Origin of the sequence: Chryseobacterium sp. SIMBA_038 (assembly GCF_046535115.1) — a bacterium.
GTDB lineage: Bacteria > Bacteroidota > Bacteroidia > Flavobacteriales > Weeksellaceae > Chryseobacterium.
Genome location: NZ_JAWRXH010000001.1, coordinates 692,057 through 922,742, shown reverse-complemented (window position 1 = coordinate 922,742; position 230,686 = coordinate 692,057). Strand labels below are relative to the sequence as shown.

At 33.8% G+C, this 230,686-nt stretch carries 194 protein-coding genes, 4 tRNA genes and 1 riboswitch (2 of these 199 cut by a window edge); of the genes, 109 read left to right on the top strand and 89 right to left on the bottom strand.

All coding sequences use genetic code 11. The features are described from left to right. The 13 genes from SB689_RS04160 to SB689_RS04100 form a co-directional block, all read left to right on the top strand. Positions 1-2,612, top strand: partial view of a glycoside hydrolase family 2 TIM barrel-domain containing protein gene (locus SB689_RS04160; protein ID WP_410690881.1) — the 3' portion only. The gene continues 244 nt to the left of window position 1, outside the view; 2,612 of the gene's 2,856 nt are visible here — the last part of the coding sequence; the start codon falls outside the window, past its left edge; the stop codon is at positions 2,610-2,612. A 3-nt stretch (positions 2,613-2,615) separates the two neighbouring features. After that, on the top strand, positions 2,616-3,935 hold the full coding sequence (locus SB689_RS04155; protein WP_410690880.1) for a rhamnogalacturonan acetylesterase: 1,320 nt from the start codon (positions 2,616-2,618) through the stop codon (positions 3,933-3,935). Positions 3,936-4,128: 193 nt separating this feature from the next. Then, positions 4,129-6,906, top strand: a complete 2,778-nt coding sequence (locus SB689_RS04150) for a glycosyl hydrolase (protein WP_410690879.1) — start codon at positions 4,129-4,131, stop codon at positions 6,904-6,906. 12 nt (positions 6,907-6,918) lie between these two features. After that, entirely contained in the window at positions 6,919-7,725 is an 807-nt protein-coding gene (locus tag SB689_RS04145; protein WP_410690878.1) for a lacto-N-biose phosphorylase central domain-containing protein, read from the top strand. Between the two features lie 258 nt (positions 7,726-7,983). Next, a complete protein-coding gene (locus tag SB689_RS04140; RefSeq protein ID WP_410690877.1) occupies positions 7,984-9,858 on the top strand; it encodes a rhamnogalacturonan lyase in 1,875 nt (624 codons plus the stop codon). A gap of 111 nt (positions 9,859-9,969) precedes the next feature. Beyond that, on the top strand, positions 9,970-11,130 hold the full coding sequence (locus SB689_RS04135) for a glycoside hydrolase family 88 protein (protein ID WP_410690875.1): 1,161 nt from the start codon (positions 9,970-9,972) through the stop codon (positions 11,128-11,130). A gap of 357 nt (positions 11,131-11,487) precedes the next feature. After that, a complete protein-coding gene (gene rhaT / locus SB689_RS04130; protein ID WP_410690874.1) occupies positions 11,488-12,576 on the top strand; it encodes an L-rhamnose/proton symporter RhaT in 1,089 nt (362 codons plus the stop codon). A 369-nt stretch (positions 12,577-12,945) separates the two neighbouring features. After that, positions 12,946-15,984, top strand: coding sequence for a SusC/RagA family TonB-linked outer membrane protein (locus tag SB689_RS04125; protein WP_410690873.1), 3,039 nt, complete (start codon positions 12,946-12,948; stop codon positions 15,982-15,984). Between the two features lie 18 nt (positions 15,985-16,002). Next, positions 16,003-18,063, top strand: coding sequence for a RagB/SusD family nutrient uptake outer membrane protein (locus SB689_RS04120; protein WP_410690872.1), 2,061 nt, complete (start codon positions 16,003-16,005; stop codon positions 18,061-18,063). 279 nt (positions 18,064-18,342) lie between these two features. Further along, positions 18,343-20,445 (top strand): bifunctional aldolase/short-chain dehydrogenase, encoded by a 2,103-nt coding sequence (locus SB689_RS04115; protein ID WP_410690871.1) that lies wholly within the window; start codon positions 18,343-18,345, stop codon positions 20,443-20,445. A gap of 218 nt (positions 20,446-20,663) precedes the next feature. Next, positions 20,664-21,944, top strand: a complete 1,281-nt coding sequence (locus tag SB689_RS04110; protein WP_410690870.1) for a sugar isomerase — start codon at positions 20,664-20,666, stop codon at positions 21,942-21,944. Between the two features lie 389 nt (positions 21,945-22,333). Beyond that, positions 22,334-23,719, top strand: coding sequence for an FGGY-family carbohydrate kinase (locus SB689_RS04105; protein ID WP_410690869.1), 1,386 nt, complete (start codon positions 22,334-22,336; stop codon positions 23,717-23,719). Between the two features lie 86 nt (positions 23,720-23,805). Then, a complete protein-coding gene (locus SB689_RS04100) occupies positions 23,806-24,957 on the top strand; it encodes an alpha-hydroxy-acid oxidizing protein (protein WP_410690867.1) in 1,152 nt (383 codons plus the stop codon). A 383-nt stretch (positions 24,958-25,340) separates the two neighbouring features. On the opposite strand, the gene SB689_RS04095 is transcribed toward SB689_RS04100, so the two are convergent. From SB689_RS04095 to SB689_RS04045, 11 genes are all read right to left on the bottom strand, one after another. Next, positions 25,341-25,784 carry a nuclear transport factor 2 family protein gene (locus SB689_RS04095; RefSeq protein ID WP_410690866.1) on the bottom strand — a complete coding sequence of 148 codons (444 nt, stop codon included), beginning with the start codon at positions 25,782-25,784 and terminating at the stop codon, positions 25,341-25,343. A gap of 87 nt (positions 25,785-25,871) precedes the next feature. Then, positions 25,872-26,918, bottom strand: coding sequence for a GntR family transcriptional regulator (locus SB689_RS04090; protein ID WP_410690864.1), 1,047 nt, complete (start codon positions 26,916-26,918; stop codon positions 25,872-25,874). 242 nt (positions 26,919-27,160) lie between these two features. Further along, on the bottom strand, positions 27,161-29,296 hold the full coding sequence (locus SB689_RS04085; protein WP_410690863.1) for a hypothetical protein: 2,136 nt from the start codon (positions 29,294-29,296) through the stop codon (positions 27,161-27,163). A gap of 182 nt (positions 29,297-29,478) precedes the next feature. After that, the gene (locus SB689_RS04080; protein ID WP_410690862.1) at positions 29,479-33,042 is read right to left on the bottom strand and encodes a DUF4450 domain-containing protein; all 3,564 of its coding nucleotides are present in this window, start codon (positions 33,040-33,042) and stop codon (positions 29,479-29,481) included. 1 nt (position 33,043) lies between these two features. Then, complete coding sequence (locus SB689_RS04075) at positions 33,044-34,444, bottom strand: glycoside hydrolase family 28 protein (RefSeq protein WP_410690861.1); 1,401 nt, start codon at positions 34,442-34,444, stop codon at positions 33,044-33,046. A 397-nt stretch (positions 34,445-34,841) separates the two neighbouring features. After that, the gene (gene mug / locus SB689_RS04070; RefSeq protein ID WP_410690860.1) at positions 34,842-35,345 is read right to left on the bottom strand and encodes a G/U mismatch-specific DNA glycosylase; all 504 of its coding nucleotides are present in this window, start codon (positions 35,343-35,345) and stop codon (positions 34,842-34,844) included. 22 nt (positions 35,346-35,367) lie between these two features. Next, positions 35,368-36,987, bottom strand: a complete 1,620-nt coding sequence (locus tag SB689_RS04065; RefSeq protein ID WP_410690859.1) for an MFS transporter — start codon at positions 36,985-36,987, stop codon at positions 35,368-35,370. A 2-nt stretch (positions 36,988-36,989) separates the two neighbouring features. Beyond that, positions 36,990-38,033, bottom strand: a complete 1,044-nt coding sequence (locus SB689_RS04060; RefSeq protein WP_410690857.1) for an HlyD family secretion protein — start codon at positions 38,031-38,033, stop codon at positions 36,990-36,992. A gap of 17 nt (positions 38,034-38,050) precedes the next feature. Continuing rightward, positions 38,051-39,442 (bottom strand): TolC family protein, encoded by a 1,392-nt coding sequence (locus SB689_RS04055; protein ID WP_410690855.1) that lies wholly within the window; start codon positions 39,440-39,442, stop codon positions 38,051-38,053. 119 nt (positions 39,443-39,561) lie between these two features. After that, positions 39,562-40,425 carry a helix-turn-helix domain-containing protein gene (locus SB689_RS04050; protein WP_410690854.1) on the bottom strand — a complete coding sequence of 288 codons (864 nt, stop codon included), beginning with the start codon at positions 40,423-40,425 and terminating at the stop codon, positions 39,562-39,564. A 181-nt stretch (positions 40,426-40,606) separates the two neighbouring features. Then, a complete protein-coding gene (locus SB689_RS04045; RefSeq protein ID WP_410690853.1) occupies positions 40,607-41,518 on the bottom strand; it encodes an aldo/keto reductase in 912 nt (303 codons plus the stop codon). 489 nt (positions 41,519-42,007) lie between these two features. Between SB689_RS04045 and gndA the strand changes: the two genes are divergently transcribed. The 3 genes from gndA to pgl are packed head-to-tail and all read left to right on the top strand — an operon-like array spanning position 42,008 to position 45,653. Then, the gene (gndA, locus tag SB689_RS04040) at positions 42,008-43,426 is read left to right on the top strand and encodes an NADP-dependent phosphogluconate dehydrogenase (protein WP_410690852.1); all 1,419 of its coding nucleotides are present in this window, start codon (positions 42,008-42,010) and stop codon (positions 43,424-43,426) included. An 11-nt stretch (positions 43,427-43,437) separates the two neighbouring features. Further along, a complete protein-coding gene (gene zwf / locus SB689_RS04035) occupies positions 43,438-44,916 on the top strand; it encodes a glucose-6-phosphate dehydrogenase (protein ID WP_410690850.1) in 1,479 nt (492 codons plus the stop codon). 26 nt (positions 44,917-44,942) lie between these two features. Continuing rightward, positions 44,943-45,653 (top strand): 6-phosphogluconolactonase, encoded by a 711-nt coding sequence (gene pgl, locus SB689_RS04030; protein ID WP_410690849.1) that lies wholly within the window; start codon positions 44,943-44,945, stop codon positions 45,651-45,653. A 307-nt stretch (positions 45,654-45,960) separates the two neighbouring features. Here the strand turns inward: pgl and SB689_RS04025 are convergent, their stop codons facing one another. The 3 genes from SB689_RS04025 to SB689_RS04015 form a co-directional block, all read right to left on the bottom strand. Then, positions 45,961-46,368, bottom strand: coding sequence for a VOC family protein (locus tag SB689_RS04025; RefSeq protein WP_410690848.1), 408 nt, complete (start codon positions 46,366-46,368; stop codon positions 45,961-45,963). A gap of 66 nt (positions 46,369-46,434) precedes the next feature. Continuing rightward, positions 46,435-47,283: a hypothetical protein gene (locus SB689_RS04020; protein WP_410690847.1), complete on the bottom strand. Its 849-nt coding sequence runs from the start codon at positions 47,281-47,283 to the stop codon at positions 46,435-46,437. Between the two features lie 22 nt (positions 47,284-47,305). Continuing rightward, positions 47,306-47,755, bottom strand: coding sequence for a MarR family winged helix-turn-helix transcriptional regulator (locus SB689_RS04015; protein ID WP_410690846.1), 450 nt, complete (start codon positions 47,753-47,755; stop codon positions 47,306-47,308). 784 nt (positions 47,756-48,539) lie between these two features. Here SB689_RS04015 and SB689_RS04010 point away from each other — a divergent pair. The 4 genes from SB689_RS04010 (at position 48,540) to SB689_RS03995 (ending at position 54,224) form a co-directional block, all read left to right on the top strand. Further along, entirely contained in the window at positions 48,540-49,994 is a 1,455-nt protein-coding gene (locus SB689_RS04010; RefSeq protein WP_410690845.1) for a hypothetical protein, read from the top strand. 68 nt (positions 49,995-50,062) lie between these two features. Beyond that, entirely contained in the window at positions 50,063-50,602 is a 540-nt protein-coding gene (locus SB689_RS04005; protein ID WP_410690844.1) for a hypothetical protein, read from the top strand. Between the two features lie 160 nt (positions 50,603-50,762). Continuing rightward, the gene (locus SB689_RS04000; RefSeq protein WP_410690843.1) at positions 50,763-52,607 is read left to right on the top strand and encodes a chloride channel protein; all 1,845 of its coding nucleotides are present in this window, start codon (positions 50,763-50,765) and stop codon (positions 52,605-52,607) included. 762 nt (positions 52,608-53,369) lie between these two features. Further along, on the top strand, positions 53,370-54,224 hold the full coding sequence (locus tag SB689_RS03995; RefSeq protein ID WP_410690842.1) for a class I SAM-dependent methyltransferase: 855 nt from the start codon (positions 53,370-53,372) through the stop codon (positions 54,222-54,224). Between the two features lie 15 nt (positions 54,225-54,239). On the opposite strand, the gene SB689_RS03990 is transcribed toward SB689_RS03995, so the two are convergent. From SB689_RS03990 to SB689_RS03980, 3 genes are all read right to left on the bottom strand, one after another. Continuing rightward, positions 54,240-55,445, bottom strand: a complete 1,206-nt coding sequence (locus SB689_RS03990) for an MFS transporter (protein WP_410691287.1) — start codon at positions 55,443-55,445, stop codon at positions 54,240-54,242. 93 nt (positions 55,446-55,538) lie between these two features. After that, positions 55,539-56,453 carry a helix-turn-helix domain-containing protein gene (locus SB689_RS03985; RefSeq protein WP_410690841.1) on the bottom strand — a complete coding sequence of 305 codons (915 nt, stop codon included), beginning with the start codon at positions 56,451-56,453 and terminating at the stop codon, positions 55,539-55,541. 310 nt (positions 56,454-56,763) lie between these two features. Then, a complete protein-coding gene (locus tag SB689_RS03980) occupies positions 56,764-60,105 on the bottom strand; it encodes an SNF2-related protein (protein ID WP_410690840.1) in 3,342 nt (1,113 codons plus the stop codon). 268 nt (positions 60,106-60,373) lie between these two features. Here SB689_RS03980 and SB689_RS03975 point away from each other — a divergent pair, with 268 nt between their 5' ends. Together SB689_RS03975 and SB689_RS03970 are read left to right on the top strand one after the other, a co-directional pair. Continuing rightward, entirely contained in the window at positions 60,374-60,550 is a 177-nt protein-coding gene (locus SB689_RS03975; RefSeq protein ID WP_054509314.1) for a histone H1, read from the top strand. Between the two features lie 410 nt (positions 60,551-60,960). Next, complete coding sequence (locus SB689_RS03970) at positions 60,961-62,532, top strand: M20/M25/M40 family metallo-hydrolase (protein ID WP_410690839.1); 1,572 nt, start codon at positions 60,961-60,963, stop codon at positions 62,530-62,532. Positions 62,533-62,705: 173 nt separating this feature from the next. Here the strand turns inward: SB689_RS03970 and SB689_RS03965 are convergent, their stop codons facing one another. The 4 genes from SB689_RS03965 to SB689_RS03950 all read right to left on the bottom strand — a co-directional run bounded on the left by SB689_RS03965 (position 62,706) and on the right by SB689_RS03950 (position 67,773). Further along, a complete protein-coding gene (locus tag SB689_RS03965) occupies positions 62,706-63,110 on the bottom strand; it encodes an RDD family protein (RefSeq protein WP_410690838.1) in 405 nt (134 codons plus the stop codon). 10 nt (positions 63,111-63,120) lie between these two features. Then, entirely contained in the window at positions 63,121-65,244 is a 2,124-nt protein-coding gene (locus SB689_RS03960) for a Tex family protein (protein ID WP_410690837.1), read from the bottom strand. A 130-nt stretch (positions 65,245-65,374) separates the two neighbouring features. Further along, entirely contained in the window at positions 65,375-65,962 is a 588-nt protein-coding gene (locus SB689_RS03955; RefSeq protein WP_410691286.1) for a TonB-dependent receptor plug domain-containing protein, read from the bottom strand. 152 nt (positions 65,963-66,114) lie between these two features. Further along, positions 66,115-67,773, bottom strand: a complete 1,659-nt coding sequence (locus tag SB689_RS03950) for a hypothetical protein (RefSeq protein WP_410690836.1) — start codon at positions 67,771-67,773, stop codon at positions 66,115-66,117. Between the two features lie 322 nt (positions 67,774-68,095). Here SB689_RS03950 and SB689_RS03945 point away from each other — a divergent pair, with 322 nt between their 5' ends. After that, positions 68,096-68,773, top strand: a complete 678-nt coding sequence (locus SB689_RS03945; RefSeq protein ID WP_410690834.1) for a YceI family protein — start codon at positions 68,096-68,098, stop codon at positions 68,771-68,773. Between the two features lie 132 nt (positions 68,774-68,905). On the opposite strand, the gene SB689_RS03940 is transcribed toward SB689_RS03945, so the two are convergent. After that, complete coding sequence (locus tag SB689_RS03940) at positions 68,906-69,262, bottom strand: hypothetical protein (protein WP_410690832.1); 357 nt, start codon at positions 69,260-69,262, stop codon at positions 68,906-68,908. 71 nt (positions 69,263-69,333) lie between these two features. On the opposite strand from SB689_RS03940, the gene SB689_RS03935 reads away from it, so the two are divergent. Beyond that, entirely contained in the window at positions 69,334-69,612 is a 279-nt protein-coding gene (locus SB689_RS03935; protein WP_410690830.1) for a DUF1294 domain-containing protein, read from the top strand. Between the two features lie 18 nt (positions 69,613-69,630). On the opposite strand, the gene SB689_RS03930 is transcribed toward SB689_RS03935, so the two are convergent. Both SB689_RS03930 and SB689_RS03925 read right to left on the bottom strand, forming a co-directional pair. Then, the gene (locus SB689_RS03930; RefSeq protein ID WP_410690829.1) at positions 69,631-71,166 is read right to left on the bottom strand and encodes a glycosyl hydrolase family 28-related protein; all 1,536 of its coding nucleotides are present in this window, start codon (positions 71,164-71,166) and stop codon (positions 69,631-69,633) included. A 161-nt stretch (positions 71,167-71,327) separates the two neighbouring features. Beyond that, positions 71,328-72,818, bottom strand: a complete 1,491-nt coding sequence (locus SB689_RS03925; RefSeq protein WP_410690828.1) for a glycosyl hydrolase family 28-related protein — start codon at positions 72,816-72,818, stop codon at positions 71,328-71,330. Positions 72,819-73,045: 227 nt separating this feature from the next. Between SB689_RS03925 and typA the strand changes: the two genes are divergently transcribed. Next, positions 73,046-74,854 (top strand): translational GTPase TypA, encoded by a 1,809-nt coding sequence (gene typA / locus SB689_RS03920; RefSeq protein WP_072412679.1) that lies wholly within the window; start codon positions 73,046-73,048, stop codon positions 74,852-74,854. A gap of 220 nt (positions 74,855-75,074) precedes the next feature. Further along, positions 75,075-76,685 carry a glycoside hydrolase family 10 protein gene (locus SB689_RS03915; protein ID WP_410690827.1) on the top strand — a complete coding sequence of 537 codons (1,611 nt, stop codon included), beginning with the start codon at positions 75,075-75,077 and terminating at the stop codon, positions 76,683-76,685. 82 nt (positions 76,686-76,767) lie between these two features. Here SB689_RS03915 and SB689_RS03910 read toward each other — a convergent pair whose 3' ends face one another. Further along, entirely contained in the window at positions 76,768-76,941 is a 174-nt protein-coding gene (locus tag SB689_RS03910; protein ID WP_410690826.1) for a bacteriocin-like protein, read from the bottom strand. 208 nt (positions 76,942-77,149) lie between these two features. Between SB689_RS03910 and SB689_RS03905 the strand changes: the two genes are divergently transcribed. Both SB689_RS03905 and ychF read left to right on the top strand, forming a co-directional pair. Further along, positions 77,150-77,701, top strand: a complete 552-nt coding sequence (locus SB689_RS03905; protein WP_410690825.1) for a ferritin — start codon at positions 77,150-77,152, stop codon at positions 77,699-77,701. A gap of 143 nt (positions 77,702-77,844) precedes the next feature. Next, on the top strand, positions 77,845-78,936 hold the full coding sequence (ychF, locus tag SB689_RS03900; RefSeq protein WP_410690824.1) for a redox-regulated ATPase YchF: 1,092 nt from the start codon (positions 77,845-77,847) through the stop codon (positions 78,934-78,936). 123 nt (positions 78,937-79,059) lie between these two features. Here the strand turns inward: ychF and SB689_RS03895 are convergent, their stop codons facing one another. Next, positions 79,060-79,218, bottom strand: a complete 159-nt coding sequence (locus tag SB689_RS03895) for a bacteriocin (protein WP_157886058.1) — start codon at positions 79,216-79,218, stop codon at positions 79,060-79,062. Positions 79,219-79,498: 280 nt separating this feature from the next. Between SB689_RS03895 and SB689_RS03890 the strand changes: the two genes are divergently transcribed. Together SB689_RS03890 and SB689_RS03885 are read left to right on the top strand one after the other, a co-directional pair. Beyond that, positions 79,499-80,437 carry a helix-turn-helix domain-containing protein gene (locus tag SB689_RS03890; protein ID WP_410690823.1) on the top strand — a complete coding sequence of 313 codons (939 nt, stop codon included), beginning with the start codon at positions 79,499-79,501 and terminating at the stop codon, positions 80,435-80,437. Between the two features lie 87 nt (positions 80,438-80,524). Further along, on the top strand, positions 80,525-81,289 hold the full coding sequence (locus SB689_RS03885) for an SDR family NAD(P)-dependent oxidoreductase (RefSeq protein WP_410690822.1): 765 nt from the start codon (positions 80,525-80,527) through the stop codon (positions 81,287-81,289). A gap of 101 nt (positions 81,290-81,390) precedes the next feature. On the opposite strand, the gene SB689_RS03880 is transcribed toward SB689_RS03885, so the two are convergent. The 7 genes from SB689_RS03880 to SB689_RS03850 form a co-directional block, all read right to left on the bottom strand. Next, on the bottom strand, positions 81,391-82,539 hold the full coding sequence (locus tag SB689_RS03880; RefSeq protein WP_410690820.1) for a methionine aminotransferase: 1,149 nt from the start codon (positions 82,537-82,539) through the stop codon (positions 81,391-81,393). A 118-nt stretch (positions 82,540-82,657) separates the two neighbouring features. After that, positions 82,658-83,896 (bottom strand): T9SS type A sorting domain-containing protein, encoded by a 1,239-nt coding sequence (locus SB689_RS03875; protein ID WP_410690819.1) that lies wholly within the window; start codon positions 83,894-83,896, stop codon positions 82,658-82,660. 114 nt (positions 83,897-84,010) lie between these two features. Continuing rightward, positions 84,011-84,625: a hypothetical protein gene (locus tag SB689_RS03870; protein ID WP_410690818.1), complete on the bottom strand. Its 615-nt coding sequence runs from the start codon at positions 84,623-84,625 to the stop codon at positions 84,011-84,013. A 52-nt stretch (positions 84,626-84,677) separates the two neighbouring features. Next, the gene (locus SB689_RS03865; protein ID WP_410690817.1) at positions 84,678-85,358 is read right to left on the bottom strand and encodes a hypothetical protein; all 681 of its coding nucleotides are present in this window, start codon (positions 85,356-85,358) and stop codon (positions 84,678-84,680) included. A 204-nt stretch (positions 85,359-85,562) separates the two neighbouring features. Continuing rightward, positions 85,563-85,730 carry a bacteriocin-like protein gene (locus SB689_RS03860; RefSeq protein ID WP_410690816.1) on the bottom strand — a complete coding sequence of 56 codons (168 nt, stop codon included), beginning with the start codon at positions 85,728-85,730 and terminating at the stop codon, positions 85,563-85,565. 103 nt (positions 85,731-85,833) lie between these two features. Beyond that, the gene (locus tag SB689_RS03855; RefSeq protein WP_410690814.1) at positions 85,834-86,565 is read right to left on the bottom strand and encodes a LytR/AlgR family response regulator transcription factor; all 732 of its coding nucleotides are present in this window, start codon (positions 86,563-86,565) and stop codon (positions 85,834-85,836) included. Further along, a complete protein-coding gene (locus tag SB689_RS03850) occupies positions 86,534-89,473 on the bottom strand; it encodes a histidine kinase (RefSeq protein ID WP_410690813.1) in 2,940 nt (979 codons plus the stop codon). Before SB689_RS03850 ends, SB689_RS03855 begins: the two co-directional genes overlap by 32 nt. A gap of 141 nt (positions 89,474-89,614) precedes the next feature. On the opposite strand from SB689_RS03850, the gene SB689_RS03845 reads away from it, so the two are divergent. The 8 genes from SB689_RS03845 to SB689_RS03810 all read left to right on the top strand — a co-directional run bounded on the left by SB689_RS03845 (position 89,615) and on the right by SB689_RS03810 (position 98,934). Next, positions 89,615-91,501 (top strand): DNA topoisomerase IV subunit B, encoded by a 1,887-nt coding sequence (locus SB689_RS03845; protein WP_410690811.1) that lies wholly within the window; start codon positions 89,615-89,617, stop codon positions 91,499-91,501. A 78-nt stretch (positions 91,502-91,579) separates the two neighbouring features. Next, positions 91,580-92,089 (top strand): hypothetical protein, encoded by a 510-nt coding sequence (locus SB689_RS03840; protein WP_410690809.1) that lies wholly within the window; start codon positions 91,580-91,582, stop codon positions 92,087-92,089. Further along, a complete protein-coding gene (locus SB689_RS03835; protein ID WP_410690808.1) occupies positions 92,067-94,652 on the top strand; it encodes a DNA gyrase/topoisomerase IV subunit A in 2,586 nt (861 codons plus the stop codon). The genes SB689_RS03840 and SB689_RS03835 overlap by 23 nt, the downstream gene beginning before the upstream one ends. A 13-nt stretch (positions 94,653-94,665) precedes the next feature. After that, positions 94,666-95,226: a hypothetical protein gene (locus tag SB689_RS03830; protein ID WP_410690807.1), complete on the top strand. Its 561-nt coding sequence runs from the start codon at positions 94,666-94,668 to the stop codon at positions 95,224-95,226. A gap of 6 nt (positions 95,227-95,232) precedes the next feature. Then, positions 95,233-95,886, top strand: a complete 654-nt coding sequence (locus SB689_RS03825; RefSeq protein ID WP_410690806.1) for a rhomboid family intramembrane serine protease — start codon at positions 95,233-95,235, stop codon at positions 95,884-95,886. Positions 95,887-95,916: 30 nt separating this feature from the next. Continuing rightward, on the top strand, positions 95,917-97,014 hold the full coding sequence (locus SB689_RS03820) for a helix-turn-helix domain-containing protein (RefSeq protein ID WP_410690805.1): 1,098 nt from the start codon (positions 95,917-95,919) through the stop codon (positions 97,012-97,014). A gap of 142 nt (positions 97,015-97,156) precedes the next feature. Further along, positions 97,157-97,942, top strand: coding sequence for an SDR family NAD(P)-dependent oxidoreductase (locus tag SB689_RS03815; RefSeq protein WP_410690803.1), 786 nt, complete (start codon positions 97,157-97,159; stop codon positions 97,940-97,942). After that, the gene (locus SB689_RS03810; RefSeq protein WP_410690802.1) at positions 97,939-98,934 is read left to right on the top strand and encodes an NAD-dependent epimerase/dehydratase family protein; all 996 of its coding nucleotides are present in this window, start codon (positions 97,939-97,941) and stop codon (positions 98,932-98,934) included. The genes SB689_RS03815 and SB689_RS03810 overlap by 4 nt, the downstream gene beginning before the upstream one ends. A gap of 16 nt (positions 98,935-98,950) precedes the next feature. On the opposite strand, the gene SB689_RS03805 is transcribed toward SB689_RS03810, so the two are convergent. Next, positions 98,951-101,452, bottom strand: coding sequence for a T9SS type A sorting domain-containing protein (locus SB689_RS03805; RefSeq protein WP_410690801.1), 2,502 nt, complete (start codon positions 101,450-101,452; stop codon positions 98,951-98,953). Positions 101,453-101,831: 379 nt separating this feature from the next. On the opposite strand from SB689_RS03805, the gene rhaM reads away from it, so the two are divergent. Continuing rightward, complete coding sequence (gene rhaM, locus SB689_RS03800) at positions 101,832-102,149, top strand: L-rhamnose mutarotase (protein ID WP_410690800.1); 318 nt, start codon at positions 101,832-101,834, stop codon at positions 102,147-102,149. A 46-nt stretch (positions 102,150-102,195) separates the two neighbouring features. Here rhaM and prmC read toward each other — a convergent pair whose 3' ends face one another. From prmC to SB689_RS03775, 5 genes are read right to left on the bottom strand one after another with little or no spacing between them, the layout of a single operon-like run. Continuing rightward, a complete protein-coding gene (prmC, locus tag SB689_RS03795) occupies positions 102,196-103,047 on the bottom strand; it encodes a peptide chain release factor N(5)-glutamine methyltransferase (protein WP_410690799.1) in 852 nt (283 codons plus the stop codon). A gap of 4 nt (positions 103,048-103,051) precedes the next feature. Further along, positions 103,052-104,836, bottom strand: coding sequence for a hypothetical protein (locus SB689_RS03790; protein WP_410690797.1), 1,785 nt, complete (start codon positions 104,834-104,836; stop codon positions 103,052-103,054). Between the two features lie 60 nt (positions 104,837-104,896). Beyond that, positions 104,897-105,655 carry a peroxide stress protein YaaA gene (gene yaaA, locus SB689_RS03785; RefSeq protein WP_410690795.1) on the bottom strand — a complete coding sequence of 253 codons (759 nt, stop codon included), beginning with the start codon at positions 105,653-105,655 and terminating at the stop codon, positions 104,897-104,899. A 4-nt stretch (positions 105,656-105,659) separates the two neighbouring features. Further along, on the bottom strand, positions 105,660-106,361 hold the full coding sequence (locus SB689_RS03780) for a CPBP family intramembrane glutamic endopeptidase (RefSeq protein WP_410690793.1): 702 nt from the start codon (positions 106,359-106,361) through the stop codon (positions 105,660-105,662). A gap of 21 nt (positions 106,362-106,382) precedes the next feature. Next, positions 106,383-106,994, bottom strand: coding sequence for an L-threonylcarbamoyladenylate synthase (locus SB689_RS03775; protein WP_066757817.1), 612 nt, complete (start codon positions 106,992-106,994; stop codon positions 106,383-106,385). A 101-nt stretch (positions 106,995-107,095) separates the two neighbouring features. On the opposite strand from SB689_RS03775, the gene SB689_RS03770 reads away from it, so the two are divergent. The 5 genes from SB689_RS03770 to SB689_RS03750 all read left to right on the top strand — a co-directional run bounded on the left by SB689_RS03770 (position 107,096) and on the right by SB689_RS03750 (position 108,216). Then, a tRNA-Met gene (locus SB689_RS03770) sits at positions 107,096-107,168 on the top strand. Between the two features lie 39 nt (positions 107,169-107,207). Continuing rightward, a tRNA-Met gene (locus tag SB689_RS03765) sits at positions 107,208-107,280 on the top strand. A gap of 41 nt (positions 107,281-107,321) precedes the next feature. After that, positions 107,322-107,394 (top strand) — tRNA-Met (locus tag SB689_RS03760). 39 nt (positions 107,395-107,433) lie between these two features. Then, positions 107,434-107,506: transfer RNA gene (locus tag SB689_RS03755), tRNA-Met, on the top strand. Positions 107,507-107,643: 137 nt separating this feature from the next. Beyond that, on the top strand, positions 107,644-108,216 hold the full coding sequence (locus SB689_RS03750) for a hypothetical protein (protein ID WP_410690792.1): 573 nt from the start codon (positions 107,644-107,646) through the stop codon (positions 108,214-108,216). Positions 108,217-108,268: 52 nt separating this feature from the next. Here SB689_RS03750 and SB689_RS03745 read toward each other — a convergent pair whose 3' ends face one another. Then, positions 108,269-108,850, bottom strand: coding sequence for a hypothetical protein (locus SB689_RS03745; RefSeq protein WP_066757821.1), 582 nt, complete (start codon positions 108,848-108,850; stop codon positions 108,269-108,271). Positions 108,851-109,188: 338 nt separating this feature from the next. Here SB689_RS03745 and SB689_RS03740 point away from each other — a divergent pair, with 338 nt between their 5' ends. The 4 genes from SB689_RS03740 to SB689_RS03725 all read left to right on the top strand — a co-directional run bounded on the left by SB689_RS03740 (position 109,189) and on the right by SB689_RS03725 (position 113,390). Continuing rightward, complete coding sequence (locus SB689_RS03740; protein WP_072406936.1) at positions 109,189-109,554, top strand: BlaI/MecI/CopY family transcriptional regulator; 366 nt, start codon at positions 109,189-109,191, stop codon at positions 109,552-109,554. 2 nt (positions 109,555-109,556) lie between these two features. Then, the gene (locus tag SB689_RS03735; protein ID WP_410690791.1) at positions 109,557-111,434 is read left to right on the top strand and encodes a M56 family metallopeptidase; all 1,878 of its coding nucleotides are present in this window, start codon (positions 109,557-109,559) and stop codon (positions 111,432-111,434) included. 60 nt (positions 111,435-111,494) lie between these two features. After that, positions 111,495-112,379 carry a GLPGLI family protein gene (locus SB689_RS03730; protein WP_410690790.1) on the top strand — a complete coding sequence of 295 codons (885 nt, stop codon included), beginning with the start codon at positions 111,495-111,497 and terminating at the stop codon, positions 112,377-112,379. Positions 112,380-112,523: 144 nt separating this feature from the next. After that, positions 112,524-113,390 (top strand): GLPGLI family protein, encoded by an 867-nt coding sequence (locus SB689_RS03725; RefSeq protein ID WP_410690788.1) that lies wholly within the window; start codon positions 112,524-112,526, stop codon positions 113,388-113,390. A gap of 57 nt (positions 113,391-113,447) precedes the next feature. Here SB689_RS03725 and fsa read toward each other — a convergent pair whose 3' ends face one another. Beyond that, positions 113,448-114,101, bottom strand: coding sequence for a fructose-6-phosphate aldolase (gene fsa, locus SB689_RS03720; RefSeq protein ID WP_410690787.1), 654 nt, complete (start codon positions 114,099-114,101; stop codon positions 113,448-113,450). A 177-nt stretch (positions 114,102-114,278) separates the two neighbouring features. Between fsa and SB689_RS03715 the strand changes: the two genes are divergently transcribed. Next, positions 114,279-114,764, top strand: a complete 486-nt coding sequence (locus SB689_RS03715; protein ID WP_410690786.1) for a YdeI/OmpD-associated family protein — start codon at positions 114,279-114,281, stop codon at positions 114,762-114,764. Positions 114,765-114,809: 45 nt separating this feature from the next. Here SB689_RS03715 and SB689_RS03710 read toward each other — a convergent pair whose 3' ends face one another. Then, the gene (locus SB689_RS03710; RefSeq protein WP_410690785.1) at positions 114,810-115,370 is read right to left on the bottom strand and encodes a tetratricopeptide repeat protein; all 561 of its coding nucleotides are present in this window, start codon (positions 115,368-115,370) and stop codon (positions 114,810-114,812) included. Between the two features lie 196 nt (positions 115,371-115,566). Between SB689_RS03710 and pepE the strand changes: the two genes are divergently transcribed. The 3 genes from pepE to SB689_RS03695 all read left to right on the top strand — a co-directional run bounded on the left by pepE (position 115,567) and on the right by SB689_RS03695 (position 119,111). Continuing rightward, a complete protein-coding gene (gene pepE / locus SB689_RS03705) occupies positions 115,567-116,259 on the top strand; it encodes a dipeptidase PepE (RefSeq protein ID WP_410690783.1) in 693 nt (230 codons plus the stop codon). Positions 116,260-116,418: 159 nt separating this feature from the next. After that, entirely contained in the window at positions 116,419-117,792 is a 1,374-nt protein-coding gene (dacB, locus tag SB689_RS03700; protein ID WP_410690781.1) for a D-alanyl-D-alanine carboxypeptidase/D-alanyl-D-alanine-endopeptidase, read from the top strand. Positions 117,793-117,953: 161 nt separating this feature from the next. Next, positions 117,954-119,111 carry a sensor histidine kinase gene (locus SB689_RS03695; protein ID WP_410691285.1) on the top strand — a complete coding sequence of 386 codons (1,158 nt, stop codon included), beginning with the start codon at positions 117,954-117,956 and terminating at the stop codon, positions 119,109-119,111. 161 nt (positions 119,112-119,272) lie between these two features. On the opposite strand, the gene SB689_RS03690 is transcribed toward SB689_RS03695, so the two are convergent. The 5 genes from SB689_RS03690 to SB689_RS03670 form a co-directional block, all read right to left on the bottom strand. Continuing rightward, positions 119,273-121,129 carry a peptidase M61 gene (locus tag SB689_RS03690; protein ID WP_410690780.1) on the bottom strand — a complete coding sequence of 619 codons (1,857 nt, stop codon included), beginning with the start codon at positions 121,127-121,129 and terminating at the stop codon, positions 119,273-119,275. 283 nt (positions 121,130-121,412) lie between these two features. Next, positions 121,413-123,044 carry a M1 family metallopeptidase gene (locus SB689_RS03685; protein ID WP_410690779.1) on the bottom strand — a complete coding sequence of 544 codons (1,632 nt, stop codon included), beginning with the start codon at positions 123,042-123,044 and terminating at the stop codon, positions 121,413-121,415. A 385-nt stretch (positions 123,045-123,429) separates the two neighbouring features. Beyond that, the gene (locus tag SB689_RS03680) at positions 123,430-123,921 is read right to left on the bottom strand and encodes a MepB family protein (RefSeq protein WP_410690778.1); all 492 of its coding nucleotides are present in this window, start codon (positions 123,919-123,921) and stop codon (positions 123,430-123,432) included. Positions 123,922-123,945: 24 nt separating this feature from the next. Next, the gene (tatC, locus tag SB689_RS03675) at positions 123,946-124,773 is read right to left on the bottom strand and encodes a twin-arginine translocase subunit TatC (protein WP_170857252.1); all 828 of its coding nucleotides are present in this window, start codon (positions 124,771-124,773) and stop codon (positions 123,946-123,948) included. 118 nt (positions 124,774-124,891) lie between these two features. Next, the gene (locus SB689_RS03670; RefSeq protein WP_410690777.1) at positions 124,892-125,851 is read right to left on the bottom strand and encodes an SIS domain-containing protein; all 960 of its coding nucleotides are present in this window, start codon (positions 125,849-125,851) and stop codon (positions 124,892-124,894) included. Between the two features lie 161 nt (positions 125,852-126,012). On the opposite strand from SB689_RS03670, the gene recQ reads away from it, so the two are divergent. The 7 genes from recQ to SB689_RS03635 all read left to right on the top strand — a co-directional run bounded on the left by recQ (position 126,013) and on the right by SB689_RS03635 (position 133,983). Continuing rightward, positions 126,013-128,217 (top strand): DNA helicase RecQ, encoded by a 2,205-nt coding sequence (recQ, locus tag SB689_RS03665; protein WP_410690776.1) that lies wholly within the window; start codon positions 126,013-126,015, stop codon positions 128,215-128,217. Between the two features lie 60 nt (positions 128,218-128,277). Then, on the top strand, positions 128,278-129,342 hold the full coding sequence (locus SB689_RS03660; protein ID WP_410690775.1) for a glycosyltransferase: 1,065 nt from the start codon (positions 128,278-128,280) through the stop codon (positions 129,340-129,342). Between the two features lie 82 nt (positions 129,343-129,424). Then, on the top strand, positions 129,425-129,775 hold the full coding sequence (locus SB689_RS03655) for a hypothetical protein (protein ID WP_410690774.1): 351 nt from the start codon (positions 129,425-129,427) through the stop codon (positions 129,773-129,775). Between the two features lie 31 nt (positions 129,776-129,806). Beyond that, positions 129,807-130,289, top strand: coding sequence for a hypothetical protein (locus tag SB689_RS03650; RefSeq protein WP_410690773.1), 483 nt, complete (start codon positions 129,807-129,809; stop codon positions 130,287-130,289). A gap of 102 nt (positions 130,290-130,391) precedes the next feature. Next, a complete protein-coding gene (gene lpdA, locus SB689_RS03645) occupies positions 130,392-131,795 on the top strand; it encodes a dihydrolipoyl dehydrogenase (RefSeq protein WP_410690772.1) in 1,404 nt (467 codons plus the stop codon). A gap of 103 nt (positions 131,796-131,898) precedes the next feature. Further along, the gene (locus SB689_RS03640; RefSeq protein ID WP_410690771.1) at positions 131,899-132,756 is read left to right on the top strand and encodes a DUF4476 domain-containing protein; all 858 of its coding nucleotides are present in this window, start codon (positions 131,899-131,901) and stop codon (positions 132,754-132,756) included. A 402-nt stretch (positions 132,757-133,158) separates the two neighbouring features. After that, positions 133,159-133,983, top strand: coding sequence for a S1 RNA-binding domain-containing protein (locus SB689_RS03635; protein ID WP_410690769.1), 825 nt, complete (start codon positions 133,159-133,161; stop codon positions 133,981-133,983). Positions 133,984-134,022: 39 nt separating this feature from the next. On the opposite strand, the gene SB689_RS03630 is transcribed toward SB689_RS03635, so the two are convergent. Next, positions 134,023-138,042, bottom strand: coding sequence for a T9SS type B sorting domain-containing protein (locus SB689_RS03630; protein ID WP_410690767.1), 4,020 nt, complete (start codon positions 138,040-138,042; stop codon positions 134,023-134,025). Between the two features lie 182 nt (positions 138,043-138,224). Between SB689_RS03630 and SB689_RS03625 the strand changes: the two genes are divergently transcribed. The 4 genes from SB689_RS03625 to SB689_RS03610 all read left to right on the top strand — a co-directional run bounded on the left by SB689_RS03625 (position 138,225) and on the right by SB689_RS03610 (position 144,524). Next, a complete protein-coding gene (locus SB689_RS03625) occupies positions 138,225-138,818 on the top strand; it encodes a TetR/AcrR family transcriptional regulator (RefSeq protein WP_410690766.1) in 594 nt (197 codons plus the stop codon). Between the two features lie 87 nt (positions 138,819-138,905). After that, positions 138,906-140,258 carry a TolC family protein gene (locus SB689_RS03620; RefSeq protein WP_410690765.1) on the top strand — a complete coding sequence of 451 codons (1,353 nt, stop codon included), beginning with the start codon at positions 138,906-138,908 and terminating at the stop codon, positions 140,256-140,258. A gap of 9 nt (positions 140,259-140,267) precedes the next feature. After that, positions 140,268-141,329 carry an efflux RND transporter periplasmic adaptor subunit gene (locus SB689_RS03615; RefSeq protein WP_410690764.1) on the top strand — a complete coding sequence of 354 codons (1,062 nt, stop codon included), beginning with the start codon at positions 140,268-140,270 and terminating at the stop codon, positions 141,327-141,329. A 6-nt stretch (positions 141,330-141,335) separates the two neighbouring features. Next, positions 141,336-144,524, top strand: coding sequence for an efflux RND transporter permease subunit (locus SB689_RS03610; protein ID WP_410690763.1), 3,189 nt, complete (start codon positions 141,336-141,338; stop codon positions 144,522-144,524). 435 nt (positions 144,525-144,959) lie between these two features. On the opposite strand, the gene SB689_RS03605 is transcribed toward SB689_RS03610, so the two are convergent. The 4 genes from SB689_RS03605 to metE form a co-directional block, all read right to left on the bottom strand. Beyond that, positions 144,960-145,406: a KTSC domain-containing protein gene (locus tag SB689_RS03605; RefSeq protein WP_410690762.1), complete on the bottom strand. Its 447-nt coding sequence runs from the start codon at positions 145,404-145,406 to the stop codon at positions 144,960-144,962. A gap of 176 nt (positions 145,407-145,582) precedes the next feature. After that, positions 145,583-146,209, bottom strand: coding sequence for a hypothetical protein (locus SB689_RS03600; protein ID WP_410690761.1), 627 nt, complete (start codon positions 146,207-146,209; stop codon positions 145,583-145,585). A 2-nt stretch (positions 146,210-146,211) separates the two neighbouring features. Further along, positions 146,212-147,270 (bottom strand): DUF262 domain-containing protein, encoded by a 1,059-nt coding sequence (locus tag SB689_RS03595; RefSeq protein ID WP_410690760.1) that lies wholly within the window; start codon positions 147,268-147,270, stop codon positions 146,212-146,214. Between the two features lie 123 nt (positions 147,271-147,393). After that, positions 147,394-149,709, bottom strand: a complete 2,316-nt coding sequence (gene metE / locus SB689_RS03590; protein ID WP_410690759.1) for a 5-methyltetrahydropteroyltriglutamate--homocysteine S-methyltransferase — start codon at positions 149,707-149,709, stop codon at positions 147,394-147,396. Between the two features lie 416 nt (positions 149,710-150,125). Further along, positions 150,126-150,310, bottom strand: a riboswitch (cobalamin riboswitch). 154 nt (positions 150,311-150,464) lie between these two features. Between metE and SB689_RS03585 the strand changes: the two genes are divergently transcribed. Next, complete coding sequence (locus SB689_RS03585) at positions 150,465-150,926, top strand: Lrp/AsnC family transcriptional regulator (protein ID WP_410690758.1); 462 nt, start codon at positions 150,465-150,467, stop codon at positions 150,924-150,926. Positions 150,927-151,155: 229 nt separating this feature from the next. On the opposite strand, the gene SB689_RS03580 is transcribed toward SB689_RS03585, so the two are convergent. Both SB689_RS03580 and SB689_RS03575 read right to left on the bottom strand, forming a co-directional pair. Continuing rightward, on the bottom strand, positions 151,156-151,686 hold the full coding sequence (locus SB689_RS03580) for a Crp/Fnr family transcriptional regulator (protein WP_410690757.1): 531 nt from the start codon (positions 151,684-151,686) through the stop codon (positions 151,156-151,158). An 81-nt stretch (positions 151,687-151,767) separates the two neighbouring features. Next, complete coding sequence (locus tag SB689_RS03575) at positions 151,768-152,151, bottom strand: VOC family protein (protein WP_410690756.1); 384 nt, start codon at positions 152,149-152,151, stop codon at positions 151,768-151,770. A 131-nt stretch (positions 152,152-152,282) separates the two neighbouring features. Here SB689_RS03575 and SB689_RS03570 point away from each other — a divergent pair, with 131 nt between their 5' ends. Continuing rightward, entirely contained in the window at positions 152,283-152,405 is a 123-nt protein-coding gene (locus SB689_RS03570) for a hypothetical protein (RefSeq protein WP_410691296.1), read from the top strand. Here SB689_RS03570 and SB689_RS03565 read toward each other — a convergent pair. From SB689_RS03565 to SB689_RS03530, 8 genes are read right to left on the bottom strand one after another with little or no spacing between them, the layout of a single operon-like run. Continuing rightward, complete coding sequence (locus SB689_RS03565; protein ID WP_410691284.1) at positions 152,352-152,969, bottom strand: DUF2306 domain-containing protein; 618 nt, start codon at positions 152,967-152,969, stop codon at positions 152,352-152,354. The genes SB689_RS03570 and SB689_RS03565 overlap by 54 nt on opposite strands. 40 nt (positions 152,970-153,009) lie before the next feature. Then, complete coding sequence (locus SB689_RS03560) at positions 153,010-153,774, bottom strand: hypothetical protein (protein ID WP_410690755.1); 765 nt, start codon at positions 153,772-153,774, stop codon at positions 153,010-153,012. Between the two features lie 13 nt (positions 153,775-153,787). After that, a complete protein-coding gene (gene nudK, locus SB689_RS03555; RefSeq protein ID WP_410690753.1) occupies positions 153,788-154,369 on the bottom strand; it encodes a GDP-mannose pyrophosphatase NudK in 582 nt (193 codons plus the stop codon). Positions 154,370-154,423: 54 nt separating this feature from the next. After that, a complete protein-coding gene (locus SB689_RS03550) occupies positions 154,424-154,996 on the bottom strand; it encodes a hypothetical protein (RefSeq protein WP_410690752.1) in 573 nt (190 codons plus the stop codon). 24 nt (positions 154,997-155,020) lie between these two features. Continuing rightward, complete coding sequence (locus tag SB689_RS03545) at positions 155,021-155,929, bottom strand: TIGR01777 family oxidoreductase (protein ID WP_410690751.1); 909 nt, start codon at positions 155,927-155,929, stop codon at positions 155,021-155,023. Between the two features lie 27 nt (positions 155,930-155,956). Then, positions 155,957-156,301, bottom strand: coding sequence for a hypothetical protein (locus SB689_RS03540; protein WP_410690750.1), 345 nt, complete (start codon positions 156,299-156,301; stop codon positions 155,957-155,959). Positions 156,302-156,307: 6 nt separating this feature from the next. Next, positions 156,308-156,904: an HPP family protein gene (locus SB689_RS03535; protein WP_410690749.1), complete on the bottom strand. Its 597-nt coding sequence runs from the start codon at positions 156,902-156,904 to the stop codon at positions 156,308-156,310. Continuing rightward, on the bottom strand, positions 156,905-157,810 hold the full coding sequence (locus SB689_RS03530) for an arginase family protein (protein ID WP_410690748.1): 906 nt from the start codon (positions 157,808-157,810) through the stop codon (positions 156,905-156,907). A 309-nt stretch (positions 157,811-158,119) separates the two neighbouring features. On the opposite strand from SB689_RS03530, the gene SB689_RS03525 reads away from it, so the two are divergent. The 10 genes from SB689_RS03525 to SB689_RS03480 all read left to right on the top strand — a co-directional run bounded on the left by SB689_RS03525 (position 158,120) and on the right by SB689_RS03480 (position 166,296). Further along, complete coding sequence (locus SB689_RS03525; RefSeq protein WP_410690747.1) at positions 158,120-158,824, top strand: hypothetical protein; 705 nt, start codon at positions 158,120-158,122, stop codon at positions 158,822-158,824. A 37-nt stretch (positions 158,825-158,861) separates the two neighbouring features. Continuing rightward, positions 158,862-159,584, top strand: a complete 723-nt coding sequence (locus tag SB689_RS03520) for a hypothetical protein (RefSeq protein ID WP_410690745.1) — start codon at positions 158,862-158,864, stop codon at positions 159,582-159,584. A 320-nt stretch (positions 159,585-159,904) separates the two neighbouring features. After that, positions 159,905-160,237, top strand: coding sequence for a single-stranded DNA-binding protein (locus SB689_RS03515; protein ID WP_410690744.1), 333 nt, complete (start codon positions 159,905-159,907; stop codon positions 160,235-160,237). A 14-nt stretch (positions 160,238-160,251) separates the two neighbouring features. Beyond that, complete coding sequence (locus SB689_RS03510; RefSeq protein WP_410690743.1) at positions 160,252-160,713, top strand: HRDC domain-containing protein; 462 nt, start codon at positions 160,252-160,254, stop codon at positions 160,711-160,713. Positions 160,714-160,866: 153 nt separating this feature from the next. Next, positions 160,867-162,237, top strand: a complete 1,371-nt coding sequence (gene hisS, locus SB689_RS03505; RefSeq protein ID WP_410690742.1) for a histidine--tRNA ligase — start codon at positions 160,867-160,869, stop codon at positions 162,235-162,237. A 4-nt stretch (positions 162,238-162,241) separates the two neighbouring features. Then, positions 162,242-162,898, top strand: a complete 657-nt coding sequence (locus tag SB689_RS03500) for a GNAT family N-acetyltransferase (RefSeq protein ID WP_410690740.1) — start codon at positions 162,242-162,244, stop codon at positions 162,896-162,898. Positions 162,899-162,965: 67 nt separating this feature from the next. Beyond that, positions 162,966-163,505 carry a PH domain-containing protein gene (locus tag SB689_RS03495; RefSeq protein WP_410690739.1) on the top strand — a complete coding sequence of 180 codons (540 nt, stop codon included), beginning with the start codon at positions 162,966-162,968 and terminating at the stop codon, positions 163,503-163,505. 105 nt (positions 163,506-163,610) lie between these two features. Then, positions 163,611-164,585, top strand: a complete 975-nt coding sequence (locus SB689_RS03490; protein ID WP_410690738.1) for a PH domain-containing protein — start codon at positions 163,611-163,613, stop codon at positions 164,583-164,585. Positions 164,586-164,776: 191 nt separating this feature from the next. Then, positions 164,777-165,316, top strand: a complete 540-nt coding sequence (locus tag SB689_RS03485) for a hypothetical protein (RefSeq protein WP_410690737.1) — start codon at positions 164,777-164,779, stop codon at positions 165,314-165,316. 182 nt (positions 165,317-165,498) lie between these two features. Then, a complete protein-coding gene (locus SB689_RS03480; protein WP_410690736.1) occupies positions 165,499-166,296 on the top strand; it encodes a class I SAM-dependent methyltransferase in 798 nt (265 codons plus the stop codon). 51 nt (positions 166,297-166,347) lie between these two features. Here the strand turns inward: SB689_RS03480 and SB689_RS03475 are convergent, their stop codons facing one another. From SB689_RS03475 to SB689_RS03465, 3 genes are all read right to left on the bottom strand, one after another. Next, entirely contained in the window at positions 166,348-166,584 is a 237-nt protein-coding gene (locus SB689_RS03475) for a YtxH domain-containing protein (protein WP_410690735.1), read from the bottom strand. A gap of 105 nt (positions 166,585-166,689) precedes the next feature. After that, complete coding sequence (locus SB689_RS03470; RefSeq protein ID WP_410690734.1) at positions 166,690-167,532, bottom strand: isoaspartyl peptidase/L-asparaginase; 843 nt, start codon at positions 167,530-167,532, stop codon at positions 166,690-166,692. Positions 167,533-167,617: 85 nt separating this feature from the next. Next, positions 167,618-168,505 carry a cyanophycinase gene (locus tag SB689_RS03465; RefSeq protein ID WP_066759822.1) on the bottom strand — a complete coding sequence of 296 codons (888 nt, stop codon included), beginning with the start codon at positions 168,503-168,505 and terminating at the stop codon, positions 167,618-167,620. Between the two features lie 201 nt (positions 168,506-168,706). Here SB689_RS03465 and cphA point away from each other — a divergent pair, with 201 nt between their 5' ends. Then, positions 168,707-171,334 carry a cyanophycin synthetase gene (gene cphA / locus SB689_RS03460; protein WP_410690733.1) on the top strand — a complete coding sequence of 876 codons (2,628 nt, stop codon included), beginning with the start codon at positions 168,707-168,709 and terminating at the stop codon, positions 171,332-171,334. Between the two features lie 93 nt (positions 171,335-171,427). On the opposite strand, the gene SB689_RS03455 is transcribed toward cphA, so the two are convergent. The 10 genes from SB689_RS03455 to SB689_RS03410 all read right to left on the bottom strand — a co-directional run bounded on the left by SB689_RS03455 (position 171,428) and on the right by SB689_RS03410 (position 181,129). Beyond that, positions 171,428-171,880 carry a hypothetical protein gene (locus tag SB689_RS03455; RefSeq protein WP_410690731.1) on the bottom strand — a complete coding sequence of 151 codons (453 nt, stop codon included), beginning with the start codon at positions 171,878-171,880 and terminating at the stop codon, positions 171,428-171,430. 23 nt (positions 171,881-171,903) lie between these two features. Further along, on the bottom strand, positions 171,904-173,088 hold the full coding sequence (locus tag SB689_RS03450; protein ID WP_410690730.1) for a hypothetical protein: 1,185 nt from the start codon (positions 173,086-173,088) through the stop codon (positions 171,904-171,906). Between the two features lie 79 nt (positions 173,089-173,167). Next, positions 173,168-174,001 carry a type 1 glutamine amidotransferase gene (locus SB689_RS03445; RefSeq protein WP_410690729.1) on the bottom strand — a complete coding sequence of 278 codons (834 nt, stop codon included), beginning with the start codon at positions 173,999-174,001 and terminating at the stop codon, positions 173,168-173,170. Between the two features lie 35 nt (positions 174,002-174,036). After that, positions 174,037-175,155 carry a carboxylate-amine ligase gene (locus SB689_RS03440; protein ID WP_123984659.1) on the bottom strand — a complete coding sequence of 373 codons (1,119 nt, stop codon included), beginning with the start codon at positions 175,153-175,155 and terminating at the stop codon, positions 174,037-174,039. A gap of 29 nt (positions 175,156-175,184) precedes the next feature. Continuing rightward, positions 175,185-176,138, bottom strand: coding sequence for a RimK family alpha-L-glutamate ligase (locus SB689_RS03435; RefSeq protein ID WP_410690728.1), 954 nt, complete (start codon positions 176,136-176,138; stop codon positions 175,185-175,187). A gap of 48 nt (positions 176,139-176,186) precedes the next feature. Next, entirely contained in the window at positions 176,187-176,900 is a 714-nt protein-coding gene (locus SB689_RS03430) for an alpha/beta hydrolase-fold protein (protein ID WP_410690727.1), read from the bottom strand. 48 nt (positions 176,901-176,948) lie between these two features. Further along, positions 176,949-177,227, bottom strand: a complete 279-nt coding sequence (locus tag SB689_RS03425; protein ID WP_410690726.1) for a hypothetical protein — start codon at positions 177,225-177,227, stop codon at positions 176,949-176,951. Between the two features lie 7 nt (positions 177,228-177,234). Beyond that, complete coding sequence (locus SB689_RS03420; protein ID WP_410690725.1) at positions 177,235-178,446, bottom strand: acetyl-CoA carboxylase biotin carboxylase subunit family protein; 1,212 nt, start codon at positions 178,444-178,446, stop codon at positions 177,235-177,237. A gap of 140 nt (positions 178,447-178,586) precedes the next feature. Further along, positions 178,587-180,002 (bottom strand): leucyl aminopeptidase family protein, encoded by a 1,416-nt coding sequence (locus SB689_RS03415; protein ID WP_410690724.1) that lies wholly within the window; start codon positions 180,000-180,002, stop codon positions 178,587-178,589. Positions 180,003-180,007: 5 nt separating this feature from the next. Continuing rightward, positions 180,008-181,129: an alpha/beta hydrolase gene (locus SB689_RS03410; RefSeq protein ID WP_410691283.1), complete on the bottom strand. Its 1,122-nt coding sequence runs from the start codon at positions 181,127-181,129 to the stop codon at positions 180,008-180,010. 212 nt (positions 181,130-181,341) lie between these two features. Between SB689_RS03410 and glgB the strand changes: the two genes are divergently transcribed. The 8 genes from glgB (at position 181,342) to apaG (ending at position 192,486) form a co-directional block, all read left to right on the top strand. After that, positions 181,342-183,291, top strand: a complete 1,950-nt coding sequence (gene glgB / locus SB689_RS03405) for a 1,4-alpha-glucan branching protein GlgB (protein WP_410690723.1) — start codon at positions 181,342-181,344, stop codon at positions 183,289-183,291. A 3-nt stretch (positions 183,292-183,294) separates the two neighbouring features. Then, positions 183,295-184,701 carry a glycogen synthase gene (locus tag SB689_RS03400; protein ID WP_410690722.1) on the top strand — a complete coding sequence of 469 codons (1,407 nt, stop codon included), beginning with the start codon at positions 183,295-183,297 and terminating at the stop codon, positions 184,699-184,701. A 3-nt stretch (positions 184,702-184,704) separates the two neighbouring features. Then, positions 184,705-185,235 carry a hypothetical protein gene (locus SB689_RS03395; RefSeq protein WP_410690721.1) on the top strand — a complete coding sequence of 177 codons (531 nt, stop codon included), beginning with the start codon at positions 184,705-184,707 and terminating at the stop codon, positions 185,233-185,235. A 17-nt stretch (positions 185,236-185,252) separates the two neighbouring features. Beyond that, complete coding sequence (locus SB689_RS03390) at positions 185,253-186,521, top strand: glucose-1-phosphate adenylyltransferase (protein ID WP_410690720.1); 1,269 nt, start codon at positions 185,253-185,255, stop codon at positions 186,519-186,521. A gap of 227 nt (positions 186,522-186,748) precedes the next feature. Beyond that, entirely contained in the window at positions 186,749-187,789 is a 1,041-nt protein-coding gene (locus SB689_RS03385) for an SRPBCC domain-containing protein (RefSeq protein WP_410690719.1), read from the top strand. Positions 187,790-187,912: 123 nt separating this feature from the next. Beyond that, the gene (locus SB689_RS03380) at positions 187,913-190,729 is read left to right on the top strand and encodes a 2-oxoglutarate dehydrogenase E1 component (protein WP_410690718.1); all 2,817 of its coding nucleotides are present in this window, start codon (positions 187,913-187,915) and stop codon (positions 190,727-190,729) included. A gap of 40 nt (positions 190,730-190,769) precedes the next feature. Next, a complete protein-coding gene (odhB, locus tag SB689_RS03375) occupies positions 190,770-192,017 on the top strand; it encodes a 2-oxoglutarate dehydrogenase complex dihydrolipoyllysine-residue succinyltransferase (RefSeq protein ID WP_410690717.1) in 1,248 nt (415 codons plus the stop codon). A 94-nt stretch (positions 192,018-192,111) separates the two neighbouring features. After that, positions 192,112-192,486 (top strand): Co2+/Mg2+ efflux protein ApaG, encoded by a 375-nt coding sequence (gene apaG / locus SB689_RS03370; protein WP_410690716.1) that lies wholly within the window; start codon positions 192,112-192,114, stop codon positions 192,484-192,486. Positions 192,487-192,710: 224 nt separating this feature from the next. On the opposite strand, the gene SB689_RS03365 is transcribed toward apaG, so the two are convergent. From SB689_RS03365 to SB689_RS03355, 3 genes are all read right to left on the bottom strand, one after another. Then, entirely contained in the window at positions 192,711-193,265 is a 555-nt protein-coding gene (locus SB689_RS03365; RefSeq protein ID WP_410690715.1) for a 3'-5' exonuclease, read from the bottom strand. 229 nt (positions 193,266-193,494) lie between these two features. Next, positions 193,495-194,463, bottom strand: coding sequence for a glycosyltransferase family 2 protein (locus SB689_RS03360; RefSeq protein WP_410690714.1), 969 nt, complete (start codon positions 194,461-194,463; stop codon positions 193,495-193,497). Between the two features lie 6 nt (positions 194,464-194,469). Continuing rightward, positions 194,470-195,354: a lysophospholipid acyltransferase family protein gene (locus SB689_RS03355; protein ID WP_410690713.1), complete on the bottom strand. Its 885-nt coding sequence runs from the start codon at positions 195,352-195,354 to the stop codon at positions 194,470-194,472. 133 nt (positions 195,355-195,487) lie between these two features. Here SB689_RS03355 and SB689_RS03350 point away from each other — a divergent pair, with 133 nt between their 5' ends. After that, complete coding sequence (locus tag SB689_RS03350; RefSeq protein WP_410691282.1) at positions 195,488-195,979, top strand: thioredoxin family protein; 492 nt, start codon at positions 195,488-195,490, stop codon at positions 195,977-195,979. Positions 195,980-196,016: 37 nt separating this feature from the next. On the opposite strand, the gene SB689_RS03345 is transcribed toward SB689_RS03350, so the two are convergent. The 4 genes from SB689_RS03345 to SB689_RS03330 all read right to left on the bottom strand — a co-directional run bounded on the left by SB689_RS03345 (position 196,017) and on the right by SB689_RS03330 (position 201,528). After that, positions 196,017-197,378, bottom strand: coding sequence for an aldehyde dehydrogenase (locus tag SB689_RS03345; RefSeq protein WP_410690712.1), 1,362 nt, complete (start codon positions 197,376-197,378; stop codon positions 196,017-196,019). A 42-nt stretch (positions 197,379-197,420) separates the two neighbouring features. Next, positions 197,421-198,983, bottom strand: coding sequence for a hypothetical protein (locus SB689_RS03340; protein ID WP_410690711.1), 1,563 nt, complete (start codon positions 198,981-198,983; stop codon positions 197,421-197,423). Positions 198,984-199,219: 236 nt separating this feature from the next. Further along, positions 199,220-200,266 (bottom strand): HlyD family secretion protein, encoded by a 1,047-nt coding sequence (locus tag SB689_RS03335; RefSeq protein ID WP_410690710.1) that lies wholly within the window; start codon positions 200,264-200,266, stop codon positions 199,220-199,222. 5 nt (positions 200,267-200,271) lie between these two features. Beyond that, a complete protein-coding gene (locus tag SB689_RS03330; RefSeq protein ID WP_410691281.1) occupies positions 200,272-201,528 on the bottom strand; it encodes a TolC family protein in 1,257 nt (418 codons plus the stop codon). Positions 201,529-201,647: 119 nt separating this feature from the next. Here SB689_RS03330 and SB689_RS03325 point away from each other — a divergent pair, with 119 nt between their 5' ends. Continuing rightward, the gene (locus SB689_RS03325; RefSeq protein ID WP_410690709.1) at positions 201,648-202,547 is read left to right on the top strand and encodes a helix-turn-helix domain-containing protein; all 900 of its coding nucleotides are present in this window, start codon (positions 201,648-201,650) and stop codon (positions 202,545-202,547) included. A gap of 325 nt (positions 202,548-202,872) precedes the next feature. Here SB689_RS03325 and rplI read toward each other — a convergent pair whose 3' ends face one another. The 6 genes from rplI to SB689_RS03295 all read right to left on the bottom strand — a co-directional run bounded on the left by rplI (position 202,873) and on the right by SB689_RS03295 (position 208,527). Next, the gene (gene rplI / locus SB689_RS03320) at positions 202,873-203,394 is read right to left on the bottom strand and encodes a 50S ribosomal protein L9 (RefSeq protein WP_066758063.1); all 522 of its coding nucleotides are present in this window, start codon (positions 203,392-203,394) and stop codon (positions 202,873-202,875) included. Positions 203,395-203,569: 175 nt separating this feature from the next. Beyond that, positions 203,570-203,872: a 30S ribosomal protein S18 gene (rpsR, locus tag SB689_RS03315; RefSeq protein WP_027382072.1), complete on the bottom strand. Its 303-nt coding sequence runs from the start codon at positions 203,870-203,872 to the stop codon at positions 203,570-203,572. A 29-nt stretch (positions 203,873-203,901) separates the two neighbouring features. Next, a complete protein-coding gene (rpsF, locus tag SB689_RS03310; RefSeq protein ID WP_066758064.1) occupies positions 203,902-204,243 on the bottom strand; it encodes a 30S ribosomal protein S6 in 342 nt (113 codons plus the stop codon). A 281-nt stretch (positions 204,244-204,524) separates the two neighbouring features. After that, entirely contained in the window at positions 204,525-205,877 is a 1,353-nt protein-coding gene (locus SB689_RS03305; RefSeq protein WP_410690708.1) for a chloride channel protein, read from the bottom strand. A 439-nt stretch (positions 205,878-206,316) separates the two neighbouring features. Beyond that, entirely contained in the window at positions 206,317-207,636 is a 1,320-nt protein-coding gene (locus tag SB689_RS03300) for a dihydrolipoamide acetyltransferase family protein (protein ID WP_410690707.1), read from the bottom strand. A 63-nt stretch (positions 207,637-207,699) separates the two neighbouring features. Further along, positions 207,700-208,527, bottom strand: a complete 828-nt coding sequence (locus SB689_RS03295; RefSeq protein ID WP_410690706.1) for an S-adenosyl-l-methionine hydroxide adenosyltransferase family protein — start codon at positions 208,525-208,527, stop codon at positions 207,700-207,702. A 418-nt stretch (positions 208,528-208,945) separates the two neighbouring features. Here SB689_RS03295 and SB689_RS03290 point away from each other — a divergent pair, with 418 nt between their 5' ends. The 5 genes from SB689_RS03290 (at position 208,946) to SB689_RS03270 (ending at position 213,049) form a co-directional block, all read left to right on the top strand. Further along, complete coding sequence (locus tag SB689_RS03290; RefSeq protein WP_410690704.1) at positions 208,946-209,902, top strand: PhoH family protein; 957 nt, start codon at positions 208,946-208,948, stop codon at positions 209,900-209,902. A 193-nt stretch (positions 209,903-210,095) separates the two neighbouring features. After that, entirely contained in the window at positions 210,096-210,764 is a 669-nt protein-coding gene (locus tag SB689_RS03285; protein WP_410690703.1) for a porin family protein, read from the top strand. Positions 210,765-210,910: 146 nt separating this feature from the next. Further along, positions 210,911-211,420, top strand: coding sequence for a hypothetical protein (locus SB689_RS03280; RefSeq protein ID WP_066758078.1), 510 nt, complete (start codon positions 210,911-210,913; stop codon positions 211,418-211,420). 209 nt (positions 211,421-211,629) lie between these two features. Next, complete coding sequence (locus tag SB689_RS03275; protein WP_410690702.1) at positions 211,630-212,292, top strand: outer membrane beta-barrel protein; 663 nt, start codon at positions 211,630-211,632, stop codon at positions 212,290-212,292. A 97-nt stretch (positions 212,293-212,389) separates the two neighbouring features. Then, positions 212,390-213,049 carry an outer membrane protein gene (locus tag SB689_RS03270; protein ID WP_410690701.1) on the top strand — a complete coding sequence of 220 codons (660 nt, stop codon included), beginning with the start codon at positions 212,390-212,392 and terminating at the stop codon, positions 213,047-213,049. An 81-nt stretch (positions 213,050-213,130) separates the two neighbouring features. On the opposite strand, the gene ffh is transcribed toward SB689_RS03270, so the two are convergent. Then, the gene (gene ffh / locus SB689_RS03265; RefSeq protein ID WP_066758088.1) at positions 213,131-214,489 is read right to left on the bottom strand and encodes a signal recognition particle protein; all 1,359 of its coding nucleotides are present in this window, start codon (positions 214,487-214,489) and stop codon (positions 213,131-213,133) included. A gap of 194 nt (positions 214,490-214,683) precedes the next feature. On the opposite strand from ffh, the gene SB689_RS03260 reads away from it, so the two are divergent. The 18 genes from SB689_RS03260 to SB689_RS03175 all read left to right on the top strand — a co-directional run. Continuing rightward, on the top strand, positions 214,684-215,055 hold the full coding sequence (locus SB689_RS03260; RefSeq protein WP_410690700.1) for a hypothetical protein: 372 nt from the start codon (positions 214,684-214,686) through the stop codon (positions 215,053-215,055). Positions 215,056-215,114: 59 nt separating this feature from the next. After that, the gene (gene atpB / locus SB689_RS03255) at positions 215,115-216,218 is read left to right on the top strand and encodes a F0F1 ATP synthase subunit A (protein WP_410690699.1); all 1,104 of its coding nucleotides are present in this window, start codon (positions 215,115-215,117) and stop codon (positions 216,216-216,218) included. 39 nt (positions 216,219-216,257) lie between these two features. After that, positions 216,258-216,449, top strand: a complete 192-nt coding sequence (gene atpE / locus SB689_RS03250; protein ID WP_027384648.1) for an ATP synthase F0 subunit C — start codon at positions 216,258-216,260, stop codon at positions 216,447-216,449. A gap of 90 nt (positions 216,450-216,539) precedes the next feature. Then, a complete protein-coding gene (locus SB689_RS03245) occupies positions 216,540-217,037 on the top strand; it encodes a F0F1 ATP synthase subunit B (RefSeq protein ID WP_410690698.1) in 498 nt (165 codons plus the stop codon). A 2-nt stretch (positions 217,038-217,039) separates the two neighbouring features. Beyond that, entirely contained in the window at positions 217,040-217,579 is a 540-nt protein-coding gene (atpH, locus tag SB689_RS03240; RefSeq protein WP_410690697.1) for an ATP synthase F1 subunit delta, read from the top strand. A gap of 18 nt (positions 217,580-217,597) precedes the next feature. Next, positions 217,598-219,175: a F0F1 ATP synthase subunit alpha gene (gene atpA / locus SB689_RS03235; RefSeq protein ID WP_410690696.1), complete on the top strand. Its 1,578-nt coding sequence runs from the start codon at positions 217,598-217,600 to the stop codon at positions 219,173-219,175. A gap of 85 nt (positions 219,176-219,260) precedes the next feature. Beyond that, the gene (gene atpG / locus SB689_RS03230) at positions 219,261-220,130 is read left to right on the top strand and encodes an ATP synthase F1 subunit gamma (protein WP_410690695.1); all 870 of its coding nucleotides are present in this window, start codon (positions 219,261-219,263) and stop codon (positions 220,128-220,130) included. Between the two features lie 101 nt (positions 220,131-220,231). Then, positions 220,232-221,590 (top strand): hemolysin family protein, encoded by a 1,359-nt coding sequence (locus tag SB689_RS03225; RefSeq protein ID WP_410690694.1) that lies wholly within the window; start codon positions 220,232-220,234, stop codon positions 221,588-221,590. A 12-nt stretch (positions 221,591-221,602) separates the two neighbouring features. Further along, positions 221,603-221,908, top strand: a complete 306-nt coding sequence (locus SB689_RS03220; protein WP_072406158.1) for an ATP-dependent Clp protease adaptor ClpS — start codon at positions 221,603-221,605, stop codon at positions 221,906-221,908. A 149-nt stretch (positions 221,909-222,057) separates the two neighbouring features. Further along, complete coding sequence (locus SB689_RS03215; protein ID WP_410690693.1) at positions 222,058-223,902, top strand: T9SS type A sorting domain-containing protein; 1,845 nt, start codon at positions 222,058-222,060, stop codon at positions 223,900-223,902. Between the two features lie 132 nt (positions 223,903-224,034). Next, on the top strand, positions 224,035-224,649 hold the full coding sequence (gene udk / locus SB689_RS03210) for a uridine kinase (RefSeq protein WP_066758117.1): 615 nt from the start codon (positions 224,035-224,037) through the stop codon (positions 224,647-224,649). 2 nt (positions 224,650-224,651) lie between these two features. Then, positions 224,652-225,008, top strand: coding sequence for an FtsB family cell division protein (locus SB689_RS03205; RefSeq protein ID WP_410690692.1), 357 nt, complete (start codon positions 224,652-224,654; stop codon positions 225,006-225,008). A 110-nt stretch (positions 225,009-225,118) separates the two neighbouring features. Beyond that, the gene (locus SB689_RS03200) at positions 225,119-226,282 is read left to right on the top strand and encodes a methylmalonyl-CoA mutase family protein (RefSeq protein WP_410690691.1); all 1,164 of its coding nucleotides are present in this window, start codon (positions 225,119-225,121) and stop codon (positions 226,280-226,282) included. Further along, complete coding sequence (locus SB689_RS03195) at positions 226,282-226,722, top strand: DinB family protein (protein ID WP_410690690.1); 441 nt, start codon at positions 226,282-226,284, stop codon at positions 226,720-226,722. Before SB689_RS03200 ends, SB689_RS03195 begins: the two co-directional genes overlap by 1 nt. A 117-nt stretch (positions 226,723-226,839) precedes the next feature. Then, complete coding sequence (locus SB689_RS03190) at positions 226,840-227,988, top strand: class I SAM-dependent methyltransferase (RefSeq protein WP_410690689.1); 1,149 nt, start codon at positions 226,840-226,842, stop codon at positions 227,986-227,988. A gap of 55 nt (positions 227,989-228,043) precedes the next feature. Continuing rightward, complete coding sequence (locus SB689_RS03185) at positions 228,044-228,325, top strand: hypothetical protein (RefSeq protein ID WP_066758129.1); 282 nt, start codon at positions 228,044-228,046, stop codon at positions 228,323-228,325. 252 nt (positions 228,326-228,577) lie between these two features. Further along, positions 228,578-229,957, top strand: coding sequence for a dipeptidase (locus SB689_RS03180; protein WP_410690688.1), 1,380 nt, complete (start codon positions 228,578-228,580; stop codon positions 229,955-229,957). A gap of 163 nt (positions 229,958-230,120) precedes the next feature. Then, a protein-coding gene (locus SB689_RS03175) for an SDR family oxidoreductase (RefSeq protein ID WP_410690687.1) crosses the window boundary here: on the top strand, positions 230,121-230,686 show its 5' portion. Its footprint extends 142 nt past the window's final position; 566 of the gene's 708 nt are visible here — the first part of the coding sequence; the start codon lies at positions 230,121-230,123; its stop codon lies off the right edge, out of view.

The following is a 230,686-nucleotide window of genomic DNA, read 5'->3' as shown; positions in this document are numbered from 1 at the left end:
TTAAATTTAATGATGAAGTAGGTTTATACAAACACAAATTTTTGGTTCCAAACTCATGGAAAGGGAAATCGCTCAACATCGTTTTTGAAGGCTCAATGACCGACACCGAAGTGAAAATTAATGGAAAACTTGCCGGAGCAATTCATCAAGGTGCTTTTTATGAGTTTAAATATGATGTTTCAGACAAAGTAAATTTTGGAAAAGAAAATATTCTCGAAGTCAAAGTTTCTAAAATGTCCGCCGACAAATCTGTCAACAATGCCGAACGTCTTGCAGATTATTGGATTTTAGGAGGGATTTTCAGACCTGTTTATCTCGAGGCAACTCCAAAAGAAAACATTTCTTCAACATCAATTGATGCAAAAGCAGACGGAACTTTTCGTTCCAATATTCATTTAAAAGGAATTAATTCGGTCAATAATATAAAAGTAGAATTATTTGATGCTAAGAATATTTTGATTGGAGAATCTCAAATTAAAATTGAAAAAGGAGATACTTTAAAACAAATCCAGTTTTCCGTTAAAAATCCAAAACTTTGGACGGCAGAAACTCCGAATTTATACAAAGCAAAATTCAGTTTACATAAAAATAAAAAAGAGATCTTTCAAACCGAAGAAAAATTCGGTTTTCGAACCATTGAAATCCGAAAAGGCGACGGAATTTACATCAACGGAATCAAAATCAAGATGAAAGGCATCAACCGTCACGTTTGGTGGCCGGAAACAGGACGAGCTGTTAACAAAAATATCGATTTAATGGACGTTCAGCTTATCAAAGAAATGAATATGAATGCCGTTCGCTGTTCACATTATCCACCCAATAAATCATTTTTAAAAGCTTGCGATTCGTTAGGATTGTATGTTTTGGATGAATTGGCGGGCTGGCAAAAAAAATACAGCACAGAAGTCGGGAAAAAACTCGTGAGAGAAATGGTTACAAGAGATGCCAATCATCCCTCGATCATTTTTTGGAGCAACGGAAACGAAGGCGGACATAATTTTGATTTGGATACAGAGTTTGCAAAATATGATGTGTCAAATCGCCCGGTCATTCACGCACATCACAAACCGGGAAATGCTTTCAACGGGATTGATTGCAACCATTACGAAGATTATTACAGTACAAAAACGATTCTCGAAGGAGAAAATATTTATATGCCGACCGAATTTTTGCACGCTCAGGATGATGGCGGCGGTGGAACTTCTCTGGCCGATTATTGGGAGCTTCACTGGAACTCAAAAAAAGGCGCCGGAGGTTTTATTTGGGCGTTTGCAGATGAAGGCTTAGTGAGAACCGATTTCAATAATCAGATTGATGTAAATGCGATCAATGCTCCGGATGGAGTTGTGGGTCCGCATCGTGAAAAAGAAGGAAGTTTTTATGCGATCCGCGAAATTTACAGTCCGGTAAAAATTGATATTAAAACGATTTCAAACGATTTTAACGGAAATATTCCTGTGGAAAATCGATATCATTTCACGAATTTAAATGAATGTCAGTTTGAATGGAAATTGATCAAATTTAAAACACCATATTCCTCAGAATCAGGATTTGATGTTCTGCAAAAAGGAAAAGCAAAATCACCAGATATTAAACCGACAGAAAAAGGAAATATCAATTTAAATCTTCCTCAAAACTGGAAAGAAAGTGAAGCTTTATCATTAACAGCGACCGATCCTTTCGGAAAAGAAATTTATACCTGGACTTGGAAAATTTCGTCTAATGATGAAATTTCAAAACAGTTTCAGAAAACTTTAACCAAAGAATTTCCGGTTTCTGTTGTAGAAAATGATTCTTTATTTATTTTAAAATCAGAAGAAAAAGAATTTTCAATAGGTAAAAAAGATGGGTTATTAAAATCAGTCATTATCGATAAAAAAGGCAAGAAAATGACTTTCAGAAACGGACCAGTTTTCGTGAATGGGAAAGTAGAATTCTCATCCATAAAATCTTTTGCGGAAGGGAAAAATCAAATCATTGAAATATCCTATAAAAACGGAAATAAAATAATCTGGAAGCTGAATCCTGACGGAATTTTAGAGTTAAATTACGAATATGCACTTTCAGGCGATTATCCGTTTGCAGGCGTAAGTTTTGATTACCCTGAAAATTATGTCATCAGCGCAAAATGGTTGGGCAAAGGCCCTTATCACGTCTGGAAAAACCGTACTCAAGGGCAAACTTATAATGTTTGGCAGAATTTGAGAAACTCAACCCGAACAGGTTCTTCACCTTGGATTTATCCCGAATTTAAAGGATATTATGATGATGTTTCGTGGTTGCAGCTTGATACTGCAGAAGGGAAAATTACGATCGGAACAAAAGAAGAAAAGATGTTTGTAAGGCTCTTTGATTTTTATGGAATTTACGGTGCCGAAGGTTATCCGAAATTACCAAGCGGAAATATTTCATTTTTGGATGCGATACCGCCTTTGGGAACTGTTTTAGCTTTTAACATTAACGATAAAACTGAATCTTTAGGAAAGGAAAGCGAATTGAATCATCTCAACGGAACTTTTAAAAGAACGCTTTATTTTTATTTCGGTTTGCCGGATTTAGGGGATGAAAATAAACAGTTTACAATGCCGAAAGAAAACATTTTAACGGATTAAATTATGAAAAAGATAGGATTTTTAATGTTTTTTTTAAGCTCGTTTTTGTTCGCGCAACAGACAATTTTCAAGTTTGATTTTGGCGGAAACAGAACGGAAAACGGATTTATTCCAATCACTTCAACTTCAAAATTTGATAAAAAAATTGGCTATGGATTTATGGATATTTCCAGCTTAAAATCCGTTGACAATGGAGGAAATGCATTGACGGGAGACTATATCACCAGCGACAAGCCTTTCTATTTTTCAGTGGCAATTCCTGAAGGAAATTATGATATAAAATTAGCGTTAGGCGACAGCAAAGGCAATTCTGAAACGACGGTTCGTGTAGAAAATCGCCGTCTGATGCTGGATGATGTGAAAACAAAAGAAAAGGAAATCATTGAAAAATCAATTACCGTTCATGTTAAAGACAGCATCATTCGTAATCAAAACGGAACTCAGATCGGGATTGTAAAATTAAAACCAAGAGAAACAAAATATCTGCATTGGGATAATCTGTTGACCATTGAATTTAATAATAAAGCTCCAAAAGTTTGCGCATTAATCATTCAACCCAACAAAACAGCAAAAACGATTTATATTACGGGAGATTCTACGGTTGTAGATGCGCAGTACGAGCCTTGGGCTTCTTGGGGACAGATGTTGCCGTATTTTTTTGTTCCGAAAGAAGTCGTAATTGCCAATTATGCCGAAAGCGGGGAAACGTTGAAAGCCTTTGAAGACCGCCACCGAATTGATAAAATTTGGAATAAGATAAAGCCCGGAGATTACCTATTCATCCAGTTTGGACATAACGACCAAAAGTATGGGAACAGCACGAAATCCGGCTATAGAAAAAGATTAACAGAATGGATTAATAAAGCAAAACAATTGGGAGCGATTCCGGTTTTGGTGACTTCAATGAATCGTCATGTTTTTGATGAAAACAATAAAATTGTCAATACTTTGGATGATTTTCCTGATGCAATGCGTGAAATTGCAAAAGAAGAAAATGTATTTTTAATTGATTTAAATGCCATGAGTAAAACGTTGTTCGAAGCGATGGGACCGGAAAATTCTAAAAAAGCATTTGTGTATTATCCCGCAAATTCTTATCCGAATCAACCAAATGCTTTGGCAGATGACACTCATTTTAATACATATGGAGCTTATGAATTGGCAAAATGTGTGGTGAAAAGTATTGTAGATCAAAAGTTGCCTTTGAGTAAATTTGTTTCCAAAAATTATAAAGGTTTTGATCCAAATAAACCTGATGCAGCCGAAAAATTTCATTGGCCTGAAAGTATTTTTATGGAATCTTTAAAACCTGATGGAAATTGAAAAATTTAGAATTTTGTGGTTTAAACACTTTAGAACACGTAAGTTTTTAAAGTTTAAATGATTGAAATAAAAGTTCACGTTAAGAGAAAATCAAAGATTTTCAAAAACTTAAGTGTTCTTCTGAAAAGTTTAGTAATTAACTTCAATTAGACTTAAGTGTAAGATCTTTTGTGCCTAAATTAAATACGTAAAAATGAAAATTAAGAATATAATCAGTCTAAGTTTAATCTGTTTTGCCTTCGGAAACCTTTCCGCACAAAATCCGTGGCCCAAAACTACCGAAACCGCAAAACCGTGGACACGCTGGTGGTGGATGGGAAATGCTGTGGATGAAAAAGGATTGGATAAACAGCTGACAACACTTAATAAAGCAGGTTTTGGAGGCGTTGAAATCGTTCCGATTTACGGAGCGAAAGGATTTGAAAGTCAATATATTAATTATCTCTCTCTGGAATGGATGAAAATGCTTCAGTTCACCACAAACAAAGCAAAAAGCCTGAATATGGGCGTTGATATGGCAGTCGGAACAGGCTGGCCAATTGGTGGGCCGCAGGTAAGTGAAGAGGATGCTGCCACAAAAATGATTGTTCAGACTTATACAATTTCATCAGGTGAAAAATTTGCAGAGAAAATTGTTTTAAATGATGAAAAGCTTAAAAATTTAAAAACGATAAAACTCGATATTGTTACCGCTTACAACGAAAAAAATGAAGCCGTTGTCTTAAACGATAAAATCACAAATGACGGCTCTCTCAATTGGAAACCCGATTCCGGAAAATGGATGATCTATGCGGTTTTTACAGGTAAAACTTTACAAAAAGTAAAACGTGCAGCTCCGGGTGGTGAAGGATATACATTAGATCATTTTTCGCCTGTTGCAACGGTAAATTATCTTAAAACTTTCGATAAAGCTTTTGGAAATTCAAACTATGGCGTGCGTTCTTTTTTTAATGACAGTTACGAAGTTTACAATGCCGACTGGACGCCTGATTTTAAAAATGAATTTAAAAAAAGGAGAGGATACGATTTGAGTCCGTACATCAAATATTTGATTAATAATGATGAAAACGAAATAACGACAAGAGTTAAATCTGATTACAGACAAACGTTGAGCGAATTGATTTTAAACAATTTTGCAGATAATTTCACGAACTGGGCACATTCCAAAAACTCAAAAAATACCAATCAAGCGCACGGTTCACCCGGAAATTTGCTTGATTTGTATGCCGCAGTCGATATTCCTGAATCTGAAACTTTCGGAAGCTCTATTTTTGAAATTCCGGGGTTGAGAAGGGACACCGCAGATATTCAGAAATCGGATATGCCTGATTTCAATATGTTGAAATTTGCTTCGTCAGCAGCCAATGTGACAGGCAAAAAACTAACTTCAAACGAGACTTTTACTTGGTTGACTGAGCATTTCAAAACCTCTTGGTCGCAGGCAAAACCAGAAGTGGAGCAGGTTTTTTTATCGGGAATCAATCACGTTTTTTATCATGGGACAACTTACACGCCGGCTGATGTTTCTTTTCCGGGATGGCTGTTTTATGCTTCGGTTAATTTTGTTCCGGAAAACAGTTTGTGGCCACATTTAACAGGATTAAATTCTTACATTGAGCGCACTCAAAGTGTTTTACAAAGTGGAAAATCCGATAATGAATTGCTGATGTACTGGCCGATTTACGACCAATGGGCAAGTCCAAAAGGAAAAGATATTGCCTTTAAAGTTCATAACGTTGAAAAGTGGTTGCAGCCAACTCCGATGTATGAGAATTTGAATAAACTAAACAAAATGGGTTATTCACTTGATATGATTTCAGACAAAATGATTAACGAATCAAAATCTGAAAATCTGAAAATTCAGACTGCAAAAGAAGGATCTTCTTATCAAGTTTTAATCATTCCGGAATTGACATATTTACCGGAAACTACGTTGAATGATATTCTGAAATTAGCCCAAAATGGTGCTTCGGTTATTTTTCAAAACGAACCAAAAGATATTCCCGGAAACTTTGAAGTGGAGAAAAGAAGAAATCAATTAAAATCTTTGTGGAATCAAATTCTGTTTCAAAATCAAGGCGAAAATGTAAAAATTGCAAGTTTTGGAAAAGGAAAGATTGTTTTAAGTTCAGATGTTGAAAAAGGATTAGAATATTTAAAAATTCAAAGAGAAAAATTAACGGACACGGGATTGAAATTTGTGAGAAGACAGTTTGACGGCGGAAAATATTATTACATTGTCAATCATACTTCAAAGGAAATTAATCAATTTGTTCCTATTAATTATACAGAAAAGCAAACGACGATAATGAATCCTGAAAATGGAGATTTTGGAGTTGCGCAGACCCAAAATAATTCTGTTCGAATTCAGTTGAAATCCGGAGAATCTTTAATTCTGAAAAATTCTGAAACTGTTGATTCATCCATCTCAAAATGGAAATATGCAGAGAAGACGGACGCTCCGATAGTTTTAGATCAGACTTGGCAATTGAGTTTCAAAGAAGGCGGTCCCGAACTTCCAAAATCAAGAAATTTAAATAAATTAGAACCTTGGACGAATTTTTTTGACGATCCTGCAACGCAAAGTTTTTCAGGTACAGGAATTTACACCACTACTTTAAGCTTAAAAAACAAAAATGCAGACGATTATCTTTTAAAATTTGATAAATTGTATGAAAGCGCAAAAGTGATTGTAAACGGTCAGGATGCGGGAATTGTCTGGAGTATTCCTTTTGAAATTAACATTGGAAAATACCTGAAAAAAGGTAAAAATACAATCCAAATAGAAGTTTGTAATTTAATGGCAAATAGAATTCGATATATGGACCAGAATAAAATCACGTGGCGAAATTATAATGAAATTAATTTTGTAAACATTAATTATAAACCGTTTGACGCTTCCAATTGGAAAGTTCAGCCTTCTGGTTTGGATGGTAAAATTCAAATAATTCCACTAACTTACTCGAAATAAATTTTAAACATAATGAAGCAGACTATTTTAAAAAAAATTGCATTAGGAACCTGTTTTTTGGTGGCTGGTTTTTACTATTCTCAAAACAAACCAAAAGTCGTGTTGGATAATTTTTTCAATAACGAAAAACAGCAAGACAAGGAAACAGGAGAATTAAAATCCATGCATTATACATGGGAAGATAAAACAAACGGTGGATTTTCTTTGTTAGGCGAAATCTTTACAAAGCAAGGTGCTGAAATCAGTACTCTGAAAACGGCTCCCTCAAAAAAAGACCTGAAAACAGCCAATGTCTACATCATTGTAGATGCGGATACTGACAAAGAAGCTTATGGAGGAAAGGCAAATTTAATTGATCCGGCAAGCATCAAAAATCTGGTAAAATGGGTTAAAGATGGTGGCGTTTTAGTTTTGCTAAGCAATGATCACGGCAATTCTGAATTTGAACATTTTAACAAACTGGCCGGAGAATTCGGAATTCATTTCAACGATGACAGCTACAACAGAGTTCAGAAAAAAGAGTTTGATCAAGGAAAAGTAATGGTTCCTGCAGGAAACGAAGTTTTCTCTGAGCAAAAATTATATATGAAAGAAGTGAGTTCTATAGACGTAAAATCGCCTGCCAAAGCTATTTTGACGGCAGAAAATAAAAACATTGGAGCTGTCGCTAAATTTGGAAAAGGGACGGTTTTCGCATTGGGCGATCCATGGTGTTATAATGAGTACATCGATGGCAAAAAGTTACCGGCAGATTTTACCAATTATCAAGGAACAGAAGAATGGGTAAAGTGGTTATTGGAACAAGTTTCCAAAAAATAATCAAATCTGTGCAATCGATTGAATTTGTCTGATAAGTATTTTGGGCAGCTTAATCCGCCTTCCACTCCCAATCTTTTTGTTACACTGCGTTTCACAAAAAGGATTTCCGTTCAAGTCGGGCTGCGAGAGATTCAACGGGAAAATCCTTGTCAAGGTTCAAAACCTTGACAAGGATAAATCAACATAAATGGCTTTTTTATCCTGAGCTTGTCGAAGGAAGCCAAAACATAAAAATTTTACTAAAAATAATGTAGAATTATGAAAATCAAGTATATCTTTATTACATCCGCTATTTTTCTTTCGCAAACAATTTTTGCACAAAGACAAATGGAATATCTGAAAAGAGGAATCGTAGCAATCCCTGCAGAATCAGGCGTTTTTGTAAGCTGGCGTCTGTTGGGAACAGAAGCTCAAAATACTCATTTTGATCTCTATCGAACTGAAAATAGTTCAACCAAAAAATTGAATGAAAAGCCGCTGCTCAATGAGACTAACTTTTTAGACAAAACAGCAGACAAAGCAAAGAATTATACTTATTTCGTGAAATCCAACACTCAGGATAAAACGGTAGATGATGATTCTGCGAAGTATGTAGCTTCTCAAAAGCCGTATTTTTCTATTCCTTTGAAAACTCCGGCCGGATATACACCAAATGATATTTCTGTTGCAGATCTGGACGGTGATGGGGAATATGAAATCATCCTTCATCAAACCGGACAATCCCGCGATAACAGCCAGAAAGGGATTACGGATGAACCTATTATTCAGGCTTACAAAATGAATGGAACGTTCTTATGGGAAATCAATTTAGGGAAAAACATACGAGAAGGCGCTCATTATACACAATTTCTGGTGTACGATCTAGATCAGGATGGTAAAGCAGAAATCGTAATGAAAACCGCAGATGGTTCAAAAGACAGTAAAGGAAAAGTCATTGGAGATGCCACAAAAAATTACGTCAATGAAAACGGATTTATCCTTTCGGGACCAGAATATCTGACAGTTTTTAATGGCGAAACAGGAGAAGAAATTAATACCGTCAATTATCAGGTTCCAAGATTTGCAGGGAGTTTGAATCCAACTGATGAACAAATGACCGAAACCTGGGGCGATGCAAAAGGAAATCGTATAGACCGATTTTTGGGAGCAGTAGCTTATTTAGACGGTAAACATCCGAGTGTTGTAATGTCGAGAGGGTATTACACAAGAACTGCGATTGCAGCTTGGGATTATAAAGATAAAAAACTCAGTCTGAGATGGTTATTTGATACCGAAAGTTCAGAAGAAAATAAAAAATTTCGTGGACAGGGAAACCACAACCTAAGCATTGCTGATGTTGATAACGACGGAAAAGATGAGATTGTCTATGGCGCAATGACCGTCGATGACAATGGAAAAGTCTTAAACAGCACAGGCTATGGTCACGGCGATGCTTTGCACGTTGGTGACTTAGATCCTTCAAATCCGGGATTGGAAATTTTTGATATTCAGGAAAGATTCGACAATGCAGGCGCACATTTCAGAGATGGAAAAACGGGAAAGGTTTTATGGAAATTACCTTCTTTAATTTACAGTAAGCAAGGCAAATTCCAAGGTCCGGGAAGAGGTCTTTCATTAAATATAGATCCTCGTTACCAAGGTTCTGAATGTTGGGCTGCCGGAGCGGGAGTTAAAGGTCTTTACGATGCCAAAGGAAATAAAATCAGTGAAAAAAATCCGTCAGTTAATATGGGAATTTACTGGGATGGAGATTTTTTAAGTGAAATTTTAGACGGAACTTCCGTGTCAAAATGGGACTGGAAAAATGAGAAATCAAACTTGATATTTGATGCTAAAGATTTTCAGTGTGAATCAAATAACGGAACTAAGAAAAATCCTTCTTTAGTTGCAGATTTATTTGGAGACTGGAGGGAAGAAGTAATTTACAGAACCTCAGATAATCAGGAACTTCGAATTTTCAGTTCGACAATTCCTACGAAGCACCGTTTGTACACTTTGATGCACAATCCGCAATATCGTTTGAGTATCGTTTGGCAAAATGTAGGCTACAATCAGCCCCCGCACACGGATTATTATTTGGATGAATCTGTTAAAGAAATTCCGAAACCAAATATAATTACTGTAAAGCATTAAATTATCAATAGGAATGGGCTTTAGCCCGTTTTTAAAATTTAAAATAACCATTTGGCTTTAGCCAAAGTCTAAAATAAGATTTAAATTAAACTAAATAAAAAGATAATAATTATGAAAAAGATACTCATGAGAACTGCTGTTTTTGCAGTAATTTTTGGAGCTTTATCCTCATGTTCAATTCAAAAATCAGCAACAAATAATATTGATCTTCCCAATAAAAAAGAAGTTCTGGAAACTGCAGAAAGAGCCAACCAATATTTCATGGACAAATGGCCAGATACCGGAAAAGAAATTGTAGGAAAAAAAGTTTGGCCAAGCAATCTGTGGACGCGTGCAGTTTATTATGAAGGTTTAATTGCATTATATAAAGTAGATCCGAAAAAAGAATATTACGACTACGCAATGTCATGGTCTGAAAAGCATAATTGGGACATGATGCGCGACACTTATACGCGTAACGCTGATAATCAAGCTTGTGGGCAAACATATTTGGATCTTTATGAAATCGATGGTAAGAAAAATCCGGAGAGAATTAAATTGGTAAAAGCTTCCATAGACAGCATGATGGCTACCAATAAAGTAGACGACTGGTGGTGGATCGATGCGCTTCAAATGGGAATGCCTATTTTCACAAAACTAGGTAGAATGACAGGTGAGAAAAAGTATTTCGATAAAAATTACGAAATGTATGCCTTCACAAAATACAAGCACGGAGGAAATGGTCTGTACAATCCAAAAGACAAACTTTGGTGGAGAGATAAAAGCTTTGTACCGCCTTATAAAGAACCAAACGGGGAGGACTGCTATTGGAGCCGTGGAAATGGTTGGGTAGTTGCTGCTTTGGCTCGTACATTGGAAGATACTCCAAAATCTGATCCTCATTATCAGGAATATTTACAGGATTACAAAGATTTGTTATCAGCATTGCTTCCAATTCAGAGAGAAGATGGCTTTTGGAACGCGAGTTTGCATGATCCCACCAATTTCGGAGGAAAAGAAATGACAGGAACTGCTCTTTTCGTATATGGAATGGCATATGGAATCAACAACGGTTTGATTGATAAAAAAACGTATTTGCCTGTTGCTATCAAAGCTTGGAATGCGATTGCAAAAGATTCTGTTCAGCCTAATGGATTTTTAGGTTGGGTTCAGGGTACAGGAAAGGAACCAAAAGACGGTCAGCCACTTTCTGTAAGCAAAGAACCGGATTTTGAAGATTATGGATTGGGCTGTTTATTGCTTGCAGCCAGTGAAGTTTATAAATTGAAATAACTTTTTATTTCCCACAGATTTGCACAGATGAATGCTTATAATTTGACAATTTAAATTAATTATAACATAAACATCTGTGCAAATCTGTGTAATCTGTGGGGGAGAAAAAATTACTTTAAATATCAATTGGATCGGGCTTTACCGACTAATAAATAACGTCTATTCAAAGGCTTTAGCCAAAAATTAAAAAAAATATATACAGCCTTAAACTTCAATATTTAATTAATATTAATAGAATTAAGAAAAAACATTAATTTTATTATCGAGAAAAGAACAATACTATGAATTGCATGACACTACAAGATGCGCAATCGATTTCATATATTTAATTTTCAAATTCTAACCATAAGATAAATTATGAATGCATTATTAGGAATTTTTTTCCATTTCTTAGGAGGCTTTTCTTCGGGAAGTTTTTATTTGCCGTACAAAAAAGTAAAAGGATGGAACTGGGAAACATATTGGTTGATAGGAGGAATCGTCTCATGGATCATTGTTCCGCCATTGGCGGCATTTCTTACCATTCCTAACTTTTGGGAAATCATACAGAATGAGAGTTCTTCCATATTAGGATTAACGTTTTTATTCGGTGCCTTATGGGGAATTGGTGGTTTTACTTATGGTTTAGGTGTTCGATATTTGGGCGTTGCGCTTGGAAGCAGCATTATTTTGGGGCTTTGTATGGTGTTCGGTTCGTTGGTTCCATCGATATTTTATGAATTTTCACCGGAAACAGGAAAAGATAGTATCGGTTTGTTGGTTTCCAATAGGTGGGGACAGATGGTTTTACTGGGACTTTTTGTCTGTGTTATCGGGATTGTCATCAGCGGAAAAGCCGGGATGATGAAAGAAAAAGAACTGAAAACAGATTCATTAGATCCTCATGGTACTCACGTAAAAACTGAATATAAATTTGGTTTAGGATTAATAGTTTCCATCATATCAGGAGTTTTAAGTGCTTGTTTTAATTTTGGTCTGGAAGCAGGAAAACCAATGGCAGACATAGCCAATGAATTGTGGAAAAATGCAAATCCGGGACAGGGAGAATTCCTTTTTCAAAACAATGTAACGTATGTCGTTGTCCTTTGGGGCGGAATGGCTGTCAATCTGATCGGCTGTTTATATTTAGCCATTAAAAATAAATCTTATACAGATTACGTGAAAAAAGATGTACCGGTTTTACGAAACTTAATTTTTTGCGCACTTGCCGGAACAATGTGGTTTTTACAGTTTTTCTTCTATGGAATGGGAGAAAGTAAAATGGGAAATGGTGCCAGTTCGTGGATTTTACACATGGCATTTATCATTTTGATTGCCAATTTATGGGGTATTATCATTAAAGAATGGAAAGGAGTTTCTAAAAAAACAACTTCTACTATCGCTGTAGGAATGACGGTGATGTTTATTTCTATTTTGATCGTAGGATACGGAAATTCCTTACGTTAGAATCATTTTTCGGGAACCTTTACAATCCTTTTAAATTATCATCATACAGGTAATATATAGTTTAGTTTTTTATAAGGCACTGATATTTTTCAGTTGCCTTTTTTTTATGCTAATAGATTACTGTAATTTTTTTTGAAACAGAATTGATTATTAAATAATTATGTTGTTGTTTTAAAGCTAGTTGCAGATTTAAAAATTTATTTAAAGTTATTTCACCAAATTGTTATTATTTTTAATTTTTACATTAAATATTTATACCTAATTAAGATAAATTATGAATTTTAAGATGCAGGATATGGCAGGATGCCGAAATTTTTGTAACAATGTACATTGGCTAAATAATAATTTAATGTTACTAAAACTTAATATATGTCTTTAAAAATTACAAACAAGAATTTAAAGCCATTAATTGCACCTTTATTTCTGCTTGCGTCTGGTTTTGTCTTTGGGCAAACAACAATTAAGGATACTGCAAAAGTAGGAACGAAAGAGATCGAAGAGGTTGTGGTTATCGGCTACGGAAAAGTGAAAAAATCTGATTTAACGGGAGCTGTAGCTTCAGTTTCTGCAAAAGATTTGGCTGCCACACCAGCAATGAATGCTTTACAGGCATTACAGGGAAGAGCTGCAGGTCTGAATATCGTTACAGCAGGTGGTGCTCCGGGAGCAGGTGCAAACGTTACCCTTCGTGGTGGTGCATCGATCACCCAAGGTACAGAGCCACTTTACATTGTGGACGGTTTCCAATTGGATAATGCATTGAATGTTATTAATCCAAATGATATAGAAAGTATTGACGTACTAAAAGGAGCTTCTGCAATTGCGATTTACGGGGCACGTGGTTCCAATGGTATTATTGTTATTAAAACAAAAACCGGAAAAAAAGGTAGAACAACTATTAATTATAACTCTTTTATGTCATTTGACATGCTTTCGAAGAAGCTGGATATGGTCTCAAATTCGGAAGATTATGTAAAATATCAATATGAACTGGCACAACTTTCAGGAAAAGCAACTCAATGGAGTAATGTTTTCGATAACAGTTTAGGAACTGATACTCCTGGATTTTATACCGGAGTTTATGGTAGAATCAATAATAGATATGCATCGGCTCCTGCATTAGATTGGCAGGAAAGAATGCTTGGTGGAACGGGGACAACCCAAAACCAGAATGTCAACATTTCTGTAGGAAATGAGAAAACGCAGGCATACATCAGTTATAATTACAATAAACAAGAGGGTTTATTACAAAATTATAGTGAAACCAGAAATTCATTGCGTGCCAATATCAATTCAGAATTATATAAAGGAATCAGAGTAGACTTCAGCTCTATGTTTAATTCCAATTCTACCAACGGAGGTGGAGCATATTCGGGAATGAAAAAAATCCTTCTTCAGCCAATCACTGGAGGAACTAAATTTACACAGGATCAGTTATTTAACACCCAAACATATGGTGATTATTCGGGATTAGATTCAAGTTTTGATACAGAAAATCCATATATAGAAACCCAGGCATCTCAATCCAATAGACGTTTCAGATCATTTGTGGCTAATGCAGGTGTTGAATTTGATTTTTTGAAAAATTTCACATTCAGAACAGCAGGTTCTTATAACTGGAATAACAGTAAATCTACAACATTTTCAGATGAGAACTCACGTTCATTTTTAACAGATCCTGTAAATACAGGAATTAACGGAAGTATTGGAAATGCAGAATCATTCCGTTATCAGATTACCAATACTTTAACGTTTAATAAAACATTTGCAGAGAAACATAGAGTTAGTGTTTTAGCAGGGCAGGAAGCTGTTTATCAGGAAGCTGAAAGTAATAGCATGACATTAATCAAATTTCCGTTTTTTAATTATGGATTATATGATATTGACAATGCAACAGTGTCCAATAAAAATGTAGATAATTCAAGATATGCAATAAGTTCTTTTTTTGGACGTGTAAATTACAGTTATGATGATCGTTATTTATTAACTGCTACCTTTCGTAGAGACGGATCTTCGAAATTCGGTTCAGATAAAAAGTGGGGTAATTTCCCGTCAGTAGCTGCTGCTTGGCGTATTTCTCAGGAAAATTTCTGGCAAGACAGCAAGATTAATAAAATTGTCAATGATTTTAAATTAAGATTTGAATATGGTATCACAGGTAACAATGATATTGGGAATAGTTTATACACAACAAACTTAGTTCTTACAACTTATCCTTCTGATAATAATGCTACTAATCCAGCATTTACAACAAGTTCTACCGTGGGTAATAAAAATTTGCAGTGGGAAGAGATGAAAGCAACGAATATTGGGGTAGATTTAGCCTTCTTCAATAATAGGATAAAACTAACTTCAGAATTTTACAATAATGATATAAATAAAATGTTGCTGCCTGTTGGGTTGCCAGTGTCTACAGGTTATACAACAAAATATGAAAATATTGCAGTAATGAGAAACCGCGGTATGGAATTTACGCTTAATTCTATTAACGTAAAAACAGGAGCCTTCAGATGGTCAACAGATGCGAATATCGGTTTCAACAAGTCCAAAGTTCTTGCTTTGGATGGAAGAGACAACAGGCCATTTAACGCAGGTGGAAGCAGATCCGGAATGGTAACTTATTATGCTAAAATAGGTGAACAGCTGGGAGATATGTACGGATATGTTTATCAGGGAGTTTATACGACTGATGATTTTACTCAGGCTACAAATGGAACACTTACTTTAAAACCTGGTGTTGTAAAACCTGCTACCGGAACTCCTAAACCGGGAGATATGAAATTTGCAGCAGATAATGAGGCTGGAGATCAGTTCACAAGAAAATTAGTGAAAATCGGAAATGGTACTCCTGATTTTATTGGAGGTATCAGCAATAATTTTTCTTATAAAGGATTCGATCTTGCTATATTCATGAAATTCAGCGTAGGCGGTGATATTTATAATGCCACTAAACAAAGTTTGAGCCCATATGCTTTATACCAAAATGTTCCTACAGAATTCGGAAACAATTATTATCATTTGATTGATCCTAATACAGGGCAGGCAACGACAAATTTGGTAAGATTAAAAGAACTTAATCCTAATGAAGACTCAAGTCTTTGGAGTTTGAGCAATACAAATACAGCTAATATTGCTTATCCGTCATCATATTATGTGGAAGACGGATCGTATCTGCGAATTGCTCAGTTAACAGTTGGTTATAGCTTAAATAAAGAATTTTTACAACGTATCGCAGTAACTAATGCACGTATTTATGTTACAGTAAACAATTTAGCAACAATTACCGGTTACTCTGGTTATGATCCTGAAGTTGCGGCAGCATCTGGAGTTGCAATAACACCGGGGTATGATACTTCATCTTATCCACGTTCAAGAAGCTATGTTCTTGGGATCAATTTAACTTTTTAATATTTAAATATTTAGATCATGAAAAATATATCTAAAACATATAGATCAATAAAAAAAATACTCATACTTCCATCTTTTATAATTGCCGGAATATTCATCAATTCGTGTAGTGCAGACTTTTTGGATCAGCCAGCTTATAATATAACTGATACCAATACGGTATTTCAAAGTTTAGATACTGCAGATTTGTTTGTTCAGGGATGTTACAGAGGTCTGGTTCCTACAGAAATGTATTATCAGCTTGGAGCAGGAGATACAGTAACTCACTCTTCTGAAGATGGTTCCACTAATAATTCCAAATACAATATTTGTAATTACCAGTATGATGCTTATACGCCTAATACAGTTACAGGAATCTATGCAGCAATGTATTCAAGTATAGAGAAAACCAATATTGCGATCACCAGATTAGCTTTGATGGAGCCCAGCGCGAAACGTAATGCTCTGATAGCAGAAGTAAAAGCGATTCGTGCATTTTGTTATCACAATTTGATCAGAGTATATGGAGACGTTCCCGCCGTTTGGATTCCTTTGGAAGATGCAGATCCTAACGATCCTAATACTTTATATCCAAAACGTACTTCCCGAGATATAATTTACGATCGTGTTATCGCAGATATGCAGGAATCGGTAAATGATTTACCTACTACCGGAACAACTGAGCGTTTAACAAAAGCAGCAGGTAATGGTTTGTTAGCAAGAATCGCTTTATATGCTGCAGGGTATTCTCTAAGATGGGACCTTAATAGCCCAGCTCCTGGTACAATGTCTCGTAGAAGTGATAATTCAAGAGTTCAACAATTATATCAAATTGCAGATAACGCGGCTGCGGCTGTAGTCAATGGCGGTACTGCCAGTTTAGTACAGGCTCAGGGTGGTAAAAGTGGTTTCGAAGCTTTATGGTTCAATTTTGATCAAAGAAAATTTGCAGTAACGAATCCGGAAATGCTTTGGCACATCGCTGAATACGGCGCAAATACCAATTCAGCTTTTGGAGTCTATGCAATGGAAGGTTCTCGTGGCGGAACTTATGGTTCTCGTAAAGCACTGCAATTTATACTTCCAAGCTATTATCTTTCTTTTAATCAAGGCGATACACGTAGAGATGTTTCTTGTACTTCTTACAGTATTTATTTCTTAAATGCTGGGGCAGCTACAGATACTTGGGTAAACGCAGGAACTACATTCTCTTGTATTATGTCCGGTAAATTTAGAATGGGATGGTGTGTGGCACCACAGGCGGCGGATGCACGTAATTTGAACATTCCGATTCTAAGATATGCTGATGTTTTATTAATGTATGCAGAAACTCAGAATTATTTAAATGGAGGACCTACCGCTCAGGCTACAGCAGCATTACAACAGGTAAGAAACCGTGCAGGAATAGGTTCATTACCAATACCAAGCGGTCAGCAGGCATTCGAAAGTGCCATTGTTCAGGAGCGTAAATGGGAATTTGCAGGGGAATTTAATCTTCGTACTGATTTAATTAGAATGAATCGTTTGGCAAGTGAAATTGATGCTACAAAACAGGCAATGAAAAACTTATCAAACAAAACCGGTCAATACGCAAATACGCCTGCTCTGCGTCTTTATAAATTTGAAAAAAATGCACAGATTTATGGAGATCCGTTTTTAGCACTTAAATATATTGAAATAACGAACCCTGCAGAAATTGCAATCGTTCAAAACGTTCCTACGGCTGCTGCAAATTTTGCAGCTTATCAGACGGCTTTGGCGAGTATAGTTACAGCACATGGACAAACTGTAGTAGCTGGCGACAAATGGTATCCTACTAAGATGTTTGAAGCCTATACAAGTACTTTTAATGGTAATGCAAGAAAAGCGGTAGGATTTACTGGAGGCTTCAATGCACTTCAGATCGGAGCCATTATTTATACAAAACCAACAGGTTCTGTTGAAAACGGTGGAACATATCCAAACTGGATCGAAGGTGGTGGAGATGGTCTTTTCTACGGATTTGTACCAAACAAAACAGAATTACTTCCGTTTGCAGCGCAGTCGGCAGGTCACCCTTTAGTTGATAATCCAAATCTTACGCAACTTCCGGGGTATTAATTAATAACCAATTGAAACTTATTTTAAACATTGAGAAAATTTTGGTTGAACAAAAAATCAACTCAAATTTTCTTAATAGTTAAATTTTTAAACAAAAACTTTATCACAAAATATTAATTATAAATAAACTCAATTAGATTGCTGTATAAATGAATTGATTTAATGAAAATTCAAACGTTAAATTATCTTTAAATAAAGAGTTTAGCAGTATAGTACGGGATACTGAAAAAAATATAACAATCTAATTTTGGGTTACAATTTAGAAATATAAGACAAACAATGGAAAAAGTAAAAACATTCAAATACGTAGACTATTTATGGGATGAAAATAAGGCGGCAGCTTTAGGAGATGATCAGGTTGCTTTATTTTTATACCGCTCAAATATATTAGGGGCAGATTTAAGAATTACCAATTATGGAGGAGGGAATACCAGTTGTAAAACACTTGAAAAAGATCCGTTAACCAACGAAGAAGTTGAGGTAATGTGGGTAAAAGGTTCAGGTGGCGACATCGGAACTTTGACCAGAAAAGGAATCGCCGGATTATATACAGAAAGATTAAGAAACTTAAAAAATGTTTACCAGGGGTTAGAAGATGAAGACAGAATGGTGGGCCTGTTCAATCACTGTATTTTTGATTTGGACAGCAAAGCGCCTTCTATTGATACGCCTCTTCACGGTTTACTTCCATTCAAACATATCGATCACCTTCATCCTGATGCTCTTATTGCTGTAGCTGCTGCAAAAGACAGCGAGGCGATTACCAAAGAAATCTGGGGAGACACAATGGGCTGGGTTCCATGGCAACGTCCTGGGTTTGATCTGGGATTACAATTAGAAAAATGCTTAAACGATAATCCGGGAATCCGTGGTATTGTTTTAGGAAGCCACGGATTATTCACTTGGGGAGATACTTCTTACGAATCTTACATCAATAGTTTAGAAGTAATCGAAATGGCTTCTGAATATATTGCTAAAAAAATTGAAGAAAACGGACAGGTTTTTGGAGGTCAAAAAGTAGAATCTCTTCCTGCTGATGAGCGTAAAAACAAAGCAGCTCAATTAATGCCTTTATTGAGAGGTTTAGCATCATCTGAAAACAGAATGGTTGGTCATTTTACTGATAGCGATGTAGTTTTAGAATACATCAATAGTAATGATCTTGAGCGTTTGGCACCTCTTGGAACATCTTGTCCGGATCACTTTTTAAGAACAAAGATTCAGCCTTTAGTGTTGACTTTAGATAAAAATGAAGATTTAAGCGATTCTAAAGCTATTTTAGATAAATTAAATCCTCTTTTCGAACAATACAGACAAGAATACAAAGAATATTACGAAACCTGCAAACATCCAAACAGTCCTGCAATGCGTGATCCGAATCCTGTGATCATCATTTATCCGGGTGTTGGAATGTTCAGTTTCTCAAAAGATAAGCAAACGACTCGCGTTGCAAGCGAATTTTATGTAAACGCAATCAACGTAATGCGTGGAGCAGAAGCCATTTCTGAATACACTTCATTACCAAGACAAGAAGCATTCGACATCGAATATTGGTTGTTGGAAGAAGCAAAACTTCAAAGAATGCCTAAAGAAAAACCTCTTTCAAGAAAAATCGCTGTGGTTACAGGAGCAGGAGGCGGAATCGGACAGGCAATTGCTGACAAAATGGTTCAGGAAGGCGCAGTTGTAGTTTTTACAGATTTAAATCAGGAAGCAGTAGAATCTGTTACTGCAAAATACAGTAAAGATCAGGCGGTTGCTGTAACTTGTGATGTGACGAGCGAAGAAGCGATTGCTAACGCTTTTAAGGAAGCGGTTCTGGCGTTTGGTGGAGTAGATATTATTGTTCATTCCGCAGGTTTGGCTATTTCTAAATCTCTAGAAGATACAACAACGAAAGATTGGGATCTCTTAGAAAATGTCTTGGTAAAAGGACAGTTTTTAATGGCGAAAAATGGAGTGGAAATCATTAAAAAGCAAGGTCTTGGAGGTGATATCGTAAATATTGCAAGTAAAAACGGTTTAGTTGCTGGTCCAAATAATGTGGCATACGGAACTGCAAAAGCAGCACAACAACACATGACAAGATTATTAGCAGCGGAATTAGCATCTGATAAAATCCGTGTTAATGTTGTAAATCCTGACGGAGTTATCGTTGGAAGTAAAATCTGGGAGGGTTCTTGGGCGGAAGGTCGTGCAAAAGCCAACGGAATTTCTGTAGAAGAATTACCAGCATTTTATGCAAAAAGAAATTTATTAAACGAAATTATCCTTCCGGAAGACATCGCCAACGGAGTTTTCGCGTGTATCGCAATTTTAGATAAAAGTACAGGAAACATCATTAATGTAGATGGTGGAATGGCAAACGCCTTCCCGAGATAATTATTTATTAATATATTTTATTTGGGCAGCTTAATCCGCCCTCCGTTCCCGCTTTTTTGCTCGTCGTACCTCCTCACAAAAAGAGCTCCACTCAGGTCGGGCTGCGAGAGATTCGAAAGTAATCAGGGGTCGAAATAAATATTTAATGCTAATTTTAATCAATCAATTCAACCTTGTCAAGGTTCAAAACCTTGACAAGGTTAATAAAAAATCAAATCATGATTATAGGAAAAGATATCATTGAACAATATAACAAAGGAGAAATTGAAAACTTTAATACAGATTTCGATTTTCTACAAAATAAATTAAAAAAATCAGGCTCAAATGTTACTGAAATCGTCAACAAAATTGCCGATTTTCAAGTGGCGATTCCGAGTTGGGCTTTAGGAGCAGGCGGAACCCGTTTTGGAAGATTTTCTTACGGTGGCGAACCCTCTTCTTTAGAACAAAAATTAGATGATGTAGGATTGATTCATGCTTTAACGCATTCTGCAGGAGCAATTTCTTTGCATATTCCTTGGGATATTCCAAGTGATGTAGCAGCGATTAAAGAAAAAGCAGCGTCTCACGGACTTATTTTTGATGCGATGAATTCTAACACGTTTCAAGATCAGCCGGGAGCAAAAGCATCTTACAAATTCGGTTCTTTGAACGCTGTGAATGAAGATTCAAGAGCTTATGCGGTGGAACATAACAAAGAAGTAATCAGAATCGGAAAAGAATTAGGTTCAAAAAGCTTAACCGTTTGGTTGGCGGACGGAGCAAGTTTTCCGGGACAGTTAAATTTCCAGACAGCTTTATCAAACACTGAAAAAAGCTTAAAAGAAATCTACGCAGGAATGCCGGAAGACTGGAAATTATTCATTGAATATAAGCCTTACGAACCGAATTTCTATTCAACAACAATTCAGGATTGGGGAACTTCATTCATGTTGGCAAATGCTTGTGGAGAAAGAGCTTACACATTAGTAGATTTAGGTCATCACTTGCCGAATACAAATATTGAGCAGATCGTTGCAACCTTAATGTATAAAGGAAAATTAGGTGGTTTCCACTTCAACGACAGCAAATATGGAGATGATGATTTGACAGTTGGTTCAATCAAACCTTATGCTTTATTCTTGATTTTCAATGAATTGGTATACGGAATGGAAAACAATGCTAACAACCCGTATCCAGCTTGGATGATTGACGCAAGTCATAACATCAAAGATCCGTTGGAAGATTTATTACAATCTTTGGAAGCTATTTTAATTGCATATGCTCAAGCACTTTTGGTTGACCAAAAAGCATTAAAAGAAGCACAATTAAATAATGATGTTGTCGGAGCGCAGGACATTTTGCAGAATGCGTACAGAACAGATGTTCGTCCATTATTAAGAGCTGCAAGATTACAGACAGGTGCGGCGCTTGACCCGATTTCGGCTTACAGAAATTTAAAAGTAAGAGAAAATTTAATTACCGAAAGAGGTCTAAATGTTAAGGCAACTGGATTGTAATCCTATTTAAAATTGATAGTTTTAACTTTTGAGTGCAATCGAAAGTTTTTATTATATGTATCCTTATTTTTTTATCATTAAGGTTGAAAGTGTTTAGATGAGTAGGGTTTTAGGCATTGCTGCTTAAGAAATTAGTGGATTTTTTTCTTAATGCATCTTACTATCTGAACACTCCTTAATGGTTCAATAAAGTAATATTTAAATGAATATTCAATAAATATAATTATCATTTGCTGAGTGAAACGCCCTTGCGAACGTAAAATCGAATAGTAGTCAAAAATCTTTGCGAACTTTGCGTTTAAGATTAAAATTTCAATTAAAACAGATTAGTGTTATTAGTGAAAATATTAGCGCTATTTGTGTTTAAAATATAAAAATTCATCACAAGAATGTCCAAAAAAAAGGTAACAATAGTATTTGATATTGGAAAAACCAATAAAAAGTTCTTTTTATTTGATAAAAATTATAAAGAGGTTGTTCGTGAATATACGGAATTATCCCTCACAACAGATGAAGATGGTTATCCCACGGAAGATCTTGTTGCATTACAAAACTGGATTAAAGATAATTTCAATGCCATTCTTGAAGATGAAAAATATGAAGTAAAAGCGATCAATTTTTCCACTTATGGAGCGAGTTTTGTGCATTTGGATCATAAAGGAAATATCCTGACGCCTTTGTACAATTATACCAAACCGATGGATCAGGAAATTCTTGATTTATTTTATGAAAAACATGGAGATAAACTGAAAATTGCCCGCGAAACAGCATCACCGCAATCGGGAATGTTGAATTCAGGACTGCAATTATTCTGGTTAAAATACAAACACCCCGAAACGTTCAAAAAGATCCGTTACAGCCTTCATTTACCTCAATATTTATCGTATCTGTTTACAGGAATTTGTGTTTCGGAATTTACGTCAATCGGATGTCACACCAATTTATGGGATTATGACAAAGCGGATTACCATGATTGGGTTTACGAAGAAGAAATTGATGCATTGCTTGGGCCAATTGTACCGACTTCAGCAAGCATCAACACATCTTATAAAAACAAAAAAATTAAAATCGGAGTCGGAATTCACGACAGTTCTTCAGCATTATTGCCTTATATTTTAAGTAAAAAAGAACCATTTTTATTGCTTTCAACCGGAACTTGGAGTATTTCTTTAAATCCTTTTAATGATGAAAGCTTAACGGATGAAGATATAGAAAACAATTGCCTTAATTATATGCGAATCGATGGAAAACGCGTAAAAGCGTCCCGCTTTTTCATGGGAAATGAATACAAGATTCAGGTTGAAAAATTGTGTGATTATTACGGAAAAGAATATGGTTTCCACAGAGAAGTACAGTTTGATCAGGATTTGTATCTGCGTTTAATGAAAAATAAGAATATTTATTTTCGATTTGAAGGAATTATTTTGAAACGAAAAATGATTACTGCAACAGATTTAAATTCTTTTACTACATTTGAAGAAGCATATCATCAATTGATGATTGAATTGATGGATTTACAGATTCATACCATTACAAACGCAATCGGAAATTCGGATATTGAAAACATCTACATTGACGGTGGATTTACAGACAACGACGTTTTTATGAAACTAATGTCTCACCATTTCCAGCATTACAATGTGATGTCTACACATTCTCCGTTGGGTTCGGCATTGGGAGCTTCTATGGTTATTTCCAACAAAAAAATAGACGAAACTTTTTTACAGCAGCATTATCAGATGAAAGTGCTTCAACCGTTAATTCTTAATTTATAAAATATTTTAGTTGTTGGGTAATAGTTGTCAGTTGATGGCAAACTCTCAAAAACCAACAACTATCAACCAATAACTAACAACTAATTATGGCATTTCCATTTGATACCCGTTATGCTTCGCTTGAACTTCTGATCGAAAGAGCAAAAAAAAGAATGCCCCGTTTTGCTTTCGAATATCTAGATGGCGGATGTAATGAAAATATCAACAGAGACAGAAATACAAGCGAACTGAGAGAAGTTCTGCTTCGTCCGCAATACCTGAACAATAATTATGCGGAAGCCAATATGGAAACTGAATTATTTGGAGTAAAATATTCCGCACCATTCGGAATTTCTCCTGTTGGTTTACAGGGATTAATGTGGCCTAATGCTCCCGAAATTTTAGCAAAAGCAGCTTTCAAACACAATATTCCTTTTATTTTAAGTACAGTTACAACCAGCAGTATCGAAAGAATTGCTGAATTGACGGAAGGAAAAGCATGGTACCAGCTATACCATCCGAGAGAAGAATGGTTGCGTGATGATATTCTCGACCGTTGTGAAGCTTCTGGTTATGATGTTTTGTGCGTTTTATCTGATGTTCCGACTTTTGGATATAGAGCAAAAGAAATCCGAAATGGTTTGGCAATGCCACCTCAGATTAACTTCCGAAACGTTTCTCAAGCTTTAGCAAGACCGGAATGGTGTTTGGAAATTCTGAAACATGGAGTTCCTAGTTTTAAAACCATGGAAAAATACATGGATAAAAATATGGGAGTGAAGCAATTAGGACAATTCATGAATTCCACTTTTTCAGGGAGATTAAATTCTGATAGAATAAAAGCAATTCGCGACAAATGGAAAGGGAAATTAGTCATTAAAGGTGTTGCTTCCGATGAAGATGCTGCAGAAGCTGTACGTTTAGGATTTGACGGAATGATCATTTCCAATCACGGCGGAAGACAGCTTGATGCCGGAGAGTCTACAATTACCATAGTCAAAGAAATCAGCGAAAAATACAAAAATCAGATCAAAATAATGATGGATAGCGGCGTGAGAACCGGTCCGGATGTTGCCCGTGCTTTAAGCTGTGGCGCCGAATTTACGTTTATGGGACGTACTTTTATGTATGCAGTGGGTGCTTTAGGCGAAAAAGGCGGTGATCATATTATTGAAATGCTTAAAATGCAGTTCAGACAGGTTTTGGAGCAGGTTTGTTGTGAGAAACCGGAAGATTTACAAAACTTTAGAGTAAAATAATCCAGAATATTTTTCAGATTTAAATATCTAAATTAAAAAATTCGCAAGGTTGTCTTTGCGAATTTTTTGTATTCAATAGGAACGGGCTTTAGCTCGTTTTCAATAAAAGAAATTCTACATTGGCTTTAGCCAAAACTTAAACTTTAAAATATTTTTAAACGCAAAGATTTAATAAAAAATGTATTATTTAAAGGATCAAAGTAAGGCTACAAAGTCGCTGATGAAGCCAGCTTAATAAGAATCAATGTATTGATTCCACTCTTTGCTCACTTAAAATATTTAAAATCATAAATAAAACTTTGCGTCAAAAAAGCTTCAACAATTTCAAAATAAAAAATTCGCAAAGACAACCTTGCGAATTTTGTTTATTATAATTTGAAAATTTATTTCTTCTTTTCAGATTTCACAGCTTGTCTGGCCAACAATTTCCAATCATTTTTCACTTTTGCCCAAACTAATAATACATCCAATGTTACATCACTCGGCCCTTTGCCAAGGTCATTGGTTTTTGCATAAAAATGATGACGAACAATCGCTGTGTTCCCGACGATATTGATATTTTGATTGGTAATATCAATGGTTTCAAAAACTGATTTTTTACTGGATAATTTGTCAACAAACTCTGCTGAGTCATCGATATGACCTCCAGAATGTCCGTAGGTTAGTTCGGGTAAAATCAAAGATTCTAACGATGATTTATCACCGCTTATCATGGCTAATCTTAGCTTTTCTGCAATCTCAGTCACAGCATCTTTATCATTCTTTTTCTGTCCTGAAACAGCAAGTACCATGAAAAAACTCATGGCAAAAATTAATTTTTTAATCATAATTAAATTAGATATTTTTTTGAAAGTATATTTTAAAAATTAATGTAATCGATTGCGCATTTTTGTAAAAAATATAAACTTTAAGTTTTAAAGAGAATCCCTCTGAATAAACTTAAAAACATTATTAACCTGTTCTTTTTTATTTTTCAGAATCATATACGCTGCAGATTCTCCCATTGCTTTAAAATCTGTAGTAATTACCGTAATTCCAAGCAATTCCTTCAAAGGAGTTTCGTTATAGGAAATAATTCCAATGTCTTCGCCTAATTTCAGATTTTTCTGTCTGATTTGTTTAACCAAATTCACCAAATCACGTTCCCGGATGGTGATAAAAATATCTTTTTCCTGTAATTCCATGTCGGGATAAATTTCGTCGAGAATTTCATAATCAAGTTTAAAATCTTTGCAAAAATTCTCAAAACCACGTACAATACGGAAAGGATAGGGGTGAATAGATTTATCTGGATAGACCAAAATGATTTTTTCGTATTTTTTAATTTTGTCTAAACCTTCCTTCAGAGCATTGTAAATATCATGTTCAAAATCCTGAAAAATAGTACCGTATTCCCCTGAAATGTTGGGTTTTGTATTATCTAACAACAGTAATTTATTTTTCGGAATTTTTTCAATCATATCAAGAACTTCCTGTGTCGAACTGGTATGTTTTGACTGTTCATCACGAAAATGAGGCATAATTACATAGTAATCAAATCCACCCAAATTTTTCTTTAATGAATTAATGAAAAGTGTTTCGTCACAATGGTAAATATACATCTCTACATTGCCTTTGGTACCGATTGCATTGACGAAATAATTATAAATCATCATCTTATAAGTACTCGGTTTGTTGATCAAAAAGAAGATATTAATGATATCATTTTTGTTGATACGAGAAATATAATATCCTTTACCTTTTACCGATTCAATGATTTGTCTTTTTCGAAGCTCTTTGTAAGCTTTTTCCACTGTATCTCTTGAGAGGAAGCAGGACTCACTAAGCTCATTGATAGAAGGAATCTTTTCTCCTATCTGAATTTCTCCACCATCAATTCCATTCAGAATAGAATCTACAATTTGTTTGTATTTGGGAACTCTGGAGTGTTCATTTATCTGTACTTCAAATGTTTCTGCCATGGCTTTTCAGATAGGAGAGATTAAAACGGTTTTAAAGAATCTAATTTATAAAAAATTAATCAATGATTACAGATAAGTTGTAAAATTTATGTTGATATACTTGTATTTTTTTTGATTATTCAAAATAAACCTAAATCCATGGATTTTTTACGATAAGAAAACTTCATTCTGAGTAAAGATTGAACATAAAAAAAGCCTGCCCCTTTCAGGACAGACTCCAACTAAGTATGAATGTAAAATTTTTAAGGCATTTTTTTGAAACCTTCGGCTTTAATTTTCCAAGTTCCATCTTTAGGAAAGCCCGGGAATTCGCCTTTTGAGCTATCCCAACCTTCAAGCATCATAGCAACGGTTGTTAAAACACCGCCATTTCCGGGAAGATATATTCGTAAACGACCATCTTGATAATTGTGACCGTTTTTCAGATAAGTATTGGTTTGAATATTCATGAAAAGCGCATCCAAAGCCTTGTTTGGAAGTCCCAATCTTGCAGCATTCATTGCCGTCATCGGAAAATCCCAACCCCAGGTGTGTTCCCAGTTCCATCTTTCCCAAACGATATCGAGTGTGTTTTTCATGATTTTTTTATCCAATTTCGGAGATTCCGGAACCATTCCCAACGCTCCAAGAACTGCCGGGTGATCGGTCATCCATTTTGGATAAGTGAAAGAATCTTTTGCAGATTCGGTCGACAAATAAACACCATCCTGAACCGGAAGCGGAGCCAATTTTGAAATGACATCATCCCATTTTTTATCTCTCGGTTGTCCTAATCTTTCCTTCCATTCTTGAGCAACTTTCAATGCCCAATCCCAATATGCCACTTCATAAGTCGGATTGTAAGTATCTTTAGCAGGAAAAACTTCCTGAGCAGGAATTACACCTTTACCCAAATTATAACGTTTTTTTTCTTTGTCGTAAGTGGCAAAATCTGCCATAAAATCTGCTGTTGCAAAAATCAGATCTTTATATTTTTCTAAGACTTTTTTGTCCTTTTTATCGCGATACAAAAGTTCGGTCATATAAATAAGATGTGGTTGTTCCCATATCAAAAAGGCCGCTACAGAAGATGGACTTTCGTTTCCGTCGTTATCAGACATTTTGATCCATCGAACACCTTTGTAGCCTTGTCTTTGGGCTAAAGCTTTTGCTTTTTCAAATGATCTGAAATAATAATCTAATTGTTTTTCCAAAATCTCAGGTCTTCCCCACAAAGCATAGTGAACGCCGTGCCACCAATGCATTTCTGTGTGTGGTTTTCCGTACCAGCTGTTGAAAGTTAAACCTGTTTCCTGTGGTGGATTGCTTCCTCCGCATTGTACTTTGGTTAAATATTCCGATAAAACAACTCTGCGTTCCAATTCGTTTGCTCTTGGGTCTGTACTTCCTTCAAAATCTACAGCAGCACCGCTTTCCCAAAAAGATTTCCATCCTGAAGTGCTTTCTTTTTCTGCATCAGCAAATAATGTTTTACTGCTTTTTGGATTTTTAGACGAAAATTCAACACTTAATTCTATTGTTTTGTTTTTAGAAGAAGGTTCGTAAACAAAATAATGTTTCCCCGCTTCGCTTAATTTTCCGTCTGTAAAATATAGTTGAGTGAAATAATCAGCAGTTTGCAATTTATGTTCAATCAATCCCTGAGTTGGATTTGATGAAATAATTTTTGTAGAATGATCTTTTTCATTGCCATAAAAAACTGCGTCATCCAAGAATTGTCCGGAAGGAGATGGGTAGTGCGCGAATACTTTTAGTCTTTTTTGAGTAATTAAATCTGATTCAATTTTAACTCCAATTTTATCTGAATTTTGGAAAGACGCTGTCCATACTTTTACTGGGCTTCCTTCCAATGAGAATTCACTCGTAATAATTCCTGTCCACAAATCAATTTTCTGATTGATGTTCTGTAAATCTGAAATTTTGGCTTTCTGACCATCTTTTTTATAGAGTTCAATTCCCACATTTCCCAACTGCAAACGATGTTGATTCACACGGTAATATTCAACAGCTTTTTTATTACGTTCCGGTTCTTTGAGCTGGACACTATACAATGCTTTTCGTCCATCATTATTGAAGTCGTAAGCTTTTAACGTCTCATCAAATTTGTAATTTTCGGTATTTGGAAAACTATTCCAACCCCATTCGGATTGAGTTCCCAAAGAAACTCCATTTTTATAAACCTCAGGAAATGACTGCATTCCGGTAACATCAACGGTGTACGCAAATTTTCCATTTCCGACGGTCAAAGAAGACAATGTATCAACTTTTGTATTGACGATATTATGACGCTGAACGACTTTTTGACGGTCAATTTTCTGGGCATTGAGAGAAGAAAATCCAATGCAAAAAAGACTTAGATATATGACTAATTTCTTCATTTTTTTAATTTATTTTATGTTTTAACCGCAAAAGAATCAAAAGATTTTAGCATTGAATAGATATTTAAAAGACGACAAAATAATGGAAATAACATTTTATATTTTGTAAACTCTTGCAACACTTTATTTTCAAACATTTCTTTTGAAGCTTTTGTGGTAAAAAGCTTTTAATTATTTTTATTTTATTTAAGTACAGTGGCACTCATCATTCCGATAACAACATCGTTGCTCACTGCCGTTAATTTTATAGTTTTTAATTCTTTGTTCGGGTCAATAGGTAAATCCAAAATCGTTGCTGCACCGCCTTCTATAGCACGATCGGTAAATCCTATAATGCCTAAATACTTCGTTAAACTTCCGCCTTTATATAATTCTCCAGTTTTTAATTTTACTCTGTACGGAATTTTATCATCCGGAATTTCAAAAGCATAATTATCATCAAGCAAATCCTGCTCGATCGGCCACCAATTGGTTGGATTTTTTAATTCTAATTCTGTAGTCGAACCATCAGCATATTGAACGGTAATTTTTCCATTAATAATCTGTGATTGCATCGGATTTGTAGAACCTGCCATCAGAAAATAGATTTTTTTTCCTTTTCCTGAAATGGGAATTTCAACCGATTTAGGGAAATTATCCCACTGACTCGTAAAGACAATGTTTTTCTCCGAATTATCAATTAAAAAAGGAACTCCAAGAAAATCAACTTTACCGTTTTTTCTTTTATTCATCAATCCGTTGTCGTCGATTTGAGCGTTGATTAATGGATAACACCAATTTCCAATTCCCTGCCACGGAAGTTGTAATGTCGGAACATTTAGCCTTGGCGAAAGATATTTTTGGTTGAAAATTTGAGTTACGCTTTCATTATATTTTGAAGCTAATGAAATGGTATTGAATTCTCCTTTGTTTTCAATTTCCCAATCTGTGATTTCTATATTTTGTTTAATTCCGTTATATTCAAGTTCAATAAAATTTGTTCCTTTACTTAAAATATTTTGAGGAATTTCAATTGATGTTAATTGATTTTTATGAGCTGAAAAAGTTTTATTTAAACCATTAATACTCAGTTTTCCATTAATCTGATTTAATGATTTTGATTGAATTTGCAACTTTTTATTTACCCATTTTGTCTCCAAAGGATAACGGATATCAACATTTACAGGCTGCCACCATTTGGTTCCATTTTGCTCTAACTGAACGAAAAAAGTTCCTTTTCTTTCTTCTTTAATTAATTCAAATTGATTGTCTTTTCTATTTTTAATCAATTCCTGTGGATCAAAAACTGCTTTAATCTTCTTTTTTGAATCTAAATGAAGTTGAAGGTTTTCAGAAATGTAGCTTACATAATCTGTCTTTTCATTTTTTAATACTTCTCCTGAATAATTAATTTCAATCTTAAATTCTTTTCCAATCGGAGTTTCAAACTGTAAAAAAGGTTGTGAAATAGAATTTGGGTTTATCACGAATTTCACATTTTTACCATTCACTTTCACCGATTGTATTTGAGTATAATTCACAGGAATCTGCATTTCCAAAACAACCGATTTTGAATAATTTGATTTGAAAAAATATTCAGCTTTTTTTGAGTTTCGGTTAAATTTAAATTCCCAATCAGGAAGTTTTAGCTCAGCAAAATTCCAACCTTTAGGAAAGCCTGGTTTAATACTGATTTTATTTTCTAATAATTTAGGATAAACCCCGAAAAGTCCTTCCGTTAAAGTTCTTGCAGCAACACCAATCGGGTCGGCAAAATCTCTGTACAATTCACCACGAAACGCATCGTAATGAGACAGTTGTTCAAAGTTTCCCGAACTGATTCCGTAATACATACTTTCTGCCAAATTGCCTTTCCAAAGTCGGTAAGCATCTTCAGTTCTACCAGCTTGCCAATACGCCAAGGCGGTTTGTAGGTTTTCTGCCAAAGCTACATTGTTGATCGACCAATCATATGGCTGCCAATTTGTAGTCGATAAAGTATAATAGTTTTTATCGACTTCTCCCTTTACTTTTATCGGAATTTTTGGAATATAATTATTGATATATTGAGTGTTTTGATAATCCTCAAACTCATTTAAAATATAAGCATCCGAAACATGATAAATTGACCAAATTCCGGGTTTGTCATGAAGAATTTGATTACCCAAAGAGTCTTTATATTCAGCAAAATATCCTTTATTTTTAATCCAAAGCTGATTTTTCATTGCGTTCAAAATCGATTCAGCTTCTTTTTCGTATGGTTGAGGATTTTCGCCAATAATTTTCGCCAATTTTGCCATTTCACGATTGGCTCTGTAATTATAGGCAGAAGTGTGAGTAACTTTTCCACCCGAATATTGTAAAGCATCACTTGCCCAAATTGCGGCATAAGCATCGTAAAGTTCACCACGTTTGAAATTTCGTTTTTCCCAATCCATGTGACGAACCATCGTTGGCCACATTTTCTTTAAAAACTCAACGTCTCCGGTGTAATTGAAATGAGAAAACATCTGATCAAAGAAAACCAAATTCATATCATAATGATGTGGTTTTGAATTATCATTTGGATTCCTCGAAATATATCCGCTTGAAAATACAGAATTTCCCATTTTTTCAGCATGTCGAGCTAAATGGAGTAAAGTATCCATCTCAACAGGTGCGAAATCTGGTTTCAAAACCTGAGAATTTGAATAACTTTCAAAATGTTCTTTTGCGCGATCGTGCCAACTTAGAGCGTCTGCTACATATGTACCACGCCATGCATTTAATCGCATTCTCCATGCTACAGCGCCGTGAAGATAGGTTGGACTTTCCCAAATTCCGTCTGCTGCAATTGCTAAAGTTGCCCCGAAATTATTTAAATCTGAATCGGGAGTTTTTAACTGAACTCGGTTTGTTAAATTTAAACGAGATTGTTCAGATTCGTTAAAAATATTCTTTAACTCTTCGTCTGAAAAATGTTTATCAGATTTTCCTTTTGCAATTTGAATGTAAACAGGATTTTTTTCTGCCGAATATGAAGCGTAAATTATCGGAGATTGTTCATTTTTATTTTGAGTAAAATCAGATAGTTTTTCTAATGTTTTTGCATCAGTGAATTGAAGAGAATTGACATTTGAAAAGCTTCCGTTAACGATTTGAGTTTCTTTTTTCTTGTTTAAATAATTTAATTGAAACTGATTTTTACTGATTTTATATTCATTAATTAGACAATATTCAGGCAACAGATAAAATCCCGATTCCGGATCTGCGCCAATATCGCCGTTTCTACTGAATGTTGTTCCGCTCGCTCCGCCATAAACAGCGTAGATTTTTGTTGAAGAATCTACATTTTCTGTTTCCATTTTTAAAACTAAACCTTCTTCTTTGGATTGTGCTAAAACGGTTAGTTTTAAAGTTCCAAATCCAAGAATAGGATCTTTAATATTGTAAAGCATTGATCCCGGACGATAACGGGTTTCAATCCTTTCCGCATTAATCAATTTTTTAATGGAATTCCCTTTTTGAATAACGAACTGAAGATTTCCGCCCATTCCCGGAAGATACAGCGCGAATTCCGGTAAATCTCCGGCTTCGACTCTTGAAGCTCGGTTGTCTCCATACAAAGCACGGTTGAAACGGTATTTTCCATTAACCAATAAAAAATCACCTTTATCTTCCTTATAATGCAGTTCTCTTTCATTGTTCTGCCAATGTTTCGATTGGGAAAATGAAAGTGAATAGACGGATAAAATGATACAACCTGCTAAAATGGATTTTCTTCGCATTTTATTTAAAATTGGTTAAAGGTTTTCCGTTAACGGTTACATTTTTCAGTGTCACATTTTTCAAGAAATCAACTTTATAGGGAATCTCAACGCCATTAATTTTAGCATTTATCATCGTGAAATCTGTTATCGGTGAAGATTCGTAAGCATCAGAAAGAACGGCATATTTTCCGCCTTTTTCCACCTGTAAATTTTCTACCCAAATGTTTCTGATGGTCGGGATAAAGTTGCCGGGTTTTTCATAATGCATGTTGAAACGGACAGCCGCTTCTTTGTACGCACCAACTTTTGTATTGTAGAAAAATACGTTTTCAATGATTCCACCGCGGCTTGAACTAGTTTTAATTCTTAAAGCTCGGTCAAGATTTTTACTGTCCATCACATTTCCTATGGCGTAAATGTTTTTAGCACCGCCTGCAATTTCGCTTCCGATCACAACACCACCGTGCCCGTCTTTCATTTCACAGTTTTCGATGATGTGATTTTCTGCGGGTTTTCCGATACCTCTTCCGTCTTCGTCTCTTCCTGATTTTATGGCAATACAATCGTCTCCTGTATCGAAGTAAGAATCTTTGATCCAGACATTTTTACAGGCTTCAGGATCAAAACCGTCATTATTAGGACCATGACTGATTATTTTTACTCTTTCAATTAAAACATTTTCACAAAGAACAGGATTCAAATTCCACATTGGAGAGTTTTTAACTAAAACATCTGCCATGTAGAAATTTTTACTTTTATAAGGCTGAACAAAATTAGGTCTCAGATAATGTCCATCTCCAAAAATTCTTTCTCTCGGATCTTTTTTTGCGGCCATATATTCGTGAAGTTTTGCACGAGCTGGATTTTGTCTTCCGGGACGGGATTCATTGTAACCATATTGTTTGGCTCCACACCAAAACCACCAATGGTCGTTGTCCGAATTTCCGTCTAATGTTCCTTTTCCGGTTATGGCGATATTTTCTTCTTCGTAAGCGTAAATTAGGGATGAATAATTCATACATTCCATTCCTTCCCATCTTGTGAATACGATAGGATAATCGTTACTGTCATGGCTAAATAAGATAGTTGATCCTTCACTTACATACAGATTTACATTACTTTTTAAATAAATAGCACCCGTCAGAAAAACTCCTTTTGGAACTACAACTCTTCCTCCGCCTTCTGAATTACATTTTTCGATTGCTTTCTTAAATGCTACTGTATTTTTTGTCTTTCCGTCACCAATGGCACCAAAATCAGTAATGAGATAGTCTTGTTTTCTGAAATTTGGCTTTACAATTTGTTTTTTTAACGCATCAATTTCTTTTAAAGGCTGCTGTGCTGAAGTCCAAGGTTTATATTGAGCCGAAAAAGAGATCGATATCAATAGTAAAAGACAGAATAAAGCATATTTTTTCATAATGATGGAGTTGTATAGTTTAAGGAAGACTATTTTAAATAATTTTCATTATTGCAATCTAAAATAATTGTGATAAAAAATTATCCTGCACTGTCGGTATTATAAATTTTTTTAATTAAAAAATAAAATTTAAACTGTAATCGATTGCGCAATTTCAAAGATAAAATAAATACTGATAACTGAAATTAATATCAAATTTTAAAAATCAATATACTTTGTTAAATAATAAGGAATTGAAATAATTAATCTGTGTTTGTGGTAACAACAATATTTATTGTCAGACAAAATTGTAAAAGCTGTTTGCTCATTCATTTTTATTGAAGCATTAAAATAACCTTATCAATATGATATTGATCTGCCCATTTTTCAAGTAACTCTAAAATAGAAAACCTTGTTATCATTTCTTATTAATTACATTATAAAGTTCAGAATAACGAATAACTAGATCTTCAAGCGAAAATCCTCGATTCAAACCGCTTGTATTAGGCAAAACCCAGACTTTCGAACCTAGAAAAGCTTCAGATTGCAATCCCCACTCAATCTGCTTTTTTCCTGAAAAGGTTTTGTAAGCAACTTTCCCTAAAAATGCAATGTATTTTGGCTGAAATTTATTCATTTTAATCTTAAAAAACTCAAGAGATTCATCAAAATCTTCTTTTGAAAGTTCGTCTGCTCTTGAAGTTGCTCTGGCCACGGCGGTCGTCAAGCCACAGTCAAAATTTAAAATCTCAGTATCATTTTCTGGCTCGATTTGATAATCTGTGAAACCCGATAAATGAAGAACTTTCCAAAAACGGTTACTTCTTCCTGAAAAATGATGCCCGTCTTCGGCAGATTTTAAACCTGGATTAATTCCAACGAAAATAACTTCAAGATTTTTACTGATAATATCTGTTAACATAGGTAAAAATGAATTTATAATATTAATGAATGTTTTTGAAAGTATTTAAACGAATTTTAAATATTCTTTGAGCCTTAAAAGCCATCAATTTTTTATGGATAGGAGGGATGATTAGAATTAAAACCGCTACAAATATCAATACAATTCCGAATATCATGAATATTGCCCGATTTGTCAATAACTGACTTTGTTGTGCCACATTTTGTGCAATTGTTGAATTTGCCAACGCAACAGCCTGATCCTGTAAAAAGCCTTTCGAAATGTATAGATTTTTATAGAAATTCAGGCGGTCAATCGTATTTTGATTTTCGGTTGTAATGTATCCTAAAAACCCTTCCTTAAAATATTGATTAAAATATAATTGAAGATTATAAAATCCCGCAAATGAATTTAAAGTTGCTGTGAAACGTGTGTATGCAGCGATAATCAAACCTGTTGTTCCTGTATGTACCGGAGCGGATGAAAGCACATAAATCATGATGGGTACAAACAAAAGTCCGGAAGCCGCCCCCTGCAAAAACACAGGCAAAAATAAATCTGTAAAAGATAAATCAGGTGTTAAGAAAAAAGACATCCACAAATTAAATCCGCCCAATAATGCAAATCCCGGAGCAAAAAAAGCAGTCACAGAAATCTTTTTTACAACAATTAAGCGAATGGAAAAAACTAGGAAAATCACTATTCCTGATAGATTAGATGCAGTGAGTAAAATAACATCCAAAGTACTCCATTTTAGAATTCCTCCTGCGTAATTGTAGATTAGGTTCATGCTGTCTTTTCCGCCATAATAGATTGCCAGAAGACAAAGTCCGATGAGAAAATTACGTGACTTAAAAACGTCTAAATTCACGACAGGTCTTTTTGCTATGAGCTGTCTGTAAATAAATAACAGGAGTCCGATGAGTCCGAAAAAAGCGCTCCAACAAATTCTGGAATCTTCAAACCAATAATATTTTGAACCGTAAAGAATTGTATAAGCTACAGAAAGTGAGGTGAATGCAAAAATGATCATTCCCGCCCAATCGATTTGATACAAAGGATATTTTTTAATTCCTGATTTTCGTTTTAATAGTAATAAAACCAAGCCGAGCATAAAAAACTGAAATAAAATCAGACAATAATAGGTAAATTTCCAATCGAATGATTCTACAACAATGCCTGACACCAATGCAATCAAAACAGTATTGCTAAGCATTGTTCCATAAAAAACAGCCGAGCCAATTGGTCTTACACGTTCGGGAGCTAATGATGAAAAGACCAATGTTAATGTACAGACAATCACATTTCCTGCAAAAATTCCCTGAACAAATCTGATCACAAAAAATAAAAAAATATCCTGACAATAAAGACAAACAATGTTGAGAATAATGGTAATCACAATATTAAACAATAAATAACTTCTTGTTTCAAAATACCTCAAAAATCGAAACTGTATTGGCAAAATGGTGATAATTCCTGCATAGGTTGCCATTACAGCAAACCAAATATCTTCCGGTTGAGTACCCAAATACGAAACCAGATAATTTTGAGTAAATACAAACATTCCCAATTGAACCAATCCTGATAACAGCAAGAAAAACAAGGTGATACGGGTTGCCCATTTCCAGCCTGCCGTCCAGTCTTTAAAATAAATGGATTTCATAATTAAGATCTTTTTTTAACGGAAACTGTGACATTCATACCCGCAACAATTCTTTCGGTATTTTTATCTGAAAATTCAATTTTCACGGGCACTCGCTGAATGATTTTTACAAAATTTCCCGTAGAATTATCAGCCGGTAAAAGCGAAAATCGAGATCCTGTAGAACCTGCAATGGCGGCAATTTTTCCTTTAAAAACTCTACCGTTTATCGCATCCAGTTTTATTTCGGCAGGTTGTCCGATGTACATTTCTGAAACTTGGGTTTCTTTAAAATTTGCCGTAATCCATTTTTCTTTTTCATTAATAATACTCACCAAAGGCTGTCCTGACTGTATTTGTTGTCCTTCCAAAATGTTTTTACGTCCCAATCTTCCGGAATACGGTGCTTTAATAATGGTATAAGACAGATTAAGTCGGGCTAATTTCAATGCCGCTTCTTTTCTTTTAATGTCAGCCTGAAGAATCGCAAAATGAGTTCTGAGTTCTGCGATTTTGGCTTCATTGGTTTTGAGACCATTTTGTGCGGCGCTGTAATCACTTTCTGAAACGTCGTAACGGGCTTTTACCTGTTCAAGCTCTGCTCCTGTTGCAGCTTCTTCATTCACTAAATTTTCATACCGTCTGATATCCTGTTGCTGTTGAACGTATTTTGCATGAGCCCCTTTTATCTGATCTCTATTGATTTGCGTACCAGATTGAGCAGAATGAATAGTCGCAGAAAGTACGGCCAACTGACTGTGAGCATCATCAAAAGAAGCTTCAGCAGACTGCAATTGAGCGAGATATTCGCTGTTATCCAATATAACTAATGTGTCGCCTTTTTTTACGAATTGATGTTCATTAAAAAGAACTTTCTCAATATATCCGCCTGCTCTTGCTGAAACCGGATTGATGTAAGATTCTACCTGTGCATCATTTGTTTCTTCATAGTTTTTGTTGAATTTTAAATAATTGAAGAAATAAACCGTACTTGCAATTATCAGAATTATAGCTGCAATTTTGATAATAATATTGCCGAGATGCCTTTTATGATCATTTTTTTTCATGTCTTTAATTTTTTCTTTTATAAATTTCCACTTGTATATAAAATGTGGTAGTAGATGGTCAGCGCATCGGTTTGGGCTTTTGCCAGATTTAATCTTGATTCCTGATAAAGATTGTCTGCGTCTAGCAAATCCGTCAGTAAAGCCAATTGATTTAGGTATTTTGTATTCACGATTCTGTAGTTCACTTTTGCCTGTTCTACGGATTTTTCATTGACTGAAATTCTGTTAAGCGCTTCCTCATATTTAATGTAATACGCTTTAATCTGTGAATTGATGACGTGAATCTGCTCTTTCTGTAATAATTCCAATTCTTTTACGCGCATTTTGGCCGCAGTTAGCTTGTTTTTATTCTGATAAATAGATGAAATATTATATTGCATTTTTAAACCTACAAAACCAATAGAATAAGCCTGATCTACCGGAGGAAAAAACAAATAATTAGGATAATTCAATCCATAAGCACTGAAAAAACTCACACTTGGCATATTATTACTTTGAACAATTTTGACTTTTGTACGTTGTAATTTTATATTTTCTGTTGATTTTTGTATGTTGAAAGAAGAGTTCTCTGTTTTTTCGATAAGAGGTAAAAGCGAATTGATTTCCGGTTTTTGAATTCCCGCAGAATCGATGGGAGATAAGTGTACAGAATCGGGTAGATCCATTAATACAATCAATTTTTGATTCGTAATGCCAATATCATTTTGATTTTGCTGTAAAGAAAGCTCAACATTAGACAAGATAACTTGCGCACGAAGAACATCACTTTTGGTTACTTTTTGATTTTTGTACAGCGAATTAATATTGTCCAGCCTTACCTGAGCTCTTTTAAGTTGATCTAAAATAAATTTCTGCAATTCATTAAGTCTCAATAATTCAAGATATTCACTTGCAGTTTGAAAAGCGACATTTCCTGAAGTGTCCAATGTATTTAATTTGGCTAATTTTAAACGTGAATTTTGTTCGTTTTGTAAAGCTTTTTGTTTTCCACCACTATAAATATTGAAGGAGACATCAACTCCCAGATTTGCAGAGTTGGGACTAGGCTTTCTTGCTCCTGAAGTCGAATGATTCAATCCGTCTGTAAATAAGGTAAGATTGGAAAAGCGTTGATAAGAACTTCCCGCGTTGATGGTTGGTAAAGCACTTTTATAAACATCTTTACGGTCTTCATACACCGCGTTTTCTTCAATATCCGCTGCCTGAACCGATTGGTTTTGATGTTTTGCCAATTGTATAGCTTCAGAAAGGGTAAGTTGGTACTTTTCCTCTGTGTTGTTTTGGGCAATCATTGTTATTGGAAACAGCAAAAAAGTACAGATCCAAAAAGCGAAAACTAATGAATATAATTTTTTGTTATCAATTTGTCTCTTCTCAAGCGACAAATTGGAGGGTACTGATTTTGTCATGATTCAAATTTTTATTTAAATTTTCATTAGACAAAATTCCTACAAAATAGGCAGTTAAAGTCGATTGTTTACCCTTGATATTCGTCGAAACGGCTTATTTTTGAAAAAACAGAATTATTTTAGTCAAGTCTTTTTCTGTACTCTACAGGAGAAACATCGGTATTCGCACGGAAAAACTTTCCAAACACGGATTGATCAGAAAAATTGAGGAGATCACTCACTTGAGAGACTGTCAATGTTTTGTTTTGAAGTAAAACTTTTGCTTCCAGAATCACTGCATCGTCAATCCATTTTCCTGCAGATCTTCCGGTGTATTTTTTAATAGCAGCAGAGAATGATTTTGGAGTCATATAAAGCTGTTTGGCGTAAAAATCAAGCTTATGTTCACTCATATAATTTTTACTGAGCAGTTGCCTGAATTTTGTAAAAAGAGGATGCTGGCCATTGAGTGACGAAATTTCTGAACCTACTTGTCTATAATAGGTATCAATTTCATAAACTAAGGCAAAAATGTAGTTTCGGACAAGTTCACTTCTATGATAATCATTTCCCAGCTGTGTCAATTGAATCAGTTCAAAAATTTTATTGATTTTATTGAAGCAGGATTCCTTTAATGGCAAGACGTGAAGTCCATTATTTCCGAAAAAATCATATTTAAAAAGAAAGAAAAGATCAGGATGACGTTCCAACAAGAAAGTATCTTTAAAGAAAATAACATCCATATTTAAAAGATCGCTGGTTTTCGTAAAATATCTGATGACTGAAGGTCCCAAAGTAATAATTGATGGTCCTTCGACCGTCCATGAAGACAAGCCTGCATTCAATTTTACTGTTCCCTCTTTGATGTACGCAATAGCATAACTTTCTGCACGATAGGGTTCTTCATGATATGGCTGATTTGAAGATCCAACAAAAAGATAATCTTTTTTGCTCTCGGGAACGGAGAAAAGTTTGCTGTGTGTTGAAAGGGAAAAGGTTTTCATCTGATTTGATATTAATTAAAGGAATTTATACTTTTAATTCATCTATTTTCTTAACAAAGATAGAAAAGTTTTATCTCTGATTTTGGGATTAACATGAGGATTTAATGCATCAATTCTGCCTCCAATAATTGGAAACAGAATTGAAAATTACAATAATAAAAATGATAAAATTTTAGTTTTCTTAATCGAAAAAATTTTGTGGAATAAAACCTGGTGATCCTGTTTTTACTACCTGATTGTAACGTTGTCTGGTCGTAATATTATTAATTTTCGCCATTGCTTCTTCTGAAAGACTTGGTATATTAAAATTTTCTTTTGCCCGTTCTTCAGTTTTAGGTGTTGTAAGCAAAGCTGTCCCACGTTGTACTGCCCACGCCAAAAGAACTTGAGCCGGAGTTTTTTGAATACTTTCAGCAATTTCTACAATCACAGGATTTTCAAGCAAACCGGGTCTTATCCCATGTCCTAATGGTGCGAATGCCAAGAATATAATTCCTTTTTCTTTACAAAATTCTAGAAGTTCTGTTTCGGGAAGATAAGGATGAGATTCTACTTGTACCACTGCAGGTTTAATTCTTGCTGATTCATAAATCTCTTTTAATTGTTCTACATTCACATCAGAAAGTCCGATGGCTCTGGTTTTCCCTTGATCTACCAAGCTTTCCATTGCTTTCCAGGTATCGTATAAACTTACGTCCTGATCATAAATTATATTCCCGTTTTCGTCTCGCGGATCTTGCTCTTCTCCTGCCTGAAATGCAAACGGAGTGTGAATTAAATATAAGTCCAGATAATCGAGCTGAAGTCTTTCAAGACTTGCATTAAAAGCTGCTTCTACACGGTCAGGTCGATGGTTCGTGTTCCATAATTTTGTGGTGATAAAGATGTCTTCTCGAGCGATGCCATTTACAGCCATTCCTAATTTCAAGGCTTCACCTACTTCACTTTCGTTTCTATAACGTTCTGCAGCGTCGAAATGTCTAAATCCTGCTTCCAGTGCATACATAACAGCATTTATTGTTGTGGCTGCGTCGGGGATTAAAGTACCAACTCCTAGAATTGGCATATTTAAGGTATTATTTTTTTTATTCATAATAAATTGCTTTTAATTGTGATGTAATAAATGTTCTGTTTTTTTTAGATTAAAAAACCTTTGCAAATTTCCAATTAAACGGCCATTATAAATTAGATGAAATGGCTCGTCTGTTCGTCGAAATAGCTTATCAATTGTTTGAAAAATTCCCAAATCATGACTTTATCAAAATATTTTCGTTTAAAAGGCTGATTAAATTCTTGGTTGATTGTTCTTAAATGAAATGAATTAAAACTTAGCTTATCATATTATTTCAATCAAAAATTAATAATCAATATTTTTATTAAAGATTATTCTTTAAGTATATTTTACTTATTTCAAAGTGTTGATTTTTAATATTTTATATTTAAATAAAACATGTTTTTAATCAATACAAAAACTTTCAAATTACTATCCTAAAATATTTTTCCATCCATTTATTTTTTTACTAATTAGCATTTTCGTAATTTTATACTCCGTAAAATAGAATTCATATAAATATCAATAAAAATGGATAAATATAATTACGGGATGATCGGTCTCGGAGTGATGGGGAGGAATCTTCTTTATAATATTGCCGACAATGGCTTTTCGATTGCAGGATTTGATCTTGATACCGAAAAAGTAAAAGAATTACAGGATGGTGCTACTTCGGAAATGAAGGTAAAAGGCACTGCTACTTTAGAAGATTTTGTATCTGCTTTAGAAACACCTAGGAAAATCATTCTGATGGTTCCTGCCGGAAAACCTGTAGATGCAGTTCTGGATAGTATTACGCCACTTTTAAGCAAGGGAGACATTGTTATTGATGCTGGTAATTCTTATTTCAAAGATACCAATAGACGTGTTGCTGACTTAGCTTCAAAAAACCTACATTTTATGGGAATGGGAGTTTCCGGAGGTGAAAAAGGTGCCAGAACAGGCCCGAGTATCATGCCTGGTGGAGATTTGGAAGCTTTCAATTTACTTCAGCCAATGTTGGAAGCAATTTCTGCAAAAGTTGACGGAGAAGCGTGTACAGCTTACATGGGAAAAGGTTCTGCTGGAAACTATGTGAAAATGGTACACAACGGAATCGAATATGCCATCATGCAGTTGATCAGCGAAGCTTACGATTTACTGAAAAGAGGAGCTAAATTAAATAACGATCAGCTTTACCAGGTTTTCAAAGAATGGAATAATGGTGAAATGAACTCATTCTTAATCGAAATCACAAGAGATATTTTCCAACAAAAAGATGAATTGACAGACGGTTATCTTGTTGACCAGATCTTAGATAAAGCCGGCGCAAAAGGAACCGGAAAATGGACTTCCGAACAAGCTATGGAAATCGGGGTTTCTATTCCAACTATTGATATTGCAGTAACTTCAAGAATTTTATCGGCGTATAAAGAAGAGAGAGTTCAGGCTTCTCAATTATATACTAAAAATGAAATTGCAACTCCGGAAAATACAGAATTATTTATCAAAGAAGTAGGAGATGCGTTGTATTTAGCTACATTGATCAGCTATGCACAAGGTCTTGCTTTATTGGTAAAAGCTTCTGAGGAATATCAATTTGAAATTCCATTAAAAGATGTTGTAAAAATCTGGAGAGGTGGTTGTATCATTCGTTCAGTTTTACTTGAAAAGTTTTATTTAGCATATACTAAAGATTCTAATTTATCTAATATTTTATTAAATCAGGATATTTCTGTTATCGTTAAAGATAAAATCAATTCATTAAGAAAAATGGCTGCTTTTGCTGCTTCAAACGGAGTTTCAAGCTTAGGAATGCAGACTGCTTTAGGATATTTTGACGCTTATACAACGGAATCGCTTCCTGTTAATTTAATTCAGGCTCAGCGTGATTATTTTGGAGCTCATACGTATCAGCGTACAGACAGAGAAGGTGTTTTTCACACTTTATGGCAAACAGCAACTCATTAAAATTCGGAAAAATGACTGAAAATAAAGCCTTGCATCCAACTACAATTATCATTTTTGGTGCTACAGGAGATTTGGCAAAAAGAAAACTTTTTCCGGCGTTTTATAATTTATATATCGATGGGAGAATGCCCAAAGGTTTTAATATTGTAGCCCTTGGAAGAGCAGATAATACCAACGAATATTTTAAAAATTACATTAAAGAAAACCTTGAGAATTTCTCAAGAAAAAAGATAACTTCAGAAGATTGGGCAGGTTTTCAGGCTCATATTACTTATTTTCAGCATCAATTGGATGAGGAAGATTCTTACAAAAATCTGCATCAGAAATTAAAAGATTTTGATACCGTTTACGGAACAAGAGGGAACAGGTTGTTTTATTTATCAATCGGTCCTAATTTTGTTTCTACGATTTCCAATCATATTAAAAATACGTCTTTAGCTTCGGATGCTAAAAAAGACCGAATCATTATCGAAAAACCTTTTGGTCATGATAAACAATCGGCAATAGAACTAAACAGCTTGTTGGCTGAGACTTTTGAAGAAGAGCAGATTTACCGTATCGATCATTATTTAGGAAAGGAAACGGTACAGAATATTCTAGCATTTAGATTTGGAAATTCTATTTTTGAACCTTTATGGGATCGTAAACACATAGAATCGGTGCAAATTACAGTTGCCGAGGAAGTTGGCGTTGAAACGAGAGGAAGTTTCTACGAGCAGACGGGAGCATTGAGAGATATGATTCAAAATCACCTGTTACAGATCCTGTGTATGGTTGCAATGGAACCGCCAGCTTCATTAGAATCGGGCGAGATCAGAGATCGTAAAGTAGATGTTCTTAAATCGATTCGTAGAATTTCAGAAGATCAGGTTGATCATTACGCAGTAAGAGGTCAATACGGAAAAGGTGTTGTGAACGGAGTTAAGGCTAAAGCTTACCGTCAGGAAGAAGGAATTGCCGAAGATTCTAATACAGAAACTTTCGCAGCCGTAAAATTTTATCTGGATAACGAAAGATGGCAAGACGTTCCGTTCTACGTTCGTACCGGAAAGAAAATGAAGGAGAAGCATTCTTATATTACGATTCAGTTTAAACCGCTTCCGCATTCAACTTTTTCAGAAAGTTCACAACATTTATCGGCTAACAGATTGATTATTAATATTCAACCGTTGATGGATATCAGACTGCAGTTTATGGCAAAAAAACCTGGACTTTCATTGGTTTTGAAGCCTGTTGAAATGATCTTTGATAATTTTGCCTGTCAGGAGGATACTCCGGAAGCTTACGAAACACTATTATTGGATGCGCTTTTAGGTGATCTTACTTTGTTTATGCGTTCAGATCAGGTAGAAGAAGCCTGGGATGTTGTAAAAACGATTCAGGAAGCTTGGCAAGATGGTAAAGCATCTTTTCCGAACTATGAAGCAGGAAGCTGGGGTCCGGAAGAAAGTGTTGCTTTGGTTGAAAGACAAGGTCACAACTGGGTTTAAGATTATATTAATTTAAAAAGAAGAAAATGAATATTACAGTATTTGATGATTTAGATAATTTGTACAAAAAGGCAGCAGATATGTTTGTTGATCTTTCAAAAAAATCTATTCAGAAAAATAACCGTTTTGTGGTTGCGTTAAGCGGAGGATCTTCTCCAAAAGCGATTTTTAATCTGTTGGCGACCCAAGAATATGCAGAAAAAATTGAATGGAATAAAGTATACTTTTTCTGGGTTGATGAAAGATGGGTTTCTTTAAATGACGAAAAAAGTAACGCAAAAATGACTTTTGAAGCACTTTTTGATAAAGTTCCTGTCAATAAAGACCAAATTTTCCCAATGTATAAAGATGGAGTAGAACCTGAAGATTATGCTAAGGAATACGAGCAGGAAATTAAAAATATTCTTGGAAACGAAGGTATTTTTGATTTTATCCTTTTAGGAATGGGGGATGACGGTCACACCGCTTCTTTATTTCCGGGTGAAGCAGTTTTAGATGAAAAAGAAAAATGGGTTTCTGCTTATTATTTAAAACCTCAGGAAATGTTCAGGATCACTTTGACCGAACCTTTGATCAATAAAGCTGAAAATATATTGGTTGTAGCTTTCGGTGAATCCAAAAAACATGCATTGAATGAAGTATTGAACGGAGAATATAATCCTAAATTATATCCGTTACAGCTTATCAATAAAAAAGAAGGTTATCAGTTTTTTACGGATGAGAAGGCGAGAGGTTAAAACCTGCTTATCATTTGAATTTAAATGAAATCAATTTCAATAAAAAACAGCGTCATTAATTTTTAATGGCGCTGTTTTTAATTTAAAAGCTTTTTATTTTAACCACAAAAGGAACAAAAGCTATTTGAATATTTCATTTTTGTTTAATAAGTAGAAAACAAAAGTTCTCAAAAGAATAAAAATCAAAGATTTTTAAAAACTTATGTGTTCTTAATTTGTAGTTTATTAATGAACTTAATATACTAAAGTGTTAATCTTTTGTTTTTTTTGTGGTTAAAATAAAAAGCTTAAAAAAGCTTCATTAAAATCAATTTGAATTAAATTTTTCAACCGCTTCTTTTGAAATCGGTGTAAAAAAATTAACTAAATTTCCATCAGGATCTCTGAATAACAAAGATTTATTTCCCCAAGGCATCGTGGTCGGTTCCTGTACAATATGAGAAGATAAGAAATCTCTTAATCGCTCGAATTCCTTGTCTACATCGTCTACTAAAAATTCTATTATGACAGAACGGTTTTGAGCGGGTTGTGCTATATTTTCTCCGCCAAAAAATTGCAAAGTTTTTGTACTTCCAATAGCGATTGTGGCTGTTGAGGTTTTTAATTCAGCAAAATCGGGAGTGTATTGGATGGCTGTAATTCCTGTTATTTGCTCATAAAATTTTACTAAACTTTCAATATTAGCGGTAATGATACGGATTGATACTAAATTCATTTTTGAAGATTTTAAATTATTCCACAAAAATAAATCAGGTTTGTGACAAGAGTCTGTCAGTAGGTTTTATTTTAATATCAAAACAGGTTGATTTACATTTTGATAAATCCCTTCCGAAATACTTGTACTTGTTAAAAAATACAGAAAACTATGCTTTCCAGGCAGCGCAATAATAAGATCTGTTTTATTTGAGGATGCAAAAGTCAGAATTCCGTTAACAATATTTTTATCGTAAGAATAATAGATTGTGCTTGGGATTTCGGTTAAATGTTGATGAATATATTCCTGAATTTCAGCCTTTTTTTCTTCTATAATTGTTTGATTTTCTTTTGTATGAATATTTAAAAACATCAATTGAACATCCTGCTTGCGAATGATATATTTATGGTTAAACAGTCTTTCCAGTTTTGTAATTCCATTGATGTCGCACGGAATAAGAATATTTTTAATTTCGCTGTAGCTGTAACCGTTGGGAACAATTAAAGTTTTTACAGGGCTTGTTCTTGCAATATTTATAATATTTTCCGAAACTACACTGTCGCTGGAAACCGCCTGATCGTCACTTCCCAAAACAATCAGTTCTATCGACGGTTGTTGTTTTACAATATCATTAATACTTCTTGTTAAAGTCCAGTTGCTTACTGCTTTTGAAACTTTAAGATCAGGAAATTTTTCAAGAATGATATTGGATAAATTTTTCAATAATAATTCCGTTTTTTCCAGAAGGCTGTTGATACTTTCTTCATTTACAAATGAATGGCCTTCCGCAATATGCAGATAATCGAATTCGGATTCGTCAGAAGTTTTCAACAGTATAATATGCTCGTATTCATATTGTTTTGCCCATTGTGTAGCAACTTTTACGGCATTTTCTGTGGTTGAGGTAAAATCAATCGGTACCAGTATTGTTCTCATATTAGATTAATTTAAAACTTAGTTATTCGAGATTTGTTGTCATTTTTTTAACTAAAAGAAGAGCATTTTTTATTTCATTTTCACTGAAATCACCTGCGGCTTTTTCGTAAAGCTCTAATGCCCATGGATACACCGTTTCTACGATTTGTTTTCCTTTATCCGTAAGATAAATTTGCTTGTTTCTTCTGTCGTTTTTATTTTCGATACGTTGAACGAATTCACGTTTTACAAGACTGTTAATCAGATAAGTTATGCTTGATTTATCCTTACTTACCTTAATGCCGATTTCCTGCTGATTGATACCGTCGTTACGGGAGAGAAGTCCCATTATTTCTATAAGTTCGAAAGACAGATCAGGATCATATTCATTAATTTTTGCCTGAATTTTCTGTCGCAGACGGTTTTTCATTTCGCCCATTGCAAGACCTAGTTCTAAGGCTAATTCTGATATTGTATTATGTTTTGCAGGCATATTTTATCAATAATAAAATTAATTGATTAAAGAAAACATACACTTTGTCATTCCGGAGGAATCTACATTATGCTTTATATTTACGATATGGAGATTCCTCCGGAATGACAAACTTTCTGAAATAAATTCAACAAAATTTATTCGTTTTCATTCTCTTACTCTAACAAATATACCTAAAATTAGTTTCAATTAAAACTAATTTTTCATAAAATATTTTCTGATATTTATCATTTAACATTCTTTTATTCAATTAATTCATATTTTTTTATTGATGAAGTTTCTCTAATTGTTTTACGGGTATTTTATAAAATTAATATTCTTTGCATAGTGTTTAACAATAATTCTTCTGCTTTTGAATTAAATTATTGATAATCACAAATATTAAGATGTTTTAAAAGTGGCTGTAGTAAACGGATTATGAAATATTTATTAAAGAAAATTAATCTAATTTCATTAATTATTTTATTACTTTTGCAATCATAAAATTTATAATTAAAGAAAAATTTATTATAATTTTAAATATTATATGAAAAATTTAAACTTCTTAAATGATTCAAGAGTTTTTAATCTTAAGCTCTTTTTGCTTTTCCTCTCATGTAATCTTTTCCTCTTTTCATTAGAAATATAGACCTTAAAAAATAGTCACCGGAAACTCCCCCTGAAAGTGATATTTTTTAATGAATTCTTATGTTCAGTTCATTCCTATGGGAAAAAGCTTGTTTTATTTTAAATTTTTTTCTTCATCATAAATTTTTTTCACCCTTATAAAACATTTTAATAAACCATGAAAACCTTTTTACGAAGTTCTATGTTTTCAGCTAATGCACTACGTTTTGTATTACCTGGAATTTTATCTTTAGCCTTTTCGCAAAATTACCAAGCACAGACGAGGGTTATTGTAAACCCCAGTCTTGAATTTGGTGTGGCCAATTTATCTGTTGTACAAAATGATGCTAACTTTGGTTTTGGTGCCTCTTTTGATGCCGGATCAACGGTTACTTCCCCATGGTATACTTCACACCCAACTCAGGATGGAGCCTGTACGGCCGGGTTCTCAGGAGCTTGTCATCCTATTGAAGTTTGGGGTTCTGGTTTCGGTGGAGTGCCTGCTGCTAATGGATCAAATTTTGTCGAATTGAATGCCTATGTAAGTTCAATGATCTATCAAAATATGTATTTGGCCAATGGAGATAACATTAGTTTCAGTTTTAAGCACAGAGCCAGAGTAAATACGGCAGAACAGGCAGCAATGGTTATTGAAGATCAAAACCAGGTAAATATTGCTACAGTAAGACAGACAGTTGTGCCTTCTGCAACTAATGCTTGGTCGAATAATACCGGAATTTATAATTTTACAGGTGCTTCAGGTGTCTACAGAGTAGGATTTCGAGCGCTTGTAAATGGAGGTGGCCCTGGTTCAGGAAATTTACTGGATGATATTAAGATTACATTAAATCCACTAATTGATTTAAAATTTTCTAATGCTTTATCATCTTGTGAAGGTTCTAGTAACGGTAATTTATTTATGAGAATTAATGGTGCTGTAACCTCTGCAACTACGGTGGCTTTTCAGATGATCGATCCTGTAAATGGTACAGCGGTAGCGTCAGATAATGATATTACGGTTACGGGTGTTGCTAATTCAAATGGTACGCCTGTGGTGACTCATACGGCAGGAAGCAGTATTTATTTGGTGACCATACCCAACGGAAACTATGACGGTGGATCTACTCCCGGGTACTCAAGTCCAACGAATGACGAAGACGGAATCACGATTAATATTGCATCTGTAAATGACGCTGTTTACGAACCCGATGAAACCTTTAAGTTTGAAATCAAACAACAGGGGATGAATGGATCAACAACTAACTTTTTGTCAACTGCTTCCCCAATATTTGGTGATACTTATTATCCCAGAACAAATGATTATTTTATACGTAGATGCGTTTGTTATAATGACGCGAATACCGCAACAGCAGGAGCAGACAGCAAAGTAGGTTTTTCACTTTTGCAAAAAGCTTCTCCTAACAATGGCAGCTGGCCGTCAAGCAGAAAATCGGCTCACATGGTTTTAGAATCTAATAATAAAGGATTTGTAATTTCCAGGCTAACGACAGCTCAGGTAACTGCTTTGGTTTCTCCACAAGAAGGAATGATGGTGTATGATACTACTGTAAAATGTTTAAAACTATATGATGGAACGGCATGGAGCTGTTTTAATACTCCAACTTGTCCATAATTAATTTGAATTAAGAAAAATCAGATTAATTATTATTAAAAAATTTCCACATAAAAATTCAATTAAAAATGAAAGCGATATTATCAACAATATTTATAGGAATAACTCTATTTTCGAACGCTCAAATCATTATAGGAGACGCTGTTGGAACATCAACAATAAAAACTTCTGTGTTATTAGATTTTGCTCCGAACCAAAATAAAGGACTTATTTTACCTTATGTAAGAACATTGCCATCTTCTCCAACAGAAGGAACATTGGTTCTTGATGCAACCGATGGCACGAAAGCCCGTGTAAAATATTACAACGGATCGTGGGTAGATTTAAGCGGTCAGGACGCTGCAATCACAAGCACTATGGCAACTCAGGTTACTGTAGCGCAATTGGCTGAAACGTCTAGTGAAAAAATAATCATTGGAGCGCCATCTAGTACTGCAAATGGAGTAGTGGTCTTAGAATCTACAACCAAAGCAATGATTTTACCCATTGTACAGGATGTGCAAAATATCCCAAGCCCTTCTCCTGGAATGATGGTTTATGTCAACAAAGCCGGAGCGAAACGTTTGGCTGTTTTTAATGGCAGTAAATGGTCTTTTTGGAAACCTTAATTTTTTTAAAAAATAGTAAACCTGCTTTTATAAGGCAGGTTTTTTTATTTTGTAAGGAAACTGTTAATAAAATCAATTAAACGGTCATCGAAAAAACAAAATTTAATTCCCTAAATTTACATCCCGCTTACTTAATGGTGGAATTAAAATATTCAAAGAAGTGAAAATTGATAATAAAAGAAAATACCTAAGTTTTCTAAAATTCAAAAGAGATTTTCAAAAATATGGACTTGAAAAAGTAAGAAGTTATGAACTGATTCTTCATTGGTTAAATAACAGGTTAAGTCGTAGTCAGTTCCTTGTTCTTTCGGGTATTATTGTAGGGTGTAGTGCCGGGCTGGCGGGGGTTATACTGAAAACACTTGTTCATCATATTCATAATTTTATTACGACTAAAGTTCATTTTGAATATCAGATATTATTCTACGTTGTTTTTCCTTTTTTAGGAATTGTTCTTACAACAAGCATTGTTCTTACGCTGTTTAAAGGTCAGGACAGAAAAGGAATTGGCGCTATTTTATACGAAATTGCTCAGAATTCAAGTATAGTTTCTTCTGTTAAAATGTATTCTCAAATCGTTCAAAGCGCGATTACAGTTGGACTTGGAGGTTCTGCCGGTCTGGAAAGTCCAATTGCGGTTACTGGGGCTGCAATCGGATCAAATTTTGCTCAAACCTACCGTTTAAGTTATAAAGAACGTACGTTATTGTTGGCTGCGGGAGCAACAGCAGGTATTGCATCGGCTTTCAATGCGCCGATTGCAGGAATCATGTTTGCATTTGAAATTTTACTGACGGGAGTTGTCTTCACAGATTTTATTCCTTTGGTTGTTGCAGCAGTTTGCGGAAGTCTTTTATCGAGAATTTTACTTCAGGAAGATATTCTTTTCAGATTTTATACCAGAGAGCCTTTTAATTATAAAAACGTTCCCTATTACCTTATTTTAGGGATTGCGACGGGATTGTACGCGCGATATTTTGTGATTGTATCTCAAAAAGTTGAACATTTTATAAAGGGTCTAAACATGTCTCGTTTGCGAAAAGCAATGTTTGGCGGGGCTGTTTTATCGTTGCTTTGTGTGCTTTTTCCACCTTTATTTGGGGAAGGTTACGATACGGTAAAGGCTTTTACGAATGGAAATACCCATTCAATTATTGAAAACAGTTTTTTCAGATATTTTGAAATTAAGGAGTGGACAGTCATTATATTTTTAGTGTTGGTATGTCTGTTAAAGGCTTTTGCGACGTCTTTTACTATTTTCAGTGGTGGTAATGGCGGTAATTTTGCGCCTTCACTTTTTGCAGGTGGAACTGTTGGATATTTATTTGCTTTGATTTGCCAACATCTTGGATTTTCGGATGTTCCGGTAACCAATCTCGTTCTTGTAGGAATGGCGGGCGCGATGAGTGGCGTATTATATGCACCACTTACGGCAATATTTCTAATCGCTGAATCGAGTTTTGGATATGATCTTTTTATACCTTTAATGATCGTTTCTATCATGTCGTACCTCATCGCCAAATGGTTTTCTCCGATTTCTCCTGAATTAAAATCATTGGCAGATCAAGGGAAAATTTTCACGAATAAACATGATAAGAATTTATTATTTTCATTAAAAACAGAAGATTTTATCGACAGGTTTTCAGAAACAGTGAATGAAAATGCTTCAATAGCAGATTTATTTGAGCTCGTAAAAGACGGAACCAAAAATATTTTCGGAGTGGTTGATGATGCTAAAACATTGCGCGGAATTCTTACAATAGATGATGTACGACCGTTTTTATTTTCAGATACAGATACTTCGGCAAGTATTATTAAAATTATGAAAGCTCCACCGGCAATTATTCATCAGGAAGATAAACCTTTAGAAATCCTTCAGATATTCGATGACACCGGCGTTTGGAATCTTCCCGTTGTGGATCAAAACAATAAATTTGTGGGATTCATTTCAAAATCATCTATATTGATGAGTTATAGACAGCTACTGAAAGACTATTCTGATTAATAAAATTAATTTTTAACGGAAAAATTATAGAACATTTTTTGAAAAGAAATTGTGGAGTTATCTTTTGTTTAAAAAAAACAGGGGCTTGGGATCGCCCCTGTACACAAAAAACATAAACATAAAGTGTGAGTATTTCCGTAACTCTATGATCATATGAAAACTACAAATCGATATTTGTAGGCACTTTTAAAATAAAAGCAGGGGAGAGAATAAAGAACTAGAACAACCCTTGCTTTGTAATAAATAAATTAATTACTATTTACATTTCAAATATATCCTCTTTAGTTTGAAAAAGGATTACTGCATATCTACTTCAATTTTTAATGTTTTGACAACTATAGAGTTAACGAAGTGTGCTAGTAATAATGTAGTATCTTTTTCGGGATAAATGCTTTTGAGCTCATGATTAATGTGATGATCATTATTAAAACAGAGAAGTCAGTAATGATATAAAAAGGTAAAAATTATCTTTTAAAACTTTACTGATTTCTAATCAGAGAAAATCCTGAGCTTGTTGATTTTAGATGATGGTGAATGGAATTAATAATTAAATCAAAATTAATTTAATAAAAACATTATAATAATTTAAAATTAATGCATAATTAATAATGAAATATTTCTTAAATTAGTCACTAAGAAATGATAAATTATGGGATAAGTTGATTGAATGAAGTTTAAAATATCATTTTATGGTAGTTATTATAAAGCCGTTCACAATTAAATACTAATAACATAATGGAAACTACACTACTTCTTGAAAGAATGAATGAAATAATTTCTCATGAAGGTCCTGCAATTGAAGAATTTGATGAACTTACAGTAATGATCAATGAGCTGGCTTGTCAGATTAATGAAAACAAATTGGCACCCGATGAAATACAAAACCTTATAAATAAATGTGAATCTCTGAAAGATCAAAAATCAATAATGGGTCATATTTTAACAAAACCTCATGGGTATGCCGGTGATTTTCACATTATCGACAGGATATACACTAAAGAAGTTTCTTCTAAATTTCCAAAATGGGATAAGTATTCCATTTCAATCCCCTCGGCAAAGGCCGTTAGAAATAGGAAAAGCTATTTTAAGAGAAAGGTATCGCAGAGTTTAAAACAAGGAGGAAATCTTTTGAATTTAGCAAGCGGGCCAGCACGCGATCTTTATGAATTATATAATGAAAACCCACAGCTAGAGATAGCAACTACTTGCGTTGAAATGGACGAAAAAGCCATTATGTATGCAAAAATATTAAACAAACCTCATTTAGATAAAATCGCATTTATCAAAAAAAATATTTTTCGTTTTAATACAGAGAATAAATTTGACATTATTTGGTCTGCCGGGCTTTTTGATTACTTTGATGATAAAGCATTCGTTATGTTAATAAAAAGACTCAAAGAATGGGTAAAAGATGATGGTGAAATAATTATAGGTAATTTCAACGAAAACTATAATCCAAACAGAGCATACATGGAGTTTTTTGGTGATTGGTATTTAAATCATCGCTCCGAAGAACAATTGTATGATCTTGCAAAACAAGCTGGGTATGATGAAGCCAAAATCAGCATCGGACGAGAGCCGGAAAATGTAAATCTATTCCTCCATTTAAGAAAATAATGAAAAAAGCAGAGATCAATTCTCTGCTTTTTCTTTTTTCAAAGTTTTACTCATGATAAGAATAATTCCAAAAAGTAAAGCTGCAATAATCAGGTATCGCCAACCCAGATCTTTTTGTTCGCTAACGTTTCCACTTACAGAAATAATAAAGCTGGTAAGGGAAGTAATGATATAGACCAATCCGCCCATTAATCCGCCCGCTGTTCCTGCATTTTTAGGGAAATACAACATGCTTGTCGTGAAAAATGAGGTAAATAAAATTCCTGAACAGATATGAATAAAAAATGCAAAAGGAATCGTAATGTAAAGACTCTGTGCAAAGTAACTTACTGCAATTAAACTGGCAATTAAAACCAATTGTATAATAACAGGCTGTAAAATACGGGAATTAAAACCTAACGAAATTCTCTTTTTTCCAATAAATCCGCCGATCATCCATGAGAATCCTAAAATTAGAGTACAATATCCAATCACAACCGGGGTGAAATGAAAAGTATTTTCAATAATAAAAGGACCTGTAATATTAAACAACATCACAATCGAATAACTTAATCCTAAAATGAAGATTCCCAACATAAAAATGCGGTTCTTCAACATCATCTGATACAATTTGATATTTTCTGAAAAACTAACTTTCTTCTTTTCTGGAAGACTTTCACCACTAAAGAATAATTCAAAAAGAAATATTGCTCCTGCGTAGAAGGCCAGGAAATAAAAATTCGCATGCCAGTTAAACAATTTCTCAAGATAGCCACCAAGAAAAGGCGCTAAAATAGGTCCACAAGACCAAACGATCGTGAAATAACTTAAATAATGTTTCACTTTTTCCGCATCATAAATATCTACGAAAATAGCACGGGTCGCTACTACCAGAACAGAAACGGCAGCACCCTGAAGGATTCGGAGAAGGCAAATCAATAAAATACTATTCGTCATCGTGATCAAAATACTACTGATGATCAAAAAGAATAGTGCCACTAACTTAGGTCTGTAACGTCCGATATTATCCAGAATATTTCCTACAAATAACTGACAAATCCCATAACTCAGTAAATACGATGTTAATGTAATTTGGATATCTTTTTCCGAAACCTGCATTCCTTTGGCCATCGATGGAAATGAGGGTAAATAAATATCCGTCACAAACCCCGAAAGCGGAATCGATATAAAGGCCATTATCGTAACTAATCTGATGCGTTTTTCAGATGCTTCTTTCAACAACATGTTTATTCATTTTTTAACGATACAAAAATAGAGAAAGTATCATTAATATGAATTTTAAAAGACAAAGTAAAAATTACAAAATTCAAAGAATTATACGGTGCTCTTAAATTTAAGCGGAGAAGTGTTCGCATGCTTTTTAAAGAAGTTGTTGAAATGAGATGGTTCATCAAATCCTAACGTGTAGCCAATTTCTGAAATATCCCAGTTGGTGTATTTCAACAGATTTTTAGATTCCTCAAACATTCTTTCCTTGATGATTTGAGTGGTGGTAAGATTAGCGACCGATTTTACAGAAGAATTTAAATGATTCACATGCACATTAAGATGTTCTGCAAAGTCCGAAGCAGTTTTTAAAGTTAACGGATAAGCCGGAGAATCCAACGGAAACTGTTTGTTGAGGAGTTCGTCAAACAGTCGATATAATCTAATATTAGCCGGAAGTTCATTAGGATCAATATCTTCTACACGGTTTTCTAAAGCGAGATGTAGAACGGATGCCAAATGGTTTTTAATACTGTTGCATTGAAATGGGTAAGAAGAGTTATTTAGTCTATACATCTGCTCAAAATAGACGGTTACAAGCTGAGTTTGCTCTTCTGTCAGAAAAACAATCGGCATACTCCATTCTTTAAATAATGATGTTTTCTTGAATAATTTAAACTCTGAATTTCCATTAAAGAACTCCTGATTAAACAAACAAAAATAGCCTTCCTGAAGGTCTCCGTCACATTCCCACGAATAAGGAATATTGGGAGACGGGAAAAATAGAGCAGGACGATCAATATACAATTGTTGCTGCCCGTATTGAAAAGTTCCTTTACCAATAATAAAACTGATCTTGTAATAATCACGACGATTGTACGGACTTTTAAAACTACAATACTTTCGCATAGAAATATTGAAATGCGATTTTCCTGTTTCAAAATCATCAGTATCAAACATTTTATTTTTGTTTTCTCTGATCCGTTTGTAGTAATCTGCTATAGTTTCTAATTGATCGCTCATGATGCAAAATTATAAAAATCAAATATACTAAATGTAATTTTATTTTTAAATTATTTTCAATGAAATCAATTTTTAATTTAATGATATATAAAAGCTAGCTGAATTTTTTAACCACAAAAGGCACAAAAGTTTTTATTTAATCACTTTAGAGCACTTAAGTTTTAAAAGCTAAATAGGTAGAAAATAATAGAGCTCACATAAAAAGAAAATCAAAGATTTTCCAAAAACTTAAGTGTACTTGTTAATCGTATTGCTTTTAACTTAAAATAACTTAAGTGTTTAAGCTCTTGTCTCTTTTGTGGTTGAATTTTCACTCCAAGATTTCCAGAAGATCACTTTTACTAAAACCCTGTAATTTTGATTCACTGGTTTTTATTAATCCCTGAGCAAGTTTACTTTTTTTCTTTTGAAGATTTAAGATTTTTTCTTCAACGGTATTAGAGCAGATCAGTCGAACGGCAATCACATTTTTGGTTTGCCCGATTCTGTAACTTCTGTCGATAGCCTGATTTTCCGAAGCGGGATTCCACCAAGGATCTACGAGATAAACGTAATCTGCTTTGGTAAGGTTAAGACCTACACCGCCAGCTTTTAAGCTAATTAAAAATACACGAATATTTTCATCGGTCTGAAAATTATTGACTTTAGTTCCACGATCTTTAGTTTGACCTGTCAGATATTCGAAAGGAATATTTTTCTTTTCTAATTCAGCTTTAATAAGATCCAGCATACCAACAAACTGAGAAAACACAAGAATTTTATGTTCCTTCGATTTATTTTCAATCTGCTCGGTCAAGATCTCTATTTTAACGGAATTATCTCCTGAATGACCTTCTTTCAACAAAGCAGGTGAATTACAAATTTGTCGAAGTTTCGTTAATCCTGTCAAAACATGCATGCTGTTTTTGAGGGTTTCATCATCGGTAGATGCAGAAATAAATTCACGAAGCTCACGTTCATAAGTGTCGTAAATTTTGCGTTGTTCTGCATTCATTTCGCAATAAATGACCATCTCTGTTTTTTCAGGAAGCTCTTTGGCGACTTGCTTTTTGGTTCTTCGGAGGATAAAAGGATTTATTTTCTGCTGAAGCTCTGTTCCTCGTTTGGTATATTCAAATTTATCGATCGGGATCGCGTACGTATCTTTAAAATATTGCTTACTTCCCAATAATCCCGGACAGGCAAAGGAAAGTTGTCCGTACAGATCAAAAGTATTGTTTTCAATAGGTGTTCCGGTTAATACAATCTTATTTCTTGATTGTAAAAGACGGGAAGCTTTGTATTTTTCTGAATTTGGGTTTTTAATCGCTTGAGATTCATCAAGAAAAATATAATTAAAATGAAAGGTTTTCAGAAAACGAATGTCTGAAAGAAGCATTCCATAACTTATCAAAACCACTTCATATTGATGCATCAATTCGGTTGTTTTCTTCCGGTCGGCTCCATAATGAAGCAATACTTTGATGGAGGGTGCAAATTTTTCAATCTCTTCCTGCCAATTGAACAGCAAAGAAGTGGGAACAACAATCAGATTGGTCGTCGGTCCATATTTTTCCCTTTGATGCAAGATAAAAGCGATGATCTGTATGGTTTTACCCAATCCCATATCGTCAGCAAGGCAACCTCCAAAATTAAAGGTATCAAGAAAACCTAGCCAATTTAATCCGTCTCGTTGATAATCTCTCAATTCTGCTTTTAATTCAGCAGGAACGGCAATTTCAGGAATGTTTTTGGTTGTTGAAAAGCGTTTTGAATAGGTCGTAATTTCTGCATGTACCTCATCACTAAGAATTTCTTTTTCAAAGAGATTTGATATTTCTGTAAAATTAATTTTCGGAATTTTCAATAATTCTTCATCAATATCTCCCACCTGAAAATATCGGGTGATTTTATTGATCCATTCATCAGGTAAAATACCTTGAGTACCATCATCAAGCTGAATAAACTTTGATTTGTTACGAATTGCTCTGTGAACCTGTTTTAATGAAGCCTCTTTTTTACCAAATTTTACAGCTAATTTAGCATTAAACCAATCGACACCGCTGGTGATCTGGATGTCTACTTTAGCTTTATTTGGGTTTAATTTATTGTTCTTTAATTCATTGAATCCAAGAATGGTTATCTTTTCATTTTTCCATGCTTCAAAGGCTTCCAGAAACCAATTTTCATCCAGAAATTTATCTTTATGGAGGTAGAAATACTCGGTTCCGTCCATTTGCTCTTCAAATTCAGGATGTTGTTTCATAATGATTGAAGTCAAACGATCTTCTGCATTATGATTTCGTTCGATGGTGAACTGATTTCCATTTTGATCAGTATCAAATAATTGTTTTCTTGAATAAACGACAACCTCAACCGAACCATATTTCATAACAGGTGTAATGGATACAAAATTGCCTTTCTGTTGCAAATAGATAATTCGTTCAGTCTTAAAATCTTTCTCCGCCAATTCCACCGGAGTTGCCTGACGAATATAGCTGTAATTGATATGGATATACTGTTCTAGTGAAGATAAAACAGTCTGTAAAAATTCCTCATATTTTGATGCATGAATGATTAATATTTCGTTGTTTGATTTGAAAAACTTAATCACACGAAGCATATCAGGATTATCAACCATACTAAGTGTATTTTGAAAATAAACAAAATAATCATTTCGGATAACCACATTTTTAAAGGGAAGTGAAATATCATTGAATAACAGTTCACCCGTAATTTCGTAAAAAGGATCTTTCTTGAAAACGGTAAGCTGTATTTCTGATTTTAATATGTTTAAATGAACCGGAATTAAGGATTTAGAAGAAATAGTTTCAGCTACATTGTGATCGTGATAATAAACATCCAAGTCCAAAGGATTCTGAACGATCAGTTTTAAAGCCTGTAATTCTGCAGGGCTTTTCTCTTCGCTGTACTTATTTTGAAAGGTAAGAATTGCTGTGTGAAATTTGATCTCTGCGGGCTGTTCTGCTTTCCAGATCAGTTGTATGGGATCAATGGTTGTAATTGGATTTTTGACTTTTCCTGATTGAGTAATATCAGCTTCCATCAATGAAAAATTTAATTGATTGTAAAAGCGATGTTTCCCAATAACCAATATTTGTCTTTTGTCAGTATTCTGAACTGCTAATTCATCTAATATTGAAACACGCTGGGGAAGAAGATCTAATTTAAAAACCTGTTCGTCTATTTGAATGAGCTCTTTTATTTTGGGTTGAATATCCAATTTTCCATCGGTATATTCAATGTTAAAATAAGCATCCAGATTTGTTTCATTTTCCAATCCAAAACCTTTGGCGACTACCATTAATGATCTTTGTCTTAAGTTGTGATCAAAAAAGATTCGGAAGTTTTTCTGCTCCAGAATAGAATGAATAATTTCGGCTTGATGCTCGCAGAGTTTATTAGTTTCATTATCACATGAACAGGCAGTAATCAACGAAGTTCCAACCTGACTGACGGAAACGTTGGGGAAATCAATCACAGAAGTTGATCTTGTAAATACTCCGGCATTAGATTCCAAAGCAATAGGGTAGATGTCTCGGAAATCTTTATTTTCTATAAAATTTGCCGTTTGGGTATGCTTCAAAAGTTCATATATAGAAAGTGTACTGATGTTCGTATTCGGTAAAATATATTCCTTTGGCAACTCCATGGGCACTTACAGACAAATAATTTAGTTATTTAGCGAATTTACATAAAACCGATAAAAGGTCTTCCCGAAAATCTGATTTTTATTTTAAATAAATCTGAGCCTTACCCTACATTAGCTTTTGATAGAGGGAAAATGGGTGCGAATTGGCTTAAATTTTTTTGTTTTCATTCCAAATTTTAATAATTCTCGATTTTTATTAAGTTTTTTTGACCTTAACTATTGCGAAATCCACCATAAAACCTATATTTGCACCCTAAATTTTAAAATAATGAAAGAACTAATTGAAAAAATCAACGCGGAATTTGAAGCATTCACTGCTGAAGCAAACCAACAAGCAGAAAAAGGAAACAAGGCTGCTGGAACTAGAGCTCGTAAATCAGCTTTAGAACTAAGCAAATTGTTCAAAGATTTCAGAAAAGTTTCTGTTGAGGAATCAAAAAAATAATCGATCCCAAAATCGATATAAACCGGCTTCATTGAAGTCGGTTTTTTTTTGTTTATAAATATGTTCAAACTTTTTATTTTAACCACAAAATATACAAAAGCTAGTGTTTTATTTGAAAACAAAAGTTCTTAAAAGAATAAAAATTACAGATTTTTAACAACTTATGTGCTCTTAATTTGTAGTTTATTATTAAACTTAAAATAACTCATGTGTTAATCTTTTGCATCTTTTGTGGTTAGAATAAAACTTTATGTAGTCAAAACCTTAATCTTCTTAACAACTTAATGAATCTTAATGGTTAAAAACTAAAGTTTAAATATCAATCATAAGATAAAAATCATTCTGTTTTTCTTCTTTATCCTCCTCAGTTTTCCCCGAATTCCTTTATCTTTATCCCAATCAATGAAATTATGAAGATAAATCGCTTTTTTGTGACGCCTGCGGTAGTATTGGCGGTGCAATTTTCATGGGCTCAGGCGCAAACCGGCTCGCAGGAAAAACTGAATCCTATTGTTGAAAATTTCGTGAATGAAGTAAATAACCATTCTCAGCTTGAAGATATGGCATATGAACTTCTTGATGGGATAGGACCTCGTTTGGTTGGAACTCCTGAAATGCTTTCTGCCAATGAATGGACGGCCGAAAAACTTCGTTCTTGGGGAGTTGATGCCAATCTACAGCAATTCGGAACATGGAAAGGCTGGCAAAGAGGAATTACGCATGTAGACATGACGTATCCTCGCATAAAATCATTATCTGCAACACAATTAGCATGGAGTCCATCAACTAAAAAAGCAATTGAAGCTGAAGTTGTTGTTCTTCCTAAAGTTTCTTCTAAAGCTGAATTCGATAAATGGTTGCCTTCTGCAAAAGGAAAGATCGTTTTGATGGCGCAGTATCAAAAAATCGGACGTTCTGATGAACAAATTAAAGAGTTTGCAACGCCAGAATTATATGAAAAATTAAAAGCCGAAAAAGAACAGGCTTCAAAAGATTTCCGTGATTACGTAAAGAATATCGGGTATGATAACAATACGCTTCCAGAAGCTTTGGAAAAAGCAGGTGCTGTCGGAATTGCCATTTCCAACTGGACAGGAATTATGGGTGCCAACAGAATTTTTGGAGCAAAGACAAGCAAAATTCCAATGATCGATATTGATGTTGAAGATTATGGAATGCTTTTCAGAATGGCTGAAAAAGGCAGTAAACCAAAAATTAAAATTGAAGCTCAGTCAAAAGTTCTTCCTGATGCTAAAACTTTTAACACCGTCGGAATTATCAAAGGAAAAGAAAAACCAAATGAATATGTCATTCTTTCTGCCCATCTTGATTCTTGGGATGGCGCTCAGGGTGCAACAGATAACGGAACGGGCGTTTTAACGATGCTTGAAACGATGAGAATCCTTAAAAAATATTATCCAAATAATAAAAGAACAATCGTTGTCGGACTTTGGGGAAGTGAGGAACAAGGTTTGAATGGTTCCAGAGGTTTTGTGGCTGATAATCCTGAAATTATAAAAGGAATACAGGCTGTATTTAACCAAGATAACGGAACAGGTCGCGTTGTGAATATCAGCGGACAAGGATTTGTAAATTCCTACGATTACATCGGGAAATGGCTAAATGGAGTTCCGAAAAAAGTAAAAGATCAAATCAAAACAGATTTCCCAGGAATGCCTGGTGGAGGAGGATCTGATCACGCTTCTTTTGTCGCCGCAGGAGTTCCCGGATTTTCTTTAAGTTCCCTGAATTGGGGATATTTCGGATATACTTGGCACACGACTAAAGATACGTATGACAAGATTGTTTTTGATGAGGTGAAGAATAACGTAATTTTGACGGCATCATTGGCTTACATGGCATCCGAGGATCCGGAATTTACCAACAGAGAGAAAAGAGAAATGCCTTTGGATGATAAAGGGCAGGTTACAAAATGGCCGGAAGCGAAGCAACCGAAGAGAGATTCTAAGGATTTTAAATAAAAAGGAAGTAGCTTAATTTTAAGCTACTTTTTTTTCTTCTAACAGTTTTTTGATTTTCAACAACTGGGTTTCTTTGACAATATATGTTTTGCAAAGTTTTTATTGTTCATGTGCATACTTAAATCCGTTCTAAAATGTGTTTGAGTTCCAAATGCGACATCTTTGGTGGTATATTATGAAAAGGAGGGATAGAAGTTGGATAAGCACAAAAAATTCCTCTTTAATGATGTAGAAAAATTGGGGAAATTTCCAAAATCGTCAATAACGATCATTCTAAAAATCTTTTTTCCAAAAGTTGTTCCCCAAACTGTTTCGGTAATACTTCCAAGAATAATAACTGGTGGGATTGAAAACAAGAAAGATAGAATTGGAGCCAGTTTAAAAATGAAAAGAAAAATAAGAAAGAAAGGTATCAAATCAATTATTTTAGCCCATTCTCTTCGTTTTTCACTATCTGAAAAATCAGCTTTGAAAGGTAAATCATATTCAAATTCATTATAAATACGGTTACCTTCCAAATCAAAATTTCGTGTCGCTCGGCGGACTGTTTTTCTTTCTTTTAATTCTGAAATTTTCATGAATTTTTAATTAAAGAATCATACTCAACTGAATCCTTTTTCTCGCCTCATCCACTTCAGTCACTCGCACCTGAACATGTTGGTGTAGTTTTACGATCTCATTTACGTCAGAAACAAAACCTTCTTTTAACTGAGAAATATGAACCAATCCGCTTTCTTTGATTCCAAGGTCTACAAAACATCCGAAAGCTGTAATATTATTGACAATTCCCGGAAGAATCATTCCTACTTTTAGATCTGTCATCTTTTTTACGCTAGGATCGAATTCAAAAACTTTTGCTGCTTTTCGAGGATCTAAACCTGGTTTTACAAGCTCTTTTAAAATATCTTTTATTCCTAAAATTCCGATGTCGTCGGTTGTGTACTTTTCAGGTTGAATTAATTCTATTTTCTCTTTATTGGCGATCAATTCATCGGTTTTAATACCAAGATCTTTTGCCATTTTTTCAACAATTTTATAAGCTTCAGGATGCACTGCAGAATTGTCCAACGGATTTTTCCCATGAGTAATTCTAATAAACGCCGCTGCCTGTTGATAGGCTTTTTCACCCAAACGAGGAACTTTTTTCAATTGTTTTCTGTCTTCAAAAGCTCCGTTTTCAGCTCGGTAATTCACGATATTTTCAGCCATTTTCTCTCCAATTCCGGAAACATAACTTAATAACGACTTACTTGCTGTATTTAAATTGATTCCGACAGAGTTTACACACCTCATAACGGTAGAATCCAATTCGTTTTTTAACTGAGTTTGATCTACATCATGCTGATATTGCCCAACACCGATTGATTTAGCATCAATTTTAACCAGTTCAGCCAACGGATCTGCTAATCTTCTTCCGATAGAAACCGCGCCACGAACAGTTACATCATAACTTGGAAATTCATCTCTTGCAATTTTACTCGCAGAATAAACTGATGCCCCAGCCTCCGAAACTACAAAAACTTGCAAAGGTTTATCAAATCCTATTTTTTTGATGAAAAATTCAGTTTCACGGCTTGCGGTTCCGTTTCCGATAGAAATGGCTTCAATATTATAAGCATTTACCATCGAACGGATCTTTTTCATCGCCATTCCCGACTCGTTTTGCGGGGCGTGAGGGTAGATGGTTTCGTTGTGGAGTAAATCTCCTTTTTCGTCGATACACACGATTTTACAGCCACTTTTATATCCAGGATCGATTGCTAGAATTCTTTTTTCTCCCAAAGGTGGTGCTAATAATAACTGACTTAGATTTTCAGCGAAAATTTCAATGGCTTTTTTATCTGCTTTTTCTTTGGCTTCCTGCAAAGTTTCGTTTGAAATTGCGGGTTCTAGTAGTCTTTTATAGCTGTCTTTTATGGCTAATGCAATTTGATCTGAACTTTCATTATTTGATTTAATGATCGCATTTTCAATAAAATCAATGGCTTCTTCTTTGTCAACTCCGACATTTGTTTTCACAAAACCTTCTGATTCTGCTCTTAGCATCGCAAGAAGTCTGTGAGATGGGGTTTTATATAAAGGTTCGTCCCACTCGAAATATTGGGAGAACTTTTGTGCGCCTTCTTCATCCTTTTTGGCTTTAACAACTTTAGATGTAATCAAAGCTTTACGCTGAAATAATCTACGGAGATTTTTACGAACGTACATATTTTCGTTGATCCATTCTGCGATGATGTCTCTTGCTCCCTGAAGTGCTTCTTCTTCTGATGCAACGTTTTCATTTAAATATTTTGAAGCTAAAAATGCTAAATCATTACTTTTCTGACTCATAATAATTCTAGCCAAAGGTTCCAAACCTTTTTCTTTGGCAGCATCAGCTTTTGTTTTTTTACGTTTTTTGAAAGGTAAATAGAGATCTTCAAGCTCCTGAATATCGAAACTTTCTTCTATTCTTTGTTTAAATTCTGGTGTTAAGGCGTTTTGTTCTTCAACAGATTTTAAAATCGTTTCTTTTCGCTTTATAATCTCTTCAAACTGTTTGCTGATCTTTGAAATTTGCTCTATCTGTACTTCATCCAGATTTCCTGTTCTGTCTTTTCTGTAACGCGATATAAAAGGGATCGTACAATCTTCCGCTAATAACTGAAGCGTTGCACTGATACTTTTTTCGGAAATGTTTACTATCTTCTGGATGAATTCAATATTTGTCATTCTGTAAAATTAAAGTGCTAAAATACTGACTTTTTTTAATGAAGTTTTCTAATTTATCAAAAGGTACCTTAAAATAATAGTCTAACTCCATTGAAGTTAGACTATTATGTTTTTTTATTAAAGATGATTTTTAGGGAAGAATTTCATTATAGTAAATAGGAGTGTCATTATTTCTGTCAAATCCTATTATAATTACTTTATAATTTTTCGCATCATCATTATTGTAAAACTGTACATTGGTTGGTTCTTTTTCTTGAACTTCCAGATATGGGTTCCAATAAAGTACACTGCGTGTATCCTGTGAAATATCTTTAAAACTTTGGTTTTCATAATTAGGATTATTGAAAGGGGCTTCCTGATCGTAACCATTTAAAGTTATTTGCCTTAACTGCGAAGGTTTTGATGAGTCAGTGATTGATCCACTAGAACCTCCTCGTCGAGTGTAGATGGCTATTGCCCCGTTTCCTCCTCCTCCAAAACCACCTGCAAAAAATCCTTTTATCACTTTTACCATCGCAATATCAGACACGGAAAGACTTGAGATTTGATTAGCTTCTATGGGCATCTCGTCAAGATATATTCCTACTTGACTACCTCTTAAATAAGGAGTAGATGTTCCATTTTGTGATTGGATCTGCAAACCGGCAACTCTTCCTTGTAACCATTGTAAAATATTTGTTGAACCTTGAGCCTGAGGATCGTTTACAAAGTCAAAAATTTGTTCATTAGCACTTCTGAATAAGCCACTGCTTAATTCACTATTCAGTTTTTTTGTTTTATCTTTTCTCTGTCCTTTTATAACGACCTCTTCAATATCTGTTATTTTTTCATTAATGACTTTTTGGGTCTTTAAAGTTGTAATTGATCGGGTTATTTCTGTTGATAATTTATCTTCTGTAGTTCTTCTGTAAGCTTGAATGCACTTGTTGGTAACTCTTTTTTATATGGAATGAAACTGAAGTTAGGTTGAAAATAAACAGATGATTCATTTTTAGATTCTTTTGAATTTAACTGATATGAAAACTTCATTGAATTCTCAAAAGCTAGATTATTTAAAGTGAAAAAACCATTATTATCAGTTTTTACCTGAAGGAGTTTGGTGCCTGATCCTGAAGCAAACATCAAATTTAGATCTGTATTAGGAGCGGGTTTCCCTTGAATATTTACTTTTCCTTTATAGGAAAGATAATTTTCCGGTTGGTATCTTATCGATGGATAATTTCCTGATATGATGTATTTCCAAGCAAAACGTTTCCATTTTTCAGAGATTAAAAGGGCATCCAAAGCATCTACATTTCGGTTTTTGGTAAAATATTGAGAAGGATGTGATATGTTTGATGTAATGTCACCCGTAAGCCATAATGTACTGAGAAAACTTTGCTCTTCTTCTGAACTGTTAGTATTAGAATCAATTACTAAGACGGTATAATTTGAACAATTAATATCTTTAGTAATGTCAAAAGAGCTTTTTTCACGAGAACCATTTTTTATAGATAATGATTGAAGGGCAGGCTTTTTTATTTGTAATAATTGAGGCTGTACAAAAGTAAGTCTATTAGCAACAATGTTTTCTTTGTCATCAAAAACTGTAAGTTGTAAAATTCCGTTTATCAATTGGTTATTAGGAATAGAATATTGAAGTCCGTCTGATATTTTATTAATTTTAGCCTTATAAACAAGCTGATTATTTATGGTTCCCAATACTTTATAATATTGCGCTTCTGGTGAAATATTTTTTGTTTTTAAAGTGTATTTAACATTATCTGCACTGCTTATCACTTGTAGGTTGAGCCCTGAAGATGAAACTTCAGGCAGATTAATAGTTTGTTTTTGTCCTTTTTTATCTTGAACAGTTAGCTGGTATTTTTTTCCACTTTCCGGAGTGATATTAAATAGTCCAACGTTTTGATCAAGCCCTTTGAAAGTAACGATTTTCGTATCAGGTTTATCTATTTCTGATATATAACCTTCCCATTCTGACGGAGGTACATCTTTTGATTGTAAACGTACTGCAAATTTTGTATTGATACCATTTACAAAAGTTCCACTTTCAGGATAAACAAAAGCTGACCATGCAGAATTTGTATCAGGTGTGATTTTTTCGGGAGAAGATGGATTGTAAACAATGATAGGTTTTATTAATTGAAAATCCTCACTGAAATTAGCCATCCAAGTTGTATAAGCTCTTATATAATAAACATTTTCTTTTAATGTTTCAGGTAGTAAAATGCTGCCACTCCCTTCTCCATTTAAGAGAGGAAAAATTTTTTTGCTTATTTGATTTTTATTACTGTCATATAATTCAACAAATAAAGAAGTTGAAATATTAGAAGGGCTATAGCCTTCAAACACAAAAGATTTAAACCAAATATTTTCTCCTGCTACATAGTTCTCTTTGTTAAAGAGAAGATGGATTTTCTCCTGAGGATATTTTTGTTCAAATGTTTTTAGAGCTTGTTCTGCTTTTTCTTGAGCCTGATATGAATTGAAAGCTCCTAAAATAAACAATAAAATTAGTTTTTTTGACATGGTTGGAATGTGTGTTTTTAAAATTGAAGGGTCAAAAATACATTTTTAATCATTGTATGGCAATTAATTTTGTTATCTAGTCTTTTGTTTTATTTGTAATAAATGTTTTTGATGTAATATTTTTCAATTATAATAGATTTCAGTTAAAATCATTAAATTTTGCTTGTTGAGGATTAACTTTTTTTCATTTCTTGATGTATGTTAAGGTGATAAAAAAGTGTTTTTTCTATTTTTGACCTATTAAAATTAAGGAAGTGAAATATTAATTTGATAATTTCGTTCACCTTATAATTCAGAATAATAAATTTTTACAATAATTAATATGAAAAAACTTAGTGTCATTGCATTAGTAGCTGTAGGTTTGCTTGCAGCATCATGTAATAAAGAAAAATCTGCAGAAACTGCTGGTACAGCTACAGAAAAAACTGTTGCAGAAGGAAAAGGTGAAGTTTTAGCGGTTGATGCTGCAACTTCTTTAGTAAACTGGAAAGCATTCCATAAAGGTGGTTTTGCGCCACGTTGGGGAACAATTAATGTGAAATCCGGTGACTTAAATGTTGAAGGTGGGCAACTTTCCGCAGGTAATTTCGTTATCGACATGGCTTCTATTAAAGTAGATCCTGCATCAGTAACGGAAAAAGATAAAAAACCGGCAGACTTGGAAACTCACTTAAAAAGTGCTGATTTCTTTGACGTAACAAAAAATCCTACTTCTGAGTTCAAAATCACAAGTGTAACTGATTTAAAAGATGCACCTAAAGATGCAGTTGCCGGAGCTAATAAAACAGTAAGTGGAAACCTTACTTTATCTGGAAAAACAGTTAACGTAACTTTCCCTGCAAAGGTTGATGTTACAGAAAACTCGGCTGCTGTTCAGGCTAAATTTACTGTAAACAGATCAGATTGGGGAATTAAATTCGGAACTTCTGAGGCAGATCCTGCAGAATGGATGATCAGCAAAGACATCGAAATTGCTGTAGATGTAAAGGCTAAAAAATAATTGTTAGACCATAAAAATGGGAGAAGCTGCTTTTTTATTAAGGCAGCTTTTTTTATTTTGAAATTTTAAAATATTGAATATAGTAACTTCAAAGAGAAGTTATTGAGACGTTTTTATCTGAAATGTTTTAGATTAATTTAAAAACTGAGAATTCTTTATTCTCACACAATATTCACTCCCCAAATACAAAGGATTACCATGTTTCTCAGACCAAAAACCTTCCAATACATCCTTACTTAAACAACGGTATACTGCAACACCTTTATAGACTTTTTGATCATCATCTTTATAATTAAAATTGAGAACTAAAATCTCATCTTTATAAAATCCTGTACCGTTTTGTACATGATCACCAATTATCCATTGCGCGATAATACGGTTGTTTTCATCGATCGATAAAGTTAATATACCATGGTAAGAAGGTTGGTCAGATTCTTCCTGATTGGAACCTTCAATAGAATAATTTCCTACCAAATCCATTACAGTCATTGATTTTGCTTTTATTGGACAAATTTAAGAAACTTTGTTTTTATTATTCTTTTTATGTTAGATTTGTTGGAATGTTTTATTTATTATTAATAGCCAATCTTGTCACTTTCCTAGTCTTTGCTTTAGATAAAAGGAAAGCCGTTAAACATCAAAGGAGAATCTCAGAAAATACACTTTTATTCATTACATTTTTGGGCGGAACAATCGGATCGGTGCTTGGAATGTTGATTTTCAGACATAAAATTTCGAAAAAGTCTTTTTTGTTGAAGTTTGGATTGGTTGTTTTAATTCAGATTGTAATAATTTACTTTCTTGTAAAATATCTATATAATCAAAGCCTCATCAATTGATGAGGCTTTGATTTTTAATTAAGCATCAGTTCCATCTGCATTTACCCATTTTGTTCCTTGCCAATAGATTGGTTTTTCTATAGTTAAATCAAAATATGTAAATCCATAATCTAAACTATTTGAAGGTCTTTCTGAGGTTGTTCCGTACCTTTTTAGATCCGCAACCATACCGTCTGCATTTCTCCATGATGCACCATCGAAAAACTGAGGTTCACTTTGTGAGGTGTTATAAAAATTATAACCTGCAATTGGATTAAAAGGTCTTTTGTTCAAATCTCCGATATCACCAAATGTTTTATAGATTTTAATATCCTGATCGTAATATTTAAAATCATTTACAAAACCATCTACGTACACCGTTCCCTCATAATTATCTTCAACCAACATTCCGGATTCTATGAAAAGATTTTTTAAGTGTACAATATTATTTGAAGTTAAACCAGCATTATATTTAATTAAAAAATCGTTAGCATTACAGTGGCCTGCGGTTAATCCATCAGCCCAAATATTTTCCAAGGAGAATGATGCGCTTTCAGATGCTACCAAAGCATAATTTTTATTTTGCTCAAAATGAATATCCCTAAAAGATAAATTTCGGGTAATCCCTTTTATTTCAACTCCGGTTTCATTGTATTCAAAAATAGAGTTTTGAATCCATGAAGTTATAACGGCATGAGCTCCTGTCAATAATCCATTAATTAACATTCCTGTTTTACATCCTGTGACCCAGATATTATTGAAAGTAACTGTTGTACTTGGTCCTGAACCCGGAGAATCTTCATAGAGAATTCCGATTCCTGTAGAGTTTTGAACTTTGAAATTCGAAATTTTTATATTTACAGGCAATTTTATAGTTAATCCTGTACTTACTTCATTCCCATATGAATCTGATCCTACACCAAAAAGCCTAGTAATAGTAACATCATCAATAATAGAATCCGGCGCCCCATATAAGATAATTCCGCCTTGGGAAAATGTTATATTTCTAATAATAATAGATTCTGACATTAATAAATTTGTCACATGATTCTTCACATCATATTCCTCCCCTGTAATGTTAGTAATACATGCATTTGGACTCGCTTGATGTAAAATAACTCCTTTTTTACTTTCTCCTAATAGGGTTGTATTATGGGGGAGTACTAAAGTTTCAGTTAATTTATATTTTCCATTTGGAATGTATAATGTAAATCCTCCAAATTGAGCATTGCTATCCAATCTTGGACGGAATAATTTAGTTCCGGTTTCAATAGCCTTTATAAAGGCTTCTGTATCATTATCACCTACGTCATCTTTGTTTAGATTTCCTTTAGCACCAAACCATTTTACGTTGATAATATTTTCTCTAAAAATAACATCACGAACATAATATTCCGTGCCTTTCTTTCTATAAATAGCAGAGTCTTTTTTGCTGTCATCCATTGAAGTTCCATCAATCCAGGTTGTAGTTTTTATATAATTGACATTTTCCAAAGTATTACTGTCAATTAACTGAACAAAGTCATCACTAGGAAAAGTACTTCCTGTACTAAAGAAATCGTTTGTGTAAATCATAATTTGTTTTTAAGAGTTAAATAATTAATTATATATTTTCTTGCAAGAAATCTATGTGACAAAAGTAAATGTAGACAGCGCCAGAACTTGACGTATTAATTTATTTTTACAACTTTTTTATACAATGAAAGCCCCATCAATTGATGAGGCTTTCATTTTAATTAAGCATCAGTTCCATCTGCTTTTACCCATTTTATTCCTTGCCAGTAGATTGGTTTTCCTAGCGTGGAATCAAAAAAGTGTTGTCCGCTATAAAGATTATTTACAGGACGTTCTGAAGATGATCCGAATGTTTTATCGGTGATATATCTTCTTTCTGCATCTATAAATTGCTCATTAGATCCGTCACAGAAAAACTTTGGAGCATTGTCTCTCCAATTATTGTTAACAAATTCTGTGAATTCATCTTGATTTTGAGAAATAAATAAATCCAATTGTTCTTTAGTTGTTAATTCAAAGACATTTCCTGTGGAAGTATTTCTGAAATGAGTGAAGAATTTATAAGGAGAAATATTTTCATCCGAACTTAGATAATAATTATTAATAAATTTATTATCCGATGCATTATTTCCATAAAACCATACTAAGTAAGGTTGAATAAGGGCTCCATCCATAAATATTCCAGCCGCAGGAGCAAAGAAACAATTATTAAATATATTAGAATGAGAAGAATAGAGAACAATACTTACCAAATGTGCCTCGAAATAACAATTTGAAAAATTAATATTTTGACAATTTTTCAGAGTTACCGCTATTCCTGCTGAAGATTCCGGTGATTTATTGAAATCAATATTTTTAGAATAATGGGCAAAATTAGCCTCTAATAAACAATTAGTGAAATAGCAGGCATAAGAATCAGACATTGAAATACCTGTTGAATTTAATCTTATTTCTGTATTAACCACAAAAACAGATGTAGAAGCAATAGAAGATTTAGTTGTTAATAAACCAATTCTGTTATTAAGTATAATAGTATTGGTTATATAAATATAACTAACCTCATTGCAATGTATCCCTGCTGTTTCAAATCCTTTAATGGCAACATTTTGAATATTTATTTTTGTTGTTTTATCAATTAAAATTCCTTTTCCATAATCACTAGGAATATCCGGTCTGAAATCATAAGGACTTATCTTGTAAAAATTTCCGGCAATTGTTAGATCACTTATAATTGTGTAATCATGTTTTTCGATATTAGAATTTATTGCAGTTCCATCATCAGTAGGGAAAAGAACTGCAATGTCGTTCTCATCAGTAAATAAAATAGTTCCGTGTTGAGAACCTCCTCTTAAGGTACAAGAAGTAGGGAAAAGCAACATACTAGAAATTTTGTACCTACCATCCGGAATAAAACAACAAAGATTAAAGGTAGAATTATCAATTTTTCTTACGTCTCTCATATTGAGAAGGAAATTAAATGCAGTTTGAATACTTTGGGTATCATCATTGATTCCGTCACCTTTTGCACCAAACCATTTTACATTAATATGATCTTCAATATATCTTTTATAATAAAGATTGTTGTGTTTAATGTAGATGACACCATCGCATTCATTATCTGTCATTGTTGTAGTACCATCGTACCAAATACTTGTTTCAATAAAATCTACAGTTTCGCCTGTATACTGATCTGTGAGTTGGATTGTGCTCATTTTTTAATTTTTTTTAAGAGTTAAATAATTAATTATATATTTTCTTGCAAGAAATCTATGAGACAAAAGTAAATGTAGACAGCGCCAAAACTTGACGTAACATATTGCTGATAGGCTTTTTTTATGCAGATTTTTTCAATACTCTCATTATTAAATTGTTAAATAATACATAATCTTACTAATTATTTAATTAAAAAACACTATTTTTGCACCCGTAAAAATCATTCATGCAAAACATTAGAAATATTGCGATTATCGCACACGTTGACCACGGTAAGACGACTTTGGTGGACAAGATTATTCATGCTACAAACATTTTCCGAGAAAATCAGGAGAGTGGAGAATTAATAATGGATAATAACGATCTTGAAAGAGAAAGAGGGATTACCATTTTATCTAAAAATATTTCTGTTACTTATAAAGACGTTAAAATTAACGTAATCGATACTCCCGGTCACGCCGATTTTGGTGGGGAAGTAGAGAGAGTTTTAAAAATGGCTGATGGAGTTATTTTGTTGGTGGATGCCTTTGAAGGTCCAATGCCTCAAACAAGATTCGTACTTCAGAAAGCGTTGGAATTAGGATTAAGACCATTGGTTGTTATCAATAAAGTTGATAAACCAAACTGTCGTCCTGAGGAAGTTCATGATAAAGTTTTTGATCTATTCTTTGCTCTTGATGCTACTGAAGCACAGTTGGATTTCCCAACATTCTACGGTTCATCTAAGCAAGGTTGGTTCAACACTTCATTAGAGCAAACAGAAGATATTTTCCCATTATTAGATGGTATCTTACAATATGTTCCGGAACCGAAAGTTGAAGAAGGAAACTTACAGATGCAGATCGTTTCTCTAGACTTTTCTTCTTTCTTAGGAAGAATTGCTATCGGAAAAGTAATCAGAGGAGAGATCAAAGAATCTCAGTGGATTGGTTTAGCTCAGGCAGACGGTAAAGTATTGAAAGGAAAAGTAAAAGAACTTTACGTTTTTGAAGGATTAGGTAAGAAGAAAGTTACAGAAGTTAAAGCTGGAGATATCTGTGCTGTTGTCGGTTTTGAAGCTTTCCAAATCGGTGATTCTTTCGTAGATCTTGAAAATCCTGAACCATTGCCAAGAACTTCTATTGATGAGCCAACGTTGAACATGACGTTCTCTATCAACAATTCACCTTTCTTCGGGAAAGATGGTAAGTATGTGACTTCTAATCACCTGAAAGAAAGATTATATAAAGAATTAGAGAAAAACTTAGCATTAAGAGTTGAACAAACTGGTGATGCAAACACTTTCCTAGTATTCGGTAGAGGTATTCTTCACTTGTCAGTTTTGATTGAAACAATGAGAAGAGAAGGGTATGAAATGACAATTGGTCAGCCACAGGTTATCTTGAGAGAAATCGACGGAGAAAAATGTGAGCCTTATGAATCATTAGTTGTTGATGTTCCAGAAGAATTTGCTTCAAGAGTTATCGATTTGGCAACTCAGAGAAAAGGAGATCTTCACATTATGGAAACTAAAGGTGAAATGCAACACATGGAATTCGAAATTCCTTCAAGAGGTTTGATCGGATTGCGTTCTCAGATGTTAACTGCTACTGCTGGTGAAGCTATTATGGCTCACCGTTTCACAGAATACAAACCTTTCAAAGGGGCAATTCCTGGAAGAAGTAACGGTGTTTTGGTAAGTAAAAGTCAAGGTCCGGCAACTGAATATTCTATTGCGAAACTACAAGATAGAGGTAAGTTCTATGTTGATCCGGGCGAGGAGATCTATGCAGGTATGATCATTGGTGAGCAAAACAAACCAGGAGATTTGGTTATCAATATTGTAGAAGCAAAACAATTAAATAATATCCGTGCTGCAGGTAAAGATAAAGATGGTGGAGTTGCTCCAAAAATCTTATTCTCTCTTGAAGAATGTATGGAATATATCCAATCTGATGAAGCAATTGAGGTAACTCCAAACTTCATCCGTATGAGAAAGAAAGTACTTTCTGAAGAAGAAAGAAGAAGAATCGAAAGATCAGGAAAAGCTTCATAAGTTTTTTCTATATAAATCAAAGCCCCGAATTTTTCGGGGCTTTTTTGTTTTCCGGTTAGTATATTCAATAGGAGCGGACTAAAGTCCGCTCTTAATATTTATATCATTAAATTGGCTTTAGCCAAAACTTATTTTTGTGATTATAAAAATTAGTTAAAGTCATCTGATTATTTATTACATCATATAATTAAAAAAATAATTTAATGTAGTTTTGCAAACTATGAAAATAAATAATTTAAAACTCATCATATTTTTGGGCGTCCTAGCCTCGTGTAGCAGTGCAAAAACGGCTAATAATAGTGTTGTAAGACCAGCTCCAACAAAAAGTTCGACAAAACCTAATAACAATACTTCAAAGCCAAATGTACCTGTTGTAACGACAAAACCAGTTACCGCTCTACCAACAGAAGAAATTTTTAAAGTTAATCTTCCTGAAATCAACAGAGAATTTCGCGGGGCATGGATCGCGAGTGTTGCGAATATCAATTGGCCTTCAAGAAATAATCTAACCGTTGATCAGCAAAAACAGGAAGCGATCAGCATGTTGGATATGTTGAAAGATAACAACTTCAATGCGGTTATTTTCCAGGTTAGACCTTCTGCGGATGCTTTGTATACGAGTAATATCGAACCTTGGTCATATTTCTTAACAGGCGAAACGGGAACGGCGCCTTATCCTAATTACGATCCTTTACAATTTTGGATCGATGAAGCACACAAAAGAGGGTTGGAGCTTCATGTTTGGTTAAATCCTTACAGAGCGCATCATACAAACGGAGGTTCGCCAAACAGTTTATCGATGGCAAATAAATTGTCAGACATTGTTGTAAGATTAAAAAACGGAATGTATTGGTTTGATCCTGCCAATCCGAAAACGCAAGGCCATGTTTCCAATGTCGTTAAAGATATTGTAAAAAGGTATGATATCGACGCCGTACATTTTGACGATTATTTCTATCCTTACGCAACTTATAATAAGGGCGCAGATTTCCCTGATAATGCTACATGGAATGCTTATCTAAGCAGTGGAGGAACATTATCAAGAGAAGATTGGAGAAGAGATAATGTGAATAAATTCGTAGAACGTATCTATAAAGAAATTCATGCTGAAAAAAATTATGTAAGATTCGGGATCAGTCCGTTTGGTATTTGGAAGCCCGGATATCCTGAAGGAATCGTTGGTTCTTCTCAATATGACGAATTGTATGCTGATGCTAAATTATGGTTAAATAAAGGCTGGGTAGACTATTTCTCGCCACAATTATATTGGCCAATCGAATCAAAAGGTCAGCCTTTCGGGGCGTTATTAAATTGGTGGAAATCTGAAAATACAATGAACCGCCACTTATGGCCGGGATTAAATACAGTCGAAATAAAATCTTCAGACCGTCCGACAGAAATTAAAGATCAGATCGAATTATCAAGACAGATTTTAGGAAAAGATGCGGGAGAAGTTCATTGGAGTATTGCAGGATTGACCAAAAATTCAAGCATGTTACCAACTTTAAAAAACGGACCATATAAAGAGAAAGCATTAGTTCCAAAAAGTCCTTGGATAAAAGCTTTACCATTACAAACTCCGACATTATTCACAAATGATAACGGAAGTTCAATACAGGCAAGTTGGAGCAGTAAAAATATAAAAGACGTTTTCCAATGGGTACTTTTCACGCAGTATAACGGAGTTTGGGAAACTCAAATTTTAACGATAGAAAATCTTACAAAAGATATTCCTAAAAATAAAGACGGCAAAACATTAAATGCCATTGCCATCAAAGCCATCGACAGATTAGGAAACGAAAGCGATTACATGGCAAAAAAAGTGAAATGATTTTCTTTAGTAAAATAATAAAAACCAGTTCAAAAGAGCTGGTTTCGTTTTTTTAATGGATTTAAAGTAATAAAATCCTTGTTTAATTACTCAGATTAAAACAATCCAAATCCGGACACAAAAGCATTTGAACCTGTGTTAAATTAATAAGTCCTGTGTCAGCCAATGAACAAAGAAGTTTACATACCGGATCAAGTAATCCACCTCCCGAAACACTTTTCAGCTCGTCTCTGTCTAATTTTTTTAAATTTTTCATGATAATAATTTGTATGGTTAATAAGATTCTAAAATAGGAATAATTGTAATAAATCGATCTTTTATATTTTAGAATAACTATAAATTATCAATTTAAATCAATGAATTTCAATTTATTATAAACTTGTTTGAAGTGTTTTAATTAAAATTAATAATCTTCTCGGAATCATTTTTGCATCATTACTATTAATCACACAAAATTATACATTATGAATACTAAAAGACTTTCCGACAATATGGAAAAAGCATTAAGCGATCAAATGAATAAAGAAATTCATGCTTCACACATTTTTCTATCTTACGGAATTTGGGCTGATGATAAAGGCTATCAGGGAATTGCCAACTTTCTTTACAGACATTCGCAGGAAGAAAGGAACCATTCCATCAAGTTTATGGAATACGTACTGAACAGAGGAGGAAAACCGAAAGTAGACGCTATTCCCGCTCCACCAAAGGATCCAGAGTCTTTAACAGATTGTTTTGATGGTGTTTTCAGACACGAAGTTGATAACACAACCTCAATTTACAGGCTTGTAGATCTGTCTTTAGAAGAAAAAGACTGGGCGACGTGGAATTTCATGCAGTGGTTTGTTCAGGAACAGATCGAGGAGGAAACATTAGCATCTAATTTAATTGATAAATTAAAAATTGCCGGCGGTGACAGAGCTACCGATGAATCTCTATTTACTTTAGATAAAACCTTACAGAATGCACCAAACGACGTTCCTTTAGCCCAAAATGCTACAGGTGATAACCCATAAAAGCCAAATTGGTGATATAAAAATTATTGAAAATCTGTCAGAATATTGGCAGATTTTTTTATTATGAAACTCATACTAAATTCACTATCTTTGCACACCTTTAACGAGCAATAGTGAAAACTATTTCTAAAAGCTAAGAATATATGAAATGTGGAATCGTAGGCTTACCGAATGTTGGTAAATCAACTCTTTTTAACTGTTTAAGCAATGCAAAAGCTCAATCAGCAAACTATCCTTTCTGTACAATCGAACCGAATTTGGGAACTGTTTCAGTACCGGATCACAGATTGTTTGAATTGGAAAAATTAGTAAATCCCGAGAGAGTTTTACCAGCTGTTGTGGAGATCGTAGATATTGCCGGTCTTGTAAAAGGAGCGAGCAAAGGAGAAGGATTAGGAAACCAATTCTTAGCAAATATCCGCGAATGTGAGGCAATTATTCACGTTTTAAGATGTTTTGATAATGGAAATATCATTCATGTTGAAGGTTCGGTTGATCCAATGAGAGATAAAGAAATTATCGATATTGAACTTCAATTGAAAGATCTTGAAACTGTTGGAAAAGCAGTTGAAAAAGCTAAAAAATTCATCAAATCTGGAAAGAAAGATGATATTTTAACATACGAAACACTTCAAAATCTTGAAAAATTTATTGAAGACGGTAAAAATGCAAGAGAATTCCCTATGGATGATTTTGCAAAATCAATTATTGATGATGTTCAGCTTTTAACAAACAAGCCTGTATTGTACGTTTGTAACGTAGATGAAAATTCTATCAAAAACGGAAACGACTGGATCGCTAAGATCGAGGAAATGGCTAAAAATGAAAATGCTGAGGTTGTTGTTTTAGCAGCACAAATTGAAGCTGATATCAATGAATTAGAGACTTTTGAAGAAAGAGAGATTTTCCTTGAAGAACTTGGACTTACTGAGCCGGGTGTTAACCGTTTGATCAGAAAAGCATACGACTTATTGAAACTTCAAACGTATTTCACGGCTGGTGTTAAAGAAGTAAGAGCTTGGACAATCGGACAAGGATGGACTGCTCCTCAAGCTGCAGGTGTAATTCACACAGACTTCGAAAAAGGATTTATCCGTGCTGAGGTTATTAAGTTTAATGACTATGTACAATACGGTTCTGAAATTAAGATCAAAGAAGCTGGAAAATTAGCTGTAGAAGGGAAAGAATATATCGTTCAGGACGGTGATATTATGCACTTCAGATTCAACGTATAATAAGAGAATATTAAAGTTAGTTATAAATGAAAAACGCTTCCAATGTATTTTGGGAGCGTTTTTTGCAAACAAAAATACCGCTCAAAACAGAGCGGTATTCCTTTTGAAAATATATTATTTTAACTACGGTAATTCTGGTCTGCATTGCAATTGTGCGCAGCTTAATGATACTTTTTTGCATCCTCCGGTCCATGGATCGATGCAGTCTAGTAATCCTCCTTTGATGGTTCTTAATTCTTTTTTGTTTAATTTTTTTCCTTTAGGAACGTTTTGATTTTTCATAGTAATTGATTTTTAGTGAGTTAGTGAAAACGAAGTTATGAAAAATTATTATTAGTAAATCACATTTGTTGGACTTTTTTAAATAATATTTGATTTCTTAGAAGAAAAATTCGAACTCTGTTGAGTAGAACGTCTTTGTAAACGTTAGAACTTTTAGTAGTCAAAAAATCTTTGCAGACTTTGCATAAAAAAAATAAAGAATACTTAAAAATTATAATTCAATTGTCTTAATCTCAATTACGTAAAACTTCCTATATTTGAATTTTACAAACCAAAGGTCATGGAAAAAATTGCACACGCTTCTTTGGAAGATTTTTATAAAGAAATGACAGCCAAGCTCGGAAAAGACCTCGAAAGTATCTTTCCTAAAGGCCTTCACAAGGATATTGGTCACTTCAATGTTTTTGATATTGCTCAAACAATTGAAAAAATAAAGATCACTTCTGAAATGCCTTACAACAGAAGGAAATATTACAAAATCAGTCTTATCAGAGGAAAAAACAGGGCAGAATATGCAGATAAAGTTATTCAGATCAAAGGGAATGCTTTGTTGTTTGCAACGCCTAAAGTTCCTTATCATTGGGTTCCCGAAGATCCTGATCAGTCTGGGAGTTTTTGTGTTTTTACGGAAGATTTTTTCATTAAAAACAATTCAAGAAGTTCTCTTGAAGATTTACCGATTTTTCAGCCTGGAAATATTCCTTTGTTTGAAATTGATGACGAATTAGCCAATGAAATCGAACAACTTTTCTTTAAAATCAAAAAAGAAATCGCTTCAGATTATATTTTTAAATATGATTTAATCCGAAATTATGTGGTAGAACTCATCCATTACGGACAAAAATTACAACCTGCTACAAAATTGTCGACTTCAAATGATGCTTCATTAAGAGTAGTAACTTTATTTATAGAATTACTTGAAAGACAGTTTCCTATTGAATCCAATGAACAAAGATTACAGCTCAAAACAGCAAAAGATTACGCTGATCGATTGTCAGTTCATGTCAATTATTTAAACAAGAAATTAAAAGAAAATACAGGAAAAACAACAACTGAATTTATTGCAGACCGAATGATTCAGGAAGCAAAAATCCTTTTAAAACAAACAAAATGGAATGTCTCAGAAATTTCTTATGCACTAGGATTTGAGGAGATTGCCCATTTTTCTAACTTCTTCAAAAGAAAAACTAGGGTTACGCCTTTAGAATTTCGTTCGTGATTTGAATTTTGCAAATATCAGATTGATTTGAGCAAACACATCAGTGGTAAATTGTCGCAACTTTGTCTCATTAAAATAAACAACAAAATGAACACACAAACAAAAATCGCATTAGTTACCGGTGGAAGCCGCGGATTGGGAAAAAATTCAGCGTTAAAGATTGCTCAAAAAGGTCTTGACGTCATCATCACTTACAGAAGCAACAAGGAAGAAGCGGATAAAGTTGTTGAAGAAATTCAGGCTTTGGGAAGAAAGGCAATTGCTTATCAATTAGATACAAAAGATATTAAGAGCTTCGACGCTTTCGTCAAAACAGTTGGAGATCATTTGGAAGAAAACACAGGAAGCAGAAACATAGATTTCCTTGTAAATAATGCCGGAACAGCTTTATATGCACCGATTTCTGAGGTTACAGAAGAGCAGTTGGATGACGTTGTAGATATTCACTTCAAGGGAGTATTTTTCCTAACTCAAAAATTCTTGCCTTTTATTAATGATGGAGGAGGAATAGTGAATGTTTCTTCAGGATTAGCAAGATTTGCGTTGCCTGGATCTTCTGTTTACGGTTCAATAAAAGCAGGAGTTGAAATGCTGACAAAATATATGGCGAAAGAATTAGGTTCAAGAAAAATCAGAGCCAATGTTGTTGCTCCGGGCGCTATTGAAACTGATTTTGGCGGCGGAAGAACGAGAGATGACAAACATATGAACGATATGGTTGCCAGCATTACAGCTTTAGGAAGAGCAGGTTTGCCGGATGATATCGGTGGAGTAGTTGCTTTCTTGTGTACTGATGATGCAGGTTGGGTGAACGGACAAAGAATCGAAGCTTCCGGCGGAATGTTTTTATAAAATTAAAAATATTACACAATATTTAACGACTTAGGAGATGGAAGCGTTAAAAAATAAATATTGAAAAAATAAAAGCAGTAGAAATTTCTACTGCTTTTATTTTATAGTTTAGACAAATTTTCAATCGCCCTTTCCAAAGTTTCCTGTTTTTTTGCAAAACACAGACGAATCACATTTTCATTCACTTTATTTTTATAGAAAGAAGAAAACGGCACACTTGCAATTTTATGATTGATTGTTAATTCACTCGCAAATTCAAAATCATTTTTATCTGAAATTTTATCATATTTCAACGCTTGGAAATAAGTTCCTTCACAATCAAGCAATTCAAAAGAAGTATTGGCTAAACCTTGTCTTAAAAAGTCTCTTTTTTCCTGAAAGAATTGATTCAAATGATTGTAATGATCATCATTTTTCATGTATTCAGCCAAAGCTAACTGGATCGGAGTATTCACGCAAAAGACATTAAATTGATGTACTTTTCTGAATTCATCCGTTAAAGCTTTTGGCGCGGCACAATAGCCAATTTTCCAGCCTGTAACGTGAAAAAGTTTTCCGAAAGAGGCGACTAAAAGACTTCTTTCCTTTAATTCAGGATATTTGCAGATGCTTAAATGTTGTTTTCCGTCAAAGACAATATTTTCGTACACTTCATCACTCAAAATCAATATCGGAGTGTCTTTTACAATAGAGATCAATTCCTGAATATCATTTTCCTTTAAAATTTTTCCTGAAGGATTGTTCGGATTGTTAAGGATGATCATTTTTGTTTTGTATGAAACCAAATTTTTCACAACGCTCCAATCAATTTCATAATCTGGAGCTTTCATCTCAAATCGTTTTACAATTCCTCCGAAAAGCTCTACAGTAGGCTCATAACAGTCATAAGCAGGTTCAAAAATAATCACTTCATCATCTTTTTTAACGAAAGTCGCAATGGCTGTAAAAATAGCCTGTGTTCCGCCTGCAGTAACGGTTATTTCTGAATCGGGATGATAAACAGCTTGGTGACTGTTTTCAATTTTTCTTGCAATTTCTTCCTTTAAACCAATCATTCCACCCAAAGGTGCATATTGATTAAAACCTTTTTTAATGAAATGATCTACATGATTTAACAATTCAGAATCGGGCATAAAATCCGGAAATCCCTGTGATAAATTGATGGCCTCATTTTCATTGGCCAATTGCGTCATCTGGCTGAAAATCGTAGTTCCTACATCGGAAAGTTTAGAAAAAGGAAGTTGTATCATTAAAACAAATTTTTTACTTACACCGAATTTAATTTATTTTTTGCAATTCACTGTGGTAATTTCATAAAAAAGACTATCCGTATTGGGATAGCCTTCATTATTTTAATTCTATGTTAGTTTATTTAGAAATAATCAGTTTTTGTGAACTGGTTTTTCCGTTTGATTTTATTTCAACAATATAATTTCCCTGAATCAGTTTTTCAATATTTAACTTAATACTTTGGCGACCGCTGTTAAGGTTTTCAGATTTTTCAAGAACTGTTTTTCCTGAAACATCGATCAATCTTACAGAAACAGTTTCTTTTTTAGAAAGAGTAGTCTGTATTTCGACAAAACTTTTGGCAGGATTTGGAACCATAAAAACATCTTTTTGTTCCGCTTGGCTGATTTCGGCTTTTGAAATGGCTTCCAGATCGGCAACTGGTGATTTTAAATCAAGACCGGATTCATTTTTTGTAGCTACTCGATCTTTCGTGTAACAGAAAGTGAAACATCTGATGCATACTACTTTTTTCTCTCTCGATTCAGTTACGCAAACCGTATAAGTTCCAGGATTCGTATAATTGTGGGATAAAGTAGATAGGATATAATTTTGTGCAGCACTTCCGTCACCCCAATTTACACTATATGAACTTCCAGGATTTCCGGGAGTTGAAACAAGAATCGGATTAAGTAGAGTTAAATTCGCAGTAGATGCGCTGGATGTTGTGTTGAATGATGTTTCAAGTTTGAAATCTGCCGTACAACCGTCACAAGATTTTACACAAATATTATCATAATACACTCTTTCGCTTGGGCTTGATGTGTAATCCGGAGATACCATTACGGCTGTGGAGTTATTCATCACATTATTGAAATCTGCACATGTCATTCCGGCCGACATCGTCCATGTTCCTTCAGAACTGCTAGGAAGAACACCTCCCGTACAATTGGCTATAGGTGCACGAACACGCACCCAACCGCTGTTCGGAGTTACGGTAACATTCGCTACAAATGAGATGATCTGGCTTCCCGACATAATATAAATTGTAGGATGAATTGGCGCACCATAACCTCCGTCTTTTTCAAGATAAAAATCGAAATAAAGACACTGTCCTAAATATTTTTGCCCTAAATTTTTAAAATCTGAGGGGTTAATATACCAAGAACCGCCAGATTTATCGTCTAATATGATATACTGTGTTCCGTCCAGTGCATTTGGGTTTCCGCTGGAAACACCAACCTGACCGTTTGGATAGGGAGCCGGAGTCCAAAGTCCCTGAGGGATATTAGGATCATTGAAATCTGAACATGGAGCCTGCGCATTCAAAAGGCATCCTAAAAGAAAGAAAAACGAGAAAAAATACATTCTTATCATAATGTGACATTGATTTTATAGATCAAAAACCAACAAAAACTTTAGAAATTAATACTCGATGATTTGGTTTGATTTTTCTGATAATTAGTTTTCTGAAATAGCTTTTTTATAGAATTATTTTATCCATTCCAGAATCTTTGTGGCTTTTTGGGTGTTTTCAAAACCGTCAACAGGAAAGTAGTTGAGCGTGTCTTTTTTTAGGATCTGTTTTGCCATACCGATAAGATTTTTTTGATGTTCGGGCATTATTGTAATATTATTTTTTTCAAGTTCGCGAACAATATATTCGGAACAATAATATTTTTTATTTCCTTCATCGAAATCAAAATCAAAGCTGATGTTTTCTTTTTCTGAGTTGATAAGAGATTGTTTTACATCATTAAATTTAATCTTATCAATGTCTTTAATCTTCCAGATAGAAAGATAATTCAGATCATCAGGTTTTATAAAATCACTGATTGTTTCGACATACAGATTATTCTTTTCATCATTTTTTTTAACATAAACATGATAAACGGTTAATGTATTATTTTCCACAAAACCGATTCCCAAATGAGAAGCATATTTATTGCTGATGTTGAAATCCTTTGCTACATTTCCCAATTTTCCTGTAGTTCCTCGCTGTATTAAATAAATAGAATTGCTATCAAATTCCAGATCTTTAATTTTATTATCCAGTGAAGGACTTTTATGAAAGGAGAAAATTACTATTATGAGCAAAATGCCCATAATAGTAAATATTGTTTTGAATTTTTTTAAGTTGAAAGCCATAATGAAAGAATTATTTACTTTCTAAATATCCACCTACGAACCAACCTACAGTTCCGCCAACGAAAGCTCCGATTGGCCCGGCAACCATGAATCCTACACCCATTCCGATTGCTCCGCCAATGAAAGGGCCGCCGTCTTTACTGAAAACATTGGTATTTAAAAGTCCTTGTTCATAGTTGAATCTAAGATCATTTAAACTTTCGATAAACTGTCTTTCGTTAGAGGCAAGATTTTGAAATCCCTGATTATGCTGTAGATCTGGAATATAATTGTTTGAAATTGCTATTGCCAGATCTTTTGCCATATCAGAATAACCAAGCTGTTCAAGAACCTGATCAAATGGTAACTGCGCCATATTAGCCGTTTGAGAAATAATGCTATTTACCTTGTCTAAAGATAATCTCTGAGCATTAGGAATTTGTGCAATCTGATAAAATTGATTAAGATCGCTTTGTGTAAGTACATAACTGGCTCCCTGTGAACCGACTTTAGATTTAATAAAACTTACAGAATGATTAAAAATATCAACATTAACAGTAGCTCCATTGAAAGAATTGGTTGAAACGAGGTTTTTACTCTGATTATTTTCAGTTTCCATATTGATATTGCTGTCATTATCGTCACTGCAAGAATAGAATAAGGATTGAGAGGTTACTAAACCGATAACGGTTAAAAATGTTTTTGTTTTCATGGTTATTAATTTTTTATGTTGGTTTCATAAAAGTATTCTGATATTTAATATCCCGTTATTGTGAATTAGCAAGTGTTAAACTTTAACTAATAAGTGTAGATTCATTTCTCTTAAATGTGATTTAGTTTTAATAAAATGTTTTATATACATAAAAATGCCCTGCAGTAGTCTACAGGGTATTTTAGCAATTAAAATGGGTTAATTTTAATTTGGATTATTCGGTTTAGGCTTTAAAATATCCCACATGGAACATACGCTCACGCAGGTTTGTACTAAGACAAAATCGCCCGCATAATCATTTCCACAGTAGCACGAATAACCGCCACTTACTGATTTTAACTCTTCTCTGGATAACTTCTTAATGTTTTTCATGATTATTCTGAATTAATTTATTTTTAAAATTCAAAAGTATCAGGATCAATAGTATTTCCCTATCGAAAATGTGTAAGTGTATCCGTTTTTCTAATAACTGTACCTAGTCTAAATGTTCAATTTTATATAGAAAATCGGTTTTTTTACGAACAGAAACATCCAGAATAGAATTATCCGTCATCACAACCTGCCCGCCTTTTCCTTTGATATATTCTTTGAGATGAAACAGATTTATAAGATGCTTATGATGAATTCTGAAAAAATTATGCTCAGAAAGATGTTCCTCAAATTCATGGAGTGTTTTAGATACAATAATTTTGGTTTTGTCTGAAAGATAAAATGTTGTATAGCTGGAATCTGCCTCGCAGCGTATGATGTCGGTAATATTGGTTAGTTTAAAACCTTGCAGCGTAGGAAGACTTATCTTATTTTGATTGGAATGCTGAACCGTCGAATTTTTATTTTTCTTGATATTTTCTAAGGCTTTATTTACCGCAATAATAAAGTCTATTTTCTTTATAGCTTTTAATAGATAGTCGGTAGCTCCGTTCTTTATGGCCTGAATGGCAAAATGTTCAAATGCCGTAATAAATATAATTTGGGAATCAATTTCACGGAATTTTGAGAGCAGATCGAAAGCTGTTCCGTCTTTAAGCTGTACGTCCAGAAACAGAATCTCAGGCGTATTTTTTGTAAGATAAATATAAGCTTCTTCTACACTTGAAGCCTGAAATACAACCTGAATTTCCGGAAATTCATTTTCTAATAAAAGAGAAATATAATCTCTTCCGTCTTTTTCGTCATCAATGATGCAGACTTGTGTTTTGGTTTTCATATGGTTTTATGTATAGTTTAATTTGGGTTCCAGATTTTTGCTGAGTGTCAGACAAATTATTGATTTCCAATTCGATATTAGTTTCAAAAAGCTGTTTGAAGGTTTCAATTCTTTTCTGGGATAATTTTACCCCAAATGAGTTGGTTTTTGCGATAGATTCAGACTTATTTGTTATTCCTGCGCCATTATCTTCGATCGTTATGCAAAGTGAAGAATCAATATGATCAAATGAAATTTCGATGATTCCTTTTCTTTTATTAAGGTTGGCAATCCCATGTTTAATGGCGTTTTCGGCGAAAGGCTGTATCAATAAAGAAGGGATGGTCCAGTTTTCATTTACCTTTTCTGAAACCGAGATTTTGTACTCAAACTGGTCTTTTAAACGCAGTTTTTCCATATTTAAATATAAAGAAAGATACTCAACCTCTTCTTTAATCGGCATAAAGGTTTTTTCTGAATAATGAAGCGTTTTTCTAATCATTTGCGAAAAAATATCAAGATAATTTTCCGTTTCCGGATAATCTTTTTTATAAAGCAGAAACTGAATAGAATTAAGGCAATTATAAATAAAATGAGGATTAATTTGTGCTTTTATCGCCTGTAATTCAAGCTCGGCGATCTTTTTCTCGTAATACAGGGTTTCGAGTTTTTTATTTCTTTTTTTCTGAAAATAAAATGTGATTAAAGTAAAAAGAAGAGCTGCGGAAGCAATAATCAATAAAAATTTAAACCACCATGTCTGCCAGAATTGAGGTTTGATCTCAAAAGAAAGATCCGATGAAACCTGAGATTGTTTACCATTATAACCCAATCCGAAAACTTTAAAAACATACTTTCCGGGCGGGATTGCATTGAATGTAATGGTTGATGAATTGCTGGTCTGCCAGTTTTCATTAAGCCCATCAATCTTATATTTATATTTTATTTTTCCTTGTGAGGAGTAATCCGGAAAACTAAGATTAAAAATAATATCATTGTTCGGAGATTGACCGATGAATTGGTGATTAAGATCGAGAAATTCTTTATTTCCAATGGTTACGGAATTAATAATTACTTTTTTATTAATAAATTTTTGCTGAGTAAAAAGTGATTTAATAGGTAAAACGCCCAATCCTTTTGAGGTTCCTGCATAAATGGTGTCATTTTTTATAACACATCCTGCAATAACATTGGAAGGAAGTCCGTCTGTTTGTGTAAAGTTGTTGATTTTTAATTTATTAGATTGAATTTCAACTCTGCATAGCCCTGAATTTGTACTTGCCCAAAAGGTATTTCCATTTTCAACCTCTATTTTTTTGATCTGGCTTGTTGTAAGTCCGTCTTTTTCTGTGATTTTTCTTATAATTCCTTTATTATTAAACAGAATGATCCCATTGAGATTGGTTGATCCCAAATATACGTTTGGTCTGAGCTTTTTGATATCCGTAAAATAATATCCTTCAAGAAAAAGACGCTTCTTTTTTGTTTTGATATTGAGTTTGTACAGATCTTTGAAGCTTCCCACAAAAATACTGTCTTTATCGTAAGGCAAAGCGTTGTAAACTCGTTCTTTCAGAATTTCCGTAAAGGTTTTGTTGATATAATTATAGGTTGTCAGCGCATCACTCGTACAAAGAAGAACCGAATTTTCAGTAAATGGAATGATATTTTTAATATTGCACTCACATAAAATATCTTTTTTTCCGGTAGCTGTATTGTATTGAATCAGACTTAAACTCAGTCCAAAAATAATGGTATTCCCTTTAGCAAAAATGGCTTTATGTTCAATTTTTCTGTCTTTCTCAAGAGTGATATTTTCTATTTTTTTTGAATTAAAAATTCCGCTTTTTGCTTCATTATAACCTAAGATGATATTTTTATCATTTTTAGTGATAGCAGTAATATAACCTGAATTGTTTTTAATAGGTAAATGAATATAATTTTTAAAAAACCTGTCAGCGATGAAAAAAATACCGTTGTTTCTGGTAGAAAACCATGCGTTATTATCTTTATCCATCATGATGTCATTGATAATATAATTGTCTAAAATCCTTGTGGGCGCAGAAATTTTTATCTTTTCTAATTCTAATAAAGATTCTTTGAAGTACAATGAACCTCCTTTTTCAAGACAAAGCCAAATTTTAAAGTTCTTGTCCACAATCATTTGATGGATATTTTCATTAATCGTGTAAGACTGCAGCTTTTTAAAATGAAAATTATTTTCTCTTTTATAAATTTCAATTGTTCTTTTAAACCTGAAAATAAAATAATCTCCTTTTCTGGAAATTGCAGTTCCTTTTTTTGATGAAATATTACACGGAGTTATTTTTTTACTTACAATATCGTACGCAGTTATTTTTGACTGTTGATCTGATAAATAAAGTAGATTTTTAGATTGATCAAAACCGAAAGCATAATAAACTATATTTGGATTATTACCTATGAATAAAGGGATTATAGTTACTTTTCCGTTCTTGTAAATGTAAATACTCTTTGGATTGTAAGTGGTGTAGATGATGAGAGAATCTTTATTGATATGAATGTCCGGATTATGTCCGAATTGTATTTTTCTGAGCTCTTTATTAGTGTCGGAATTAATGATTTTCCCGTTTTTGAGATAAGCAAAATCGTTTAAAAAAGGATTAATAAAGATTTCTCCGTTTGATAAAGGATAACATGCCAGAACATCAATGTTTTTGAGTCCGTTCTTTTTACTGTATTGCTTAAATTCTTTTCCGTCAAATCTAAACAGTCCGTTATCGCTTCCTACCCAGATAAATCCGTTGCTGTCCTGGCTTAGCCTGTAAGTATAGGAACTGTTTAGACCATTTTCTTCACTGTAATTTATCAGCCCCGGAATTTGCGCGGAAAAAGAGATGCAAAAGAAAATTATTAATGAAATTGAATAAAATATAGTTAATTTTTTCACATAAGTCTGAATAATACTGTAAATATATAATTTGGTTGATAATAGTGCAATAAATTGTGAATAAATATTAAAAAAACGGATAGAAAAAATTCGGATAATTTTGTTCAATTTCGTACTTTTGTATGTTTGCTGAAATAATATATGTCACAAGAAATAAATCCAATCTATTCCGAAGATAATATCAGAACCCTCGATTGGCAGGAGCACATTCGTTTACGTCCCGGAATGTATATCGGAAAGTTAGGAGACGGCTCGTCTGCTGATGACGGTATTTATATTTTGCTTAAAGAAATTCTGGACAACTCGATCGATGAGTTCAGAATGAAGTCGGGTAAGAGAATTGAAATAAAAGTGGACGACGGTAAAGTTATGATTCGTGACTTTGGCCGTGGAATTCCATTAGGAAAAGTGGTCGACGCTGTTTCCAAAATGAACACTGGAGGTAAATATGATAGTAAAGCCTTCAAAAAATCTGTAGGTCTGAATGGGGTAGGTACAAAAGCTGTAAATGCACTTTCAGAATATTTCCGTGTGAGGTCTTTCCGTGAAGGAAAAATGAAAATGGCAGAATTTTCCCGTGGAATGATCACGGAAGATTTTGAAGAAAAAGATACCTCAGACAGAAACGGAACCGAAATTTCTTTTGTTCCGGATGGCGAAATTTTCCTTCATTTTAAATACAGAAAAGAGTATATCGAAAGGATGTTACGTAATTATGCGTATTTGAATCCTGGATTAAAAATTCTTTTCAACGGAGAAACTTTTTATTCTGAAAATGGTCTTAAAGATTTGTTGGAAGAAGAAATGGAAAACGAAATTCTTTATCCTATCGTTCATTTGAAGGATAATGATATTGAATTGGCGATCACGCATTCTGACAAATCTCAGACGGAAACCTATTTCTCATTCGTTAACGGACAAAATACAACGCAGGGTGGAACGCACTTAAATGCCTTCCGTGAAGCGTATGTAAAAACGATCCGTGAATTTTTTAATAAGAATTTTGATGCTTCTGATATCAGAAAATCAATCATTGCAGCGATTTCAATTAATGTTGAAGAGCCTGTTTTTGAATCTCAGACGAAAACGAAATTAGGTTCAAACGATATTGGGCCAAACGGGCCGACAGTAAGAACTTTTATCATCGATTTCCTAAAAAGTAAATTAGATAATTTCTTACATAAAAATCCTGAAATTTCAGAAGCGATCCAGAGAAAAATACTAATCTCAGAAAGAGAAAGAAAAGAACTTTCCGGAATTCAGAAATTGGCGAGAGAAAGAGCTAAAAAGGTTTCTCTTCACAACAAAAAACTCCGTGATTGCAGACAGCATTACAATGATCAAAAGGCTGAAAGAAAAGGAGATACGCAGATTTTTATTACCGAGGGAGATTCTGCATCAGGATCAATCACAAAATCCAGACAAGTAGAAACTCAGGCGGTATTTTCATTAAAAGGAAAACCTTTGAACTGCTATGGTCTTACGAAGAAAGTAGTGTACGAAAATGAAGAATTCAATTTGCTTCAAGCTGCTTTAAATATTGAAGAAAGTCTTGAAGATTTAAGATATAACCACGTAATTATTGCAACAGATGCCGATGTCGATGGGATGCACATTCGTTTGCTAATGATCACATTCTTTTTACAGTTTTTCCCTGATCTGATTAAGAATGGTCACCTTTATATCCTTCAAACTCCATTGTTTAGGGTAAGAAATAAAAAGGAGACAAGATATTGCTATTCTGAAGTTGAAAGAGTGAAAGCATTAAACGAGTTGGGAAAGAACCCAGAAATTACACGATTCAAAGGATTGGGAGAGATCTCGCCTGATGAGTTTAAACATTTCATAGGTAAAGACATTCGTTTAGAACCTGTTGTGATCGGTAAAGATCAGACAATAGAACAGTTATTGGAATTTTACATGGGTAAAAATACGCCGGACAGACAATTATTCATCCTGGATAACCTTGTTGTAGAAGATCCGGATATTGATAAAAAAGAAATATTGAGTGAAGCTATAGAAGAATAAATAATACAAATACAATGATGAAAAAAGACCACTTAAAACACCAAAAAACAAAAACCACCAAAACACACAATAATTAATATGAGACTGAGTAACCGTAACAAAGCTTCGGTATATAACTTTGTGAATACGCTATTGATAATGGCAGTTTTAATCGGGATTGCACTTTTTCTTCTTGAAGAATATAGATTTAATATTTTAGGATTAGAAAGCTATTTTTTACTGGTTATTCCTGTTGCCTTACTAATAGCTTTTTACTTAAGAGGAAGACAAATTTTTGAATATGACAGCGATGGGGAAGCCCTTAATTTTAAAAACCGAAACATTGTTCCGTTTCTGGATAAGCCATTAAGCGATGAATTCCCAAAATACAAACTGATACGCTATGAAATAATAGACGTTTTTTACATTAAAAGACTTTACGTTACAATTTCAAGCAAAAACAGCGGATCTACAATGCTGAAATATGAAATTTCGTACCTCACAAAAAAAGAAATAGTAGATTTAAAGTTCTCTTTAAACAAAGTCGTAAAAGCTAATAACGAGAAAAAAGAGTTAAAAATAAAAGATGACAGAAGAACACTCTCATGAAGGTGAAAGCTTAAAAAAAGTTTCCGGTCTTTACAAAGATTGGTTTCTTGATTATGCATCGTATGTAATTTTAGACAGGGCAATTCCGTCTGTTTATGACGGTTTGAAGCCTGTTCAGCGAAGAATCATGCACTCCATGCGTGAGCTGGAAGACGGTCGTTACAATAAAGTTGCCAATATCGTTGGAAATACCATGAAATATCATCCTCATGGTGATGCCTCTATTACCGATGCAATGGTAGCGATAGGCCAAAAGGAGCTTTTGATAGATACTCAGGGAAACTGGGGAAATATCTATACAGGAGATTCTGCAGCAGCGGCGAGATATATTGAAGCGAGATTAACGCCTTTCGCATTAGAAGTTGTCTTCAATCCTAAAACAACGGAGTGGGCAAAATCTTATGACGGTAGAAATAACGAACCGATCGACCTTCCTGTAAAATTCCCATTGCTTCTTGCACAGGGAGTTGAGGGAATTGGTGTTGGACTTTCAACCAAAATTCTTCCTCATAATTTTAATGAATTAATTAATGCTTCTGTTGCCTATTTAAAAGGTAAAAAGTTTGAAATATTCCCGGATTTCTTAACCGCTGGTTTTTTAGATGTTTCTGAATACAACGACGGTCACAGAGGCGGAAAAGTAAGAGCCAGAGCCAGAATTACGCAGACAGACAAGCATACTTTGGTCATTACTGAACTTCCTTTTTCTAAAAATACGAGCGATTTAATTGATTCGATTTTAAAAGCGAATGAAAAAGGGAAAATCAAAATCAAAAAAATTGAGGACAATACTTCTGATAAAGTAGAAATCCTTATTCACCTTCCTAATGACTCTTCGCCTGATAAAACAATTGATGCTTTATATGCATTTACAGATTGTCAGGTAACGATTTCTCCGAATGCGTGTGTAATTGTTGGTGATAAACCAATGTTCCTGAATGTTTCTGAGATTTTAAGAATGAATACTGATCACACAGTTTCATTGCTTAAAAAAGAATTGGAAATTGAACTTCACGAGTTACAGGAAAACTGGCATTTCTCTTCATTGGAAAGGATTTTCATTGAAAACAGAATCTATCACGATATTGAAGAAGTTGAAACCTGGGATGATGTTTTATTAACAATCGACAAAGGTTTAAAACCTCACACGAAACATCTTTTAAGAGCCGTAACACAGGAAGATATTCTTCGATTGACTGAGATCAGAATTAAGAGAATTTCAAGGTTCGATTTAGATAAATTTAAAGAAAATATTGCTGCTCTTGAAGGTAAAATTGAGCTGGTAAAACATAATTTGGCTCACCTTATTACTTATGCGATTGATTATTATTTAAATATTCAAAAGAAATTTGGTAAGGATAGAGAAAGAAAGACTGAGCTTAGAATTTTCGATACTATTGACGCGAGTAAAGTTGCCGTAGCCAACGAAAAATTCTATGCCAATTTTGAAGAAGGTTTCATCGGAACTTCTCTGAAAAAAGATCAGTATTTATTCGACTGTTCAGATATCGATGATATTATTACTTTCAGAAAAGACGGAAGCATGAAAGTCGTAAAAGTGGAAGCCAAAACTTTTATCGGAAAAGACATTTTGCATGTCGCAATTTTCAAGAAAAACGATAAGAGAACGGTTTACAATATGATCTATCGTGAAGGAAGAGACGGACCGTATTACATGAAACGTTTTTCCGTAACGGGTGTGACCAGAAATACAGATTATCCGTTGGCTTCAGATAAAAAATTCTCTGAAATGCTTTATTTCTCAGCTAATCCGAATGGTGAAGCAGAAACAGTATCCGTACTTTTAAAGCCAAATCCAAGAATCAGAAAAAATAAAATGGATATCGATTTCTCCGAATTAGCCATCAAAGGACGTGATTCTAAAGGAAATTTGGTAACCAAATATTCTATTAAAAAAGTTGATCTTAAAGAAGAAGGTGTTTCTACATTGGCACCAAGAAGAATTTGGTTTGATGATACCGTGAGAAGGCTGAACGCAGACGGAAGAGGAACTTTATTGGGAAGCTTTAAAGGAGACGATAAAATATTAATTGTCACCGGAAATGGAGAGGCTAAATTGATTTCTTTTGATCTAGGAAACCGCTTCGATGACGAATATCTGATCTTAGAAAAATGGAGACCTAATCAGCCCATCACATGTATTTACTATGATGGTGAAAAGGAAATTTATTTTATCAAAAGATTCCTTTTGGAGAATAATACAAATCCGCAAGCCTTTATGCCGTCGGAACATCCTAAGTCATTTATCGAAAATATAATTGTAGCAAATGGCTGTACTGCAGAGATCGCTTTTGCAAAGGATAAAGGGAAAGAACGCGATCCTGAAACGGTAAATATTGATGAATTTATTGCCGTGAAAGGAATTAAAGCTATTGGAAATCAGTTTACTAAATTTAAAGTTAAAACAATCAACGTAACCATTCCTGAACCTGAAGAGGAAGAGCCGGAAGTATATGAAGAATCTGAAAATACGGAAGGAACTGATGATGATGGAGGCGTGATCGGTGATTTGTTTGATGCAGGAGAGCCTGAAAATCAATAGATTTTACAACTAAATGAAAAGAATATTATTTCCGATTGCAATTTTCGTGATCAGTTTTTCTTGCAAAGAGAAAAAAGAAAAGGTAACTGAACCAGAAGTTGTTGAAACCAAAGTTATTGATTCTGTTCAAAGTGTAACTTCAGAAGAAATAACTGATGAAGAACCTCGAAAAGAAGATACCGACTATGAAATGGTCAGTGAAAAGGATTTCAAGCAATGGAAAGGCGAGTATCATTTAGATTATCTTGATTATGCAGGAGAAAATGACGGAACAAAATTGAAAGCCAAATTAGTATTAGATGGCTCTGAAGATGGTCATTTCTATCTTTGGTATGAAAAACCGAGTGATACCGCAAAATTAGGGATGCATCATGTATACGGAAGTTTTGGTAAGGCAGATAATGAGAATACAGCCATTAAATTTTTACCCGAAATCGTAATTGACAGAGAAAATACAGGAATTGATCTAGACTTTTTCTTATACAATAAAAACAATGCGTTTTATATTAAAAGTGAGATGATTCCTTCTGAAGGTGGAGCAACAAAAGAGCTTCCGATTCAAAAAATTAAATAAAAAAATATGAATATTTTAATATTAGTTATAATTGCTACGGGTATTATCAGCTTTATTGCTTTTAATAATATTGGCATTTTCGAAAAGTATAAATTTAATGTTGGGGCAATCCAAAATAGAAAAGAATACATTCGTTTGCTTTCTGCAGGATTTCTTCATGCGGATATTATGCACCTGATTTTTAATATGATGACACTTTATTTCTTCGGGCCTATTGTTGTCAAAGGTTTTGGAAATGTCGGATTTTTAATTGTTTACTTCGGATCTATATTATTAGGAAATATATTTTCATTGTTTCTATATCAAAAACAGCCGTGGTATTCTGCAATTGGTGCGAGTGGAGGAGTTTCAGGGATATTATTTGCCTCGATTGCAATGATTCCTGCTCTTAAAATATATATATTCTTTATTCCTATTGGAATTCCAGGATTTATTTTTGGACTTATATATTTCAGTTATTCGGTTTATATGATGCTAAATCCAAAACAAAATGATAATATTGGTCATGCTGCCCATTTAGGGGGAGCATTTTTTGGATTGGTTTATGCAATTGCGCTTGCACCCGGAAAAGCAATCGAAAACTCATTATACATTGGAATTATGGCACTTCCATTACTATATTTAAGTTATGAGATCTTTGTAAGAAAAAGAATAGGTTAAAAAACATTTTTAACTAAAATAGTAAAACCAATGAGCGCATCAGAGTTAAACAATTTCATCGTTATACTTATTTATGGTTCATTGGTTTTACTTTCTTTATTAAAGCTTGCCAATCCACTAAAAGTTAATAAAAAAGCCAATCTTTGGTTTGGGATATTTCTTTTTTTATGGTCAACTTTTTGGTTGGATGAGGTTTTGTTTCTAATTACACAGTCTACCATTGAAGTTCATTCGCTTTTTTTGGTGCGTTTTATTCAGTTTTTGACGCCGATTGTCTTTTATTTCAGTGTATTATTTTATACAAATCCGGCTTTTAAGTTTAAAATTTCCGATCTTAAATATGCGGTGCTTCCTGTAATTTTTTTAGTGAGCATTGTATTGGTTGAGTTCAGATTTTATACTTTCCAATATGTTATTATAGGTTTGATTCTTTTTCAGGCTTTATTTTATACGGGACTTTCTTATTTTACCATCAGAAAACATCAAAGAAAAATTCAGCTATTTTCTTCAAATACAGAAGGAATTAACCTAAACTGGCTGGAATATATTATCCTTATTATTTTTATCGTAAGCATTATTTATACGATTTATAACCTCTCTTACAATGCTAATTCACTGAATTTTTTCATTAATCTGATCTTTTTATTAGTTATTTATTTCGTAGCTTATAATTCTTTAAAACAAAAAGAAATTTATCCGGTTGAAGAAAAACTGCGTGAAGAATTAATTTCAATTAATGATGATTCTGAAACGGAAGAATTAAAGAGGAAATTGATTTCTGATGAAGAATTAGTAAGAATTAAAGTTCAGTTGGAAGAACTAATGAACAGCCAAAAACCTTATTTGGAAAGTGAACTTAATTTGATCAAACTTTCAGAGCTTTTATCCATTTCCACCCATCATTTGTCTTATGTGATCAATACAGGATTTCAAAAGAATTTTTTCCAATACGTCAATGAATATAGAATTGAACATGCTAAAAAATTATTGAAGGATAATACTAAACTTTCGATTTTAGGAATAGCATATGAATCGGGATTTAATTCTAAGACTTCTTTTAATACAACTTTCAAAAAATTCACCGATCAGACTCCTTCCGAATTCAAAAAAATAAGTTCAGGTTTATAATTTTTAACTTTTATTTATTTTAATTAATTGATTTTTAATCGATTAGTTTGTTTTAGTTTTTCAATTAAAATCTGTTCATTCAGATAGGTTGGAACATTAAAAAGACTTTACAAAGATACTTTTGTACCATAAAATTTGCTTTATGGAAACGAAAGAGTCTTACGCAGTTGTCACGGGAGCCAGTCAGGGCTTGGGAAAAGCATTTGCCGAAAGTTTAGCTAAGAAAAAAATTAACGTCATTTTAATAAGTCTTCCAAATCAAAATCTTGAAGCTTTGAGCTTAGAAATTGCTGAAATATATGATGTAAAAACCCAATATTATGAAGTCGATCTTTCTATCAACGAAAATATTTTCAAACTGACAGAATGGTTAAATAATTCCTTCAATATTCATATTTTAATTAATAATGCGGGTTTAGGAGGAACGAGAAAATTTTTAGACGCAACTCCACATTACATTAATACAATTCTACAGGTAAATATTACAGCGACTTCTTTAATTACGCATCAATTATTACCCAATTTATTGAGCCAGCCAAAAGCATATATTCTAAATGTTTCGAGTATGGCAGCCTTTTCTCCGATTGGTTTTAAAACTGTTTATCCGGCTTCCAAAACTTTTATTCATTCATTTTCAAGAGGTCTGCATGAAGAATTAAAAGACACCAATGTTTTCGTAAGCGTCGTAAATCCGGGAGCGATGAAAACTAATATTGATGTCTGTAAAAGAATTGAAAAACAAGGATTTTTAGGAAAATTGACTTTGCTAGATCCTAATAAAGTGGCTAGATATTGCATTGACCGACTTTTTAAGAGAGATTCTGTAATTATGGTAAATCCTATCAGTTGGCTGTTTATGAAAGTTTTACCAATTTGGATTAAGCTACCTTTAATGACCAACGCGATCAAAAAAGAAATCGAAGCATGAAAAAAGTTTTTGTTACCGGAATTACAGGACTTCTTGGAGCTAATGTTGTTATAAAATTATTAGAAAATGGTTATTTTGTTATTGCTTTGGTGCGCCAGAAAAGTGGCTATTTAGGTGAAAAAAATGAGAACCTACAACTGATTGAAGGTGATTTGTTTTCCGAAGTTTCATCGTATTTGGTGGATGTGAGTTTTGTTATTCATATTGCTGCGGAAACAAGTCAGAGTCTTCTTTTTTATAAAGATTATAAAAGAGTTAATTATTATGCAACGATTAATTTATTCTCTCAATCAGAGAAAGCTAATGTTCAGAAATTTTTATTTGTGAGTTCTGCGAATACATTGGGTTTTGGAAGTTTGGAAGAATTAGGCAATGAAAATTTTAAACAAAAATATCCTTTCACTCAATCATTTTACGCTAAAAGTAAACTGGAAACAGAAAATTATCTTCTTAGAAATAATAAAACCACAGAAGTCATTATTTTAAATCCAACTTTTATGATTGGAAAATATGACAACAAGCCAAGTTCAGGAAAAATCATTTTTTGGGTTTGGAAAAAGAATATTGTTTTTTATCCAAAGGGTGGAAAAAATTTCGTTCACGCAGAAGATGTTGCCAACGGAATTTTTCAAGCTATTGAAAAAGGGAAAAATGGTGAAAAATATCTTTTAGCCAATGAAAATTTAAAATATAAAGAGTTCTTTAAAAGAGTAAATAAAGTAACAGATCAAAACCCCTTGACGGTTCCAATTCCGAACTTTTTATTGATATTTCTTGGATGGATTGGAGATATTTTAAGATGTTTTAAAATCAAAACAGATCTAAGCTCATCAAATATGAAAGCCCTGAGAATTGACAATTTTTACACTAATCAAAAATCAATCGATGAACTGGGAATGAAATATCAGCGTATTGAAAATGCAATTGAAGATGCTGTTGAATTTTTCAAAAATAAAACCGCCTCAAAAGCTGAGACGGTTAAAAAAATATAATTAGCTGTTAAAAAAATTACTTCTTGATAATTTTCTGATTTACAACGCCTTGTTTTGTTTTTATCTGAATAAAATACATTCCGGATTGAAGCCCGCTCATATCAATTGATTGAGTATTTCCTTTGATATTTTTAATAATTTCTCCCAAGCCATTCATTAAAATAATATTTTCAATGGGATTTTTTTCAGAATTTGAGATGGTAAGAATTGTTTCTACCGGATTTGGATAAATCGTCAGTTTTTCAACCTTATTTTCATGAGTTGCTAAAACAGCGGAAGAAGCGAATTGTGTTTTAATGTAAAACAGATTCGCAACACTTCCTTTTGTAATCGAGTGTGAACCCGCATTTACCGTTGGAATCGTTACAACTCCCGAAGATGCCGTGTAAGAAATTCCGTCTACTTTTACAGTTCCGCTGAATGTTGGATCAAAAACCAAAGTTAATGATGATGGAGCTGTTGTATTATAGTTGATTGCGGTTGCAGATTCTATTTTTAAACGTTTTGTTAAAGCTATTCCATCATAATTTGCTGAACCGTCAGTAGAATTGATATTGGCTGAGGTAAATGAATAAAATGAACTACTTAGGTTAGAAGACGTAAAATTATGAACTTCATTTCCTTGCGGATTTGTTCCTGTTGAAGTCACTGTAATACTTCCCGTTCCAGAAACTGGAGTTCCCGAAGAACCAACCGTCGTTACTGTGAAATCTACATCTGCAGTTGGTGTTCCCGATACGGTAATTGTTTTATTGGTTGCATTTTTCACAAAGCTTATTCCTGAAACCGGAAGGCCTGTTACGGTAGCATCGGTTGCGGTTCCGCCCCAAGTGAAAATCATTGGTTCAATCGCGCTTCCTGTAGTTACAGTTTGATCGTTGTTCGATGCAATAAGCAATGTCTGAGAACTAACCGGAGTTGAAGCTTCTCCCTGTACAAATACCAAAGTAGGAGTGTAGCCTTGTAATAAGGCCATTAATCCTGTATTTACCGAATCAGAAGTGTCATCAACTGCATTATTGAAAGTCCAGTTGATATCTCCGCCTGAAACTCTTCCCGAATACTGCGTTACTTTATCTTTGGCAGCGGTCGGAGAATCCGGAACCAATGAATTGATGTACAATGAAGCATTCGTATCAAAATTATTATACGTTGCATTTCCCTGAAAAGCTTTGATATTAACTGTCAATGCTTCACTTCTCGTTGTTGCAACATAAGCATCAAACTGAGCTGATGCGCTTGCTGAATTGTATGGAATAAAAGCATTTTGGTTGATCATATAATTGTCGAAAGCTTTGATCATTCCGCCGTTTTCGCCTGAGAAAGTTCCTGTAGAGCCATTGGCAACATCAGTTCCCTGTTTTGAAATAAGCATCGGATATTTACAGTTTCTGAAATAATTTCCCTCCACAAAAACGGATGAACCTAACGTTGATCCTACACCGTATTTTGAGTTTCCATCATAATAATTGTTGTAAACATGCGCCGAATAATAACGAACACGCGGATGTCTTGAGTCTGAATGATCAAACCAATTGTGATGATAAGTAATGTAAAGTCCGGCAGTTGTTCCTTCACTTAAACCAAGAAGACAGCTTTTCCCATTGTCCCAAAAATGGTTGTATGAAAAAGTGATATACGTTGATTTTTTAGCATCCAAAGCTCCGTCACCTTTTGCCTGATCAGCATCTCCGCCTGGCTTTCCATAGAAAAAATCGCAGTTGTGAGCCCAAACATAGCTGTTATCTTGTTGAAGACTTAAATTATCACCTTCCGCAGCATCTGTCAGCATAAAACCTAGATTTCTTACTTCAACATTGGTCGCATTTTTAATTCTTACCCCCCAGCCATTCACAACAGCATCAGAACCAACTCCCTCAAAAGTCACTGAATTAGCCACAAGACTTTTATTTTCAATTACAGCATCACCATTCAACAAATAACTTGGATCTGTAATATTTCCGATTAATCTTACGACTAAAGGACGGCTGTCACTTCCTTTTTTGAAACCATCCAAAATGGTTTGTAATCCTACACAAGGATTTGCATTAGCGCCTGTTACATTCAGGGAAACTGTATTTTTTGTTCCTTGAGTGATGTAAATAACTACTGCGTTGGATTTTAGAGTTCCGTCCAGATTGTATGCTCCGGGAATTCTTCCGTTGCTGTGGGCAAAACCTGTTCGGTCATGAGGAAGTACAGTAACTGCGTTGGATACAGCTTCCGGACCTTCCACATTATTGGTTACGGGAACGACTTTTATGGTGTAACTTCCTGCGCTAAGACCTAAAATATCAGCTCTAAAATAAGAACCGTAACTTCTGATCAATTGGGTATCAATGAGTTTGTTTGTCTGTCCTCCACCAGTGTAATAGACTCTGTAACTGTCAACTCCGCTTATTGGAGTCCATTTTACGTACGCTGTTTCAAGCCAACCTGTCGCTTGGGTTATGGTAACTTGTGCTTTCAGCAAAATGGAGCTGAAGAGAAGCACAAAATAAATAAAGAATTTTTTCATGATTAATAATATTAGTTTAGTTTTAAAATTGATTTTGTAAAGTGCAATCGATTGCTCTCAAATATATATAAATTTTTAATATAAATCATTTTGTTGTGAAATTTATCAGAAAAAAGCTTGTAACTAGTTTATTCTAAAAGGTTTTAGGTTTTTATTTGAAAATATGTTAATCGTATAACCTTGAAATTAAAAGTCAATTTTAATTTCCTGAAAAAGTAGATAATGTAACGAAAGAGATATTTAATTGAGAAAAATAGATTTTAAAATAAATAAAAATAGAGTACTTATTAAAATCATTCAAGTTCTTTTACCTTGAAATTTGGCTGTTTTATGAATGATCGTTAGTTTTGATATTTAATACATCAGTAAAAAACAAATAATGAAAAAAAGAGTATCCTTCAAAATGTTTCTAAAGCCCGGTTGCGAAAAGGAATATGAAAAAAGGCACAGTGAAATTTGGCCGGAACTAAAGGCATTATTAAAAGAATCGGGAGTGTCGGATTATACGATATATTGGGATAAAGACACGAATATTCTTTTTGCTCACCAAACAGTTTCGGAAAGTGCAGGTTCTCAGGATCTAGGGACTTCTGAAATTGTAAAGAAATGGTGGAATTATATGGCGGATATTATGGAAACCAATCCGGATAACTCTCCAATAAGCATTCCTTTAAAAGAGGTTTTTCATTTAGAGTAAATAGTTGATTTTCTTTATTTTGAAAGCTTTTTTAATGCAATATGTATTATTTTGTTCCAACAATAAAACGATCATTTTCAGATAAATCTTTAACAAGCTCAACTTCTGAGAACAAATCTTTATAAAGATTCAAAGTTTCCAGACCCAATTTTTGATTAATTTCTAAAAATAATAACCCATTTTTATTTAAATTTTTTTCAGAATCTTTGGCTATTTTTCGGTAAAAAATCAACGCGTCAGAAGTAGGAGAGAAGAGTGCCATTTTGGGCTCAAATTCTTTTACAGAATCAGCAATTTCGGTCTCTTCTTCAATGCCAATATAAGGTGGATTTGAAATAATAATATCATAATTTTCAGTCAATTCAAAATTCAGATAATCCGAATGAATTAAATTGATTTCCAATTGATGAAAGTCTGCATTCTTTTTCGCGACTTCTAAAGCTTTTTCTGAAAAATCGATTGATGAAACTTCGGCTTCAGGAAAATGTTTCTTTAAAACTAAAGGAATTATCCCGCTTCCGGTTCCAATGTCGAGGATTCTCAGCTTGTGAATTGTGAATTGTGAATTGTGAATCTTCTGAATAGCAATTTCCAATAATTCCTCCGTTTCAGGACGTGGAATTAATACATTTTCATTCACAAAAAACTTCATTCCGTAAAATTCTGTTTCACCCAAGATCTGCAAATAAGGTTTTCCTGTTTGTAATTCTGAAACGATATTTTGGAATTTTTCTTCATTTTCTGAAGATATTTTCTGATCTGCAAACTGTCTTTGCTGGATACTGCTTAATTCTAAAATATTTTCTACAAAAATCTGAAAGATAAACGCACTTTCTGATTCTGCATAAATTTCCGACAGACTTGTTAAAAAAGATTTTTTGAGTTCTGATACTGTCATTTTATTAATAAAACATCTCTGTTTTTCTATTTTTTAGTTCAATTTTATTTTCGCCAACCTGAAATTCATCCATTAAAGGCAAAGGAGCTTTTTTATTGATTTTTTCTTTCCAGCTTTTGGTTTTTACAGTATTATTTTCATCACAATTTTCAGATGAATAGTCAAATATTGCATCTCCTGTTGATAAATTATAATCTAATGATTGGAAATAATCACATGGAGAACCAAAATTTACAGATGCTCCAATTAGGTACCAATTGTTGTTTTGGAATCTGTATCTATGGGTGTAATTCCACTTTTGTCGGCTTCCTCCGAAATGATTGACGATAATTGTTTTGTTTGTGATACTAATTCCTTCATAAGGATTTCCCATCATTCCGCCATGTTCGGTAGAAAGAATAGGATTGGTTGATTGGTGCCATAATACCCAATTTTCACCTTCTTTTTTATAAATAGCTAAACTTTGTGCGAATCCTAAATCACCTTCGATTGGAGTTTCGTAGACGCAAACTGCTTCATCTTCTGGGGTGTCGTCTAAATTTCCAAACTGTTTGTCTTTTAAAGTCCAGAATTTTGGGGTGAATTCTTCAAGAGTTTTTGCTTTTTTTAGCGTGATTTCTGAATCAAAATCTCCACTTTCTACCGCCTTTTGAAACGCATCTGCTGTAGTATGCTTTTTATCTGATATTTTTGGAATATTTGTTCGGATATTTTCTGCATCTTTCGGAAATTCAGGTAAAATAAAACTTCTAGGTTTGGAATTTGAATCGTAATATTTTATTTCACGATATTCATAATCAATGAGCCCTTTTTTACTGTCAATTCCTTCGTCTGGATCTTGTCTGTAGTGTTTTTTTGAAATCCAGTTTCCCTGTTTATCGTAAGTATATTCAAAATATTCGGCATATAAAGGATGTCCTGTATATTCTATGCTTTGCTCAAAAACAAGGTTGTTATGATCATCATATTTTCTGGTGGTTTTCATAGATTTTTCTGTTCCAAGCATGTGATATTGCTGTTCAACACGCTCCAGATAATCTTTTGAATACTCATATTCCGTTTTATTTTCCAGTGAATTGTGATTTGCGAACCAAATTTCAGAAAGTAAGTAGCCATTTTTATCATAGCTGAAAGTCACATCGCGATTTTCAATAACGTAATTTTTAATATCAATAGGTTTGTAAGTCCCATTCATCCATTGATAGCGATGGATTTTGGATTGATACAAAGGCGTTTTTTTTGTAAGAATGGGAAATTCAAAAATATATTCTTCTTCAGGATTGGCTACAGAATCATAACCATAATCAATGATTTTAACGGTTGTCTTTTTTGCCTCGGAAGAGAAATTATATTTCGTATAACCCTCATAAATAAAGGATTTATTTTCGCCTATCTTATAATCTATTTCTTCTTGAAGGTGATTTTCTTTGTTGTAAAATAGCCAGTTATAATTGTAATATTTTTTGTTTTCAATTAATTCTTTAAGAACGAGAAAATTATTTTTGTAATGAAATTTTTCTACAACAGAATTTTTATCGTAAGTAGATTTTCGGTACAATTTTCTACCGTCTGGAAGATATTCTGTATATGATTCTTTCGTGTAAGAAAGACCGTTGAATTTTGCGGAAATACTATCATTTTTTTCAGGTTTTTTAAATTTTGTAACCGAAAAAATATTGTCTGTCTTAAAGTTTATTGAATCTTCGTAAGGACTGTTAAAAGTATGATTATCTAGAAATCCGTTAATTGATGCTTCTTTTTTTTGAGCACAGCTAAAGATAAAACTCATCGAAAAAACAAGTTTTAAAACCTTTGGAAATATCAAATTTCGGATCTCTGTATTATTCATTTATCGTGTAAAAACCAATTTAGTATCTGTAGATTTTTCTTCATTGATCATATAGCCTTCGTAATTAAAAGCTTTTACATCATTCAACGTTTTTGCATTGGTTTCTGCGCAGAATCTCACGACCAAACCTCTCGCATGTTTTGTGTAAACGACGATTGTTTTCAGTTTTCCGTCTCTTAATTCGTAAAAATCAAAATCGATTACGTGATGATTCAGTTTTTTTCTGTCGATTACTTTTCCGTATTCGTTGCTGCATAAATGAAGAAGAACTTCATTTTTTTTCATCTCAGAATTCAATTGTTCTGTCACTTTTTCCTTCCAGAATTCGTACAGATTTTTATAATTTTCAAACTCGAAATTACGACCCATTTCCAATCTGTAAAGCATTACTTTATCAGACGGTTTCAACAAACCATACAATCCGGAAAGTATTCTGTAGTTTTTCTGTAAATAATCTACTGCGTTTTTATCTAATGTTTTAGCATCCAAACCTCTGTAAACTTCACCTGTAAAGGCAAACATGGCTGGTGCAGATTCTTTTGCAGTGGGTTTATCTTTCCATTTTTGGTTTCTTTCCCAGTTTTCATCGGCCAGTTTTGGCGATATTTCCATGAGTTCAGAAAGGTATTTTGGAGATCTGTGTTTTAAATGTGATTGTAAAAGTGCTGCTTCTTCAATGAATTTAGGTGTAGTTGTTCTCAAAAGGTCTGTTGAGTTTTCTACGTTCATTAATTTGGCAGGAGATGTTATTATTTTCATGTTGTTAAAAAGCGGATAAATGTTTAATATCAATAAAATTCATGATCATCAAAGACACAAAATCAAATAGAAAATGGCACATGATAATGATTTTAATATTCGAATATAATTTATAAAATACAGCAAAAACAACCCCGATAAAGAGAGGTCCTACAACCTGACCAATCGTTCCGTATGTGCTGTGAAGAATTCCAAATAAAATGGCGGAGATAATGACTCCTAAAACCGGACTGTTGTATATTTTTTCAATTATTGGTTGGATATAACCTCTCATTAAAACCTCTTCTACAACGCCTGCAGTTAGGCAAGTAAAAATAATTAAAAAATAATTATTCTTAAAAATCGATTGCAGCTGAATGAGTTTATCACTCATTTTTTCATGCGTAATAAGAAAGATTAACCCATTTAAAAGTGCGCCTCCAATCGCGCAAATAAAATACATGCAAAGCACGGCGCCAATATAAAATGAGATTGGATATTCTTTGTCTTTCCAAATCGTAATGGGACTTTTCTCGATTAATTTACTATAAAGGAAAATCAATAACAAAACGATCCAAATAACAATTCTGCTATTCAAAAACAGACCGGCTGTCATGGTTTTTACCCCGGTAATTAAACTGAGAAAAGGAAAAACATAAAGCATCACTAAGGCAAGAAGCACAAAAGTGAGAAGAATTCCTAAAGAATATTTTCCATTAAAACTCATAAAATGATTGAGAAATTATAATTAAATAATTCCTTTTCCTTGTCTGATCAGTTCAGGTTCTCCGGAAGTAAGGTCTACAATTGTTGAAGCTACGTTGTCACCGTATCCTGAATCAATGACAATATCAACTAAATGATCATATTTTTCGGCAATTAATTCGGGATCTGTAGAATATTCAATGATTTCGTCATCATCTTTTATGGAAGTTGAAGCAATCGGATGTCCTAGTTTTTCAACAATAAGTTGTGGAATCGGGTGATCCGGCACACGAATACCGATTGTTTTGTGACCTTTATAGGCTAAAGGCACACTTTTATTGGCATCTAAGATAAATGTGAAAGGTCCTGGAAGATGACTTTTCAAAAACCTGAAAACCGAAGTATCAATAGGTCTTGTAAAATCTGAAAGATGGCTTAAATCGTTACAAATAATAGAGAATTGAGCCTTCTCAAGTTTCATTTTTTTGATCTGAGCCAGTTTTTCCATGGCTTTTATATCAAAAATATTACAACCTAGTGCATAAATAGTATCGGAAGGATAAATGATCAATCCGCCATTATTTAAACATTTAATTACCTCATTAATAAGATTTTCCTGAGGATTTTCCGGGTAAATTCTTAGTATTTTTGCCATACTACAAAGATACAAATATTAAAATAGTTTTCATAAAACTCCTTTATTTAAAAGAAAAATTAGGATTTTTAAAAAATTGTCGTACATTTGCAATCCAATATCGCGGGATGGAGCAGTAGGTAGCTCGTCGGGCTCATAACCCGAAGGTCATAGGTTCGAGTCCTGTTCCCGCTACTAAGTTAAGTGCTTTCGGTAAGCACTCTAAAGATACACCGCGGGATGGAGCAGTAGGTAGCTCGTCGGGCTCATAACCCGAAGGTCATCGGTTCGAGTCCGGTTCCCGCTACTAAGTTATAAGTGTTTTCGGTAAACACTCTAAAGATACACCGCGGGATGGAGCAGTAGGTAGCTCGTCGGGCTCATAACCCGAAGGTCATAGGTTCGAGTCCTGTTCCCGCTACTAAGTTAAGTGTTTTCGGTAAACACTCTAAAGATACACCGCGGGATGGAGCAGTAGGTAGCTCGTCGGGCTCATAACCCGAAGGTCATAGGTTCGAGTCCTGTTCCCGCTACTAAATTAAGAGAATCACATTGTGGTTCTCTTTTTTTGTTCAATCAATTCTAAATTTTCACAAAATTATTTTTAAAACATTTTCTACAGTCTTTATGTATTGATTTTTTATGCATCTTTATGATAAAATTTAATAAAATGGAAACTGTCATTATTTCTGAGAGAAAAAAATCAGTGGTAACAGATATAATTCTTGTTACGATTTTCGGTTTAGTTCCATTATTTTTTTTTATTAAATGGTTAATATCATCAGATGATGTTGCTGGTAGTATTTGTATTAGCGTTTTGATAATAGCCATACTATTTTTCCCGATTGTTGTAGTATCAGGCTATATCTGGGATGTAAAACAGAAAATAATGTTATCTGAAGCCGGAATAAAATTATGCTACGGAAGAAATATTGTAGATATTTTACATGGTGAAGGAGGTTTCAGAATATTTCCTGATAATGAAATCCAGTGGAACAAAATAACAGGTTTTGATATAAGTTCTGAAGAACGTCGAGAGGCGACTGAAGGTGGCGGTTATTCTACTACAATAAGGTATAGTCTCCTTATTAAAATCCAAAATCCAAAAGTGGTTGTATATAATGCTCAGGAGTTCAAGATAAATTACTCTACTATCAGGTTGGGGAAATTTAAGGAACACCCTAATGAAATATTAGGAATTTGCGAACGGTTTCAAAAAGCCATTCAAAATGAAAATTATTAATTAACAATTTTATTAAATAAAAAAAATCCCACTTTAAAAGCGGGATTATATATTATTGAGCTATTGTAGCGTAAGGACTTAATTTGTAGTCTTCAGCATTGGTTTGATCCATAAAATCTTTCTTCTGCATTCCTTTCATTCTTCCTGCGGCATCGCTTGCATTGAAATAAGCTTCACTTAGTTTCGTTGCCATTTCAGCAGGGTTGAAGTCAATTTTAGTATCACCTTCTACACCCAAATATCCGTTCTTTTTAGTAAGGTAAGTGATGTAATTTTTATAGTTGATCATGGTGTCTCTGAACATTCTGTTATGATACTCCAGACATTTTTTAGATTTTTTATTTGAATTGTTTAGGATACAGCTAGACATATTTCCTCTGTACAAACGCCATTCTTGCTCTACTTTTGCATATTCTTTTCCTAAAGCGGTCTTTCCGTTAATAAGGATATTGTTGTCGCCTTCTTTAGTCGCGATTGTCTGCAAATGTCCTATAACAAGAGGAACTGTTTTTTCAATTTTTGCTTTAGTTTCTTTTAAAGTTCCAAAATCTGCTGCAGGAGAGTTCTTCTTTTGAGCAGTCGTTACATTAAAAATAAGTAGTAATAGTACAATCAATAAATTATATCTTTTCATGAGAAATTTTTAAAGCACTAAAATAAATATATTTTCTCAGTTTAAACAAATAGATTTTAATTTTATTTAATAAAAATTAACAAGTTTTAAGAATTTGTGTTCTAATCCTAAATTTTACTGCCGATTAATAAGGTAATAAATTCGATCAATTAAAAATTTAACATATTTTAATAAAATTTATTTAATTGATTTTCAGAACTTTATATTAATTAATCTTTTATCACTAAAAAAATAGTTGTTGGATTGAGATTTATTTCTACATTTGTATAACTAATTTCTTAGTGATATAGAATTTTGATACAATTTTATATCATATTTAATGATAAATGAAACAGGATATGATAATTCAGACGTTAACAAAAGCAGAAGAGCAGGTAATGCAGTATTTATGGAAACTCGAAAAAGGATTCTTAAAAGATGTCCTTGATCTTTTTCCGGAACCAAAACCGCATACCAATACTGTTTCAACTATTTTAAAAGTGTTGAAAGACAAAGAGTTCGTAGACTATAGCGTTTACGGAAGACAGCATGAATATTTCCCGTTGATCTCAAAAGAGCAGTATTCGGGCAAGACCATGAAGAGCCTTGTGAAAAACTATTTTAAAGGTTCTTATAAAAGTGCCGTTTCATTTCTTGTAGAAAAAAATGAAATGACTGTTGAAGATCTTGAAATTTTATTAAACGAACTCAAAAAGAAAGACTAGCTATGGAAGCAATACTTCTATACTTTGTAAAAGTAATTTTATCTTCTGGTGTAATGTTTTTGTATTATCAGTTGTCTTTAAAAGACAAGACATTTCATCATTATAACAGATTTTATTTACTGTCTGCAATATTGATATCACTATTATTACCGCTGATCACGGTGGATGATTTTACGATAGAGGTAAATAATGATGTTTATAGCTTGCTGGATAAGATACAGAATTTTAATACAACCAAAAACATAGAAAATGACCACACTTATTTTAGAATTATTTTTTCAGCTTTGGGATTGGTTTCTCTCTATTTTTTAGGAAGATTCATTTACGGGATCTTTAGAATACAACAGCTTAAAAGCCAATTTCAAAAAGAAAGTTTTGATGGTATTAATTTTTACCATACAAACCTCACCGAAGCTCCGTTCTCTTACTTTAAAAACCTTTTCTGGAAGAATACAATTATATTGAATTCAGACATTGGAAAACAAATTTTAAAGCACGAAATGGTGCATATTGAGCAGAAACATTCATTCGATAAAATTTTTATTGAAGTGATTACCTCCGTTTTCTGGTTCAACCCATTTTTTCATATCATTAAAAAAGAAATAAGTTTAATTCACGAGTATCTGGCCGATAAAAAGGCCGTAAAACAATCGGACACAAAAGCATTTGCGCAGATGCTTTTAGCAAGTCACTTTTCCGGAACACAGTTACCTGCAACCAGTCCGTTTCTAAGTTCAAATCTAAAAAAACGACTCAAAATGTTACAAAAACCTAAAACCAAATTCGGGTATGCGCGAAGAATTTTTGCATTGCCGGTTTTATTTTCAGTGGCTTTTGCCTACATGGTAAATGCTAAAAATAAAGAAATTAAAGAAACAAATATTGCCATTGAGGAAGCCGTTTCTCAAATCAAAAAAGACACGATAAGACCAGAAAAAAGCAGAGATATAATTGTTACTCCCAAAGGATATAAAAAATCTGATGACGAGAAAAAAATCGCCGATCTCAGTAAAAAAATACAGGAAAAAAGTAAAGCTTTAAAAGAATTAAAACCTGAAAGCAAAGAATTTCAAAAGCATGTTGACGAATTGGGAGAGCTTTCTTCTGAAATAGGAAAAATTGCAAGTTCTGATAATTTCCAGAAAACAATATTGGCCTACAGAATGGATGGTTCTGAAATGAAAAATATAAATGATTTTTTCAAATCAGACGAATGGAAGAGCAAAGTAAAAGAGCTTAAAAGCATGAATATTGAAATGCCGGAAATGCCAGAAATGAATTTTGATTTTCCTGATGTTCCACCATTTCCAAAAGCTCCGAATGCTCCGGATGCACCAAACGCTCCACGTTCGCCGAATACTTCAAAAGTTAGGGTTTATAAATTTAATGATCTGAAAGACATGAAATGGAGCCCGGAAGCTGATATGGTATTTGCTGAAAGAGCCAAAGAATCTGCATCCACAGCAAAAAAAAGAGCTGAACTCGACAGAAAAAGAGCAAAACTTGATGAAAAGAGAGCGAAATTAGAAGGTGAGAGAGCAAAACTTGATGTGGAAAGAAGAGTCTTGGAAGGAAATAACAGAAGAGTTTACATCCAAAGTAATAACTTTAGAAATATTCCGCAAGATAAAATGTTGAGAATCAGTGCTCAGACTATGAAAATGAATAAAGGCCAGAACGATAGTTTTACAATAACAACTACTGGATCTGGAAGTGTTGTTGGTGATACTGGAGATATGAAAATTTTTATTGATGGAAAACCTTCTACAAAACAAGATATGGAAGCTTTAAAACCAAATGAAATTTCTTCAATGAATATCATGAAAAATACCAATAACGGGAAAACAGAAGGCAGCATACAAATTCAGACCAAAAAATAAAGTTCAATAAGCTTTGTTGATATTTAAATTGACAAAGCTTTTTTATTTAATACCATAAATATGAAAAAAATACTATTCTTTTTGCTTGTAAGTATATGTGCTCATGCACAGATTAATCGATTTTATTATGATTATAAATATATTTCAGATTCCACCAATAAAGCGGAAGTCAAAAGTGACATAATGCTTTTGGATATTGATAAAAATGGGTCAAAATATTATAGCCGAGAAAAATTTGCATCAGATTCTATCACAAAGGCGGATATTGCAAAACAGTTGAAAGGTGGATTTGGCGGAAGCATAAATATCAAAAAAAATATAAAACCGGGAACGATTTTCACGACCGTTACAAAAGCTTATCCTGATTATAAAGTATCACTTTCAGATAAAATTGGACAAACAACCTATAAAGTGGCAGAAGACCAAAAACCCGAATGGAAAATTCTTCCTGAAAAACAAAAAATTGGCGAATATAATACTCAAAAAGCGACAACAACTTTTGGAGGAAGGCAATGGATAGCATGGTTCAGTGCTGATATTCCTTTTCAGGACGGGCCATATAAATTTTACGGATTGCCCGGTCTAATTGTGAAATTGGAAGATAAAACAGGTTCGCATATAATGACTTTAATTGGTAATAAAAAAACAGAGGTAAGTGCTGAGGAAGAACTTCAGTTACCGGGTGTTACAATGATTGGAATGGGCGGTAAAGATATTGAGGTAAGTAAAAAGCAATTTAAAAAAGCCTGGAAAGATTATCAGACAGATCCTACAAAAGATATGAAACAGTCAATGAGTACTCTTCCCGCTGGTGCTGTGGTTAAAATGAGAAATCAGGACGGAAAAGATATCGATATGAACGAAATGTACAGGAATATTGAGAAAAGAGCAAAAGAAGAAATACTGAAAAATAATAATAGAATAGAACCGGATTTATACAAATAATCAGTCTATTAATAATAATCCGATAGAGCCAGATTTGGTGAAGTAGGTAAACTAATTTTTTAAATTTGAAACAGGGTAGAAAGTGATTTTTATCCTGTTTTTATTATCTTTAAACGCTAAAAAAACTAAAAATCAAATTAAAACATGAAGAAAATATTATTGTTATTCTTTCTCTTGTCGGTACTTATTATTGATGCACAATATCAAAGGTTTGTCTATGAATATAAATTTGCCATAGATTCAACAGCAAAAGATAAAACTGAAACTGAATTGATGAATCTCGATATTGCTCCAAAAGGATCAAAATTCTACAGTAAAGATTATCAGGAATTAGATTCGTTGATGAATGCTTATATACAAAAGCAGGTGAAATTGGGGATTAAAGATATTAGCCTTTCCGGAATGGGATATAAAGGAGAAATGAGGTATTTTGTTGAAAAAAGTTATCCCGATTATGTTTTAAGTTATTTTAATTCTCTCCTTTCGGACGAATACTTGGTACAAGATACCCGAAAGCAGCAATGGAAAATTCTTTCAGATAAAGAAAAAATAGGGAATTTTAATGCTCAAAAAGCAGTTTGTGATTTTGCGGGCAGAAAATGGATAGCTTGGTTTACGACAGATATTCCGATTCAGGATGGACCGTATAAATTCCATGGATTGCCAGGGTTAATTATAAAATTGGAAGACAATACGCATTCTCATATATTTGAACTTAAAGGAGTCAAAAAACTTCCGCAAACAGCCGAATGGAAAAGCCAAAAAGAGAAGAAAAGATATAATGCTCTTATTACTTTAAATCAGGAAAAATATAAAAAAGTTTTTAAAGATTATCTTCAAGATCCTATGAAAGGGCAGCGACAATTACTGAATAACGGAACTATTATTGAAATGCGGGATGAATCCGGAAAAGTGATAGATCCTGCTAAGCAGATGCGCGAAGATGAAAAAAGGCTTAAGGAAAAGATGAAAAAGCAGAATAATATCCTTGAATTGGATCTATTGAAATAAAAACAAACCCTTGAAAAGTAATTTTCAAGGGTTTTATATTTTAAGGTAAGCTTAATGTTAAGCTAATTTCTGAGAATCTGCAATAAACTGAGCCAATCCGCTGTCTGTTAATGGGTGTCTCAACAAACTCAAGATTGGAGGAAGTGGAGAAGTAATAACATCAGCACCGATTTTAGCACAGTCAATAATGTGCATTTGGTGACGGATAGAAGCTGCTAAAATTTCAGTTTCATACATATAGTTATCAAAAATCAATCTGATTTCCTGGATTAAGTTTAATCCGTCAGTAGAAATATCATCAAGTCTTCCCAAGAAAGGAGAAACGTAAGTTGCACCTGCTTTTGCAGCTAAAAGAGCCTGTCCGGCAGAGAAAATTAATGTACAGTTAGTTTTAATTCCTTTATCAGAAAAATATTTTAAAGCCTTGATACCGTCTTTGATCATTGGAATTTTCACAACGATATTCGGGTGGATTGCAGCCAATTCATCACCTTCTTTGATCATTTCTTCGTAAGTTGTAGAAAGAACTTCAGCAGAAATATCTCCGTCTACGATCTCGCAAATTGCTTTATAATGATTTTTGATAGCCTCAGCTCCCTGAATTCCTTCTTTAGCCATTAAAGATGGGTTAGTTGTTACACCATCTAAAATTCCAAGGTCTTTAGCTTCTCTAATTTGCTCTAAATTGGCAGTGTCAATAAAAAATTTCATTTGTTTAAAGATTTATTTATACAAAGATAAACAATCCTTTTTGAGTGGAAAATTTTTAATTTTAGTTAGAAGTTAGAAGTTAGAAGTTAGAAGTTAGAAGTTAGAAGTTAGAAGTTAGAAGTTAGGAGTTAGGAGCGAAGCATTTCAAATAAAAACAATTTTATAAATTTGTTACTAATGAAAAACCACTTCACAGCTCAACTCGAAATCATTGGTATCAATCCTTTTGTTTTTATTCCTGAGAAAATTTTAAATGAAATTTTTGAAACTTCGGAAAAAAATAAAAGTCCAATTCCTGTGAAAGGAACGGTAAATGGTAAAGAATTCAAGCAAAATTTAATGAAATATTTAGGAGAATGGCGGTTATACATCAACTTGACCATGCTAAAAGATTCTCCAAAAAGAATAGGCGAGACAATTGAAGTGTCAGTTGAATTTGATAATTCAGACAGAACGATTTCCATTCATCCTCAATTGGATAAAGCGATCAAAGAAAATCCTGTTGCCTTACAAAATTTTGAAAATTTAATTCCGTCAAGAAGATTAGAATTAATTCGTTACATCAATAATTTAAAAACTGAAGCCAGCATTCAAAGAAATATTGAAAAAATAATCAAACATTTGCATTGTGAAACCGACTTTTTTGGTAAGAATATTAATTAAAAACAATAAAAAAATCCGGAAAAATATTCCGGATTTTACTTTATTTTATGAATTTAAAGCTTTACTCAATTTTACAGCATCCTGATTGGTAGGATCATACTGTATAGATTTTGCAATATGTTCTTTTGCTTTGGCAGGATCAGATTGTTGTTCTGCAAAGGCAATATAGAAATAAGCGTAAGCTAAATTTTTCTTATTCTGTTCCACTTCTTCCGGTTTTACCGTTGCGATATATTTTTCGTAAGAAAGTTTTGCGTTAGCATCATCTTTAGCCGCTTGATAAGCGTATGCCTGACTGTAATATGATGGAGCCCAATCCGGTAACAAAGCAGATATCTTTTTCCAAGTATCAACTGCGTTTGTCCAGTCTGATGCTTCCTGATATGCTGTAGCCAATTTTGCTAATGATTCCGTATCCTTGGGATTTGTTTCGATTTGTTTTTTAAGTCCGTCAATCGTTGCATTGCCTGATTGAGCTGTAGCAGCCGTAGTTGTTGTACTGCTTGCAGTATCCGTTTGCGTTGTTTGTGCATTTACAAAACTAGCACTTCCTACAAGGATTAAACCTAAAAATACAGTTTTGATATTAATTTTAGTCATTTTCATAATCGTACATTTTTAAAATTCTTATTTCTAAAATTCAATAATAATTCCACAAAGGCTTAAATTTTAGAAGCTTTAAGTTTTTTTAGAAAATATTAACGGATAAATGCATTTTTTTAGCGTAATTTTTGATTCATCGATGTTTGAGTTATCTTTGTAATTCGAGTTTTATTTTTAATAATCAATATAATTTTCTTGTATGAACATCATATTAGCCTCAACTTCCACAATTTTTGGTGGTGAATATTTAGAATATTTAAGAGAAGAATTAATACAATTATATAATGGAATTGACGAAATCATTTTCGTTCCTTTTGCAAGGCCGGGTGGAATTTCCCATGACGATTACACCGCAAAAGCCCGTTCTTTCTTCGAAACAATTAATATTAAAGTAAAAGGTCTTCATGAGTTTGAAGATAAAATTGAAGCTTTAAACAACGCTAAAGGATATTTTACAGGCGGAGGAAATACTTTTTTATTGGTTAAAACTTTACATGAAGAAGGTTTGATGTCAGTTTTAAAATCAAACGTAGAAAGTGGAAAATCGTATTTAGGTTGTAGCGCAGGAAGTAATATCGGAGGACAAAATATGAAAACGACGAACGATATGCCAATCGTTTATCCACCAAGTTTTGAATGTATGGGATTGGTTCCTTTTAATTTAAATCCACATTATTTAGATCCCAATCCGGATTTAAAACATAATGGAGAAACAAGAGAAACCAGAATCAAAGAATTTTTAACGCAAAATGATCTTAAAGTTGTCGGGCTTCGAGAAGGAAACTGGATCAGAAGAATTGGCGATAAAATTTCTGTTGAAGGAAGTGAACTGACAAGGATTTTTGAAAAAGGAAAAGAACCATACGAAATTGAAGCTGGTTCAGAATTGTAATTTTAATTATATTTGATTTAAATAATAGTAAATGCTTCGACTTCGCTCAGCATGACAAAGTTATAAAATGACAGTTGGTATTAGCGCTGTCATGTTGAGCGAAGTCGAAGCATCTGAATGTAATGTATAAAGATTACAGGATCATAAAAACAAAATGCAATGAAAAAAACGTTTGCTGTTCTTGTGCTTTCAACTCAGCTCATTTTCGCTCAAAATATTGCCCAAAAACTGGATAAAGCAACCAAAGATCTAATGGATTCTTCGGGAGCTGTTGCCTCCAACTTATCTTTTTATGTGTCTGATGAAAGCGGAAATTTCATTTACGAATACCAAGGAAATAAAGGACTTTCAACAGCTTCTACACAGAAAATATTCACTGCAGGAGCAGCTTTGGAAACTTTAGGCAAAAATTATACGTATAAAACCATTTCAAGCTATTCCGGAACTATTTCGGGAGGAAATTTGAACGGAAATCTTTTCATTTCTTCAAACGGCGATCCTACTTTAGGAAGTTGGCGTTACGAAGCCTACAAACCGGAAAATTTTAAAAAGAAATTCATTGAAGCCGTAAAAAAATCAGGAATTACAAAAATTTCGGGAGATTTAATTATTGATGATTCTTATTTTGACCATCAGACAATCCCTGGAGGTTGGCCTTGGGATGATCTTGGAAATTATTATGGAGCTGGAGTTTGGGGTGTGAATTGGCGAGAAAATCAGTTTGATATTAATATTAACGGAACAGAGTTTAAGAATTTTTCCTATCCTTTGGAAGGCGTAAAATGGCTGAATGATTTAAAAACAGGAGGAAATTCAGATCAAAGTTTAATTTTCACAGCACCACATTCTGATGTTGCTTTAATCAACGGAACTTTACCCGCAGGAAAGATGGTAACCGTTTCAGGATCAGTGCCAAATCCACCATTGCAATTAGGTGTTGAAGTCAAAGATTGGTTAAAAGAATCAGGAATTGAACTTTCAGGAAAAGTAGTTACGAATTCCCAACTCGAATTGGAAGGAAAACAGGTTTTACAGGCTTCAAAAGCGAATATAATTCTTACGTATGAATCTCCGACTTTAGACAAGATCGTTTATTGGTTTTTAAGGAAAAGTATCAATATGTATGGTGAAACTTTCATTAAAACCTTAGGAAAGGAGAAAAAAGGGGATCCAAGTTTCAAAAGTGGAGTAGCTTACCTTAAAGAATTCTGGAAATCAAAAGGAATTAACGCCAGTATGATCAATTTTGCCGATGGAAGCGGACTTTCACCACAGAATTACGTTTCTGCAAAAGCAGAAGTTCAGGCTTTGTTGTATGCAAAAAAGCAGGCTTGGTTTGAAGCTTATTATGACGGTTTTCCAACACAGGATAACGGTATGAAAATGAAAAGTGGAACCATGAGTGATACAAAATCCTTCACAGGATATCATACCTCCAAAGAGGGAAAAAAATATGTGTTCTCTATAATTATTAATAATTATCAAGGGAGCGGAGGTGCAGAGTTGCAGAAAATTCTGAATGTTTTAAAATAAATATGATTATCCGTAATTTGACATAATGAAAGAATCTTTGTGAACTTAGCTGAGTAGAACGCCTTTGCGAACCTTAAAACAGTTAGTAGTCAAAATATCTTTGCGTGCTTTGCGTTAAAAAAAGCATTATAATTAAAAGCGGATATTCAAAAAAATAAATTATCTTGAGAAAATCCATATTTGCCAGATTAAATAACTGGATTACTTTTACCTTAATGACCATTGTGGTACTCACAATTGTTATTGCATCTACGATTTTGATTAATTTTCTCCGTAAAGAGGAAATTAAAAGAGTTGATATCTTGGTGAGTGCCCTAAAGTTTCAACAGGAAGTTGCTACTCCCAATTTAGAAATTCAGGCATTACTTCTTCAGATTTATGGCTCAAACAGTACGATTCCTGTTATTCTTTTAGATAAGGATGATAGAATTATAGAACATAAAAATCTACCACAAGACATTGAAAATGATCCTGTAAAAATAGTGACTTTAGCAAAAAAAATGGCAAAAAGCTACAGCCCTATTGAAATTGAAATTGCAGAAGGAAACAAACAGATCGTTTTTTATGATAACTCTCCGTTGCTGAATAATTTACGGTATTCTCCATTTATATTAGGATTTTTTATTTTATGTTATTTCTTATTCTCGTTTTGGTTTTTCAGAACAATAAAGAAGACCGATGAAGGTTACCTTTGGGCAGGTTTAGCAAAAGAAACTGCTCACCAGATCGGAACTCCGTTATCTTCAATGATAGGCTGGATGGAAATCATGAAGCTTGAAGATCCCGATTCTGAAGGTGTTCATGAGATTGAAAAAGATATTGAAAGATTAAGAACAATTTCAGAGCGATTTTCAAAAATTGGCTCAGTTCCTGAACTCAATGATACCAATTTTAACGCAACAATTCAGGGGAATTTTGATTATCTAAAGACAAGAATTTCCCGAAAAATTGATTTTAGCTTACATCTTCCAAAATACGATATTCTGGTTCCACACAATAAAATTCTGATGAGCTGGGTAATTGAAAACTTAGTTAAAAATGCAGTAGACGCAATGAAAGGTGAGGGAGCATTGCAAATGTTTGTCTTTGAGAGAAATAAAAATATCTTGATCGAAGTAAAAGATACCGGAAGCGGAATGACCAAACAACAAGCCAGAAATGCTTTTAAACCAGGATATTCTACTAAAAAAAGAGGCTGGGGATTAGGTTTGTCATTGGCAAAAAGAGTGGTTCAGGAATACCATAACGGCGATATTAAAATTTCCCAGACTGAAGTTGGGAAGGGTACTACTTTTAGAATAACGATTAAAAAAGGGTAGGAATATTTTTTTTTAAAACACAAGTAACACAAGTGTTTTTTCACAAATGACACTAACAAAAATTTGTGATTTTCGTGGTCAAATTTGTGTTATTCGTGTTTCAAAAACAAAAAAAAGCGAGGAAAAATTTCCCCGCTTTATTATTTACTATTAACTTTTAATTATTTCTTGCCAGTTAACCACTGATCCTGCAATTTCTTTTCTGCCGGAGTCGGATTAGCCTTGTACTGAAGCGTTTCCATCGTCAATTTATCAAGAATTGCTTTTCCTTTAAGGTCGATTTTATCCATTTTATCACCATTTTTTCTAAGAACAGTCACGGTTACGTTTTGTCCTTCTTTAATGGTTTTAGAATAATTGATAAAGGCCTGTACATTTTTAATATCAATTGTTTTTCCGTCTAAAGCTAAAACTTCATCTGTGATTTTAAATCCGATGCTTTTAGAGAAAGGAGATAAAGCTGAACTTTCATCAAAAACAAACGTGTTATTTTTCTCGTTGTATCCTGTTTGATTTGGATCTTTAATTAACCAAAAAATCGGCGGAGTTTCCTGCTTGCTGATTTCCACACCTACCTGACTCAAGTATTCTGCATAAGGCGTTGGCTGGCTTCCTGCAATATATTTATTGTAAAAATCTTTGATTTGAGGATAACCTGTTACAGTTACCAATTCATCAATCAGTTTATCATCTTTGAAAGGCTTATTTTCACCAAATCTCTGAGATAATTTTCTGATCATATCGCGGTAACCCATTTCACCGTTGGATAGTTTTCTCAATTCAATATCAAGACACATCGTTAAAAGTGTTCCTTTTTCGTACACATTTCTGTACTGATCTTTGTATTGATCCAAAAGAACATTTTTACTCATCACCGTGAATGGCATTGTATCGTCGTAGTTCTTAGAATTGGTAATTTTTTCGTTAATTCTCTTTAAGAACTCATTTTTATCAATTAAACCTTCCTGAATCTGGAATAAATTAGCAAAATATTCCGTTCCGCCTTCATACATCCAAAGGTGTTGAGACATTTTAGGATCAGCATAATCAAAGTTATGAATTTCTTCAGAATGTGTCTTCAACGGATTTACCGTGTGGAAAAATTCGTGAGAAACAACGTCTGTAATAGCTTTGTCGATCGCATCTTTCGGCATCATTTCAGGCAATACAACACTTGTAGATTCGTGGTGTTCCAATGCTCCGAAACCTTTGATTTGCGGCTCACCAGTACCTGAAAGATAAAGTAAGATTGCATATTTTTTATTGGTATTCATATCACCCAAAAATTTCTTTTGAGCAACTACCATTTTTTCTAAATTCTCCTTAAAATCTGCCGCTTTGTATTTTCCAGTTGGTGAATAAACTCCCAAAACAAGATCCATTCCTCCTGCATTGAAGGTGATATAATCAGGTTTTGTGTACATTAACGGAGAATCTGTCACTTTTGCGTAATTCGCTAAAACGTAAGTGTCTGTAGATTCAGATTTATCCTGATCAACCAAAGCTGTCGTTCCGTAAAAATCAGTTGGTTTTTGAACCACCAATTGATAAGGAACATCCTGCATATTGTCGATATATCCGATGAATCCGTGTGTATTGATCATGTATACTTTTCCTTGTTCGATATCTGTTCCGGACGGAGAAAATACGGCTTTATGTTTTGACGTATCCATTTCGTCATCAAAACTGTCATTCACCAAATAGGTTACTTTAGTTAAATTTTGAGCATTTTTAAGAGAATACGTGTTGTCATTCACTTTAGTGAAAGTCAGTTCTTTTCCTTTATTGTCTAAAAATTTGATACCTTCTATAAATCTTCCGTAATCATCCACAGAATAGGTTCCGGGAACGGTTTTTGGAAAATGGAACTTGATGTCGCCTGATTTCATTTTTGGGAATTCCATCGTAACGGCAACTTTATCGTCCTTTACATTCACAAGGTCGATGTTGGTTTTAATAGACTGAGCGCTTACTAAAACGGTAGCCAAAACGCTTAAACTTAGTGCTATTTTTTTCATTGAGTTTAAATTATAATTAAATAGTTGTCGTAAAATCCATTTTGTTACGAACTGATGTATTAAACTTTTCTTAAAATTTCAGATTAAAATTAGTAAAATGAAAAAGCATATTATATTTTAACCATTAAGATTTTTATTAAGAGGTTAAGAATATTAAGTTTGATCCCGTTTTAAATTTAAAATCGATTTGATTTTCTTAATTAAACTTAACTCCTTACAAATTCTTAATGGTTGAAATAAATAAAAAAGCAAAACCGATATTTCACGATTTTGCCTTCTATATTTACTGTACTTTCTTGTAATTAATATAATAATTCTTGTTAAATTGAACCAGAGTTCCTTTTTTTAATTTAACGGTTTGCCAGCTTTCGGTTGGATTAATGGTTTGCTCGCCATCAATGATGATCGGAAGTTTAAGGTTTTTGATCACATTTGTATAACGGAATTTCAACTCTTCTCCTTTTTGAGAATACTCCAAAGTCGGAATTTTTATAGTTCTTAAATATTGATTAAATACGCTCGAAAAATCAATACCGGATTTTGATGAAATATAATTTTCAATCTGTTGCGTTGTTACGGTTTGATGATAGAATTCTTTACTCAAACCTCTCAATATCTGCCTGAATTTTTCATCATTATTAATAATCTGACGAATTGTATGGATCATACTTGCTCCTTTTGGATACATATCGCCGCTTCCTTCATTTCTTACGCCATATTTCCCGATAATCGGAACGTCATTATCAATTTTATTTCTATATCCTTGAGCATAAATATCTGCGGACTTTTTATCCATATATTTTTCGATAAAAAGGGTCTCAGAATAGGTTGTAAAACTCTCATGAATCCACATGTCTGCCTGATCTTTTGCAGTGATATTGTTGGCAAACCACTCGTGTCCGCTTTCGTGAACGATGATATAATCCCAGTTTAAGCCAACTCCTGTTCCAAAAAAATCTCTTCCACGGTATCCGTTTTGATAACCGTTTCCGTAAGCAACATTACTCTGATGTTCCATGCCCAAATAAGGTGAATCAACTAGCTTGTAAGAATCTTCATAGAAAGGGTATGCGCCAAACCAATATTCAAAAGCAGAAAGCATTGGTTTTACCTGCTGGAATTGTTTTTTTGCTTTATCTAAATTATAATCCAATACCCAATAATCTAAATCCAGCGTTCCTTTTTCACCTTTGTAAGTGTCTTTAAAATTGACATATTTTCCAATATTGGGGATAATAGAGTAGGCATTGATTGGGTTTTTAACCTGCCAAGTGTAGGTTGTTTTATCTCCTTCAGTTTTTTTATCAATCAGTCTTCCATTTCCAACTCCAACTAAATCTTTAGGCGTGATGATTTTCATAACCATTCCATTATCAGGTTCATCACTCCAGATGTCTTTTGTAGGAAGCCAGATTGAAGCTCCGATTCCTTCATCTGCAACGCTCATCCAAGGATTTCCTTTCTCATCTGTTGTGAAAACCCAGCCTCCGTCCCACGGTGCATTTTTAGCGATCACAGGATTTCCGGAATAGGTCACATCAATAGTATATTTTTCTCCTTTTTTGAAGCTTTTATTGGTTTTGATCCAAATAAAACCCCCGTCTTGTTTATATTCTGCAATCGGGAAATTTGCTTCCACTTTATCAGCTTTCATCGGTTGTTGAAGGTCAATTTGAAAGGTAGGATTAGCAACATCTTTTATAATTTCAAAACTGATTTTGTTGATTCCTTTGATGCTTTTTTGCTCAAAATTAGGTTCAACGGAAAGCTCATATTTTTTCACATCCCAAAAGTTTCTGAATTTGGTATTGGAACCTTTTAAAGTATCTTGTTTGGTGAAAATTTCCGGTCTTTCGAAGAATTGTCCGAAAACAAGTCCTGATGCTAATAAAAGTGTATATGAAAGCTTTTTCATTTGAAATTAAATTAATCTATCCAAAAATAGAAAATTTAATACCAACTGAGAAAAAATAAATTATAAAGCTCTATGAAAATTAATTAAATCAACAAAAAATATTTGATTGTAATTCAGAACGAATCAAGGCACAATGAAGAATTTGCTATAATTTAAACGCAAAGTTTTAATATACAAGTGTATTACTTTTAAGGTGCAAAGAGATGCGACAAAGTCGCTGATGAAGTAAGCTTCTTAAGAATCAATCATATTGATTCAATTCTTTGCTCCTTAAAATTTACAGAATTAAAATAGATCTTTGCGTTAAAAAAAATGTTTAAAAGCTGAGATACCTTAGGAATGACAAAGATGATATTTTACTTTTTAATTTTAATTAAAGAATTTTTTAAATAATATTTTTGAATTTATTAAGATCGATATCGTTATTATCCGATATGTCAATAAAATATTTAGTTTGCCAGTTTTTAGTTTTTTCAGCCTGTTTACTTTCAGGTTCATCCCAATTGGGGTAAACCCGAAACCCTCGTTTGCCCTCTTTTTGATTATCAGTCAGTATATATTTTTCAGCTAATACTTTTTTGGGGAATATAAAAAATCCATATTGAGGATCGTTTTCTGTGGCGATAATATAAAAATCAAAATCATCGGAAGCGTTGAATGGTTCTGTTTTTCCTTCAGAATTTCTTCTCCATAAAGTCACAAATTGCCCGTTTTTGGTAGGCGTAATCTTAGCTTTCCGGAATTTAATTTTAAAATTATTAAGTGAAAAATTATGACCAAAATATTCTTCACATTCTAAATCTGTTTCAATATTTGATAGATTTAATTGTAAGATTTTAAAAACAGAATCTTCAATTCGGTTTAGCTCTTTGATCATTTTTCGATTTAAATCTTACTTAAATTACTTCTGAACTGCCGGAAGATTTTCTTCACGCTTCAAAACTTTTTTATGAGTATAAGCACACATAATAATACTGAATTCGTAAAGCAGAAGTAGTGGTAATGCTGCCATAATCATACTTAAAACATCTGCAGGAGTAATAATTGCCGCAACAACCATAATTAAAACAATCGCGTGACGACGATATGTTCTCATGAATTTTGGCGTCAAAATTCCGATAGTTGTAAGGAAATAAATAAGGATCGGGAAAAGGAAAATAACACCCATACCCAAAATAACTTGTAAGAATAAAGTTGTGTAATCGCTTAAGTCGTAAAGCGGAACAATAATATCTGAGATTTTGAAGATAACTCCAAAATTAATAGCAAAAGGAAGGATTAAAAAATATCCACATAAAACACCTGTCATGAAAAGAATCCAAATCGCATTGATGATAAAGATTGAATTTTTTCTCTCTCTTGGATGCAAAGCCGGACCAATAAAACGCCACAATTCCCAAACAATGTAAGGAAATGCACCAACGATTCCACCAAAAATAGAAACGGACATCATGACATTAAACTGCTGATAAAGCCTTTGTACACGTACAGGAAACTCTTTCGGAAGGTGGATACTGTCTTCTCCCAAAATCATTCTGGAAAAGTGATTTACAATTTCAAATGTAGGGAAATCGTTTCTGGTAGGTCCAAAAAAGATATGGTCCATGATCCAGTTGATGTTAAAACCAACAGCGAAAGCGGCAATTATGATCGCGATCATTGATCGTACAAGATGACCTCTTAATTCTCCAATATGCCCTAGAAAGGACATTTCTTTACCTTCACTCACAGAATAATTTTTTAAAGTTCCAAATTTATGAAATATTTACAAGAAGTTAGAGATTAGATATTAGAAGTTAGATTTTTTCATGTTTTAGAACTAATTTCTAGCTTCTAATATCTAGGTTCTAATTTATTCCCTCATCCAACAGCTTATGCAAATCGATAATCCCGAAATATTTTCCGTTTTCTGTTACGATAAGCTGTCCGATATTGTTTTCTTTTAAAATTTTCATGGCTTCTTTTGCCAAAGCGTCTTTTTCTATCGTTTTTGGGTTGGCAGACATGATATCTTTAGCTAAAACTACAGAAACGTCTTCACCTTTCATCAACATTCGTCTTAAATCTCCGTCAGTAACGACTCCAATGATCTCATTTTCATTCGTTACAACGGTAATTCCGTGTCTTGATGCGCTGATTGAGATAATGACATCTCTTACTGTAGAATCTTCCGTAACCTGAGGTTTTTGAGAAGATAGAAAATCATCAACTTTTGAAATTAAATTCTTTCCTAAACTTCCTCCAGGGTGAAATTTCGCAAAATCATTTTCTTTAAAATCATTTAATTCCATCAAAGCGATGGCTAAAGCGTCTCCCAAAGCCATTTGTAGGGTTGTTGAACTTGTTGGAGCCAGTTTGTTCGGACAAGCTTCCATGTCAACATGAGTGTCTAATATGATTTCTGAGAATTCAGCAAGTTTACTTTTTTTATTTCCTGTCATTCCAATTAAAGAGGAAGAATAATCTTTTAAATAAGGGACAAGCGTTACAATTTCAGGAGAGTTTCCCGAGTGAGAAATACATAAAACAACATCCTGTTTTTGAATGACCCCCAAATCTCCATGAATGGCCTCTGAAGCGTGAAGAAACTGTGATGGAGTGCCTGTAGAGTTCAATGTGGCTACAATTTTATTTCCAACGTGAGCAGATTTTCCAATACCAACAACGATCAGTTTTCCTTTTGCGGAGTGAATAATTTCAACTGCTTTTGCAAAATCATCGTCTATTCTGTTCTTTAATTTTTCAAGTTCTGAAATTTCTATTTCTAAAGTGCTTTTTGCGATTGAAATAATATTCGGTCTTTCCATTTTTACTTTTACAATTTTGTATACAAAAATCTCCTGATATAAATTTATACTTTAAAAAGAATATTTAATATAAATTTTATTTTTATAAATTCGTTCGCTTTTATTTTCAGCAAAAATTTTATAACTTTGGGATAGATGCAAATTTAGCAATACAAAATTAGATGAGCGCAAAAAAAGCCAATTTATCGGGCGAATTGAAAAAATATTTCGGATTTTCTACCTTCAAAGGTCAACAGGAAGAGATCATAGAAAATCTACTGAACGGAAAGGATATATTTGTTTTGATGCCTACAGGAGGGGGGAAGTCTTTATGCTACCAGCTTCCAGCTCTTATTTCTGAAGGAACTGCAATTGTGGTTTCGCCTTTGATAGCATTAATGAAGAATCAGGTGGATGCTGTAAATGGCCTTTCATCTGAAAGCGGAGTTGCGCACGTTTTAAATTCATCATTAAACAAAACGCAGACCAAACAGGTTTTTGACGATATTACAAGTGGTAGAACTAAACTATTATATGTAGCTCCGGAATCTTTGATCAAAGAAGATTATGTTGATTTCTTTAAAGATGTCAATATTTCTTTCGTTGCCATAGACGAAGCGCACTGTATTTCAGAATGGGGGCACGATTTCAGACCGGAATACAGAAACTTAAAATCTATTATTGATAAAATTGCCGATGTTCCGGTGATCGCATTAACGGCAACGGCAACTCCAAAAGTTCAGGATGATATCCAGAAAACTTTAGGAATGACCAATGCTTTAGTCTTTAAAGAAAGTTTTAACCGTGCGAATTTGTATTACGAAGTTCGTCCAAAGGTGAATGTAGACAGAGAGATAGTTAAATTTATCAATCAGAGAAAAGGAAAATCAGGGATTGTTTACTGTTTAAGTCGAAGAAAGGTTGAAGAATTTGCTCAACTTTTACAGGTAAACGGAATTAATGCGCTTCCTTATCATGCCGGACTTGACCAAAAGGTACGAGTTGCCAATCAGGATAAATTTTTGATGGAAGATGCTGATGTGATTGTAGCTACGATCGCATTCGGAATGGGAATTGATAAGCCTGACGTACGATTTGTGATTCACTATGATTTCCCGAAATCACTGGAAAGTTATTATCAGGAAACCGGACGCGCAGGTCGGGATGGTGGCGAAGGCTATTGCCTGTCGTTTTACGACCCTAAAGATATTGAGAAGTTAGAAAAATTCTTAGCTCAAAAGCCTGTTTCAGAAAGAGAAATCGGATTACAGCTTTTAAATGAAGTGGTTGGTTACGCCGAAACTTCAATGAGCAGAAGACAGTATATTCTGTATTATTTTGGTGAAATCTTTGATCCGATAAAGGGTGAAGGAGCCAAAATGTGTGACAATGCATCTAATCCTCCAAAACTCAAAGATGCAACGGATGACTTGAAAAAGGTGTTGGAATTGATCAGCATAACTGGAGAAAAATTCAAGTCTAAAGATTTGATTTCTGTGATTGTCGGAAAGGAAAGTGCTGTTACAAAGTCATATAAATTAGAACAGACTTCTTATTTCGGTTTCGGAAAAGAAGATAAAGACAATTATTGGAAAACAATTTTAAGACAGGCCACGGTTCAGAATTTTCTTCAAAAAGATATTGAAACTTATGGTGTTTTAAAGATTTCCGAAAAAGGGCAATTGGTTTTAAAAGGAGAACTTGAACATTCATTCTTAATTGCTGAAGACCGAGAATTTGATCTTTCTCAGACAAAAGCAGAAAGTGATCAGGTTCAAATGCAGGCCAATGGAAGCTTAGACCAAAAATTATTTGAACAATTAAAAGATCTTAGAAAAAAAGTCGCAAAAAAATATGGAATCCCGCCCTACACGGTGTTTATGGATCCAAGTTTGGAAGATATGACGGTTCAATATCCGATCACATTGGACGAAATCGCCAAAATCTACGGAGTTGGTGAAGGAAAAGCCAAAAAATACGGTAAAGAATTTGCGGATTTTATAAATACTTATGTTGAAGACAACAACATAGAACGTACTCAGGATATGGTGTTGAAACAGGTTGCGAACAAATCCAGCCATAAAGTTTTTATCATTCAGAGTACAGATAAAAAAATTGACCTTGAAGATATTGCAAGAGCCAAAAACCTATCAATGGACGATCTGTTGAAGGAAATGGAACGTATTGTATATCAAGGGACAAAGTTGAATATCGATTATTATATCGAAGATAATTTTGATGAAGACATCGTAGACGGTTTCATGGAATTCATGACCGAATCTGAAAGCGACAGTATGAAAGTCTTGTTAGACGAATTTGGAGATGAACTTTCTGATGAAGAAGTGAGAATGTTGAGAATCAAGTTTATCAGTGACGTTGCTAATTAAAAAATACAGCCTTATTCCTTCGTGGGTAAGGTTTTTACTATGACGAAAAAAATTTCTGTTATGTTTATTCTGCCGGATCTTGAAACCGGAGGCGCAGAAAGAATTGTTACCACAATAGCAAATCATCTTTCCAGAGATAGGTTTGAGCCTAAGATTTTGCTTTTACGCAAGAAAGGCGGATATCTTGACCTTGTTAAAAAAGACGTTGAAATTATTGATATTAATACAGAAAGAATTAGACATTCATTAAAGCCTATTCTTGCTGAAATTTACAGAAGAAAACCGGATATTGTATTTTCCGGATTTGGAGAAGTGAATGCTTATTTAGCGCTATTTATCAAGCTTTTTCCGAGAACAAAATTCATTGCGAGAGAAACCAATGTTGTCACTCAGCATGTAACGAGAAAGGAGATCAAGTTTTTCTATAATTTTTACAATAACTATCAGAGAATCATTGCGCAAAGTGATGATATGATGAAAGATTTAACGAGTAATTTCAATATTAAATCGAAGAAAATTATTAAAATAAATAATCCTGTTGATTTCGAATTTATAGATCAAAAACTATCAAATGCTGTAAAACCTGAAAGTTTTAAATATAACTATAAAAACGTTGTAGCCATAGGAAATTTATCTTCCAGAAAAGGTTTCGATAACTTGTTGAAGGTTTTTTCAAGGCTTAAAAATGAAAATATTTTACTCCATATTTTAGGAGACGGAAAAGACAGGGAAATTTTACATCAAATGAAAGATTTTTTAGGATTAAAAAATGTTTACTTTCATGGAAGACAGGAAAATCCTTATCAATTCCTGAAATTTGCGGATCTTTTTATTCTTTCATCAAGATATGAAGGTTTTCCGAATGTATTATTGGAAGCCGGAGCTTGCGGAACCTATTCTTTGGCGAATAATTGTCCGGGCGGAATTAATGAAATCATCCAGTCTAGAGTGAACGGAGAAGTTTCTGATATTGAAAATCACGAAGATTTTTCACAAAAAGTAATGAGTATTCTGCATGGAAGTTATGATAAAGATTCTATTAAAAATTCAATCAGATCAAGATTTTCAAAGGATATTATTTTAGATAAATATGAAAAGGTTTTGCTTGATTTAATGAAGAAATAATCATTGTAAACTATTTTATGAGCTTTTATATTTCCTTACATTTGCTCTCCAAAATTTTATCTAAAAAGCCAATATTTCATACATGAAAAAAATCCCCAAAATTGGATGCGCCTGCGAAAAACCTACTTCTGATTATACTGAATATAGAAGTTCAGAATTAGGAATAGACCGTACGAACGGAAGAAATGCCGAAGTATCGATTCAACAATGCAAGCTTTGTCAGAGAATTTGGATTCATTATTTTGTTGAATTTGAGCATCATTCTAAATCAGGAAGATGGTATAAAGGAATTGTTACTAAAAAAGACCGTTCACAAATAACTCCGGAAAATGCAGTAGAATTTTTAGAAAATTTGGGATGGTATGTTTATGGAGGTTCTTATTTTGAAAGTACGGGAACATTTGGAGAAGGGAAGGTCAATGTAGATATGTAATTTCTCTACTAATTATTTTAAATTTAAAAAAATGATAAGTAAAATTTTCATCCCTTTAGCTGGAATTCTTTTACTTATGAACTGTAAAAGTCCCAAAGAAAAAGTAGAAGATGTTATACTTTATCAGGATAGTATCGGATATTGGAACTATGAGTGGCCAAGAGAGAGGGCTGAATATTACGGTTTTACTTTTAAGTTTATGAAAAAGAATAAGCTTCAAAAACTTTCTTTCAACAAAGTTGAAAATAAAAGATGGGCATGGAATGATTATCCATATGATGAATCAATTTACAGATGGGGAGTTGCAGATGATTCAATTTTTACTTTCATGAATTATAATTCAAAAATTAAAATTACAAAGTACAACAGTGATACAATTTGGCTATACGACTCCGAAAGAAAAAGTAAGGAATTACTTATAAAAGTTAAAGGAGATCTTAATATTGAGAAACCTGTTAAATTAAAAGTAATTAATGGAAATACAGGAGAAGAAATCCATGGTCTTGATATTTAAGTTTAAAGAAAAATTTGACAAATCTCACTTTCTCACGTGGTAATTAATCAGTAAATTTGTAAGAATAAAGAAATTTAATAATAAACAAATTCATAAAATAACATGAGTCAATTCGATGTTACCGTAATCGGTTCTGGTCCTGGTGGTTATGTTGCTGCAATTCGTGCTGCACAATTAGGTTTCACAACAGCAATTATTGAAAAATACCCAACTTTAGGCGGAACTTGTCTTAACGTGGGATGTATTCCGTCAAAAGCGCTTCTAGACAGCTCTGAACATTTCGAAAATGCAAAACATAATTTCGCAGGTCACGGAATCATTATCAATGAGCCTCAGGCAGACATTGCAAGAATGATCGAGCGTAAAAACGAAGTTATCAAGCAAAATACAGACGGAATCAGCTATCTGATGAACAAAAACAAAATCACTGTTTTTGAAGGCGTTGGAAGTTTCGAATCTGCTACTCAGATCAAAGTAACTAAAAACGACGGTTCTACGGAAACGATCGATTCTAAATATACAATCATTGCAACAGGTTCTAAACCAACTTCTTTACCTTTCATCACGCTAGATAAAGAAAGAGTAATTACTTCTACAGAAGCTTTAAATCTTAAGGAAATTCCTAAGCATTTAGTAGTTATCGGTGGTGGAGTTATCGGTCTTGAATTAGGTTCTGTTTACTTAAGATTAGGTGCTCAGGTAACTGTTGTTGAGTTTATGGACAAGATCATTCCTACAATGGACGGAGCTTTAAGTAAAGAATTAACGAAAGTTCTTAAAAAGCAAGGAATGAAATTCATGCTTTCTACAGCGGTTTCTGCGGTTGAAAGAAATGGAGATACTGTAAAAATTACTGCTAAAGATAAAAAAGGAGAAGAAGTAACTGTTGAAGGAGATTACTGTTTAGTTTCTGTAGGTAGAAAACCTTTCACAGACGGTCTTGGACTTGAAAAAGCAGGTGTTGAACTTGACGAAAGAGGAAGAGTGAAAACTAACGACCACTTACAGACTAACGTTGCAAATATCTACGCGATCGGTGACGTTATCAAAGGGGCAATGTTGGCTCACAAAGCTGAAGAAGAAGGAGTTTTTGTTGCTGAAACATTGGCTGGACAAAAACCTCACGTTAATTATAACCTAATTCCTGGTGTTGTTTACACTTGGCCTGAAGTTGCCGGAGTTGGTAAAACTGAAGAGCAACTGAAAGAAGAAGGTGTAGCTTACAAAGTTGGATCTTTCCCAATGAGAGCTTTAGGTAGAAGCCGTGCAAGTGGTGATGTTGATGGTTTGGTTAAAATCCTTGCAGACGAAAAAACTGACGAAGTTTTAGGAATGCACATCGTAGGAGCTAGAGCTGCCGACTTGATCGCTGAAGGGGTAATTGCAATGGAATTCCGTGCAAGTGCAGAAGATATCGCAAGAAGTTCTCACGCACACCCAACATATGCAGAAGCTATCAAGGAAGCTGCATTGGATGCTACAGGTAAAAGACCTATTCATATGTAATTATAATTGATTAATTTTTAATCATTTAAATATAAAAGAGAAATCATTTTTGGTTTCTCTTTTTTTTGGCATAAAAATGGAAATTGACCTAATAAATTTAGGTATGAAAAATATTTTTATTGGTTTGATGCTTTTTGCGGGAATTTATTCATTTGCACAGGAAGCAGGAAAGGCGGGAGAGCTTTTAAGAAATGAAGCTTCTACTACAGAAATGCAGTCAACAAAAACAAGAGGTTTCGATAATAGAAATAATAACTCAAATAATTCTGGTTTTAGAAATCCGAATAATCAAAATAATAAAGGAAGAAACCCTAATTATCAATGGAATCAAAATTATGGGTATTCAGAAGTTTTTCTAAGAATTCCTGAAATGGGATATTTCACGGTTGAACTTGGTGATCAGATGATTTCAAACAATTCCGGAAAGTATCGTTTTTTTGATTTACAGTCGGGTAGAGTTCCAATTTCGATTTATGATAATGGATTTTTAATTTATCGAACAACTTTACAGCTTCGAAATAATAACAGATTAGTGCTTGATTTTTTCACCAATAATGGGTTGTATTTATTAGATTCATATCCGGTTCAAAGCCAGTCTTACGGTTTTAATGACTGGAATGATGTTTGGAATGATCTGTACGGAAATAATCAATCAGGAAATTGGAATAATTCAGGAAATGTGATGGATAATAATACTTTCCGACAGTTTTTTGCAATGTTTCAAAGAGAACGATTTGATGATGGGAAAATTGCCTTGGTCAACCAACAGATGCGCAGTTCACAGTTTACTTCTGAACAAATCAGAGATCTTGTGAAGTCAATAAGTTTTGATAAAAATAAACTTATGCTGGCAAAATCTATGTACAGTAAATGTGTAGATAAAAATAAATATTTTCTGGTAAGCGATGCCTTTGACTACGAAAGCAGTAAGCGCGAGCTGAGGGAATTTATAGCTAAATAATAAGATAAAAAATGAAGAGAAGTTAATTTACTTCTCTTTTTTGTTTAGTAGGATATTTTCAATCATTAAACCTGTTTATTTTAACCACAAAAGAAACAAAAGATATTGATAATTTAAAATTTAATTGTTTTGAAAAGTTCTCAAAAGAATTAAAAAATATTTGATTTTTTAAGCTAATGTGATCTTAATGTACGGTTTATTGGTTAACTTAAATACTAATACTTTAATCTTTTGTATCTTTTGTGGTTTAATAAAAAGTTTAAACAAGTTTATAATTAAAAAATAAGACTGTTTTAATTATAATGATCGCTTTTTTGAAGCTCCAACTCTAAAACTCTCAAACACACTCACTCAAAAATTAGCAATTATTTTCCGTACCTTTGTGGCTTAATTTTATCATTAATGCAATTAGGGAAAACTCAAACTTTAAAAATTTCAGAAAAAACAAGTTCTGGATTAATATTAACGGACGAATCTGGTGAAAAAGCTTTTTTGCCTAAAATTTTCGTTCATGAAGAAAAAGAAATCGATGAAGAAATTGAAGTTTTCGTATATCAGGATGATAATAAATTAAAAGCAACTACGGAAACTCCATTAGCAGAAGTAGGAGAGTTTGCTGTAATGGGCTGTGTACAGAGTCTTCCAAGTGGTGCGTTTATGGATTGGGGAATTATTAAAGATCTTTTCATTCCGTACAAACAACAGAAGTCTAAAATTCTTGAGGGAAAAAGATACCTAGTTTATCTGTATGTTGATGAAAGGCTGGATTTGATCACAGGAACTACAACATTCAAAAGAAATCCTCAGTATGAAGATCTGCCTTTCCAAAAAGGAGATAAAGTAGATCTGATTTTAATGAACGAAAGTGAATTGGGATGGAATGTTGTGATCAACAAAAAATATATCGGACTGATTTATACTTCTGATGTTTTCAAAAAATTATACCCGTTATCTGAGGAAAAAGGCTACATCAAAGCAATCCGAGAAGATGGAAAAATTGATGTTTCTCTACAGCCCGAAGGTTTTGAAAACATTGACGAGTTCAAACAAAAGATTTTGGATAAATTAAATGATAATTACGGTTTACTTTATCTGTCTGATAAATCTACTCCGGAAGAGATCCAGGATGCACTTCAAATGAGTAAAAAGAACTTTAAAAAAGCCCTTGGCGGATTATATAAAGATAAGATCGTTGAGATCTTAGATGATAAAATCAAATTAGTGTAAAATAAAAAGGAGCAGAATTTTCTGCTCCTTTTATTATGTTTAATCCCTGTTTTTAATCAGTAACCAACCTGTGTAAATTCTTCCATCAGAAACTTTTATGGTATACCAGTAATTTCCTGTAGGTAGTGGAGCTCCGTTTAATTTTCCGTCCCATTCAAGAGGTTTTTTAGAGATGATTTCTTTGAAAACTGGAAGACCTCTTCGATCGTAAAGATTGATTTCAGTTCCTGGATAATTTTCAAGTCCGACAATTTTCCATTTATCGTTTCTCCCGTCTCCGTTTGGAGTTATAGCATTCGGAATATTAAAAATCGAAAAATTCTTTTCACCAATAATACATCCGCCTTTGGTTCTTACATATACTTTGTATTCTCCAATAGTCAGATTATTGAAAACATTAGAATCCTGCCAGATAAAATTATCCAAGGAATATTCATAATTTCCGGTTGCAGAAAGAATAACCGTTGCAGTGTTGTTATTGATGTTTACAGAAACAATTTCAGCAAGAATCGAATATTTCACCTCAATCGTATCTATGTCTTCACATCCAAAGTTATTCGTCACTTTTACAGAATAAATTCCCGGAGTTGAAACGGTGATTGTTTGAGTCGTTGCCCCGGTATTCCATAAATAGGATGCAAAACCGCTTCCAGCGTCTAATGTTACCGTTTTACCTTTACAGAATTCAATACTTTCAGGAAGCTTGATCTGAGGTTTTGGATTAAGCGATATATTTAATCTTACAACGATAAAACAACCGTCTGCTGTAGCAACTTTCACATGAATAATTGTTGTTCCGATATTTAAAACATAACCAGATGGATTGGTAATAATATTTCCCGTATTATCTGTGTAAGTGAAAATATAGTTATTCGGATTATTAATGATGTCATCTTCATAAGAATGAAGGTTTACAGTCATTGTATTTGCCGTTGTCGAATTACACAATGTATCCGTAAAATCATGTGCAGGAACATTATTGGTTGAAAGTGTAACAGCAATAGCCAGTTTTTCAGACTCACATCCATTTAAGGTCTGAGTAACAAAATAAGTTTGTCCATGAACAAGTGGAGTTGTTATGGGTAAAATATTTCCGGCAGCATTGTAAAATAGTAAAGAAGTTCCGTTTACCACCAAATTTGCCAAAGTAGGATTTGCCGAAGCACAGAAATCCTGTGTAATATTTGCTGTCGGTTTCGGAGTATTGTTTACCGTAACCTGGATACCAATCTTATTACTTTCGCAGCCATTTATAGTTTGTGAAGCGTAATAAGTCTGTCCATTTACCAGAAGAGTTGTTGCTGGCAAAATGGTATTAGCTCCATCATACCATTTGATATTTTGCCCTGTAATTTGGATATCTGATATTTTGGGTTGATTGGTAGCACAAAATGTTTGAGTTAAATTACTTGTCGGAAGTGCAGGAGAAGTTACAATCACATTTTGATTTTGCGTTGCAGTATTTCCGTTTCCATCGTTATAAGTCCAGTGAATAATATAGGTTCCCGGAATTGTATAAGAAAGTGGATCTGTAGTCGTTGCAGTAATTGTTCCCGCGCAATTATCGTTTGCAGTCGGGAAGTTGGAAACTATAGTGTGACAATCTCCTGTAATATCTGCAAGAACTGCAATATTTGGAACTGGTGCAACATTGTCACCAACTACAATATTTACTGTAAAGCTTCCGTCACAAGCTCCACTTCCTGTGATTTGGCAAGTATATGTTCCTGCATTCGCTGCTGTAGCATTTGGAATTATAGGGTTTTGAAGATTTGATGTAAATCCGTTAGGCCCTGTCCAATTGTATGTGGTTCCACCTGTAGCGATTAATTGGATTGTTGAATTGTTGCAGACTGGAGAGTTTGAGGTTGCAGAAATTCCTGCAGCGCAATCATAAAATTTTGCAAAATTATTAGTTGTATTAGCCCCACCTAAAGTATAAATATTGTTACTTTTTGCAAAAATAGAATGTATTGCTCGATAAAAATAAGATCCCCAAATTTGACTTCCTGAGGTGCTAAACTTTGTGAAAAAGCCTGAATGGTAACCACCTCCATTGTTAGGTAAGAATCCATTGGGCGTAGCGATTTGAGCGTTGTTTGATGTTTGTCCAGCAAATACAAGGTTGTTATTATCATCTATAGAAAGCCCCAAAGCTTGGTCATCATCTACAGCATTAGTTGTTGTAGCTCCATAGTAAGTACCCCAGATTTGATTTCCACTCGAATTAAACTTTGTTAAAAATATATCGTTTCCAAGATTTGATGTACGAGTTGTCTGATGGGTTCCAGGCGTTGAAATTTTTTCATGAGCATCCGTATTTCCTAAAAGAATTATATTATTGTCTTTATCTATTTTTAAATCTCTTGAAGATGTTCTTCCTTCATTAGAATTAGCCTGAAGTCCATATCCGTTTTTCCCACCAAAATAAGTTCCCCATAATAATTGAAGATTGCCATTTAGCTTTGCTAAATATGCGTTTGATTCTCCTATAACAGCTTGTTGGTGAGTTCCTGATGTTCCAGGTCCACTGTTATTATAATCTCTATGTACGTCTCCGGCTACATATATATTGCCTGTGTCATCTTTTGCTATTTTTTTTATTCCATATCTTAAATTGAAATATGAGCCATAGAGTTGTTGTCCGTTGGGTGTAAACTTTGCTAAAAATGCTGTTCCATTATATAAATATAGATTGGTTGAAATTGCAGCATTAGAAGTTGCGATCCCATTATTACCTGCCGTAATACCTGCTAATATTAAATTTTCATTAGAATCAAGAACTAAAGAATTAATAGCGTCAAAATAGTCTCCTCCAAAATAAGTTCCCCAAATTTTCGTACCATTATCATTTAATTTTACAATAAAAGCATCCGTATTATCAGATTGATAGAACTGATTCACATATGATGAATGTTCTTTGTGAGCTCCTGGAGTTGTAATAGTATTTGTTCCAGCTTGTGTATCTCTTGCATAGCCTACAGCATATATATCATTGTTGCTGTTAACTACAATATCTTTTAATACATTTGTTTCATCCCCGCTATTATGATGATTTCCAATATATGTTCCCCATATTTTATTTCCTGAAACATCAAATTTTGAGACATATCCATAGTTTTGAGAATCAAAATCCATTACAGTATAAGTGCTGGTAGCTATATTATATCTTGCAATAGTTGTAAAACTTGTATAAACTTCCTGATTAGAATTTGCTAAAACTCTGTAGTATCCATATTCTGAATGCCATACCCAATTTGATAGGTTTTTAATCCACAAAGGTGTTGGTACAGGATCAATAACTAAAGTTTTATTGTATACATCTTGTTTACCAATAAATCCGTAAATATTTTCATCAATTTGTTTAAAGTTAATTGCTGTTTCCTTTTTAGATTTATCTTCTAATAACCACGAAAGAGGAATGTTTTCCTGTATTTCTCCAAAGCGAACTTTCATGATAATTTTATTGTCTTTTAATGATGTTTTCGTACCATTAAATTTCATTTTAATATCTGAAACTTTTCCACCTGATCTTACAATAAAATTATATTCAATTGGTTTTAAAGTATCTTTTGGTTTGAAAAAAACAAGATCTATATTGTTATAAATATTTTTATAAATTACTTTTTTAAATCTATGAACATTGGTTACTCCATTAGGTTTACTCGGAATGTTATAAAAATTTTCATAATCGGGAGATCGATCTTCGGCAATAATTTCTGTATTAAGATTAGAATTAACGAGATCTATATCAATTCGATGATATTTATATTTTATCTTTTCCTGCCTTTGATCAGATAAATTATGAGTCTTTTTAGAGTCATTTTCTTTTATTTTTTCTAATTGATAAACATCATAAGAAAACCCATTAGAGCGCAGCTGTACATTCAATCCGGCAGAGTGGAAAAGGTACTTTACATCGGCATTTTCTTTTCCGTCCTGATCAACGACCTGTCCTTTATTTTCGTAGAAAAAATATTCATTATTTTTTAAAGATTTGTTCTGGGAAAATAAAAGCACACAGCTAAAAAGTGTGAAAAGAAATAAAATTTTTCGCATCAGTTATTAATTTTCGGCAAAGATATAAAAACAGCCTGCTTATCAAAGGTTAAGTATAATTAATCTCTAACTGAAGATTCAAAACATGATGCAAATCATAACAATTTTCATTAATTATTTTGTTTAACAATTTTGTCAAAACAGATGATTGGTTTATATTTGCACAAAATTGTTTAACAAAAATGTCAAAACAAGAAAAAAAAGATCAAACACAGGAATTAATAAAGGAGACCGCAAAGAATTTATTCTTTGTGAAAGGGAAATTTAACGCTACTACGCAAGAAATTGCTGATGAAGCGGGAGTCAACAGAACGCTGATTAATTATTATTTCCGTTCAAGAGACAAATTGATTCAGATAATTTTTGATGAAGCGCATAGAGTAGAAAAGGAAAAATCTGAGATCATTATGACTTCTGACCTTCCTTTTAAAGCTAAAATAGCCGAGTTTATCGAAGGAAGTTTATCTACAAGTCTTCAGTATCCTTATCTCGAAACTTATATTGTTTCACAGATCAACAAAGGAAGCTGCCATACAAGAGATGTAGAAGAAGAGGATTTGAAAAAACTTTACGAAGATATTGAAATAGAAATGGGATTGGGAAATATCGAAAAAATGGCACCCGTTCAGTTTCTTTTGAATATGATTTCACTATTGGTATTCCCGAGTGCGGCCCGTCCGTTATTTTTAGAGAATCTGATGTTAAATGATATTGAATTTGACAAAATTATTTCAGAAAGAAAAGACATTATTTTAAATATGTTGTTTAAAAACTAAATATGTTAAAGTATTTTAAGAAATGATTCGTCACTTATAGATATAAAGAGAATAATATACATTAAAAAATAAACGAAGTATAAAATTATGAAAAGAAAACATATAACTGCAAATAAGCTAAAAATTGGGATAGCTGCTGCATTTATGATTTTCGGCTTTTCATCGGTGTCTGCACAACAGCAGGTTTCCTTACAGGAAGCTATTAAACAGGCACTTCAAAATAAAGCAGAAGCCAAAAAAGCTGCTTTACAGATCAAAAAAGCTGAATATAAAATAGACGAAGCCAGAGCCGGAGCTTTGCCACAGATAAGTGCTACAGCGGGTTTAACTTATAACCCGATCATTCAGGAATCTTTGCTTGAATTTGGTGGAGAAAGAATCAGAGCCCAACTGGGACAACCTTGGAGCTCAACAGCTTCAGTACAGGTTCAGCAGGCTATTTTTGACCAAAGAGTTTTCACAGGTCTTAAAGCTGCAAAATCAACAAGAGAATTCTATGTTTTGAATGCTCAGTTGACGAACGAACAGATTATCGAAAATGTTGCAACAGCTTACTACCAGGTTTTTGTACAGGAAGAAAATTTGAAGACGGTAGAAGCGAGTTACGCAAACACTGAAAGAGTAAGAAATGTCATTAAGAGTTTAGTTGATAACGGTTTGGCAAAAGGTATCGATTTAGATCGTACAAATGTTCAGTTAACCAATATTGGTTCAAATAAGCAAACATTGATCAACTCTGTGGAACTTTCAAAAAATGCTTTGAAGTTTTATATGGGTGTTCCAATTGGGACGGATATTGAGCTGGAAGAAAAAACGATTGAACCAAAACCGGAATTGATCGCAAGTAATATCAATCTTGACGAACGTACAGAGGTTAAAGTTTTACAAAAAAACAGAGAGCTTCTTGTATACAACAAAAAAGCGACAGAAGCATATTTGTATCCAACAGTAAATTTGGTGGCAAACTATGGCTGGGGCGGTCAGGGAGCAAAATTCCCTCTTACAAACGGTCTTAACAACGGAGTTCTTTGGAGCGATTATTCAGCGATTGGTTTAAATGTAAACATTCCGATTTTCACGGGTGGTGCTACAAAAGCAAAGATCAATCAGGCTGAAATAGATATTCAGGATATTGATGTGGATATTCAGAATACACAGTTAAGCTTAAGTTTAGATTATAAAAATGCAATCACCAATATGGAAAATGCATTAATCAATATCGAAAGCATGAAAGACAATGTAGGTTTGGCTGAAAGAGTTCAGAAAAACACGCAGTCTAACTATCAGTACGGTTTAGCGACACTTACTGAAGTTCTTGATGCTGAAAATGCTTTAACGCAGGCAAAACAGAACTATTCAAATGCATTGCTGGATTATAAACAAGCTGAAATTAAGCTAATTAAAGCTAAAGGAGAATTAAACACATTACAAAACCCATAATAAACTATAATGAAAAAAACTTTAATATATATCATCGTGGCAGCTGTACTTGTTGGTTTAGCGGCATATAAAATTGCTGATAATAAAAAGAAACAGGAAACAGAAGTAAAGGAAGTTGCTAAGCAGGTTGACAAAATCAATGTAAACATTGTAACCGTAGCAAGAGAAAATATCGATACAGATTATACTGCAAACGGAACTTTTCTTCCAAAGCAGGAGATGAATCAATCTTCTGAAATTGCAGGACGTATTGTAAACGTTTTGGTAAAAGAAGGTTCAAGAGTTGGAGCAGGTCAGGTTTTAGCAACAATTAAAAGAGATGCGATCGAAGTTGACATTTCTCAGGCTCAAAACAACTTACAAAATGCAGTGATCGATAACCAACGTTACGAAAACGCATATAAAACAGGAGGTGTTACTAAACAACAGCTGGATAATTCAAGATTACAGTTGAAAAATGCACAGGTTGCAGTAAGAGCTCAGGGAGTAAGAGTAAACGACACAAGCATTCGTGCAGGAATCAGCGGAACAATCAATAAAAAAATGGTTGAACCGGGAACTGTGGTTTCTATAGGAACTTCAATGTTCGAAATTGTTAATATTAACAGCTTAAAACTTTCAGTTTTGGTTGACGAAAGCCAGATTGGAAGAATTGCACTAGGTCAGGAAGTTCCAATTAATGTTAATGTTTTACCTGAAGATTCTTTCAGCGGTAGAATTACATTTATTGCTCCTAAAAGTGATGCTTCTTTAAATTTCCCTGTTGAAATTGAAGTTCAGAACAGAGGAAACCTAAAAGCAGGGATGTACGCAACGGCTACATTTAAAACAAACCACGGTGCCGAAACTCAAAATATGTTGACAGTTCCTGCAGAAGCTTTTGTGAATGGAGTAAGTTCAGGACAATTATTTATCGTAAACAACGGAACTGCTAAACTTATCAAAGTACAGACTGGAAAAGTTTATGGCGATAAAATTCAGATCTTAAGCGGACTGAATGGCGGCGAACAGGTAATTACCAGCGGACAGATTAACCTTGATAACGGTTCGAAAATCAATATCGTAAAGTAACAGAAGATGAAGTTAGCAGAAATATCCATTAAAAGACCGTCCTTGGTTATCGTATTATTTACGATACTTACGCTGGGTGGTTTATTAAGTTACTCCATGATGGGGTACGAGTTGATTCCGAAGTTTGAAACCAATATGGTAACCATTTCTACGGTATATCCGGGAGCTTCACCTGCTGAGGTGGAAACTTCGGTAACCCGAAAAATTGAAGATGCCGTTGGTTCCCTGGAAAACGTAAAAAAGGTAGAATCTTCATCTTACGAAAGTTTATCGGTAATTATGGTTCAGCTGAATACCGGTGCCGATGTAAATTATGCTTTGAATGATGCTCAGAGAAAGGTAAATGCTATTCTGGCAGACCTTCCGGATGATGCAGATCCGCCATCACTGCAAAAATTCTCATTGGATGATTTACCGATCATGACGTTGAGTATTTCAAGTGATAAATTGAATAATAAAGATCTTTATGACCTTTTAGATAAAAAAATAGAGCCTATTTTCTCCCGTGTAAACGGTGTAGCTCAGGTTGACCTTGTAGGTGGACAGGAGAGAGAAATTCAGGTAAGTTTAGATGAAAAGAAAATGCAGGGTTACGGTCTTGCTATCGCAGATGTACAGCAGGCAATCCTTTCTTCAAACTTAGATTTCCCGACGGGAGCTTTGAAAACGAGAACTTCAAGATCTACGATCAGACTTTCAGGGAAGTATAGAAATGTTCAGGAGATGAACAATCTTGTAGTTTCTAATAAAGATGGAGCTCAGGTTCGTTTGTCTGATATTGCAACCGTTTTCGATACTCAAAAAGACATTGAAAAAGTTGCGAGATACAATCAGAATTCAACGATTTTACTTCAGGTTAAAAAGCAGTCTGATGCCAATGCAGTTTCAGTTTCAGAATTAATTCAGAAAACAATTGCTGATGTTCAGAACAATTATAAAACTCAGGGAGTTAAAATTAATATTGTAGATGATACAACAGACTTTACGCTTGAGGCTGCGGACCACGTAATCTTCGATTTATTCTTAGCGATTATTCTGGTAGCAGTAGTAATGTTATTGTTCCTTCACAACATCAGAAACGCATTTATCGTAATGGTTTCGATCCCGATGTCATTGATTGCAACGGTAATCGGAATGTACTTGATGGGGTATACCTTAAACTTGATGAGTTTATTAGGACTTTCATTGGTAGTTGGTATTCTTGTGGATGACGCGATTGTAGTTTTGGAGAACGTTTACCGTCATATGGAGATGGGGAAAAGCAGAATCCGTGCAGCTTACGATGGTGCTTCAGAAATTGGATTTACGGTAACGGCAATTACCTTGGTAATCGTGGTGGTATTCTTACCGATTGCGATGAGTTCAGGGTTGGTAGCTGATATCTTGGCACAGTTCTGTGTAACCGTAGTTATTGCGACATTATTCTCATTATTAGCTTCATTTACTATCATTCCTTGGTTATCTTCAAGATATGGTAAATTGGTACATTTAACAGGTAAAAATCCTTTTGAGAAATTTATCCTTTGGTTTGAAAAGCAATTGGAAAAATTCACACACTGGATCACAGGAATTTTGGAGTGGGTGTTGAAAACTTCATTAAGAAGAATCGTGACAGTGATCGTAACGTTCATTATCTTGATTTCTTCATTCATGTTGGTAGCATTCGGATTTATCGGAGGTGAATTCTTCCCGAAAATGGATAGAGGACAGTTCCTTGTTCAGATGGAGTTACCGAAAGATGCTTCTGTAGAAAAGACCAATCAGGTTACCTTAGCGGTTGAAAAATACCTTAGAAATGATAAAGATGTAGTGGATATGATCACAACAGTTGGTCAGCAGTCATCAGGTTTTGGTGGAGCACAGGCTACATTGTATCAATCAGAAATTCAGGTTATTTTAGTTGATAAATCTGAACGTAATGAAAGTACAGATATCAAGTCTGCAAAAATCAAGAGAGCTTTAGAAGAAAAATTCACAGGAGTTGAATTTAAAACAGCACCAATCGGATTAATGGGAGCAGATAATGCCCCAATCGAAATGGTGGTAACAGCTCAGGATAACGAAACGGCAAATAAAGAAGCGAATAGAATTCTTGAATTACTTAAAAAAGTACCGGGATCTGTAGATGCTGAATTATCAACTGACTCTGGAAGCCCGGAAGTACAGGTGAATATCGACAGAGATAAAATGGCTTCTTTAGGTTTAAATCTTTCAAGTGTAGGACAAACGATGCAGACTGCATTCAGTGGAAATACAGACGGAAAATTCAGAGCCGGAGAATATGAATATGATATCAACATTCGTTTTGGTGATGCCAACAGACAGTCAATTGATGATGTAAGAAACTTAATGTTTACAAATCCTCAGGGACAGCAGATCAGACTTAGTCAGTTTGCTGATGTAAAAATGGGGTCAGGACCAAGTTTATTGGAACGTAGAGATAAAGCGCCTTCTGTAAAGGTGAAATCTAAAGTAGTAGGTCGTCCTGTAGGAGATGTTGCCAACGAATGGGCAGCTCAGTTTATGGACAATGAAAAGACTAAACCTGCAGGGGTAAGCTATATTTGGAGTGGTGATATGGAAAACCAGACTGAAGGTTTCGGTACGTTGGGAATCGCTTTATTAGCGGCTATCGTATTGGTTTACTTGGTAATGGTTTCATTATATGACTCATTTGTATATCCGTTCGTGGTATTATTCTCAATTCCTTTGGCATTGATCGGGGTAATGGTAATTTTGGCCATTACCGGAAATTCATTAAACATCTTTACGATGTTGGGTATGATCATGTTGATTGGTTTGGTTGCGAAGAACGCGATTATGATTGTCGACTTTGCGAATATGAGAAAAGAAGCAGGTGCCAATACGCATGATGCTTTGATTCAGGCGAACCACGCACGTCTTCGTCCGATCCTGATGACAACGATTGCTATGATCTTCGGTATGATCCCGATTGCAATTGCAAAAGGAGCAGGAGCGGAGATGAACAACGGATTGGCTTGGGTAATTATCGGTGGTTTAACATCATCATTATTCCTAACGTTGATCATTGTACCGGTAGTTTATTCATTATTTGATTCAATTTTGAGAAGAATGGGCAAAGGTGAAAAAGTAGACTACGACGCTGAAATGAAGGCTGAATATGAACATAAAGAACTAAGTGAAGACGGTTTTACACCGAAGCACATAGACTAATATAACAACCTTAATTAACCGAAAAAGCGTATCAGAATTGGTACGCTTTTTTTTCGTCATTGCGATGAGCAAAGCGAAGAAGCAATCTCACGAATTAAAATATATGTATTGAAGATTTGTGAACTCCTGCCGAAACGTTAAAGATATATCCGATGAGGTTATTCAACCTAAAAAACAGGTTCGGAACCTCAAATTTCATATCCTAAACCTCAAATTTTAACTTGTTAGACCTATATTTTTGTGTTCGTAACCACTCAGGACGAGTCTTGAACTCCATCAGATGGTTTCAGAACCTCAAAAGATAAGTATAGAACCTCGAAAGATGAAATAATGAACTTATTCAACTGAGTAACTTATAAAAAAGTAATCTTTTGGGCAACAAAAAAGCTTCCGAAATAAATCGAAAGCTTTCCTTATTTTTTTATGCTGAAAAAATTAATCAGCCATCACTTCACCAGACTTTCTAAAGATAAAATTTCCATAGATGTGTCTTCTTGCGAAACGGCTTGGAGAATCTGCATTCACCATTTTGATATAGGTATTTCTTGGAACTCCAATATATTCAAACATTTTCCCATTCAAATGCTGAACTTTCAAAATAGATTTCTCCAAATAAAAATCCTGAATATTAGATTTTGTGATCGTTTCAGTATATTCTTCTTTATATTTTTCCTGCGTTTCTGGGTTGATACTCACCAAAAAGTGGTACGCTTCAATGATTGTTTTGCTTTTTTCTTCAGCTTCCAGTTTGCCAGCTTCATCATTCACAAATTTATCAGGATGCGTATCTTTCATCGTATTCCTGTAAATTGTTTTTAATTCTTTCAACGTAACGGTTTTATCAACCCCAAGAAGCTTTCTGTGCTCACCAACTCTTTTCATACTATATAATCCTTATTTCGGGGTGCAAAATTAAGCTTTTTAATTTAAAAAACCGTAAGTTATTCAGTATTAATTTATTTGGTGGGAGAGAATGTGTTTGAACTCCGACACTCTTAATTAAGATAACAACTTCTAATTAACAGAAAAACAACATTATTTTTAATACGTTTTTTTTATTAGCCATTTGCAATTTCTTCAGCAGCTATATCAAGTAATTCTATATATCTTTCTAAAACTGTCTTTATTGTTGCACTTCTTGGGTCATTTGAAAAAAGTAATTTATAAGCACTATAACCTGTCACTGTAATACCTAATATTCTAAAAGCTAATCCGTCTAACTTTGATGCTGTTGTAGAAGATAGATGAGCTGCGGAATTTCTGATAGTTTTCATATCTAAGAGATCTACATTAATAGCTCCAATTGCTGTATCGAAAACATAACCTTGATGAAAAAAAATTTTGCTTATTTTTCTTATATTATCGGGATTAGACCAATCCATATGTTTTTGATTTCCAATTATTATTTCATTAGCATGATTAGCATTAATAGGTGTAGCCCATTTCGCAGGTCTATTGTTTGTTATAGATTCCTCATTTATAAGGTAATCGATAAAACATTTTTCAATAAAAGTCTCCCAAGCTATAAAAATTCTTAAAAATGCAGATTCAGCAATAAATTCTCTTAAATTTCGTGATGAAATTTTATAACTTCCATTTCTATACTTTGTATGTGCAAATGAGATATGCTGATTTAATTCTGCTATAGACGTTCTAAAATCTAATAAATTTTGATTTAAACCCATATTTAAATAGAATTTATTTTGTTAATAATAAATTCTGTTCGTCTAGTCCTTATTTTTGTATCAGTAGTTGCTCTACGACTATCATTTAGAAATTGAATTTCTTCCGGAGTTAGATGGGTAATAATTTTTAAATCGAAAATTTCACTCAGATTAGTCAATTCTAATTTTATTCTTTCGAGATTTTTATTATTAATATTATTTGCAACTAAGTCAAAATCTCTTAGTTTAAATAAAATATGATAGAATGAAGTAAATAGAGTGTAAAATAAATGAATTCTCATAAATTCAGTATTTTTTAATCCTTCATCGAATATAATTTTTATTAAATTGATTGTATCATCAAAATCTTTTTCTATTTGGTTAATATTAAAACTAAACGTCTTCTCATATTTATTATAATAAGATTTTATTTGTTTTTTTGATTGAATACCTTCAAGCATTGCAATAACTAAATCAGCAACTAATGTTGCATCCTCCATTCTTAGTATTTTCTGATTTGTTAATAGTTTATTTTCAGTCCAAAAATCATTATATTTATGAGAAATTCTATCAACAATAATTTTAAATTCACTAAAATGACTTGCATGAATTTTTTCTTGATCATTTAATACAACAGCATATGAATTTAGTCTACTAAAAACATCTAAAATTTCTTTATCGGGAAGATTAACTAATAAATCAACAGCTAACTCATAATTTAAAACTTGAGATTGAATTTCAGAATCAACACTATTTAGCTGGCTAAAATAATAACCCCCATATTTTTCATTATGTTTTTTACTAATAGCAAATCCATCATTTAAAAAAGAAAGTATCGTTCTAAGTCTTTGTTGTCCATCTACAACCTCCCTTATAGATTGTCTAGTTTCAACATTTAGAGTTTGGCGAATAAATATTTTTGGAATAGGTTTACCTCTTATTATAGTATCCATTAAATAGGATCTAGCATCATCGGTCCAAACAGATTTTCTTTGAAATTTAGGAGATAATTGTAATTGCTTTTTATCATGCCATTCTAGAAAATCATTGATACTATATGTTCTGCTATCAAAATTTTTCATGTGTAAAATAGTTTTGAACGAATTTATATTATTTTTTTGTTCTAGACAAATTACTTTTAGTTTGTTAATATTTTTCAAAACAGGAGCCCAAAAGGCTCCTGAAAAAAACAAATATCAATAATTTTAAAGCGTCTCCAAAGCAAACTCCTTACTCATTTCCCTCGAAGCCTTGACCATCGCAATCAACGCCTTTTCTGTTTCATCCCAATGACGGGTTTTCAAGCCACAATCAGGATTTACCCAAAGTTGCTGTGCAGGAATCACGGCTTGTGCTTTTTTCAGCAATTCCATCATTTCCTCTTTGGACGGAACTCTCGGCGAGTGAATATCATAAACTCCCGGACCAATCTCGTTCGGATATTTGAAATCTGCAAAAGCATTCAACAATTCCATCTGACTTCTGGAGCATTCAATTGTGATGACATCGGCATCCATATCGGCGATATTTTGGATGATGTCATTAAATTCAGAATAACACATATGCGTATGAATTTGTGTCGCATCTTCCACACCGCTTGCCGAAATTCTAAAGGCTTCGACGGCCCATTTTAGATAATTTTGCCAGTCAGATTTTCTCAACGGAAGACCTTCACGAATTGCCGGTTCATCAATCTGGATAATTCTGATTCCCGCTTTTTCCAAATCATTCACTTCATCACGAATCGCCAAAGCAATCTGTTTGCAAGTCAATGAACGAGGTTGATCGTCACGAACAAAAGACCATTGAAGAATCGTTACAGGTCCCGTCAACATTCCTTTTACCCATTTTTGAGTTAAAGATTGAGCATATTCAGACCAATAAACCGTCATTGGATTCGGTCTGTGAACGTCTCCAAAAATTACTGGCGGTTTTACGCATCGACTTCCATAACTCTGAACCCAGCCGTTTTGAGTAAACGCAAATCCTGCCAATTGTTCCCCGAAATATTCCACCATATCGTTTCGCTCAAACTCTCCATGAACCAAGACATCGATCCCGATTTCTTCCTGCCAACGGATGGTTCTCTCGGTTTCCTGTTTTAATAAATTGTCGTATTGTTCGACATTCAGTTCTCCTTTTTTGAATTTTGCTCTCCAAGTTCTCACTTCTTTTGTCTGTGGAAACGAGCCAATTGTTGTCGTTGGGAACAAAGGAAGTTGCAAAACTTCCTGCTGTGTTTCTTTCCTGATATTGAACGGAGAATTCCTCTGCGCATCTTCTTCAGTCGTCACATCAACACGGTTTTTCACATCCTGATTGTGAATTAAGGTTGACGTTTTACGGTTTTCAATCGCCTTTTTATTTTCAGCTAAAGCTTGTAAAACATTGTAATCCGGATTTTCTGAAGCTAATTTTTTTAAATTAACAATTTCATAAACTTTCTGTTTCGCAAAAGCCAGCCATTGCTTGATTTCAGGTGATAAAATATCTTCATTTTTCTCAGAATCAAGGTCAAAAGGAGAGTGTAGCAATGAACAAGACGGTGCAATAAAAACTCTTTCCGAACCAATTTTTTGAATGGCAGTTTTAATGATGTTTAATGAGTTTTGGAAGTCGTTTTTCCAGATATTTCTTCCGTCAACAATTCCTAAAGAAAGGCTTAAAGTTGTTGGGATATTATTTAAAACTTCATCCAATTGTTCAGGACAACGAACCAGATCAATATGCAAAATATCGATAGGAAGGGAATTTGCCAAAGCAATATTATCTTTTAATCCATCAAAATAAGTAGCTACAATGAATTTCAGGTTAGGAAATTGTTTTCTGATTTCAGCATAAATAAACTGATATGTTTCTTTCGCTTTTTCATTTAAATCTAAAGCTAAAAATGGCTCATCAAACTGAATATATTCTGCACCATGATTTTCAAGTTCTTTTAAAATCTGAATATAAACGGGAAGTAAGTTTTGTGCTAAATCTAATTTGTCAAAACCTTCTTCTTTTTCCTTTCCTAACAATAAATACGTCAATAAACCGATAATAACAGGCTTTGCATTGATTCCCGCCTGTTTTGCGCTGATGAATTCTTTAATAATTTTGTTGGAAAATAATTTAAACTCCTGATTTTTCTGAAATTCAGGAACGATGTAATGATAATTGGTATCAAACCATTTGGTCATTTCCATGGCGGTGATATCCAATCCATCTTTCTGGAAACCTCTTGCCATTGCAAAATAAAGGTCAAGTTCAGATTTTTTGAGAGCAATTTCCTGATAACGTTCCGGAATTGCTCCAACCGTTAACGTCATATCCAAAACCTGATCGTAATATGAAAAATCATTACATGGAATAAGATCAATTCCTGCTTCCTGCTGTAATTTCCAATTTTGGTGAGTGGTGGTTTTTCCAACTTCCAACAATTCGTCTAAAGGGATCTTGCCTGACCAATAGTTTTCACAAGCTTTTTTAAGTTCTCTGTTGCTACCAATACGCGGATAGCCTAGTAAGTGTGTTTGCATTTCTTTTAAACTTTTAAATTAAATTTGATTTTAAAAGTTCTTCAGACACTTCGAAATGCTATCGAGGAAAAGAATTTATGGAATAGAGTAGATACAGTGAGGACGTAATTTTTTCTTTAAATAAAAGAATTGGCTTAACATTTTTTATTTTTTTTGACGCAAAGTTTTAATTCAATTTTCTATATTATTTAAGCGGGCAAAGAAGAATCAATAAATTGATTTTAAGAAGCTGGTGTATAAAACATAAGCTTCATCAGCGACAAAGTCGCAATTCTTTGCTCCCTAAAAATAAGAAGCTATCATAAAAAATCTTTGCGTTTAAAAATTCAATCAAGTTAAAATTCAATTTAAAATTTTAAACCAAAATACGTTCAAAAGTATCATCTGTATGACCCAAAAGCTTCAAACCGCGAAAGCATTGTCAATTCGGAACAGGCAGGTCTCCTGACTTGTAACAGTTTTTGTCATCCTTCCCGTTTTCACAGTGGATCTACTTGGACAAAAACTTTTTTGTGTTACTTACAGTTGCGCGACAGTTCGTGATTTTCACACGATTCCCTATTAATTTACCTTAAGTAAAACCTTTTCCGTTTGATGAAGTATGTTAAAGAACAAAATAGAGTTCAAAGATATTGATTAAAGTGAATTGATTGGCTTAGTACTAAATATTAAGTATAATATTTCGTTTAAATCAATTTGAAAAGATATTTATTCTTTAAATTTGAAAAATAAAATCAAAAAAAGAATATTATTCTGTGGAAAGACTCGACGAAAAGGATCTTCAACTGTTAAGAATCCTACAAAAGAATGCAAAATTGACCGTAAAAGAGTTAGCGAAAGAAGTTAATCTTTCAGCATCGCCTGTTTTTGAACGAGTGAAAAGACTCGAACAAGAAGGTTATATTAAACATTATGCAGCCGTTTTGGAAGCTGAAAAACTGAACCGTGGTTTTACCGTTTTTTGTCAGGTCAAACTGAAAATTCATGACCGTTCTGTTGGAAATGAATTCGTGAAAGATATTCTACAGATTGATGAAGTTGCGGAATGTTATAATATTTCCGGAGATTTTGATTTTCTCCTAAAAGTTCAGGTACGAGATATGAAGCATTATCAAGATTTTGTGTTCAATAAATTGGGCTCTGTAAATTCCATCGGAAGTACGCACAGCACTTTTGTGATGGCGGAAGTGAAGAATATTTATGGGGTGAATATTTAGTAATTGTAAATTTTAACCACAAAAGAGGCAAAAGCTAATTGATACCCATTATTAGGAGACAATAGTTTTCAAAAGAATAAAAATCAAAGATTTTTAAAACTAATGTGTTCTTATTTGCGGTCGATCGATTGACTTAAAATACTAATGTGTTAATCTTTTGTAACTTTTGACTCCGTCGAATCTTCGATTTGTGGTTAAAATGAAAAGTTTAAACAATTTTTATTTTAAATTATCTCCGACTTCTAATCCTGCTCAAAGAAACAGAAGTAATTCCCAGATAAGACGCAATATAATGTTGCGGAATTCTGCGGATAATCTCTGGAGACTGCTCAAATAATTGATTGTATCGTTCTTCCGGTGTATCTTTTATTCTGGAAATAAATAATTTTTGATACTTTAAAAGTCTTTGCTGAAGGTTATTATAATAGAAATCTTTGATGTAAGGATTACGCTCCATTTTCTGTCTGAAATCTTCAAGAGAAGCGCTGTAAACAGTGACAGGTTCTATTGTTTCAATATTATAAAGACTTGGCAGGCTGTAAAAAAGACTTTCCCAAGACGAAATAAAAGCGCCTTCAAACATGAATTGAAAAGTAATTTCTTTTCCGTCATTATTGAGCCAGCCTCTCGTAACTCCTTTTTCGATGTAGTAAAATTTTCGGGCGATTTTGCCTTCTTCGATCAGAAGTTCTTTGGGACCGAATTTTTCCTGTTCAAAATCAGTGAGTATAGTAGATAAAATTTTTTCATCAAGTTGCATTACGTGTTTATTACTAAGTTATGCATACGAAATTAGGCATTTTTTAATCATCTTTTACTTAATGTGTGTATTTAGAATGATTTAACTTAAATAATTGCTGATTTCAATTAAATTTTGATCAGGATCGCGAAAATAAATAGATTTTATCTTTCCCAAAGCACCCGTTCTATCAACAATTCCTTCTATAATTTCAATATTTTTCTGTTTCAATTCTTCTAAAACATCATGAATATCTGTTGTTGCAATAAAACAAAGGTCTGCAGAACCAGCGGTAGGATATTCGGCTTTGGGTTCAAACTCATGACCTTTTTGATGAAGATTGATTTTCTGATTTCCAAAAGTTAGCGCCTTTCTGTTGTCTCCGAAAGTTACAACTTGAAATCCTAGAATATGAGTGTAGAATTCAATTGTTTTTTCAATATCAACTACGGTTAATACGATGTGGTCGATGTTTTGAATTTGCATGATTTTTTGGTCATTTATAATTTAAAAATTAATAGTTTTGAGATAAATTAAAACCGATGATTTTATTATTTCTCTTATTTATTTTAGTAATTAATGTTGGACTTGCTTATTTAGCAATGAAATATCTTAGGATGTATACAAAAAATACACAATATCCAGCAGCTTTAGATGCTTCTGTTTTTCTTATTTCATTGGTAATTTTAATGGCGATTACTCTTTTTATTCTTATTAATACTGTTACTATTGGAAGATAAGGTTATTGATTTGTTTTTGACGATTATAATATAAGCAATTGATAGATTGATAAATAACGAAATCCAAACATTAATCCCATAAAATAGCTGATAGGAAAAAAGGTTCTCCTGATAAACCAGATTTTTTATGATTCTAAAAGTTATTGCTGTTGTTGTTATTGAATAACTTAAAATCATAAAAATTCTATGTTTGTTGATATTTCCTTTTTTAATATAAATTACGGCAAGGATAGTGAAATATGCCCAGAGAAAATTTTGCAATAAAAAGCCTGTAATTCCTATAATTCCTCCATTTGAAAATATTGAAAGTACAAAACAGGCAGGAAAATTAATGATTAGAATATTGTACACATATATTTTCCCAATTATTTTATGAAGTTTACGGTTTTCAGCTAAAAAATGATTTGAAAACTGTGTTAAACCAGCCAAAAGGCAAAATATTATTGAAAAAATATGAATGTAAAAGAATAACAGCCAATATTTATTATTTACAACATCCTGTTTAAACTGTAAGAAGCCAATATTTTTTTCAAAAGTTGTGTATTGAGAAATGGTATTTAGCATAACAAGACTAAATATGAAAAGTGCAATAGCTGATATGAATTTATAGATATTCAAAAGGAATTATTTTTTCTTGAAGCAGTCTAGCTTTCAAATTGTCAGCATATTTATGAGCAAATTTTTCTTTTTCAACTTTCGGAAGACTGAAATAAAAATCGTTTCTAGCCTCTTTTAATTCATGTTCTTCATCTTCATTTCCTGGTCTTTCAACCACTTCCAAATAATGAACATAATGTCCAAATTCGTGTAGTAAAGTTCTGTAAAGCTGTGTATTTCTTGAAGGGTTAGGTTTTAAATCAGCTATGAATTCTCTTTTATTTTCATTGAAAATATGCCCATCCTTTTTAAGCCTTTCAAACTCTTTTTGATCTTCAATACTTTGTTTTCTTGGCCAGATTATTTTTTTATTCAAATCAATTGTATCTAAAATAATGGCAGGGAAGTATTCATTTTCAAATTCATAACTATAAACCAATCTTCCCCAAACTGAAGAAATGATTTCTTCTTTTCTTTTAGACTGTCTTAAAATGATGAATTTTAAATTTCCATAATCTTCAGATGGAATTTGCTGAATAATTTTAACTAAATCATTAACGGAGCATGAATGAATTGAATTTTCGCGAGTTTCTTCAACTACAAATAAAAATTCATGATCATTAATAACTCTAATTTCCTTTTGATACTTTTCAATTCTTTCATAAAAAGAGAGTAAAGTTCCGTAAGGTATAGAAATTTTCAGCTTATTATTTTGTCCAAAACCTTGGTTTTCGGTTCCTATATTTCTGTTTCTTCGGGTTGGGTTGAACATATATTTTTAAAAATTACATAATATTTTTCACCCTCACATGCTGCAACAACATAATCGTCTTCGCATCCTTGATTTCACCCGAATCAATCATTGCAAGCGCATCTTCAAAAGAAAGCTCTAAAACTTCAATATCTTCTCCTTCCTCTTCCAATCCGCCACCATCAGTAGTTTTCATTTCTTTAGAATATTCAGCGATGAAGAAATGTAGAATTTCAGTTACTGAACCTGGTGACATGTAAGATTCAAAAACCTTTTCAACTTTTGAAATCTTGTAGCCGGTTTCTTCTTCGGTTTCTCTTTTTATGCATTCTTCGGGGTTGTCGTTATCCAATAATCCTGCGCAGGTTTCAATAAGCATTCCGTCCGAATTTCCGTTGATATAAGTCGGTAAGCGGAATTGTCTCGTCAAAATAACGGTTTTCAATTCTTGATTATACAATAGGATTGTCGCGCCATTTCCTCTGTCGTAAGCTTCTCTGCTTTGGATTTGTACGGAACCGTTGCTGCTTATTTTTTCGTAAGTGATTTTGTTTAAAGTATACCAGTTGTCTGATAAAATTTCTGTTTTTAGGATCTTTACTTTGCTATTTTGCATTATGAATTTGTTCTGTGTTAAAATTTTAAACTTATATCAATAATTAATTTTCAACTATAATTGTTGAAGATAAGTCAGTTTTGAGTTTTTGATAAATTCTTCAGGAGTAGTATCTTTTGTCGCACCTTTATTGGTCAATTCAATGATATAAATAGGTGTTCCCGGAATTTTATTGTCGTTGCATACAAGCTTAAACCTCTTGATTTTTGGATCTGTACTGAATGAAACAAGTTCATCAGAAGAATTGATTCTCATATTGTTAACGTCAAAAGAAGCGCGAGGATCTTTTTGAAGTTTTAAGAATCTTTTCTGAGTTTTATCAGTAGTTTCATCAAGAAATTTTTCCATCTGATAGTCGGTCAGAAGCTGAGGGTAAATAAGGCCTTCCTGCAAAAATAATTTGGTGGTTTTGTCAGATTTATTGTAATTAATAACCTTATCGTCAAACTGAACTAGATTATCTTTTACGATTATTTTACCTTCAAATTTTTTATAGTTTTTCTTTTTGTAATCATTTTTAAAATGTTCAACAATTGCCTTATCTTTTGAGCTTAAAGTTTCCTTTTTCTGAGCAAAAGCTGTCATTGATAGTGATAAACAAAGGCTTAATGAAAATAGCAGTTTCATATATTTTGTAATTTTTATTTTAATTTATTTCTTATTGAGTAAATCCTCTAAAGCTAATTTTAAATCAGGGTATTCAAACTGAAATCCTGCATTCTGAATTTTTTGTGAAGATGCTCGTGAACCTTCCAGCAAAGCGTCTGCCAATTCTCCAAATATCAGTTTTAAAACAAAACTCGGAACATTGGGCATAAATAGTGGTTTTTTAACTACTTCGGCGATTTTCTTAGTTAAATTTTCGTTCGTCGTATGTTGTGGAGAATTCGCGTTGTAAGCTCCTTCTATATTTGAATTTTTTAATGCAAATTCATAAATAGAGCAAATATCCTTCACATGAATCCAAGGCATATATTGTTTTCCGCTTCCGAGAGGTGATCCGATACCTAAATTTATCGTTGGCAACATTTTTTTTAGAGCACCTTCTTTTTCTGAAAGCACGACTGCTGTGCGTATTTTTACGACTCTTTCTGATAAATTCAGTTCTTTAAAATCATCTGCAGATTTCTCCCAAAGAACAACAACATCACTTAGAAAGTCATTTCCTGGTTGATCATCTTCGGTATAAACTTTTTCCGTTGTTACAGTTCCATAATAATTAATTCCTGAAGCTGAAATGAAAGATTTAAGTTTAATATTTTTCTTTCTTAAAGTATCTAAAAGTAACTTTGCAGAATCTACCCGGCTTGAAATCAATTCTTTTTTTCGCTCATCAGTCCAGCGTTTTTCAGAAATATTGGCTCCGGCTAAATGAATGATGTGAGAAATATTTTCAAAGGCAGATTCATCGATTGTTCCGTTTTTTATGTTCCATTCGAAGTCGTTGGCGTGTTGTTTTTTTCGGGTTAAAAATCGTACGGAATATTCTTTTTCAAGCTTTTTGGATAGTTCCTGGGCAACCATTCCATTGGCACCGGTGATCAAAACAACTTCTTTCATAATAATTAAATTTAAGTTTAATACAGATTATGCTTGATTTTTTACAATCAAAACAAAATCATCTTCTAACAATTTATAGCCGTAATCATAGATAAATTTGTACTCGGAACCGTTTTTATAAACTTTAAAATTGGTGAAATAATCAAAATCAAAACCCAAGCCATTTAATTTAGATTTTAGAACTTTAGTTTTACCATCGATATTGAGTTCACCTAAGATTCGATAATTTTTACGAAGCTTATTATTCACGTTTCGCATAAAGTTATTAGAATCTTTATTCTGCTTATTGTTGTAGGCATTTCGGCAGGCATCGTTGCAGAATTTTTTATCTGACCGGCCGATAATTTTTTCGCCACATTCTAGACAATCCATAATTTTTTACTTTTTCATTCTGTGTGTTTGTTTTTTTCTCAATAATCTTATAAATCTGTTGTGAGTAGGGTAGCTTCTGTTTGGGGTAAGATTGTTGAAGAACAGAGCAACGATCAACAGTATAATGCATCCCGACAAAACGGGAGAAATCACATACCAATAGCCTAATTCAGGGATTTTCCCTGTTGAACTCACGGCAATTAAAGCCGTCGCGCCACCCGGAGGATGCAGTGTTTTCGTGTATTGCATTAATATGATGGAAAATGCAACCGCTAACGGAGCGGATAACCAGATAATATCAGGCACAATTTTATAAACGGTAACTCCTACCAAAGCAGAAAGTACATGACCGCCAATTAAATTTCTAGGCTGTGCGAGCGGACTTTGGATAGCTCCATAAATCAAAACACTTGAGGCACCAAAAGAACCAATCAAAAATACATTTTCCGCCTGTAAAAGCTGATGAGATTGAATAAATGCAATAAGTCCAATTCCAAAAAAAGCGCCTAAAAATGACCAGAAATGTTCTTTATAATCAACCAGCGTTTCTTTATAAATCACATATTTTGAAACTCTGAATGTTCTTTTTATTGTCTTCTTCATTTATTCTTCTTTATTTTTTATAATTTGAATTAAATTTTCTACGAAAGGTTGTGTATAGATTCCTTGTTCATCATAGTCGGGATCTAAAATGGTGATCTCGATTCCGAAACATTTTTCGTTATTTATTAAAGGTTGTAGAATTTCTTTAAGGTCGTTGTAATCAATTCCGTCTTCCATTCTGCTGTCAACGGCGGGCATAATTTTATCATTTAAAATATCAACATCAAAATGAATGAAAAATCCATCAAGTTTTTTATCATGAATGATTTGTAAAAAATCTTCAGACGTCTTTCTGAAACCATTTTTCCTGAGATTTTCAAGATCAAAATAATGGATTTTTGAATTTAAAATCTGTTCTACATATTCTTCGTCATCTGTTTCAGCATTTCCGACACAGAATATATTTTCTTCTAAGAAATAAGGCTTAAGATTGTCGATATTAGCCAGTTTTTCATGTCCCAACCCTGAAACAATTGCCAGATCCATCCCGGCAACGCCACCGCTTGGAGACAATTGTGGCGGAATATAATCGGTATGACCGTCAAGGTAAAAAAGACCAAAGTTTCCAATTTTTCTAAGAGCAATTGCGTTTCCAATCAAAATACTGCAGTCGCCACCGAGAATAATATTGAATATTTTTTTGTCGAAATTCTTTAAGATAAGCTCGGATTGTTTTTTCGCATATTCAATAATCTGATGAGAATTTTTCACTTGAGTTTCTTCATCAAAATCCATTGTATATTCGGGAGCTTCTAATCTGAAAATATTGTTGGGTTCAATTCTTTTATGAAAGTCAAATTTCCTGAGCCAGTCAGGAAGTTTTTTAACGCCGGGTTCAATCTCGTGTTCTTTTTTTGTCAATCCCAAATTGAGAGGAAACTCAAAAATATTGATATCCCTTTTCATAAATTAAATTTAATCAAAGATACGGAATTATCCGTTTTCAAACGACTGTGAGTGAATTTAGATCAAATATTTTCATTGTTCTTATATTGTATAATCATAAAGTATAAATTTTATTTTATAAATGTATTATTGTTTTGAATTTTTTGTTAATATTAATGAAATTAACAATTTATTTATATTAAAAAGCTTTTAAATTAGTAATTATAATGTTATTTAAACTACCTTTGGTGATATTTCAACAAATTTTGAAATATTCTGATAAATTTTTCCCCTTAATTACTAATAATCAAACTTAATTTCAATTCAAACATGAAAAAAACAATACTTTTAGTTACAGTTTTGTTCTCTGCATTTTATTATTCCCAAGTTGGTATTAATACTTCTAATCCTCAAGGTCAGTTTACTATTGATGCAGCTAGAGATAATCCTGCTACAGGAACGCCCAATGCTGCTCAACAATTAAATGATTTTACCGTGACATCTACAGGAAATGTAGGTATCGGGACGAATTCTCCAACTAATAAAGTTCATATAAATGGAGGTTTTAGATTAACAGACGGTACGCAGGCAAATGGTAAGATCTTGGTTTCTGACGGAAATGGAGTTGGAACTTGGCAGGATTCAAGTCCGGCAGTTATTGTTACTTCTACCACGGGAACTCAGGTTCCGCTAGCTGTTACTTTCACTTGGATTGGTTCTTCTGCAACGGTTACTATTCCAGGATATTATCTTATAAGTCCTCGTTTAATTACAGATAAAACTCCTGCAAATTGCGGAAATTTTATTGCATATAATTTAAGCAAGAGCTCTACAGGTATTTTAAATCCGGCATTCCCGCTTCAAGATTCCCACTTTGCACCGGGTACGGTCACAGATTTTATTTATTCTACCAATGTTGCTTTATTGGAAGCAGGAACTTATTATATGTTAGTTCGCTATAGTGGAGGTTGCACTTCGAATACGACCAGGCTTAATGCCGGTCAGAATAGTTTTACTCTTACACTATTAAAATAACTTGCTACCCATGATTTATAAAAATAAGCGGAATAAAATGCAAACGAAAAAAAATATTATTTTCTTAATGTTCTTTTTATCAGGATGTGCCTTTTCGCAGACTGGTATTCATACTTCCAATCCACAAGGTCAGTTTACTATTGATGCAGCTAAAGATAATCCATCAACAGGATTACCGACTGCTACACAGCAATTAAATGATTTTACGGTAATATCTAATGGAAATGTAGGAATAGGAACGAATTCTCCAACAACTAAACTACACATAAATAATAGTACAAACGGAGCCCTAAGAATTGTAAACGGAACAGAAGGAAACGGAAAACTTTTGGTATCAGATAATAATGGAGTAGGAACCTGGCAAAATTCTTCACCTCCTGTTGTAATTAATTCAACAACTGGGGGTTCGGTTAATATAGGAACGAGTTATGCTTGGGTAGGTTCTGTTGCTACAGTAACAATTCCTGGATATTATCTTATAAGTCCTAAGTTACTTACAGATAAAACTCCTGCTGGTTGCGGGGTGTATATTGCCTATAATCTGTCAACCAGTACTACTGTTGCCGCTAATCAACCATATGTTCAGCAGGATGCTCATTTTGCGAGCGGAACTATTTATGATTTCATTTATTCTGCTAATGTAGGTTACCTGCAGGCAGGAACTTATTATATGCTGGTGCGTAATGGCGGAGGATGTACATCAAATGTTACCCGAGTTAATGCCGGACAAAATAGCTTTTCATTAATACTATTAAAGTAAGTAATCAATGAAATTGTTTATAATTAAAAATCAATAGATTCTAATAACACAAAGAAAGCAAGAAATTATACAAGAAATTCCCTCTTTTTGTATAATTGAAATTTCATTAAGTAAATACATTTTCACTATACGAAAACCGTCTATTTTAGGCGGTTTTTTGTGATTAATTCTTTTTCCTTTATCCGATTGTAAACGACTACAAACGAATTTAAATAGTTTTATACCGATTCTGGTTTTCAAATTCAACAACCTTTGCCACAGAGATTTGAGAAAACAGTGAACGTCTCTTATCTGAATCATTAATCTTAAAAATATATAGTATGTCACTAAGAAACAAAGTAAAATTAATAGGCTACACAGGAAAAGAAGTAGAGGTAGTAAACTTCGATAGCGGCGCTGTAAAGGGTACAGTGTCTTTGGCAACAAACGATCATTACACCAATGCAAAAGGTGAAAAAGTAGAAGAAACTCAATGGCATAATTTGGTATTCTTCGGGAAAATTACTGAGATCTTTCAAAAATATGTTTCAAAAGGAAAAGAGATCGCTATTGAAGGAAAATTAACGTATAGATCTTACGACGATAAAGACGGTGTGAAAAAATATATAACTGAGATCCGTGTTGATGAGATCTTACTTTTAGGAGGTAAATAATTCTAAAAGCACAAATGATGAAAGTAAAAGTTTTTAAAATAAGATTACCCGAAGAATTTCTATATCAGGATCAGGAAACGCTTGACCGCTTTCTGGAATCTCACGAAATTATTAAAGTAGAAACCGCATTTGTACACGATGAAAATTATTGGTCTGTTGTTTTATATTTTGAAGAATTAAGACTGAAAGAAACTTCGAATACTGTAAAAGAAAATAAAACAGCCAAATATTCTCTCGAAGATGATACGCTTAATTATGATGAAGAAAAGATTTTAAATGCCTTAAAATTATGGCGCTCAGAAAAAGCAAAAGAACAAAATCTTCCTTCTTATTTTATTGCCACCAATAAAGAATTGATGTCTGTAGCTAAATATAAACCTGCCAAAAAAGAAGAATTGCTGGAGATCAAAGGTTTTGGAAAGCATAAAATTGAAAATTATGGTGAAGAAATATTAGAAATCCTTGAAAATATCTGATTTTTCATAGATCACTGGAACATAAATGATGAAAATAAAAATGAGAAGTCGGAGGATTCATTCTTCGACTTTTTTTATTGAGTTTAAAAAGTCCTTTCAATTCCTTATTTTTGCAACTATATCAATTATTAATCATCATTTATCAATTATAAAATGAAGCCAAGTTTAGCAAAAGGGACGAGAGATTTTACAGCAGAAGAAGTTTCAAGAAGAAAATATATCATTAATATTTTACAGAAAAACTTCGAATTATTTGGATTCCAGCCATTGGAAACCCCAAGCTTTGAAAATCTTTCAACATTGACAGGGAAATACGGAGAAGAAGGAGATCGTTTGATTTTTAAAATCATGAACTCAAGTATAAATGAGGCTAAAGATGAGAAAAAATCTCAAATGCTTACTGATTTTCAAAGAGCTTTAGATAAGCCATTTAATTCAGAAAATCTTACAGATAAAGCCCTTCGTTACGACCTTACCGTGCCTTTTGCAAGATTCGTAGCAATGAATCACGGGAAATTAACTTTCCCTTACAAACGTTACCAAATTCAGCCGGTTTGGAGAGCAGACCGTCCTCAAAAAGGTAGATTCAGAGAGTTTTATCAGTGTGATGCAGACGTTGTAGGAAGCGAAAGTCTTTTTCAGGAAGTAGATTTGGTTCAATTATATTTAAAATCATTTGCTGATTTAAAAGTTCCTGTTACGATTCATTTAAACAACAGAAAAATTCTTTCCGGATTGGCTGAATATGCGGGAATTACAGATAAATTAATTGATTTCACCGTCGCTCTTGACAAGCTTGATAAAATTGGAAAAGAAGGTGTTGTAAAAGAATTATTAGAAAGAGAAATTTCTCAGGAATCGATTAATAAATTAGATTTCCTATTCACTCAGTCCGATGATGCATTGGAAAATCTTCTTCAATTAAAAGAAAAATTTATTGGAAATGAAGTAGGAACAAAAGGTGTTGAAGAACTGGAATTTGTTTTAACTAAATCCATAAGTCTTGGCGTTGATATCCAAAATCTTGTTTTTGATATTACGTTGGCGAGAGGATTAGATTATTATACAGGAGCTATTTTCGAGGTGAAAGCTGACGAAGTTCAGATGGGGTCCATCGGTGGTGGCGGAAGATATGACAATCTTACAGAAGTTTTCGGAGTGAAAAACATTCCTGGAATCGGAATTTCTTTTGGGCTTGACAGAATTTATCTTGTTGTAGAAGAACTTGGACTTTTCCCTGAAGAAGCAACATCTAAAGTTGAATATTTATTTGCCAATTTCGGAGGTGAAGAAACTTTGGAAGCCTTAAAACTAATTATGCAGTTAAGAGAAAAAGGGATTTCAGCAGAATTATATCCCGAGAATGCAAAAATCGGAAAACAATTCACCTACGCAGAAAAGAAAGGAATTAAAAACCTTGTTTTCTTAGGTGAAGAAGAACTTAAAAATGGAACAGTTACTTTTAAAGATCTTGCAGCCGGAGAACAGAAAACTGTTTCTTTGGAGGAGTTTTTAGGTAACTAATAAAATGCAAAAAAAAGTCTCAAAAGACATCATAGAAAAATGGTTAAAAGGCTGGTCTTTATCAAGAGACCTGCCTTTGCCGTTTCAATATAAATCAGGCTTTAAAATAAATGTTAATGATGAAAAACAAAAAGCCCGTTACGTTTTTTCAGAACTTAATGACGATTTTTTTCAATTAGCAAATTCAATTAATGAGCCTTGGATTTTTCTAAAAGTTTGTGCTTCTTTTGATGATTTTAAAGATAAAATTCCTGAAAAATGGAAAGTTCAGCCGCAAGGTTATATGATGTCATGTGTAAGCCCGATGAATTTTTCTAATACTATTTTACATGATGATTATAAGTTAGAATTTGAAGCATATAATTCAACTTTTGTCGTTAAAATTGTCACTAAAAATAATGAACTGGCTTCAATAGGCAGGGTTGTTATTGTTGATGATTTGGCTGTTTATGATCGGATTTCAACTGAAATTAATCATAAAAGAAAAGGTCTCGCCACTTTTTTAATGAAAGAGCTTGAAAAAATAGCTTTATCGAAAGGTGTTTCCAATAACTTTTTGGTTGCAACAGAACAAGGGAAATATCTGTACGAATCATTAGGCTGGGAGCTTTACAGTCTGTATACTTCGATTGTTATTCCAGCTGAAAAATCAAAAATTTAAGTTGAATTCAATTATATTTGAGGAAAATAGTAATTTAGATTCCTAAAATTATTTTAAAACAAAACCAATGAGCGAAAAATCAAGACTTGACGAAATAAAAGAAGAATTAGAAAAATTAGATATCAATCCTACAATTTTTGCCAGAAAAGAAATCCGTGAGCTACCGGAAATTCTTTCGAGAGACGAAAAAATAGTTTATCTCGTTGAAGGCAGAAACAAAACGACCAAACACCACATTATTTTGGTGGCTACCGACAGAAGATTGATTTTTGTTGATAAAGAATTCATGTACGGATTAAAAGTTGAAGATTTTTCTTACGATAAAGTAAGTTCAATTCAGTATGAAAAAGAGTTTATGTTGGCTTCAATCGATATTCATATTTCGGAAAATATTCTTGAGATCGATGGAGTAGGAAAGTATTATGCAGAGCTTTTTTGCGAAAAAGTAAGAAATTTTATGGCTCGTCCGAAAGAAGCTTTTCAACCAAAAAGTGAATCTACAGTTTTAGACCAACTGGAACAGTTAGGAAGATTAAAAGAAAGTGGAGTTTTAACGGAAGAAGAATTTGCAGAGCAGAAGCAGAAACTTCTTGAAAAACTTAAATAAATCTTTCATTCAGATAAAAATTAAACACAAATTCGTAATTTGGATTATTCTTATGGAGTTTACTTTCCGTTTGATATAATTTAAAACTATTAAACCAAAAACCAGATGGATATTATTTGCGCATTGTGCGGAACACCCTTAACGTCTATGGATACGCTTTTGGGCGAAAATAAACTGTCGGACGGCAGTATTTTATGCAATAAATGCTTCAATAAAGCGACAAATATTAATAAAGACCTAGTAAATTCAATAGGAAGTTTTAATCTTGCGGAAGTAAGGGGAATTATTCTTGGTGGAAAAGTTGATTATTTTGAAGAAAATATCGCTACACCAGTCCTTGAAACTCCAAAAATGGAAACGCCTGTCAATACTTTTTTTGATCCGAACAGTTTTCAAGATTACGATCAACCGACAAGGCTTGATGATATTAAAGATCAGATCGTTGCACTTAATGCTAAACTCAGCATTTTTGTAGATAGCGAAGTGAAAGAATTGGTGAATATTTTGGATAATGGCGAAAAAATTATCGCCATTGCAGAAGGAAAATATTTAGGTAATAACCGTGAAGGTATTGTTTTCTCTACACAAAAAAGAATCGTGTTTATCGATAAAAAATTCTTTGGAGGTGTTGTAGAAAATGAATTTATGCATGATAAGATCTCTTCTGTAGAATATGATTCAGGTATTCTTACTTCTTCGATGAAGATATACACACAAGGTTCAACTGCAGAATTTAAATTATATAATAAAAGTGCAGCCAAAGCTTTTTACGATGGAATAAAAGACTATATCGGCCGTTCAGGAGCTGTTCAACAGCAATCATTTAAACAGGAAAGTTTTCATATTTCTATAAATGATCATTCATTTAGCTCTAATAATCAATCTTCACCGTTTGATATATTTAAACAAGTTATTTCAAAGCCTGAACAAACCCCTGAAAAAGCACCTGAAAATGTAAAAAAAGCACCTGCAGAAGCTATTTTTGAACAATTGGAAAAGTTGGGGAAACTGAGAGAAATGGGAGTATTGACAGAAGCTGAATTTGCAGAACAGAAAAAGAAATTATTAGAAAGGTTATGATAAAGGCATTCATTATTAGATTAATCAACGGAAAATGGTATTCTGCGCCATTGATTTTCACCATTTTTACGGTATTTTGCTGGCTTTGCCTTATTATTTTACCAACGAGAGCCTTAATATGGGGTTTATTTTTTTGTTTACCATTTATTGGATACTTTTTCTGCTTTATTTTGGGGATTGCAAAAATGTTCATGAAAGAATTTAAAGAGGGAATTAAACAATGTTTCTTTACTCTTATTGTTACATTTGCAGCCATGCTTTTCTTTACAGTTTTTCTTCCTACAAGTCCATACAAGGAATATAAAGGTGATGCAAAAAATCCAAATAATGTAAAAACCGAAATGCCTTTAAAGTTATCTCTTAATGAAGAAAAATCTTTGTTTAAAGTTGATAAACAGGATATCCTTTTGTATGATTACTCAATGCCGGGCAATTATAAATACCAGGTTTTTCTTAATAAAATTGAGAAAGGAAAAGTCTATTTAAAAATGTTTGATCTTGTCACAAACAGAATTCTTTCAGAAAAAGAGATTAAAAAAGACTCTCAAATAGAAGTTTATAATCCAACAGAAGAATTAAAAGAATTTGGATTAAGCGATCCAATTACTGTTGAAGAAGGCGAGTGGGGAGACTATTACGGAAGTAGAGTTGAGGTTTGGTTTCAGCCGGATGATAGTACTCAGCCTGAAAGAAAATTAATTACGAAGAATTATATTATTCAAGGTCAATAAAACATTTTGAGTGTTTTATAATTAATTTGATATAATTGAAAGGAGCTTGTGAACTTAGCTGAGTAGAACGCCTTTGCGAACTTTAAAACATTTAGTAGTCAATAAATCTTTGCGATCTTTGCGTTAAAAATATTACTGCTATAAGTGGGTATTCTTAATTTTTTTAATCTAAAATTAAAATCATGGAAAATTATCTCGAAATAAATAAAAAATCCTGGAATGCTAAAGTAGAACCACACTTAAAGTCAGATTTCTATTTTGTAGATGAATTTTTAAAAGGGAGAAATTCACTTAATTCTATTGAGCTTGATCTTTTAGGAGATGTAAAAGGAAAAAGTATTTTGCATTTGCAATGTCATTTTGGGCAGGATTCCATTTCATTATCAAGGTTAGGTGCAGAAGTTATCGGAGTAGATTTGTCCGACAAAGCAATAGAAGCTGCTAATAATCTCGCGAAACAGTGCGAAACAGACACAAAATTTATTTGTTCAGATGTTTATGATCTTCCGAATGTTTTAAATGAAAAATTTGATATTGTTTTTACAAGCTATGGAACTATTGGCTGGCTTCCTGATTTGAATAAATGGGCGAAAGTTATTAACCACTTTCTAAAACCTAACGGAAAATTTGTAATGGCGGAATTTCATCCTGTAGTTTGGATGTTTGATGATGATTTTAATGGAATTACTTACAATTATTTTAATGAAAAACCAATCGTAGAAACTTATGAAGGAACTTACGCAGATTTTTCGGCAGACATTGTTCAGGATTATGTGATGTGGAATCATTCGTTGTCTGAAGTCTTTCAGAATTTAATTAAGAATGAATTAACGATTGAAAATTTTCAAGAGTTTGATTGGTCACCATATCCTTGCTTTAAACATATTGACGAATTTGAGAAAGGAAAATTGCGAATCGAAAAATTCGGAAACAAAATACCAATGGTGTATGCCTTGAGCGCACAAAAAAAGTCATCGTAAAAATATTCTACGATGACTTTCCTTATATATGAATGTTAAAAAAAACTAGTCTTAACTTAAAGAATCTTCAGCTTTTGTTTTAGCTTCATCTAATTTTGCCTGAGCCTGAGAAGCTACGTCATTAGCTTTGGTTTTAAGATCATTTCCCCATTTATTAAGGTTGTCTTTTGCACTGTTGATCTTATCTTTTACCGCTTGTTGCTCTTCTGGAGTAGATTTTTTATATTTCCAATAAGCTAAAGCACCTAATCCTAATAAAGCAAGTATTCCATTTGTTTTGTTTCCCATGATTTCTATTTTTTTAATGTTATTATTAATACTAAAATTTGTTATTAATAAGTATGTAAAATACGTGCCAAAAAAATGAATTCAATTATAAATTTATGTTAAAATTTAATTAAAAACTTCAAAATTTTCACCGTCAAAACTTGCAAATACCATGGTTGGATAAGAATCCTGATGATAGATATTTCCCTGTTTATCAATGGCAATCGCACCTGCGAAACCGTCGATTGTTTTTAATTCTTCAAAAGTTTTATTAAAAGCATTTTCAAGACTCATTCCGTCTGTAACCCTTGTTACAATTTTTGTAGAAGTAGCATTGCTTACAATGTCCTCTCCAACACCTGTACAACTTACAGCACAGAACGAATTGGCATAATTTCCGGCAACAGTTGCAGAATCAGAAATTCTTCCAGGGATTTCAAAACCTTTTCCTCCGGTTGAGGTGGCAACGGCTAATTTCCCTTCTTTATCAATTGCTACACAGCCAACAGTTCCTTTTCCTCCATTTGCTAATTTGGCTTCATATTCTTTTCTACGTTGAGGAATTTCAGTTGAAAAATTTTCAAAACCATGTTCTGTGGCGTAATTTTTTGCACCGCTTCCTCCCAAAACTCTGTCATCTTCCTTCATTAAGTCTTTCGCAACGAAAATCGGGTTCTTTACATCCTGAATATTGATGACACCACTTAATTTTTGTGTCTCACCGTCCATGATTGCAGCACTCATACGAATGACTCCGTCACTTTGTATTTGAGAACCGATTCCGGCATTGTATAATTCATCATCCTCCAAAAGAGAAACGGCATAAGCTACCGTATCAAAAGCAGAATTTGACTGTAAATATTCAAAAGCCTTTTGAGCAATATTTTTTAACGATTCTTGTTTCGCTGTTTTTACTTCATGGCTCTGGTCGCTTTCGGAAAAGAAACCGCCGTGGATGATTAATTTCATAAAAATATAATTGATAGTTGATAAATGATAATTGATATTCTTGACGAAGTTAATTTATTTATCAACCAAAATCATTGATCATTTATTATTTATCTTGTGGAATCGGATTAAATTGAGAATTTTCAATCGTCAATGTTTTTGTCGTCAGGTCATAATGATCATTCATCGACATTACATGTACAGTTAAATTATCAATAGAAATTGGTTCTCCAAGATTGATGTTGGTAAGATTGGTGTCTTTAATAAACCTTCCGTCAACAATAATTACAAGTCCTGAACCTACGGCAGTCATTGTATCATTATGTATAAAAAGTCCTGTATCTTCACCTAAACCAATTCCCAACGTTCTCGGATTATTGACAACAGCCTGAAACAAACGCCCAATTCTTCCTCTTTGTACGAAGTGAGTGTCGATGATTACATTATCAATTAAACCTAAACCTTGCGTGGTTTTTATTTCACCTTTCAGCAACGCTTCAGAACTGCTTCCCTGATAAATCATATTTTCAGAGGCAGCAGCTGCTCCTGCAGAAGTTCCGGAGTAAATAAAATCCTGCTCCTGATATTTTAATAGAATGGTATCATGAAATCTGGTTCCGCCAAGAATTGAGGTCAGTCTCAACTGATCTCCACCTGTGAACATCACAACATCTGCTGCATTAGCCCTTGCTACCATCGCATCAGAATTGGCTTCCTCACGATTGTGGATATCAAGGATGTTTACATTTTTGGCGCCTAAAAATTCAAATGCTTTCTTATATTCCGTACCAACAATTTGGGGGATCTGAGAAGCAGTCGTAATAATTTCTATTACGGAATTTTCTTTAAGCTTAGACTCATTAATTATCTTTCTTAGAATACCTCTTTCAAAGAAATTGAGGTTTTTTTCGATATTCTGATCGAAGTCGGTTTCAGCAAAGCTGCCTTTATTTACAGCCCCTCCGATAACGATTAATTTTCCAACGGGTTTCATCATAGTGTGCAAATTTAAAAAATTATTAACATTTAGCGAAATCTATACCACATTTTAATTGATCCTGAGTATTTTAGAATTATTAATAATTTTCAATTTTATTTTGAGAAATCTACAAGTGTGGTATAGTTTTGTTTATGGTTTTACATTATCTTTGATTCTGGAATATGTTATCATTAATAAGAAAAATGCAAAATGTCTATGAAAATTGAGAAGATACAGGCTTTACGTGGTCCTAATATTTGGAGTATAAGAAGAAAAAAGCTGATACAGATGCGGTTGGATCTTGAAGAACTGGAAAATTTCCCTACCAATAAAATCGATGGTTTCAGAGAAAGAATCGAAAAATTAATGCCGTCTTTAATTACGCACAGATGTTCTGAGGGCGTTGTTGGAGGTTTTTTCCATAGAGTGGAAACCGGAACATGGATGGGGCACGTTATTGAACATATTGCTCTTGAGATTCAGACTTTATCAGGAATGGATACCGGATTCGGAAGAACACGTGAAACAAAAACTCCGGGTGTTTACAATGTAGTTTTCGATTATATTGAAGAAAATGCAGGAATTTACGCTGCCGAACAAGCCGTAGAAATTGCAGAAGCTTTAATTGAAGGCAGAGAATATGACCTGAATGCTTGTATTCATAGGCTAAAAGAGATTAGAGAACGTGTTCGTTTAGGTCCGTCAACGGGAAGTATCGTTGAAGAAGCGGTTTCCAGAAGAATTCCTTGGATTAGATTGGGGACAAATTCTTTGGTACAGCTTGGTTACGGAGTTAATCAACAGAGATTTCAGGCTACGATAACGGGTAAAACAAGCTCAATTGCGGTAGATATTGCATGTAATAAAGAATTAACGAAAAGAATGCTTCATGATGCTGCGATTCCTGTTCCGATTGGTGATTTGATCATGGATGAAGAAGGGTTGGAAAGCGTTATCAGAAAAATCAATTATCCGATTGTTTTAAAACCTTTGGACGGAAATCACGGAAAAGGTTCATCAATCAATGTAAATGATTGGGAAGCTGCAAAAATTGGTTTAGAACATGCTCAGAAATATTCAAAAAAAGTAATTGTTGAAAAATATATTACAGGTTATGATTTCAGAGTTTTAGTAATTAATAATAAAATGGTTGCTGCTGCAAGAAGAGTTCCGGCTCACGTTGTTGGAGACGGAGAATTAAATCTTGAGCAATTAATCGAAAAAGAAAATAAAGACCCAAGAAGAGGATATGGTCACGAAAATGTATTAACTGAAATTGCAGTTGACAAAGACACGACAGAACTTCTTGAAAAACTTCATTATACACTTGAAACGATTCCTCAAAAAGGAGAAGTTGTGTATTTAAAATCAACGGCTAACCTTTCTACTGGAGGGACTTCTATTGATGTTACAGACATGGTTCACCCGGAAAATATCACCATGGCAGAAAGAATTTCCAAGATCATCGGTCTGGATGTCTGCGGAATTGATATTATGGCCGAAAACTTAACGCAACCCTTAAAAGAAAGTGGTGGAGCCATCATTGAAGTAAATGCTGCTCCAGGTTTCAGAATGCACCTTGCTCCAAGCGAAGGTCTTCCTAGAAACGTTGCTGCTCCGGTTGTAGACATGCTATATCCGGCAGGAAAACCATTTACGATTCCGATCATCGCGGTGACGGGAACGAATGGTAAAACAACTACGACAAGATTAATTTCTCATATCATTAAAAATAACGGGTTTAGAGTAGGTTTCACAACGTCAGACGGTATTTATATTCAGAATACGATGTTGACGAAAGGTGATACTACAGGACCTCTTTCAGCTGAATTTATTCTGAAAGATCCAACCGTAGAATTTGCCGTTTTGGAAACTGCCAGAGGTGGAATTCTTCGCTCAGGACTTGGTTTTTCTCAATGTGATATTGGGGTTTTAACCAATATTAAAGAAGATCATTTAGGTTTAAATGATATTCACAACCTGAAAGATTTAACAAAGGTAAAAAGAGTTGTTCTTGACAGCGTAAAGAAAAATGGTTGGAGCGTGATGAATGCGGATGATGAGTATTCTATGAGAATTGTGAATGATCTACACAGCAATGTGGCAATTTTCAGTATGGATGAAAATAATCCTCACATGAAGAAATTCGCGAAAGAAGGGAAAATTACCTGCGTTTATGAAGAAGGTTTTGTGACGATCAAAAAAGGTGACTGGAAAATCAGAATCGGAAAAGCAAAAGATTTCCCAATTACGATGGAAGGAAAAGCTAAATTCATGATCGAGAATGTTTTAGCGGCGAGTTTGGCGTGTTATCTTCAAGGATTAGGAATAGAGGATATTTCAAATTCTTTAAGAACTTTTATTCCGAGTGCACAACTTACTCCTGGAAGACTGAATGTTTTCAAATTTAAAAATTTCAAAGTTTTAATTGATTTTGCTCACAATCCATCCGGATATGAAGCGATTGAAGATTATCTTAAAAATGTAGAATCTACCAAGAAAATTGGAATTATTTCCGGAGTTGGAGACAGAAGAGATGAAGATATCAGACTGTGCGGAAAAATCGCGGGAAGAATGTTCGATTACATCATCATCAGAAACGAAAAACATCTTCGTGGAAGAAAAGAAGAGGACATTAATGCATTAATCATCGATGGTATTAATGAAGCTCAAAGAGATGTAAGCTATGAAATTATTCCTAAAGAAATTGATGCCTTAAAACATGCAATGGGAATGGCTGAAGAAGGAGCTTTTATAACTGCTTTAAGTGATGTGATTTCTAACGCGATCGATCTTGTTCAGGAATATCAGGCGAGAGAATTGCTTGAGGATGATAAAATTTAATTGGAAGTTCAGGGTTTCGGCTTCGAAGAAGCCGAAACCCTGAACTTAATACTTTTCAAAATAAAAAACCTCCAAAATTTTGGAGGTTTTTTATTATATTCTTGTCCAGTTTTTTTCTATTTTCTGTAATTTTAAAAAGTATGGAATCAGAACAGCAAGTTCAAATCTGAGCATAAAATGTTTTGTAAAAAAAGGTAAAACGATCATTACAATTCCGCAAATAATGAATCCTAAAATAGCATCAATTTTTGCAACTTTAATGCCCCAGTCTTCTTCAAACCAAAGTCCGTAAGAGGCAATTCCTTTAAAAACAAATAAAAAGCTTATAAGAATACCTGTTAAACTATAAGGCTCAGTAGTTTCTAATCCGTAAAGTGACAACTCTGTATTTTTCATAAAAAATCCAAAAGCGAGGATGAATGCACCCACTACTCCTGTAAAAAAGAATAACCAAATGAAAATTTTAATCCAGACTGGTAATAAACTTCTTCTTCGTACAAAATTACTTTTTACATCAAACTCTTCAAAAGCTGATTGTTCTTCCATTGTATATTAGTTTTTATAAAATATTATTCTTCCACAAAAAATGCATTAGAACTGCCAATCCAAATTGCATCTTTCTTGTTAAAATCAACATTCACCATGGCGGCTTTTGTCATTCTTCCAAGATTTTCCAATAGGATAGGGCGTTCGTCATTTTCTCGCCAAATATACAATAATCTGATTTCTGCTTTTGAAAATTCTCCGTTGATATCTTCAAAAAGAGGAGCATAAGTTACTTTTCTCTGTAAAATATAATTTTCTTTATCCTCGATGGCGTCTGTGATTTCTTTTGTCGGATCTAAATTAACTCCACTTCCTGCAAATGAAAATAAAGGTTTTAAAACAAAATTTTCAAGACTTTCACTTTCCGGAAACTCGTGTAAGAAATAACTTTTCGGAACAAATTGATGTTTTAGCATTGGAAGAAGAAACTTTGAAATTTTGAAAAACCAGTTCGGATGCGTAACCCAAGTTACATCTACATCTTCACGGAAATCAAATTCGGTTTTAAGATCAGGAATTCTGTCTAATTCGTCGAAAATTACACGGTTATAGATTCTTTTGATCTCAGTTAATTTCCCATCATTTTCATAGAATAGTTTTCTTCCTTCTTTTTTTACTTTGGTTAAACAAACGGTTTTTATTCCTAATAATTTCTCGGTCAGAATAAAATCGATTAATGTTTTTTGTTTTTCAGGGAAAATTTCAAGAAGAATTACGTTTTCAGGATTTTCGTTGCCTACAATTAGATCTTTTACATAATTTCTAAATTCTTCATGAGGCATTTTGTTTTTGATATCATTTAAAAAAGGATAAACTTCACAAAATGTATCTTCAAAAATCTTTTGAAAAGCATACAATGATGGAAACGCTTGAAGCTCTATTAATTGAGGTTCTATTTCACCGTTTTCACTTTTACAGATTCCAAAATCTATGGTAAAAAAATGAGGTTGATTGGTATCATTCGGAACTTTACAGTTTTCAGGAATCGCTTTTTGTAACGTTTCTGGCGATAAAGCTTTGATTTGATCAATAATACTTTCACTTGCATCAATAAGCTTGTCTTTAAATTTATTCGAAAGAAACATTGGACTTTCGGAAATTCTGAAAGAAGTCTCAACACCACTTTTTTGTTTTAGAATTTCTTTAAACTGCTCATATTTTTCCTGAGAAAATTCCTGATTAAATTGTTTTCTGTATTTTGAGACCATATTCTTTTTCTTTGTGATTTTAAAAAATCGAGCAATGTTGCTCGATTTCTGTATTGATAATTTAATTTTAATGTATACTCTAAGCCATTGCTTCAATTCCCTTCAAAACGTTTTTTTTTGCAAATTGCAAAAATCTTGGAAGAATTTGAGCCTGCGTAAGAACGATTTTGTCTTCATCATCCATTCTGTCCACAGTTTCAAGATATTTTTCCATTCCGTAATTCTCGATCATGGCTTCTTTATTCTTTTCATCTTTCAGATTTTCAACCATACCTTCAGGATTAGCTTCTGGATGGAATTGAGTTCCGAAGATCTCTTCTGAAAAACGAACAGCCATAATAGCTCTTTCAAGATTAATATGCGGACGGAATTTCTCAATCGCAACGATTTTCATTCCCAATTCCTCAAAACGTTCATGATTAGGCTCAATAAATTGAAATGCTCTAGAATCTACTGCATAGAACGGATCCGGAAGATTTTTAAATAAAAATTCCTGCTCACCTTCATCAGTTTTATGAATCGGCATTACTCCGAAAGAATAGGATTTTCTTTTACAGATATTACCCAATTCCCAATGAATACTCGCCAATTGGAATGAATGACAAATCAGGAACATATACTTTTTATCATCATTATATTTATTATGATTATAAACGGTATCTAAAAATTCTGCAAATTTATCTTCCCATTCAAGACCTTCTCTGTGCGGATCTCCGGGGCCTCCTGATGAAATGAAAATATCAAAATCTTCGATATTTGGCATTTCATTTTTATGTCTTACATCAAAAGTTTTGATGATAACATTTTCTTCAGAATTTTTTTTGAATGCTTCCGAAATCTCTCGTATATTTTTAAAGCCTTGATTTACCTGATTGTTATTCATGTCCAGCAAAGCGATTCTAATATCCTTCATACTACTTCATATTTTTTACAAAGTTATCAAAAATATTATGAAACGGTTTGCCCATGTGTTATGCCATACTCTGTTTCTGAGATCATATAATCCACAACTTTCGTAAGATCGCCTGTTTCTTCATAGACTTTAAGCTGTCTGTCGGCACCTGTTCCGTTTTCAAGAATTGTCCATGCATATTCAACTTCTTTTCTGCATCCTAATTCGTCCACCACATCATCAATGAATTCAAGCAATTCTTTTAATAAATCAGGATAAGGTACAGATTCTTCTTTACCAAAATCAATTAAATGTGAATGTATTCCGTCTCTGGAAGCTCTCCATTTATTTTCATTTAATAATAATCTTCTATAACTTCTGAAACTTAAATTCTGCTGATGCAATTTGTAAATTTTAGCCACTAAACTTTGCATAATAGCAGCCAAACAAACCGTTTCTTCAATTCTTAAAGGCATATCGCAGATTCTGAATTCAATCGTTGGATAGAACGGGTGAACACGTAGATCCCACCAGATTTTCTTGGCATTATCAATGGTTCCTGTTTTAACCAAAAGATCAACATAGCTGTCAAATTCTGCCAGAGAATTGAAATAACTCGGAATTCCTGTTCTTGGAAATTTAACGAAAATCTCCTGTCTGTAAGACCTGAATCCTGTATTTCTCCCTATCCAAAAAGGTGAATTAACAGACAATGCATAAACGTGAGGCAAGAAATAACGCATTACATTTTGAATTCTTACGCCTTCTTCACGATTTGGAATTCCGATATGAACGTGCAGTCCGAAAATAAGATTTCCGCGGGCAACATCTCCCATATCGTCTACAATTTTGTTGTAACGTTCGCCATCTGTGATGGTGTTGTGCTCCCAGTTTGAAAAAGGGTGTGTTCCGCCTCCTGAAACGCGAAGTCCCTGTTCGTGAGCGGTATTAATAAGGTGTCTTCTTAAATTTGTAAGCTCAGCCTGTGCTTCCTGAATGTTCTGGCAGATACCCGTTTCCATTTCAATCATGGATTCATGCATTTCGTGCTTTAAGTTTTCACTTAAAACAGCTTTTCCGCCTTCAATAATTTTCGAAACATGAGAAACCAAATCACGGCTCTCAACATCTATAATTTGGTATTCTTCTTCGATACCAATCGTAAATTGATGCATTCTTTTTCGGTGTTTTTTTGATATTAGTTTTATTTAACTGAGTCTTTCACGAAAGTTCCCCAAGAGATATTTGGTTTCCCTGAAACGTATTCTTTTGCTTTTTCAATGGCTAATTTAGCAGAGTGTTCTACAATCCATGCGAAGTTTTCTTCACCTACAGAATTTCTGTCTGCATCCGGCGCCGGGTTACAGAAGTCGATTGCGTAAGGAATTCCGTCTCTGATGGCAAATTCTACCGTATTGAAATCATATCCTAAAGCTTCATTCATTTTAATCGTATAATCATGAATAACCTTTAATAATTTTTTTAATTCTTCACCTTCCGTCTGATGCGTAGTTGCATATCTCAAATGGTGCGGATTTCTCGGCTCGTAAGGCATAATATGAACATATTTCTTGCCTAAACAATATACCCTGTAATAATCTTCGAAGACGATTTCTTCCTGAACCATCATTACCAACTGCTCGGTTTCTCCTAATTTATTCCAAAGATCTTCAGGGCTTTCTACTCTGTAAACGCTTTTCCAGCCACCGCCGTCATGAGGTTTCATGTAAGCAGGGAAGCCGACATAATCGAAAATATACTCCCAATCGTGAGGGAATTTCAGGTTTCTGAAAGATGTTTCTGTAGTATCTGTAGGTCTTTCATGCGAAGGAAGCAACACTGTTTTCGGAAGAGGAATTCCCAGTTTAGACATCAATGCATTATTGAAAAACTTCTCGTCTGCACTCCACCAAAAAGGGTTGTTGATAACGTAAGTTCCGTTCAATGCTGCATTTTTAAGATAGGCTCTGTAGAAGGGAACGTCCTGCGAAATTCTGTCTATAATTACTGCATATCCATAATCTGCGCCTTGCTCTAATTTGTCAATGCTCACTGCTTCTGCAATAATTTCTCCACCTCCTAATTCATTTACCTTGTCTATAAATGCCCAAGGAAATGTATCTTCCATCCCGAATAGAATTCCAACTTTTTTTGCCATAATTGTTGTTTTTTTAATGTTTTATATTAATAATTTGAATTTAAAAATTTAAGAGAAAAATCTTCCTATAAATGTTGGGAAAACCAATCGCCAAAGCGGCCAGTCGTGGTTAATCCATTTTCTTTCGTCGTACCAGAAATTGATTCCTTTTGCACTTAAAATATCTGCCATTTCTAAGTTTTTATCCTTGCAGATATCCTGATCTGAAGTGCTTAAAACAATGTGCATGTGTTTGTATTTCCAAGCTTCATCATTTTTAACAAATTCTCTCGGGCAATTGAAATAGACCAGTTCATCCGAATATCCGTCCATAAAGTTGCGGATACTGAAAGCTCCCGAAAGACAGAATAAGTGCGAAACTACATCAGGAAACCTGAATGCAAAATTGGCAGCATGATATCCTCCAAAGCTCGCTCCTGCAACCGCTACACGATGTGTATTATGAAGTTTTTGGATGTAAGGCACAAATTCCTGAATCAGAAACTGTACATATAATTCGTAATTTTTAATCCTTTGTTGTGGAGATATTTTTTCGTCATAGAAACTCCAGCCATCGATGGTCTGAATATTATAAAGTTTTACTTTTCCCTGTTCAACAAACCAATTGATACTTCCATTAAGGTGAAAATCATGGTTTTGAGTATATTGCCCCTGCGAAGTCGGAAACATGATGATGGGATGACCATAATGTCCGGTAACCTCTACTTTAAGGCTTGTTCCTAATATATTTGAATAGTAATCAGTATGTTCTATCTGCGGCATTCTTTTTCTTGTTTGGGTTTTAATATTTTATTTAATTAATATCTGAAATTATATGAATTTCACAAATTCTATTCCGCCAAGTCGTTCATCTTTTAGAATATCAAGAACAATTGTTCCTAATTTTGGATGATCAAAAACAATATTTTCTTTAAACTGCCATTCTGCATCGGGTTTGTTAGCATTTTTTGAATCTACAAATCTGTAGTATGCTTTACTTTCCCAATTTCCGTTTTTAGCATTTTCCAACGTGTCTTTTAAACTTGATTTTTCTGGAATATTTATTTTTATAAGATCAATAACTTCTTGAATATTAATGTCTTTGTTCATAGATTGTTTATGAGCTTGGTTTGCTTTTTGGAGGAAGAATATTCAGTAATTCTGCATGTATTTTTTCGGCAGCACGATCCAATCTTTCCTGTACGATGGTGGCGTCGTTTGATTTATAAACAATACCAACGTGGTAATCTATTGGTAAAAATTTTACGACTTCTTCACACTCGAATTCATTATAATCAGGCTCTTTATCTTTAATTAAAGCAACAATTAATCCTGAATAATATCCTGTAGGTTTTGAAACTTCATATTTTTTACCTTTCAGAAGAGCATCTTCAATTTTTGCCCATTCTCTCCAGATATTAATATTGCTTGAAGCTTCGACTAAATCAGGAATATGAGCACCACCAACTCTTGATGAAGTCTCAAGGAAATAGTATTTTCCATCATCTTTACTTCGGATAAATTCTGTGTGAGTTGCGCCATAAATTAGTCCAAAACTGGACAAAACTTTTGCATTCACATCATCCAAAGCTTTAAATTCATCAGAATATCTTCCTAATGTTTTTGTTCTGAAAACGCCACCTTCATGAGAAACCTCCATTGGCGGAGCAAGGTATTTTGAAGCGGAAGTAAATACGATGTCTTTATTAAATGTTAAACTGTCAACATGATAAACATCTCCGGGTTTGAAACTTTCTAATAAAAATAAATGACGCTCTTCTCCAAGCTCATTTAAAGCTTCCCAAAGCTGTTCTCTATTTGTTATTTTTTTAATTCCTGATGCGGAAGCTTCCGAACGAGGTTTCAAAACCCACGGTCCCGGAACTTTGTCAACGAAACGATTAACCTCATCATTATTAAAAACTGCCGTAAATTCGGGCACATTGATTCCTGAATCTTTCGCCTTCTGTCTCATCGCCAATTTATCTCTGAAATAGCGATGCGTAGTCTGTCCCATTCCCGGAATACGGAAAGTTTCCCTGATGAGCGCAGCTTTTTCAACATCATAATCGTCCAAAGCGATCACGGCGTCTACTTTTCTGGTCTGCATTAAGTGTGAAAATCCCTGAACAAGATGATCAAGATTCCAGACAGACGGCTTGAGTTCGGGCATGTAAAATACCTCGTCAATGGCTTCCCACGGCCAGTTTTTTTCCTTAAGATTTTCGGATGTCACCAAGATTATTTTATTACCGAGCTTCTTCATTTCTTCCATGAAATCATAGCCCTTGTAATAGCACGAAATACATACTATTGTTTTCTCCTCCATATAATGTTTTTTTAATTTTGATGAATATTCAAAAAAGAAAGCGATTTTTTATTGATTAATTAATGCTAAAAACCGTCTATCAGTATGTATTTGAAAATTATTACTCAATTATACAGAGAATTTTTGTAATAAACTAATTTTTAGTGATAATTTTCGATTAAATCGGCCAATAATTGCACTCCAAAGCCTGTTGCAGCTTTTTCTTTGGCATATCCAACGTTTCCAAAAGCGACTCCGGCAATATCTAAATGTGCCCATTTTGGGTGGTTTTCGATGAATTGTTCCAAAAATTTAGCAGCAATAATACAGTCTCCGATTGGCTTCATAGAAATGTTCTTCATATCTGCCACATCAGACTGAATATCGTCTTTCCAGATATCCCATAAAGGCAGATTCCATAGTCTTTGATTGGTTTTATCGCCTGTTTTTATCAAAAGATTTTTTAATTCTTCATTATTTGAAAACATAGCTCCACAAGTATCACCGAACATTCTTACCGAACTTCCCGTTAATGTTGCAAGGTCGATCATAAGGTCGGTTTTGTAGTTTTTGGCCATGTAAGAAAGCCCGTCAGCAAGGATCATTCTTCCTTCTGCATCGGTGTTCAGAACTTCGATTGTTTTTCCATTGTAAGCTGTAATTACATCACTTGGTAAGAAGGCGTTTTCAGAAATTGCATTATCTGTGATCGGCAAAATTGCTACGATATTTACAGGAAGTTCCATTTCTGCGGCATAAATTAGAGTTCCTAAAACTGCTGTTGCACCGCCCATATCAGACTTCATATAATGCATATTATCAGGGTTTTTCAGGGAAATTCCTCCTGTGTCAAACAGTACACATTTTCCTACCAAACCAATTGTTTTAGCGTTTTTTGCTGTTGTTTTATATTCTAAAATTGTAAAAGCAGCATCATAAGCACTCCCTTGATTCACAGAAAGGTAAGCTCCCAAACCAAGTTCCTCACATTTTTTTCTATTGAAAACTGTGTATTTTAACTCATGTTTTTTTGCTAAATTTTTAAGATATAAATTAAAAATATCAGGATTTTTAAGGTTGGCAGGTTTGTTCAGCCAATCCTGACAGGCAATTTGTCCATTACACAAAGCCTCTGCTTTTTTACTTATTGAATCTAATTTTTTCTGATTTGCATTTTCAAAATGAATTTCAAATTTTGTATTCCAGAAAGGATGGCTTTTTTCGAAAGGGTAGTTGTAAGTTCCTATTAACAGACCTTTTGCGAATTCTTCAAATTGTTTTTCATTAAGAAAATCCGCCAAAACCAACGTGGGAACTGCCTGTAAATTCTTTTTTTGAGTTTGAGAAAATTTATTGGCAACCTGCTGGATTTCAAAATTTTGAAGACTTGATTTTCCAAGACCGATAAAGTAAGTAATGCCTTCTTCGTGAGCGTTTACAAAGATTTCGTTCTTCTTTCCTGTGAAAAAAGCTGAAATATTTTTATTGAAATTTTTCCCCGTTTTTCCCCATTCTTCTTCTGTAAATAATTGGAAAACCTGAGTATATGTTCTGTTTTTTTTATTAATTAGTTTCATAAATGTTAATTTTTAATGCTTTTTTGTTGAGGCTTCACTTCTACAGGATTTTCTCTGTTGTCGTAGAACAGCCATTCGATAGCTCTTGGGAATTCCTGTGACCAGTAAAATTCGTTGTGCGTTCCTTCGGGATTAATATTGGTTCTGAATTCAAAATCAAAAAGATTTTTTTTCTCCCATCTTTTTAAATATTCTTCAAAAACATAGATTCTTTTGACCATTTTTGAGCCTTCCTGAGCGCCACCGTACAGATAAATTTTTGTTTTGAAAGGCGTCCTAAAGTTCATCATCGGGAAATTATTATTAGGTTCAACCCAAAGTGACGGAGAGAAAATTAATAATTTAGAATAGACTTCAGGATAGAGAAAACCGCTGTAAATACTTATTAAAGCACCAAGTGAACTTCCTCCGATTCCGGTATTGTCTCTGTCTTTTTTGGTACGGTAATTTTCGTCAACGTAAGGTTTTAAAGTATCTGCGATAAAGCGAATGTATTTTTTACCCTCAGAACCGTTGGCTACATTATCATTATCGAAAATATATTCTTTAATTCTTTCTTCGCTTCCGTGTTCTATGGCGATTACGATCATATCTCCACGGCCGTATTCTGCTAGAATTGAGAGCTTTTTATCAATTTCCCAGTTTCCGTATCCACTTCCTTCATTGAATAGATTTTGTGCATCCTGAAGGTATAAAACAGGGTAGCTTTTCTCAGAAGTATAATAATCATAGGGTAGTAAAGCCCAAACTTTACGATAACGCTCAAGTTGCGGAATGTAAAATTTTTCAGAGATAATTTCCACAATCGGGAAAAACTCTTTTTTGAACGGTCCCCAATTCAGTCTCCATTTTTCAATGATGTCGGAGGTTTTTCCTACTGACTTATCGATTTTTCGGTTGGGAGTAATGCTTCCGTATTTGTCGAGTTCTACGTTTTCCCATCCGCCTTTTGTGAATTTGTATTCAACAACGGAAGGTAGGATCTGATCATCAATTTCAATGAAATACCTGTGCGGATCTAGTTGTGTAAGTTGGTAGCTATAATCTTTAGGATTCCATTTATTGAAATTTCCTGTGATGTAAATAGGTCTATCGTCACTTTCTTCAGTATAAAGTTCAAACTTCATCATGTGTGTAATAAATATTAACCGATAAATTTATAAAAAATCTTTTTATGGCAATCTTTTAAATTAATAAATAATACGATTTAAAAATTTATATATTTGGTACACAAGGGTGTGAAAAAGATTAACATAATAATTATTTCAACAATAATTAACGGTGTTTGTTGATATTTTTCGTAGTTTCAAGAAATATATAAAAATTAATCAAAGTATTGATGAATTCTGTTAAAACGTATACGCTTTTCACTGAACATGATGTTTATCTTTTTAAAGAAGGTAAGCATTATAAGCTATACGATAAGTTTGGTGCACATTCTGTAGAGAAAGACGGGATTCAAGGGGTTTATTTTTCGGTTTGGGCTCCAAATGCGAAAAAAGTTTCAGTGATAGGTAACTTTAATAATTGGAACGACAAAGACCATATTTTGTTTCCAAGATGGGACGAATCAGGAATTTGGGAAGGTTTTATTGCCGGATTAACCTGGGGGACGCTCTATAAATATGCTATTGAAACTCCACGCGGAGAAATTTTAGAAAAAAGTGATCCCTATGCTTTAAGCTGGGAACAAAATATTCAGGCTGCTTCATTAGTTTCCACGACTTGGTATGAATGGGACGATAAAGAATGGCTCAAAAACCGCTGGAAAAAAAATAGTTTAAATGCTCCGATCTCTGTTTATGAGATGCATTTGGCTTCTTGGTTAAGGGAAGGTGATGATCCTAAAAGATTTTTAAACTATAGGGAAATTGCCAAAAAGCTAGTTCCTTACATCAAAGAAATGCGTTTTACACATGTAGAATTCATGCCTGTGATGGAATATCCTTACGATCCGAGTTGGGGCTATCAAATTACCGGATTTTATGCGGCTACTTCACGTTTTGGATCTCCGCAGGATCTCATGTTTTTAATTAATGAATTACATAATAATGATATTGGTGTTATTTTAGATTGGGTTCCGTCTCATTTTCCGGGTGATGCCAATGGTTTGTACCGATTCGACGGTTCTTTTTTATATGAACACGAAGATCCGAGAAAAGGCTTTCATCCCGATTGGAAATCGCATATTTTCAACTATGGAAGAAATGAAGTTAAATCTTTTTTAATTTCAAACGCCATGTTTTGGCTGGAACGTTATCATGCTGACGGACTGCGTGTGGATGCGGTAACTTCAATGCTTCATCTCGATTATTCCAGAAATGAAGGCGAATGGGAACCAAATATTTACGGTGGAAATGTAAATCTTGAGGCGAAAGCTTTTTTACAGGAATTCAATACCGCTGTTTATAAAGAATTTGGCGATAATATTATCACTATTGCAGAAGAAAGTTCGGATTTTCCGATGCTTACAAAGCCTGTTCATGACGGCGGAGTTGGTTTTGGAATGAAATGGATGATGGGTTGGATGCACGATACATTGGATTATTTTAAAGTAGATCATGCTGACCGAAAATTCAGTCATCATAAACTTACTTTTGCTTCGATGTACATGTATAACGAAAATTACATGATGCCTTTATCTCACGATGAAGTTGTACATGGAAAAGCGAGTTTGATCTATAAAATGGTCGGCGACGAATGGCAGAAATTTGCAAATCTTCGTGTGTTGTATGTCTATATGTTTACGCATCCGGGGGCAAAGCTTTTGTTTATGGGCGATGAATTCGGGCAGACCAGCGAATGGAATTTCACCCAAAGTCTGGATTGGCATTTATTAGAATATCCTGTTCATAAAGGTTTGCAGACTTTAGTTAAAGATTTAAATCATATATACAGATACGAAACTGCTTTTTATGAAAATCAATTTGATAAAAGTGGTTTTGAGTGGGTAGAAGCCGATGATCTTGAGAATTCGGTGATTACCTATTTAAGGAAAGGGAAAAAGAAAGATGATGTCTTTATGGTTGTTTTGAATCTTACTCCAAAGGTTTTAGATTATAAAATAGGCATCAATGCAGGAACACATTGGGAGGTTATTTTTAATTCAGATGATGAAAGATATAATGGAAGCGGTGTAAAACCTGAAATAATTAAAGAACAATCTGAACCGTGGATGAATCGTCCTAATTCGATAATTTTAAAACTTCCTCCGTTAGCTGGGATTGTTTTAAAAATGAAAAAAGACAAAAAGTATAAATTACACAGAATTAAATTACACAAAAGATAAAAAATGGTTGTTTATCATCTAAGCACGGAATGTTATCCGATAGCTAAAGTAGGCGGTTTGGCGGATGTTGTAGGAGCTTTACCGAAATATCAGAATAAAATAAAAGGTGTTGATGCTAAGGTCGTTATGCCTTGGTACAATAAACCTTTCGTTTATGAGCATGAGTTTGACATAGTTTTTGATGGCTTCATTCATCAGGGGCCGGATATGCTTCAGGTTCAGGTGTTCAAAGAGAAAAGTGATGTTTTGGGATTCGAATTATACATGGTGAGAATTCCCGGACTTTTAGACAGAGATAATCCTTATGGTTATGAGGACGAAAGCTATCAGTTTTTGGCTTTTCAGCACGGTGTTTTGCATTGGTTGAGCGCGATGAAGATTCGTCCCGATGTTTTACACTGTCATGATTATCATACAGGTCTCGTTCCTTTTATGATTGAACATTGCCCAGATTTTGAATTTTTAAAAGGCGTAAAAACCATAGGAACCATCCATAATGGCGAATATCAGGGAATGATGAGTTGGAATATGGCCAATTATATGCCTGCTTTCGACAGCTATAAATGGGGATTGATGGATTGGAACGGCTACATGAATCCATTAGCGAGTATGATTAAATGTTCGAGTGCTTTTACAACTGTTTCGGCAGGGTATTTGGAAGAACTTTTCGTCAGTTTCAGAGGTCTTGAAAGCTTAGTTCGTGAAGAATTCGGAAAAGCGTACGGAATTATCAACGGAATTGATACAGAAGTCTGGGATCCCGAAACCGATCCGATGTTGGATTTTAATTTTAATGTTAAAAATGCCATCCAGCAGAAAAAGAAGAATAAAGAAAAGCTTTGTAAAGAATATGGTTTAAAACCTGAACTTCCTTTGTTTGCGTTTATCGGAAGATTTGCAACAGAAAAAGGTGCCGACTTACTTCCTGACGTTGTCTGGAAAAGTATTAAACAAAGTTATGGTGCTTTAAATATCATGGTTTTAGGCTCAGGAAACTCATACATTGAAAATAAACTGAAAGAATACGATTATACCTATTCCAATTTCGCGTTGGATCTTGGATATAAAGAACATCTTTCGCATCAGATATATGCTTCGGCTGACTTTTTATTGATGCCATCAAGAGTGGAACCATGCGGATTGAACCAAATGTATTCCATGAGATATGGAACAATTCCGGTCGTAAGGTATATCGGAGGGTTAAAAGATACAGTTGAAGACATCTCAACAGGGGGAGCGGGGATCAATTTTGCCTACCCTGGAGTTGATGATATTGTCCATGCGATGAATAGAGGGTTAAGTATTTACAATGAAAAAGACGTTATGGAGAATCTTATTCACGCAAATATGAATTTTGACTTTGCATGGGAGAAATCTGCAGAAAAATACATAGCTTTATATACTAACTAAAGTATGTTGAGAGCTTTCTTTCTTGTAATGATATTTACCACTATTATTTCCTGTAAAAAAGAAGAAGGAAATTATCATGGAGGATATTATTGGATTTATGGATATGGTCTTTCAGATATAAGGGTTCATGAAGCAATGGAAGGAATTTCCGAAAAATGGAAAATAAAAATTGTTGATGTTGCTGGTTGTATGATTGATTCTAAACTACAGAAAAAAGTAGATGAGAAAAATAAAAAGACCTATGCAGCAATAGAAGAAAGATATGGCAAAGGCTGGAAGATAAAATACGATAAAGATATAGAAGGCTTTGCGGTTAAGAAAATTGATGTGATGGATGTTTTGATCACAAATAAACTTTTCAGAAATGAACTCAAAAAACATTATATAGAAATTGATGATGTGGATAAAGTTGTAAAAGAGCGGAATGATAATTTATATGATGTGGTGGTTTACAATGATAAGTTGAAATCAGAGAATAAAGAATGCTTTAGAGTAAGTGTAAATACTAAAAATAGAATTGTACAATTAAAATAAAAAACGCAATATAATTTATGAATCACAATGTTATTTCCATTGTTTTGGGAGGCGGAAGAGGCACGAGACTTTTTCCATTAACGTACACAAGATCAAAACCGGCTGTACCTATCGCAGGAAAATACAGATTGGTAGATATTCCTATTTCTAATTGTTTAAATTCAGGATTAAATAAAATCTTGGTTCTTACACAGTTTAATTCAGCTTCATTGAATTCGCATATCAAAAACTCTTACCATTTTGATATTTTCAGCAAAGGTTTTGTTGATATTTTGGCGGCCGAGCAGAATGTGGAAAATGAGAGTTGGTATCAGGGAACGGCGGATGCGGTGCGTCAGTCGATGAAGCATCTTGAAAAATATGATTATGAATATATTCTAATTCTTTCAGGAGATCAGCTGTATCAGATGGATTTTAAAGAAATGCTTGACTTCCATATTGAAAAGGGAGGGGACGTAACTATTGCTACAATCCCAGTAAATGCTAAAGATGCCACAGGTTTCGGAATTTTAAGTTCTGATGATGAAGGAAATATTACTTCTTTCGTTGAAAAACCGGATTATGACATTTTAGAAAGTTTAAAATCTGAAGTTTCTGAAAAGAATAAAGGCGTAGGAAAAGAATATTTAGCTTCCATGGGAATCTACATATTCACGAAGACAATCCTTAAAAAAATGTTTGAAGAAGGAGCAGGAGATGATTTCGGAAAAGATATCATCCCGAATTCTATTGGAAAATACACGACATTAAGTTATCAGTTTGAAGGATATTGGACGGATATCGGAACCATCGAATCTTTCTACGAAGCCAATATTGACCTGTGCCAGGATTTTCCTCAATTTAATTTATTCTCATCTTCACCAATTTATACAAGAGCGAGAATGCTTCCACCATCTAAAATCAACGGTTCTTATGTAAGTAAGGCTGTTTTTGGAGACGGATGCATCATCATGGCAGATAAAATTGAAAATTCAGTTATTGGAAACAGAACTAGAATTGATAAAGGAAGTACGATCGTAAATTCCTACGTTATGGGAGCAGACTTTTATCAAAGTACAACAGAAATTGTTATCAATGACAGGAAAGGCCGTCCCAACATGGGAATCGGAAAATATTGCTACATCGAAAAAGCAATTCTTGATAAAAACTGCTACATCGGAGATAATGTAAGAATTATCGGCGGAAAACATTTACCGGACGGTGATTTCGGAACACATTCCGTACAGGACGGTATTGTTGTGGTAAAAAAAGGAGCTATTGTTCCTCCGGGAACTCACATTGGGTAACAAGCTGGATATTTGAAGCAGAAAGTATGAAGTTATTGAAGTCTATAATATGACTAAAGTTTTATTTAAGTTAAATTTTAATGATTTCATTAAAACATTTGACAAAAATAAACGGTTGTATATCAACTTCAATCATCCATTCCTCCATCTTCCATCCTTAAAAATAAATTTAATACAAGAGTGGCCAACATATTGGTCACTTTTTTTATTTGTCTTACTTTTGTGCGATGCGTTTTTTTAAAATCATAGCGATAGTTGCGATACTGTTGGGGGGAGCTTATGCTGCTTCCATGTATTATTTTGTGGATGAAAGCAAAAGCTTTAAAATCGAGAAAGAGATAGATTATCCGGTGGAGAAGGTCTTTTCTCAGTTCAATAATCTGCAGAATTTCACGCGTTGGAACAATTTCTTTAAAAGTTCTAAGTCTATCGATATCGATTATTACACACCTTACGAAGGGAAGGGTAGCAGTATAAGCTATGTAGACCCGAAAAACGATACAGACGGAGAAATGTTCATCAGATATGAAAATCCAAATAAAACGTTGAGATATCAGCTTTTTGAAGATAGAAATGAAAACCCAACGTTGGTTGATGTTAAGTTTAAAGCCGTTTCTGCTGAAAAAACAAAAATCATCTGGAACGTTCACACCCCAAAATTATCCGTTTGGAAAAGAGTAGAAAATTTCTGGACAGAAGACCGATTTGCTGAAAATATCAACAATAGCATGACGACTCTGAAAAACGTTTTAGGCAATAAGGTGGAAAAAGATAATCAGATGGCTGCCATAAAGTATGATAGTTTGATGGTTGAGAAGGAAGAAGACAAACTTTTATTAGGAATTAACGTCAGTACATCAAATAAAAAAGATGCTCTTTATAAAAATATCGTGATGAATTATAACAAGGTTTATAATTATATAACGATGGATCTCGGCAAAAAAGATGACGAATTTGGATACCCAATTATGATTACGGATGCTGACAATTATAAAGATAAAGAAGTCTCTTATTTCCTTGGAATTCCTTTGTCTAAAAAATTCGGGGTAACGGATAATAACTTTAATTTCAGATCGGTAAGTCCAACACAAAACTATGTTATGTATTATCGAGGTACTTACGAAGGAAGAGTTAAAGCTGTGCAACAATTGATTCAAAAAGCTAAAAAAGACGAGATGCGTTTCGGAGATATTCGCCAGACTTTTATTGAACGTCCGATGGAAGGCCAGAACGTTAATATGAAGTTGTCTTTATCTGTTTATAAGTAAATTAATTGTATTTATTTCTTTTATAGTTTTTTTAATAGTTTTGGGCTGTCCCACGTCGGTTTTTTTTATTAAATTTGAGGATTAATTCTACAAACAAAATTTAATAATAGATAAACTGTAATAATGGACAGATTTTCATTCCTAAACGCAGCTCATTCTCAATTAATTGAGGATTTATACCAACAGTATTTAAAATTCCCGGACTCTTTAGAACCATCATGGAAATCCTTCTTTCAAGGATTCGATTTTGCTTTGGAGAACTACGGTGAAGGCGATAACGTTCAATATATCCAAGCTCCGGCTAACGCTGCTCCGGCAGTTCAGCAAATATCTCAGGCAGCCGCTAACGGCGAAGTTCCTGAGCATATCAAAAAAGAATTTAAAGTTGTAAACCTTATCGAGGCTTACAGAACAAGAGGGCATTTGTTTACAAAAACAAACCCGGTTAGAGAAAGAAGACATTACACTCCGACTTTAGATATCGAAAATTTCGGTCTTGATAAGGCTGATTTAAATACAAAATTCAACTGTGCCCTTGAAACAGGGATGAAAGAACCTGCAACATTACAGGAACTTATCACGCATTTAGAAAATATTTATTGTGATTCTATCGGTGTTGAATATACGTATATCAACAATGTTGAAGAAAAAGATTTCATCAAAAAATGGTTACAGGTAAACGAAAACCATCCAAGTCTTTCAGCAAATGAGAAAACTGATATTTTATTGAAGTTGAATCAGGCTGTAGCTTTTGAGAACTATCTTCACACAAAATTTGTGGGACAAAAAAGATTCTCTCTTGAAGGCGGTGAAACATTGATTCCTGCGTTGGATCAATTGATTTCAAGATCTTCTCAATTGGGAGTTGATGAGGTTGTTCTTGGGATGGCTCACAGAGGTAGACTTAATGTTTTATCTAATATTTTCGGAAAGTCTTACAAGCAGATTTTTTCAGAATTTGAAGGAAAAGAATTTGAAGAAGATGTATTCTCTGGTGACGTTAAATATCACTTAGGTTCATCTAAAAAAATAAAAACAGCTTCTGGAGAAGAGGTTGCGATTAACCTTACTCCGAACCCATCTCACTTAGAAACGGTATCTGCTCTTGTTGAAGGGATTTGTCGTGCTAAGATTGACGATAAATATAAAGGAGACGGGTCTAAGATTTTACCGATCGTAATTCACGGTGATGGTGCATTGGCAGGACAGGGTATTGCTTACGAAGTTGCTCAGATGATGACATTGGAAGGATATAAAACAGGAGGAACTGTTCATATCGTTGTAAACAACCAGGTTTCATTTACAACCAACTATGCAGATGCTAGATCTTCAACGTATTGTACAGATATTGCCAAAGTTACAGAATCTCCTGTAATGCACGTAAATGCTGACGATGCTGAAGCGGTAGTACATGCGATCCATTTTGCTGCTGATTTCAGAGCTAAATTTGGAAAAGACGTTTATATTGATTTACTAGGATACAGAAAATATGGTCATAACGAAGGGGATGAACCAAGATTTACTCAGCCTAATTTATATAAATTAATTTCTAAGCACCCGAATCCAAGAGAAATTTATAAAGATAAATTGATCAACGATAGCGTTATTTCTAACGACGTTCTTAAGAAAATGGAAACTGATTTCAAAGCGCTTTTAGATAAAGACTTTGATGCTTCTAAAGAAATCGAGAAAAACGTAATGGACTTGTTTATGTCTGATGACTGGACAAATTATCCTATCGGAAAAAGAGGTGCTGTTCAGTTACCTGTTGATACAAAATATGACTTAGCGAAGTTGAAAGAACTGGCAATCAAAATGTCAACACTTCCGGCTGATAAAAAGTTCATCAATAAAATTACAAGACTTTTCGAAAACCGTCTTAAAGCAATCGACGGAAATTCTTTGGATTGGGCATTAGGAGAGTGGTTAGCTTATGCTACATTGCTTACTGAAGGTCACAACGTAAGAATTTCAGGAGAAGATGTGGAAAGAGGAACATTCTCTCACAGACACGCAGTTGTAAAAACTGAAGATACTGAAGAGGAATTCATCCCGTTAAGACATGTTTCTGAAAGCAGATTTGATGTTTTCAATTCTCACCTTTCTGAATACGGAGTTTTAGGATTTGATTATGGTTATGCTATGGTTTCTCCTAATACATTAACAATTTGGGAAGCTCAGTTTGGAGATTTTGTAAACGGAGCACAAATTATTGTTGACCAATATTTGGCTGCAGCAGAAGAAAAATGGAAAATTCAGGATGGTTTGGTAATGCTATTGCCTCACGGATCTGAAGGCCAGGGTGCAGAACACTCTTCAGCAAGATTAGAAAGATTCTTAACGCTTTGTGCAAACGAAAATATGGTAGTTGCGAACATTACTTCGCCTGCTAACTATTTCCACTTGTTGAGAAGACAGTTAAAATGGACTTTCAGAAAACCATTGATCGTAATGAGTCCAAAATCATTATTGAGACATCCAAAAGTAGTTTCTCCATTGGAAGATTTTGCTACAGGAAGTTTCCAGCCGATTTTAGACGATCCAACTGCTGATCCTAAAAAAGTAGAAAAATTAGTGCTTTGTTCAGGTAAATTATACTTCGAATTATTGGCTAAAAAAGAAGAATTAAACGCTGAAAATATTGCTTTGGTAAGATTTGAACAATTGTATCCATTACAAAATGATGCAATCGAAGCGATCTTCAATAAATATGAGAACAAAAAAGAAATTGTTTGGGCTCAGGAAGAACCAGAAAATATGGGTGCTTGGTCTTACATTTTAAGAAACTTCAGAGATACGGGAATTCAGGTTATTTCTCCTGTTCCAAGTGGTGCTCCGGCTCCGGGAAGTCATAAAATGTTTGAGAAAAACCAAAATGCAGTGATCAACAGAGTTTTCGACAGAGACGATGCTCCTGCTAAAAGACCTGTAACAGCTTAATTAAAAATAATATTCAATTAAAAAATAAAAAATACTCAATATGTCAATTTTAGAAATGAAAGTTCCTTCACCGGGCGAATCAATTACAGAAGTTGAAATTGCAACTTGGCTTGTAAAGGATGGTGATTATGTAGAAAAAGATCAACCTATCGCTGAGGTAGACTCAGACAAAGCAACGCTAGAATTGCCTGCAGAACAAAGTGGAATTATTACTTTAAAAGCGGAAGAAGGTGATGTGGTACAAGTAGGGCAGGTAGTTTGTTTAATTGATGTGGATGCTGCTAAACCAGAAGGTTCTGCTCCTGCTGCTCCAAAACAAGAAGAAGCTCCTAAAGCTGCTGAACCGGCTAAAACAGAAGCTCCAAAACCAGCTGCACCAGTTGCTGCTCCTCAAACTTATGCTACTGGAGCTCCATCTCCTGCTGCTAAGAAAATTCTTGATGAAAAGGGTATTGACGCATCACAAGTTAACGGACAGGGAAGAGACGGAAGAATCACTAAAACTGACGCTGAATTGGCTGCTGTTCCTGCAATGGGAGGTAGTTCTTTAACAGCTACAGGTTCTAGAGCTTCAACGACTACTAAACTTTCTGTTCTTAGAAGAAAGATCGCTTCAAGATTAGTTTCTGTGAAGAATGAAACAGCAATGTTAACTACTTTCAACGAAGTTGACATGTCTGAAATCTTTAGACTAAGAAAACAATATAAAGAAGAATTTGCTCAAAAGCACGGAGTTGGACTTGGTTTCATGTCTTTCTTCACAAAAGCGGTTACTAGAGCATTAAAATTATATCCGGATGTAAATGCATCAATTGACGGAGATTTCAAAATTAACTATGATTTCTGCGATATTTCAATTGCAGTTTCAGGTCCTAAAGGATTAATGGTTCCGGTATTGAGAAATGCTGAAAATATGTCTTTCAAAGGAGTAGAAGCTAACATTAAAGATCTTGCTGTTAAAGTAAGAGACGGGAAAATCACTGTTGACGAAATGACTGGAGGTACGTTCACTATTACAAATGGTGGTACTTTCGGATCTATGTTGTCTACACCGATCATCAACCCTCCTCAGTCTGCAATCTTAGGAATGCACAATATCATTCAAAGACCGGTTGCGGTTGACGGACAAGTTGTAATTCGTCCAATGATGTATGTTGCCATGTCTTATGACCACAGAATTATTGACGGAAAAGAGTCTGTAGGATTCTTGGTAGCAGTAAAAGAAGGTATCGACAACCCTGTTGAAATTTTAATGGGTGGTGACGAAAGAAGAGGATTAGAATTATAGTTTTAAATAATTTAACATAAATCTTACAATCTCGCCTCAAAAAAGGCGAGATTTTTGTATATATCTAAAAAATACAAAAGTGATGTTTTCAAAAATGACTTCGAATATCAAAGTTTCAGTAATACCTGAATATGATAGCAAAAACAGTTATCCATCCGAAAATCGATATGTTTTTAAATATAGCATAACGATAGAAAACGACGGAAGTTTTCCTATAAAAATTCTTAAAAGAAAATGGTTAATTTTTGACGTAGGATTTGGATTTACAGAGATCATAGGAGATGGTGTGATAGGATTAACACCAGAAATTCCTGTAGGTGAGAATTTTGCTTACTTTTCCAATGTAATGTTACGTTCCGGAGTAGGAAATATGAGTGGAAAATATTTGGTTAAAAATATGGATACTCAGGAAAGTTTTGAAATTGACATTCCAAAATTCAACCTGCTTTCCGAAGTTCTAAGCAATTAATTCTGAATAAACTGTAGCAGAAAAGCTAAGAGAGTGTAGATGAAGTTTAAACATTATCATCTGTGTAAATCTGTGCAATCTGTGGGATAAAAATACTCACAATTATTCAAATTAAAACAGCCAATAATTAGTCCAATTTTACATTAATTTGTCATTCCGTAGGAATCTAAGTAGGAATCTAAATTGCTTTTTAGAGATGCTTCTGATACAACAAAAAGCTTTTATTAAAGCTTTTTAATTTTCAGCTTCATATAATCAGAAACTTCATCATTGCTTGTAAGAAATAATTTTTCAAAAGCCAATAATGAAATTTTCGCACAAACTTCTGCGTCAGCACCAGCTCTGTGATGTTTAAATTTGATTTGATGGTATTCCGCCAAATGTTTTAAACCATATTTAGGCAGATAATTCCACGATTTCTTTGCAAGCTGAATACTGCATAAATAGTCTATTTTAGGCGTAAATATTCCATAATGACTCAGACATGCTCTTAAAACTCCTGCGTCAAAACTCGCGTTGTGAGCAATCATTAATGTTCCGTACATCATTTCCTGAATTTCGTACCAGATTTCATCGAAAGTAGGAGAATTTTTCACATCATTAGGTACAATTCCATGTACATCGATATTGTATTGACTAAAATAAGGAAAACTAGGAGGTTTTATCAACCAAGTTTTAGTCTCTACAATCTTAGAATCCTGCACAACACAAACGCCAACTTCACAAGCTGAACTCCTGTCGTTAGTGGCTGTTTCGAAATCTATTGCGCAAAAATCCATGAAATGTAATTATAAAATTAAGTGGTATAAGATATGAATTATTTCTAATATTTTGGGCAGCTTTTTCCGCCTTCCGTTCCCGCAATTTTGTAGTTTTGCCAACGCATTTTCCCTTTCCAAAAACTACAAAATGTGCTCCACCCAAGTCGGGCTGCACCTTTCAACGTCCCTTAAATATTGCTGATCAATCCTGAAACTAAGTCCTAAAACCTAACTCCTGAAACCTTTATTAAAGAAAATGTTTAAAAATCAACCATTTGGATTGATAGAAATTGTCTTTTTGATGTTTTTGACGAAGCTTCCAGGTTCCGGGAAGTTGTGAGTAGAAACCAAAATGCGCTCTTGCAACAGCCCAAAGATGTGGAAACCCATGTTTAAATCCAAAATAAATTCCAGCGATTCCGTCTAAACACAATCTGAAAAATATCAACCAAATTAATTTAGGAAAAGGTAAATTTTTCAACATCATCGAAAGATTATTTCTGATGTTTAAATAGGTTTTTTGAGCACTTTGTTTGTTTAAAGTTCCGCCTCCAACGTGATAGACTATAGATTTTCCTGTATAAAATATTTTCTTTCCTGAATTAATTAATCTCCAACAAAGATCGATTTCTTCCTGATGGGCAAAAAATCTTTCATCAAAACCATTCTGCTCCCAAAAATCTTTAGAACGGATGAAAAAACAACATCCTGAAGCCCAGAAAATCTCAGTTTCATCGTTGTATTGACCTTTATCTTCTTCAAGATCATCAAAAACTCTTCCTCTGCAATAAGGATAGCCGAGATTATCAATTAAACCACCGCCAGCTCCTGCAAATTCGAAGAAATTTTTATTATTAAAAGATAATATTTTTGGCTGAATAGCTGATATTTCTGAATTTTTTTCAAATAATTCTAACACAGGTTCTATCCAGTTTTCAGTGACTTCAACATCTGAATTGAGTAAACAGTAATATTCAGCTTTAATTTGTTTTAAACCTTCATTATAACCTCCAGCAAACCCAAAATTCTTATTGTTTTTGATAATCTGAACCGATGGAAAATTAGCTCGTAAATAGTCTATAGAATCGTCTGTAGAAAGATTATCAATGACATAAATATCTGCATTTTGAGAAAATTGAACAACGCTTGGCAGAAATTTTTCAAGCCAGTTTTTACCGTTCCAGTTTAATATGGCAACTGCTAGTTTTTTCGACATCTCCATCTATATTTTTTCGGAATCAAAATCTTTAATAGAATCCTGATATTTCCATTTTCTGTGTGACCACAAATAATTATCGGGTCTTTTATGCAACGTATTTTCTAACAATTTATGGAATTTTCTTACCACTTCATTTTTTGCAAATTTCTCTCCGTCAGGCATAACTCTATGGTAATTAATCTGATAAAAACCACGTTTAACCTTTTTCATTTCACAATAAATGAAAATAAGATCCATTCTTGTGGCTAATTTATCATAGCCTATGAATGCGGGAGTTCTTTGATTTAAAAACTCTAGTCCGTAACTGACATGCGAAAAATGCGGTGTTTGATCTGCTACAAAAAGGTAAATAGAATCGCCATTGTTTTTAGATCTGAAAATATTTAAGACAACTTCGTTTGCTTCCAGTGCATTATTTCCAAACTTACTTCTGACTTTTTTCATCTGGTTTTCCCAAAAAGTACTGTTAACCTTTCTATAAACCGGGTGACAGTTTGTTTGTGGTACGATCGTTGCCAAAGTATTCATCCATTCCCAATTAAAAACATGGCCAGCCAATAAAATAATATTTTTCCCTTCTTCTTTAGCTTCGTGAAACAACTCTTGGTTAATGTGCTGCATTCTTACCTTTGTTTCCGTTTCAGACATGGTGAAAGATTTTATTGTTTCTGCCAAATAATCTGAAAAATTTAAATAAAATTTCTTTTTAATTGCAGCAATTTCTTCTTCCGATTTTTCTGGGAAAGAGTTCTTTAAATTCTGAGTGATTACTTGTTTTCTATATCCAACAACATAATAATTTAAAAAGAAGATGATGTCCGAAAATATATATAATATTTTCAGAGGAAGTTTAGAAATTAAGTATAATATTTTGATAAGGAAATTCATAAAACGTGCAAATTTAGTGATAATAAAATTATGGTTTCATTTTTGCTGATAATAAGTATTAATTTTTTATTTTTATAGTATGAAAAAGACATCATTAAAATATTTTGTAGCCCTATTTATGGCATTTGGATCAATGGCGTATGCTCAAACAGAAAAAGTGAAGGAAGATCCGAAAGTAATGGAGCAGAAGAAAAAGGCAGCGGCAGAGGAAAAAGCAAAATTACCTAAACCATACAACCCAAAAGCGGATGCTCAGAAAGATATTGAAGCTCTGATCGTTCAGGCTAAAAAGGAAAATAAAAATATTATGATTCAAGCGGGAGGAAATTGGTGTATCTGGTGTCTTCGTTTTAATCAATTTGTGCAGACAACCCCTGAATTAAAAGGGATTGTAGATAAAAATTACGTGTATTATCATTTGAATTTTTCTCCGGATAATAAAAATGAGAAAGTTTTTAGCCAATATGGAAATCCTGGTGAAAAATTTGGTTATCCTGTTTTCATTGTTTTAGATAAAGACGGAAAAATGATTCACGTACAGCAAAGTGATGTTTTGGAACAGGATAAAGGCTACAGTTTAGAAAAAACGAAAGAGTTTTTCAATCAATGGGCTCCGAAGTCATAAAAATTAAAACCGAGAAATTTTCTCGGTTTTTTTATTTTTAAAGTAATTTTTTAATCCAGCTTAGTTTCTTTCCAGAATACGGAGGATATTTTATATTAGGTTCTCCCCAAGTTGCTTTTTCCAGAACTGGTTTTTGATGTGAAAAGGTTTCAAAACCAAATTTACCGTGATAATTTCCCATTCCTGAGCTTCCAACGCCGCCAAAAGGCAGATTATCATTACCTAAATGCATCACAACATCATTGATACAGCCTCCGCCAAAAGAAATTTTTTGAGTGAAAGATTCTTTCTCTTCCGAATTATTGGTGAATAAATAGGCTGATAGTGGTTTTTCAAGTTCGATCAGATAATTTACTGTTTGATTAAAACTTTTAAATGAAATCACAGGCAAAACAGGTCCGAAAATTTCTTCCTGCATCACATCGTCTTCCCAATTTATATTAATTAAAATTGTTGGTTCAATGTATAATTTTTCTTCATTGTAATTTCCTCCGAAATATATTTTTTCTTTATTGATCAATTTAATTAATCTTTGAAAGTTCTTTTGATTGATAATTCTTGTGTATTGCTCAGAATTTGGCTCATACTTAAATTCTTTAATTTGATTTCTCAACATTTCCAAAAACTGTTCCTGAATAGATTCTTCAACCAATAAATAATCCGGAGCTACACAGGTTTGTCCCGCATTTAAAAACTTCCCCCAAATAATTCTTTTGGCTGCAACTTCAAGATTGGCATCTTTAGTTATGATAACAGGTGATTTTCCGCCTAATTCTAAAGTTACGGGCGTTAAATGTTCGGCTGCGGCTTTGTAAATAATTTTCCCAACTTTCGTGCTTCCAGTGAAAAATATTTTATCGAATTTTAATTTTAGAAGTTCTGTCGTTTCATCAATTCCCCCTTCAAAAACATATAAATATTCGGTAGGGAAATTTTCATTGATGATTTTAGACATTGCTTTCATGGTATTTTCAGCAATTTCACTCGGTTTTAGAATACAGCAATTCCCTGCAGCTAAAGCAGCAATAATAGGAGAGAGGGACAATTGATAAGGATAATTCCAGGCTCCAATAACTAGAACACAGCCTAAAGGATCTGAGTAAATTTTACTGCTTCCAATTTGGTTGGAGAGATTGGTTCTTACTTTTTTTGGTTTTGCTAAAGCATTTAAATTTTTAAGATAATAATTAATATCCTTTAGAATAAAAGAAATTTCAGTGGTAAACGTATCAAATTTTGACTTTCCAAAGTCTTTATAAATGGCTTCATTTAAGAGATTTTCATTTTCAAGAATAAGATCTCTTAATTTTTCAAGATACATTTTTCTGAATTTTAGATTCTTCGTTTTCTGTGTGTTGAAAAACCCTTTCTGCTTTGATACGATTTCCTGAATTTCCATAAACCAAATTTCAGAAAATAATGCAAATCTTTTGCCTAAAAATTACATTATGTTTCTAATCGCAATTTTTACAGGATGATACAGTAATAAAAGCAAAGCAGTAATCAATGCCAGCCAAAATAATCCAGTGAATATTTCCATGTTGGAAAGTAACATAGATTGTGCGGCAATTTTAGCTTTAAAAGCTCCCGCGGTCATTGATAATGAGTCGTTAATAGGAAGTTTTGTAATATTTGCTCCAAAAATTTGATTCCACTGCGAATAAAAAACCGGATTTGTATCTGTTAATTGAAAACTTAATGTATCCGAATGTTTTAAGGTTAAAAATAACATCAAATTCTGCATTAAAGCGTAACCAATTGCGGTTGTCCAGAAACGGGTAGAAGTACCCAAGGCTGTGGCATTGGAAACGTATTCTTCGGACATTCCTGAGATCAGGAAAAATACTAAAGGTGTAAACAACAATCCTTGCGCAAGTCCCTGTAAAAATAAAGGCGGACAAATAGTTTGTAGTGTTGTATCGGGATAAAAAGTATAAGTAAACCAAGCGCAATCAATCGCTAATAATAGAAATCCTGTGAAGAATACAATTCTTGAAGAAACGCCTTTCATTAAGCAAATTCCGGATAAAAATACACCTATAACTGTTCCTAAAACATTCCAGTATTGTATGTCAACAATGTAATCCCAAGGCCATTTCCAGACGGTTGCCATGATGCTGTATACATTATTTAAACCTGAACGAATTAAATAAAATATGAAAAATAAAAGCATTCCAACGATCACATTTTTTGAACTGAAAACTTCAAAATGGAAAAGCGGACGTTTAGAATTTCTCTGTTTTAACATAAATAAGCCTCCTGAAATCAGGAATACGAATAGGCATAAAATGATGGTGTCAGATTCAAACCACATCAATCTTTTTCCGTAAATAATGGCGTAAGCTCCGGCTTGTAAACAAATCCAAAGAAGAAACCAACTTGTGATATCTAACTGATACAAAGGTTTCTTAGGAAAGAATCTGTTTCTGTTGAAAAGTGCAATTCCGATAATTAAAACAAAAATATGAAAGTAAAGAATCATTAAAATCATATGCTGGAAATCATAGTCCTGAATACTTGATTTTAATAAAGAAGTGGTTACTGTTCCACCCGTCAGCATGATCGTGTACATGAAAAGATAGGCAATCACTTTGGCGTGTTTTGTTTTTAATTCCGCAATAATTAAAGGTAAAAATATAGCACCTTCCATTAATCCGAAAATTCCTTCTAAAAATCTGATTACTAAAATGATATGATAGTCATTCGTGACAGATAGAATATATAAAATAATGACTGAAATGGAAGACATCAGCAGAATATAATATTTTACACTAAAATAAGCCATAAACCGCTGTAAAACCAGCATGGTTACTACGAATGTTCCGTACATCATCATTAATAAATACTGAATGTCATCAGGATCTACATCCATAAAAGACGACGTAAAAGCACTGTTGGAATGCAGGATTGACAATAGCATCAAGTGCGGAAACAATGCCAATACAAGAAGTGGCAGCTTCAGCCATTGCGGAACCCATTTATAATAAACTGAATTGTGTTGCATTTTTTTATTGAATAAAAACGAAAAGGCCGAAAAGCAAATTGTAAAAAAGTAAAAGGTAAAATAGCAAAATGCGTAAGAAAAAATTGGCAATTTTGCGGCTTTGCAGTTCAGCCTTTTCGTTGAAAAAAGAACTTAATTGGTTAATTTTAAATTTGAGAAAGAGGAATTTGAAAGTTTAAATCTTTACATAAAATCTAACACTACATAAAACTCTCAAACCCTCAGAATCTCAAACTCTATATCTTTTTGGCACTCACCAGAACATTCATTCCGGAAAGTAGTTTTTCGTTATTTTGATTATTATCTAGAATAATTTTCACTGGGAATCTCTGTTCTATTTTAACGAAGTTTCCTGTTGCATTGTCTGGTTTCACTAAAGAAAACTGGGAACCTGAAGCAGGAGAAATCGAAACAATTTTCCCTTTGAATTCTACATCAGGAAAAGCATCTGCGGTAATCATAATTTCTTGCTTTTGATCAATTTGTCCAAGCTGAGTTTCTTTATAATTGGCAATGATCCATTTTTCTTTACTTACAATTTGAACCAAAGCCTGACCCTCTTTGATCAACTGACCTTCCTGAATTGTTTTCTTTCCAACCCAACCATCATAAGGCGCTGTAACCACGGTGTAGGAAAGGAAAAGTTGAGCATTATTCAAGCTTGCAGAACTTTGCTGGATCTGACTTTTCGCCGGAGCAACTTTTGTTTCCTGTTCGTTTGCGCTCGCTTTTACGGCATTTTTTTGCTGTTCCAATGCTAAAAGATTAGCTTTTGCCTGATCGTATGAAGCTTTTACGTTTTCAAACTGTTGTTCGGTAGCGGCATCTTCTGAAACTAAATTTCTATATCTTTTAAAGTCTTGCTCTGTTCTCCAAATATCAATTTTGGCAGAGGCAATTTTTGCATTGATGATTTTGGTGTCACTTTCTTTTGTGTTGACCCCACTTTGAATAGTAGTAATATTTTCAGAATTGGCGTGAAGATTGGCCTCTGCCATTTTCACTTGGTTGACAAATTCTCTGTTGTCAATGATAATCAAAGTGTCTCCTTTGTGAACGAATTGATTTTCGTTAAATTTTATTGTTTTAATGAAACCTGAAACTTTACTGGAAACAGGCGTAATATATTGTTCGATCTGCGCGTCGTTTGTAGTAACATTTTTTCTTGAAAAAAGATAGAAACTTAGCATTCCTGTGATTCCGCTGATAATAAGGATCCAGGCCAATAAAGTGATCGTTTTATTGATTCTTTTTTCTTTTTGTGTTAATTGCTTCTGTGCCATAGTTTTTACAGGTTTCCAATCGTGTATTGGAGTTGGTAATATTTAAGTTGTCGGTTTATTTTTACGGAAATAAGATTAGATTGAGCTTCCAGATTGGCATTATCAGCATCAATAAGTTCAGTAATTAAGCTTAATTTATTAATGTATTTAGTTCTCACAATACGGTAGTTTTCTTTCGCCTGATTAATAGCTTCTTCGGCTATTTTTACCTTTTGATCGGTTTCTTCAAACTTCTTGTAGGCTTCATAGACATTGTGTCTTATATTTTCATCGTTTTCCTCAATTTGAAGTTTTGCCAGGCTTATATTTTCCCTTGCTTCCTGCATTTTGTATTTGTTTTTATACAAACTTTCAATAGGATAAGTAAGGTTTACTCCAATCATTCCTAAACGGTAAGCGTAAGGTTCGGGTGGAAAAAACATCATATTTGGATATTTTAAAAAATATTCTCCCCCTGCAGTTATTTTAGGTAAATAATTCGCTCTTGTTATTTTTTGATCTAACTGTTTTAATGAAAGGTTTTTGTGGGTCATTTCAACAGATTCGTTCTTGGTTAAAGCAGTTTCTGTTAATTCATCAACATAAGGAATTTCAGCTTTATCAGAGATTAGATCTTCTGTATTGACGTGCATTTCCTGGTTTTCCGGAAGGGAAAGAATTGTTTTTAATTTATGTTCTGCGATTTGAATATCGTTATCCAATTCTGTCCAACTCATTTTGTGATTGGAAAGTTGCAAAGAGGTTCTCAACACTTCATTTACTGTTACCACGCCGTTTGCTTTTAGGGCTTTTACCTGTTTGATATTTACGGAATCTTCTTTCATTTTATCATTAATCAAACTTTGCTGTTCTTTTAAATGATGAATTTGAAGAAAAGCAGTGATGATTTCCATGGTAAGCTGTCTTTCATCCAAATGAGTTTTTAAACTTGAAATTTCGGTGTCAATGGATGCTTTTTTCTCTGTGTTTTTAATCTTTCCTCCCATGTAAACTGGGATAGAAGCTGAAAGTGTAAAATCATACATTCCGTTGATTACATCGTATTTTGTGGCTTTTCCGAATATGCCATTTTCATGTTGAAAAAGATTTGAAACCTGAGTATAACTTGTATGAAATTCAATGTCAGGTAATTTTTCCATTTTGAGATCTTTCTCTTTGGTTTCGGACATTTGTTGTTTTAAGTGACTTATCTTAATGTTTTTATTATTCTTTAGACCCAATTCAACAGCTTGTTGTAGGCTGAGGGATTGATAATCTATCATTTGTGAGTGTAGAAAGCTGCTTATCAATAATAAGCACAACGCAATGCCTTGATATCTGCATGCGTTAAATATCATTTTCATAATTTAATTAAAGGTTTTTTGATAAATTGATTTTGATTATGCAAAGTTACGGGGTGGAGTACCAGACACGATTTGTGAAAACAGAAAAAGATTTGTTCATTTACGCCAAATTGAAATTTTCTCCTTACCTTTATTGTATGAATGATAGTCATTTTGGAGCAGTCGAAGAAGAAGATGCCGAGTTTTACATATATAACGTCCTTGCAGGAAATATAACAACGGATGTTCATTATCACGGATCTGCACAATTAGTATATGCAGAGGGCGGTATTGTGCATGTTTTTACAGATTCAAAACATTGGTATCTTCCTGCTAGATGTTTTATGTGGATACCTGCGGGAACTCCACATTATATTTTTAGTTCAAGCCCAAAAGTCGATTTATATAATTTTTATTTTAAAAAAGAAGAAAATGAGGATGGCTTTTTTGATGAAATTAATGTGTATTCAGTAAGTCATTTACTGAGAGAGATGATTTTATATACCAAAGACTGGGATGGGAAAATCACAAAAAATGACGGTTCAAAATATTATTTCCTCAAAGCGCTGAAAAGTATTCTCCCTGAGAAAAGAGACAAAAATTTGGCATTTCCGGTGCAGCATCCTTTTCCGAAAGATGAAACCTTATTGAAGATTGCTAAATACGTTCATGCTAACCTTGAAAAACCTCTTACAATCGAATCTACAGCCAAAAAATTCGGAATGAGTACAAGAACCTTATCTAGGAAGTTTAAAGAGATTTTAGGTATGAATTACGTTCGTTTTCTACGTGCTTTGAGAATCACCCGTTCCTTAGAGCTGATGTTGGAAGGAAAGTATAATATGTATGAGATTGCCATGATGGTTGGTTATAATAGTTTGTCCTCTTTCAGTAATATTTTTAAAAAGGTAATTGGAGTGGCTCCGAGTGAATATCAGCAGAAATTGAAAGGGAAATAGGTGAGTGGGAGAGTTGGAGTGTTGGAGTGTTGGAGTGTATGAGAGTTTTAGTGTTTTAGAGTCATTGCTTCGTCGCTACACTCCTCGTAATGACAAAAAGTAATGACGGCGACGAATGCCCTAGCCCCGATAGCAACGGTTACCCCGCAACACGGAGTGGGAGATTGAAAGGGTTTTGGTGTTGGAGAGCGCTGGCGTGAGGAGTATGAGTGGATAGCGGGATTAAGCTTCTAAAAATAAGTGGTTAATTAGCAATTGGTAATAAAAACAAAAAAACCACTTCAAACGAAGTGGTTTATATATTTGAGAAAATCTCTTTAGAATCTTAAGCTTCTTCAGAAGGAGTTTCTTCTACAGCAACTACTTTCTTAGGAGCAGCTGGTTTAGGAGCTTCTACTGGAGCGTCAGATACGATATCGAATTCGAAGTTGTACTCAACATTTCTGTGTAATCTGATGTTAGCAGTTACTTTACCAGTTCTCTTAATAGTGTTTCCTGGGATTTTGATATATTTCTTCTCTACAGAAACTCCAGCTTTAGCAAGAGCAGCAGAAAGATCTGCATTGTTGATAGATCCGAATAATTTATCACCAGAACCTACTTTTGCAGGAATGATAACTGTAGTTTTCTTCAATTGATCTACTACACCGTTAGCTGTAGCGATTAATTTAGCTTCTTCTTCTTTTCTAGCTTCCAAAGTAGCTTCTAGAGCTGCTTTGTTTTTAGGTGTAGCTAAAAGTGCAATTCCTTGAGGAAGTAAGAAGTTCCTAGCATAACCTGGCTTTACGCTTACTGTATCGAATTCAAGACCTAAGTTTTCTACGTCTTTTTTTAGGATAATGTCCATTGTTGTTGTCCGTTTTTAGTTTTAGAGAAAAGAATAAAGAGTAAAGAAGCAAGACTTTAAAATCTTTTATCATTTATCTTTTATCTCTTATCTAAAAATCGTTAGAATTAAAATTATTTATTCAGCAACAAAAGAAGAAAGCGAGCTCTCTTCTTTTATTTATTTTTTTGTTGGCTTATTTCAACAAGTCAGCTACGTAAGGCATCAAAGCAAGGTGTCTTGCTCTTTTGATAGCAGCAGAAACTTTTCTTTGGTATTTCAAAGAAGTTCCAGTGTATCTTCTTGGTAAGATTTTACCTTGTTCGTTTACGAACTGTAATAAGAAATCAGCATCTTTGTAATCAACGTGCTTAATTCCGAATTTTTTGAATCTACAATATTTCTTTTCAGATTTTGTATTGATATCAAGTGGAGTTAAGAATTTTACTTCTGATTCTCCTCCAGCTGAGGCTTGTTTAGCCATATCATCTATTGCCATGTCTTGTCTTTTTTAATTTGGGGTTAATATTAAGCCTTAGCTGTCTTTACTTTAGTTCTTCTAGTGATAGCATACTCTACAGCGTGCTTGTCTAGTTTTGTAGTAAGGTAACGAATTACTCTTTCGTCACGTTTGAATGCTAATTCTAAGTCAGCAACTACAGTACCTTCACCTTTAAACTCAATTAAAGTGTAAAATCCGTTCTTTTTCAATTGAATCGGATAAGCTAATTTTTTTAGTCCCCAATTTTCTTTGGCAACGATTTCGCAGTTCTTTTCTTTGATAAGATCTTCGAATTTTTTCACTGCTTCCTCCACCTGAGCATCAGATAGAACGGGAGTTAAAATGAAAACAGTTTCGTAATTGTTCATAATGTTAAATGAATTTGTTAATTATTTCGAGGTGCAAAATTATGTATTTTATTTCTAATACACAATGTATCGCACAAATATTTGTGAAAAAATATCAAATAAAATTGGTGAATTGTCAATCGTGAATAGTGAATTTTTGAAAATTAATACATAATCGAATCAATATTATTTAAAAATCAAGAATTGTATTTATTTTTCACACTAAAACACTAAAACACTAAAACACTAAAACACTAAAACACTAAAACACTAAAACACTAAAACACTAAAACACTAAAACATCAATCCTCCTTTCTAATCTCCACCAAGAAATTAACCTTTATCACATCATACAGTGAATGTCTGCTAACTAAAATAGAGACAATTGAAGAAACCATGCCAGCTAACATCAAATGGAAAATCAGAGAATGTCTGTCGGTCATTTCCAATACAATAATTGCTGATGTAAATGGAGCTCGTGTGATTCCGGTAAGGAAGGCAACCATTCCACCTAGAATAACTACGTTGCTTTCGTTTGGCGTTAAATGTATCGCTCCTGAGATCACAGACCCGATACTTGCTCCAGCAGTCAAGGCTGGTGCAAAAATTCCGCCTGCGCCACCCGAAGTAAACGAAAGGGCAGGGCCCAACATTCTTAAAATAGGAACATACCAATCTTCATGTTTATCCTGAGTGAAAAGTACGCGTTGCATAATCTCTTTTCCTGAACCTAAAACTTCTCTGTTGATGAAATAAGCGATAGAAGCGATAAAAAGCGCACAGGCAACTAAAAAAATAACGTTTGATCTATCTGTTTTTAATTTTCTTTTTTTCCAGTCATTCATTTTAAGCATGGTTACGGAAAGCTGACTTGCCATGATTCCGGCAATTCCTGCGACTAAAACGATGGGAAACATCACCATTAAAGAAACGTCATTAGTTTTGGGATAACCCAAATACAAATAGGATCCTGCAAATGTCTGAGCGGTTAATCCGGCAATGATAACAGCGGTAAAAAGAGCTGTTTTAAAGTAATTAATATGCGTTTTTGAAAGTTCTTCAACAGCAAATACAATTCCACCAAGCGGAGTGTTGAAAGCGGCTGCAAGACCAGCAGCTGCGCCTGTCATAATCATATTTTTCTTGGAGATTTTTGGCCACCAATGAGGAAGATATTCATTAACCTTTCTGAAAACAGAACCCGCAATCTGAATGGTTGGACCTTCACGACCAACAGCACCACCACCAATCACCAATATTACAGAGGAAAGGACTTTAAAAACAATAATTTTTAAACTTAATAAACTTCTTATTTTGGTATGTTCTTTTGGGTTAGCCAATTCAACGGCGGCCATTACCTGCGGAATTCCGCTTCCTTTGGCATTTGGAGCAAATTCTTTTACCAGCCACCATGAAAGTACAAAACCGATCGGAGCGATGATAAAGATCATCCAGTCGTGCCAATGAAGAATGATTTCCAAAAGTTTTTCTCCCCACGCGAAAATTTTGGCATACATTACAGCGACAAAGCCCGTAATCACAGATCCAATCCAAAAGGGAATCGCTTGAAGCAGGTTGTACTTCAGTTGTTCGTTTCGGATATTGTCGAAGGATTTTTTGAGACTTCTTCGAATGAGGGTGAAAATTTTCAACATTTGTTTGTTTTGAGCTATAAAATTACATGAAATTTATAGAATTCATATTCTATAGGATATATTTCTAACCAGATTTTATTTTGTCTAAAGATAAATTAGGATTTAAAGTTTGTCTTAAATTTAATATTGAACTTGTTTAAACTTTTTTATTTAACCACAAAAGATACAAAAGGTTAGATGTACTATTTATTTAAGTTCATAATAAACGGCAAATAAGAACACATAAGTTTTTAAAAATCTTTGATTTTTATTCTTTTGAGGACTTTTGCTTTCAAAAATATCCAAATTTTAAATCACTCCATCATGTGTTTTGTGGTTAAATAAAAAAGTTTAAACAGGCTTTTATTTAAATCTAAAATTAAAAAACCTCCGAAAAATAAATTTCGAAGGTTAATTATATTTGATTGGCAAAAATTTCTCATTACCAATTATTCATTACTTATACTTCCGTGTTCATATCCCAGTTCTGAAGATAATCGTGAACATGTTTCAGGAACATACCTCCAAGAGAACCGTCTACAACTCTGTGGTCATACGAGTGAGACATAAACATTAACTGACGGATCGCAATTACATCACCATCTTTAGTTTCAAGAACTGCAGGCTTCTTAACGATCGCTCCGATTGCCAAAATAGCCACCTGAGGCTGAGGAATAATAGGAGTTCCCATTAAGTTTCCAAAGCTTCCTACGTTAGAAATAGTATATGTTGCACCTTGAGTGTCCTCAGGTCTTAATTTTTTATTTCTTGCTCTATAAGCTAAGTCATTGATTGCTTTTGCAAGACCAGACAGAGATAATTGATCTGCATTTTTGATAACAGGAACAATAAGATTTCCGTCTGGAAGAGCAGTAGCCATACCGATATTGATGTTTTTCTTCTTGATGATATTCTCACCATTAATAGAAACGTTGATCATCGGATAATCCTGAATAGCTTTTACAATTGCTTTCACGAAAATCGGCATGAAAGTTAATTTTTCACCTTCACGTTTTTCGAAAATATCTTTATGCTTATTTCTCCATTTTACAACGTTGGTAACGTCAGTTTCAATGAAAGAGGTAACGTGTGGCGCAATATGTTTTGCTTTAACCATGTTTTCAGCGATGATTTTTCTCATTCTGTCCATTGGAATGATCTCGTCACCTGCTGCTACTGAAATTGGCGTTGCAACCGCAGTTGTTGCCACTGATTTTGGAGCTGATACAGCCGGAGCCGAAACTGCCTGAGTTGTTTGAGGTTGATTCCCTCTGTTAGCTACATGAGCTAAAATATCTTCTTTCGTAATTCTTCCTTCTAAACCGCTTCCTTTGATAGTTTTAAGTTCAGTTTCAGAAATGTTTTCCTGTTGAGCGATAGATTTTACAAGAGGTGACAAATAAAGATCTCCTGAATATTCTACATGTGAGGTAGCTGTAGGGTTTAAAGCTCCTTCAATCGTTTTTAATGTTTCAGCATCCGGAGCTGAAGTTGGAGTTTCCGTTTTCACTTCTTCTGACGATGTATTTCCGCCTTCTCCTTCAATTTCTAAAATAGCAATGGCTTCACCAACTTTGGCAACTTCGTCTTTTTGCTTTAAGATTTTCACAATTTTCCCCGAAACTGGTGTCGGAACGTCTGAATCTACCTTATCTGTTGCAATTTCTACTACGGAATCATCCTCTTTTACACTATCACCTTCATTGAATAACCAAGTGATAATTGTCGCTTCCATAACACCTTCTCCCATGGAAGGAAGCAATAATTTGTATTCTGCCATTTTTAATTTTTAGATTTTGACAAATATATAAAAAAAATCGGTTTTTTTATGAAATGTATAATTTTAGAAAAATTGAATGTAAATATTCTCGCCTACGTTCAATCCAAACAAAGATTTTGCGCCGTTTTTTTTGCTGCCTTTATAGATCGTAAGTTCTAAAAGCTGACTGTCATTGAAAATTGCCGCCGACTGTCCATGATACTCTGTCTCCCTTTCCCAGTCGGAAACCACTTCAGTATGGCTTTGAAATATCTTTGAAAGCGTTAAGTTTCTGAATTTTATAGTGAAATTTTCATACCCTTTGCCCGTACTTTCGAAAATTTCTTTGTTGATATTTGAAATTATATTTCCGAAATTATCAATGTATGTTACCTCTCCAATAATCATTCTTTCCGGCTCATTATAAACAGGTTTCGGAAAGAAAAGTTCTTTTACAGTATCAATTTTTCTCCCGATAACTTCCGGAAGACCGCCATTCGCCAAATGCACTGCAGCAGGAACAAAAACATCGGTTGATGTAAAGTTTACCACATCATCGAATCTATTGTTCAGGGTGATTTCGTAAATAGCTTCAGGTTTAATATCAAAAAAAACTAAACTTAAAAGTCCATTATCTGCTGCCAGAAAATAGGAGTCGTTTGCTTTATATAAAATATTTTTTCTTGATTTATGGAAAAAACTGTCTACCGCTAAAATATGAATACTGCCTTTCGGGAAGTATTTATGAGCATTTCTAACGATATAGGAAGTTTGTATAAGGTTGAATGCCTGGATATCGTGGGTAATATCAACAATAGTAACCTTCGAATTCAAAGACAGAATCTTGCCTTTGACAGCCGAAACCCTGTAATCTAAATTTCCGAAATCCGAAGTAAGCGTAATAATTGACATTTTGTAATTCTAGAATGATAGTTTTTGCAAATTTATTTAAAATAAAGGGAATTAGGAGAATTTGAATCCTTAAAAATATCCTAAAAATGAATAAAATAAAGGCTTACAGTTATAAATTGATTTAAAGCTAAATATTAAAAATTTAGAATCTATATTGAATTTATGAAATTTAAAAATCAATAATTTTTAAGTTTGGATTTTAATTTTGTTTTTTGAGAGTCTGTTAAGGTTGTGATGATGTAATAAACAATTTGTTTTGTTGTTGTGATTTTAATGTGAAAATGATAATTGTTTAGTAATGTTCTGTTTAGATCAGAAGATTTGTTACGATATTATTAAAATGGTTGTTTGTGGATAAAAATTTAAGATCTATTTAAAAAAAAACTCTAAATTTAGATTCTAATCTAAAAATATTTGCATGTTTGAATTAACGTATGATTTGGAAGATATTGATTCAAAAATCTTCTATGGAGTTAATAACCAATATTTCAATTTAATAAAATCCAGCTTTCCAACGCTTAAAATTACGGGAAGAGATCATTATATTTTTGCAATGGGAAATCAGGAAACTCTGGATGTTTTCAGACAGAGACTTGATGATATTGTAAAATTTATTTCTAAAAATAATTCTATCGAACTAAAAGACGTTGAAAATATTCTTAAAATAAAAGATGAGAACGAAAAACAGTTGATTTTTGATCAGGATATTATCGTAAAAGGAGTAAACGGTAAAATTATTAAAGCTAAAACCGCCAATCTTAAAAAATTAGTAAGAGAAACTGAGAAAAAAGATATGGTTTTTGCCATTGGCCCAGCAGGAACGGGTAAAACATATACGAGTGTAGCTTTAGCAGCCAGAGCGTTAAGAGATAAAGAAGTCAAAAGAATTGTTTTAACAAGACCCGCTGTTGAAGCAGGGGAGAGCCTTGGGTTTTTACCGGGAGATCTTAAAGAAAAACTTGATCCATATTTGCAGCCTTTATACGACGCGCTTCGTGATATGATTCCTCATGAAAAACTGGAAGGATTTATGGAGAAAAAAGTCATTGAGGTTGCTCCATTAGCTTTTATGAGAGGTAGAACGCTTGATGATGCCTTTGTTATTTTGGATGAAGCTCAAAATACCACTCACGCTCAGATGAAAATGTTTTTAACCAGAATGGGGATGAATGCGAAATTCATTATTACAGGAGATCCAACTCAAATTGACTTACCTCCAAAACAAAATTCAGGGTTAAAAGAAGCGATGAGAATCTTAAAAGACGTAAAAGAGATTGGTTTTGTTCATCTTACAGAAGAAGATGTTGTGAGACACCCTGTCGTGAAAAAAATTATTCTTGCCTACAACGAAGAAGATAAAAGATCGAAAGATTAAATTTTTTAATTAAAATAATAGATTTTGCTGAAATTGAGACTTGAGAAATTGAGCTTATTTCAGCATTATTTTTTTAAATCTGAAAATAAATTTTATCAATAAAATCGGTTTAAAAGATTAATTATTTTGTTAAAATTTGTTAATTAGAAAAATTTTATTAGTTTTGCGACACAATAATTTAAAAACTAATACAATGAAAAAACTTTTACTCGTTGCAGCAATTGCTGTACTAGGTGCGAATGTAAACGCTCAGGAATTTAGATTCGGACCTAAAGTAGGTTTTGCAATGTCAACAATCAAAGTTGATGAAAAGCAAGACGATTTAGAAAAAAGAAAAATGGATCCTAAATATACTTTCTACATTGGAGGTATGGCAGAATACAAAATCAATGATAAATTTGGTTTTCAGGCAGAGGTTTTATACTCTCCACTTGGAGCAAAAGAAAAGATTGACGGAGTAAATGCAGGAGGAATTTATTTTGGTGAGCAAACCAAAGTTACTTTCGGGACACTTCTAGTACCGATTTCTGCTAAATATTTTATCACAGAAAACTTGTCTGTTGCTGCTGGTGCTAACTTCGGAGTTATCCTTACTGCTAAACAAAAAACTGTAATTGGTTCAGATCTTATCAGCATAGATATAGAAGATGAGGACGGTTCAGGTGAAATCGATATTAAAGATGATATCAAAAAATTAAATATCGCTCCATTCGTAGGTGTAGAATATATGCTTGAAAACGGGCTTTTCTTTGATGCAAGATATAGCTTAGGAGTATCTAACCTTTCTAATGATAACAGCGGTGGTAAAATCACTAATAGCTTCGCACAAGTAGGTGTAGGCTTCAAATTCGGGAATAACTAATATTTCTAAATAGTTTAAAATATAAAAGGCAAAACAGGTTTACTTGTTTTGCCTTTTTTTGTTATATAAAGGATATTATTAACCATCCAACTTTTAAAAAAGAAAATAATTAGTAATTTTGAGCCCAGTAATTTAAAATTATTAAAATGAAAAAATTGTTATTATTAGGAGCTTTTGCTCTTTTGGGTGGTGCTATGCAGGCTCAGGAAGGATTTAGATTAGGTGGTCATGTTGGTGCTCCGCTAGGTGATGCTTCCGATGCAGCCAGCGTTACAGTAGGTATAGACGCAGCTTATATGTGGAATATTGCCAAAGGTTTGGACATTGGTGCTACTACTGGGTATTCTCATTTTTTTGGAAAAGACAATGTAGATGATTTTGGTTTCATTCCAATTGCAGCTTCCGGAAAATATAAATTTGCTAAAATCCCTCTTTTCGTAGGATTGGATCTTGGAGCGGCAATTTCTACTAAAGATTATATCAATAGTGGTTTGTATATCGCACCAAGAGTAGGATATCAAATGAAGAGAGCTGAATTGTATTTAGGATTCCAAAATATTGCAAGTAAGTATAAAAATCATGACTATTACTGGTATGGTGACAACAACTATAACTTCGGAGCGATTAACTTTGGTGTTAATTTCTTCTTAAAGTAATATATTTAAAAAGAACCATTTTAAGACTCCGATTGCAGAATTGGAGTTTTTTTATGAAAAATATTGCTAAAAAAATACAAACAAACGTTTAGTGTATTTTATCTCTAAAATTGGCAATTTTTATGAATGATATTAATCACATTAACAAATTTTAATATTCGTGGTACCCGCTGTAAATTTGCCATCAGAAAGTATTAAAATTTTATAAAATGAAAAAATTATTATTAGCGGGTGCTGTTGCACTTTTCGGTTTATCTAATGCTCAGATTGCAAAAGGAACTGCATATATTTCAGGACAAGTAGGTTATTCTCAAGAAGAAAACAACAATAACGACAGAAAAGTAGAAAGCTTTAAAGTTATTCCTACTGCAGGATATTTCGTTGGAACTAACCTAGCTGTAGGTTTAGGAGTTGGTTACAAGAATGATAAAACTACTAAAACTACAACTGGAATTTTCCCAACAGGAACTGTTGTAACAGAAGATAAAGATACTACATCTGCATTCGTTGTTGCTCCTTTCGTAAGAAAATACTGGACTATTGCTGACAAATTATATATCTTCGGTCAACTTGAAGTTCCTATGGAATTCGGTCAAGTAAAAGAAGAAGGTGTTTCAACTACAACTACAGGTAGTACTGTTAGCACAACTTCTGTTTCTGACAAAGCAAACTACACTTCAATCGGAGTAAACATTAAGCCAGGTTTGGATTATTTCTTAAACAAAAACTGGTCTATCGAAGCTACTTTCGGTGAATTTGGATACAATACTTCTAAATTTGACGTTGATGGAGCTAAGAGTGTAAACAACTATAAATTCGGTTTGAATTTATCAGCTGTAACTTTCGGAGTTAAATATGTTTTCGCTAAATAATTAACGAAACATCAAAAAAATAGAGTCCTAAGATTAATTTCTTAGGGCTTTTTGTCTGTAAATAAAACTTAAACTTTTAATTAAAAATTAAATAAACATGAAAAAATTATTATTAGCTGGTGCAGTTGCACTTTTCGGCTTATCTAATGCTCAAATGACTAAAGGTGACTGGGTAATCAGCGGAAGTACTGGTTTCTCTTTCAACAACATCACTCAGAAACAAACTGTTGGGTCAGACTCTGCTGACGGTCCTAAAGTTAGCACGATTAACTTTACACCCTCTGTAGGATATTTTGTTATGGATAAATTGGCAGTAGGTATCGATCTTGATTTAACGAGCATCACTACGAAATTTGACGTATCTGATATCGATTACAAGAGCAAGTCTACACTTACAAACTTCTCTGTTATGCCTACAGCAACGTATTATTTTGCAAATGGAACTAAATTTGTACCTTATTTAGGAGCTGGAGCAGGTTTTGCAACAAACAAAACTAAATCTTCTGAGACTTTAGCAGGTGTTACAGATTCTTCAGACGATACAGCAAGCGGATTTACATGGAAGGTAAAAGGTGGTGTTAATTATATGATTACACAGTCTTTTGCACTTAATGTTGGTCTTTCTTACAACCAATTTACAAGCAAGCAGGATATTGACGGAAGTTCAGATGAGTTCAAAAACAGATACAATAACTTTGGTGTGAATGCAGGTTTCTCTTTCTTCATCAAATCTAAAGCTCAGAAATCTGATAAATAATCAATTTATTTCAGCTTAAAAATAAAAATCCGACTCAATTTTGAGTCGGATTTTACTTTTATATAGAGCTTTTACTATTTCTTATTTTCCCATTCCGCCCATTCCCGGCATGTTTGGCATCTTGCTCATCATCTGCATCATTTGCTTACCTTGAGGGCCCTGCATCATCTTCATCATTTTACCCATTTGATCAAATTGCTTCATCAATTGGTTTACATCTTCAATTTTTCTACCAGCACCTCTTGCAATTCTCTGCTTTCTCTGAGTATTGATGATTGAAGGTCTTCTTCTCTCATCCGGAGTCATAGAATAAATGATCGCTTCAATATGTTTGAATGCATCATCGCTGATTTCAACGTCTTTAATGGCTTTTCCAACTCCCGGGATCATTCCCATCAAGTCTTTCATATTACCCATTTTTTTGATCTGATTGATTTGCTTTAAGAAATCATCAAAACCAAATTCGTTTTTAGCGATTTTTTTGTGAAGTTTTTTAGCTTCTTCCTCATCAAACTGCTCCTGAGCTCTTTCTACTAAGGAAACAACGTCTCCCATTCCTAAGATTCTGTCGGCCATCCTTTCTGGGTAGAAAACATCTAAAGCCTCCATTTTCTCACCTGTAGAGATAAATTTGATTGGTTTTTCTACAACCGAACGAATCGTTAATGCAGCACCTCCTCGTGTATCACCATCTAATTTAGTTAAAACAACTCCGTCAAAATTTAAAGCATCGTTGAACGCTTTCGCCGTATTTACAGCATCCTGACCTGTCATTGAGTCAACTACGAATAGCGTTTCATTAGGTTTGATGAAATAATGAACAGATTTAATTTCGTTCATCATCTGCTCATCAATCGCCAAACGACCTGCAGTATCCACAATTACAACATCATGACCGTTTGATTTTGCAAAAGCAATTGCATTTTCAGCGATCGTAGATGGGTTTGTAGAACCTTCTTCAGTGAAAACGGGAACACCAATTTGTCCACCTAAAACTTTCAACTGCTCAATTGCAGCCGGACGATAAACGTCACACGCAACCAATAAAGGCTTTTTATTTTTTTTCGTTTTTAAATAACTCGCTAATTTTCCGGAGAAAGTTGTCTTACCGGAACCTTGCAAACCTGCAATAAGAATAACAGATGGTTTTCCCGAAAGATTAATTCCTTCCTGAGAACCTCCCATTAACTCTACCAGCTCGTCATGAACGATTTTCGTCATCAATTGTCCCGGAGTAAGCGATGTAAGAACGTTTTGTCCCAACGCTTTATCCTGAACTCTTTTCGTAAGGTCTTTTGCTACTTTATAATTAACATCGGCATCTACCAATGCTCTACGAATCTCTTTTACGGTCTCCGCAACATTGATTTCTGTAATTTTTCCACGTCCGGAAATATTTTGAAGCGCCTTGTCTAATTTATCCTGTAAACTATTAAACATATTTATTTGTAAATTATAGGTTGCAAAAATAAGGAATTTTTGGTAGATGCAAAGTATAGAACACGTAATATTATATATAAGGATAAAATCAGGGGAGTAAACGCTGTCATATTATAATTAAAAATCATATTTTTGCGCCAAATAGAAATACATATCGGTTTGCACGAAAACTGTAAACAGTAAATAAATTTATAATGAAACCTAATCCTAATATTCTAGTTGTAGTATTATTCTTTTTAACATTCTTGATTCATTTTTCTCTTTGGAAATTTGTTTATCATTTAGATGAAATCATTATTATTAAATTTTATCTTTTCCTAAGCGTAATGTTTACGATGATGATCACACTTATTATTTTAATTAATAGAGTAGCACCTCAATTCTTAGGATTATCAGTAGTAGGATTGATCCTTATAAAATTCGGATTAATGTACCTTATAAGGAAAAAATTGAATCTCGAAGTCATTCCAGGTTATAAATTTCATTTCATAATACCATATTTTGTCCTGACAACGCTGCTTACATATTATGCGGTCACGCTTATTAATCATGACAAAAAACAGTAAAATTATTTATTGAAAATAGAAAAAAAATTCTATTTTTGCACAACGAAAAAAACCTATCAATGTTTAAGAAATTTGCAGTTTTATTCTACAGTATTTTTGTGTTAAGTTTAGTCTCTGCACAACATGGCGAGTCCAATGCTAGTGCTGTAGCTGCTCCGGCAAAAGAGCTTTCAGAGAAAGACAAAGTTACTAAAGAAAACAAAGAGTTTATTGATCATCACTTATTGGATGCTCATGATTTTACATTTATGGTTGACAAAGAAGGTCATCACATAGGTTTTCCTCTTCCTGTTATTTTTTATGATAACGGTTTTCACTCTTTCATGAGTAATAAAGAAGGTTTTATACATGGTGAGCCAACAGAAGTAGATGGTTCTTATTATAAATTGCACCATGAGAAAATTTATAAAACCGATGCGACTGGAGCTTTATCACTAGGTAAAGATGGTCACCCTACTAATGAAAAGCCTTTAGATCTTTCTATTACTAAAAGTGTACTTATTATTTTCTTAGTGGCGGTTGTGTTGCTTGCAATCTTTATAGGTATGGCTAGATCATATAAGAAATCAGTTGTTCCTACTGGAGCTGCTAGATTCTTAGAGCCTCTAATTATTTTCGTAAGAGATGAGATTGCTATTCCAAATATCGGACACAAGTATAAAAGATTCATGGGATACTTATTAACTGTATTCTTCTTTATACTTTTCTTAAACGTATTAGGATTAATGCCTTTCGGAATCAATGTTACAGGTAATATTACAATGACATTCTTCTTGGCTATTCTTACATATTTAATTACTACATTTTCAGCTAATAAAGATTATTGGAAACACATCTTCTGGATGCCGGGAGTACCTGTACCAATGAAATTTATTATGTTACCAATTGAATTATTGGGAACAATCACTAAACCTTTTGCATTGATGATCCGTCTTTTTGCAAACATGACAGCTGGTCACATTGTAGTAATGACTTTAATTGGATCAATTTATATTTTTAATAACTGGATTGCAGGAGTGGCATTCCCATTCTTAACATTAGTAATTTATTTATTAGAAGTATTGGTAGCGTTCCTACAAGCTTATATCTTTACAATGTTATCAGCTTTATTTATTGGAATGGCTGTTGAAGAACACGAGCATAGTCATACTGCTCATCATTAATTAACAATTTTAGAAACAATTTTTTAAATTATATTTATTATGGAAATCCCTAGAATTATTGGTGCAGGTCTTATCGTACTTGGAGTAGGTATCGGTCTTGGTAAAATCGGAGCTGCTGCTCTTGAAGCTATCGCTAGACAGCCTGAGCAATCTGGAAAAATCCAAACTGCTATGCTTATTGCGGCTGCACTAGTTGAAGGTGTTGCATTTGCTGCGTTATTCGCATCATAAGCCAATCAAAACAAAAAAACATTGTTGTAGCGGTTGGCTACAACAATGTTAATTTAAGAAAAAAGTAATAATTTTTTATACATTAATATAATGGAATTAATTCATCAGTTTTCATCAGGATTATTTATTATCCAGTCTGTTATTTTTCTAGCACTATTATTTTTGTTAGGTAAATTCGCTTGGAAACCTATTTTAAAATCTATTAATGATAGAGAAACTTCTATTGTTGACGCTTTGAATCAAGCTAAATTGGCTAGAACTGAAATGGAAACATTAAAAGAAGACAACGAAAGAATCATTCGTGAAGCTAAAATCGAAAGAGATGCTATCCTTAAAGATGCTAGAGAAATTAAAGATAGAATCGTAGGTGAAGCTAAAGATGCTGCTAAAACTGAAGGAGATAAAATGATCGAATCTGCTAAACAGACTATCAATGCTGAGAAAAATGCTGCTATGGCAGACATCAAATCTCAAATTGGTACTTTATCTGTAAACATTGCTGAGTCTATCTTGAAACAAAAATTAGACAACAGTGAAGCTCAAAACGAGTTGGTTCAAAATTATTTAAACAAATCTAATCTTAACTAAGAATGCTTACATCTAAAGTAGCTAAAAGATACGCGCAGGGTTTGCTTGAGTTCACTAATGAAACAGGCCAAACAGCTACTGTATTTTCTGAAATGAAAGATGTTGCGAAATTGATGTCTCAGTCTACGGATCTGAACAAATTTTTCATGACACCTTACATTGATGCTAAAAAGAAAGTAGAGGTAGCAAAAGAGATTTTCAAAGGTTTATCTGTTTCTTCTCAAAATTTAATCACATTGGTTATCAGACATGGTCGTGAAAATCAATTGAAAAATATTGCTCAGGAATATATCAATAAAGTTGAAGATATTAATGGAGTACAGAGAGTAACTCTTACTACGGCAACTCAACTTTCGAAAGAAAATATTGATCAGATATTAGGATCTACAAACTTAGTAAAAGCAGGTTCAAATTTTGATTTGAAACTAAATGTAAATCCTGATCTTTTGGGAGGATACATATTAAGAGTAGGAGATCAGCAGGTAGATGCCTCTGTTAAATCTAAGCTTAATCACATTAAAAAAGATTTTCAATTAAATTAAGAAAAAAACAACCATACAATGGCAGAAATAAATCCGGCAGAAGTATCTGCGATCTTAAAACAGCAATTGGCCAACTTCGATACTCACGCAAATGTTGAGGAAGTAGGTACAGTTTTAACCATCGGTGATGGTATTGCTCGTGTATACGGGTTAGAAAACGTACAATACGGAGAGTTGGTGAAATTTTCTAGTGATGTAGAAGGTATTGTACTTAACCTTGAAGAAGACAACGTTGGTGTTGCTCTACTTGGTGAAAGTAAATTAGTAAGAGAAGGAGATACAGTAAGAAGAACAAACAGAATCTCTTCTATTAAAGTAGGAGAAGGTATGTTGGGTAGAGTAGTTGATACTCTTGGTAATCCTATCGATGGTAAAGGTCCTATCTCTGGGGAATTATACGAAATGCCATTGGAAAGAAAGGCTCCTGGAGTTATCTTCAGACAGCCGGTAACTGAGCCTTTACAAACAGGTATCGTTGCAATCGACTCTATGATCCCTGTAGGAAGAGGTCAAAGAGAGCTTATCATTGGTGACAGACAAACAGGTAAAACTACTGTTGCGATTGATACGATCATCAACCAAAGAGAATTTTTTGATGCAGGAAATCCTGTATATTGTATATATGTTGCTATCGGGCAAAAAGCTTCTACAGTAGCACAAATCGTTAAAACTCTTTCTGATAAAGGAGCTTTAGCATATACTGTAATCGTTGCTGCAAACGCATCAGATCCAGTTCCAATGCAGGTATATTCTGCAATGGCAGGTGCATCTATCGGTGAGTTCTTCAGAGACACTGGTAGACCGGCATTGATCATCTATGATGATTTATCTAAACAAGCGGTAGCTTACCGTGAGCTTTCTCTACTATTGAGAAGACCGCCGGGACGTGAGGCTTACCCTGGAGACGTTTTCTATCTTCACTCAAGATTATTGGAAAGAGCTGCAAAAGTAATCGCTGACGATAAAATTGCTAGCCAAATGAATGATTTACCTGAGTCTTTAAGACCTCTTGTAAAAGGTGGTGGTTCACTTACTGCACTTCCAATTATCGAAACTCAGGCTGGTGACGTTTCTGCGTATATTCCAACTAACGTAATCTCTATTACTGACGGACAGATCTTCTTGGAGTCTGACTTGTTCAACTCAGGGGTTCGTCCAGCGATCAACGTTGGTATCTCTGTATCGAGAGTAGGAGGTAACGCTCAGATCAAATCAATGAAAAAAGTTTCTGGTACACTTAAATTAGACCAGGCTCAATATAAAGAACTAGAAGCGTTCGCAAAATTCGGTTCAGACCTTGATGCTTCAACTTTAGCGGTTATCTCTAAAGGTGAAAGAAACGTAGAGCTTCTTAAGCAGCCGGTAAATTCTCCACTTCCTGTAGATAGCCAAGTTGCTATGATCTATGCAGGTACAGAAAACTTAATGAGAAACGTTCCTATCAAAAAGGTAAAAGAATTCCAAATCGAATACATCGCTTTCTTAAGATCTAAGCACCCTGAAACTATGGCTGCTCTTAAAGCTGGGAAAATTGATGATTCAATTACAGGTGTTCTTAAGCAGGCTGCTAGTGATTTAGCTGCAAAATATAACTAAAAATTAGTTGATGATTGTTGGTTGATAGTTGACAGAATTTTCTAAAACTAGCAACCAACAACCGACAACCAACAACTAACCCAATATGGCAAACTTAAAAGAAATACGAGGAAGAATCAGTTCAATTTCATCTACGATGCAAATCACGCGTGCTATGAAAATGGTTTCCGCTGCGAAACTTAAAAAAGCACAGGATGCAATCGTAATGTTAAGACCTTATTCTGAAAAGCTACAGGAGATCATCCAGAATGTAAATTCTAGTTCAGATCCTGACCAGGTTTCTATTTATGCTCAAAAAAGAGAGGTTAAAAGAGTACTTTTCATCGCTGTAACTTCAAACAGAGGTTTGGCGGGTGCTTTCAACTCTAATGTTGTAAAGGAACTTAATATTCAGTTTCAGAAGAATGCTCAATACGAAATTGAAGTTCTTACGATTGGTAAAAAAGCTTACGATGCTGTAAGAAAGACTCGTTCTGTTTACTCAAATGAAAGCGCCGTTTTTGATAATTTGAACTTTGAAGCAGTTTCTAATCTTACTGAAGCAGCAATGAGCAGTTTCAAAGAAGGGAAATTTGACGAAGTTTATGTAATCTATAATAAATTCATCAATGCTGCGACACAGGAAGTTACTACAGAACAAGTTCTGCCTATCTTAATGGCTGAAGTTGATCCTACAGAGCCTCAAGTGGAAACAGATTATATTTTTGAGCCAAATAGAGCTGAAATTTTAGATAATTTAATTCCAAAATCTATTAAAACTCAGGTTTTCAAAGCTGTTTTAGATTCTGTAGCGTCTGAGCACGGTGCGAGAATGACAGCGATGCATAAAGCAACTGACAACGCGCAGGAGCTTAAGAATGATTTGGTAATTTTCTACAACAAAGCAAGACAGGCAGCTATTACAAACGAAATCTTAGAGATCGTTTCAGGAGCAGAAGCCTTGAAAAATTCGTAAAGAATTAATTTAACAAAATATTAAAGCATCGATATTCTCGGTGCTTTTTTTGTTATTTTTATTTTGTATATCTTTGTATCAATTAAATATATAATTTCTAAATGGACTCGGACATAGTCAGGCTTTTACTAGCCGTATTTCTTGTATTATTAAATGGCTTTTTCGTAGCCGCAGAATTTTCAATTGTTAAAGTTCGTTACTCACAAATCCAGTTAAAGGCAGCCGAAGGTAACTCCATGGCAAAACAGGCAGAGCACATCATTAAACATCTTGATGAGTATTTATCTGCTACACAGCTTGGTATCACGTTGGCATCACTTGCTTTAGGTTGGGTTGGAGAAAGTGCTCTCCACCATGTTGTTGACAATATTTTCCATTCCTTGAATGTAGAAATGGCGCAAACAACAATTACCACAATTTCGGTGGTTACCAGTTTTGTATTAATTACGGTGATGCATATTGTATTTGGAGAATTGATTCCTAAATCAATTGCAATCAGAAAATCGGAAGCAACTACAATGGCAACAGCAGTTCCGTTGAGAGTTTTTTATACGGTCTTCAAACCATTTATTTGGTTGATGAATTTGATGTCGAATACTTTCTTAAGATTGGTGAAAATTCACCCGGCATCTGAACAGGAAATCCACTCAACAGAAGAACTTCAGCTTTTGGTAAAACAAAGTGCTGATAGCGGTGAGATTGAAGAAGAGAACTATGAGATCATTAAAAATGCGTTTGATTTTACAGATCACTCCGCAAAACAGATCATGGTTCCTCGTCAGAATATTACTTCAATTGATTTTGAAGAAGATATTAATGAAATAATCAATAAAATTATGGATAGCGGTTATTCAAGAATCCCTGTTTATGTTAATTCTATTGATAATGTGATTGGTATTTTATACACAAAAGAAATCATCAGAGAGTTTGTTAAGAGAAAAGGTGAACTTAGCCATGATGATCTTAAAGAATTAATGCGTGACGCGTTTTTTGTTGTCGGAAGTAAGAAAATTTCAGATTTATTGAAGACTTTCCAACAAAAGAAACAGCATTTAGCTATTGTAATTGATGAATTTGGTGGTACTGAAGGTATCATTACTTTAGAAGATATTTTGGAGGAGCTTGTAGGTGAAATTCAGGATGAAGAGGATGATGAAGAAAAATTGGTAGATAAAATTGGTGAAAATACGTATTGGGTACAGGCTACACAGCCTTTAGACGAGATCAATGAACATTTACCGAAAAAATTACCTCTTTCTGAAGAAAGTGAATACAACTCACTAGCTGGTCTTATTCTTCATGAATTGGAAGATATTCCGGAAGAAAACCAGGAATTCGACTTATTAAATTATCATTTCAAAATTTTGAAAATGAATAATAAGAGCGTTGAGCTTGTAGAATTGGTTTATGATGAACCAAATAGCCTGAGTGATCTGGCTGAAAAATTAGGGGAAGTTTAAAAATAATTAAAAATGATTTTTTATAACAGTATAAAAGATTACGAAGATCCGAAACGTCAATATGAAGAAGAAGTTCTGGTATTGGAAGAAACGGATGATGTTTATAAATTGATCTTACATAACGATGATATTCATACCTTTGATTATGTAATTGATTCTCTTATAGAGATTTGTAAACATACGTTAGAACAGGCTGAGCAATGTACAATGTTGGTACATTACAAAGGCAAATGCACAGTGAAAACAGGATCTATGGATATTGTGAAGCCTATGCATGAAAAACTTATTTCAAGGGAATTAACTAGCGAAATCGTATAAATGAAAGCTCTAACAATTGTTGGAGCTTTTTTTTGTTTTACATTCGATTTTTGTGATATTTTAATGTTTTTTTAATAATTATTGTCAAAAATAATTGATATTTCGATAATCTTTTTTATTTTAGCTAAATAACATTAAAAAAACATCACATGAAATTTAAAATTAACTCTTTAATTCTGGGCTGTGTACTCTCTTGCTCAGCATTAGCGGCGCAGGAATCGTCGTTGGAAGCCCCGGCTAAAAGGTGGCTCAGTGAAAATTCCAGAAGTTTAGGAATTCAGAATTTCAGTCAGCTTAAATTAAATTTTGTTAAGAAAGGAAGTACCGGAGAAACATTACGTTTTCAGCAGATGATTAAGGAAGTGCCGGTTTTTCAATCAGAAATCGTATTACACTTTAATAAAGAAGGAAAAATCACTTATACTTCTACAGACAGTTTTAAAAAAGATATTAAAGATATCAATACAAATCCTTCTATTGCAGCCTCAGAAGCTCTTCAAAAAGCTCATGTAGCATCAAAAACTAAAGGAGAAATCACTTTTGAAGAAAATAAATTATTAGTTTATCTTACAGAAAACGGAGAAACTAAACTGGTTTACAGAATTCTTACCAATTCTCATGACAATCCTGGAAGCTGGGAAACAATCATAGACGCACAAAACGGAAACGTATTAAGCGTAAAAGATATTGCAAATTATCATCATGGTAAAAATGAAGCTCCAAAACCAACAAAAAAAAATCAAAAAAAAGAGGTAAGCGCTAAAAAAGTTTTGGTATCTGGTTCAGGATATATTTTCAATCCGGATCCACTTTCTCAAATGCAGGTTGCGTACGCAGGACAGTATCTTGACAACAATGATGCTACCAATGCAAGTTTAGATGCAGCAAGAACTTTGGTTACAATTCCGGAATTGGATTTCACAGGCGGAGTTTATAAATTAAAAGGATCTTACGCAGAAATTAAAGACTTAGAAACACCTTCTACAGGACTTTTTACTCAAGCAACTAATCAATTCTTATTTAATAGAAATGATCAGGGATTTGAAGCTGTAAATGCTTATTGGCACGTTGATAACAGCTTACGTTATATCAATCAAACATTAAATATTGCTTGTATACCATTAACGAATGCAGGAATATTATGGTACGATCCGCATGGATTGGACGGTGATGATAATTCTTATTACAGTAACGGAAGATTAGTTTTCGGAGAAGGAGGGGTAGATGACGCTGAAGATGCAGACGTTGTTTTGCATGAATTAGGACACGGACTTCACGATTGGTTAACCAACGGAAGTTTATCTCAGGTTCAGGGATTAAGCGAAGGTTGCGGAGATTACTGGGCGCAGTCATACAGCAGAAGTTTAAATCAATGGCCTTCATCAGCAGCAGCCTATAACTGGATGTTCAGCTGGGATGGTCACAATGAATATTGGGCAGGAAGAATCACCAATTACACTGTTTTGTACCCTGGATCAGGAGCAATTCATACAAGAGGTCAGATTTGGGCTTCTGCATTGATGAGAATATATAATAAAATTGGGAAGGCAAAAACCGACAGAGCCTTTTTAGAAGGATTATCAATGACGGATTCAAGCACAAATCAGCAAAATGCAGCTATTGCTGTAAGACAGGCTGCTATTGATATGTTGGGGACTTTCGGATATACTTGTAGCGATATTACTACAATGACGCAGGAATTTACTGCTGCAGGATATACTTTGCCGGTTTACAATTGCGTCTTAAGCGTAGATGATGTTGCTAAAAAAGAAATTATCGCAATTTATCCAAATCCGGTTACTGATGTATTGAATATTTCAATGAAAGTAAACAAAGAAGAAAAAGTAGAAGTTTATAATATGGAAGGAAGAAAAGTATTGGAAACTACCATTAATAATGGAAAAAACACAATCAATGTTTCTCATCTTCAGACAGGAGACTATATTTTAAATATCAAAGGAATAGATTTATCTACTAAATTTATCAAAAAATAAGACTTAAAAAAGTTGAATTAAAATCCGGTGTTTGCGCATCGGATTTTTTTATTGGATAAATTCCGTACCCATTATTTTATTTGCATTCAACTAAAATAGTATATTTGTAAAAACTATATAGAAACTAAAAGAATGCTTGTAATAGGAATTGCGGGAGGTACAGGATCCGGCAAAACTACAGTTGTTGATAAGATACTTCAACAGCTTGATATCGAAGGAATGAACATCCTTTCTCAGGATAATTATTATCATGATAACCATAATTTAACGCTTACGGAAAGGGAAGCCTTAAATTATGATCATCCAAAGTCGATAGATTTTGAATTGATGCTGAAACACGTAAAAGCTTTAAAGAATCACGAGCCTATAGAACAGCCGATTTACAGCTTTGTGACGCATTCCAGAACCGGAGATCATGTCACTGTAGAACCTAAAAATGTATTGGTCGTAGAAGGAATTTTAGTACTTACGAATAAAGAATTATTGAAGGAATTTGATCTGAAAGTATTTGTTCATGCAGACTCTGATGAAAGATTAATCAGGAGGATCAGGAGAGATACACAGGAAAGAGGAAGAGATCTGAGCGAGGTTTTACACCGTTATCAGACGACTTTAAAGCCTATGCATCAGGAATTTATTGAGCCTTCAAAAAATGAAGCAGATCTTATTATCCCGAACATGAAGCAAAATTCTGTAGCGATTGATTTTCTGACTACCGTCATCAAAAACTCGTTAAGAAAACATTAAAAATGGAAGACAATAAACTTATTAAAGAAATTAAACCAAAGTCGGAGACATTCATATTTATTAAAAATTATGTTTTAAATAAGTATGTCCTTACAATCTGTCTGTTCTTGGTTTGGATGGTTTTCTTTGATAAAACTTCGTTTCTTGTTATCAATGAACTCAACGGTGAGATCAATAAATACGAAGAACAATTAGCATATTATAAAACTGAATACGAAAAAAATGATACGTTTTATAAGAAACTAATGAACAATAAATCGGAAAAAGAAAAATACGCAAGAGAAAATTATTTTATGAAAAAACCGAATGAAGAGATTTTTATTCTGGTTGTAGACAGCACAAATGTTGCTAAAAAATAATTAAAAAAGTGAATTATGAATAGTCAATTCGCTTTGCTTGTCAATTGTAGAGATTCACTTGCAAAGCAATATTCACAATTGACCATTCACAAAAAATATCCATATTCCACATGTCAAATACAGATACTTTTCCAAACTGGGAAAATTTAGTAAAGAAGCAGCTTAAAACAGAAGATATTTACACCATTCTGAAAAAAGAAAATTTAGAAGGAATTGATGTAAAGCCTTTCTACAGTTCGGTTCAACAGCCTTTAGTAAACCTTCCAAAAGTTGAGGAAAGTACACATTTGGTGGCAAAGTATCACGAAAGTTTAGAAGATGATGTTTTTGCGTTTCTATTGGAGAATAACGTTGAAAACCTTGAGGAGAAAACAATTTTCATCAATAATAAAGATTTAGCGGAACATATTAGTCCCGCAGATAATGATCAGTATTTTTCGTTAATCGATGTATTTGACGAAAAAAATGGAGTTATTGATGATCAGTTGGCCAAAGAACTATTAGCTAAAGACTTCAAAAGAAATATCTGTGTTGATATTTCTCTTCATCAAAACGCCGGAGCTGCAATCTATCAGCAGTTGGGTATTGCTTTAGCAAAAGCAAAAGAGCTTGTAGAAGTTTACGGACAGGAAATTTTAAATAAACTGATCTTCAAAATAGCTGTAGGAGGAAATTATTTTTTCGAAACAGCGAAATTAAGAGCTTTTAAACTTGTTTTTAACCAATTTTCTAAGGAATACGGTTTAGATGAAATTCCTTACATTTTTGCAGAAACTTCATTAAGAAATAAAGCAATTGTGGACAGTGAAAACAACCTTATCCGTTCTACATTGGAGCTTGCTTCTGCGATGATCGGAGGTGCAGATGCTGTCTACAGTACGAATTACGCTGTTGAAAAAAGCACGGAAAATTCGGAAGAAATTTCTTTCAAACAACAGATCGTTTTAGCTTACGAAAGTATCATTAATGTGTTTGAAGACGCATCTAACGGAAGTTATTACGTTGAAGATATTACCCAGCAAATTGCAGAAAAATCTTGGGCTTTATTTGTTGAAATTGAAGAAACCGGAGGTTATTTGGAACTTTTAAAAAATGGGGTTATCCAAAAAAAGATCTACGATCAAGCTGTTCAAGAGCAAAAATGGGTTGAAGAAGGTAAAATAAAAATAATTGGAGTTAATTTATATCCAAAATTAGACGTTAAAAAGTCTGTTGCTGAATTATATAACGAAAAAGAAATAAAAGCCGTTCGTTGGGCAGAAATGTTTGAATAATGAAAGAAAAACTGATCGATTTATTTGAATATACCTATCATTTCAACCGCGAAATGATTAAAATTATTGCAGAAAATATCTCAAAGATCGACGATAAAACAATCAGTTTGATCAATCATACTTTAAACGCTCAACAAGTCTGGAATTCAAGAATTTTAGGCGAAAAATCTTTTGAAGTCTGGCAAATCAATCCTTTTGAAAGCTTACAGGAAATTAATCATCAAAACTTTCAGAAAAGTATTCAGATTGTTGAAAATTCAGATTTTGACCAAAAAATTGAATATCAAAATTCAAAAGGAACAAAGTTTGAAAACAGTATTTTTGAGATGCTTTTTCAGGCAATAAATCATTCAACATATCATCGAGGACAAATCAATTCTTTATTAAAACAAAACGGAATTGAACCTGTATTAACGGATTATATTTTTTATAAAAGATAAATTTAAACAGATGCTTCGACTTCACTCAGCATGACATCTCTAATATTAAACATCATTTTGTAGCGTTGTCATGCTGAGTGAAGTCGAAGCATCTCTATCAAAGAATCTTACGAATCTGTGGGAAATAAAATACTAAACAAAGAAATCCAAAACTACATCAATGCAAATCTAACCACAGACTTGCATTCATTATTATTAAAAAAATCCCCATTTCCGGATGTTTCTATGCAGGAGATTGTTCAACAAATCAAAGGAAAACAAGTCGCACAAAGAAAATTTCCATTTTTATTAAAAGAAGGAATTATTTTTCCGCCACAGCTTAATTTAGAACAATCATCCTCAGAAAAGACAGCTTTATATAAATCTGAAATTTTAAAAGGAAAGAAATTCATAGACTTAACAAGCGGTTTCGGGATCGACGCTTATTATCTTTCTCAAAACTTTGAAGACATCACGCTTGTTGAACAAAATTCCGAACTTTTAGAAATTGTAGCTCGTAATTGGACTGTTTTAGAGAAGAAAGCGAAATTCATCAACCAAAAATTGGAAAATTTCCTCAATGAAAATCAGGAAGCTTTTGATGTCATTTATTTAGATCCTGCGAGAAGAGATAATAATAAAAACAAAGTCTTCTTATTGGAAGATCTTTCACCAAATATCCTTGAAATTCAGAATAAATTATTGTCAATTTCAAATGAAGTGGTAATAAAACTATCTCCATTAATTGATTTGAAGTATTTAGTTTCTGTTTTGCCTAATATTTTCAGAATTGAAATCATCGCGCTCAAAAATGATGTAAAAGAAATTGTCATTTTCTTATCAAAGGAAAATTTAGGGGAGATTATTTGCAAATGTGTGAACTTAGAAAGCGGAGAATCTGACTTTGAATATCAGTTTGGAGACGAAGAAAATGCTCATTCTGAATATTCTGAGCCCGAAAAGTACATTTATATTCCCAATCATGCGATTTTGAAGGCAGGAATTTTTAATTTGATTTCAGAAAAATTTAAGCTAAAAAAGCTTCATCCAAATAGTCATTTCTATACTTCAGACGAAAAAACAAATGACTTTCCGGGAAGAGTTTTGGAAGTGAAAGTTATTGACAGTAAGGAGATTAAGAAGAAAGAGCAATTTAATATCATCTCAAAAAATTATCCACTAAAACCGGAAGAACTCAAAAAGAAATACGGACTAAAAGACGGTGGTGAAAGCTACCTTATTTTTACACAATCCAAAAAAGGAAAAATTATTTTAAAATCAATATAAAAATGTTGCCGAAAAAAGCAAGATTTCTTAATTTTGGGCAATCAAAAATTTAGGCATGAGAAAATTAATTATATGTTTAGCTATTGCAACTGTAGCTGTAAGCTGTAAAAAGATACAAGCTGGAGGAAATAAGAATATCATTAAACTTGAAGAAGGTACAGAAAGATATTCTGATGATCACCAAGGAGGTGCTGAAGCTCACGGTCATGGTCACGAAGCTGCTGCAGAGCATAAAGAAGAGGCTACTGCTGAAAAACACGGTGCTGAAGCTCCGAAAACAGACAGTACAGCTGCTGTAAAACCTGCAGAGGCTGATAAAGCTAAAGCTGAACACTAATTATTTAGTAAAATATAAAGAATGTCCTGCAGAAATGTGGGACATTTTTTTTTGAAGCTTTATCCCGCTTTTCGCACTCAAACAAATGCTGCAATCGGGGCTAGGGTTGAAGTCGTTTCATCAATTTCTCACACCAAAATAATAGTAATCAGGCTTGAAAACTCTTCATAATAATAAACCTGAGGAAAATTATCTCTTTTTGTTTGCTCCTGCAGGGCATTTTTTTTACTTTTAGCAAAACAAATTTTTACAATGCAAGAGACATTAAATTACATAAACGAAAACAAACAGCGTTTCGTAGATGAATTATTTGAGTTACTGAGAATTCCTTCTATTTCTGCTGATCCTGCTTATAAAGATGACGTATTGAAATGTGCAAATGTTGTCGCAGAACACCTTAAAAATGCAGGTGCTGATCATGTTGAAGTATGCCAGACAAAAGGATATCCTATCGTTTTTGGAGAGAAAATTTTAGATAAAAACTTACCGACAGTATTGGTTTACGGACATTACGATGTTCAGCCTGCTGATCCATTAGAGCTTTGGACAAAACCTCCTTTCGAACCTTATATCGAAAAAACAGCACTTCATCCGGACGGAGCGATTTTCGCAAGAGGTTCTGCAGATGATAAAGGACAGTTTTTCATGCATTTAAAGGCTTTTGAAGCAATGATGAAAACAAATTCTCTTCCTTGTAACGTTAAATTTATCTTAGAAGGTGAGGAGGAAGTAGGTTCTGTAAGCTTAGGAGATTTTGTAAACGAAAACAAAGAGAAATTATCTTGCGACTGTATTTTAATTTCTGACACTCATATTTATAGCAACGAGCAACCGACTGTTACAACAGGTTTAAGAGGTTTAAGCTATGTTGAAGTTGAAATTGAGGGGCCAAACAGAGATCTACACTCAGGGCTTTACGGTGGAGCGGTTCCAAACCCGATTCACGTACTTTCTAGAATGATCGCTAAATTAATCGACGAAGACGGACAAATCACGATTGACGGTTTCTATGACAACGTAGAAGACGTTTCAGACGAAGATAGAGCTGACATGAATAAACTGAAGGATAATCCTGAAGAATTCAAAAAATCAATCGGATTGGAAGGTGTAGAAGGTGAAAAAGGATACACAACATTAGAAAGAACTTCTATCCGTCCTACATTAGACTGCAACGGAATTTGGGGTGGCTACACAGGAGAAGGTGCAAAAACTGTTATTCCTTCTAAGGCTTCTGCTAAAATTTCGATGCGTTTGGTTCCTTATCAGACTCCGGAAGAAATCACTGAAAAATTCACGAAATATTTCAATAAAATCGCTCCGGATAACGTAAGAGTAAAAGTAACTCCACATCACGGAGGAATGCCTTACGTTTTACCGACGGATACTAAAGAATTTGCCGCTGCAAAAAAAGCGATGGAATCATCATTCGGAAAAGAAGTTCTTCCATACAGAGGAGGAGGAAGTATTCCAATTACAGCAATGTTTGAGCAGATCTTAGGTGCTAAGTCTGTGTTGATGGGATTCGGATTAGATTCTGATGCGATTCACTCTCCAAACGAACATTACGGATTATTCAACTTCTATAAAGGAATTGAAAGTATCCCGTTGTTTTTTGAGAACTATTCAAAATAATTTGAAATTATAAAATGATAAAACGCTCTTATTTTAGGGCGTTTTTTTGTTGTCTAAATGTTTTCCATCTTAATATAAATGACCGATAAGTGATAAATCTTAGTATCAATAAACCATTTTTATTGACAGGTTTTATTTATTTTAGAGAATTAAAATTAATCTTATGTTAGAAAATAAAGTTGCATATATAACAGGCGGAACCAAAGGAATAGGTTTCGGAATCGCAAAAATTTTGCTTGAAAATGGTATTTCGGTGGCATTTTCGGGGAGAAAAAAAGAAGATGTAGAAAAAGCAGAACAGGAATTAAAACAATATTCTGAAAATGTTTTAGGAGTAGTTTCTGATGTAAAAGTTCTTGCCAATGAAGAAGAAGCTGTAAAACAAACAGTTGAAAAATTTGGAAGATTGGATTTTGTGATTGCCAACGCTGGGTTAGGAATCTTTAAACCTGTTGACGAATTATCCGCACAAGAATGGAATGACATGATAGAAACCAATCTTACAGGAGTTTTCTATACTTTAAAGGCTTCTGTTGAAGAATTAAAGAAGTCTGAAGGTTATTATATTACTATCTCAAGTTTGGCAGGAACCAATTTCTTCGAAAGCGGAACAGGTTACAATGCATCAAAATTCGGAGTGGTTGGCTTTACTCAGGCTGCAATGGTTGACTTAAGAAAATACAATATCAAATCAACTGTGATAATGCCGGGCTCGGTAGCCACCAATTT

Excerpts from the sequence above, each read along its gene's own strand:
- SB689_RS03805 (WP_410690801.1), bottom strand. The coding sequence starts at position 101,452 with ATGAAAAAATTCTTTATTTATTTTGTGCTTCTCTTCAGCTCCATTTTG.
- SB689_RS04090 (WP_410690864.1), bottom strand. The coding sequence starts at position 26,918 with ATGGCAGAAACATTTGAAGTACAGATAAATGAACACTCCAGAGTTCCC.
- SB689_RS03520 (WP_410690745.1), top strand. The coding sequence starts at position 158,862 with ATGCAAACGAAAAAAAATATTATTTTCTTAATGTTCTTTTTATCAGGA.
- SB689_RS03635 (WP_410690769.1), top strand. The coding sequence starts at position 133,159 with ATGCAATTAGGGAAAACTCAAACTTTAAAAATTTCAGAAAAAACAAGT.
- SB689_RS03485 (WP_410690737.1), top strand. The coding sequence starts at position 164,777 with ATGAAAGAATTTAAAGAGGGAATTAAACAATGTTTCTTTACTCTTATT.
- SB689_RS03530 (WP_410690748.1), bottom strand. The coding sequence starts at position 157,810 with ATGAAAAGGGATATCAATATTTTTGAGTTTCCTCTCAATTTGGGATTG.
- cphA (WP_410690733.1), top strand. The coding sequence starts at position 168,707 with ATGAAAATTGAGAAGATACAGGCTTTACGTGGTCCTAATATTTGGAGT.
- SB689_RS03305 (WP_410690708.1), bottom strand. The coding sequence starts at position 205,877 with ATGTTGAAAATTTTCACCCTCATTCGAAGAAGTCTCAAAAAATCCTTC.
- SB689_RS03425 (WP_410690726.1), bottom strand. The coding sequence starts at position 177,227 with ATGAACAAAGACATTAATATTCAAGAAGTTATTGATCTTATAAAAATA.
- odhB (WP_410690717.1), top strand. The coding sequence starts at position 190,770 with ATGTCAATTTTAGAAATGAAAGTTCCTTCACCGGGCGAATCAATTACA.
- SB689_RS03355 (WP_410690713.1), bottom strand. The coding sequence starts at position 195,354 with ATGAATTTCCTTATCAAAATATTATACTTAATTTCTAAACTTCCTCTG.
- SB689_RS03550 (WP_410690752.1), bottom strand. The coding sequence starts at position 154,996 with ATGAAACTGCTATTTTCATTAAGCCTTTGTTTATCACTATCAATGACA.
- SB689_RS03330 (WP_410691281.1), bottom strand. The coding sequence starts at position 201,528 with ATGATAGATTATCAATCCCTCAGCCTACAACAAGCTGTTGAATTGGGT.
- atpA (WP_410690696.1), top strand. The coding sequence starts at position 217,598 with ATGGCAGAAATAAATCCGGCAGAAGTATCTGCGATCTTAAAACAGCAA.
- SB689_RS03430 (WP_410690727.1), bottom strand. The coding sequence starts at position 176,900 with ATGCCGCAGATAGAACATACTGATTACTATTCAAATATATTAGGAACA.
- yaaA (WP_410690795.1), bottom strand. The coding sequence starts at position 105,655 with ATGAAAATAATAACATCTCCTGCCAAATTAATGAACGTAGAAAACTCA.
- SB689_RS03335 (WP_410690710.1), bottom strand. The coding sequence starts at position 200,266 with ATGGCACAGAAGCAATTAACACAAAAAGAAAAAAGAATCAATAAAACG.
- SB689_RS04110 (WP_410690870.1), top strand. The coding sequence starts at position 20,664 with ATGATTATAGGAAAAGATATCATTGAACAATATAACAAAGGAGAAATT.
- SB689_RS04060 (WP_410690857.1), bottom strand. The coding sequence starts at position 38,033 with ATGAAAAAAAATGATCATAAAAGGCATCTCGGCAATATTATTATCAAA.
- SB689_RS03730 (WP_410690790.1), top strand. The coding sequence starts at position 111,495 with ATGAAAAAAATACTATTCTTTTTGCTTGTAAGTATATGTGCTCATGCA.
- SB689_RS03945 (WP_410690834.1), top strand. The coding sequence starts at position 68,096 with ATGAAAAAACTTAGTGTCATTGCATTAGTAGCTGTAGGTTTGCTTGCA.
- SB689_RS03640 (WP_410690771.1), top strand. The coding sequence starts at position 131,899 with ATGAAAAATATTTTTATTGGTTTGATGCTTTTTGCGGGAATTTATTCA.
- SB689_RS03490 (WP_410690738.1), top strand. The coding sequence starts at position 163,611 with ATGGATATTATTTGCGCATTGTGCGGAACACCCTTAACGTCTATGGAT.
- SB689_RS03345 (WP_410690712.1), bottom strand. The coding sequence starts at position 197,378 with ATGGAAATTCAGGAAATCGTATCAAAGCAGAAAGGGTTTTTCAACACA.
- SB689_RS03835 (WP_410690808.1), top strand. The coding sequence starts at position 92,067 with ATGACAGAAGAACACTCTCATGAAGGTGAAAGCTTAAAAAAAGTTTCC.
- SB689_RS04120 (WP_410690872.1), top strand. The coding sequence starts at position 16,003 with ATGAAAAATATATCTAAAACATATAGATCAATAAAAAAAATACTCATA.
- SB689_RS03525 (WP_410690747.1), top strand. The coding sequence starts at position 158,120 with ATGAAAAAAACAATACTTTTAGTTACAGTTTTGTTCTCTGCATTTTAT.
- SB689_RS03750 (WP_410690792.1), top strand. The coding sequence starts at position 107,644 with ATGGAAACTGTCATTATTTCTGAGAGAAAAAAATCAGTGGTAACAGAT.
- SB689_RS03205 (WP_410690692.1), top strand. The coding sequence starts at position 224,652 with ATGGAAGACAATAAACTTATTAAAGAAATTAAACCAAAGTCGGAGACA.
- SB689_RS03610 (WP_410690763.1), top strand. The coding sequence starts at position 141,336 with ATGAAGTTAGCAGAAATATCCATTAAAAGACCGTCCTTGGTTATCGTA.
- SB689_RS03450 (WP_410690730.1), bottom strand. The coding sequence starts at position 173,088 with ATGGTCTCAAAATACAGAAAACAATTTAATCAGGAATTTTCTCAGGAA.
- SB689_RS03340 (WP_410690711.1), bottom strand. The coding sequence starts at position 198,983 with ATGCAACACAATTCAGTTTATTATAAATGGGTTCCGCAATGGCTGAAG.
- SB689_RS03215 (WP_410690693.1), top strand. The coding sequence starts at position 222,058 with ATGAAATTTAAAATTAACTCTTTAATTCTGGGCTGTGTACTCTCTTGC.
- SB689_RS03300 (WP_410690707.1), bottom strand. The coding sequence starts at position 207,636 with ATGGCAGAATACAAATTATTGCTTCCTTCCATGGGAGAAGGTGTTATG.
- udk (WP_066758117.1), top strand. The coding sequence starts at position 224,035 with ATGCTTGTAATAGGAATTGCGGGAGGTACAGGATCCGGCAAAACTACA.
- SB689_RS03940 (WP_410690832.1), bottom strand. The coding sequence starts at position 69,262 with ATGACTGTAATGGATTTGGTAGGAAATTATTCTATTGAAGGTTCCAAT.
- SB689_RS03855 (WP_410690814.1), bottom strand. The coding sequence starts at position 86,565 with ATGAAAACCAAAACACAAGTCTGCATCATTGATGACGAAAAAGACGGA.
- SB689_RS03245 (WP_410690698.1), top strand. The coding sequence starts at position 216,540 with ATGGAATTAATTCATCAGTTTTCATCAGGATTATTTATTATCCAGTCT.
- SB689_RS03580 (WP_410690757.1), bottom strand. The coding sequence starts at position 151,686 with ATGCAACTTGATGAAAAAATTTTATCTACTATACTCACTGATTTTGAA.
- lpdA (WP_410690772.1), top strand. The coding sequence starts at position 130,392 with ATGAGTCAATTCGATGTTACCGTAATCGGTTCTGGTCCTGGTGGTTAT.
- SB689_RS03470 (WP_410690734.1), bottom strand. The coding sequence starts at position 167,532 with ATGAAATTAATCATCCACGGCGGTTTCTTTTCCGAAAGCGACCAGAGC.
- SB689_RS04135 (WP_410690875.1), top strand. The coding sequence starts at position 9,970 with ATGAAAAAGATACTCATGAGAACTGCTGTTTTTGCAGTAATTTTTGGA.
- SB689_RS04145 (WP_410690878.1), top strand. The coding sequence starts at position 6,919 with ATGAAGCAGACTATTTTAAAAAAAATTGCATTAGGAACCTGTTTTTTG.
- SB689_RS04085 (WP_410690863.1), bottom strand. The coding sequence starts at position 29,296 with ATGAAGAAATTAGTCATATATCTAAGTCTTTTTTGCATTGGATTTTCT.
- SB689_RS03275 (WP_410690702.1), top strand. The coding sequence starts at position 211,630 with ATGAAAAAATTATTATTAGCGGGTGCTGTTGCACTTTTCGGTTTATCT.
- SB689_RS03400 (WP_410690722.1), top strand. The coding sequence starts at position 183,295 with ATGGTTGTTTATCATCTAAGCACGGAATGTTATCCGATAGCTAAAGTA.
- SB689_RS03565 (WP_410691284.1), bottom strand. The coding sequence starts at position 152,969 with ATGCTAAATACCATTTCTCAATACACAACTTTTGAAAAAAATATTGGC.
- rhaM (WP_410690800.1), top strand. The coding sequence starts at position 101,832 with ATGAAAAAAAGAGTATCCTTCAAAATGTTTCTAAAGCCCGGTTGCGAA.
- recQ (WP_410690776.1), top strand. The coding sequence starts at position 126,013 with ATGAGCGCAAAAAAAGCCAATTTATCGGGCGAATTGAAAAAATATTTC.
- SB689_RS03475 (WP_410690735.1), bottom strand. The coding sequence starts at position 166,584 with ATGGGAAACAAAACAAATGGAATACTTGCTTTATTAGGATTAGGTGCT.
- SB689_RS03495 (WP_410690739.1), top strand. The coding sequence starts at position 162,966 with ATGAGCGAAAAATCAAGACTTGACGAAATAAAAGAAGAATTAGAAAAA.
- SB689_RS03965 (WP_410690838.1), bottom strand. The coding sequence starts at position 63,110 with ATGAAAATTTCAGAATTAAAAGAAAGAAAAACAGTCCGCCGAGCGACA.
- SB689_RS03660 (WP_410690775.1), top strand. The coding sequence starts at position 128,278 with ATGTTTATTCTGCCGGATCTTGAAACCGGAGGCGCAGAAAGAATTGTT.
- SB689_RS03650 (WP_410690773.1), top strand. The coding sequence starts at position 129,807 with ATGATAAGTAAAATTTTCATCCCTTTAGCTGGAATTCTTTTACTTATG.
- SB689_RS03220 (WP_072406158.1), top strand. The coding sequence starts at position 221,603 with ATGATTTTTTATAACAGTATAAAAGATTACGAAGATCCGAAACGTCAA.
- SB689_RS03950 (WP_410690836.1), bottom strand. The coding sequence starts at position 67,773 with ATGTCAAAAAAACTAATTTTATTGTTTATTTTAGGAGCTTTCAATTCA.
- rhaT (WP_410690874.1), top strand. The coding sequence starts at position 11,488 with ATGAATGCATTATTAGGAATTTTTTTCCATTTCTTAGGAGGCTTTTCT.
- SB689_RS03390 (WP_410690720.1), top strand. The coding sequence starts at position 185,253 with ATGAATCACAATGTTATTTCCATTGTTTTGGGAGGCGGAAGAGGCACG.
- SB689_RS03410 (WP_410691283.1), bottom strand. The coding sequence starts at position 181,129 with ATGAAGTTTGAACTTTATACTGAAGAAAGTGACGATAGACCTATTTAC.
- SB689_RS03365 (WP_410690715.1), bottom strand. The coding sequence starts at position 193,265 with ATGGATTTTTGCGCAATAGATTTCGAAACAGCCACTAACGACAGGAGT.
- pepE (WP_410690783.1), top strand. The coding sequence starts at position 115,567 with ATGAACATCATATTAGCCTCAACTTCCACAATTTTTGGTGGTGAATAT.
- SB689_RS03670 (WP_410690777.1), bottom strand. The coding sequence starts at position 125,851 with ATGGAAAGACCGAATATTATTTCAATCGCAAAAAGCACTTTAGAAATA.
- SB689_RS03180 (WP_410690688.1), top strand. The coding sequence starts at position 228,578 with ATGCAAGAGACATTAAATTACATAAACGAAAACAAACAGCGTTTCGTA.
- SB689_RS03295 (WP_410690706.1), bottom strand. The coding sequence starts at position 208,527 with ATGTCAATTATTACGCTTACTTCGGATTTCGGAAATTTAGATTACAGG.
- SB689_RS03360 (WP_410690714.1), bottom strand. The coding sequence starts at position 194,463 with ATGTCGAAAAAACTAGCAGTTGCCATATTAAACTGGAACGGTAAAAAC.
- SB689_RS03775 (WP_066757817.1), bottom strand. The coding sequence starts at position 106,994 with ATGGCAAAAATACTAAGAATTTACCCGGAAAATCCTCAGGAAAATCTT.
- SB689_RS03865 (WP_410690817.1), bottom strand. The coding sequence starts at position 85,358 with ATGAAAACAAAAACATTTTTAACCGTTATCGGTTTAGTAACCTCTCAA.
- SB689_RS04100 (WP_410690867.1), top strand. The coding sequence starts at position 23,806 with ATGGCATTTCCATTTGATACCCGTTATGCTTCGCTTGAACTTCTGATC.
- SB689_RS03615 (WP_410690764.1), top strand. The coding sequence starts at position 140,268 with ATGAAAAAAACTTTAATATATATCATCGTGGCAGCTGTACTTGTTGGT.
- gndA (WP_410690852.1), top strand. The coding sequence starts at position 42,008 with ATGGATAAATATAATTACGGGATGATCGGTCTCGGAGTGATGGGGAGG.
- fsa (WP_410690787.1), bottom strand. The coding sequence starts at position 114,101 with ATGAAATTTTTTATTGACACTGCCAATTTAGAGCAAATTAGAGAAGCT.
- SB689_RS03935 (WP_410690830.1), top strand. The coding sequence starts at position 69,334 with ATGTTTTATTTATTATTAATAGCCAATCTTGTCACTTTCCTAGTCTTT.
- SB689_RS03480 (WP_410690736.1), top strand. The coding sequence starts at position 165,499 with ATGGAAAATTATCTCGAAATAAATAAAAAATCCTGGAATGCTAAAGTA.
- SB689_RS03740 (WP_072406936.1), top strand. The coding sequence starts at position 109,189 with ATGATAATTCAGACGTTAACAAAAGCAGAAGAGCAGGTAATGCAGTAT.
- SB689_RS03515 (WP_410690744.1), top strand. The coding sequence starts at position 159,905 with ATGTCACTAAGAAACAAAGTAAAATTAATAGGCTACACAGGAAAAGAA.
- SB689_RS03870 (WP_410690818.1), bottom strand. The coding sequence starts at position 84,625 with ATGGGCATTTTGCTCATAATAGTAATTTTCTCCTTTCATAAAAGTCCT.
- SB689_RS03845 (WP_410690811.1), top strand. The coding sequence starts at position 89,615 with ATGTCACAAGAAATAAATCCAATCTATTCCGAAGATAATATCAGAACC.
- SB689_RS03780 (WP_410690793.1), bottom strand. The coding sequence starts at position 106,361 with ATGAGTTTTAATGGAAAATATTCTTTAGGAATTCTTCTCACTTTTGTG.
- SB689_RS03875 (WP_410690819.1), bottom strand. The coding sequence starts at position 83,896 with ATGATAAGAATGTATTTTTTCTCGTTTTTCTTTCTTTTAGGATGCCTT.
- SB689_RS03925 (WP_410690828.1), bottom strand. The coding sequence starts at position 72,818 with ATGAGCACAATCCAACTCACAGATCAGTATACAGGCGAAACTGTAGAT.
- SB689_RS03600 (WP_410690761.1), bottom strand. The coding sequence starts at position 146,209 with ATGGGTTTAAATCAAAATTTATTAGATTTTAGAACGTCTATAGCAGAA.
- SB689_RS04010 (WP_410690845.1), top strand. The coding sequence starts at position 48,540 with ATGAAAACCTTTTTACGAAGTTCTATGTTTTCAGCTAATGCACTACGT.
- SB689_RS03440 (WP_123984659.1), bottom strand. The coding sequence starts at position 175,155 with ATGCATCAATTTACGATTGGTATCGAAGAAGAATACCAAATTATAGAT.
- SB689_RS03620 (WP_410690765.1), top strand. The coding sequence starts at position 138,906 with ATGAAAAGAAAACATATAACTGCAAATAAGCTAAAAATTGGGATAGCT.
- SB689_RS03260 (WP_410690700.1), top strand. The coding sequence starts at position 214,684 with ATGAAACCTAATCCTAATATTCTAGTTGTAGTATTATTCTTTTTAACA.
- SB689_RS03840 (WP_410690809.1), top strand. The coding sequence starts at position 91,580 with ATGAGACTGAGTAACCGTAACAAAGCTTCGGTATATAACTTTGTGAAT.
- SB689_RS04055 (WP_410690855.1), bottom strand. The coding sequence starts at position 39,442 with ATGACAAAATCAGTACCCTCCAATTTGTCGCTTGAGAAGAGACAAATT.
- SB689_RS03880 (WP_410690820.1), bottom strand. The coding sequence starts at position 82,539 with ATGATACAACTTCCTTTTTCTAAACTTTCCGATGTAGGAACTACGATT.
- SB689_RS03510 (WP_410690743.1), top strand. The coding sequence starts at position 160,252 with ATGATGAAAGTAAAAGTTTTTAAAATAAGATTACCCGAAGAATTTCTA.
- SB689_RS03860 (WP_410690816.1), bottom strand. The coding sequence starts at position 85,730 with ATGAAAAACATTAAGAAGTTATCCAGAGAAGAGTTAAAATCAGTAAGT.
- SB689_RS03415 (WP_410690724.1), bottom strand. The coding sequence starts at position 180,002 with ATGAAACTAATTAATAAAAAAAACAGAACATATACTCAGGTTTTCCAA.
- SB689_RS03745 (WP_066757821.1), bottom strand. The coding sequence starts at position 108,850 with ATGAAAAGATATAATTTATTGATTGTACTATTACTACTTATTTTTAAT.
- SB689_RS03195 (WP_410690690.1), top strand. The coding sequence starts at position 226,282 with ATGAAAGAAAAACTGATCGATTTATTTGAATATACCTATCATTTCAAC.
- SB689_RS03830 (WP_410690807.1), top strand. The coding sequence starts at position 94,666 with ATGAAAAGAATATTATTTCCGATTGCAATTTTCGTGATCAGTTTTTCT.
- atpG (WP_410690695.1), top strand. The coding sequence starts at position 219,261 with ATGGCAAACTTAAAAGAAATACGAGGAAGAATCAGTTCAATTTCATCT.
- SB689_RS03980 (WP_410690840.1), bottom strand. The coding sequence starts at position 60,105 with ATGGAGTTGCCAAAGGAATATATTTTACCGAATACGAACATCAGTACA.
- SB689_RS03825 (WP_410690806.1), top strand. The coding sequence starts at position 95,233 with ATGAATATTTTAATATTAGTTATAATTGCTACGGGTATTATCAGCTTT.
- SB689_RS03545 (WP_410690751.1), bottom strand. The coding sequence starts at position 155,929 with ATGAAAGAAGTTGTTTTGATCACCGGTGCCAATGGAATGGTTGCCCAG.
- SB689_RS03790 (WP_410690797.1), bottom strand. The coding sequence starts at position 104,836 with ATGAGTTTTATCTTTAGCTGTGCTCAAAAAAAAGAAGCATCAATTAAC.
- SB689_RS03905 (WP_410690825.1), top strand. The coding sequence starts at position 77,150 with ATGAATACTAAAAGACTTTCCGACAATATGGAAAAAGCATTAAGCGAT.
- SB689_RS03630 (WP_410690767.1), bottom strand. The coding sequence starts at position 138,042 with ATGCGAAAAATTTTATTTCTTTTCACACTTTTTAGCTGTGTGCTTTTA.
- SB689_RS04020 (WP_410690847.1), bottom strand. The coding sequence starts at position 47,283 with ATGAGAACAATACTGGTACCGATTGATTTTACCTCAACCACAGAAAAT.
- SB689_RS03910 (WP_410690826.1), bottom strand. The coding sequence starts at position 76,941 with ATGAAAAATTTAAAAAAATTAGACAGAGACGAGCTGAAAAGTGTTTCG.
- SB689_RS03975 (WP_054509314.1), top strand. The coding sequence starts at position 60,374 with ATGAAAGAACTAATTGAAAAAATCAACGCGGAATTTGAAGCATTCACT.
- SB689_RS03595 (WP_410690760.1), bottom strand. The coding sequence starts at position 147,270 with ATGAAAAATTTTGATAGCAGAACATATAGTATCAATGATTTTCTAGAA.
- SB689_RS03690 (WP_410690780.1), bottom strand. The coding sequence starts at position 121,129 with ATGAAAAAAATAGCACTAAGTTTAAGCGTTTTGGCTACCGTTTTAGTA.
- atpE (WP_027384648.1), top strand. The coding sequence starts at position 216,258 with ATGGAAATCCCTAGAATTATTGGTGCAGGTCTTATCGTACTTGGAGTA.
- SB689_RS03435 (WP_410690728.1), bottom strand. The coding sequence starts at position 176,138 with ATGGCAAAAAAAGTTGGAATTCTATTCGGGATGGAAGATACATTTCCT.
- atpH (WP_410690697.1), top strand. The coding sequence starts at position 217,040 with ATGCTTACATCTAAAGTAGCTAAAAGATACGCGCAGGGTTTGCTTGAG.
- SB689_RS03395 (WP_410690721.1), top strand. The coding sequence starts at position 184,705 with ATGTTGAGAGCTTTCTTTCTTGTAATGATATTTACCACTATTATTTCC.
- SB689_RS03420 (WP_410690725.1), bottom strand. The coding sequence starts at position 178,446 with ATGGAGGAGAAAACAATAGTATGTATTTCGTGCTATTACAAGGGCTAT.
- SB689_RS03930 (WP_410690829.1), bottom strand. The coding sequence starts at position 71,166 with ATGATTTACACAAACGATTTCTTTAGTACAGGAAGTACTTTTCCTAGT.
- SB689_RS03895 (WP_157886058.1), bottom strand. The coding sequence starts at position 79,218 with ATGAAAAATCAAAACGTTCCTAAAGGAAAAAAATTAAACAAAAAAGAA.
- SB689_RS04115 (WP_410690871.1), top strand. The coding sequence starts at position 18,343 with ATGGAAAAAGTAAAAACATTCAAATACGTAGACTATTTATGGGATGAA.
- SB689_RS03465 (WP_066759822.1), bottom strand. The coding sequence starts at position 168,505 with ATGAAACCCGTTGGAAAATTAATCGTTATCGGAGGGGCTGTAAATAAA.
- SB689_RS03280 (WP_066758078.1), top strand. The coding sequence starts at position 210,911 with ATGAAAAAATTGTTATTATTAGGAGCTTTTGCTCTTTTGGGTGGTGCT.
- SB689_RS03970 (WP_410690839.1), top strand. The coding sequence starts at position 60,961 with ATGAAGATAAATCGCTTTTTTGTGACGCCTGCGGTAGTATTGGCGGTG.
- SB689_RS03915 (WP_410690827.1), top strand. The coding sequence starts at position 75,075 with ATGAAAATAAATAATTTAAAACTCATCATATTTTTGGGCGTCCTAGCC.
- SB689_RS03605 (WP_410690762.1), bottom strand. The coding sequence starts at position 145,406 with ATGAAAAGAGTTGGTGAGCACAGAAAGCTTCTTGGGGTTGATAAAACC.
- SB689_RS03685 (WP_410690779.1), bottom strand. The coding sequence starts at position 123,044 with ATGAAAAAGCTTTCATATACACTTTTATTAGCATCAGGACTTGTTTTC.
- SB689_RS03735 (WP_410690791.1), top strand. The coding sequence starts at position 109,557 with ATGGAAGCAATACTTCTATACTTTGTAAAAGTAATTTTATCTTCTGGT.
- SB689_RS03680 (WP_410690778.1), bottom strand. The coding sequence starts at position 123,921 with ATGATCAAAGAGCTAAACCGAATTGAAGATTCTGTTTTTAAAATCTTA.
- SB689_RS03385 (WP_410690719.1), top strand. The coding sequence starts at position 186,749 with ATGCGTTTTTTTAAAATCATAGCGATAGTTGCGATACTGTTGGGGGGA.
- SB689_RS04150 (WP_410690879.1), top strand. The coding sequence starts at position 4,129 with ATGAAAATTAAGAATATAATCAGTCTAAGTTTAATCTGTTTTGCCTTC.
- SB689_RS03715 (WP_410690786.1), top strand. The coding sequence starts at position 114,279 with ATGAAAAACCACTTCACAGCTCAACTCGAAATCATTGGTATCAATCCT.
- SB689_RS03985 (WP_410690841.1), bottom strand. The coding sequence starts at position 56,453 with ATGAGCGATCAATTAGAAACTATAGCAGATTACTACAAACGGATCAGA.
- SB689_RS04015 (WP_410690846.1), bottom strand. The coding sequence starts at position 47,755 with ATGCCTGCAAAACATAATACAATATCAGAATTAGCCTTAGAACTAGGT.
- SB689_RS03810 (WP_410690802.1), top strand. The coding sequence starts at position 97,939 with ATGAAAAAAGTTTTTGTTACCGGAATTACAGGACTTCTTGGAGCTAAT.
- metE (WP_410690759.1), bottom strand. The coding sequence starts at position 149,709 with ATGCAAACACACTTACTAGGCTATCCGCGTATTGGTAGCAACAGAGAA.
- SB689_RS03570 (WP_410691296.1), top strand. The coding sequence starts at position 152,283 with ATGTATACAAAAAATACACAATATCCAGCAGCTTTAGATGCTTCTGTT.
- SB689_RS04140 (WP_410690877.1), top strand. The coding sequence starts at position 7,984 with ATGAAAATCAAGTATATCTTTATTACATCCGCTATTTTTCTTTCGCAA.
- SB689_RS03380 (WP_410690718.1), top strand. The coding sequence starts at position 187,913 with ATGGACAGATTTTCATTCCTAAACGCAGCTCATTCTCAATTAATTGAG.
- rpsR (WP_027382072.1), bottom strand. The coding sequence starts at position 203,872 with ATGGCAATAGATGATATGGCTAAACAAGCCTCAGCTGGAGGAGAATCA.
- SB689_RS03325 (WP_410690709.1), top strand. The coding sequence starts at position 201,648 with ATGCAAAGTTACGGGGTGGAGTACCAGACACGATTTGTGAAAACAGAA.
- SB689_RS03655 (WP_410690774.1), top strand. The coding sequence starts at position 129,425 with ATGAAAAAAATCCCCAAAATTGGATGCGCCTGCGAAAAACCTACTTCT.
- ychF (WP_410690824.1), top strand. The coding sequence starts at position 77,845 with ATGAAATGTGGAATCGTAGGCTTACCGAATGTTGGTAAATCAACTCTT.
- SB689_RS03560 (WP_410690755.1), bottom strand. The coding sequence starts at position 153,774 with ATGTTCAACCCAACCCGAAGAAACAGAAATATAGGAACCGAAAACCAA.
- SB689_RS03225 (WP_410690694.1), top strand. The coding sequence starts at position 220,232 with ATGGACTCGGACATAGTCAGGCTTTTACTAGCCGTATTTCTTGTATTA.
- SB689_RS04045 (WP_410690853.1), bottom strand. The coding sequence starts at position 41,518 with ATGAATAAAAAAAATAATACCTTAAATATGCCAATTCTAGGAGTTGGT.
- SB689_RS03540 (WP_410690750.1), bottom strand. The coding sequence starts at position 156,301 with ATGGATTGTCTAGAATGTGGCGAAAAAATTATCGGCCGGTCAGATAAA.
- SB689_RS03820 (WP_410690805.1), top strand. The coding sequence starts at position 95,917 with ATGAGCGCATCAGAGTTAAACAATTTCATCGTTATACTTATTTATGGT.
- apaG (WP_410690716.1), top strand. The coding sequence starts at position 192,112 with ATGACTTCGAATATCAAAGTTTCAGTAATACCTGAATATGATAGCAAA.
- SB689_RS04025 (WP_410690848.1), bottom strand. The coding sequence starts at position 46,368 with ATGAATTTAGTATCAATCCGTATCATTACCGCTAATATTGAAAGTTTA.
- SB689_RS03995 (WP_410690842.1), top strand. The coding sequence starts at position 53,370 with ATGAATGAAATAATTTCTCATGAAGGTCCTGCAATTGAAGAATTTGAT.
- SB689_RS04125 (WP_410690873.1), top strand. The coding sequence starts at position 12,946 with ATGTCTTTAAAAATTACAAACAAGAATTTAAAGCCATTAATTGCACCT.
- SB689_RS03270 (WP_410690701.1), top strand. The coding sequence starts at position 212,390 with ATGAAAAAATTATTATTAGCTGGTGCAGTTGCACTTTTCGGCTTATCT.
- SB689_RS04155 (WP_410690880.1), top strand. The coding sequence starts at position 2,616 with ATGAAAAAGATAGGATTTTTAATGTTTTTTTTAAGCTCGTTTTTGTTC.
- SB689_RS03500 (WP_410690740.1), top strand. The coding sequence starts at position 162,242 with ATGCAAAAAAAAGTCTCAAAAGACATCATAGAAAAATGGTTAAAAGGC.
- atpB (WP_410690699.1), top strand. The coding sequence starts at position 215,115 with ATGTTTAAGAAATTTGCAGTTTTATTCTACAGTATTTTTGTGTTAAGT.
- nudK (WP_410690753.1), bottom strand. The coding sequence starts at position 154,369 with ATGCAAAATAGCAAAGTAAAGATCCTAAAAACAGAAATTTTATCAGAC.
- dacB (WP_410690781.1), top strand. The coding sequence starts at position 116,419 with ATGAAAAAAACGTTTGCTGTTCTTGTGCTTTCAACTCAGCTCATTTTC.
- hisS (WP_410690742.1), top strand. The coding sequence starts at position 160,867 with ATGAAGCCAAGTTTAGCAAAAGGGACGAGAGATTTTACAGCAGAAGAA.
- mug (WP_410690860.1), bottom strand. The coding sequence starts at position 35,345 with ATGTTAACAGATATTATCAGTAAAAATCTTGAAGTTATTTTCGTTGGA.
- SB689_RS04065 (WP_410690859.1), bottom strand. The coding sequence starts at position 36,987 with ATGAAATCCATTTATTTTAAAGACTGGACGGCAGGCTGGAAATGGGCA.
- SB689_RS03535 (WP_410690749.1), bottom strand. The coding sequence starts at position 156,904 with ATGAAGAAGACAATAAAAAGAACATTCAGAGTTTCAAAATATGTGATT.
- SB689_RS03710 (WP_410690785.1), bottom strand. The coding sequence starts at position 115,370 with ATGAAAATGACTAAAATTAATATCAAAACTGTATTTTTAGGTTTAATC.
- prmC (WP_410690799.1), bottom strand. The coding sequence starts at position 103,047 with ATGACAGTATCAGAACTCAAAAAATCTTTTTTAACAAGTCTGTCGGAA.
- SB689_RS03890 (WP_410690823.1), top strand. The coding sequence starts at position 79,499 with ATGGAAAAAATTGCACACGCTTCTTTGGAAGATTTTTATAAAGAAATG.
- SB689_RS04050 (WP_410690854.1), bottom strand. The coding sequence starts at position 40,425 with ATGAAAACCTTTTCCCTTTCAACACACAGCAAACTTTTCTCCGTTCCC.
- SB689_RS03815 (WP_410690803.1), top strand. The coding sequence starts at position 97,157 with ATGGAAACGAAAGAGTCTTACGCAGTTGTCACGGGAGCCAGTCAGGGC.
- ffh (WP_066758088.1), bottom strand. The coding sequence starts at position 214,489 with ATGTTTAATAGTTTACAGGATAAATTAGACAAGGCGCTTCAAAATATT.
- zwf (WP_410690850.1), top strand. The coding sequence starts at position 43,438 with ATGACTGAAAATAAAGCCTTGCATCCAACTACAATTATCATTTTTGGT.
- SB689_RS03445 (WP_410690729.1), bottom strand. The coding sequence starts at position 174,001 with ATGAAGGATATTAGAATCGCTTTGCTGGACATGAATAACAATCAGGTA.
- SB689_RS03185 (WP_066758129.1), top strand. The coding sequence starts at position 228,044 with ATGAGAAAATTAATTATATGTTTAGCTATTGCAACTGTAGCTGTAAGC.
- SB689_RS03625 (WP_410690766.1), top strand. The coding sequence starts at position 138,225 with ATGTCAAAACAAGAAAAAAAAGATCAAACACAGGAATTAATAAAGGAG.
- SB689_RS04005 (WP_410690844.1), top strand. The coding sequence starts at position 50,063 with ATGAAAGCGATATTATCAACAATATTTATAGGAATAACTCTATTTTCG.
- SB689_RS03350 (WP_410691282.1), top strand. The coding sequence starts at position 195,488 with ATGGCGTATGCTCAAACAGAAAAAGTGAAGGAAGATCCGAAAGTAATG.
- SB689_RS03885 (WP_410690822.1), top strand. The coding sequence starts at position 80,525 with ATGAACACACAAACAAAAATCGCATTAGTTACCGGTGGAAGCCGCGGA.
- rplI (WP_066758063.1), bottom strand. The coding sequence starts at position 203,394 with ATGGACATTATCCTAAAAAAAGACGTAGAAAACTTAGGTCTTGAATTC.
- SB689_RS03455 (WP_410690731.1), bottom strand. The coding sequence starts at position 171,880 with ATGGAAGAACAATCAGCTTTTGAAGAGTTTGATGTAAAAAGTAATTTT.
- SB689_RS04075 (WP_410690861.1), bottom strand. The coding sequence starts at position 34,444 with ATGAAAAAATATGCTTTATTCTGTCTTTTACTATTGATATCGATCTCT.
- typA (WP_072412679.1), top strand. The coding sequence starts at position 73,046 with ATGCAAAACATTAGAAATATTGCGATTATCGCACACGTTGACCACGGT.
- SB689_RS03200 (WP_410690691.1), top strand. The coding sequence starts at position 225,119 with ATGTCAAATACAGATACTTTTCCAAACTGGGAAAATTTAGTAAAGAAG.
- SB689_RS04095 (WP_410690866.1), bottom strand. The coding sequence starts at position 25,784 with ATGATTAAAAAATTAATTTTTGCCATGAGTTTTTTCATGGTACTTGCT.
- pgl (WP_410690849.1), top strand. The coding sequence starts at position 44,943 with ATGAATATTACAGTATTTGATGATTTAGATAATTTGTACAAAAAGGCA.
- SB689_RS04105 (WP_410690869.1), top strand. The coding sequence starts at position 22,334 with ATGTCCAAAAAAAAGGTAACAATAGTATTTGATATTGGAAAAACCAAT.
- SB689_RS03725 (WP_410690788.1), top strand. The coding sequence starts at position 112,524 with ATGAAGAAAATATTATTGTTATTCTTTCTCTTGTCGGTACTTATTATT.
- rpsF (WP_066758064.1), bottom strand. The coding sequence starts at position 204,243 with ATGAACAATTACGAAACTGTTTTCATTTTAACTCCCGTTCTATCTGAT.
- SB689_RS03575 (WP_410690756.1), bottom strand. The coding sequence starts at position 152,151 with ATGCAAATTCAAAACATCGACCACATCGTATTAACCGTAGTTGATATT.
- SB689_RS03285 (WP_410690703.1), top strand. The coding sequence starts at position 210,096 with ATGAAAAAACTTTTACTCGTTGCAGCAATTGCTGTACTAGGTGCGAAT.
- SB689_RS04080 (WP_410690862.1), bottom strand. The coding sequence starts at position 33,042 with ATGCGAAGAAAATCCATTTTAGCAGGTTGTATCATTTTATCCGTCTAT.
- glgB (WP_410690723.1), top strand. The coding sequence starts at position 181,342 with ATGAATTCTGTTAAAACGTATACGCTTTTCACTGAACATGATGTTTAT.
- SB689_RS03960 (WP_410690837.1), bottom strand. The coding sequence starts at position 65,244 with ATGACAAATATTGAATTCATCCAGAAGATAGTAAACATTTCCGAAAAA.
- SB689_RS03290 (WP_410690704.1), top strand. The coding sequence starts at position 208,946 with ATGTTTGAATTAACGTATGATTTGGAAGATATTGATTCAAAAATCTTC.